The following is a 230,686-nucleotide window of genomic DNA, read 5'->3' as shown; positions in this document are numbered from 1 at the left end:
TGCGGGCTTGTCCGGAAAAAGCACTGGAAATGGTTGTGCCGAAGCAGGAAAAGAAAAGACGCAACATCGAGGCAGCGATCAGCTTGCACGATGCGGTGAAAAAGTTTATTGGCTGAGAAATGTGCTTAGTTTCGTAAAGACAGGAGGGTTTAGCATGCAGCGAAATAACCCCATTATCCAAATTGACCAGGAATTGTGTACCGGCTGCCAGCGGTGCGTGGCAATTTGTCCGGTAGATGCCATAGAAGGAAAGAAGGGGCAGCCGCAGACTATTTGTCAGGAACGCTGTGTTGCCTGCGGCCAGTGTGTCCAGATTTGCAGTGCTTATGCTTCGATCTTTGATGAAGATATTGCACCGCGTGAACAAAAAATGACGGAACGGGGGTTGCTTTCATCCGTAAAAGAGCCGTTATTTGCAGCCTATAACCGTGGTGATGCGCTGACAGTCAAGGCCGCACTGGCCGACCGCCGTCTCTTTACCATGGTGCAGTGCGCGCCTGCTGTCCGGGTGGCAATCGCAGAGGAATTCGGTATGCCGCTGGGCAGCCTGACACCGGGGCAGATGGCAGCAGCTTTGCGGAAACTGGGATTTGCCAGGGTTTATGACACTAACTTCGCGGCTGATGTGACCATTATGGAAGAAGGTTCGGAGCTCATTAAGCGCGTTACTGCCGGTGGGACGCTGCCGATGTTTACTTCCTGCTGCCCGGCCTGGGTAAAATATGTGGAACAAACCTATCCGGAGCTGATTTCGCATCTTTCCAGCTGTAAATCGCCGCAGCAGATGGCCGGAGTGCTGTTTAAAACATATGGGGCAAAAGTTGATGGAGTGGAAGCGGAGCGGATCTTTAGCGTATCTGTTATGCCCTGTACCTGCAAGAAGTTTGAGTGCGAACGTCCGGAAATGGAAGGCAGCGGCTATCGTGACGTAGACGTCGTGATTACGACACGGGAATTAGCGCAGCTCATTAAAGATGCAGGTATTGATTTTGTTCATTTAGCAGATGAGGAATTTGATCAGCCGCTGGGGACGTATACCGGAGCAGCGACCATTTTCGGGGTAACCGGCGGGGTTATGGAAGCGGCGCTGAGAACCGGATATGAACTGCTGGCCAAGGAAGCACTGCCGGAAATCAGCTTAAACTATGTGCGGGGCGGCGAAGGCATCCGCAAGGCCAATGTAAACGTTGGCGGCCTGACGTTGAAGGTTGCGGTCGTGTCAGGACTGAAAAATGCCAAAGTAATAATGGAGCAAATCAAGGCGGGAAAAGCGGACTTTCATTTTGTTGAGGTGATGTGCTGTCCCGTGGGCTGTGTGAGCGGCGGCGGGCAGCCCAAGGTGCTCCTGCCGTCCGATAAGCCCGGCTCCTATACCAGCAGAACGGCTAATACCTATGTTCATGATGAAACTCTTTTATTGCGCAAGTCGCATGATAATCCGGATGTTCAGAAGCTGTATGAGTCTTTTTTAGGGGAGCCTTTAGGGCATGAGTCCCATCACTTGCTGCATACCCACTATGTGGCGAGAAAGGCAACTTAGGAGGCAGGAGGCGTGGAACTGCTGCCTTTCGTAATTGCCGATAAAGAGAAGTGCACAGGCTGCAGGGTATGCGAAATTGCTTGCAATTCCTATCACTGCGGTGCAGGAAAAACTGCAGGAATGATAACAGGGCCGGTTATACCAAAGCTTTATGTGCAAAGAAAAAACGGCAGGATACTGCCTGTACAATGCCGGCAGTGTGAAGGTGCTCCTTGTGCCCGGGCCTGCGCTGCTCAGGCAATTCGCTTTTATCTGCAGCAGGTTGTGATCGATACGGCGCGCTGTAATTATTGCCGGGATTGTGCCGAGGCCTGCCCGTTTGGCGCAATCTCACTGGCGCCGCCTGACCGGGAGAAAACTTACGCGGATTGGCCTCAAGGGCAAGGACGGCTGGTAGGCCACAAATGCGACCTTTGCTTAGGACGGGAAGAAGGACCGGCTTGTGTAGCGGCATGTCCCGAGCAGGCGCTTAGTCTGATAGACCCGCGGCAGGAGCGCCGGAATAAACTGCGGCAGGCTGTAGAAGCCAGCCAATATCTGTACCGAAACAGGTAGGATCCTGGAATTTAAAAAATTGGGCGGTGGTTGTAGTGCCGATGGATCAACTGTATATCCTCATTGTTGGCCTGTATTGTCTGGGAGTGGTATCGGCTCTTCTCGCCAATGGCAATCCCAAAATGGTGAATACGTTATCTCATGGATTTGCTGCGCTGGGCTGTATGGCCACAATTGGTCTGGCGGCTGCTGTTTTTACCACCGGGGGGCAAACATTAGCGTTTCAGTTACAAGCCCCGCTGGGACTGATTAAGATCCGGCTGGATTCACTGGCTGCTTTCTTTTTGCTGGCTTTCGGTATTGTGGGAACAGCAGCCAGTATTTATGCAATTGGCTATTCCCGTGAGTATTACAATCGCCGGTATGCTCAACTGGCATCAGTATATAATCTGTTTTTGCTGTCCATCCTGCTGGTGCTGACGATTAGCCAGGTTGTAGCCTTTATTATTGTCTGGGAACTAATGACGCTGGTCTCCTTTTTCCTGGTCAATCATGAGTATGAAAAAAATGCCAATACCGGAGCAGCCTATCTGTATATTCTAATGACGCATGTGGGCACGGCATTTATTGCGATTGCTTTCCTGCTGCTGGCTTCAGCAGCGCAAACCCTTGATTTTGATCTGCTGAAGACAGGGACCATGCCGGAAAGCCTGCGTAGTATCGTCTTCTTGTGCGCTTTAGTCGGCTTTGGCACAAAAGCGGGAGTAATGCCGATGCATATTTGGCTGCCGGAAGCTCACCCTGCTGCCCCCAGCCATGTTTCCGCCCTGATGTCGGGAATTATGATCAAAACGGCGATTTATGGCATGAGCCGCTTCTTTCTGGAGTTCTTAGGCAGCGGGCCCGAATGGTGGGGACAGCTGGTATTGGGACTGGCGATCATCTCTTCGGTTTTTGGCGTGCTGTATGCTCTGATGGAGCATGATTTGAAACGACTGCTTGCTTATCATTCTGTGGAGAATATCGGCATTATTCTACTTGGGGTCGGCGCAGGTATGGTGTTTGCAAGCAAAGGAATGCCGCTGCTGGCCGGGCTGGCATGGATAGCCGGCTTCTATCACGTTTTTAATCATGCTGTATTTAAATCCCTGCTGTTCATGGGAGCAGGTGCCGTGCTGCACTCTACCCATACCAAAGATGTGGAACAGCTAGGCGGACTGATAAAAAAAATGCCCTATACGGCAGTATTCTTCCTGATTGGCGCTGCTGCGATAGCCGGCTTGCCGCCGCTGAACGGCTTTGTCAGTGAATGGCTGACGTTCCAGGCACTGTTCTTTTTACCGAAAGCAGTTGCAGGGTTAGTCGGCAAGTTCTGGGCCGTTATGCTGATTGCTTTGCTAGGATTGACCGGCGCTTTGGCGGCGACCTGCTTTGTTAAAGCTTTTGGCGTAACATTTTTGGCGAAACCACGCAGTGTAGAGGCGGAACATGCCAAAGAAGTTCCCTGGTCGATGCTGGCAGGTATGGCCGGACTTTCCCTGACCTGCGTGGCTGCCGGTGTATGGCCGCAGTGGATGCTGCGCCTCCTTAGCCAGGTAGTGTCCGGTTATGACGGCATTAGTACAGCCGGTCTGTTTGACAACAGCCAATGGTATGCGGTGGCCTTTCAAACCGGGCAGACAGGCGGCGTGCTTACCATGCCGGTAGTCGTGCTGCTGATAGCAGCCGGCTGTTTTCTGGCAATTCTCCTGGCCCGCTGGAATGGGACGCCCTGCCGGGTGAGCGGAGAGACCTGGACGTGCGGCATTATTCCGACCGCGCGGATGGAATATACGGCAACCGGTTTTGCTCAGCCCATTCGCCGTGCCTTTGGCACTGTTTTGAACCCGGTGGATGAGATTATTACCGATAAATCACGCAATCCGTATCATGGCGTAAAAATTAAGCTACATGTCCATGTGACCCATTATGTAAATGAATTGTTCTATAATCCCTTAAAGGACGGCATCCAGGCTTTTGCGCAATATCTGACCGCAATTCAGGCCGGAAGCCTGCAGCTGTATATCGGATATATCATGGCCGTTACGGTAGTCGTTTTGATTATTAGCACGAGGTGGTGAGCCCCATGGTGATAACAATCTTATTGCAAACGATTGGCATAATCCTTCTGGCTCCCCTGATTCAGGGAATCATTAAGAATACCAAGGCTCGCCTGCAGAGCCGGCGTGGACCTGCTTACGCTCAGCCGTATTATGATTACGCCAAATACCTAAAAAAGGACAGCGTGATTTCGCCAACCGTATCCTGGATATTTCATGCTGCACCGTATATTTATTTTGCTACCGCTATTGGTGCTGCGGCTATGGTGCCGACTATTTTTTCCTACGATGGAGTCAAGTTCGATAACTTATTTACATTGGTATATCTGTTTGCACTGGGGAGGTTCTTTTTGGCGGCAGCTTCCCTGGATGCCGGCAGCTCTTTCGGAGGTATGGGCGGTTCCCGGGAAATGTTCATCAGTGTGATGGTCGAACCGCCCTTAATGCTGGCTTTGTTTTCTGTAGCCTATAGTGCCGATTCCACCGGGTTATCGGCAATGGCAGCAGCGGCGCAAGGCTCGCCAGTGAGCTTTTCTGCTTTATTGGCAGCAGTTTCTTTTCTGATGATTACCATTGCCGAGACGGGACGCATTCCGGTGGATAACCCGGATACTCATCTGGAACTGACCATGATTCACGAAGGAATGGTGCTGGAGTACTCCGGCCGTCCGGTAGGACTCATCTTCTGGGCATCGGCAATTAAGCAGCTGGTATTTATTCTGCTGCTGGTCAATTTGTTTGTTCCCTGGCAGCTGGAAGGTTTTACTTCCGGGATGTTTACCGCTGTCTGGCTGCTGTGCAAAGTGGTGCTGGCGGCAGCTTTGCTTGCCTGCATTGAAACCAGTACCAATAAAATCCGGTTATTCCGGGTACCGGGGCTTATGGCTGCGGCCGGTGTATTTTCGCTGCTGGCTCTGGTGGCGCAGTAAAAGGGAGGAGTAAGTATGGAACTATTAACGATACTGCTGCTCTTGGCAGCGATTTTACAAACGCGCATTTCCAATTTGCGCCTGGCAATTAATGTGGTGCTGGTTCAGTCGGTGATTGTCGCTATGGCCTGTGTCATAATCGGTATGCAAACCCATGAAGTTCATATGTTCATTGCGGCCCTCTTAACGTCAGCAATCAAAGTCGGTATCATCCCGTTTGCGTTATACCGGCTGCTGCCATACCTGCGCGAAGAGCGGGAAATTGTCGGCCGCGAGATTGTGAAGGCCAATTTTTCCACTTTTATGACGCTGCTGTCCATTATCGTGTCCTATGGCTTGATTAGTCCTAATCTTCCCGGGGTGGCAATTGCTTCGACGCTGCCGGCAGCCGTATCGCTGACGCTGATCGGGCTGTTCTTTATCATGATGCGTCATCAGGCTGTCATGCAGATTATCGGGCTGATTACCATGGAAAATGGGCTGTATTTATTTGGCTTGTCTATCACACAAGGGCTGCCGCTGATTATTGAAATGGGTATTTTCCTGGATGTATTGGTGGCGGTAGTCGTACTGGTCATCCTTACATACCGGCTCAAGCTGTCGCTTGAGTCCACTGATACCAGCCTGCTGAAGAAGTTGAAGGGGTGATAGTATGCATGAACTGATCTTGTTAGCTTTGGCCCTGCCCCTTGTTACCGGCGTACTGTCGCTGCTGCAGACGAGGCCGGCGGCACTGCGCACCGTCAATCTGCTGGGCAGTACAGCCGTTACCGGCGTTTTATTCACCATGATTTACCGGATTACCCAGGAGAATGTCTACAGTACGGAGTTCTTCTATCTGGATCATCTTAGCGCCGTAATGCTGTTTGTCGTTGCGCTGCTTACCTTTACGGCCACTTTGTTTTCGCTGCCGTATATGGAGAAAGAGGTTCGTCACGGCAGCATTTCCGAAGTCATGCTGTCAAGATACTATGCCTTGTTCAATCTATTCACTTTTGCTATGATCAGTGTATTGCTTGTCGGCAACCTGGGGCTAATGTGGGTTGCTGTCGAAGGAACAACCCTGGCCTCAGCCCTGCTTGTGGCCTTTTATTTCAACCGCGATGCCCTGGAGGCTGCCTGGAAATATGTCATGATTTGTACCGTTGGCATATGTCTTGCTTTGTTTGGGACCATGATTCTCTATTATGCGCAGGCAACGGCAGGCGGGGCAAGTCACGCGCTGAACTGGCAGGCCCTGCGGGCGAGCGCCGCTCTGCTTGATCCGGCAGTGGTGAAGATTGCGTTCATTTTTATTCTGATTGGTTATGGAACGAAAGCCGGCTTGGCACCGATGCATACATGGCTGCCTGACGCTCACAGCCAGGCACCGTCACCGATCAGCGGGTTGCTGTCGGGGGCTTTGCTCAGCTGTGCGCTGTATGTGCTTGTGCGCAATGTGATTATCGTACAGGCCGTTATTGGCGCTGAGTATCCCCAATACCTGCTGCTGGGTGTTGGCGGTCTGTCGGTAGTGATTGCTATCCCGTTCGTACTGGCTCAGCATGATGTAAAGCGGCTGCTGGCGTATTCCAGTGTGGAGCATATGGGAATTATTACGCTGGGACTGGGAGTGGGCACGCCGCTGGCAATTTATGCCGCACTGCTGCACATCGTTAATCATGCTGTTGCCAAATCCGCCTTGTTTTATATGGCGGGCATGATCACACAGGAATATAAAACAAAAAACATCCGTCAAATCCGAGGGGTAATCAGTGTAATGCCGCTGGTAGCCACAATGTTTATTATTAGTATTCTGGCCATTACCGGTTCACCGCCGTTTAACATCTTTATTTCGGAATTTATGATTATTATGGCATTGTTCGCCAGCCACAAAGGCATCCTGGGCGGGGTGATCCTGCTGCTGCTGGCCGCTATTTTTGCCGGTATGATGCGGTATTCGCTCAAGATGGGCTTTGGTATTGCTCCTGACGGCATGGGGCGTATAGCAGTGGCCGCACCGGCCATGACCGCGATGGGCGTGTCGGCCGTTATCCTGATTGTCGGTGGGATTTATCTGCCGCCGCTGGCTAACAGCGTATTGCAGCAGGCTGCGAAAATTGTCTTAGGAGGTTAAGCCGGTGATTGAGCAACTCAATATTGAAGCACAAGAGTTACGCACGGTTGCCTACTCCATCTACCAGGAGGGGCAGAATGGACTGCTTGCTATGTTTGCCAATGATGAACGGCCGCTGAACGGAGCTTATGCCATTTACTGCGCCTTTGCTACGGGCCGTGAAATTCAATTGGTAAGAGCAAGGCTTGCTGCTGGCGGCCCTTTGGAGTTTCCGTCGATTACTCCGAATATTTCTGCCGCTGCCTGGTATGAACGGGAAATTCACGATTTATTCGGCTTAACACCGGCAGGGCATCCTGATCTCAGGCCGCTGGTGCTGCACGAAAACTGGCCGGAGCAGCTTTACCCGCTGCGTAAGGATTACCAGACGGACCTGGCCGTTCCCACTGCGAACAGGAACTATCCCATGGCCGGTGTCGAAGGAGAAGGAGTATTTGAAGTGCCGGTCGGCCCAATTCACGCCGGCATTATCGAACCGGGTCATTTCCGCTTCAGCCAAATGGGCGAACGAATTCTCCGGCTCGATGCCAAAATGTTTTTTCTGCACCGCGGCATTGAAAAGGCGGTGGAAGGCAGGCCGCTGGAACAGGCTTTTTATCAGGTAGAACGGATTTCAGGCGTTTGTGCGGTTGCCCATTCCCTATCGTATTGCCATGCCGTTGAAAAACTGGCTAATGTTGAGGTTCCCATCCGGGCCCTGTACCTCCGCGCGCTTGCAGCTGAATTGGAACGGCTGTACAATCATGTTGGGGATATCGGCAATCTTTGTGCAGGCATGGGGTTTGCCGTGCCGATCATGGCCGGGGCCCGGATGAAAGAAGCGATTATGACGGTAAATGAAGCCTTCACAGGCAGCCGGTTTCTGCGGGGAATGATTGTACCAGGCGGAGTCCGGAAGGACATTGCGGACCAGACTGCCAGGCAGATTAGAGTAATGCTCGATGAACTGGAACCGGATTTTGCCGGGCTTATCCGGCTGCTTAGGCCCAATGATGAGTTCCTGGAGCGGGTGAATACGACAGGTGTCGTTCCCCGGCAGGCAGCGCTGGATTTGGGGGTTGTTGGCGTAGGTGCCAGAGCGTCCGGTGTGGATACCGATATGCGCCGGGATTACCCGTACGGGTGTTATCCGGAACTTAAGTTTACCGTGCCTGTATATACAAGCGGTGATGTGGCTGCCCGGTTATGGGTCCGGGTTGATGAGGTATACCAGACTATCGGCCTGATCCGGCAGATCGTAGATGGATTGCCGGACGGTCCGTTAAAAGCGGAGATTGGCCCCATTCCGGCGTATAGCAGCAGTTTTGGCTGGAGTGAGTCATCGCAGGGCAGCAATCTGCACTGGCTGATGGCCGGGGAAAACAATACCATTTACCGGCTGTTTGTCCGGGCTGCTGCTTATCCGAACTGGCCGGCGCTTACAGTGGCCGCGCCAGGCAATATTATCCCGGATTTTCCGCTTGTCAATAAAAGCTACGAATTATCCTATGCTTGTCTGGACCGCTAGGAGGTAGTGAGATGCTAAATGTTATGCGCAAAATTGTGGCTACAGGCACTGTAACAAAAAATTGGGATGCCGTACCCCTGCCTGAACAAGCCGCCGGTGAGGTCAGGGTGCTGCCGGGGAACTGCCGGGATTGCCGGCAATGCCTTACTGCCTGCCCTACACAGGCAATCACCATGCGGCAGGAAGTGCCTGTTATTGAGCAAAAGGCTTGTATCTTTTGTGGTCTCTGTGTCGAAGCCTGTCCGGCAGGCTGTTTGGAGCAAACCAATAACTATAAACTGGCCTCTTTAGGCGGAGCGCTGGCAGACGATGCTGCGGCAGCTCTTAAAAAGAAAATCCGTTCGGCACTGGGCCGTTCCCTGCATGTCCGTCATGTGGATATTGGCTCCTGTAATGCCTGCGATTTTGAAATGTCTCACTTGTGTAATCCCATTTATGATGTCCAGCAGTATGGTATCGACTTTGTTGCTTCTCCCCGTCATGCCGATCTGCTGATGGTCACCGGGGTGGTTACCCGTAATTCTACACAAGCTTTGCAAATGACCTATGAAGCGGCTCCTGCGCCGAAGCTGGTCATGGCGGTAGGCAGCTGTGCCTGCAGCGGCCGGACGTATGGTGACAGCTATGCCATCCGCGGTGCGGTGGATGCCATTGTTCCCGTAGACGTGTATGTTCCCGGCTGCCCGCCCCGGCCCCAGGCCCTGATTCATGGCATTATGCTGGCTCTTGACCGTCTGTAAGCTGTTGTATATGGCTGGCCAGAAAGTCAAATAAATGATAAGAAGGTGTACAAATGCAGGAAAAACGAACTGGCGTATATTCTTATCCTGCGCTAAAAGTAATAGATGAAAAACTGCTTCCCGTTGAGGATATGGTGTCTGAAGAAGAACCGTTGACGCTGTATTTAAACGGCAAAGAACTGGTCACAATGTTGTGCTCACCGGTGGAGCAGCGCTACCTGGCCCTGGGCTTTCTGGTTTCAGAGGGGATGCTTGGCAGTATTGCCGATTTAACGGAGTTTACGGTGGATGAAGAACGGGGCCTGATTTGGGCCGAAGCCGATCAGGTTCCTGACAATGCCGGGCGGATGTATCTGAAACGCTGTCTCACCGCGTGCTGCGGCCGGGGCCGGGCCGAGTTTTATTTTGCCAACGATGCCCGTGTATCCAAAGAGATCGACAGTGAGCTGCGTGTCCGGGCCCAAGACATTAACCAATATGCACTTCTGCTGGAAGAGGCTTCGGCGACGCACCGGGTTACTTCCGGTGTGCACAGCGGGGCGCTGGCCCAAAATGGCAGCCTCATATGCTTTGCTGAAGATATTGGCAGGCACAATGTGTTTGACAAGCTATACGGCAAATGCCTGGAGAGCGGCGTGAATCCGGCGGACAAAATTCTCGTCTTCAGTGGTCGTGTTTCATCGGAAATTATACTTAAAGTCAGCAAAATGGGTGTGCCGGTGGTTGTTGCCCGGTCTGTACCGACATCCCTGGCCATTGATATGGCTGTAAAACTGGGCATAACGTTAATCGGTGTAGCCAAAGGAGACTGGTTTCACGTCTATACAGGTGCCGAGCGGGTGCTGGTGGACAATGACGGGAAATAGTCAAAGGAAGAGGTTAAACAATATCCTTCAAATGTGATGTAGATAAGGAGAGGAGGAACTTTTTCATGAATAAGTTTATCGTGGCCGATCCTAATAAATGCATTGGCTGCCGTACTTGCGAAATTGCCTGCGTACTGGCTCATTCACCGGAAGATGCACTGATAACCGGCGCTGTGGACCAGGCTTTTTATCCACGGCTGAGGGTGGTCAAAACTGCTACGATCAGTGTTCCTGTTCAGTGCCGTCAGTGTGAAGACGCACCCTGCGCCAATGTCTGCCCGTCCAAAGGTATTGTAAACATAAATAATACCATTCAAATTAATCCTGATGCCTGTATCGGCTGTAAAAACTGTATCATTGCCTGTCCATTTGGGGTAATTGATCTTGTTCCGCAGGTTGATAAAGGAGAACGGCTTTTACAGAATGGTCTGAAAATCGTTGATGGGGAGGGGGAGCAGCAAAAAGAGCGAATTATAGCATTGAAGTGTGATTTGTGCATTAACAGGCCCGAGGGACCTGCCTGTGCAGGTGTATGTCCCACTCAGGCTTTTAAACCCATTGAAGGTGCCACGATGTCCAGGCATGTCCGTAAAAGAAGAACGGCTTGTGCAGAGGAGTTATCGCGCATTTCTTTTAAGTAACCATCCAGAGGAGGTAGAATGATGAGTGAAAAAGTGCTGACAGTATGTCCCTATTGCGGAGCTGGCTGCCGGATCAACCTGATAGTAGAAAACAATGCTATTTTAAGCGCTGAACCGGCCCAGGGCCGTACGAATGAGGGGACGCTATGCCTGAAAGGCCATTATGGCTGGGATTTCCTCAATGATACAAAACGGCTTACCAAGCGGCTGACAAAACCGCTGCTTAGGAAGAACGGTGAATTAATAGAAGTCGCCTGGGAGGAAGCGATCCGGTTTGTTGCCGATAAATTGCAGGCGATTAAAGATAAGTATGGTCCGGATGCCATCATGTGCACCGGTTCGGCTCGCGGCCCCGGCAATGAGGCTAACTATGTTATGCAAAAATTTACAAGGGCGGTGATCGGCACAAATAATATTGACCATTGTGCCCGTGTTTGACACGCTCCCTCTGTGGCCGGTCTGGCCTACACATTAGGTAATGGAGCAATGTCCAACTCGATCCCCGAAATCGAAGATACGAAGTGCTTATTTATTTTCGGTTACAATGCGGCAGATTCTCATCCGATTGTGGGACGGCGCATTATTAAAGCGAAGGAAAAGGGAGCAAAAATTATTGTTACCGATCCTCGTTTCACCGAAGCGGCGAGAATCGCCGACTTATGGCTGCCGATTAAAAATGGCACGAACATGGCTTTGGTCAATGCCTTTGCCAATGTTCTGATCGAAGAAGAACTGTATGATAAACAATATGTAGCCAGCTATACGGAAGGATTCGAGGAATACCGTAAGCTGGTAGCAAGCTATACACCGGAGTATGTTGAAAAAATTACCGGGATACCGGCCCGGGATATCCGGGAAGCCATGCGCATTTATGCTGCCGCGCCCAGCGCTTTTATCCTGTGGGGGATGGGCGTTACGCAATATGGTCAGGCGGTGGATGTTGTCAAAGGTCTGTCCGGACTGGCGCTGCTTACTGGAAACCTGGGGAAACCCAACGTGGGCGTCGGCCCTGTGCGGGGGCAAAATAATGTGCAGGGAACCTGCGATGTAGGGTGCCTGCCCAATCTGTATCCCGGCTACCAGCCGGTTGCTGATCCCAAAGTCCGGGAAAAATTTGAAAAAGCCTGGAATACCAGCCTTCCGGCCAACCCAGGTATTACGATGACGGAAATGCCGCATCATGCCCATGAAGGGAAGATTAAAGCCTTCTACATTTTTGGCGAAGATCCGGTGCAGAGCGATCCGAATGCCGCCCATATGCGGCACACGCTGGATAATCTGGAACTGGTGGTCGTTCAGGACATTTTTATGAATAAAACGGCTATGCATGCCGATGTCGTTTTGCCGGCTACGTCCTGGGGCGAGCATGAAGGGGTATATTCTTCGGCTGACCGCGGCTTCCAGCGGTTCCGTAAGGCAGTGGAACCAAAGGGCGATGTTAAGCCTGACTGGGAGATTATCTCGCTGGTCGCGACGGCTATGGGATATCCCATGCACTACAACAATACCGAAGAAATCTGGCAGGAAATGATTGATCTATGTCCCCTGTATGCCGGTGCCACTTATGAGCATCTGGACGAACTGGACAGTATACAGTGGCCCTGTCCGACGAAAGAGCATCCGGGAACACCGTATCTTTATAAAGGCTTCCGGTTTGATACGCCCAACGGCAAAGGGAAGCTGTTTGCCACAGAATGGCGGCCGCCAAAGGAACTGCCGGACGAGAAGTATCCGCTGATCCTTTCCACTGTGCGGGAGGTAGGCCATTATTCGGTACGGACCATGACCGGCAACTGTGCGGCTTTGCAGCAGCTGGCCGATGAACCGGGCTATGTGCAGATGAGTGTGGAAGATGTGGCAGAGCTAGGGGTAGAAGATCAGGACCTCGTCTGGGTATCAACCCGGCGCGGCCGGGTAATCTCACGGGTCATGGCAACAGAGCGCGTACGAAAGGGCGCCATATATATGACCTATCACTGGTGGGTTGGCTCTTGTAATGAATTGACGATTGACAACCTGGATCCAATATCCAAGACTCCCGAGTATAAGTTCTGTGCGGCAAAAGTGGAAAAAATCGCTGATCAGCGCTGGGCTGAACAATATGTTATCCAAGAGTATGACAATATAAAACGGCAGATGGGTGCCAAAGTTCACAACGGGTAGGCCCGACCAATGAAAAAGAGACCTATTTTTACCCAGATAAATAGGTCTCTTTTTCTTACCGCTCAGCGGTACAAGGCCAAAGCCTTGTAAATTTGAAAAGACAGCTGAGTAATTCCGGGGGAAGGTGAAAAAATGGCTGAAATGTACGACCAGCTTGGCCGTCATATTCATTATCTGCGGATTGCTGTGACGGATAGGTGTAATTTTCGCTGCCAATATTGTATGCCGTCCGATGGTGTAGAATGGCTGGATCATCATAAAATCTTACGCTATGAGGAACTAATCCGGCTTATTAGTGTGTTCGCCGCACTGGGGATAGATAAAGTACGCATTACCGGTGGAGAGCCTTTGGTACGCAAGGGTTTACTGGCTTTCTTGCGCAAAGTTGTGCGTATTCCCGGTATTCGGGAAGTTGGCCTGACGACAAATGGCAGCCTGCTGGAAGAACACGCTCTTTCCTTACAGCAGGCAGGAGTTAAGCGTATCAATGTCAGCCTCGATACGCTCAAGCGGGACCGGTTTATCCGGCTTACCGGCCAGGATAGATTGAACCAGGTCCTCGCGGGTATTCAAAAGGCTCAGGAAGCCGGACTGACTCCGGTAAAACTGAATATGGTGGTTATGAAAGGGGTTAATGCTGATGAGATTGCCGATATGGCCAGCTTTGCTATTCGCAACCATTACCAGGTCCGCTTTATCGAATATATGCCCTTTCGTGCCGGCCAGGATTATTTGTTTACTGCTGCGCAAATGAAGCAGCAGCTGGTTGATGCCGGTTTTACCAGGTTGGTTCCAGAGCTGGGCGGGAGTTGTCCGGCTAAAATATACCGTATTCCCGAATCCCAGGGGTCCATTGGCTTTATCACTCCTGTATCGCAGCATTTCTGCGCCTCATGCAACCGCATTCGCATCACTCCTGACGGCTGCCTGAAACCCTGTCTGCTGTCCAATGAAGAATACTCCCTGCGCGATCAACTGCGGTCAGGAGTTTCTGATCAGGAACTGGGCGAGCAAATAAAACAAATCATATGGAATAAGCCGCATCAGCAGTTTTTCACCAAGGGGCAAGAGAGCGGCAGATGCATGTCGCGTATTGGCGGTTAAGCTACATTTCCTGCCGTCGAAGGTGTCTTTCCAGGGCGCTCCGTACTTGCTCAGGACGCTGGCCGGTTATATTGAGCGTCAGCGCCTGCCGTTCATCCAGCACGCTGCAGCCGGAACCAACTGTAATATCGGCTGAGGCGCAGCCGCTCAGTTCATCCATATCCGGCCGGTAGCCTGTTACCAGCAGGGCATCGACCCGCTGGCCGGGCTCGGCAGCCTGCTGCAGGGAGATAATATGATAGCCGTGCTGTTGTAAATGCCGGGCAATTGAACCGTAGTGAGACTGGAGGGCAATAATTTTAGCGATGGTACACACCTTCTCTTAGTTTTACCGTTAGTATATACCGGTATATGCAGGAATAATCTAGAGTGATATCCAACATATTACAGTGGACATACGGTCGTTAATTGTGCCTTCGGTCCATGCTGGAGAGACAATGGCGGAGGAAAAGGGAGAACGGAGGAGGATTATGATGGTCAATCAGGAAAGAATGCTGCAGGAATTTTTTGAGCTGGTGCGGATTAAATGTTCAACAAAGGAAGAGCGGCAGGTGGCGGACGTTCTGAAGGCCCGGCTGGCTGAGCTTGGTGCGGCGGTGAGTGAAGACAATGCCGGTGAGAAAATTGGCGGCAATGCCGGCAATATTATTGCCAACTGGCAGGGAACGGTCAGCGGTGCGCCGGCGGTTATGTTCAGTGCCCATATGGACTGTGTAGAGCCTTGTGCAGGGGTAGAGCCCAAACTGGAAAACGGGATCATTACTTCAGCAGGCAATACGATCCTGGGAGCGGATGATAAGGCTGGTGTGGTGGCTATACTGGAAGCAATGCGGGTGATCAAGGAGCAGAATATTCCCCACGGCGACATTCAGGTTGTTTTCACCATTGCGGAAGAGGGCGGTCTTAATGGCTCGAAGAATATCGACAAAGCACAGCTGCGGGCTGCTATGGGCTTTGTGCTGGATTCCAGCGGATCGCCGGGCGAAATTATTATGATGGCTCCCGGCCAGAATAAAATCGAAGTGCTTGTTCGGGGGAAAACAGCTCATGCCGGTATTGCGCCCGAAGACGGTGTCAATGCCATTATTGTGGCTGCCAAGGCCATGGCTGAGCTGAAAGATGGCCGGATTGACTTTGAAACAACAGCAAATGTAGGCAATATTAAAGGCGGCGGTGCTACGAATATTGTACCGGAGCAAGTCACCATTATTGCTGAGGCCCGCAGCCGCAATATGGATAAACTGGCTGCTCAGACCCAGCATATGGTCGAAACGTTTGAACGGGTTGCAACTGCCAACAAAGCAAAGGCAGAGGTTAAGGTAACAAAAGCGTATGATCCGTTTGTCCTGAAGGAAGAAATGCCGGTAGTGATGGTAAGCAAGCAAGCTGTCCGGGCCATTGGTCTGGAACCGGTCTTAAAAGGCACTGGCGGCGGCAGTGATGCCAACTTTTTTAATCTCTACGGCATTCCTTCAGTGGTACTGGGGGTAGGCATGAACAAAGTTCACACAACTGATGAATTTATTAAAGAAGCCGATCTGTATAAGACGGGAGAACTTGTTATCTCGATTATTCGTCAGTCAGTAGATTGTTAAGTGGGCATGTCTTTTTGGTAAATACTTATGTGTTGACTGAATGGATTTAATATTACGAATTTTAAACTGCCTATTGCGTTGATTGCAATGCTGTGTTACACTCTGTTTAACTTAAAAAACAAATTAAGCAATGGAGCTTACAAGCGGAATCTGCCGTTTGTAAGCTCTTAGTGTGTATACCCCGGATAATCGTGCAACGCAATGTTGGCCTGATAGTTTAGGATTATGGTCAGAGGGTAAGCAATGGGGCTTATAAACGTACTCTATGTACGTCTTATAAGCCCCATTGTATTTATTAAATAAAAACCAGCAGGTTTAAGGCTAAGGAGGTGAGCAAAAAAACGGTGCTGCAGTCGGTAAAGGATTCATGCTCAAGCGGTATGGCAGTACTGCTTAAGCAGGTGAGAAATAAACCAGGGGCACTGGCTATTAAGTTTACCCATTTTTCGTTGAGAGGGGGTGGTCCATGGGTGATAAAACCAGTTTACCCAATAGAAAAGCCTCACCAGTATGGCAGTACCAGTGAGGCGATGGCAAATTATCCAGAGGCACTGGCTTAAATTTACCTATTTTTCATTATACCCTAACAGTTTGATGGTTTCAAGACAGCTTTAACTAGCAAAAACAGGAGGGAATATAAAAATGAGACAAATTGCGATATATGGTAAAGGCGGCATCGGAAAATCTACGACTACGCAAAATACAGTGGCAGCTTTAGCGGAAGCAGGCAATAAAGTAATGGTTGTCGGCTGTGATCCCAAAGCGGATTCGACACGGCTGCTGCTGAACGGCTTGTGCCAAAAAACAGTGCTGGATACCCTCAGAGACGAAGGCGATGATATTGATCTTGATGATATCTTAAAACCGGGCTTTGGCAATACGATGTGTGTCGAATCGGGCGGCCCTGAGCCGGGTGTTGGCTGCGCAGGCCGCGGAATTATTACTTCAATCAATATGCTTGAGTCGCTGGGTGCCTATACGAGTGATCTTGATTATGTATTCTATGACGTACTGGGCGACGTTGTATGCGGTGGCTTTGCGATGCCGATCCGTGAAGGCAAAGCGCAGGAAATTTATATCGTGGCCTCCGGTGAATTAATGGCACTGTATGCTGCCAATAACATTGCCAAAGGCGTCAGCAAATATGCACTAACTGGCGGTGTACGTCTGGGCGGTATCATTTGCAATAGTCGTAAGGTTGATAATGAATATCCGCTGTTAAAAGCGTTTGCCGAGGAAATCGGTTCGCAGCTTATTCATTTCGTACCGCGCGATAATTTAGTGCAAAGAGCTGAAATAAATAAGAAAACTGTTATTGATTTTGATCCTACCTCCGGTCAGGCTGATGAATACCGTCAGCTGTCCATGAATATCAAAAACAACAAAATGTTTGTTATCCCTAAACCAATGACTCAGGATCGTCTGGAAGAACTAATGATGCAGCACGGCTTTTTAGACGCCCTGGCGTAAAGCTTCGTCACAAACTAAAAATGAAATGTTGGAGGAGTTGACCATATGTTTCTTGTACGTGCGATGGTTAGACCAGACAAAGCAGATGAAGTCATTTACGAATTATCCCGGGCCGGGTTTCATGCGGTAACCAAAATCGATGTTGTTGGCCGGGGTAAACAAAAGGGGATTCGCATTGGCGATATCGTCTATGATGAAATACCGAAGACACTCTTATTTATGGTTGTGGATGAAGAAAAAGACAAAGAAGATGTAATCAGTATTGTTCTCAAGACTGCCAAGACAGGTGAAAAAGGCGCTTTTGGTGACGGAAAGATATTTGTCAGTGTTGTAGAAGAGGCCTATACAATTTCAAGCGGCGCAAGCAGCCTGTAAGGGGGCAGTGAAATGAAGGAAGTTGTTGCGATTATTCGCATGAACAAGGTAAATGCCACAAAGAAAGCCCTGGTTGAGGTCGGTTATCCCGGCTTTACTACCTTTAAAGTAATGGGCAGGGGCAAACTGGTCACTGATGCCGCGCTGGTAGAAGACAGAAAGAGTAAGCTGCTGGCGATGTCCGATCCGGAAGATCCGGAAGTTGTCGAATTGGTTACCGGCTTTTTGGACGGAACCAGATTATTCCCCCGCCGGTTGTTTACGGTGTTAGTCCATGATGCTGATGTACCTGCAGTAGTAGCATCACTCATTAAGGCCAATAAAACCGAATATAACGTCGGCGATGGTAAGATATTTGTCCTGCCGCTATATGAAGCAGTGCGAGTCCGCACCGGTGAACGCGGCGACGAAGCCCTGTAGGCAACAGCAAAGGAGGTTTATGAACATGGCGTTTACAGAAGAGAAGCTGCAAGAGCTATTAAGTATATTACCCGATAAAGTAAAGAAGGCCCGGAAAAAACATATTCTGGTTAAGGATTCGTCTCAGCCTGATCAGATTATTGAAGCGAATACCCGCACCATACCCGGAATCATCACGAATCGCGGTTGTGCATATGCAGGCTGTAAAGGTGTGGTCGTCGGTCCGCTGAAGGATATGATTCATATCGTTCATGGCCCGGTAGGCTGCAGCTATTATACCTGGGGAACGCGCCGCAATAAGGCTAAATCAGAAGATCCTACCCAGAATTTCATCAATTACTGCGTGACTACCGATATGCAGGAAAAAGACATTGTATTTGGCGGCGAAAAGAAGCTGGCAAAACTGATTGATGAAGTTGTTGAGATCTTTAAGCCCAAAGCGATTAGTATCAATGCCACCTGTCCAGTTGGTCTTATTGGTGATGATATCAACGCCGTTGCCAAGTCGGCTGAAGAACGCCATGGAGTACCGGTATTGGCATTCAGCTGTGAAGGCTATAAAGGGGTAAGCCAGTCGGCCGGTCATCATATTGCCAACAATATCCTCATGGATAAAGTCATTGGGGCAAGTGACAAGGAAGAGGCACCTGGCCGCTATGCAATCAATATCCTGGGTGAATACAATATCGGCGGTGACGCCTGGGAAATTGAGCGGGTGCTGAAAGACATCGGTTATACCATTGTCAGCACAATGACGGGAGACGGTTCCTATGAAGAACTGCGTCACGCCCATACAGCAGATCTTAACCTGGTCCAATGCCACCGCTCGATTAACTACATTGCCGAAATGCTGGAAATCAAATATGGCACTCCTTGGGTAAAAGTTAATTTCATTGGGGTAGAAGGGATGTCTCAGTCGCTGCGCGATATGGCCACCTACTTTGATGATGAAGAATTAACCCGCAAAACCGAAGAAGTTATTGCTCGTGAAGTCGCCCGGGTTCAACCCATGATTGATCAATACCGTAAAGTTTGCGAAGGGAAAACCGCGTTCTGCTTCGTTGGTGGTTCCCGTGGACATCACTACCAGGGAATGTACCGGGAGCTTGGTATTGAAACAGTACTTGCCGGCTATGAATTCGCCCATCGTGATGACTATGAGGGCCGCCACGTGATTCCCACTATTAAAACAGATGCGGATAGCAAAAATATTCCTGAGCTGCATGTTAACCGCGATGAAAAACGCTTCCGGGTAAAAGTTTCTCCTGAAAAGTTAGAAGAGCTGAAGAAAAAGATACCGCTCAGTGAATATAAAGGCATGAATTTTGATATGCAAGACGGCTATATCATCGTAGATGATCTCAATCATTACGAAACAGATGAATTTATTAAGCTGTTAAAACCGGATATCTTCTCCTCGGGTATTAAAGACAAATATGTAGTGCAAAAAATGGGTATTCCTGCAAAACAATTGCACTCTTATGATTACAGCGGCCCTTATGCCGGTTTTAACGGAGCACTCAATTTTGCCCGCGATATTGCAATGAGCTTTGCAACTCCTACGTGGAACTTTATTGTACCACCCTGGCAGGATCAGCCGCTGTTAGAAGGAAAAATGGCAGAAGGAGAGGGTAAGGCATGTTAGACGCAACAACAAAAGACTTAAAAGAACGTGTAAGCGGCGGAATTATCAATCCGGCCAAAACATGTCAGCCGATTGGAGCCATGTATGCGGCACTGGGAATTCATAAATGCCTGCCACACAGCCATGGTTCCCAGGGGTGCTGCTCCTTTCACCGCATGCATTTAACCCGCCATTTCCGTGATCCGGTTATGGCTTCTACCAGCTCTTTTACAGAAGGGTCATCCGTATTTGGCGGAGCGGCAAACTTAAAAACCTCTATTAAAAATGTGTTTTCAATCTATAATCCCGATATTATTGCCGTTCATACTACCTGTTTGACAGAAACAATCGGCGATGATGTTCCAACGATTATCAAATCCTCGGAAGTACCGGAGGGCAAACTGGTCATTCACGCCAATACACCTAGTTACCAGGGGTCTCATATAACCGGCTTCTCCAATATGGTCAAGGGTATGGTCAGCTATTTGGCTGAAAGTACCACACCGATCAAAAAAGAACAAATCAATCTCATCCCCGGTTTTGTCAATCCCGGTGATATGCGGGAAATGAAACGTCTCACTAATCTAATGGGTGTGAAGTCGATTATGTTCCCTGACACTACGGGTGTGCTTGATTCACCGATGACCGGCAAGTTTGAGATGTATCCCAAAGGCGGCACGACTATCGAGCAGCTGAAGGATACGGGAAATTCAAAATTGTCTATTGCCCTGGGACGGTTTGCTTCCAGCGAAGCGGCGGAACTTTTGCAGAAGAAATGCAAGGTACCCGCTCTGGCCTTAAAAACACCGATTGGTATTAAGGCTACCGACGAATTCATAATGGCTTTGCGCCGCTTTGCGGTTACCGAAGTTCCTTATGAGCTGGAAGAGGAACGGGGACAATTGGTTGATATTATGACAGATACCCATTTCCATTTTCATGGCAAACGGGTAGCCATTTTTGGTGATCCTGACGTACTGACCGGACTGACTGAGTTTGTACTCAGTCTGGGCATGATTCCCGTTCATGTACTCACGGGCACACCAGGCGGCGCAATCGGCTCCGGCATGGGCAGCTTTGAAGACGACGTCCGGGAAATGCTGGCTGCTGCAAATGTCAATGGCAATGCAAAAGGCAATGGTGATTTGTTTACGCTCCATCAATGGATTAAAAATGAACCTGTCGATCTTCTGATCGGCAACACATATGGCAAATATATTGCCAGAGCCGAAGACATTCCCTTTGTCCGTGTTGGCTTTCCGGTGCTTGACCGCAGCGTCCATTCTTATCTGCCCATCGTCGGTTACCGTGGAGCAATGCGCCTGATTGAAATGATCAGCAATGCTTTGCTGGACCGCCAGGACCGCGATGCTGCCGATGAAGATTTTGAATTAGTAATGTAATACCGAAAAGAGGCAGCGTTGCCTAACTACAGTTTGCAACGCTGCCTCTTTTCTATCTTATCAAAAGGTATCCCATCACGGAACAACCTGTGAAAGGAGTGACATCATGGATACAGCGGCGGCTATTAATGAACGCGATCCTTTTATTTCAACAAAAGGGAAACAAAAAACATCACTGAAATGCGATGCGGACAGCATTGCCGGTTGTGTTAGCCAGCGGGCGTGCGTATACTGCGGTGCCCGTGTCGTATTAAACCCCATTACAGATGCGCTGCATTTGGTGCACGGCCCGATCGGTTGTGCCAGTTATACCTGGGATATCCGGGGAAGCCTCTCAAGTGGCTCCGATTTATACCGCAACAGCTTTTCCACTGATCTCAAAGAACATGACGTTATCTTCGGCGGTGAACCAAAATTACAACGGGCTATTGATGAATTGGTAGAAAAATATCAGCCTAAGGTATTTTTTATTTATTCTACCTGTATCGTCGGAGTCATCGGTGATGATCTGGAAGCAGTCTGTAGGCAGTCAGCGGCTAAACACGGGATAGAAGTGATACCGGTGCAATCAAGCGGCTTTATCGGCAACAAGGCAGCCGGTTACCGGGCAGCCTGTGATGCACTGCTGCGTATTATCACTCCGCAGAAGCCGCTGCCGCGCAAGAAATTAAGCTTAAACTATCTGGGTGACTTTAATTTGGCCGGTGAAGCGTGGATCATCCGCGGCTACCTGGAGGAAATCGGAATAGAAGTCAATGCCGTTTTTACGGGAGACTCCAACTATGAAACACTGAAGAAAGCGACAATGGCGTCGCTCAATGTGATGCAGTGTGCCGGGTCAATGACGTATCTGGCTAATAAGATGCAGGAGAAGTTTGATATTCCCTATTTGCGGATTTCCTTTTTGGGTATGGAAGATACAGCCGATTCGCTTCGCCGCATTGCCCATTTTTTTGGCGATGCCGCTATTATCGAGCGGGCAGAGCAGCTCATTGCCAGGGAACAGCAAGCTGTTCAGCCGGTCCTTGATACGTATAAAGGGCAGTTTAACGGCAAGAAAGCAGCCGTTTATGTAGGCGGCGGCTTCAAGGCAATCTCCCTTATTAAACAGTTTCGTGAAATTGGCATTGATGTCGTCATGGTTGGCACTCAGACCGGCCAGCAGGATGAATATGATACCATTCATGAATTAGCGGATGACGGCACGGTTATCCTGGATGATGCCAATCCTTCTGAATTGGAACGGTTTATGACCCAACAGGGCGCTAATCTCTTAGTGGGCGGCGTCAAAGAACGACCGCTTGCCTATAAGCTGGGAATTGCCTTTGTGGATCATAATCACGACCGTAAGCATCCGCTCAGCGGCTTTGTGGGTGCCGTCAATTTTGCCAAGGAAGTTCATTCGACCCTTTGCTCACCTGTATGGGAATACATGTATGACTTTGGAGGTGATTTACATGGATCTGACAGTCAAGCATAGCAAAAATGTAAATGAAAACCCTTGTCATATGTGTATGCCGTTAGGGGCCATTCTCCCCTTTAAAGGCATTGAAGGATCAATGGTCATCATTCATGGCTCCCAGGGCTGCAGTACTTATATGCGGCGGCATATTGCCGAACATTTCAATGAACCTATTGATGTAGGTTCTTCTTCACTCAATGAAAAAGGGACTATTTATGGCGGGGAAAAGAATCTCAATCAGGCACTGGATAATATTCTGAGGGTCTACCAGCCTCAGCTTGTCGGCGTGCTGACTTCCTGCCTGGCTGAAACTATCGGTGAAGATATTGAACGCATTGCAGCAGAATATAAAATCCGCAAAGAGTTGAAAGACTTCCCCATCGTTCCAGTGCCTACGCCGGGCTATGGCGGGACCCATGCTGAGGGCTATCAACTGGCTGTAAAGAAAATTGTTTCGTACCTGGCAGAGCCAACACCCGCACACAACAGGCTCAATATCATTACCAGTCATATTAGTCCTGCTGATTTACGGGAGATAAAAAGACTGCTTGATATTATGCAAATCGAGTATGTATTGTGTCCGGATTTCTCCGATACGCTTGACAGGCCGATTGCCCGGCCTTATACAAAAATTCCCGCCGGAGGCACCAAAATCGCTGACATCCGGGCGATGGCCGGTGCTCCTGCTACCATTGAAATTGGCATTACCGCCGATGCGGAAAACTCGGCAGGACGCTTCTTGCAGGAAACCTTCGGTGTCCCCCTTTATACAGTTCCTATTCCCATTGGCGTAAAAAATACGGATCTTTTCTTTCAGGCACTGTCTTGTATTACCGGTAAAGCGATCCCGGAGAGTATCATCCGGGAGCGGGGGCGGCTGCTTGATGCAATGGTAGATTCTCATAAATATAATTTTGCCGGACGAAGTGTTATCTTTGGTGAACCTGAACTCGTCTATGCACTATCACAAATGTGTATCGAAAATGGCATATTTCCTGTAGTAGTAGCCTCAGGCAGCAGAACGAACCAGCTGTCAGTCCTCTTAGCTCCCGAATTTGAAAAATACCAGCACAAGGCTGCAATTTTAGCTGAGTCTGACTTTGTTCAGATCCGGCGCAAAAGCGTGGAATTGGGTGCGAACATTGCCCTTGGTCATTCTGATGGACGCTATTTGACCGAACGAGAAGGCATTCCCCTGGTACGGGTAGGCTTTCCCATCCATGACCGGGTAGGCGGACAGCGATTGCTGTCGGTAGGCTATACCGGGACCGCGGCACTCATGGACCGCATGACAAACACGCTGCTGGAAAACAAGTACGGGAAGTACAGAAGCACTATGTATGATGCTTACTATAAAGCTGCGAAATAATGAAACTTGGAGGTGAGTATATGGGAATGCCAGACGATATTGCCGAAAAAACGAGCAAACATCCTTGTTATTCAGCTGAGGCGCATACGAAGTATGCCCGGATGCATTTGCCGGTAGCTCCTGCCTGTAATATTCAATGTAATTATTGTAATCGTAAATTTGATTGTGTCCATGAAAGCCGTCCGGGTGTAACCAGCGAAATTCTGACACCTGCCGAGGCCTTGCTAAAGTTTTCCTGGGTAAAAGAACAGATCGAGCAATTAAGTGTTGTCGGTATTGCCGGACCTGGCGATGCCCTTGCTAACTGGCCGGAGACCAAAAAGGCCATTGAATTAATTAAAGCAATTGACCCGAAAATGACCTTTTGCCTCTCTACGAATGGCCTGATGCTGCCTGAATATGGCCAGGAGATTATTGATCTGGGTGTTAATCATGTAACTGTCACTTGTAATGCAATTGATCCCGAAATTGGGGCTAAGCTTTATCAATACGCCCGCTACAAAGGGGAGAGGCTGACAGGAGTGACAGCTGCTCAAGTTCTGCTCAAGAACCAATTAGCAGGCATTGAATTTTTGGCAAATCACGGTGTTTTAGTGAAAGTTAATATTGTTATGGTAACGGGAGTAAATGATCAGCATATACCGGAAGTAGTAAAAAAGGTAAAAGAGCTGGGTGCGTTTATCACGAATATTATGCCGCTCATCCCAGCGCCCGGCAGCAATTTTGAAAACTTTCCGCAGACCAGCATGAAAGACATCAATGAAATGCGCAACTTATGTCAGCTAGATATGCAGCAGATGAGGCACTGTAAGCAATGCCGGGCAGATGCTATCGGTTTACTGGGAGAAGACCGTTCGCAGGAATTCCGCTTATCATCAATTGTACAGCAGCAGCCCGCTTCTGAAGAAGTCATTGCGAAGCCTATCAAAATTGCTGTGGCTAGTAAGTATGGCAAACTGGTAGATTTGCATTTCGGTCATGCAACGGAATTCCGCATCTATCAAGGGGAAAATAATACCTTTAAACTGCTTGAAACCAGGCAGGTGGATAAATACTGCGCCGGTATGCAAGAGTGTGATACCGAAGAAGAACGCCGTGAGGTGATCGTCGAGTCGCTGAAGGATTGTGCAGCAGTGTTGACTATGCGTATCGGACATAGTGCCAAGGAGCGTTTGCGCAGAAAAGGTATTCAGAGTATTGAGTTTTGCGATAGTGTGGAAAATGGGCTGCGGTACACGGCAGAAGAATTGAAGATGAAAGAAGTCATGTAACAGCAAATAAACAGAGGAGATGACAAAATGAACAAACCGGAAAAACATATTTTTGTCTGTACCAGCTCCCGTCCGACGGGACAGCAAAAAGGCATGTGCCATACCAAAGAGGGCGTCGATATTATGATGAAGTTTCTGGAGGAGATTGAAGACCGGGATTTAGGTGGCTCGGTCTTTGTCAGCAATACAGGGTGTTTCGGAATCTGCGAAAAAGGGCCGGTTGTGGTAGTTTATCCGGAAAACATCTGGTATGGGCAGGTCACGGCAGATGATGTGGAAGAGATCATGGAAAGTCATATTGAAGGCGGCAGTCCTGTTACCCGTCTGGAAATTTAAGAGGAAGGAGCTTGGCTTATGACCAGAGAAATTGCGGTCCATACTTCCCGCAAGGGCGAGACAGCTGCCATTACCGAAGCAGGCAATATTATTGTTTACCGGCGGCAAATGGGAATATGGGGGATTGAGCGCCAGCTAACCTTCGCTTTGGCCCAGGATAAGGGGATAAAGGAAATGCGCAGTCAAATGGGAGACGTGTTGCAGTTTCTGGGTGACTGTAAGATCTTTGTGGCCAGCTCTATAACCGGAGTCCCCTACTATGAACTGGAGCGAACCGGCTGCAGCGTATGGGAATTCGCCGGCAAACCGGTTGATTTTCTGGAGTACGTTATTGCTAAAGAGGAAGAAGCAGAGCAGGAGCAACTGACAGCGAAGGAAAAGGCGGTGGTTATTCCGGTTCCTGAACCTACCGGCGGCGGCAATTACCGGATCTCCATTAAAACAGTGCAAGAGAGTGATGCCGGTGTTACCACCAAGCAAATATTAATGCCCTTTCTGAAAAGAGGCGGCTTTTACCAGCTGGAAATCATCTGCAATCATGTTCCACCCTGGCTGGAGCTGGAAGCAATGACAGGCGGGACGCTTGTTTATGAGTCTGAGAAAATCGGCCCGGGTGAAATGCGGGTGCTGTTGAAAAAGCGGATGTGCGGCGAATAAGGGGAATAACGCCTGGCGAGAGGAGGCCTGAGCATGGGTACAAGCATCCGGTATATGGACCAAACGCTGGGAGAAGGCATGAAAAAGGGGCTGCCTGCAGCGGTGATCAGCCTTATGGCCCAAGAACTGAGCAATCTGCCGGTAGCCGGTATGGATATTTCCTTTGCGCAGCTTACGGAATATGAGCATGCGTTAGCCGGATTCCGACAGCTGCTTCGGGTAAGGGTAAGCTCATCCGTACAGGAGATTGCCGCAGTGTACAGCCGCGGTGTAGCCAGCGTGACATTTATCTATGAGCACAGTTCCGGGCGGACGATAACAGCGGAGCTGGAAAACGCACTTAACAAGGCCCTTCAGCTGGGAATGAAATCCTCTCTTGCGATTACCAATGCATCGGTACTATCCGTAGAAGAAGTAACAACTATCATACAACAAATAAGAGGCGCAGGGTTGGATTCGCTGATTTATTGTGACAGCAGCAGCCGGTTTGATCCGTTTATGGCCTTTGCCGCAATCAGTGAAATAAAAAAAAGAATTTCTTGTTCGCTGGAATTTCACGGTGGTAATCAATTTGGCCTGGCGACAGCTAATGCACTCAGTGCAATACAGGCAGGTGCTCAGCGGATCGGTACGGCTGTTGCCGGTGTGGGAACCCCCGGATGTGCCGCATGGGAAGAAGTGCTGCTGTCCAACCGGTTTCTGCTGGAGCGCCCGGTTGAGCTGAATGACGGGCTGGCCAAGCGTTGTGCGGTTATCCTGGCTGCGATGGAAGAGGAGCTTGCTGTCGATAAGGCAGTCATTGGTGACAATATTTTTGCCCATGAGTCAGGACTGCATATTTTCGGCATTCAAAAAGACCCCCGGATTTATGAGCCCTTTCCACCGGAGGCAGTCGGTCTGGAACGCTATTTAATTGTCGGCAGGCATTCAGGCACAACATCACTGCAGATCGTCTTACAGGAACAAGGAATCCAAGTTCATTCTACCGTTCTGCAGCGCATGCTGAAACAGGTCCGCCAGGCCGTCCTCACTCGGAAGCGGCCGCTGCGGTCAGCGGAAGTACTGGAATTATGTCTTTCAGGTCAAGCGGTATGAGCAGCAGCGGCAGCAGACGGCTGCAAATCGTCGATACAACCCTGCGGGACGGCGAACAGGCTGCAGGCGTAGTTTTCTCCGCTGAGGAAAAACTGGAAATTGCCCGGGCTCTGGATGATGCCGGTGTGGACCGCATCGAAACCGGTATACCGGCAATGGGGGCAGAGGAGCAGGAGGTATTGCGCAGTATTTTGGCGCTTCCTTTGTCGGCAACGCTTACGGCCTGGAACCGGGCGGTACCGGATGACATTCACGCTTCAGCCAAATGTGGCTTTTCCGTCGTTCATATTTCCGTACCGGTCTCAGATCTGCATATTGTGCATAAAATGAACCGAACGCGCCAATGGGTGCTGGAGCAGCTAAAAGTGGCGCTGGATATTGCCCGCGGCTACGGCTGCGGCATTTCGGTAGGCGCGGAAGATGCCTCGCGGGCAAATGCCGAATTTTTTCTGGCCGTAGCAGATTTGGCTGCCAGCAGGGGTGCTCAATATATTCGCTATGCCGATACGGTAGGTTGTATGGAACCTCTGGGAGCTTATGAAAAGCTGCAGTTCTTAGTAAAACAAAGTCCATTGCCGATTGAATTTCATGGTCACAATGACTTTGGCCTGGCCGTTGCCAATACGCTTGCCGCTGTGAAAGCAGGCGCGGTCTATATCAGCACCACCGTCCTCGGATTAGGAGAGCGAGCCGGCAATGCTGATTTGGCAAGAGTGCTTCAGGCAGTGGAACAATTCGGCGATGTTCGTACAGGGATTCACCGGGAGAAGCTGGCTGATTTGGCTGGACTTGTGGCAAAAGCAGCCAGCAGGCCTTCGTTTGCAAAACAACAGTGGTAAGGTAAAGTCGTACAAAGTGGTACGGCTTTTTCGTTTTTGTACGAGTTTTATATAATTTCGTCGAAATTCGTATATCAATTAAGTATTTGGAAGTATATACTTTTTCTTGCTCCTTGGCTGAATGCAGGAAGTACGATATAATGAATAATCAGACTGGTGAAGAATATCTTCTGCAATCAGGCCAAAAGGAGGGGCGCTATGAATGGCAAGCAATATAACTGGCTTGTAAGTGTGGTTGCAATTGTGGCAACATTGGCAGTATTAGCCGGGGGACAAATGGTTTGGCAGCGCTTTGCCGTCGCTCAGCCGCTTGATAAGCTCTTTCAAGGTGTTGATGGAGTCGCCAAAGCTAGCTGGGAAGAAGGAAAAAAGGATGACGTTGTCCAAATATATATAACATTAGCAAATGTCAACGACCTGCAAAAAACGTACAGTGCCATCAATGATGGTGCCAAACGCATTCTGGGAACCAAACCTTTCAAAATTCATATTGAAGATAAGCGCACTCCCGAGTTGGAGCAGTTTTATTATAACGTGCATTATCACATTCAAGAAGCAGTCGCGACCGGCAATTTCTCCGTAATGGCCGAGCGCGTGCAAAAGCAGGCGGCTGACGCCGGTGTTGCAGCGAAAATCATCGTTGAAGCCAAAGTTGTCTATCTGCAGCTGGCAAAAGACGGCGGTGAAATGTATGTGGTAGTGCCGCGCTAGAAGCGGAGGTTGAACAATGAATCGCATAGAGATTGGTGTAGGTGTGGCAATTGGTGCGGTTGTCTTTTTTATCTGGCAGGGCGTTAACATCATGCCGTTGTTTTTCCTGGGCGCGCTCATCGGTACCATGTATTATATGGTAAATATCCGCGGCGGCAAATCGTTCGCGGTAATTGGCGGCAGTAAAAGCGATGAAAAGCTGATTAGCTTTGAGGACATTGGCGGTCAGGATGTAGCGAAAAAGGAACTGTGTGAGGCCCTTGAATTTATCAGGGATGTAGAAAAAATTAAAAGTCTCGGCATCAGGCCCTTAAAAGGGTTATTGCTGAATGGGCCGCCAGGCACCGGTAAAACCTTACTGGCTAAGGCTGCTGCCCAATATATTGATTCGGCCTTTGTTGCCGCCAGCGGCTCCGAGTTTGTCGAGATGTATGTCGGTGTCGGCGCCCAGCGGGTACGGCAGCTGTTCAAGCAGGCGCGTGATCTGGCCAAACGCAAAGGCAAGGAAAACGCGGTCGTCTTTATTGATGAAATCGAAGTCCTGTGCGGCAAACGCGGCCAGGGCGCCAATAATCTGGAATATGACCAGACGCTCAATGAATTGCTGGTACAAATGGACGGCTTGTCCAATGAGGATGACGTTCGGATTTTAGTGATTGGTGCTACCAACCGTTTGGATATTCTTGATCCTGCGATAATTCGCCCAGGCCGGTTTGACCGGCAGGTAAAAGTTGATCTGCCTGATAAAAAAGGCCGACTGGCTATTCTGGAACTGCATACGAAGAATAAACCATTGGCTGAAGGCGTTACGCTGGATGAATTTGCTGCCGACACGTTTGGTTTTTCCGGCGCCCATCTGGAAAGCGTAGCCAATGAAGCGGCAATTATGGCTCTGCGTGAAGGCTCGGAAACCATCAGCAGCAAGCACTTGAAAAGTGCTGTTGAGAAGGTCATCATGGGCGAAAAGCTGGACCGGCTGCCGAATCAAGCGGAAAAATACCGGATTGCCGTGCATGAAGCAGGACACGCGATTGTCAGTGAATTTGTAAATGCCGGTTCGGTCGCTTCCGTTAATGTGGCCTCCCGGGGCAATGCACTGGGCTACGTCCGGCAAACTCAGCAGGATGATATGTATCTGTATACGGTTGATTATATCCGGGGCAGAATTGGAGTTGCTCTGGCCGGTGCGGTAGCGGAAGAAATGGTTTTCGGCAATCGCAGCACCGGAGCGGGCAATGATTTTAAACAGGCTACCGATATGGCTAAGCAGATTATATTCGGCGGCATGTCTGATTTGGGCATTGTATCACCTGATGACGTTCCGAAAGCTTTGCTGCATACGACCATTACCGGTATTCTAAAAGATGTTGAGGCCGGTGTGACGGGGATTATTACCGATCAGCGCGCTAAACTGGAAGCGGTGGTGGCAATACTCCTGGAGAAAGAAAGTATCAGCGGCAATGATTTCCGGGCCTTGCTGGCGGGCGAGACGCTGGAGGAATGCGCTTAAGATTTTCTACAGCAGCTTTTTTCGCCGCAGCAAGCGGCAAACCGCATAGCATAGCCTGGTGAGCCACCCTGCTCTTGACAGCAGGGTGGTTTTTATTGTTTGTTCAGGCTGGTGATCTGTTTTGGGGTCCGACAAATACATGGCAAGCAGTCCGCAAATAACCGTTTGATGAAAATTTGAATTCGGCAGCATTTGGGTGCGTATACTGGCTTGATTAATAAAGTAGGCAAGCCGGTCGGCCATTACCCGGTCATCTGCATAATAGGCGGTAAAGTTCAAATCACCATGCTCACCGTCTTCCTTTGCATCAATGAAATAGTCCAGCAGGATATGCAGACCGGTAATATAGGGAAAGTAGGCGGTGGCGATTGTCCGGGCTGTTTCCTCTTTCGGATGAGGACAGGCAGCAGCGGCACACAGCATGAACAGGCCGAGGGTAGAACCGGTGGCGGCAGCAAACTCCCAGGGAGATAAGCCGGGATAATCAGGCAGATGGTCTGAAGTCCAGCGGAGCATGGTTTCTTCCCGTATGTCAGGTGCCAAATGCTTATAGGTTTGCAATTCGCCATACAAGCGGGCAAGCACAAACGCTTTTGCCTGCACTGCTCCATAGCCGGGCAGACAGGCTACTTCCCGGCGGCAGGCTAGTACCAGGGTGTTTAAATAAGCACCGTCATTGTGCAGCGGATAGAACTGATAATAATTATGTAAAGGACCGTGAGGGGTCAGGGCATCGGTCATGGCAAGATGGAGCTGGCGAAAAGCCGCCTCATTATACACCGTCAGGCGGTCGCAAAGATTATCCAGATAATCGCTGATCGTTTGCAGGGCGACGATGAAACGAATCATTGCAGCGCGATCGGTACCGGGATACAGACTATAGATGCAGCCTCCCTGGCAATGAAATTTTTTATCGCGAATGCTGGCTAAGGCTTGTGCGGCCAGCTCTCTGTCCGGAATTTGTGCAGCGAGAGTACGCCAGTGATCAAGCTCGCGGCTGACTTGAGGAAATACGCGGGTGACAAACCGGATAACGAAACTGAGCGGGTGAATGAAGGTAAACATAGTCAGTCTCCCCCCTTTCGCCTAGTTTACCCTGTTTTTCCGTAACAAATCGGTGTTGGTAATAATAAGCAGGAGTTCCAAAGCATATGCCTAATGGTAGAATAAAGAGAAATGCGGACAGAGGGCAGGTGATGAACCGCAAATGAATGCATTGGTAATTCGGCCGGCAATTGCGGAAGATAGCGAGCAGATTGCGGCGATGATTGGGAAAGTCTTTGTCGAATACAACGCTGCCGGGATGCTTCCTGAAGGGCGGGCTAAGTTCTTAGAATTTATCCATCCTAATAACATCAGGCAGCGCTTGACGGCAGGGGCATGTATGTTTATTGCCTGTCATGACGCTCAGATTGTCGGTGCAGTCGAAGTGCGCATTTACAGCCACATTGCGCTGTTGTTTACGGCTCGCCACTATCAGCGGAAGGGAATTGCGAAAAAACTGCTGGAGGCAGCAGTGGCACGCTGCAAGGAAAAGCGGCCTCAGTTAACTGCGATTACGGTAAACTCTTCAGCGTACGCCGTGCCGGTTTATGAACAGCTGGGCTTTATTATCCGGAACAAAGAACGACTGGAGCAGGGAGTTCGCTACACACCGATGGTGCTGCCCCTGTAATCATGAGGCTGGCAAAAAATCTTCTTTTTTATTACTGGTAGAACGGGCATTTTTTTATCTTTCCCTGGACAAATTGAAAAAGACAGCGTTACTTTTTTCCCGGTTTAGCGTTTATGTAATGTAAATAATTTTCGATAACTGGAAGGGCAGGTGGGGCATGATCAACGAGCAGCAAGTGATTACAAAAGCGCAAGGCGGCGATCGCGATTCTTTAAATGCGCTGGTAAGCTGTTATTGGCAGCCCATCTACCGGTTGGTATTGTATAAAATGGGCAACCCGGAAGATGCTCAGGAGCTTACACAGGAGACGTTTCTGAAAGCTTTCCGGTCCTTATCGCGGTATGAATTTAAGGATGTACCCTTTAAAACCTACTTAGGCCGGATTGCCTTAAATTTAGTGACCGATTACTGGCGTAAAAAAGGCAGAACGCCGCCGGTAATCGATATTGCCGAATATCAGATGCCGATTGTTGATACCGGCTTACGTCCTGAAGAAGCTGCGCTGGATCATGAGCGGCAGGAAGAAATGTCCCGGCTGGTCCGGCTGCTGCCTGATGATCAGCGGCGGGCAGTGGAGCTGCGAATTATTGCCGGCTTATCGGTAAAAGAAGCTGCCGATATGATGGGCAAAACGGAAGCGGCGCTCAAGATGCTGCAGCAGCGGGCGTTGAAGAGCCTGCGCCGCATGTTTCAAGATCAAGAAGTCGTACAGTAAGGAGGTGGAACGAATGACGACAATGAAAGCAGATAAACAAACGGAAGAATTATCTCAATTAATTGATGCCTTGCACCGGAATGAACCAATGCATACAGAGGATCAAGAATTGCAGGAACTGGCCCGCTTTGCCGCGGTGGTGAAGCATAAGCTGGGCAGTGAGCGGCCTTCCCAGGCCGTAGTCAATCAAACTGTTGATAAGCTGTTGGCAGACAGCGGCAAACACGGGAGGGGCATGCGCCGCTGGCTGCAAATGGCAGCTGCAGGGGCTGCAGCCGCCGCATTCCTGGTAGTAGCGCAGATGAATCCCGGACAGCTGCCCGGCCCCAATCAGGATAAACAGCTGGCTCAGAGTCCCAGCGTTCCATCTATTATGGAAAAGCAGGAAACGCTGGTGCCACCGATGGTAGTAACGCCGCTGCCTGAGACACCGGCTGTTCCGGCCGCTCCGGCTGCCGATTCTCAGGTGACGGAGAAGAAACAGCCTGCAGCTGAGCCAACGGCAGATCGTGCACCGGCCGTGCGTGAGAATCCGGCAGCTGTCGCTAAGGCGGCCAAGGCTGATGTGCCGGAAAAAGCGGCAAAACAGAGTGAGCCGAAAGTAGCGGCCTTGCTGCTGCCTGACCGCAAGGCGGATGTAACAGTGGAAGAGCAGGGCAGCTGGCGCCAGGTCTATGGTGCCGGAACGAAAGATGAAATTGTGATTACTCAAAAAGAACAGCCTGCTCAGTACAGCATGGCGATGCGCAAAGCGGAACAGGTTGAAGAACCTTCAACCAAGGGTGTAAATAAAGTAACTATGGCGATCGGCAGCAGACAGGTTACGGTAGAAGGACGCAAATCCGAAGAGGAACTGCGTCAGATCGGTCAGTCCTTAGCGGACGACAGCAAGGATGGCGAGGCTTCTTCCAAAGAAGAGCAGACTAAGCCGAACGCTGCTGAGCAAAAAGCAGAGAAAAAAGAAGATAAGAGTGACGATTAGCAAGAGGGTGGCGCAAACGCGCCATCCTCTTTTGTCAGTAACTTGACCGTTCTTTTGAGCTGTTGCTATAATGAGATAACTTTAAACGAACGGCTTAAGGCCGGAGTTTGGTAGGAGATGAGTGCATGTCTGTAGTGGAAATGGGTTATGGGAAAGGCACGATCCGCGTGGAGCTGCCTGATAATAAAATACTGGATGTAATTGAAGGCAAGCAGACGGAGCTGGTTCACGACGTCGGGGCTGCCATACGGGAAGCACTGGACAATCCAATTGGCTCGCTGCCTTTGAAGCAAACAGTTCAGCCTGGTGATACGGTAGCTATTGTTGCCAGCGATATTACCCGGGCCTGGATCGGTCATGAGCATTTTCTGCCTGTTCTGCTTGATGAATTAAATGCTGCTGGCATTCCTGACAGTGATATCCTGCTGGTAGTAGCCTTGGGAGCGCACCGCACTCATACGGACGCGGAAAACCGGGCGGTGTATGGCGAGGAGGTCGTCAGCCGCATTCGTATTGAACAGAGCTATGCCATGAACGCCGAGGATTTTGTCTACCTTGGTACAACCAGCCGGGGTGTACGCTGCGAGCTCAATAAACATGTCGTCAATGCTGACAAAGTCATTCTCACCGGCGGGATTGTATATCACCTGATGGCCGGTTTTGGCGGCGGCAGGAAGTCCATAATGCCCGGTGTGGCCAGTTATGCCACCATTCAGGGCAACCATACCTTTTGTCTGGATGCCGAAGTAGGCAAAGGCACGAGTTCAGCCTGCGCCAGTGGTAAGCTGGAAGGTAATAATATGCATGAAGACCAGCTGGAAATGGCGGCGATGCTGAAGCCCGACTTTTTGCTGAATGTTGTGCTCAATGCCGAAGGTGAATTTGCCCGGTTTGTTGCCGGACACTGGTATGAGGCCTGGCTATCCGGCTGTGAAACGGTGCGGGAGATTTTTGGCGTACCGATTCAGGAGAAAGCGGATCTTGTGATTGCCACGGCAGGCGGCTATCCGAAAGATATTAATTTTTACCAGGGAACCAAAGCGCAGGATAATGCGGCAATGGCCTGTAAAGAAGACGGTGTGGTTATTTTGATGCTCGAATGCAGCGATATTCAGGAACCACCTGACTTTATGGGCTGGTTTGCCTACGAAAACCTGTATGACCGGGAAATAGAACTGCGCAAGGCTTTCACCGTGCCGGGCTTTGTGGCGCTGCAACTAGGTGAGCAAATTCAGCGGCGGCCGCATATCGTCATTACCTTGCCTGAAAATAAGGCTGTTATTGAACGCACCGGCATGTACGCCGCGACCACGCTTGAAGAAGCGCTCAAGCTGGCGGAAGAAAAGCTGGGCCGCAGCGATTATAAAGTAACACTGATGCCTCACGCTGCGAATACCGTTCCTCTGCTGAAAAAATAGAACATAAAATCCGACTAATCAGGACAAGTTAAACTATCTGTTATTCTTAAGGAGCGAATGCATGAGAAAAACGATAGCGCTTGTCCTGATGCTTTTCGTGCTGGCAGGCTGTAGCTTTACCAGACCGGCTCCCAAATACAAGGCCGACCAGGTTCCGCCAACAGAACAGCAGCAAACCCTGCCGGCAGCGCCAGACAATGCTATAACCGGTCCCTTGGTGGATGAGCTGTATGCCAGTGCCAGGCAATTTGACGGTAAGGCCGGAATCTATGCGAAAAATCTGCAAACCGGGCAGACGGTGAGCTTTAATGCCGATGAGGTCTTTCCTACAGCCTCTACGCACAAGCTGGTGGTATCGTTAGCTGTCTATAAGTATCTGTATGCCGACGCCTCAACGGCAAAGAGAAAGCAGTATGATCAGCAGATTAAGGATATGCTGGTGGTGAGCGATAATCCGGCATTTTACGCCTTGCTAAAAGAAATTGAGGCCGAAAATCCGACAGCGCTGACGCAGGTACTGACAGATTTAGGTTTAGTGAAAACACGGATTCACAGCGAAGAGGCTTACAAAGCGTACAATTACCATAGCGTTACCACACCCCGGGAAATGGCCGTCGTTTTTGAACGGATTTACCGGGAAGACTATGTGGCCAAAGAGTTTTCCGCTATTTTAAAGGAAGAACTGTCGCACACCATTTATCGGGAAGAAATTCCCCGGTTTATGCACCACAGCAAAGTGCTGAATAAAGTAGGCGCCCTGCCGGGTGTTCTATGTGATGTGGGGCTTGTCGATGACGGGCGGGATCAAATCCTGATCAGTGCCTATACGACATCTGACCGCTCCGAGGACTATGCCAGTGATTTTCTTGCCAAAATAGCGGAGCAAGCCTATAAGGCATTGCGGAAAAAGCAGTAATTTGTAATTAAAAATATCACCTTCAGCACAGAAAATGAAACGATTGTACGGCAGGAATTTATTATTCTTAGCCGTATTTTTCTTTTCATAGGGAAGTGAAATTTATAACGGAGTAGGTGTACTATGAGCAACTTATTTCAAGTAGCCATTCACTATGACAGCGATAATGGCTTTATTGAGTATGACTGTGACAGCAAGCAAATTAAAGTCCAGCTGGAAGATGCAGCAAAACGGCGTGAAGTAGAAGCCTATTTATCCACACCGCAGGTTATCCGGGCTGCGCAGCATACGTTGGTGGATTTTACCGAATGGCGGGCAGTGCCGAATGAGGATGTCAGAACGCTGCAGTTGGCGCTGGCGCGTTTATGGGTAACTACCGGTGTTCATGTCGACTGGAGTCGTCCGGTGGCATAAACGAAAGTTAACCACTTATCCCCAGGGTTATACCCAAAAACGGGCAGTTTTCCCCATTCAATACCAGACTTATCCACAGAGTTATTAACAATGCACCTGTAAATGTGGATAAGAAGCGAACAAAAAGTGGCAGCTTTGGTGAAAAACGTAGTTTTTGCCACGAACAATTATCAACAGTTTGTGGATAAGGTGTTGATAAGATCGGTCATCCTTGTGGATTATCCTGCTTAAAAGGTAAAATGTTTGCAGAAATAGCAGATAAAGGGAGAAAATCGACAATAAGGGAGAGAAAAGGCAGTACATAACGATGCACTGCCTTTTCTCTCCCGTTATTTTGTTGGCGAACCGGACGTTGTGGTCCGTTTGGGTGTGGATAACTTATAAACAAGCTTTGTCAGCTCTGTGGTTAAAAACGGCAGAGGCGAAAGAATGAGGAGGAACAGCCATTCGGCGAGGCCGGGTTCCACCGTTTTAAAAATAACATGGAGCGGGCCGTACACCGAAAGGAGCAGCAAAAACAGCGACAAGGCCGCGCCGGCATTTAAATACTTGTTGCTGAACAGGCCTAACTGGAAAACGGAATAATGCTCCGATCTTGCCGCGAAAGCGCATACGACCTGCGTAGTAATGAGGGTGATAAAGGCAAAGGTCCGGGCGACGCCTAGATCGCCGTCATAGGCGTGAAGGCCGTATTTGAAGGCTCCCAATACCGTAACCGCCATAGCCAGACTCTGGATGACAATCATGCTCTGTAATTTGCGGGTTAAAAGAGGTTCGGCGGGGTCGCGGGGGTTCCGTTTCATCACATTAGGCTCTTTCTTTTCCACACCTAAGGCCAGAGCCGGAAAGGCATCGGTAACCAGATTAATCCACAGCAGCTGGATCGGCAGCAGGGGAATCGGCCAGCCCAGCAGGATGGCAAACAAGATCACCAGAATTTCCGAGGCATTGCAGGACAGCAGGAAATACACGAACTTGCGGATATTGGCATAAATGACGCGGCCTTCTTCAACCGCGGAAACAATGGTAGCGAAGTTGTCGTCGGCGATAACCATATCGGCAGTTTCCTTGGTAACGTCAGTGCCGGTAATGCCCATGGCAACGCCAATATCCGCTTTTTTAAGCGCTGGTGCATCATTTACGCCATCACCGGTCATGGCAACAATTTGCCCGTTACTGCGCAAGGCATCAACGATGGCCATCTTATGCTCCGGCGAGACGCGGGCAAAAACACTCGCTGTCTGCACAAGCTGCTGCAGCCCGGCCTGGCTTATGGTGTCAAGCTGGCTGCCGGTGATTGCCGCACTGTTCGGCCCGGCAATGCCCAGATCTTTGGCAATTGCCAAAGCAGTATCGGGATGATCACCGGTAATCATGATCGGACGGATACCGGCCGACCGACAAACGGCAACTGCTTCCCGTACCTCGACCCGGGGAGGGTCAATCATACCCAGTAAGCCAATGAAGATCAGGTTTTCTTCTGCGGCAGTGGGAGTTTCGGTAATCGTATCCCAGGTGCGGTATGCTACCGCCAGAACGCGCAGGGCGTGCGATGCCATTTCCAGGTTGGCTGCACCAATGCGGTCTTTTTCCTCCTGTGTCAGGAGGTGAACTTCGCCGTTTACGACAATGTGCGTACAGCGGCGCAGCAATACATCCGGCGCCCCTTTCGTAAAGGAAAGGGCTTCTGCCGCTGTCTGGTGAAAGGTGGTCATCATCTTCCGGGTAGAGTCGAAGGGAAGCTCCCCCATACGGGGATACCGGACCGCCAATTCACTTTGGCGGCAGCCGCCTTTGGCAGCGGCAACTACCAGTGCTCCTTCTGTGGGATCACCAACGATGTGCCACACCCCTGATTCGGGTACTCGCTTTAGCTGAGCATCATTGCATAGAGCAGCGCCCTTGAGGAGCAAAGCGAAATCTTGTTCTGCCGCTAAATCAACAGTTTTGCCGTCCTGTAAAAAAGCTCCTTGCGGATCATAGCCTTCGCCGCTTACGTCAACCATTTTTTCTAATGTGAAGGCTTTAACCACGGTCATTTGATTTTGGGTAAGGGTACCTGTTTTATCGGAGCAGATGACAGAGATGCTGCCCAGCGTTTCTACGGCATGCAGTTTTTTCATGATGGAATTTTTCTTAGCCATACGCTGCATACCAAGTGCCAGCACAATGGTAACAACAGTTGGCAGGCCTTCGGGAATGGCCGCAACGGCTAAGCTGATAGCCGTCATTAGCATGAGCTGCACCTCGGCCATTTCGAGCACACCATCGCTGTAGCCGCTGTATACACCCAGGCCAAAGACCAGGGCGCAGACAAATAAGCAGATGATGCCAAGCATTTTGCCAAACTCGGCCAGCTTCTTCTGTAAAGGTGAGCTGTCTTCTTCCACGGCTTGCAGCATGGTGGCAATTTTGCCGATTTCCGTCTGCATGCCGGTACCGATAACAATTCCTTTTCCCCGGCCATAAGTAACGATCGTACTCATAAACCCCATATTATGACGATCGGCCAGTGAAGCGGCACCATCAACCGGTTCGGTGCTTTTTACTACCGGCACTGATTCGCCGGTTAGGGACGCTTCCTGCACCTTTATGTTATGGGATTCAATAAAGCGTAAATCGCCGGGAATGTAATCGCCTGCCTCTAACAGGACAATGTCTCCCGGTACGAGAAATTTTGAGGGGATCACAGTAATCTCACTATCACGGAGCACTTTGGAGTTTGGGGCAGTCATTTCCTTGAGGGCGGCAAGCGCTTTTTCCGCTTTTGCTTCCTGAAACACGCCCAGCAGTGCATTCAACAGCACAATGGCGATAATGACAAGCGAATCGGTAATTTCTCCGACTAAAATCGAGACTAAGCTGGCGGCAATCAAAATTAAAACGAGAAAGTCTTTAAACTGATTTAAGAATTTTTGCCACAGCGCTTCCTGCGGTTTTTCCTTGAGTTCGTTGCAGCCATGCTGCTGCAGCTGTTTATCTGCTTCCAGAGACGTTAAGCCTGTGGATGAATTTGAGTGTAATAACTGAACAATCTCTTGTGAGGTCAGCTGATGCCATAGTTTTATCACAAGATCCCTCCTCTAACTGAATCGTTAGTTATAAACGGTTGGATCTTTAGAAAGGGAGATTGCCTTTTGCCTTGCTGAGCACCAGAAAAGAACGAAAAGAATACAGCAAGACAATAAATGGGGCAACAGGCGAAATTAAACATAATCCTCCTGCCAGCACTCCCCCGCCAAGCTCCAGAATCTTTCCTGTTTTCTTTTTTACATACATGCCCATGGTAACGGCAGCGTAGGCCCAGAGATACCGACCCCATCGAACGATTTCCTCGGGTCGTTCCATGTTACGGTAGTCTGGGACGACGGCCGCAATGATTGACGCTAAAACTGAAATGACGATGCAAAGCAGACCGACATAACCGGTTATTCGCGCCCAGTCCAAGTTTATCGCCCCCATTTACTTTTTGTTCATAACAGAAATGACTTCGCACATTATGGACATCTGGTAAGAGGTTCATAGACTCACCCTTTCTCTCATTTAGTTATATATAAAAAGACCTTGCCCTTTTATAAAAAAGGCAAGGTCTTACCAACAACAATTCGCTGCCAGCACAGCCGGGGTTTTAATCCGAACTTGACGACTATGCTGTAAAGGTTACTCCCCTTGGAGCAATATGCACTTGTAATTTCATTATATCGACAGTATTTGCAAAAGTCAATTACAGCCATGTCCGGAAATATTATCTAGCTAAAGCCGCAGTTTGTAAGGGATGGCTGGCATTTGTCTTCCATAGTTATACCGCTCTAAAGTATATTTTTTATGCACGAAAGTAAAAGCGCAGTCCCGTTTGCTAATAGCGGCATTACTTGTATGGTATGATAATGGAAGAACAAGGCTAAAGCGGTACAGATAGGGTGATAACGATGAGATGGACAATTGGTGAAGTGGCTCAACTATTTGCTATTTCTACCGATACGCTGCGGTATTATGAAAAGTCGGGTCTGTTGACCGCGCATAAGGATAGGTTTAATGGCTACCGGTACTATTCGTACAATGACATTGTTCTGCTCATGGATATTTTATTCTTGCGCAATATGGAGCTGCCTGTTGCCGATATCCGGCAAGTGATCACGCAAATGGATATCGGTGATATTAAAAATATTTTGCATGAGAATGAGCGGGCCATTGAAGAGAGAATCGCTGTTTTAAAGAAGCTGAAGAACATGATTGTCCAGGTCGCAGCCCAGTATCAGCTCTGTGAAGAGCGCCTGGGAATATTCTCCCTTGTCGCAGCGCCTGACTTTCAATACAAACTCTTAGGCAGACAGCCCGATGATTTGATCAGTATGATCAACAAATACAAACAAGAGGGCTGGGGCTGGATGAATAGCATCCGGTATACACTGCTTATCCCCGGTGAAGAGCTTCAGTTATCTCCGAACTTTCGCTGGGTACAGGCGGGGATCAGCCTGGATCAAGAACATTTAGGCTTGCTGGACGACAAGGAGCGGCAAGGATTAACTTCGCTGCAGGAAATGGACTATCTATATACCATCCTCGCCACAGATTATGTGGAACAGGAGAATGCAGTACTAAAAAGCATGCTGCAATATATCCGGGAAAAAGGCCGAAAAATAAGTACACCGCTGCTTGGCCGCTATATGGCGAGCTCCCATAAAGATCATCTCGATTACTATGAAGTGTGGATTGGATTGAAATAATTCTTGACCTTGGAGCTGCTCCAAGGTTTATCATCTCAGAAGAGGTGATAAGCATGAAGGAGAATGTTTTAGGCCAACAAAATATTACTACCCTGTTTTTTTCGTACAGTATTCCGGCCGTCGCCGGGATGCTGTTCTTAGGGATAAATACGATTGTTGATGGCTTTTTTGTTGGAAATTATATCGGCGTCAATGCTCTGGCAAGCATTAATATAGCAATGCCGTTTTTTAGTCTGATGCTTGCCCTTGGTGTGATCATCGGCATTGGTACACAAAGTCTGATTGGCCGCAGTCTGGGCGAAGGCAATAGCAAAGCGGCAGGTGATACCTTTACAACTGCGCTTATGCTCATAACGGGAGCAGCACTTGTAATGGCCGCCATTGCCTTAGGCTTTACGAATGAGATAGCAGCCTTTTTGGGAGCCAGCAGCCAATTGATGCCGCTAGTGGCAAACTATATTACCTATACGGGCGTGTTTCTGCCTTTTCTGGGTATTATGTTTGTTTTGGATTACGTGCTGAAGGTTCAGGGAAAACCGCTGTATTCCATGCTGGTTTTGGTGACGGCAGTGATTACCCATATGGTGCTCAATTATTTGTTTGTTGTGCGCTGGTCGCTAGGTATCAAGGGAGCAGCTTTGGCTACCGGAGCAGGCTATAGTATCGCTTTTGTTATGGCCATACTGCCGTTTCTCACGGGCAGAACGGTATTGCGGCTAACCGGAGGACGCTTCAGCCCGGATCTAGCCCGCCGCATATTTTACAATGGCATGTCAGAAGGCTTGGCAGAAGTCGGAACGGGTATTACCACATTTTTGTTTAATATCACGCTGATGCGCTATGCAGGTGAAATTGGAGTCGCCGCTTTTACAACGATCAGTTACCTGCAATTTATTGGCAACAATATGCTGCTGGGCCTGGCAGATGGTGTAGGTGCGATTGTCAGCTACAACTATGGCAGCCGGCAACTCGAACGGGTAAAAGCAGTACTGCGGCTGGCCGGTTTTTCTGCTCTGATTATGGGCAGTTTCTTCTTTGGCGTAATACTGGTTTATTCCCGGGAAATTATAGCGTTGTTCCTCGACGCCAGCCACGCTCCGGTGCTTGCTTTTGCGGAAAACGGCGCTAAGCTATATGCCTTTGCCTTTTTTGCTAATGGGCTGAACATTGTTGCTGCCGGCTACTTTACCGCTATTTGCAACCCCGCACAGGCAGTAGCGATTGCCTTGAACAGAGGAATCCTCTGGATCAGTCTCGGCCTTATCCTGCTCCCGAAATTCTGGGGTATAAGCGGAATCTGGCTGACGGTGCCGCTTGCTGAAATACTGACATTACTTTTGTCGGCAAGGCTGCTTTATCGTCACTTTTGCCTGCCGCAGCCGCACCTGTGAAATAGAGCAATTTTCTGCAAGACTCTCAGCGATGGAAACGATATAATAAAAAAACATGTAAGCAGAGCCTTTTCGCGAAATCAGCTAAGGGGGTGGTCGGGTATGCAATCAGGAGTGGTAAATCTGTACCGGGACTCGCAGCTTGATATCGAAACCCTGCATGGCTATTTTGTGGGACAGGCATTTTCCAGGCATATGCACGACTACTATGTGATTGGTCTCATTCACAAGGGGCTGCAGACGTTTCGGTATCGCGGCAATACCCGGTATGTAACACCACCGGGCGGGTTACTGTTTTTAAATCCTGGCGAGGCTCATACCGGTGAAGCAGCTAACGAAGAAGGCTTTGAGTATTATGCATTATACCCCCGGGTAGCACCGGTGAGGGCAATCGTGTCAGATATCACGGGCAGAGATAACGAACTGCCCCTGTTTAACAATGTTCGGGTTGACGACGCCGCACTGGCTAAACAGCTGCGCGAGCTGCACATTTGCTTACGGAATAATCGTGCTCCGTTGCAAAGTGAGAGCATGCTGATTTGTCTGATTAGCAGTATGGTGAAAAAGTATGCGGATATCCGGTTAACAGAATTGCGTTTCGGGAAAGAAAATAGAGCGATTGAAACGGCGAAAGCATATATACAGGGGAATTTAGCCAAAAGCATCACCCTGACAGATTTAGCGCAAGCAACCGGGTTTAGCCGCTATTACTTTCTGCGGCTGTTCACCCATGTAATGGGAATGACACCCCATACCTATCTGGAAAGCGTCAGGCTGATGCAAGCGAAGGAGCTCATCAAACAGGGATTGGGGTTACGGGATAGTGCCTATGCTACCGGTTTTAGTGATCAGAGTCACTTTACCAACCGCTTCAAGCAATACCTGGGGATTACGCCGGGGCTGTACGCAAAAGGTGTGCAATAAAAGGGGTAAACTGGGAGGGCAAGTTGTGAAATTTGATACGAAGATTGCCGTTATTATCAGGGAAGACTTACCGGTATGGCAGAAGCTGAATGTGACGGCTTTTACCGTCAGCGGTATCGTTGCCGCTAATGAAGGATTAGTTGGGGGAAACTATGAAGACGCATCAGGCAACAGCTATTTACCAATGGTACGTCAACCAATGCTGATGTTCGCCGGCAGCGCTGAAGGAATTAGAAAGGCCTATAAGCGGGCCATGGAACGGAATGTTCCTATTGCCATTTTTACAGAAGAGCTGTTTTCCACTACCCATGATGAGGAAAACCGGGCCGCTGTTAAAATGGCAAGCAGTGATAACCTTAATTTAATCGGTTTGGCGCTGCGGGAGGACAAAAAAATTGTTGATAAAATAACCAGGGGACTATCGCTGCATAGTTAATAGGGGAACGCTTGCTTCTTACCAGCAGACAACTCCTTCCAATTGACATTGAGCTGAGGAAAATGGTATACTAATTAGCGTTATCTTTACTTTTGTCACGGTTTGGGCCGGCTGCTAAACAGTGAAGTGACATAGCTAGTATTAACATGCGTCTGTAGCTCAGGTGGATAGAGCAGCGGTTTCCTAAACCGTTGGCCGGTGGTTCGAGTCCTCCCAGGCGCACCATATGTAGACTAAGGCTTCAACAACATCGATGATGTTGCTGAAGCCTTAGTTTTTTACTGTCAAAGTGGCTTGTCTATAGGGAGACAAAGGGGCGGCAGACTTTTCACATAGTCTGCGGTCCTCGCATTTTCCCAATTTATTCAATTTTTCTTTTGGCGCAATTTATTATACGTTACCCCAATATGCTATACTATAATTGAAAATGGCAGATGAAAAACAGGAGGTATAACTCATGAAACTAAACTTTGCTAATCACGTTAAGCAACTTTCTGGAAGGATTAAAAAAATTATTTTGTTGTTAATTTGTGTATTTGTTTTTACCACGCCAGCGTCTGCGGAAATTCGTAAAACCGTTAATAATCACGGCATTTTCATTTCTTCTGTCTATGCACAAACAATTGCGGAAAAAGACGGTGCTCAATATGTTATAGGAGTTATTTTAGAACGACACAAATTAAATTCTGGACTTATAGCTTCCACCCCCGATTTTAATTTATCAATCAAGGCAATGGCAATTTCAACTACTTCTCCTTCAACTACTTTTGCTCCCGATAAGCACTTTGACCCTTTGATGGTTTTTAGTTTTAAAACACCGCCTAAATTTGAAATTACCAAAGACAATTCCGTCCAAACAATTACTATTACTGACAAAACCGGTATAGATGTTAATAACATAATCTACAATCTCGACAAGAAGGGCTTTTGGGGCGAACCAAAAGGAAACATGGCTATCATACTTCCCACGGCAGAAAAAATAACTATCATAATGCCATTCAATAATGGCACTGAAATGCGCATAGAACTGCCGGAAGAAATCGTAAAAGAATGGAACTATATCAGCACCGCAAACATGAGGAAAGAAAAAAAAGAAGCCTTAAATAGATAAACGAAGAAGTGTATCATAGGGTGTGAGTGCAGTATTATGCAAAACGATGATGTATTCTAAACCGTTGGCCAGTGGTTCGAGTCCTCCCAGGCGCACCAAAGTGAATAGAGAAACGGCAAGGCTTCAGTGATACTGAGCCTTGCCGTTTTTTGTGTTGCTGGGATTGAAACTACACCTTCCTCCAAAGCAGCATATTTTGCTCAAAGCTGACACTAATCCGGCCGGTATCCTTTAACCACGCAAGATAGGAACGAACAGTGCTGCCGACAAGAACGTATTGTGCAAAGTCCATTGTGAGGTTATAGGCCGTAAATATTTTTTGCAGCAGTACCTCAAAGCAGAGGGGTTCTTCACAGAGAGTAATGATTTTATCGGCTATTTCCTGCACTTTGTCAATATTATACTGGGCAAGCGGAGCGATATTTTCCGTTGCTTCTGCATGGGCCGGCACAAATATTTTTGCGGTCAGGGATTTTACCATCTCAAGTGTTTTCAGGTAAGCGGCAACATCATAGATGAAGCTGATCTGGTATTTATCGAGAATCTGTTTGCTGAACAGACAGTCAGCCAGAAAAACGACATCATCCGGTGTCCGAAAGCCTGCCATATCAAAAAAATGTCCTGGCAATGGTATGATTTCAAAGCCTTTTGGCAAAGCATCTTTTGTCAAACAGACAGCGTCGCTTTCCTGGGCCATGAGAAACTTATGCCGTAAATCTTGCGGCGGAAATGCACCATAAAGAAAAGATGGCTCTAAAATGGGGTGTTTTGTAAACTCGCACTCGATACCTGGCGCATAGATTTTGCAGCCCGTCTGTCCCTGCAAATAACGGTTGCCACCGATGTGGTCGGCATTGGCATGGGTATTGTAAATCGCTGTCAAACACCAATTATGAGCATCCAAAATCTGACGCACCTTGCGTCCCGCATCTTTATCGTTGCCGCTGTCGATTAAATAAACATCGGTATCATTTAATTTGACTAGTCCAATTTTTGAGGGGGTTTGTATATAGTAACTTTGTTCTGCAACTTGTATTAATTCGTACATTCCCTTTTCCTCCTTTAACGCTTGGGATAAAATATCGTGTTGTAAATTGTGCAAGCACCTTCAAATGAATTGTTATAGGAATGAGGGACATCCGCATAAAAGCGAATAGCTTGTTTCTCATTTACAATTATCTCTTTTCCATTTAAAATAAGCTGCAATTTCCCACTGATTACAAAAACATGCTCCTCCACACCATTATCATGTTTTCCCGAGTGATGGAAACAGCCGGGGGCAAATTCAATGAAAAAAGTTTCGACATTGCGAAGCGGATCATAAGTAAATAATGGGTAAGCTCGCATTTTTCCATCATACTCTGAAATAACTTCTATTTCATCAATAGTAACGATGCTGTATTCCACTTGCCTGTCCTCCAAAAAAGAGGAAAGTGGGGTTTTCAAGCCAGTTGCGATTTTCCAAAGTGTCGTAATTGTGGGAATAGACTGCCCCCGTTCTATTTGTCCCAGCATAGGCTTGCTAACTTCCGTCAGATGAGAGACTTCATCCAGACTTAATTTTTTTCTTGTTCGGATTTCTTTTAACTTTTCTCCGATTGTTGAAATTGAGGAAAGCATAGAAACTCCTTTCTCTGAGGATGATATAACATAATTATAATATATTATAACATACAAATAAGGGTCTCCACAGCTTTTAATTTTTGCTAAAATAGATTGCCGAGTTTAAGTGGGACAAGGGGACAGGTTCCTTGTCCCATGAGTAACAGTTGAGAATTAAATAGCACAATCTGCAAATACTGGTATGGGTAGTACCATAATCTAAGCAGATAGGTGATAGGTAATGAAGCGAGTTGTGAAGCTGGGGAACGGTAAAAAGTCTACGCTTAGACATGTAGCCGATGAGGGTGCATTAGAAGGTTTTGACATTCAAATTGATGAGGACAATAGAAAACGCATTGATAAATTAGTGGACAATTACGAGCGTACGATCATCTCCCGTGTAAACGAAACCTATTTATTGAACACGTCACGGGCGGATCAGCTGGCGGATGCCATCGCAAGATTCGGCGGCAGCTGGAAATTTATCCTGTTTTTCTTTTCCTTTTTAATTCTCTGGATGGTATGGAACGTCCTACAGTTTACTCATCATTTTGATGAGCCCCCATTTATATTATTGAATTTAATACTATCCTGTTTGGCAGCATTTCAAGCCCCCATTATTATGATGAGTCAAAATCGTCAGGCAACAAGAGATAAAGATGAGTCAATCATTGATTTTGCGATAAATTATAAAGCCGAACAAGAAATTGACGATATGCAAGGGCATCTTCACAGGCTAGAGAAGCATATAAGCGAGATACATTTGAGCTTAAAGGCGCTGGATTTAAAAATAAGCAGCAATTTAAAGGAAAAAAATGATTAGGGGAGCGTTTATTAGGTCGTAGCTACTTGCAAGGGCGACTGTTTACGAAAATATGTAGCTATTTTGGTACAAGTATTATCTAATTTTGTAAAGCTCATACTATACCCAAACTGAAGCTGTAACATTACGGCTGAAATGAATAGAAGGGTAATTGATATTATGGTAGATTATGAAATGATTCACCAAGCCAGAAGCACATTGCATAGCCTAGTGTTGGAAAAATGGCTGACCGAGGATGTTTTTTCTCTTCGGTGGTGGAGTATGGTCGGGTTAGTGGCAGTATCTTATCTAATATGCTTCAGCCTCTTTGACAAAAAACGCATCAGTGTATTGTTTTTATTTGGTTCGTTATTAACGGTCGGCGCGTCTGTATATGAGACGGTGGGAGTAAATTTTGTTCTCTGGTTTTGTGCTACCCCAGTATTCCCTATCGTGCCTTGTCTATTTGTTCCGTATTTAACGGTACTCCCCGTTTACTATATGCTGATTTTCCAATATACCACTACCTGGCGACAGTTTTCTCTGTGGAATTTTATTGCAGTAAGCATATATGTTTTCATTCTCCTGCCTGTTTTTATGCATTATAAAATATCCGAAATGGATAATTGGCAGCCAATCTATCATATTCCTTTTATATTTTTTATAGCTTCGCTAGCCCGTGCAGTTACTTTGTTTTTGATAAAAATTGAGCAGCGAGAGGCAAAGCTGGCAAAAAATAGTTCTTTGCAACCGGGGAATTTTCAGCCTGCAATGAAACCGCTCCATACGCAGGACGACCAGCAGGGTGAACCAGAAAAATAACAGCGTGATAATACGGCAAGGCTTCAGAGTTTCTGCGCCTTGCCGTTTTTGTATTACTGGGCGATTTGAATGCCTGGCTGCCAAGAGCTTTATGCTAAGTGTAGCTCGGATAATATCTAACAGATAAAAAATGACATTCTTCAGGCCCCGTAAATAATTGTTGGACAGTTTCGGTAGTAAAATAAAAAGAATCACCTGTTGTTAGCTGGTATATCGTTTCACCAAGGCGAAAATTCAATAGCCCCTGGACAATATAAATGTAATTCGACGTCGTAAAAGGGGTTGGCGTATATACTTTCGTACTGCTGTTAGCAAGCATCTTGCCAAAGGAAACAGTTGGCTCGTTCATATTTCCGTGCGGGGATATGAATTGTAAGGAAAGACCGGCAGGTGGATCTTGTAACGTTAGGTGGTCAGTTGATTTCGTATGTACAGCAGCGGTCTTTTGCTTATCGTTGCTTAATAGAGCCAAGAGGCTTATTTTTAAAGCATGAGAAATACGTTGAACCACATCAATCGAGGGCATTTTTTTATTATTTTCAATCTCGGACAGCATTGATTTACTTACACAACTCAAGTCAGATAAAGCTTGAAGGGTCAAGCCTTTCTTTAAACGATAGTCTTTAATTACGGTACCAATATTCAAGTAAACCACACCTATCTTCATCTAAATATATGCAAGAAAAAATGTTGACTGTTACCTTGGCGTTCGTTAAACTGGAATAAATTCGCTAAAGCGAACAAGCTTGGTCTTTCTTTAAAATTTTACTTGCTTTAGAGGGTGTTTGCAAGAAGGCATCGGGAAGCTTTAGCAAAGTAAACGTTTTCCCAAATCTAACTGTTAATAGTGAGCTGGAGTGTAACTTGCTTATCCAAACGCTAGGGGTGAAAACAAAATGATGATTCACAGAAAGCATATTGCAGAAAAGATTGCGGAATTAACAGAGCTGATCGTAGAAGCCCAAAAAGCAGGTCATCTTATTGATTATCTTTATCTGCAACAAGAATTGGAAAAAGCAATAGACCAGTATACTGCTTGTAAAACTAATAGCGGTAAAACCAACAGGTAAGGTTAGTTCTGCAGGAATCAAGGTTTCGTATATTACCAAGCCCGGCGAATACGATTTAGTATAAGAAATCCTGTCAACAATTTTGTCAACTGGGCAGGAGTTCATGTATACTTAAGGGGTAACTGCACTAGCGGGTGGAGGACAGACCGTGAATAAAAAAGAACAGGTTATGATGAGTTTCCGGGAGCTATTTAATAAGATGAGTTGGCTTAACCGGCTTAAGATGAAAGACAGTCTTAAGGGTTATCAGCCTTCTGAAGTACATTGTATTGAATATATTGGCAGCAATGCGGATGTCAACGTGGCGAAACTGGCGGAGACCTTTTTTATGACCACCGGTGCCATGAGTAAAATGACGAAGAAGCTTATTGAAAAAGGCGTTATCGCAAGCTATCAGAAGCCGGAAAACAAAAAAGAGATCTATTATAAGCTTACGGAGCAAGGGCAAGCCGTTTATAACATCCATGAAGAACTCCACAAAGAATTCCAGGAGCGGGATAAATCCGTATTTGAGCAGGTAACCGACGAACAATTTGACAGTATGCTCAGCTTTGTGGAGAAATACAGCCGGCATTTGGATGCAGAAATAAGCAAGCGGGATGTAAATCGTTCAAAATAAAATTGTACACAGGAATATCTCTAAAAGCAGTCTGACTCACTTGAGAACAGGCTGCTTTTTTCATGGACAGCATTTTGACAAGGCAGTAAAGATATGCTATGATTATTTTGCTTCCTGGGAAGTGAAATTTACAACCCTAGAAAGGGATAAATTATGTCTACAACTAACTTATACGATGAACAAAACAAAGAGCAAACCGTAGATAAACACGCTTTGCTATTCGGCCTCATCGCCGTATTTCTTTGCGGAATTGGCTTCAGTATTATAGCGCCTGTCGTTCCCTTCTTAGTGCAGCCTTATACAAGCAATCCGGGGGAACAAGCAATTGTGGTTACGTTATTAACCTCTGTTTATGCCGTGTGCGTGTTTTTTGCGGCTCCCGCACTTGGCGCTTTAAGCGATAAATATGGACGCCGTCCCTTGTTGTTGCTATGCCTGTTAGGGTCGGCAGTGGGATATCTGGTCTTTGGCATAGGCGGCGCGCTGTGGGTGCTGTTTGCCGGGCGTATCATAGAAGGGATAACCGGTGGCAGCATCAGCACGATTTTCGCCTATTTTGCCGACATCATCCCGCGAGAGCAAAGGACAAAGTACTTTGGCTGGATGAGTGCCATTGTCGGGGTAGGCACCGTTATCGGGCCAACGGTCGGCGGGTTACTGGCCAAGTTTGGGTATGCGGTACCGATGTATTTTGGGGCAGGCATTACGCTGCTGAATGTGATTTATGGGTACTTTTTTATGCCTGAGAGCCTTGCTAAGAATAACAGACTGAAAGAGATTGCCTTAGTAAGACTGAATCCCTTTACCCAGCTGGCAAGCGTACTTTCCCTGAAAAACTTAAAACGGCTGCTTATTGCAGCGTTTTTACTTTGGATACCTAACGGAGCCTTACAGGCAGTGTTTTCCCAATTCACGATGGATACTTTCCATTGGCAGCCTGCCTTAATTGGCCTGATGTTTTCCATCATTGGCATCCAGGACATCATTTCCCAAGGCCTCATTATGCCCAGGCTGTTAGTAAAACTGAGTGACAAACAGATCGCGATGCTGGGGATGGGGGCAGAGGTTATTGGCTATGCTCTGATTGCAGCATCGGCCTTGTTCTCTTTTTATCCGCTGTTTATCGCTGGAATGTTTATATTTGGTTTCGGTGATTCCATCTTTGGGCCTTCGTTCAATGGGATGCTTTCCAAGTCTGTCGATGCCAGTGAACAAGGCCGGGTTCAAGGCGGCAGCCAGTCGATTCAGGCGCTGGCAAGAATCATTGGCCCTGTAATAGGCGGCCAAATCTATGTGTCACTGGGGCACGCCGCCCCTGCTTTTATGGGAGTGATCCTCATTACCGGGGCAATTCTGGTTTTGGTTAAGGGCAGGTAAACTAATACTGCTGGGACAAGGGACCTGTCCCCATGTCCCAATAACGTGCGAGGGCAGTTTGACATTTTGGCGCTGGAGCAGTATAATCACGAGTAATATTTTAATATTGTTTCTTTAAAAAGCTGTGAACAGGAAGAGTATTGCGGGAATAGAACCATACAGAGAGCGGGGCGTGCTGAGAACCCGCAGGGAGTTGCCGGAAGAAAATCACCTGAGAGCTGATGGCTGAAAGCTTAGTAAGTTAATCCGTAATCCTGCGTTAAAGGATAAGGTATGCAGTACCTGAGAATCGTAAGGTGGTTAACGAAGATAACACTTCGTCCTGAGTGAGGGGCGAAGTGTTTTTTGTTGCAGCATGCAAGAACAGGGAGGAGCAAGTTCATGTATAAGAAAGTAAGTCCTAAAAATAATTTTGTCGAGATGGAAAAATCCATACTGGCTTTGTGGGAAAAAGAAGGGATCATCGCCAAGAGCTTTAAGATGAACGAGGGCAAGGAGTATTTTACGTTTTATGACGGACCGCCGACCGCGAATGGCAGTCCCCACATCGGTCACGTTGTTACCCGGGTAATCAAAGATCTCATTCCACGGTATAAGGTCATGAAGGGCTACCGGGTGTTGCGAAAAGCAGGCTGGGATACCCATGGCCTGCCGGTTGAACTGGAAGTTGAGAAAAAGCTGGGGATTTCCGGCAAACCGGAAATTGAAAAGTATGGCGTAGAAGATTTTGTGAAGCAGTGTAAGGAGAGCGTGTTTACCTATGCCACCCAGTGGAAGGAAATGTCGGAGCGAGTGGCCTTCTGGATTGACATGGAAAATCCATATGTCACCTACCATAATGAATATATTGAATCTGTTTGGTGGTCGCTGAAGCAGCTTTGGGATAAAGATTTACTATATAAAGGCCACAAAATTGTTCCGTATTGCCCGCGCTGCGGTACCGCTTTGTCTTCGCATGAAGTAGCCCAGGGCTATAAGGACGTGAAAGACAGCTCGGCTTATGTCAAGTTCAGACTTAAAGGGGAAAATGCGGCGATTCTTGTTTGGACGACTACCCCCTGGACCCTGCCCAGCAATGTGGCCTTGGCTGTTAACCAGAGTTATGATTATGTGGAAGTAATCTATCAGGAAGAGCATGTAATCCTGGCGAAAGAGCGGTTAAGCATCCTGGAGGGTGAATACGAGCTGGTTCGCGAGTTCAAAGGGGAAGCGCTGCTGGGCAAGGAATATGAGCCAATGTTTTGCTTCGCGCAACCGGAGAAAAAGGCCTATTATGTGGTGCATGGTGATTTTGTTACCTTAAGTGATGGTACCGGCATTGTCCATATTGCGCCGGCTTATGGCGAAGATGATAACCGGCTTGGCCAAAAATATGACTTGCCGCTCATTAACCTGGTGGATGCACAAGGTAATTTTGTGGAAGAAGTGACGCCCTGGCAGGGGATGTTCGTTAAAAAAGCGGATGAAAAAATACTGGCTTTCTTAAAAGAAACCGGTGTCCTGTTGAAAGCGGAGAAATATCTTCACTCCTATCCCTTCTGCTGGCGCTGCGATACGCCGCTTCTATACTATCCCCGTGTTTCCTGGTTTGTCAGAATGTCCTCTCTCCGGGAGCAGCTTTTAGAAAACAACGACAAAATCAACTGGTATCCGGATAACATCAAGAAGGGACGATTCGGCAATTTCTTAGAAAATGTAATTGACTGGGGCCTCAGCCGGGAACGGTACTGGGGTACACCACTGCCGATCTGGGAATGCGAATGCGGACACCGGGAATGCATCGGCAGTATTGCAGAGCTCCAGGAAAAAGGCTTGAACGTACCGGATGATCTCGACCTGCATAAACCCTATATTGACAAACAGCAGCTGAACTGCGCGCAGTGCGGTAACAAGATGCAGCGCGTCAGCGAGGTAATTGACTGCTGGTACGATTCGGGGTCAATGCCATTTGCCCAATATCACTATCCCTTTGAGAACAGGGAACTGTTTGAGCAAAACTTCCCGGCTCAGTTTATCTCCGAGGCTGTTGACCAGACACGCGGCTGGTTCTATACCCTGCTGGCCATTTCCACTGCTGTTTTTGGTAAGAGCTCTTTTGAAAATTGTGTGGTCCTGGGGCATGTACTCGATAAACAGGGCCTTAAAATGTCGAAACACAAAGGCAATGTCTTAAGTCCGTTCACTGTGCTGGATAATCAGGGGGCAGATGCCCTGCGCTGGTACTTCTATACCGCCAGTGCACCCTGGCTGCCTTCCCGTTTTTATGAAGAGGCCGTCATTGAAGCGCAGCGCAAATTCCTCAATACGCTGTGGAATGTGTATTCCTTCTATGTGCTCTATGCCGAAATCGACCAGTTTGATCCGGCCAAATACCAGGGGAGACAAAGCGGCCATGTTATGGACCGGTGGATTATCTCCAAGCTGAATACCCTGATTAACAAAGTCGACGAATATCTGCATGCGTATAAAATTACCGGTGCGGCGCAGCTGATTGAAGAATTCACCGATGAACTTTCCAATTGGTATGTGCGGCGCAATCGCGTCAGATATTGGTCCATGGATATGACCGAGGATAAAATTGATGCCTATGTCACCTTGCACACCGTATTGAAAAAACTGGTGATTGTGGCGGCTCCGTTTGTGCCGTTCATTACCGAGGAAATTTATCGCAATCTTGTATTCGGTCTCAATACCAACGAGCCGGAAAGTGTGCATTTATGCCTGTGGCCGGAATATGACGCATCGCAGGTTGATGCCAAACTGGAAAAAGAAATGGAGCTGGCGTACCGGATTTGCGGACTGGGCCGCAGTGCGCGCAACCTCGCCAATATCAAAAACCGGCAGCCGCTGCCCAAGATGCTTGTCAGTACCAGGGAACTGGCCGACTACTATATCGACATCATTAAAGAAGAGCTCAATATCAAAGAAGTAGTGGTCAATGCCAATATGTCCGACTATGTAAGCTATACGGTCAAACCCAATCTGCCGGTACTGGGCAAAACATACGGCAAGCTGCTGACAGGTATCAAAAAAGCCATTGCTGAAGCCGATCAGATGGAACTGGCGCTTCAGGTATCTGCCGGACAAAGCCTGACCATTCAGGTCGAAGGAACCGCGATTGAACTCAACAGTGACAATCTCCTGGTCACAATGAATGGTCTGGAAGGGTTTGCTGTTGCCAGTGAGGGCGAAGTGGGCGTAGTATTGGATACCCACATTTCGGAAGAACTGAAAAGGGAAGGCTACGCCAGAGAAATCATCAGCAAGCTGCAAAACATGAGAAAAGACAGCTCCTTTGAAGTGGTCGACAAAATTACCGTCTATATGGCCGGCAATGCTTTACTCGAAGCGATTGTTCAGCAGTATAAAGAATATATCATGAGCGAAACACTGGCTGTGGACATTGTGTTTGAGGCCGAAGGTGACTATACCGAGGTCAATATTAACGGCGAAAAACTGCAGCTGGCAGTAGCACGGATTTCCTAAATTGATATAGAAACGGCAAGGCTTCAGAAATCTGAGCCTTGCCGTTTTCGGTTTTACTTTATCAGGCATTTAGCCTACAATATGGTAAGGAGAACTGTTGGAGGACTAGCTTTTAATGAAAGTACTACACAACGAAGAGTTTAAAGGATATTTACAAGTATTTATTGCCGGGGTATTGTGGGGGTGTATCGGCCCGTTTATCCAGTTGATGGAGCAGCAGGGTTCCTCGTTTGCCTTAACGAGCTTTCTTCGAATGGCCTTTTCCTTCTTTATTCTCGCGATAGTTACCGTCACCAAGTTTGGGGTAACTTCTCTTCGTGTGAGCAAGAAAACCCTGGGATTCTGCATACTTTTAGGTCTAATCTGCCATGGCCTCAACAATGTGGTTTATAGCCTGGCCGTTACGTTGACGGGGGTGACGGTGAGTGCCGTGTTGATGAATACGGCTCCGGTTTTTACTACCGTCTTTTCTTATCTGTGGTTTCGTGAAAAAATTACCTGGATAAAATCTACGGCCATGCTTGTTAATATTATCGGTTGTGTGTTGACGGCGACCGGCGGAAAGTTCGATGCCATGGTTTTCTCGCTGGTCGGGGCAATGTGTGGTATCGCGTCGGGCTTCTGTTATGGCATGACGGCAATTATCGGCAAAATGGCTGGAGAAAAAAGCAATGCCTTTGTGATCAGCACATATAGCTATCTATTTGCGGCCTTCTTTCTCGGCTTTTTTATCAATCCCTGGGAACAAGCGGCCTCTTTGAACGAGAGTGTGCTTCTGTTAGGATTCTTCTATGCTTTGATACCAACTGCAATAGCCTATATTTTTTATTATCAGGGTTTGCAAAAAATTACAGAGAGCAGCAAGGTCCCTGTCATTGCGTCAGTTGAAGTAATCGTTGCCGCGATTATTGGTATTGCGGCTTTCAGAGAACCGGTAGGGATAGTGAGTGGGATCGGCATTTTGCTTGTAATCGGCTCAATTATGTTAATGAATCATAGGGCGCCCCTCAAAAAAACACTTCAACTGCGAGGCAGTAAGAACGGCAAGGCTTCAGAAATCTGAGCCTTGCCGTTTTTGTCACTTCCGTTTATATCTTGCTAAACGTTCGGGAAGTGTCCCGGTGTGGAGTTCAAACAAGTGATTGTCAAAGTCATAAAAATACAAGGATCTGCTCTCGCCTTCTACGCGTGGCCGGGGTGGGCGAACATCTACCCCCAGCTGCTCAATGCGCGCTTGATAGGTTTCGAAATCCGCTTCTGGTATTTTAAAGGCGGTGTGGTTGTAGGTGCGGGTAGGCAGGGACTCGCCTTCCATAATGGCAATCCATTGCCCGCCAATCAGGAAGAACTTCTCTCTTGATAGCGAGAAGGTATCATCGCCGCTAGCATAAACTTCCTCGGCGTCAAAGATCTGTTTGAAAAATCGGGTTGCAAGTTCGAGGTCCTTAACAATAAAAGTAACGTGACTAATGCCTTCTATCATATGATCTCCTCCCAAACGATTATACTTGATTCAGTTTGCTTACAGGCTCTTTACCATTTCCTACCCGTTTACTATTATTCACAAAGAAATCATATCTTTTTTTATGCAATTTGAGACCGTCAGGCATGCCAGCCGTATGGGGAGTAAGGATCACATTTCTCAAATTCCGGAGCTCACTGTCAACTGGAAGCGGTTCAACTTCAAATACATCCAGGCATGCGCCGGCAATGTCGCCAGTTTTTAAGGCAGCAATCAAGTCGCTTTCGTTGACAATCCCACCACGGGCTGTATTGATAAACAGGCTGGTAGGCTTCATTTTTTGGAATACCGCTTTGTTGATTAACTGCTTGGTTTGCTGATTCAGCGGTATATGGACACTTACGATGTCTGAGGTGCTGATAAGCGTATCGAAATCCGTCATTTGCACAAAACCGTCAGCTTGTACAGCGGTTCTGGCATAAGCCAGCACCTCCATATCAAAGACCCGGCAAAACTCCGCTACTTTTTTACCAATGGCACCAAAACCGATAATCCCAATCGTTTTGCCCGCTAATTCGCTCCCGGTATAGTTCAATTGATGTTGATCGATTTTGTTTTTCATGAAAGCATCAAGAAACGGGATGTTTTTATGATAAGACAGGATCAGTGCCATAACATGCTCGGCCACTGCCTGGGCATTGACTCCGGCAGCATTGGCTGCCCAAATGCCGAGCTTGGTGCAGGCAGCGATATCGACATTATCATAGCCTGCACCCGTCTGTACCAATTTTAACTTTGCTGCTTTGGAAAGCAGGCTGTGGTCTACCTTAACATGTTCAGGGATGAGTACCTGACAGTCTTCGATATGCTGCAGCATTTCTTCACCGGGCGGGACGATCACAATGTCCCAGTCTTCCGGGAAATACCTTGCAATAGTTGCTTTTGAGGTCTCAGTAAAATAGCCGACGATGAGAATCTTCATTACTAAACCGCCTTTCCTGCTATGCTGCGAAAAATACATTTGACCATTGTCTCTAGTAATGATAATTTTAAACATAGAGAATAATGTTGTAAAACTCAAATATTTTGCAAACTATATTAAGTATTTCTATATTTTGTGAGGTGTCCAATGTATTTTCCTGGGATTGAGGCGTTCTTGGCTATCGTACGGACCGAGAGTTTAAGTAAGGCGGCCGAATTGCTGCACTTGTCACAAGCTACTGTAAGCTACCGGCTAAAGACTCTAGAGCAGGAAATGGGTGGCCTGTTGGTGGAGCGGAGAAAAGGGGCAGCCAAAATCCGTCTGACACCGAAAGGGGAGAACTTTTTCAGTATTGCGGAAAGATGGGATGCTCTCTGGCGGGAAACCCAAATCTTACAGGCCAGTGGTGCTCAGTTGAGCCTGGCAATCAGCGCTGCCGAAAGTATTAGTCACTTTGTTTTGCCCCCTATCTATGACTTGCTAAATCAGCATACCCCGCCGATCCGGCTGCAAATTCGTACGCAGCATACGCAGGAAGCCTTTGATAGTATTGAGCGGCGCGAGATGGATGTGGCGTTTGTAGTGCGAGAGATCGTGTCGCCGAGCGTCACGGTTAAACCTTTTTTTGCGGAAGAAATGGTGCTGCTGCGTCTGGCTGGGCCGGGGCGGCAAGCTGGTGCTGCTGTTGAGATGGGAGAATTGGACGCGCAGCACGAAGTCTTCATCAATTGGAACAGAGAGTTTCAATTCAGGCATGACCAGTGGTGGGACCCGCTGTGCCCTTCCCGTGTTCACCTGGATACGGCGGGACTGATTACTACTTTTTTTAAGGATGCACGACAATGGACGATCGTCCCCGCCTCTATTGGCGCACATATGCTGCGGATGGGAGATTTTGTCCTTCAGAAATTACCGGCCCCGGTGCCGCCAAGGATATGCTATAAAGTAACTCACAAGTTTCCCAATCAGGCTTTGCAGGAACCGCTGCGTATTCTCGATAACTATTTGCAAGATGTATTTGGCAGGCAATGATCTGGCTGACGGGGCCTTGTTGTGAACCGCGAATTGTCTGGCTTTGTCGGGCAGTAAGCGGTTTTTTGCTGTTTTTAATACCTATGCACGCCTATTTTGATATCGCTCCATCAGTGACAATAATTGTTCTGCCATATATTCTGCTGGATAGGGCATGGAATGGGTAACCCACCATTCGACGACACCGATGGCTGCCGAAGCAAAGTACTGGACCATAATTTCTTGATTCACATCTTTAGCGAGACCGCTCAGAGCAAGCTGTTCTTCAACACTTTTCACCATCAAAGCATGTAAGCGGTTTCTAAAAGCAGTGGCACTTTTACTGGTTAGCATTTTTGAATAGAATAAAGCATGCTGCTCTAAATAGGTAAAGGTTTTCCAGAGCGAATCTTTACCGGAATTAGTGCTATCATTTCCTCTTGGCTGACAGTTTTCGAATAGTTTATTTAAGTGGTTCTCGATGCATTGATTTAATAAGTCAAATATGTCTATATAATGAGAATATACCGTTCCCCGGTTTACATTTGCCCGTTCGGCAATTTCGTTAATCGTAATTTTCTCAAAGTCTTTTTCCAGCATCAGCTTAGTAAAAGCATCCATAATGGCTTGCCGGGATTTTTCAATACGCCTGTCCATAAGAATTTTTCTCCTTAGTATGGTATAAATGAACACTTTGGACTGTTTTGTTTATTAAGCAACAGTTTAGGCTGTTTTACTCATTGATTTCAGGTAACAGCGTTGCTACTATTGTAATAAACAAACGTTCAAAACTCAACATCTGTTGGTTATTTTTATTGAGGAGATGACGACAATGAGCTTGATAACGGTTAACGAAAACTGTATTCAGTGTGGGCTTTGTATCGAAGAATGTCCGGTGTACGTACTAAAGATGGGAGAAAAAGGGCCGGAAGAAGCGGTGGGTGCCAATTGCAATGGCTGTGGGCATTGTGTTGCTATCTGTCCTACGTCTGCAATCGATAACGCAAAAGCCCCGCTGGCACTTCAAGTGGATGCACATGAGTTCCCTAAGCTAAATCCGCAGCAGGCAGAGCATTTTTTACGGTCTCGTCGTTCCATAAGAAACTATCAGAATAAGCCTGTCCCACGAGAACTTCTAGCAAAATTAGTGAATATAGCCAGGCTAGCGCCTACGGCAGCTAATAGCCAAGGTATATCCTATGTTGTAGTAGAGAATAAACAACTGATTGAAAAAGCTGCAGAAATCACAATTCAGATAGCAGAGAATTCCCCTGTACGTCATTTAATAGAAGCAGCGATTGTAGGTTATCGGGAACAAGGACTTGATTCCGTTTTCCGCGGCGCGCCCCATGTAATTATCGCTATTGCCGACAAGAATTCTCCGTTCGCTAGAAATAACGCCATATCATGTTTAACCTATCTGGAGCTATTTGCCCCTTCATTGGGACTGGGAACCTGTTGGGCGGGAATCTTTGAGCATTTCGCAGCTATGGAAAACTCACCGCTGCCTAATTTGTTCAATATTGCAGAAGACAAAATGATAGTTGGCGCAGTGATGGTTGGTTATCCTAAGTATAGCTATAAGAGATTAGTAGATCGGCAGCCATTAGATGCTGCATATATAAATTAACGTGCCCTGATAGCGGGTATAAAAAGAAGAAACGCCTTTACACTAGGCGTTTCTTCTCTTTAGTTATATCGGACTTCTGTTTTTTCGGGTAATACGCAATGCTCCTGTTGGCATAAGAGATACTTGTTTTTGTACTCTGCGGTTTTTACGCAGCGGTGGCAGATGTAGTCGGTCAAGTAAAGGTGCCTTTTATCAAAAGTGGTGTTAGCAGCTCTTGCTTGAGCGATATTGATTTCATAAAGATCGGCGCATTGGGGGTGCTTGCACATGGCGCATGCAACTATCTCTTTCACTGTAATACCTCTTTCTTTGGCACGAATTAGCCTTTTTGAAAAAAAGCAAGGGTATTACTTGTATATGAAGCAAGGTAAGGGATTAGAACCTTTGAGGCGTGCTTTTGATAGTTAGGCAGCGTGGTATTAAAAAACAAGTGAGTCCATTCAGTATGTTCTAATAATTGGCAGGAACTTTGCAGTTCGTGGTAAATTATTACTAAATCAACTTTGGAATAAGTATTTATGCTGGAGGAAAATTGGTATAAAGACGCTATCTAAATTTTGAAGGAGGGTTGGCCCTTTTGGCTATGAAAAAGATATTGGCTGGATTAATGTTAGGCTGCTTATTGGTGGCTGGTGCAGCTACCTCGGAGGCAGCTATGACCTACGAACAGGCCTTAAAATACCAAGGCCTAAATAGTGAGGAAGTATTTATTTCTAATGATAAGGTAAAGGATGCGTATGGTCAGAAGAACATCAAGCGTTATTTTAGCCTCTTAAACAAAAATGGTTTGGCACACTCGGGTAATACTATCTTGGGTGTAGGCGATTATACTTTCATAAATTTATTGATAAATTACGGTATTGCCAATATGAATGAAGAGCCGTTTGCTTACATTCGCTGGATTGCTCATTTGGCAGGTGCACCTGATAGGGGATATGAGCCTAAAACTATGAATATTGCTTTTAGTGATGGCTTTATTAAAACCTTTAACCTCCAGGGATGGGAGTACAGAGGACAAATTATTAATGGTATGTTTGCTAACTCGTGGGCCCACCTTTATGACGGACGTGTACGATTAAATGATTTTGACTTGTACGAGTTATCGCAGCATGGTCAGATAGTAGCTATTTCCATGGATGGTGGTAATGGTGGTATTAAGCACTTTTTCTATTCTGGGGATAAGGATATTAATAGTAAGGCTAGGCTGAATAGAGGGATTTACCATGCTATGAAAATACTGCAGGTAGATGAGCAAGCGGTAATTGCCAAGAAGGCAGAACGGGATAGGCTGGCCGAAGAGGAGCGTCTGGCTAAGATGAGAGCAGAAATCGAAAAGGAAATAAAGGCAGAGGCTGAGCGAGAGGCTATGAAGAAAGCCATCCAGGCCGAAATAGCGGCTAAGGAAAAAGCAAAACAGGGAAATTGAACGAGTCTCACTTTTTTGTATCACTAGTGGCGAAAAATAACTAAGTACTACAAAATTAAATATAAAAAAGCAGTCAGCATACTCAATAAGTAGTGTGCTGACTGCTTTTTTATTTTTCATCTGCTACAGCATAGCGAGCTTGTAAACCTGATTGCGGCCTTGGCGCTTCGCCTTATAGAGTGCATCATCGGCATGATGGATTAAGGTGTCGGCAAGATAGGATTCGCCATTTTGCGAGGTTACACCGATGCTGACCGTAACAAACAGTTTGAGGTCAGCGGAGATAATCGGATCCTGCGTAAAGGCATTCTGGATCTGGCTGCAGATGAGAGTGGCGTCGGCAAGTTTCGTATTAGGGAAAAGCAGAATAAATTCATCACCGCCATAACGTCCGATCAAATCATAGGAAGATAGGGCATGAAAAATGCGCGTAACCACTTCCTTCAATACCAGATCACCAACAAGATGACCGTGTGTGTCATTAATTTGTTTAAAGTGATCAATATCCAGCATGGCGATCGACAGCGGTGATTGACTGCGTGTGGCCCGTTTGATTTCTTCATCGAGACGTTCTAAGGCAGCGCGGCGGTTAAGCGCATTGGTGAGGGGATCCCAGTGCAGCAGCTTCAGGAGATCACGCTGCATTTGGACAATGCGTACGCCAACGTTCAGGCGCATACGCAATTCATTGCGATTGAACGGGCGGGTAATATAATCGTCAGCTCCGGCCAGAAAGCCTTCGCTGATTTCACCGTCTTTGTCCTTACTGGTAACCAAAATAATATAACGATACTTTTGTGATTGCGAGCGTTCAAGAGCAATACGCTTACAAACCTCAAGTCCGTTGAGCTTTGGCATAACCCAGTCGAGCAAAACGATTTGCGGAGCATCTTCACGTTTTAATATGTTGCAGGCTTCTTCCCCATCCTGAGCTTCAATACTATCCATGCCCATTTCCGCAACCATGCTTTTTAGCAGGCGGCGATTGACGGCTTTATCATCAGCAATTAAAATACGTGTCACGATAAAACTCCTTTCGGTGCTAGGAAGTAAGGCCGCTGTTAAAATAAGTGGGTATACTCAAGCTCGGTTTTTCGGATCGGAATATTGCTTGTGATCGTTTCGGCGCGAGTATATTTTAACGCAATGCGATTAGCAGGATTCAGTGCCTGGATGGCAGTGAGCTGGAAGCCACAAATGCCATTATCGTAACCACCCAGAGTGGAGTTTCCTTCGGGTACGGAATTGTCAGCCAGCCGCCCTGCAACCAACTTTAAGGCCTGATAATTTGTAGGCTGATAATTAACACCGACAAGCAGAGCCTGATTGGCAGTCGATGCCGAAGAATGCACAAATTCGGCAAGCCATTCCCCTTTACCGGCAGGTGAATTAATACTAAATCCTATGAAATTATCAGCTTCTTTTGGCAAATTCGGCATATGGAGGAAACTTGCTAATAAGCGGGTATCGCCTACGTAGTGGGCCCACTCTGCGCCGTAAAAGCTGCGGGCTTGTGAATCAGCAAACAGCCGGGAATCAAGCCGACCGCTGACAAGATGATACCGATCAGAACCGCTGGTGCCGCGGATGTCAATGCCGCGAAACATGCCCTCGCCCAGATTCGAGCTATTATCAAACATGGCGCCATAAGCACCCAAATACGTTTCCTGGCTGCCGATAGTAATCGTTTGAGTAGCGCCTTTCCAAGTGAAGCCGTATTGATCAATGGCGGTTCTGTCAGGATCGATGGGTTTACCGCTATAGGATTGATGACCTAAGCGTAAGAATAGTGAGGTTTGTGCAGATAATGGCGACCTTACTGTAAGGCGCAGGGTTCTTTCCATAAACTCCGGGTCGGGAATGCCAGCAGTTTTATATTTACGTGATTCGTATTTTGCCGTCGCTTCTCCTTCCATGACGAGCTGCTGCGCATGGGCAAAATTTTGTAGAGAAAAGAAGAAAATAATAAGAAGAAGATAGGTCACACTGTTACTCCTTTGTATGCGTAGTGCATGCGATGATTTCTTGCAATACCGTTAGTTCTTGCTCTAATTCGCCCACTATCCGTAATAGAAGGCTGATATCCTGAGGCTCTGATAAACTTTCTGCATACTTGGCTAACTCATAGGTGTGGTTGGCGCCGATTGTCGCCGCGATACTTTTGATGCCGTGTATCTCATCAAAAAAGCGCAGGCTGTCCTTCAACTCCAGTGCTTGTCTGAGGTTTTGCAGACTGCGAGCCATGTCTTGCAAAAAGTCAGTGGTCAGCTCTGCTGCTAAGTCGGTACGCTGGTCTACAGCTTGCAGCAGCTGTTTGTAATCCAGGGAGAGATACTGGTTTTCCAGTATGGAGGATGGAGCTGCAGCAGCGCTGGCTGTTTGGGCATCACCTAATTGTGCTTCAATCGCCTGGTAAAGCTGAGCTTTGTGGAAGGGTTTGGGAATATAGTCATTCATACCGGCCAGTAAGCACTTGTTTTGATCGGCCGGCAGGATATGCGCCGTCATGGCAATGATGGGAATAGCAGGGTTTAGCACCTGCGATTGACCGCTGCGGATCGCCCTGGTTACATCCAGACCGCTGACACCAGGCATTTGAACATCCATTAGTACGGCATCATAGTGGACAGCAGCCAAGGCAGTGAGCGCCTCTGCACCGCTGGCCGCGGTTGTCGCCTGGTAGCCGCCTTTGTGCAGGACAGCAACCGTTAATTTCCGGTTTATTTCATGGTCGTCTACGACCAGAATATGAAACTTATTGGTGGACAGCTTCGCGCTTGGCGGGGAGGAAAAATCCGTCAGAACATTGGCGGTTACCACCGAATCGTGCGGCTTCGTTAAGGTGGTGGTAAACCAGAAAGTAGAGCCTTTGTCGGGCGAACTGACAACACCAATATCTCCGCCCATTAGGTGAACTAATTTTTGGGAAATGGCGAGTCCCAGGCCTGTTCCGCCATAATGGCGTGAAATGGAGGAGTCGGCTTGCGTGAAGGAAGAAAACAACTGACGCTGCTGCTCGGGGCTGATGCCAATACCCGAATCGGTCACGCTAATGCGCAGCGTCAGGGTAGTGCTGGTTTGGGCGTCAACGGTTACATCGACGGACACCGCACCCCGCTGGGTGAATTTGATGCCGTTGCCAATCAAGTTTAAGAGGATCTGCCGTAAGCGATAGGGATCGCCAATGAGCCATTGACTGGCATCTTGGGCTACGTTCCAAGTAAGCTGGAGCCCCTTCTTCTTGCTTTGGGGGATTAAAATAGTAGTGGCATCGCGAATGACGCTCGCAATTTGCAGAGGGAGCGCTTCTAAATAGGTTTTTTCAGCCTCCAGTTTGGAATAATCCAAAATATTGTTAATGAGCGACAGCAGCATTTGTGCTGAGGAATGAATTAACTCCAGCTTTTCCCGTACTTCTGAGGCTAATTTTGTATCCAGCAAGTATTCAGAAATGCCGATAATACCATTCATCGGCGTCCGTAATTCATGAGTCATGACTGCAAGGAATTCACTCTTCGCACGATTGGCATCTTCGGCGGCGGTCTTGGCTTCACTTAGCTGCTGAGTCTGTTCACTGACCATTTGTTCCAGCTGGGTACGATGCTTAATTAATTCATTCTCCTTCATTTCTAATTCGTGAGAGTATACGAGCAGTTTACTGTGGGTGCGGGCAAAACGCTGCATCAACAGGAAGATGAGCGTTAGCATGAACAGCAACATGCCGATATGTACCACTTTGAAGGGCAGCAATCGAAAGTGGATACTGCCAACAACGTCGAGGAAAGCGGCAATGAAAAACAGCCCAAACCCGAAAGCAAACAAACGAACATCCTGATTTTTTTGCCGAAGCTGTTGTGCGGTTACGTAAAACAGACCGGCAAGGGTGATGAGCTCTAAGTAGTTAAAATAAGGGACTGTGCGAATGAGCGGATAGAGAGAAAGCTGGTCAGCCAGGATAGCCCCGCTCAAGAAAAGTACATTGATCAGCCAAAGAATGCGGAGGAGGTTTTCTCGCCCGGCATTAAGTAAGCTGGCGAGAAAGGCTACTATCCACAACGGTAAGCTATACAGCGATAGTAAGTCTAGGTAGGTCCAGAACAAAGGCTGCGGCAATAGGAGCAGCTTAATCTTCGTCTGCGTTAGTGTGTACAGGCCCATCGCAATAGCAAAGAGGCTGAAATACAGGTATTCTGCCAGCTTTCGCCCCCAGAAGTACGTGGCGAGGTATAAGACGCCAGCAAGCAGGAAGAAAAAGGCACAAAAGGCGGCAAAGAGATCCTTTTGTAATATCTGTAATTTCAGTGCTTGTCCATTAGTCAATAAGGGTTTGCCGATAAGACCAATCGTTGCATCTTCCGAATAAATTCGTAAAAATAAAGTCTGACCGCTCCACTCAGGATGTAACGGCAGTAAGTGCCAGCTCCAACCTAAAAACCGGCGTTCGTCGACTTGATCTAAATTACCAAAGGTATAAATTCTTTCTCCCTGCACATAGGCTTCAAAAAGCTGGTCAATACCTGGGAGGTAGAGGGAATCGGATACCGAAGTAACAGTGGGTAACGATATCGCAAGCCAAACAAAATGATCGTCACCGACTAAAAACGGTTGTTGAAAACTAAGCTGCGGCAGCCAGCTGGATGCTCCGCCCGGTGGTTCGGTCAGCCAAGACAGGGTGCCATCTGGATTTCTGGGGCTGTCTCCCCAGCGGTAATACCAGTTTGTCGTCAATTCGCTTTGATTCGTCTCAATAGCAGGGAGTAAGGAAGGTTCCTCCTGCAGATCCCAAGAGGGGATATCGATGGAAAAAAGAAAAAAGCAGATGGCAATAATCGCTAAGATTGCCGGCAGGCGAACATTGCGTTCAATACAAAGAAAGGAAGGAAAATGCACGGTGATACTCCTCCAACAGGAAATCGCAAAAAATAACAATAACTATGTCATATTCTGTATAAAAAAGGAAAAAACCTTTTATGTTTACTGACTATCAACTACTATTTATTTTCGTATGTGAAATAATGATTTGGTTACAACCACTAAAAGAAGGATACGAACGCATTGCGTAATTCGTATCCTTCTTTTTGGTTTCATGAAGAGAACGACCAAATGCTTACCATGTACTTCGCAGACCTATCGTATGTAAGCCTCATATACCACAACTATACTCCAGGTAAGACTATTGTCCTACAGGCTTTAGTATGATAAATAGTAGGAATGAAAAAAATGTCGAAAAATTAGATATTTTGTTGAAGGAATTGTTAAATCCAGATAGAACAGAAAGGAAGAAATAGGAAGGCCCCTGCTTCTGGGGCCTTCCTTATTTTTGTTAACGACATACAAAGGAGTGTGTATACGTTGTCGTAAGTTCAGCAGTTATAAACAGCATGCTTTGGAAAGATTGAGGAGGAGAGTTACGATGAATTGGCTTTCGAATGCTAAGATGGTCTATAAGTTAGGTGTGCTGGTTCTTATCGCGCTAGTAGCTTTAGGCGCGGTAGGATATACGGGGTATTATTATTTGCACCAAGCGAATAAATCGATGGACAACCTGTATGACAACAGGCTGATTCCTGTCAAACTGTTAAATGATACCCGTGCGAATGCAAATGCAACTGACGGAGCTGTATTGGAATTGATGCTCGCAACTGATGCGAAAAAGAACCAAGAATTAACAAATGAAATAGCTTCCCTTTCGAAAAAAAACAATGAGAATCTAGCCATAATTGAAAAGTTACCGTTAGATGCAAAAGCGACAGAGTTGTTAGGAAAAGTAAAAGCTGCGCAGCAAAATAATCGTGAAACCAGAATTCAGGTTTTAGACTTAGCAAATCAAAATAAAAACATGGAAGCCTATGCGCTTTATACGAATAAGTTAAGTTTGCTAACCATCGAATATACCGACAACTTACGCAATCTTGCCGACTATTTTACCAAGCTGTCGGAACAAGCAAATGCAGACAATGATAGAATGTTCGAGAGTGCTACGAACATATCAATTGGAAGTATCCTGGTTGCATTTTTTGTATTGGGGTTGAGCGGATGGCTAATTACCCAATCGATAACAAAACCCTTGCAGTTCATGGTGCAAGCATGTGAAAGCTTGGCGGCAGGCGATTTCAGAGAGGGGCAGCAAAAACTGTCCAGAACTGATGAAATCGGCCAATTGGCGGATGCTCTAGCTAAAATGCGAAGCAGTATGCAGATTCTTTTGAAGAAAATCACTGAATCGGCAGAACAGGTTGCGGCTTCCAGCGAGGAACTTACTGCCAGTGCGGAGCAGTCCGCCCAAGCTACCACCCAAGTGGCAGCCACAATTAGTGAAGTCGCAGAAGGAACAGAAAAACAAGCAAAAGCTGTTGACGATACTTCTGCTATTGTAGAGCAGATGTCTGCAGGGATTCAACAAGTTGCTGCAAATGCAAATGAAGTCTCAAGTGTGACGGATAAAACGACGAGCGCAGCTAATGAGGGTGGTAAGGCAGTAGATGCTGCCATAAGCCAGATGGTGAGTATTGAGCAATCTGTCTCCAGTTCCGCGGAGGTAGTTACAAAGCTCGGAGAGCGTTCCAAGGAGATTGGGCAAATTGTTGTTACGATTTCGGGCATTGCAGGTCAGACCAATCTGCTGGCACTGAATGCAGCTATCGAGGCAGCCCGTGCAGGCGAACAGGGTAGAGGCTTTGCCGTAGTAGCGGAAGAAGTGCGCAAGCTTGCTGAGCAGTCGCAAGAGGCTGCTAAACAAATTGCCAACCTTATTTCAGAGATTCAGTCGGAGACGGATAATGCTGTCGTTGCGATGAACGAGGGAGCTCGTGAAGTCAAAGTCGGGGCCGATGTCGTGAACAATGCTGGAAAAGCATTTAAGGAGATCGTTTCTCTGATAAGTGAGGTTTCGACGCAAATCAGGGAAATCTCGGCGGCTATTCAGCAGATGGCGTCTGGTAGTCAGCAGATTGTCGCTGCGGTACGGGACATTGACCGAATCAGCAAGGATGCTGCGGGGCAGACACAGACTGTCTCGGCTGCTACTGAGGAACAGTCAGCTTCCATGGAAGAAATAGCGGCAGCGAGCCAGGCGCTGGCAAAAATGGCAGAAGACCTGCAAAGTGCTGTTAGAAAGTTTAGGGTCTAGTGAGGCGCTAAGGGCATACTCATTGCCCTTGTCTGCACACTGGTAATGGCGAAAGCAACTAGTAATACAAAGTAAATATGAAAAATGGCTAGTCTCTGCAGAATGTTTTATAGTTTGCAGGAACTAGCCTATTTTTATGGTATTTTTTATTATTACGTGTGTCTAATTAAACTTTATAATCGAAGGAACCGTCCCCGCAATTCAGCATTTTAAATCCAATTCTCGGAAGAAACACACATAATTTAGGCGAATAAATTGGAGGGGTAATTTTGGACGTAGTTTTTGAATCTAAAAGATTGCTGTTCCGAAAAATTGTTAAGAGTGACTTTCAGAATCTATGCTCAGTTTTACAGGACAAGGAAGTTATGTACGCATGGGAGCACGCATTTACCGACGAAGAAGTGAATAGTTGGATTGATAAAAATTTAGAACGGTACAGCAATGAGGGATATTCATATTTTGCTGTCATAGAGAAAGATACAGATCACTTTATTGGCGTTATCGGACCTTTGATCGAACAAACAGAAGATGGCGAACAGATTGGAATTGGCTATATTTTAAATAAACGGTATTGGGGAAAAGGATACGCTGTAGAGGGAGCAAGGGCGTCGCTAGATTATGCTTTTCAATATTTAAAAGCAGACAGGGTAATTGCTCACATCAGGCCTAGCAACTTGCCTTCCAGAAAAGTTGCGGAAAAGCTTGGCATGGCAATCGAAGGCGAATACATAAAGCATTACAAAGGCAAGGAAATGTTACATTTAATTTATAGCCGTGGGAAATAAATAGATGCTTTTGATTACCCCAATTTAAATTTGATGTCGATACCCAGTGATCGGGGTTGTACATACGATTCAGTATACTTTAGCGTAGGTCTGGGGTCAGGCTTGAGTTATTTAGGCAATTGACTTTTCTACACGCTGTAATAAGTCAATTTTAGTATAAGTCAAGCCTGACCCCAGCTCCCCCCCCCAGGGATGTTGGACTAAGCTTATTTGATGGGCTGGTGCTTGATATGCTTGTAAAGTTGGTTAAGCCAACATTGTTTATGGAAAGAGAATATTATAATTTCTCGGAAGAATGGGCGAGAAATGGTGAAGAAATCATTCCATATTCGGCAAGGCTCTTAGAGGATAGCTATATAGTATGGCTTGAGAATATATATAAATTTGAAAACAAAGAGTCTTGCCCTGCTGATTTTGTTCCTGCACATACATACTTCTTAATCGCTGATGAAAAGATATTGGGAGCAATAAATATCAGACAGTGCTTAAATGAATATCTATATAATTTTGGTGGACATATTGGATATGGTATTAGACCCTCTGAAAGAAGAAAGGGCTATGCAACTTTAATGCTGTCATTGGCTCTTCCAATTGCAAATGGTTTGGGGATTCCTAATGCGCTGATAACTTGCGATAAATGTAATAAGGCATCTGCGAAAACAATAATAAATAATGGTGGTGTGTTGGAAAACGAAGTTGCGCAAAACGGTAAAATTATTCAGAGATATTGGATCAAATTATGAAAGATTACGGAGCTCGTCCTATCTTGCAACATTTCACCGCTCATAATATAAAAAAGCAGTCAGCATACTCAATAAGTAGTATGCTGACTGCTTTTATTACGATTAAAGGATGACTTGTTTACTTCAGCCACTTCTCCGGCATGGAAGCAAGCTGCTGAAGATGATTCATAAATTGTGCTGCATGATAACCATCTGCTACAGCATGATGAACTTGTAAACATACCGGCAATTGTAAGGTATTGCCCTGTTCAAAGTATTTGCCGATGGTCACGATAGGCAGCAGAAACTGGTTGTCGTTAGATAGATTTAGGCTAAAGCCAGTAAAGCTCGTCCAGGGAATGCAGGAGATCGGGACGCAATTAGGTGGGCAATCCGGTTTCGGAAAAAGGTCCTTGTTATTGGCGTACTTCTCAATATCAGCCTGGATGTTTTGATAAAACGCATTAAAATCATCCGTATACTCTGTCCAAAGGCTCGAAAAGGTATGGGTATCCTGATGAAATACCGTATAAGATGGATTCATCGTTTCCCAATATCCCAATTCCTGATCATCGTTGAAGCATGTCCGGAGTTCCTGTTGCATGTTGACTACAGTAGTTACCATATAGAGCAAGACGGGATAAAGCTTTAATGATCGTGTTTTTACCGCTGGCACTAATGCCGTGCTATCTATATTGGAAGTGATGCTAAAGCCGCATTTTACATTCTTTAAATAATGCTCAAAATGCTGCTTACGGTTCCAGTTTTCCATATCAATTTTGTTAAAATTCATTTTTAACCTCCTAAAAATAAATGAAGTGTTTTTTAGGAGGTTACTTCTCTGCCTTTTTCATGTTCTCACCTTATTATATAATATTTTAGTATGATGAAAATAGATAAGTAGGTTTATAGACCTTTAGCCACTAGGGACACGACAATAGGTTTCTTGTGCCTCTCTATTTTTAACTTAGGACAAATAACCCTTGTCCCTTGTGTCACGTTGAAAAATGCTAAAACCTACCTTTGGTAGTAGCAATCTATGTTAAACAGTAATTATAGGGATTTAATAGAGTTTATGTTCCGTATTTTAGATTAACACGCTTGGTTTTTACGATGTGGCGATATTATGGAGTTATACTTGACGTTTTTTAAAAAAAGTCCTATACTTAAGAAAGGAAATTTTTGGAGGTATCGGAATCATGATTCCAACTGAAAAAATGATTAGAGCGGATGAAAGACTTATAGAAAATGTTTGTGATGCTATTATGAGTGCAATCGGAGATGACATTAGGGGCGATCTTAAATCACAAAGATTAATTGTCCAAAATAGTACGCCAACAAGAATTTTGGATCATATGTATAGCAATGTTTGCAGAAAATTTATTGACTACGAAATTGTTGCTCGTCCGACACGACGGGGATCATGGCAATTAGTGCCGATTTTTGAGCGTAAGACAGGTTTTCTATATGTAATAATGAGAGAAAATAGATTGAAAACCTTGAAAAAACAGTCAGTACAAAGAAAAACACCTCACTATACAGAGGCTCTTGCACGATCTTTGAATAGAGAGTTGATTGCAAAACAATCTCAAGTTCAATTGTTAGAAGTCGAGGATAGTAAGTTTGAAAATGAAGAATATATTAAAAAAATTGTCTTTAAGATTTTTGAGGATTTAGGACTACCAGACAATATTGTAAAAAGACACGCCTTAATATTATTTAATGATGTGAATGGAGTTTTGCTATCTTTACGGTGCTGTGTAGTCGATAGTAATCTTAATATGGTTGAAGAAGCAAATTGGAATGAATACATCAAAGTAAATGAAAGTATAGTCGCTGAAGACGTTGAAGATGAAACTTCTAAATTTAACGATCCTACAAGTGGGTTGAAGTATAAGCAAAAGGCAAAAGACAAAATCAATCAAAAGAGTATACCGAAAGAAAAGGATAAAGAGGAAACGAAAAAAGATTTACAATGACCTTTTTGTGAGCACTGGAGGAAAAAATGGATACTAATTTACAGCAGTTTAATGGAGAACGACTTAAAGCGGCCAGAATTTATAGAGGATTAACTGTGGCAGAACTTGCTGGAAAACTTGATCTGCAACGGCAGACAGTCTCTATGTATGAGAATGATAAAATTAGGAATCCAGAGTATTCTACAATTAAAGACATGAGTAATGCACTTGGATTTCCAATTAAATTTTTCTTACAAGAAAGTGATATGAATACTAAAGTAGGGTCAACCTACTTTAGGGCATTATTGACGACAAATAAAAAATATAGAAATCAGCAAGTTCAAAAGATGAACTTTTTAACTACTGTGTATTTATTTTTGAGTGAGTATATCGAATTTCCAACTCTTAATTTGCCAATCATACAGGGTGAAATAGATCCTGAGAAGGCAGCAGAGCAACTTAGAATTCATTGGAAATTAGGCGATAAACCAATAGAGAATATTATTTACCTGGTAGAGAAAAATGGGATATTAGTATCACGCTTTGATAGTGAAACAAATGATATTGATGCGTTTAGTCAAATGCTAGATATAAATGGTGAGTCTGTATTTTTGATTGGTTATTCTAAGAATAAGGGAACAGCAGCTAGAATCCATTTTGATATTGCGCATGAATTGGGGCATATACTGATGCATGAGTGGAGCGAAGATATAGAAACATTATCAAAAGAAGAATTTAAGGAAAGAGAGAATCAGGCGCATTCGTTTGCATCTGCTTTTTTGCTTCCGAAAGAAACTTTTAGTAGAGACGTCGGAGTATATGCGAACAATCTTTCCTATTACGTTGAGTTAAAAAAGAAATGGAAAGTTTCAATATCTGCAATGATACGAAGAGCTTATACATTAAAGCTAATTGACTACCATACCTATCAAAATTTAATGCGAAAAATGCAAAAAGAAGGAATAAAGAAATATGAACCTTTGGACGATGTTTTAGTTACAGCAACACCATCATTATTGAAGACGTCAGTTCAGATGTTAGTAAATGATGGAGTGTTAACGTCCAAGGAACTTTTAAACGAACTGGCGGATGACTTTTATCTTAGTTTAGAATCTGCAGAAATTGAAGATCTTTTAGATTTGCCAAAAGACTTTCTAAAAGTTAGTAACGTAATTCCAATCCATAGCTTGAGAGTGAAAAAGGGACTTTCGTAGATATATTGATTGCTAATAGGATTATTGTAATGAAATAAGGGCAATGATGCCCTTATTTTGCACCGCTTGCCCGATAAGGAGAACCGTGCACTAGTAATGAATTGATTACAGCGGAAACATGGAGAATAGTCCTGGTAGGAAATATTGAGCTTGTATATGAGTGGCGGTTCAAGCCCTCCCAAGCGCACTAACTATATACAAAAATGGCAAGACTTCAGGGAAATTCTGAGCCTTGCCGTTTTTGTGCTAGAGTAGCCTAAATGAAATAGATACCCTGTCTCAGTATTCGAAACTGCCGGCCTTGAGTCGGATTTTATTGCTGACTGACTTTAGTGGCCAGTGGACTGCAAACGAATTTACGAAACTATCTTGACGGTGCTTATTGCTGGATTATTGGTACTGTTGCAGGCGAGTATTTGCTAGTAAAGTAATTGCTTAAACATCGCGAAACCGGGGGCTAGTTTCAGCTAAAATATTTTGTATATAATATGTTAGATGCTATTCCTGTAATTATGCTAGATGCTACAGCAAAGAAAAAGGACAACCATCTTTTTTTAAGTTTTATAATTTTTATTTCTTTACTTTTGTAGGATTCTTTTGTTAGTAAAATGAAACTAGGGTATTTATAATTTATAGTTGTTGTAATCCATATAGGAAAAAATATAGAAAACGTTAGAATAAATGCAACAAAAAAACTAGTTGATTCATTTATGTTCTTTCCAGTGATTAAAAAGGTAATTAGATAATCAACTTTATTGTGAACAGAGGCTAGTCCTTCATGACCTGTCTCTTTAACAAATTCCGTAAATTGCATTAAGAGTGTATTAGTGCGACTAGAAGTTGCAGCAAAAAGCGTATACATGCTAGTTAGAAGAAAAGTGAGGCCAATAATTGTTGCAATCTTAGAGTCATGTTTTCTAATGAATTTTTTATAATCAGGCTCGGTTTTTATAATCGAAGCAAAATAATTATTTAGCAGTGCTTCAATATCTGCGCCCCATGTTCTAGCTGTATGTTCAACCCGATAGGATATCATCCCGCTGCTTGAATGATTGCGAAAAATAGTAGTTTCACCATCATAAAAAGGAATGCTACGCCCAGAAGATGTCATGGAAACTTGTATACGTTGTTTTTCAGGTACGTCCTTATCCTGAAATCTTACTAAAAAGTCCCACTTTAAATGTATTGATTCTGATATTACTGGGCGTAACTCGTTATATGTCAAAAATTCTTGAATTGAATTTAATTCTACATATGAATTATCATTGTATACAATTTTTGATGTAAATTGGATTAGAATTCCTTCATTTTGTTGTGTAATTCTTTGAACTATTAGTTCATTTAACTGGTTTACATCTTCTTTTTCGATTTCGTACGGCTCATCTAAAATTCTTCCAATAGATTGAGGACTTCCTAACAGACTTTTAATAAAATCTTTAAATTGATACTGTTCAAAAGGAAGTACCATAAAACCCGCTTCGGTAGATTCTGTAGCCGTAGCTGCAGCTGGAGATATTTCAATTGTATTATTCACATTTATAACCTCCAATTAATTTAACGATGTTATAATTATTCAATCAATTTGAAGTAAGTCCTCCAAATAATACTGGACAGAAAGCACCGTCTTACCTTAATTGGTAGGGCAGTGCTTTTTTCATTTAAAATATCTTTCTATTTAAATACAGAAGGAGTACTTAGTCCTTTGATGAATTAGTACGATATTTGGCAATTATAGGGGGATTAGAATGTTTTCAAAAAGAAATGGTTACACACCAGTTAAGGGGATTTTACAAATAGATGGTATTGATGAAGATCTACGTGTTGCTTTATGGAATGCTCTCACAGTGTTCTACTGGGATGATATAGGATGGTTAAAGCGTACCAATTCTCTACGAGAGACTAGCATTAATCCCAAAATATCATTATTTAAATTGATGTGGCATAACTATTTTAAAAATCCAATAGATACACTATCTTATGATTGGAATAAAACTTATCAGTACATTAGAGAATATTTCTTTTCTTGTAAATGGTATGAAATTTATGACTTCATTGAATTTATGGCTAGCTATGATAATAATGAATCTTTCATGTCTTTCTGTAACACTTTACTTGAGAAAGAAATGTCAGGATATCGTTTTGTAGAGGGCAAAATTATTAAAATAACAGATCAGGAAGAAATTCAATCAATAGAACAAGCATTGCAATCACCAAGCAAGTTTAATGCAACAACAATTCATTTAAAAGCATCAATAAAATTATTATCTGATAGAAAAAATCCTGATTATCGAAATTCAATTAAAGAATCTATAAGTGCAGTTGAAGCTGCTTGCATAATTATAGCTGAAGACCCAAAAGCTACATTGGGAAAAGCATTAAAAATTATAGAAGCTAAGCCTAATATTGAGCTTCATTCTTCTCTTAAAGGCGCTTTTGATAAACTCTATGGTTATACTAGCGATGCAGAGGGAATTAGGCACGCATTACTAGATGCGCCTAATATAAAATTTGAAGATGCAAAATTTATGCTTGTTTCATGTACTGCTTTTGTTAACTATCTCGTTGATAAAACAAAAGAAACTGCATAATGAATAAAAACATAGATTAATAAAAAGTAGGTGTTGCAAATGGATATAGCAAATCTTATTTTGGCGTTTTTAGCAGCGATATTTAGTGCATGGGCATTATATTTTATGTATTTTATTGATGTTCCTAAAATAATAATCCTAGCTGGCGAGAGAGCTGGAACACATACTACAAATGGAATAGTAATAGAAGCGGGGTATCAATTCTTTATTGTAAACAATGGAAGAAAGGCATTAACAATAGATAAGTTTATTGTTATATTTGAAAACGGTCAAAGAAGTCCTAAACTTACTAAAGATAGAATTGAAGACAATGATAAAATCATAGGGACAACAAAACTTGAACAACCTTCTAAAATAATTGAAGCTTATCTTATAGATACTCATGGGAAACGTCATACAATGAGTAAAGTAGAAATTGATAAAGCGAATATCCAAATTGAAAATTGTTTTAAGTAAAAACGGATCTTAAATTGACCAATATAAGTGTCTCATTGTTTGCATAATATGTTTTTAAGTAACCTTATCCAGAAAGTCTGAGGGAAACATATCAATCTGATTTAACGTAAAGATGCTAACTGACTGTAATATTTATTTAGAGCAAACAGCTAATAAAAAAATGCTAAAGTCACCGACTTTAAGCATTTTTTATTATTTATTGGAATTGTCAGCGCGTCCAGCTAAATAATCAAGCGATACATTAAAATAATCTGCTAAAGCTGTAGCGACATCAAGGGGCGGCAGACGATCGCCTAATTCCCAGCGACTAACAGTTTGCTTTGAAACGTTAAACTCTTTGCCGAGTTGTTCGACAGTTAGATGCTTAGTCTGACGTAGAGTTCTAAGCCTTTCGCCAAATAGTTTTTGTGAAAACATAAAAAAAACTCCTTGACAGTCACCACAAAGGTGACTAAAATTAAAAGTGAACATGTCACCTTTGTGGTGACTATGGTTAGTAAATAGGCTCTATTTATTCTTATGTTAGTTTAGAAAGATTTAATTAGCTTCGTTTAGGGTTATCAGTGAGGCCTAAGAGCCAATCAGTTGACACGTCATAAAAGTTAGCCATTTTAATAAGTGTTTCAATGCTTATCGCTCTTCGACCATGCTCTAATGAGCCGACAGCACTTGCTGTAATGCCGACCGCTAGAGCCACATCCTTTAATTTTAAATTGCGGTTTTCACGCAAATATGTAAGACGCTCTGCTAAGATTGATAAAATCATATAAACCAATTCCTTTAAAGTAGTTGACTTTGTGCTAATGGCACAATATAATTGGAATATAAATACGTGCTATTAGCACAAAAATATACTTATTAACTAGACAAATGAAAATTCGAGAAGAGGTGAAATATTAAGCAAAGACCACAATACAAGCTATGCAAAGGAGTTGAGGTTATAAGGCAGTTGCAGACAGCAACAATGCCTCTATTAAGCATGCCCTGCTTGCGTTGGCGCGTAAGACAGGGAACTGGTTTTTTCCATAGTAAGCAATTCTAATTATACTCTATCCATTGATAAGCGTAAACCTGTCCTACAGGGACAGAAGCAAAGAATAGCAGCAAATGCTATTCTTTGTTTTTAATAATTACAATATTCTCATATTTACTTCTTGCTATCATATAGTTGGGTTAGGAGGCTCTTCGGTGGGATTACAAGGAAAGAATAAAGCCATGTCCATCCGGGTCGGCTGTACGCTGGTATGGGGCATGGCATCGCTCTGCAGTGGATTAGCCTTTGCGGCAACTGGTGACAGCCAGCCGCAGGAAGGAGAATATGGATTGCCACCGGTGACGGTGGAAGCCCCCAGGCCGGCTTGGGAACAGCGTCTTTCACCAGGCTCTGTTTCCGTGATTATTCCGGAAGAGACACAGGGGGAACACAAACGACTGCCCGAACTATTAGAGACAGTTCCGGGCGTTCATATTAGACGGATGAATGGGACTGGCCAGTATAGTGTCGCCTATATCCGGGGCAGTACGGCTGCCGAGGTCGGCGTATATATGGATGGCGTTCCTTTGAAGTTAGGTTCAGAGGCGGCGGTGGATCTGTCGGTCATTCCAGTGGAGAATGTTGCCCGCATTGAAGTCTACCGGGGGTATATTCCGGCCCGCTTTGCCGGAGCACCGTTAGGCGGCGTCATCAACATCGTGACTAAGAAGCCTGAGACAACAGGCGGCATGGTATCGACCGGCATGCGCTCCTTTGGCGGCTACCAGAACAGTGTGAGCATCAACAGCCCGCTGGGCAGCGGCAGTCTGCTGATCGGTATCAACCGCGATCAGGCCAAGGGAGACTTTCCGTATAACAACCTGGAGACGCTGGACCGGCAAGGGCAAGTCCGGGACTATTATCCGCCGGTAGAGCGACACCGGCTGAATAACAGTTATCATAATACCGATGTATTGCTCAAATGGCAGGATGAGCAGTGGCATATCAAAGGTACCTGGCGGGAAAGCACTAATTTGTTTCCCACTCCCTTGTTCAACTCTGACGAGGACGATAACCCCGCTTCGCCGTGGTTCAGCGATTTCCGCAAGGAACAGACCAATATCCAAAAGACGCTGACCGTTGGACGGCGGCTGACGACAGGTAAGCTGGACTGGGGCTGGCAGGTGGACTACCTTGATCAGAATAAGAGCTGGGACACCTATCCACCACCTTCCGGTTCCCAGGCCATTGCCCAGACCAATGGCAACTACCAGACCCGGAGGACCGGTATGGCTCTCGATGGGACATACCAGTTGGCAGACAGACACCTGTTGGAGTTTCATGGTGACTATGCTCACGAGACCTATGATGTCGTCGGCAACGGCTGGAGTGCCAGCGGCTTTTTCCGTGGTCATTTTGCTCCCCACTATACCAGTGACCAGTGGCACCTGCAGCTGCAGGACACCATCACTTTAGGGAAAGAGGAAGACCTGTGGTTTACGCCTGTTGTCCGTATGGATCAGGTGAAAGGCCGGGGCAATACCGAGGAAGAAGAAAGCTGGCGCTCTTCCTGGGGAACGGCACTTAAAAAGAAACTGGCAAACGGCTGGACTCTGCGCAGCACCTACGGCACCTATAACCGGTTCCCCAACTTCTATGAAATCTACGGTGACGGCTTCTTCATCCGGCCCAATCCGACCGTCATCAAGCAGCCGCTGCCGACCTGGGAACATGGGACGCAGTGGGATGTAGGCACCGACTGGCAGGGCAAGCTGGGAAAGGTGGAGGGTGATCTGTCGCTCACCTATTTCCATCGCCGCACAGAAGATCTGATCGACCTCATCCGCCTGGTTAACGGTTCAGTCTACCGCAATGGCGGTGCAGGCAAAGCCCATGGCGTAGAGCTGGACAGCAAGCTGGCCTGGGGACGCTGGGACTTGCAGCTGGCCGCTACCTGGACCTGGTCGGAGTACCTGGAGGCCTATTACCAACAAAAAGGCAGGCTGGGCAAGCCCTTCTACAACATTCCGGAGTTCGAAAGCTATGTTCGCCTGGGCTACCGTTTCCCTGGTGAGAAGCTATCAGTTTTTACAGCCTACCATTACCAGGATGAGGTGCCTTTCAGCCACAGTAACAGTACCAGCTTCTATGAAGACGCTCTTAGCACAATGGAGCTGGGCTTGCACTACAGCTTCCGGCCAGACATGAAGCTGACTGCGGGAGTCACTGATGTCTTTAACAAAGGCAGCGAACAGCAGCAAGTGAGACATGACCACTGGGAGGATAAGAAGGACAAAACAATGCAGAATATCTGGTTTCCCCGGCAGGGGAGAACCTATTATGCCACCGTTCAGTACTCCTTTTAATAAGGAGGGAAGACCATGAGTAAGAAGCTGTTACTGGGGTATACCGTAGTTGACGAGGACTATACAAAAGGAGAAGCGGGAGACATTACACAAGGTGCAGGAGGGGTGACGGATATTACTGTCAATAAAATCCAAGTCATTAATTTAAACAAAGATCCCAGTCTGCATTCGTTTCAGGATGCCGCTTCACCCGGGCAGCTTCGGGTGGCGCTTGCTCAGTACAAACGGGTTCAGGGCGGTGCGCATCTGGCTGCTGACATTGGGATCTATGATCCTTCGGCCAATCCCTGGACGATGATCACTCAGAAGAAGTGGAACCACATCGAAAACCTGTACGGGGTTGTAACACTGGGTGATTCCCTCTATGGGATTGATTATGACGGAGCCAGGATTGTCCGGATTGCGATGACGGGCAATGGCTATACCGAGACCGGGAGCTATACCTTTCCCGGTACGGCAGGCTATCAAAGCAACGGGGTGGCGATAGCGGCAGTTGACGGGTATTTGTATGGACTCTTCACGACTGTGAATAATCCCTGGATAGCCAGTCCGCAGTATTTGAATAGTACGGTGGTTAAGCTGGATACCGGACTGGTACCTGTCACCGGCGGTCAGGTCAGTGTCGGTAAGAATGCCTTTACACTGGAACCCTTTACGACCGTTAGCGGCACTACGGCCACGACTTGTCTATATGTTGCTTGTATCGGCGGCAAGCAGAACTTTGGCAGTCACAATCCCGACTCCTGCCTCGATGTGGTTGATCTTAGTACCATGACAGCCAAAACTGCCTTTAAGGCTGGAGCAGCGAACGGCACTTCCGATCAGGCCGATTTCCGTGACATTACCTTTGGTAATGATGGTACGGCCTATATTTTGACCGGACGCTATAACGCTGATTTTGAGACGTTGAGCGGCATGCTGTACAAAACCAGTGCAGCAGACATTCTGGCGCGAGCCGCTGCAAATCAGCCTGCATTGCTCAGTCAGGCTGCCGTACCGGCTGTCAGCCTGCAAAATATGTCCGGCTTCTTCTGGGCGATTCTCTATGAGAATGGGGCAGCTGCCGCTAACGACCGGCTGTGGTTTGCCCGAGGCAATGATGTTACAGTCTACAATCCCCCGCCTGGCAGCACACAGGCTCAGCCATTCGTATCCCTGACCCCGGAGCGCAATCTTGGCCTTGCCAATCTGAACTCGGTTGCTCCTTTCTGGGAAGCAGTGCCGGTACGGCGCGCTTTTCGCTCGGCACCCCGGTCGCTGGCTTCGCACAGCCGGATGGCTAGGCAGGCCAGAGAGGCGGCGTTAGCGTATAAGGCTGAGCAAGCGGTAAAAGAATAGCGAAATAAATTAAGAGAATAAGAGTAAAACGGCAAGGCTTCAGAGATACTGAGCCTTGCCGCTTTTGTGCTTTTAAGACGAATAAATAGTGCCAATATATTTTTTGGTAAAAAAAGGATTTCCTATCCAGATGACGAATATGATTCTTTAATACAGCGGCTCACGAAGAGTCGATGATAAGCTTTAGATAAAACGGATGAAAGTGACTACGAAGGTCATTCCTCAATGAAATGGGGGAGGGTTTTTTCGTAGTCCTTTTTTTTACCTGAAACTCAGAGAGAGAGAAAGGTGTGAGAAAACGTGCATTTATCTGATGGAATTTTAAACATGCAAACAGTCGCAGTGACCTCTGCTGCTGCGGGGGGGATGCTGCTTTATTCACTAAAAGGCATGAAGGAGGAGGAAATCCCGAAAGTCAGTTTAGCAACGGCGGCTTTTTTTACTGCTTCGCTAATTACTATCCCTATTGGCCCAAGCTCGGTGCATGCATTTTTAGGAGGCCTGATTGGTATTCTCTTAGGGCGTAGAAGCACCATTGCCATATTTGTCGGACTGCTTTTACAAACGTTGTTTTTCCAAAGCGGAGGCCTCACCACTCTGCCAATCAATACGGTAATCATGACTTTGCCGGCTTTTGTATCGTCTTTTCTATTTCGCAAGCTCGTCCGCGACGGCAAACATTTAGCGATGATAAGCGGGCTGCTGGGAGCCTTCTCCGTTATACAGGGGGTAGCCACCTTTGCCCTGGTGCTGTATGTTTCCAATAGTGTTTATAGTGAGGGTATGTTATCCATTATTAACTTACTGCTGCTGGCGCATATTCCGATTGTCATTTTAGAGAGCATACTGACAATGGCTGTGATTAGTTTTATCCACAAAACAAGGCCCGGCCTTTTGGCGCTTTCCACCAGGATGGAGCAAAAGACGCTATGCAAATAAGGGAACTGGATAAGGAAGACCGGCAGGTCAAACATACCTGGGTCTCGGCATGGGAAGTCAGGATGAAGCTTGTAACCTGTATCGCCATTGCATTTTTGCTTGTGCCGGTGAAAAATCCCATTACTCTTTGCGGCTATACAGTCTTTTTGTTTGCTCTCCTTCTGTCGGCACGGCTGCCATTGCGCAGAGTAGTACAGAGGCTGCTGCTGCTGCTTCCCTTTCTTGCATTTCTCGCTGCGCCCTTGCTTTTAAGCGGGGGCTTCCCACCGTCACCGGCGCTCGTCGAAGTTATGCTGCTGCTTATACTGAAGGCCGCTTGTACAGTATTTCTAATGATGATGATGATTTACAGCCAACGGGTCCAATTGCTGTTTAATGGGATCGGCAGCATGCACCTCCCTGACAAGCTGGTTTCCGTGCTGTTTCTTTCCTGGCGGTATGCGTTCTTAATTTGGGAGAAACTCTCGCAAACTCATAAGGCGCTGCATTCACGTCTCTTTCAGGGCGGTATGAAGCTGCGGACGTATCAGACCTATGGAGAAATTATTGGCGGTTTGTTTGTAAAATCTATCGACGGCTCGGATCGGGTGTATAAGGCCATGATCTCCAGAGGGTATACCGGGAGAAGCGTTGTGGCTGAAGCAGAGAAGATTACCGCCTTAGATGTGGTGAAATCAATGGCAATGCTGATCAGCGTGGTGGCATTATATTTTATTTAGATAAGGGGACATGTGCACAGTGTCAGTTTTGGAAATAGCAAACTTAACTTATACCTATCCGGATAAGACGCCTGCCTTACAGGATATCTCCTTTCAGATACCTGCCAAAAGCAAGGTAGCAATTTTAGGAGCGAACGGCAGCGGGAAATCTACTTTGCTGCAGCATTTGAATGGTTTGACGTTAGCCCAGTCGGGGGTTGTATCCGTTCTTGGCCAGCCAATCAGGAAAGAAAATCTGCGGGACATCCGGAAAATGGTCGGCATCGTCTTTGACAGCCCTGATGAGCAGCTCTTTTCCACGCTTGTCTATGATGACATTGCCTTTGGTCCGCGAAATTTGGGGTATGACGAAAAAACGGTAGCGCAAAAAGTAGAAGAGGTAATGACTCTTCTTGATATTACTCAGCTTCGGAATCGCCCGCCTTTTAATCTAAGTCTTGGACAAAAGAAACGGGTTGCTATTGCGGGTGTCCTGGCCATGGAGCCCTCCATCATGGTATTTGATGAGCCCTTCTCCGGACTTGATCCTTGTACGCTCCAACAATTCCTGAGTATATTGGAGGACCTTTTCTGCCGCGGCCATACGATTATCGTGACAACCCATGATGTGGATATTGTCTACGGCTGGGCGAACGAGTTTGTTGTTTTACAGGAAGGGCATGTGCTGGCGCACGGGGGAAGGGAGTTGGTAGAAGATAAAATGATGATGGAGAAAGCGAAGCTGAAAGCACCGGACTTGTACAATATATTTTGCTCGACATCCTACCGTCCTGTATGTGCAGCCGATGCGGCAGAATGCGTAAAAAGAATCGGAGGTAATGACAAATGAAAAAAGGGATTATGCTTGCTTTATTCCTTGTGCTTTTCGGGCAAACTGTGGTGTTTGCTCATCAGATGGTCATCGAACCGCTGCCCCAGCAACGTATCAAAGTGTATTATGAGGGCGGAACGTCTTCCAAGGATATCAACATTACCCTGTTTGATGCCACTGGCCAGGTGGTCTTTATGAAGAAGGTAGATGAAAAAGGGGAATTTGACTACAGCCGGTATTCGAAAGTTGATTCTCTTATTGCAGATGACGGGATGGGACATCGGGTCATGTGGAAAGTCGGCGAGCCGGTTCACAACGTTACCGGAAATGAGCGGTGGATTCGCATCAGTTTGATCGCGTCCACGCTGGCCGCCATCGGCTATGCGTTTTATGAACGGTCAAAGCGGAAAAGACTGGAAACAATATTGAACAAATAAGGGGGGGGATCTGAGTGAATAAAAGAATGGTTATACCTTTCCTAATTGTGATCATGACTGTGTTATTGCTTGCTGGAACTGCTTTCGCCCATGCGGTATTCTTTCAATGCTGGAACAATGGTGATGGAACTCTTTCTTGTGAGGGAGGATATACGGATGGTTCCTCTGCTGCCGGGGCAACAGTTAATGTGACCGATGACGGTGGAGCACTGTTATTCTCCGGAAAGCTGGATAAGTCAGGGGAATTGAGGTTCAATAAACCGTCTGGAGATTTCACGGTTACGTTAGACGGTGGCGCCGGACATAGTGTCATTATCAACTCAAAAGATATTAAATAAGGGGGAAGATTAGCACATGAAAAAAACGATCTTGTTAGCACTGGTACTTGTTTTTGCCACAGCGGTGACGTGCTCAGCCCATTTTGTTGTCATGTATACGCCCCAGACCCTTCTGGATAACGGCGGCAAAGTGACCATCAAGAATGTGTTCACTCATCCGTTTGAGGGCAGCGTTACCATGGAGATGGAGAAACCTACTGCCTTCTTTGTTGTCAACAAAGGCAAAAAAACAGAACTTCTCGACACGTTGAAGCCAATCACCTGGCAGAGCCTGGAGAATAGTGCACAAGGGTGGGAAGCAGAATACCAGGTAAAAGGCATGGGCGATTACGTCTTCTGCCTGGAGCCGGTTCCCTATTTTGATAAAGAGGAAGATAAGTATATCCAGCAATACACGAAAATTATTGTCAATAACGGTGGACTTCCTACCGATTGGGATGCGAAGCTTGGCCAGAAAACCGAAATTGTCCCCTTGGACAAACCTTATGCCCTGTTGACCGGCAATGTATTTCGCGGCGTGGTTCTGAGCAAAGGAAAACCGGTTCCTGATGCCGAGATAGAAGTTGAATATTTGAATCATGTCCCCAATATGGAACTGAATAAATTTGAGGAAAAAGCCGCTGTGAAAGCGTCCCACGATGTGTTTGTCACCATGACGATCAAGGCCAATGGGAACGGCGAATTTACCTTTGGTATTCCGAAAGCAGGCTGGTGGGGCTTCGCTGCAATCAGCTCCGGCCCGGATAAAAAGCTCAATGGCCAAGAGTTAGAGCAGGATGCCGTAATTTGGATTCAGGCCAGGGATATGTAACATGAAAACAGTAACGGCAAGGCTTCAGAAGTTCTGAGCCTTGCCGTTTTTATTTTTGAGTTACTAAAATGCTGACGAGGCATAGTTTACTTCCTGCCGTCCATTTCAGGCATGGGAAACTGGGGGTTTTGATAATTGTCAATGAGGAAACGGCTCTGTTCCTCGTCAAACAGGATATTATAGTGGACGGTATTAACGTAAGCATCATAGGCGGAAAACGGATAAATGGCCACCAGATATAAAAACCACTCCGGACGGAGAGCGGCATTGGCCTGGGAGAAATTGCCCAATAAGGTCTGATGGATGGCCGGGAGGAGGTGGGACAGGTAGGCAATGCCGATCCACCAGGTCAGCAAGTAAAAACTGGTAGGAATCCTGTGGCTGTACAGATGACCCAGGCCAGGCATGAGCAGGGACCAGGCGACCGCCACCCAGGGATTTCGTTTCTCGATAAAGCCGATATCCCATGTCCCAATTTTAAAGGGGACAATTGTTGAATCCTCCCGAGCGGCAAGCAGGGCAAATTTGTTTAAATCAACGGTGAGCTGATAGCTGCTCCACGTGGCAAAAAGCTGTAGAGGTGCATAGAACAGCAGCCATCTGGTATCGAGGACCTGTTTCACTAAGTTGGTTTGACCGGTAAAACCATAGATAAGAGCTTCATTGAGATGTGACATGGAGTTTGCAATGGTTGCCCCGATAATCAGCAGAAACCCTTTTATATAGCTCCCCATGATGAGGAAGCCCAACCCCGGAAACAAGGCAGACCAAAATGCTGTTACCCAAGGGGTTTTTACGTGAAGCAGGTTAATGGTGAGTTCGCTTACGATGCCTTTAGGGCGGCGCTGATTTCTTATCGACTCAGGTTGCTTCTTTTCCATCACTTGCTGCCCCATTTCTGATTGTAGTATGCAGCCGGTCTAGCTTGCCGACACCATAGGCCATATTGTCCCACAGCACTTTTTCTACCATTTCGTATTGACTGTTGTCGCAGCAAATGGTAAGGATGACTTCCGTATTGTTGCATTTCCCGGCTTTAATCTGGTTGCGGGAGGAGCCATTTTTCTTGCTGCCGAATAGGCTTCCATAAAAGTAATCCAGCAGGAAGCCAATAACGACTCCGCTGAGGAGTCCGATTAACCCCCAGATGATGGGTCCCCACTCTAAGACAAAGCCATAGATAACGCCTATCTCCATCAGGATTGCGCCCAGAACCATAGCCCCATCAAATAAGCTGACTCCATCAGCCCGATGGATACTGTCCAGGATCATTCTTTCCTCTACTCTTTTGTCCAAAGGAACTGCTAAGATATGCTCTCTGGCGATTCCGCGTTTCTCCAGATCGGTTATAGCCAATTCCAGAAAGGCTGAATAGTCAAAGGATGCGTAAACATACAATTAGAATCCCTCCTTATGGGTAGTAGGTAGTTGTTCTGACAATGGAAAGCTTGTACTTTGATAATTGTCAACCAAGAATCGCTTCTGTTCTTGCTCAAACAACCGGTTAAATTCTACTGTGTTTACATACGAATCATAAATTGCAAATACATAAATGGATGGCAGAAACATCAGCCAGGCAGGGTCCGCTGCTGTGGCGGCACCTGCAAAGTCCCCCATGGCAGTGAGATGTATGCAAGGCAGCAGGTTTCCCTTGTAACCGATAAACGTCCACCACGCCAGTGTATAGAAACTGGTAGGGACTCTATGCGTATATAGATGACCCAGACCGGGACCCAACAGGGACAAAGCTAGTGCGATCCAAGGGTTCCGCTTTTCCAAAAAGGCGACTTCCCAGGTGCTGATTTGAAAGGGAATCATGCTGGAGTTTTCCCTGTCGGCCAGAATGGAATATTTATTTAGGTCTACAGACAGTCTGCAGCCACTCCAAATCGTAAAAATATATATAGGGACATAAAAGAGCAGCCATTGGACATCGACGACTTGTTTGGCCAGTTCAAAGCGTCCCGTAAAGCTATACAATATCCCCAGATTCAATTTGGAATTGACGTTGATAAACGCTTCCAGAAATATTAAAATGAAGCCTTTTGTATAACTGCCCAGGCTCATATAAGCATAGCCAAGGTAAGAGGCTGACCACCAGGCGACTACCCACGGGGTTCTAAGGTGGATGAAATTTACCGAGACAGGCTTTACGATTCCTTTTGGGCGACGTTGGTTTCTTATCGATTGCTGCTGCTTTTTCTCCATCATTTTAAACACACTTTCATATTCATGAGGCTCCTAAGTAGTTTATTTTTCCATTAAAGGAAAAATTTTATACCCATATGGCTCTTTCCAAACACCAATGGCGGGCAGCCGGGTGTTTCATTTCCGGCTTATCATAGCGGGTTACAAAAAAAGCTCACCAATGCAGTGAACTTTTTGCATTGGTGAGCTTTTTAGCTTTGTCAGTGACCTTGCAGCATTTTCAGCAGTGCATCGAAAACAACCGGGTTATAATCAGTGCCGCGTCCCCGCTTCATCACAGCAAGCCCTTCAGCTATTTCAAATGTCTTGTTCTTTAATCTTCTGGTGGTGAGCGCTTCAAATACGTCTGCCAGCATGACGATTTGTGCATGCAGATGGGTTGCATCATGGGTCAGGCCCCGGGGATACCCCCGGCCGGAATAACGTTCATGATGCTGCAGGGCGACCAGGGATACCGATTCCGGGAGACCGGCCTTTTTTAGCAAGCTGCTTCCGATAGTCGGATGATGTTTAACAGAAGAGCCAATGAGATCATCATTGGTCAGAACAAAGGAGGTGGTAGCATTTTCGGTTACACTTCGGCCAATATCGTGCAACAGTGCTCCCTGTGATACCAGCAGAACATCGTCTTCGGGCATGGTAAGTGTTAAAGCAATTTGTGTGGCAAGCTGGGCGACATTTACCGAATGATCATATACCCAGGGTTGATTCAGGAAAACGTCTTTCACATGAGTCTGTAAATAAAAGTTGGTTTTTACGGTGTCGATCGCCTGCTGGGTGATGCGGGCGGCTGCTGCGAATAGATCAGTATTTATCAGATAGTGGTGAATTTGATGGTCCGACGGTGCTGCTTCATTTTCCACGGGGACGGCCGGCTTGTCCATAACCGGCAGTTTTGCGGGCCGGGCAATTTTTCGCGCCAGCAATTTCTCGTAGAGATCCTTTGTGACCGGCATGCCCTTGGCAATCAGCAAGATTCCATTCTCATCATAAAGGTCGGTTTGCATCGTCTGAATTTCAGGTGACGTATTAGAGAGAGTATTCAACACTTGTCCCTCCTAAAAGTCGAATGAAGGATAAATCATAAGGAATGATTATATAGTTCTGCTGACAGTGAATAAGTCCTTTTCTTCGATAAAAACAAACTAACAGGCGGATTAGTCTTGCTGTCCTTGAATAATTTGGCGAATCCAGGAATTCCCTGGCATTAAGTGTTGCTTCCTGTGCCGGGGTGGGGAGGAATCGGAGAATTGTTATCGAAAACAGTGAAAGCTATTTAAAATGCAGCAGATAGCGTGTGTACTAATGTCTGCGGAGACGAAACCGGACACAGATACTGATATGAGGCGGCGGACGATGATACAAATTCAGAATCTATGTAAAACCTACAACGGAGTCACAGTACTGGATACCATCAATCTGAATATTAAGCGCGGAGAAATCTTTGGGATTGTCGGGCAAAGCGGCGCGGGAAAATCGACCTTGCTGCGTTGTATTAACGGCTTGGAGAGCTTTGATAAAGGCCGTATTATGGTGAATGGTACGGATATCTCGCTGTTAGCAGAACAAGAACTGCTCGCCTTTCGCCGCAAGATTGGAATGATCTTTCAAAACTTTGCGCTGCTGAACAGAAGAACGGTGATCGATAATGTTATGCTGCCGATGGAATGCTGGCATTATCCGAAAGCGGTACGCCGGAAAAAGGCAGAGGAACTGCTGGAGCTGGTGGGACTTGCTGATAAGCTGCTGGCTCTGCCCCAGGAACTGTCGGGGGGACAAAAACAGCGTGTGGCGATTGCCAGGGCACTGACGCTGGAACCGGATATTCTGCTGTGTGACGAGGCGACTTCGGCGCTGGACCCGGCGATCACCAAGTCGATTTTGGATCTGCTCGCCGATGTGAACCGTCAGCTGGGAATTACCGTAGTCATCGTAACTCACGACATGGCGGTTATTAAAGCGGTCTGCAACCGGATGGCGATTGTCAGTGACCATCGCATTGCCGCGATGGGGAAGGTGGCCGATACATTTTTGGACGAACCGCCCAGTCTGCTTGCCTTGATCGGGAAAAAGGAGCTTGTTGTCCCGTCCGGTCAGGCAATTCTCAAGCTTTCTTTACGGGACGCCGGTATTAGCCAGGACTTTGTGTTGGGTTTTGTTACCGAACTCCAGCAGGATTTCACGATTATTGCGGCAGATGTTGAGCAATTTTATGGTACAAGCGCCGGTCATGTATATTTGCGAATTGCCGCTGAGAATATGGAGCGGGCCCAAGCTTATTGCCTGAGTAAAGGTATGGAGTGCGCCGCGCTAGCCGCAGATGGCCGCCCGGGAGGGAATGCCGATGTTTTTTGACCTAGCGACCACGAGGTTGTTTGAATACCTTCCCCGGATCATTATCCCGGCGATCGGTTCTACCTTATACATGCTGCTCTGTTCGATGGTACTGGGGTTTCTGATCGGCACCGGTGTGGCGATTTTACTGGTGATGACTTCACCGTATGGCTTAAAGCCCAATCGGAAGGTGTACAATACCGTTAGCTTTATCGTGAATATGATCCGGTCTTTCCCGGTGATTATTCTCATTGTGGCCATTTCGCCGGTGACCAGGGTGATCGTTGGCACTTCCATTGGGGAAGAGGCGGCAATTGTACCGCTGACGCTGGCAGCTTTTCCTGTCATCGCCCGCTATATGGAAGCCAGTTTGCTGGAAGTGGATGCCAATGTTATTCTGGCGGCGCGCTCTTTTGGGGCAAGCAACCGTCAGATCTTATTCAAGGTGCTGTTTTCGGAAGCCTTACCGTCGATTGTGGCAGGGCTGACCACGACGGCCATTTTGTTTTTAGCCAGCACAACGTTAGCCGGAGCGGTAGGGGCCGGAGGACTGGGGGCGGTGGCACTGACCTTCGGTTATCAGCGCTTTGATGACGTAATGATGTATGCGATCGTCGTCATCCTATTCATTATGGTATTAGCAATCCAAGGCTTTGGAGAACTGATATATCGAAGAGTAAAAACAGGAAAAGGGGTAGTAAGGAAATGAACTACAAGAAGCTTGGATTGGCAGTATTGGTAAGCATGGCTGTCTTAGCGGCGGCAGGCTGCGGCGGCAATAAAGCCGCAGCTCCCCAAAACGCGGACAAGAAGGAGATTACCATCGCCTGTGCCGAGACAACGCAGGATTTGGTTGCCGCTGTTGTTCCCGTTATGGCCGAAAAAGGCTACAAGGTTACCTATAAGACGTTTGACAATAATAAAAATACGCTGGTTGCCGCCAATGACGGCAGTGTAGATGCCGTTATGGTTGTTCACAAGCCGTTCATGGAAAGCTTCAATGAAGCCAACAAAGGCGACCTGGTTATGGTGAAGCCGTATCTCTATGCCGTGGGCATGGGATTGTATTCGGAAAAATATAAGAGTGTGAGCGAGCTGCCCAATGGTGCAACAATTGCGCTGATGAATGATGCCATGAACATGGACCGGGCGCTGCGCATTCTTAGTGATGCCGGTCTCATTACCTTAAAAGACAATACTGGTAAGGCTTCGGTGCTGGACATCGCCCAAAATCCGCACAATTTCAAGTTTAAGGATATGGACCAAACTCAGACTGTCCGCGCCCTGCCGGATGTCGATGCTTCTATTTCCTTCTTTAGCCATATGAAAAATGCCAATAAGGATTTCAAAGGATACCTGGTCCGGGATCAGCATCCGGAAAACTATCCGCAAGGCGTGGTAGTTAAAGCCGGTAATGCCGACGCTAAATGGGTGGCTGATCTGGTCAGTGCCTTCCGGGATGAGAAAGTCCGGAAATTTGCGCAAGAGCATTACGGCGGTTTGTACGAATATTTCAAGCAGTAATAGAAATGGCAGGTGATAGTAATGCCTAAGCAGGAGGCCGAGTGGCTGGATATTTTATTGGATCTCAGGCGAAAACCGGCAGGTATCCGGTTTTTGCTGACCGAGGCTGATTACGCGGCAAGTAGGGCGCCTGAGCTTACAGGCGGCATGCCGTACTGTACGGCGGTGAAATGGGCCGGTGCAGGCCGTTCCTGTAAAATGGATGCAGCGCACGGAGCCTGTTTTGCGGCGTCCAGGGCGCTGGGGATGGCGGAGGTTGGCGAAGAGGCGCTTTCCGGCAGCAGGCACGCCAAGCTGGGTGTTTACGAAAACCTGGCGGTTAGCCGTTCGGTGGCCAAAGACATGGTGTATTGTGCTCATCGGTGTTATGGGGTGGAAATCATGCCGCTCGAAGCGTATGATGAGACGAATAAGCCGGATGTTGTTGTGCTTGTGACCACACCGCATAATGCGATGCGCCTCACCCAAGGCTATGCCTACCACAATGGCCAGCTCAAAGACATTAAAATGGCTGGGATGTGTGCCATCTGCCAGGAATGCACATCCTATCCCTTTGAGAAAAACAGGCCCAATATCTCGATGCTTTGTTCGGGAACCCGTTGTGTTGCCCAGTGGGCCAAGGATGAATTAGGGGTCGGTATTCCCTACCATCAACTTAGACAGGTGATCAGCGGCTTGCAGAAGACGGTTAATCCGATGGAAGCTAACGAGGATAAACAACGGATTGCCCGGCGCTTAGCCGAAGCAGGCCGGAGAAAGGACCTGGAAATCGTCTTCAGCCATAATTATTACACCGGTGCCTATGGCACGCCGGAGCAGCTGGCCCGCCGCAAAAAATAAGCAAATCGGCAGGTTGGTTTGACTATGACAGGCACAACTTGCTTATGTATGAAATGTTTCTCACAGACACACTCTATGAATAGTTAAGGCTTCAGTGATGATCAATCAATCACGGAAGCCTTTGTTTTTTACCAGTTTTTTGCTTATTTGAATAAAAGGAATGCAATTCTGTTTATATATCTATATAATGAATAGTGAGGCGATTGCTAATTTCGCTATTAGCCGACTTATTTAGACAAACTGAAGGGTACTTTTTATGGCATCACAGTAATGCAAAGCACATCTCACAAGCGAGCAGGCGAAGAGAAGGTGGTGATCCTGGTTGACCTTTCTTGATACCTATACGATTTATTTTCTTACGCTTTTAGGCAATCTTATCATGCTGCTGATGCTGGCTATCTTTGCCAGGACTACCGGTTTTGAAGGCTTAATGCGGTTTTTTATATATGGCAAGCTGCTGCAAACCATAGGCGCTGCGCTGGGCTTATTCCGGGGGTTGATACCGGTTGATCTGTCTATTATTCTCGGGAATAGTTTTGTTTACTTAGGTGGCGCGGTGGAAGTCTTTTGTATCGTTTATGTAGATAAAATGCCGCTTGCAGGCATGACCAAACGCTGGTTTCAAATAGCGGCCGCGATCACGGCCGGGTTTATCCTGCTTTACTTAGCTGGTGCCAATACCGGCACCCGGGTTTTTGTCAGTGCTATGATTTTAGCAGGGTATTCACTGGCGGCGGCAGCGGGATTATGTTTGTGTAAGCAGACCACCAGCCTGCGGAAAACACTGGCGGTCTTTTTTGTGGTGTTAGCTGTTAGTCAGATCGTCCGGGCCTTGGATGCCTTGCCGCGGGGGGCGGATTATCCGTTGTTTGCTGCTTCGTCCCTGCAAATGATCTCGTTCATCAGCATCTATATGCACACGTTGATCAGTACAATGGCCTATTTGCTGATCAGCCGTGAAGTAACTGATATAAAACTAAAAAAGGCAGCTACCCGTGATTACCTGACGGGTATTTACAACCGCATGCAATTTATCCAGTTGTCGGAAAAGCTGCTTTCCCTGATGATCCGCCAGAAGAAGCCAACGACGGTCTTTATGATTGACTTTGATTTTTTTAAGGTGATCAATGACACCTATGGGCATGATGCTGGTGACCGGGTGCTGATTCATTTTAGTCAGAAGGTCCAGTCCATTATCCGCAATGAAGATTTATTCGGCAGATATGGCGGGGAAGAGTTTATCATTTTTGCGCCGAATACTACGGCTGAAGCTGCACTTGCCATGGGGGGCAAGATTAAAGCTGTGATTCAGGCGAGCCTGGATACAGATACGACTATACCTGGGTATACGGTAAGTATTGGGACAGCCACGGTGATTCCGGCGTACCTGGCAGATATGGATACCTTAATTGTGCAGGCTGACCAAGCCCTATTGACTGCAAAACGAAATGGCCGCGATCAGATTGTACAATTTGCTGTGGATGGTGAAGAGTAACGGCAAGGCTTCAGAATTACTGAAACCTTGCCGTTTTTTTGTTAAGCGAGCTGTAATTAGACTTTGGTAAAAATAAGCGGCGTTTTTCGCTTGGAGGACGCTAGCTTTGTTTTAGGATATCCCATGGACATCGGGCATACAAGTTCATAGTGGAGCGGTACGCCGTATTGCTCTTTGAACTCTTTGGTATTTAACATATATTCTGCAAAGCCGATCCAACAAGTGCCGATCCCCATTTCATGGGCCGCTAACATGATGTTTCCTGCCGCAAGCGAGCAGTCATAACGATACCAATGAGAATCGGTATTTCCATAAATAATTAGTACCGTACTGGCATGATTGAACACACTGAATTTTGGGTTTTTCAGCCAGCCTTCATATTGATGCAAGTATGGATACTGATGAAAGTTTTCAAGCAGATAGGTCTTAATCTTTTCCGACCAGCTGTCAATTTCGGCTTTATCCTGAATCATTACGAAACCCCAGGGTTCCTTAGCCGAGCCATTGGGAGCTTTTGTACCCAGCGTAATAAGCTCAGTTAATGTACTTTCGGGGATGACTCTTTCGTCATAATTACGGACACTTCTTCTGCTCTTGATACATTCTTGAATATTCATTGTGATCTCCTTTTGCTATGAAAGTATATACTTTTGATAATAAGATTTATTGTGCCCTTAGTTTTTTAAAATGTCAATTTTACAAGTCAAAAATGAGGACGATGAAATACCGGCATAACTAAGTACAAGGCGAGCCTTACCGTTAGCAGAGGAAAAGCAAAAACCTCTTTATTGGTTATTTCAAAAGGACAAATGTACCAGTGATAAGTAATTGACAAACAAGGGTGCAGCTTATAAAATGTAAACTAGTTAACTGACTGGAAAACCAGAGGTGAACAGCTCTATTCGTGCTGTTCACCTCTGGTTTTCCAACTATTATTAAACGGGGGAGCGGATTTCATTGAAAAAGTTATTTGCCTTATTACTAGTCATTATTGCTGTAGTGGTCGCCTCTGGCTGTGGCTCCGGCGGCAGTCCGAAACAAGAGGAAAAAGTCCTTAAAGTTGGAGTTACTTCCGGTCCGCATGCCGAAATTCTGGATCAAGTTAAAAAAGTGGCGGAACGTGACGGACTAAAAATCGAAATTGTGGAATTCAATGACTACGTACAGCCTAATGCCGCTCTCGATCAGGGGGAAATTGATGCTAACGCCTTTCAACATCAGCCCTTCCTGGATAATCATGTAAAAGACCGGGGCTATAAGCTCGTATCCATTGCGAAAACTGTTATATTACCAATGGGCATTTACTCTGACAAGGTGAAAAAGCTGGAGGATCTCGCAGAGGGGGCCTCTGTGGCTATACCCAACGACCCATCCAATGCCGGGAGGGCGCTGCTGCTCTTACATCAGGCCGGCTTAATTAAGTTGAAACCAGGAGCAGGTGCAGACGCGACCGTATTGGATATTGTGGAAAATCCTAAAAAACTAAAAATTAAAGAACTGGAAGCAGCGCTTATCCCGCGGGCGATTGCGGACATGGATATCGCTGCAATCAACACCAGTTATGCGATTAAGGCCGGGCTGGTGCCATCCCGTGACGGCCTGGCGCTGGAAAACGCAAGTTCCCCTTATGCTAATGTTCTGGTCGTACGGGAAAAAGATAAAGACAAGCCTGTCTTCCAAAGATTGATAAAAGCGTATCATTCTGAAGACATCAAAAAATATTTGTCCGATCATTTTAATGGTTCGATTTTGCCAGCTTGGTAAGTTACCGGCAATATAAATAAAAAAGAGCCTTGGTTGAGCGCTGGAGCTGGTAAGAATATCAGCGCGATTGAGAGGAGCAGAGTATGAAACGAATTTGGGTTGACCGGGAAAAGTGCTTGGGCTGTAAATCCTGTGAATTGCAGTGTGCAATCGAACGTGATTCAGTCAGTAAAACGCTGCTTGGTGCTGTGCAGGAAGCACCGCTGCCAATTGCCCGGGTGGGGGTTTTCGGCGATACAGGCCGGAGCTTTCCCCTACAGTGCCGCCATTGCCAGGATGCTGCCTGTCTCAGGGCCTGTCCTTCCGGTGCTATGCGCCGGGATGAGGCAACAGAGGCGGTATTCGTGGAGCAGGAAAAATGCCGGGGGTGCTGGATGTGTGTCATGGCCTGCCCGTTTGGCGTAATTACGCCAAACGGCGCCTATAAGGTCGCGGTAAAATGCGATGCCTGTATTCACATGGAAGAGCCCGCCTGTGTTAATGCCTGTCCTACGGGGGCGCTCAGCCAGGGTGACACGGTTGAATTTCAGAAAGTACTGCTGAGAAAACGGGGCAATATCGCGTTATTTGCGCTGGAAAATACAACGCAGAATAAAATCGGCCTTGCGTTAGCGGGAGAGGATGACAAACGATGAAAAATGTATATAAAAAATCCCAGGACTCAGCAGTCAATCAGGTACTGGCAGCGGCGTACCGCAGCCGGACACCGCTGATTTGGGACCGGGCAGAGGCAATGCAGCCGCAATGCGGCTTTGGCCGGCTGGCGATCTGCTGTACAGACTGTCAGGAAGGGCCTTGCCGGACAAACCCTTTTTCGGCAGAACAACAGCAAACTATCTGTGGCCGGGATAAACAGGAACTGGCAGCAAGGAGTTTTTTGCGTAAAGCAAGCGACGGAGCACTGGCCTTGACTAAGCTGGCGGCACAGTATGAACCGGGATGCAGTTTTTATGATGAAGCAGTCAGCCAATTGGCAGTGTCTGACGATGAAATGCTGGCATTTGCAGATACCACAGAACGGCTGGCGACGATTGGGCGCTGTACGAATACCGTGTTGGAGCAGATTAGCCAAAGCCGGCAGGCTGCCGGTAGTGGAGTGCCTGCTGCTGTAGGTATCAATTTGGGGGTGCTGCGCGCTGACGCTGTCAACATTGTGTTTCATGGGCATGTGGACTGGCAGTATGTCTTAGGAGTTCAGGCTGCCGCACGGGACGCGGCTATTCCGGTTCAGTTTAGCAGCCTATGTGGGAATGAACTCAATGGTAATTTGCCTTTGCCGCTTTTGACGAACTATGATTCACAGGAAGTGCCCCTGCTAACCGGCCTGGTCGACCTAATCGTTATTGGTGGCCAGTGTGTCTTGCCGTCGCTGGTCAAACTGGCTGCCAGCCGGAAAATACCGGTGGTGAAAGCGGCAGCCAAAACAGTCGATTATGCTGCTGTTATTCAATCGGCCTGGCAGGCCTATAAAAACAGAAGCAGCATAGCGGCTGCTGTTCCCGCGGTCAGCAATGAAGCCTATATCGGCTTTACGATCGATAACAGTGCTGAGCTGTTTCAGCGCGTGACGGAACAGTTTAGACAGGGCAGCCTGCAGGGTGTCGTGTATTTGGGAGGCTGCGGGAGCGTGGCTAATACGCAGGATGCCCAGCCTGTCCAACTTGCTGCGGCACTCGTTGAGGCAGGGTACCTGGTGATAACAGGCGGCTGCGCCGGAACGGCTCTAGCCAAAGCAGGCCTGTGCCAGGCTGATGGAAAAAACGAGGTGCCGCCGGTACTTCATATTGGTTCCTGCCATGATGCAGGCGAGTTTCTCCGGATTGCTGCCTATCTGCAGCAAAATAATGTTCCGGTAAAGGCTCTCTTCCCTGAAATTAATCATAATAAAGTACTGGCCACAGCGCTTGGCTTTGCTGCGGCCGGAATCCCTTCCTGGCTGGGGTTTGAGGCCGTCCCCGATGAAGTTTATGAAAAAGCGGAGCTGCTGCCGCTGCCGGAGGCCGCAGAGCTTTTGCAAACTTTACGCAAAGGCGCGGGCAAATGAAGACAGGAAAGGCAAGGCCTGTGTATGTCATCATCGGCCAGGGCGCCGCTGGCGCAGCTGCGGCAAATGAATTAAAACGATTGGAAAATGAGGCGGCAGTTACCATTGTCAGCAATGAGCAAGAAGGCTTTTACAGCCGGATTGACCTTCCTGATCTGATCAGCGGCAAACGGGAAGCTCAGGACGCACTGCTTCAAACACCGGCACAGTTTCGGGACAAAGGAATTCATTGCCTGGCTGGCGAGCAGGTCATCCGGATCAGCCCGGACGATCATAGCGTCGAATTGACGGCAGGCCGACGGTTGTATTATGACAAGCTGTTATTGGCCACCGGTGCCCGGCCAGTGCTGCCGCAATTGCCGGGGATGGAAGCTGCGGGCGTATTCTCATTGTGGACAATGGAGCAGGCAAAAGCCATTTTGCTGGCGGCTGCCGGGGCCAAAGCAGCGGTGGTAATCGGGGCAGGGTTGATCGGGATAAAAACTGCACTGGCTCTTCACCAGCGCGGTTTGCGCGTGACCATCCTTGAACAAATGGACCGGGTGCTGCCGCAGCAGCTGGATGAAGCAGGAGCAGAAATTCTGGCGACTGCCATCAGAGCGGGAGGCGTTGAACTGCTTACGAATACACGCATGGAGACAGTGGAAACAAGTGGCGGTCGAGTGACGGGCGTTCATGCTGGTACGCAGCTGATAGTCTGTGATATGGTTATTTGCGCTATTGGGGTCAGGCCTGACACGGAGCTTGCACGGACCGCCGGTTTGGCGCTGGGCGCAGGCATTGTTACAGATCAATTTCTGCAGACGTCAGAGGCGGATATCTATGCCGCAGGTGATGCCGCGGAAGTGCTCGATGTATTTGGGCAGCAGACGATGTCGGCTGGCTGGCCGGCAGCGGTAGAACAGGGAATTATCGCCGCCAGGAATATGGCGGGCGTACAGGCGCAGTACCCCGGTTATCTTACGCAAAACAGTGTCGAAATCGCCGGAATACCACTGGTGTCTGCCGGTACGATCCCTGCTCGTGACGGGGAGGAGATCTTGTCCTGGCAGAACGGCAATACCTATAGGAAACTCGTGCTTACCAATAACCGGCTGCAAGGCTTTCTGCTCCTGGGTGATATCCGGGAGGCAGGAGTACTGGCATGGGTTCTTGCCAGACAGCGGCCTATTGTACCGGAAAATTCTTTGCATTATGCTAAATTGCTGGAATTGTGAGAGGAGGGCTGTTATGCGAATTGATAAAAATAAATGTGCCGGATGCGGCCAATGCACAGAGTTTTGCACCCTCGGCAAAATAGCGGCGCGGCGGCGTGATTCCCGAACGGGCAAGCTGTATTATGAGATCGATGAGGATGAATGTGTGGACTGCGGGGTTTGCCTGCGGGCGGCGGTTTGTTCCACCGGAGCCTTGTTTATGCCGCAGTACGAATGGCCCCGTACCGTACGTTCAGCTTTTAGCGATCCGACGGTCGAACACCGCGAGACCAAGGTGCCGGGGCGGGGAACGGAAGAGATTAAAACCAATGAGGTTACAGGACGAATCAAGCGCGGCTTTGTGGGCATCTCCTGTGAAATGGGACGTCCAAGCGTAGGAGCCCGCTTTTCTGATATTGAGAAAGTGGCAGCTGCTCTCGCCAAGCTTGGGGTGGAGTTTGAGCCGAATAACCCTTGCACCCGGCTGATGGCTGATCCGCGTACTGGCCTGTATAAGAAAGAGGTCCGCGATGAAAAAGTCCTTTCTGCCATTATTGAAATGATCGTACCCATCGAAAAAATGGCTGCTGTTTTGACGGCTGTCCGCCAGGTTGCCGTTGAGGTGGACTGCGTATTTTGTGTCGATCTGATTACCATACTGGAAGAGGATAACTTGGTGCCAACGCTGCCTGTGCTGCAAGCCTTGCAGTGGCCCTACCGGCCAAACGGAAAAATGAACACAGGTCTTGGCAGACCGCTGGCAAAGGAGGAATAAACCGTGTCACATACATTACACCGGCGAGGTACACCGGAAAATCTGGCGAATGACTTTCCGATGCATGCTATGCCGGCCAGGGGCTTTAATCATGAAGGTGCCGGACCTAAGCTGCAACAGTTTTTAAAAATCGCGCATACACACAACCCTGTTAATTTAGGTGATGTCAAGCTTGGCAATCAGTATGTCACGGATTACGAGGAACTCTATGAAAAATTGACGACAAGCAGCACGCATGTTGTTTTGGCAAATCAGGAGGACTTGACGGCGCTGCTGGCGGAAGTGAAAAAGGCCGATCTGGGCATGTCCCTCACAGTATCCGGTTTATTTGATAAGCTATTTGAGTGCTGTGCACAGGCAGGGGTTCAGCCGCATGCCGTGGAACACTCGTTAGGGATATTGGGGAAAACGGAAAAAATGCCGGAAGAAGAGATATCACAGGTAACTACAATGTGTGGTCATGGCATGGTGGCACAGGGGTTGGTACGCCGTTTGATCCGCAAAGTGAAAAAAAGGGAAATGACCCCGGAAGAGGCCGGTATTGAATTGGCAAAACCCTGTCGCTGCGGTATTTTCAACCCGGTCCGGGCAGCGGCGCTCATTGAGGAATACTGCGCATTATTTGCCGTTTCGATGAAATAGCACGCTGGGACAAGGGGACAGGGACCTCGTCCCAAAGTTCAGATTAAGTGGGACAAGGTACCTGTCCCCTTGTCCCACTTATTTACGTCTGACGGTTGTGGCAGCCTCTTGACGCAGTATGAGAGAACCCGTATACTCATTATTAAATGTGTATATACACATAATGGGTTTTTGAGGAAAAGAAAGGTGGTAGCATGCTGCACATTCATACTGTTCAACCTAAACGCTCCAGTCCGTGCACTTGCATGAATTTGCGACGCGCTTCGCGGTCGCTTACTTATTTTTATGATGAGGTTTTAAAACCAAGTGGACTGACCGTAAACCAGTTGGCGTTACTCCGGAATCTCGAACTGTTGGAGCAGACCACTATAGGTGAGCTAGCAAAAACAATGCGAATTGACAGAACTACGCTGAACCGCAATATGAAGCCGCTGGCTGATGCCAGATTAATAGATATTAATCCAGGCAAAGATTCCCGCACCAAAGCAATTATACTGACGGAAAAAGGAAGAGCTGCAGTAGGCTTGGGATGGAGGTTGTGGGGAGAGGCACAAAAATCAATCAAGGAATACCTGGGTGAAGAGGATTTGGCCAAACTTAAGCAATTACTTGCAAAGATAGAGGCGCTTGAGCCTTGATGCAGAAATACTCGTTGATTAACGATTAAAGGAGTCATGTATGGCAACTAAATTATCCAGGGCAACATGGCTGGTATTGCTAAGCTCCGCTGCAATACTAGCGATAACAATGGGGGCAAGACAATCCGTTGGGATTTTTGTTTCACCAATTGATGCGACGACAGGCTTAGGCATCGTTTCTATCAGCTTTGCCCTCGCTGTGGGACAGTTTATGTGGGGGCTAGCGCAGCCTGTTTTTGGTGCGATTGCGGATAAAAAAGGTTCTTATGGTGTACTTGTATTCGGTGCTTTTATGCTTGCGGGAGGATTAGCTTTAACGCCTTTCGTACATTCTGAATGGTCGCTGGTGCTGACGATGGGGATTCTCAGTGCGGCCGGAGCAGGTGCCGGAAGCTTCTCCATCTTAATTGGTGCCACATCTCAGCAGCTTCCCCCGGAGCAGCGCTCTTTTGCCGGTGGTTTTATCAATGCGGGAGGCTCATTAGGGCAATTTATTTTTGCCCCGCTGCTGCAAGCCATCATTAGTGGCTTTGGCTGGATTGCTGCCATGTTTACTATGGCGGCAACAACTCTTCTCACAATTCCGCTTGCCTCACTGCTCACCGGTAAACGATCTCAGGCAGCGGTAGTTGAGACAGCGCAGGCTTCAATAGGGCTGATGGAGCAAATCCGTATTGCAATGCAGGATCGAAGTTATCTTTGCCTGCATGCCGGTTTTTTTACCTGCGGCTTTCATATTGCATTTTTGGTGACCCATTTGCCTGGTGAAGTGGCTTTATGCGGGCATTCAGCACATGTGTCGGCTGCAGCCTTGGCAATCATAGGTTTATTTAATATTGCAGGCAGTTTGTTTGCCGGTAAGCTTGGCTCTCACTATCGCATGAAGTATATTCTTGCTGTGATGTATGGCAGCCGCGCGGTAATGATCGGACTCTATCTTCTGGCTCCAAAAACGGAACTGACCTTTTATATTTTTGCCATGGCACTTGGTTTTACCTGGCTGGCAACAGTACCGCCAACAGCAGGTCTGGTAGGAAAACTATTCGGAACCAGATATCTAGCGACTCTATTCGGCTTGACGCTGCTTTCCCATCAGATTGGCGGATTTTTAGGTGCCTGGCTGGGTGGCATCTCTATGGCCCATGACGGTAATTACCTGTGGATGTGGTATGCCGACATCGGGTTGGCAGCTTTAGCGGCACTGGTTAATCTTCCGATACGAGAAGATAAAGTTAAGTAAGAAGTGGGCTAAGCCAGCCCAATAATTTTTGTCCAAAATTTTAATAGGAGGGCAAGAAATGAGAGCAGCGTTATTGGTGATTGATATGCAGAAGCATTATGCTTTTGCCTCTGAGGAGAAAAAGAAAATAGCCCTAAGCGTGGTTCCGTGTATTAATTCCGTTATTGAGCTATTCCGCAGCAAGGAGCTGCCTATTATCTGTATTCAGCATATGGATAAAGAAGAAGGCGTTGTTCCAGGGACAGACAAATTTGAAAACATCGAGCAATTAGGAATTGCTGCCAATGATATTCACATTATCAAGACTTATGGCAACGCCTTTAATAAAACCAATCTTGCAGAGACGCTACAAGCGCTTGATGTTGACACAGTCATCCTAACCGGTTATTGTGCGGAGTATTGCGTTCTCTCTACATATCGTGGAGCAGAGGATATGGATTTATTGCCTATTATCGTGCGCAATGCAATTGCCAGTGGCAATATGGAGCATATTCGATTTGTGGAAAACATAAACGAAGTCATATCCTTAGGTGCTCTAAAAGCTGCATTATCCTAATAGCCGATAAAGCGGAGAAAGCCTCAACCTGTAATTCAGGCTGAGGCTTTCTCTTTTTCATTTCCTGCGAGTTTCAATCGTATAAGACATGCCAGCGGAAGCAGATATAAATAAAAAGCATAAGGAATGAAGCCGACGGGACTCACATCCATAGTAGTAGTAGGGACAAATGCCGCAATATTCCAGGGAATAAGGGCAGATAGTACAATTCCGGTGTTTTCTAAATCAAGCGCTAATGCATCCTTATTGATGTTCTTCTGTTGGTAAGTGCTAGTCATAAGCTGATTGGTCAAGACAATCGCCATCGACTGGTTACAGCCAAAAGCAGCTGTGACAATACTGACGGCAGCTGTATACGCAAAAAGCTCAGCCCGTGTTCTTGCCCTGGCGAGGACTTTATCTACACTGCTCAGCATATTTGTTCCTTCGAATATTCCGGCTAAGGAGCAGGATATATACACGACTAGTGCCGCTGGCCACATTGAGAGGATTCCGCCGCCTTTCATTATGGCATAAAGCGGATTAGCCGGAAGTAAATAAAAACCAAAGAGCAAATAATTCATAATCTCCAGCATGCTATGATGCTGAATAAAAGCACTTACCATTGCCGCAAGGAAAATACTAACGAGCATGGAGCTTTTTACATTCACTTTACATACAGAGAAAACGACAATTACGATTGCTGGCAATAATACTACCCAGTTAATCTGGAAACTAGTCAGCAGTTCACCAGCGATACTGCTTCCCGTAAAACGCAAAGGCTGTGTGAAAGAAAAAGCAGTATATAACATAATCGAGAGAAGGAAGGGGATGACGGATGATGAAACCATATTGCGTATATTGGTAAAGAGATTTGTTTCCGTTAGATTGGCAACCAGATTTGCGCTGGAAGACATGGGAGAGCATCTATCGCCAAAGTAGGCTCCGGCAATAATTGCGCCTGCTGCTATATTTAGATCAACATTACCGCCTTTAGCCATAACAATTAAGGCGGCTCCGACTGTGCCAACCGTTCCCAATGATGTACCGAGCAAAGAGGAGACCAGTGAACTTATCAGGAAGGCATAGAGGATGAAGTAGCTGGGATTCAGCAACTGAATACCGTAATAGACGATAGCCGGTACCGTTCCAGCAGCCATCCATACCGCGGTAATCGCACCTATTAAGATGAAAATTTTTAAAACTACAAATGCTTTTTTTCCCCCACGGAAGGACATCCACCAGATCGCTTTTAACGAGAAGCCTCTCTTCCAGGCAATAAAGGTAAAAATGCCTAAACCGATTACTAGCGGAATACCGACAAAGATCCCCTTATGAATAGAAAAAAGCAAAATGCTGAATGTAACTAACAGGCCGGTAATCATATCCATACGTATCCCCCGGTTGCATCAAACGCTGTATTTTAGCAAAATAACAGTGGCAGTTAATTCTATTAACTATATGCCTAGCTTTATGTTAGTATAAAATGCTTTAGCAGACAAACAGTTTATTTCAATTTCTTAGAATCAGGTGCTTTAGGTGGCAGTCTAAAAATTCCGTATGGTGATACTAGGCTCTGCAAGAGGAGTGGGTCTTTAGCTGTCGAATGTATGTACTTGTTTTGAAGGCAACTAAAAAGAGAGGCAAGAAGATAGTTGTTATGAAAGTATTACGTTGGGCGACGGCAAACAAAGTGCTGATTTTTGTCCTGCTGCTGCTGGCAGGAGTGTCTCTTACTGTTGCAGGGGCTTCAGCCGGGTCTGAAGTTCATCATCGGTTAGCCGAGGTTGCGAAAGAGGCGGCCGAAAATATTTATACCCGGCCCGAGAAAGCAATTGAACTTAGCAATGAGGCACAGCGTCTGGCCAAAGACCTGGATAATCAAGAAGCTTTACTGTCAGCGCTGCTTACTGCCGGTCTGGCGCATATGCGTCTCGGGAATGCGCTTGAGTCACGCGAGTACCTGGAGCAAAGCCGGGAGATTGCCCGGCGCATTGGCAGCTTTAAGGGAGAAGGCGATGCGGAGAATCATCTGGGAACGATCTATTTTGAACAAAGTCAGTTTGACCGGGCGCTGCAGCATTATGTAAAAGCACTAGAGCTTCGCAAAGCGATTGATGATAAAGTCGGGATGTCTAAAACCATTAATAATATGGGCCGGGTACATCATAAGCTGGGCAATTATGATAAAGCGATAGCGCTATTTCGGGAAGCACTGCTGGTAAAGCCTGAAAATGACCAAAGCGGGCGGGTAAATACCTTAAATAATCTTGGTCTTGTTTACCGTTCCCAAGGCGATATCCCGGCAGCAATGGCTGTTTTTCAGGAGGCCTTGCAGCTGGCTGAAAGCATATCGTCCGTGCAGGGAATTGCCTATTCCATGCTGTCTCTGGGAGACACGTACAAGATGACCGGACAACTGGCAATTGCCGAGCGTTATACACAGGATGCCCTGGCTCATTATGAATCCATCCAGTATACTCACGGAGTAGCGTACACCTTATTTCGTGCCGGGGTAATTTATGCCGAGATGGGGGATGCAGCTAAAGCGCTGGATTATTATGAGCGTTCGGAGCGTTCAGCAGAGCAAATAAAGCAAAAAGGCTTGCTGCGCGACATTGCCTGGGAAAAGGCCAGGCTGTTCGAAGCTGCAGTGGATTTGCCACAGGCACTGTTGTACTTACATAAATATATCTCCCTCCAGGAAGCAATTCTCAATTCCGATCTGCACCAAAAAATACTGATTTTGCAAAATCAGCATGAGCTGGAAGCAAAAGCCAAGGAAATAGAGTTGCTGCAAAAAGGCGTGACCCTAAAGGATGCCCAGCTGAAAAATCAATGGCTGTTACTGGCTGCAGTGGCTACTTTCTTAGCTGCCAGTATGGTGGTTGCCCTATTTCTGTACCGGCAGAATAAATGGCGAAAGAACAAGGAGCAAGAACTGCTGGCAGTTACCGTTAGTTTGGAAGAAGCTAACCAACGCCTCAGTCAATTGGCAGATACAGACTTTCTGACCCGGTTAGCCAACAGGCGACGCTTCAATAAGGATTTTGTGGCCGCGTGCCGTCAGGTGGCACAAGGGCAGGGAGACTTGGCAGTTATTTTAGTGGATGTTGATTTTTTTAAGGAGTATAACGACCACCACGGCCATTTGCAAGGGGATGAATGCCTGGTGCGGGTGGCGGCGGTTTTACAGGATACATTTCCTTCCGAAGAGTGTCTCGTGGCCCGGTACGGTGGTGAAGAGTTTATCGTACTGGTTAAGGGAGACTGCAGCCAGGCGCAGCAATATGCCGAGATGGCCAGACGGCAGATTGAGGACATAAACCTGCCGCATATGCGCTCGGCTTTTGGACGGGTAACTTGCAGTTTCGGCTTCGCCTGTTTTGACCATCGTGGTATGCCCCAAGAGCTGATATCCCGGGCAGATAAAGCTCTTTATGAGGCCAAGCGTTCAGGCCGCAACAAAGTAGTTTGGTTTGGCTTTGGCAGCACAGCGTAAGACAACGGCAAGGTTCAGCATGTCTGAACCTTGCCGTTGTTTTTATGGAATAGTAAACCGGACGGTGAAGCGTGTTCGATTTTCCTGGGACTCGATACTTAAATTGGCATGATGCCTTTCGGCAATGCTGTAGCACATGGCCAGACCTAAACCGGTTCCGGTATCTTTGGTCGTGAAAAACGGGGTACCAAGTGAATGTAAAATTTCCGGCGGGATGACGGGCCCGGTATTTTCGATGGTCAATGCTACCTGACGCTGTTCTTCCCGGGTAATGATGGTAATCGTATCTCCTTTATCGGTCGCTTCAATTGCATTTTGCAACAGATTCAGCAAGAGCTGCGTGATCTCGTGCTGATCGATCAAAAGGCTGGAAGTGTGCCCTAGTTCAATCTTAATGATCCGGTCTTTTTCTAAAGCGTTCGCTTCAATCAAGGGGAAGACGTTTTCAATAATCTGATTCAGATTTTTTCGTTCCAGGTGGACGCGCTTATCTTTTGCTAAGCTGAGAAATTCGGTAATGATGGAATTAGCGCGGTCAATTTCTTCGATCATCAAATTTAACTGACCTGCGAGATAGTTGTTTTCGGGGCGGCGCTGCAACATCTGCAAGTAACCTCGCACGGTTGTCATTGGATTGCGAACTTCGTGAGCAATGCCAGCCGCCATTTGCCCAACCAGGTGCAGCTTTTCCGCTCGCTCGGCCATGGCCTGGATTTTTTTCCTGTCGGTAATATCACGGACGATCGCGACTAAAGCATGGATTTTTCCGTAACAATTTGTCATCGGTGACATCGAAATGCTGACATCGAGACGCGTACCGTCTTTGCGGATTTTCGTTGTCTGAAAGTCTTTCAGGCTTTCTCCGGCAGCGACCTTCTTCACCATATATTCGGCATGGTGCATGGTGTCAGGCGGCGTAACAGGCAGCCGTCGGTTGAGTACTTCGGCCAGCGGCCAGCCGAAGATTTCTTCAAAGCCTTTATTTGCTTGGATTAGGGTTCCTTCTAAGTCGAAAATTGCAATGGCATCCGTCGCGTTTTCAAAGATTGCTCTCAGCTGCTCAATGGCGAGTCCATAGTTTTCCTGCACCTTATAGTGGCTCGTCATATCAAGAATCGCTAGTATCGTTAGTGTATACCCTGCTTTATCTTCAAATTTTGTTGATGACAGGATGGCCGGAAATTTCGAGCCGTCACTACGCAGGAGCGTAAGTTCTATCGTAGCGCTATTACTTCTTTCCAGATGGTTCAAGGCTAGTTCTATCCGGGGATCGGCAGGATCAATAAGGCCCCGCCGTCCGGCTTTGATAATTTCTTGCTTGGTAAGGCCGAACATAGCACAGGCAGCTGGGTTTGCTGTAAGGATTGTACCGTGTCCTGCGGACACTAAGAGCGCTTCAGGCCGGTGTTGAAAAAGTACACAGTTTAGAGTAAGCAATAAATTTCCATCCTCAATTATTTTGCAATGATTGTTTTGAGACAAAATTATTCCACCTTCTAAACTAAATTTTAGTTATATTCGGAATACATTGCTTGCTCTCCTGCTAAAAAAATTCCTGATATTTACAGGGATTTATTCTTCAACCCATTGTTTCCTGAATTTCAGTATTCGTAGTGGTGTTTATTTATAAAAACCTGAAGAAATAAAGCGTAACCTTTGTTTGACCGTTACAGTGGTGTTGAGTATGGATTTGTGGCTATGCCGTGATAGGGAAAACCAGCAGGATAATGTAAAATATTGCAGAACAATGTAAACCTCAGCAGCCTTTCACTAAGGCGGCATATGGCAGCATAATTCTTGGGGGATAGCGTTATGAATTCAAGCAAACTTGCTCTTACAATCCTATTTACTGCCATGTTTGCGCTTACCTTTTATATTCGGAGTTTTGTTGCGGATGAGCTGTCTAATATAGAGTATAGCGTAAAAACGGTTCAAGAAGAAAATGTTAAGCGGTTAAGTAAGGTCGTGGAAGTGCAGGGCGAGGTCAATAAAGTTCCCTGGCTGGTTTCGCGGCTGCTCGTCGCTGAGGGCGCAGAGAAACGTCAGTATGTCGAAAAGCAGGTTATTGCTCAAATAAATGACATCGAACACAAGTATATGAATGATTGCAGTGAGCGTGATGATGAGCAAGCACTGCATACGTATGTAGAGAAGAATTGGCAGGGATATAAGACCTTGGTTCTACAAGTGATGCATGCCTTTGAAAATGATAACATTGCTGAGGCGCGGGACCGGATGGAAGACAGTCTGCTTCATTTGGAGCGCGTCAATGACGGACTCAAAATGATTGTAGTCCTTCATGAGCGGGATGTGGCAGACAAGACAGGAGGTATTGTCCGTACGATTGTACTGGCGCAGCAGAATATGCTGATGCTGGTGATTGTTGCCTTACTGACATTTATCTTTATCAGCGTCATTGCTTTCCGGAAAATCACATCTACGGAAAGGCAATTGAGAAAACAAGCGTATCATGATGATCTTACCGGCCTGCCTAACCGGTTTTCTTTTCAACAAACCATGCGGGAAGAATTGCGGCGGGCGGATCGAACTGACGGCGGCGCCGTCCTCTTCCTGGATATGGATAATTTTAAAATTATTAATGACCACTATGGGCATGATGCCGGTGATCAGTTTTTAGTGATGATTGCGAATAAAATCAGCTCGTTATGTAACGCAAATGTTTTTGGAGCCCGTTTTGGCGGCGATGAATTCGCGCTTTGTATGCGCAAGGCAGATGTTGCGCAGGTTAAGGAACTGCTAAAGAAATTGCAGCTGATTATTACCGAGCCTGTACAGGTAAATGGAGCAGCGATTTTGCCAACTCCCAGTATCGGGGTGGCCTTTTTCCCGCAGCATGGGGATACGGTAGTAGAACTTTTAAAAAATGCCGATATCGCCATGTATCAGGCTAAGAGTAAGAAAAATTCCTATGTTATATACGAACCTAAGCTGTTGAGCGATATTACGGCCCGGCAGATTATGGAGCAGAACCTCAAACAGGCGGTGGATCGGAATGAGTTTTCCCTGGTGTATCAGCCGCTCATTTGCGTTACTTCTAATCAGCTTATTGGACTGGAAGCGCTGCTGCGCTGGAAATCAGAGCAGCTTGGCGACGTCCCGCCAGCAGAGTTTATTCCTCTGGCAGAGGCAGCAGGTACGATTATACCGATTGGCTGCTGGGTGCTGAATCATGCTGCGGCCATGATCAAAACGCTGGCACAGCTTGGCGTTCGTGATGTCTTTATCTCGGTCAATGTTTCCGTGCTTCAGCTGATGCAAGAGAATTTTATTGAAATTGTGGAAGAAGTGGTACAAACCCAGGGAATTTCATTGGACAGCCTTAAAATTGAGATAACCGAAACAGTACTGGTCGAGTCCTTCCCCCAGATTAAGACGAAGATTAAGCTAATGCGGGAAATGGGAATCAAAATCTGTCTGGATGATTTTGGTACAGGTTACAGTTCAATTAATTATTTAACAAGACTGCCGCTGGATATTCTCAAGCTGGATAAATCGCTGATCCGTGACTTAAACCGCAATGAACGCTCCCAGGTGGTGTTTAAGAACTTAATTCACATGGCTCATGATATTGGCATCCAGGTAGTTGCCGAAGGAGTGGAGAGCCAGCAACAGATGGAACTGATCCGGGAACTGGGCTGTGACTATGCGCAAGGGTACTATATCGGGAGGCCGGATAGCGCGGCGGCTATTATTCAGCACTATATAACAAGGCCGTAAGCATTCGCTTACGGCCTTACAGGAAACGAGGTTTTTTTTAACCTCCTTCGACTTCTGTTGCGGTAAAGGTAATCGGTCCGATAACCGTGGCTGCACTGCCGCTGTTGAGCAGTTCAGCGGTCAGATAGTATGTGTAAAATCTGGAGGACCCGAAGCGGGTATCAACATGACTAAAACTGGTGACTTTCCTGCTGTCAAAGCCGGCTTCCCCACTGTCAAGGGCACTGAATACCAGGTTCGATAAGGGAACGCCCCGCCAAATCTTAAACAGTACATCAACTCTTTCCAAACCAGTACCATCGGCCACTGCCAGCCAGCCAACAGTAGCATTTAATGCTACGGCGCAATTGCAGTCGCAGCCGGACCGGAGAGTCAGCGTTGCTAATGTTGTAGGGGTAGGCGTTAATGTTAAGGGAATGGAAACGCTGCCAGACGTATTGTTTGGCAGTACGGAGAAACTAAAGTTAATAAACTCATCGTTTTGACTCATCGTAAAATCACCTCAATTTGTAGTTATATAACATAATATGAGCTCCACATGGAGAGTGTGTCAGTCAGCGGAAAATACAGAATAACCCCGGCCTATTTATTCGATAGGGCCGGGGTTATTCTTGTATTCTATTTGGGCGGCAATACGTAAACGGTCAAATGACGCCTTCCCCAATCAAAAGCTTCCGCCCGTGTGTCCATGGCAAGGTCAATGTGATTACCAATAATTGCGCCGCCAATATCATCGGCGAGAGCTTCACCATAACCGGGAATATATAGTCTGGTTCCCAGAGGAATGACGTCCGGATCAACGGCGCACAGTCCCCGCCGGAGATAGGTGCCGCGATATGTATAGTCGGTACAGTCCGGATCGTAGCGGGTATAGCCGGTAGCCACCATTGGCAGGGTATAAAGATACGCCGGAATTTCGCCATTCTGTTTTGGCAGAGGGGACGGTTTGCGGGGGGCAGGAACGCTCTGCTTGCGGGTACCCTTAAAGCTCTTTAGAGTATTCAACGTTTTCGGGCCGACAATACCATCGTCAGCTAGCCCTGCTTCCCGCTGGAACAGCTTGACAGCCTGCAGTGTCTGATAACCAAATATTCCGTCGGCAGCTCCGGTCAGGTATTTAGCGGTAATCAGGTATTGCTGCACAGCGGCTACCTGGCTGCTGCGCATGCCAAATTTAATTACGGCGCTAGCTGGGTTGCCGGCAGGGATTGAGGGGGTGGCAGGCGGCGAATTTTTGGTGCTTCCTTTAAAAAGACCATTCAACATGTTCACTAAAAAGAATCCGGCATGAGCGGGAACAGGCTGAAAAATGGCTAGATAAGAGACAAGCAGCAGGGAGGCGACTATTTTTTTCATGCTGGCGTAATTTCCTTTGCGCATAAATTTCTGAGGCTATATTTATGTTATCGGAAAATTAGGCAAGCAAATTAATGGCAAAAAGAGCAAAACATGGCTGTTTTGCTCAGGTAATTTATGGCAGGGATACAGTTAAGTCTGGTTGCGGTAAATATAGCGCACAAACTGGTTGATGATCGAAACAGCAGGCTCTTTGGCCGAATCGTAATTTTTATGCATCACCTGATAGCAGACTCTTGGCGGCGGTGAATCTGATAAGCGCTGGACAATAAAGGTGTCGGGATGAGCCAGCGCATTGGCAATTGATTTAGGGACAATGGCCCACTGCTCAACATTCCACATAACAGAAAAAATCAGAGCGGCCGAATCCAGCTGCATACTGGCTGGCGTTAAAGCGTTCCACCACCGGTCGTGCCAAAGCTGATAGGCCGGGCCCCAAGCGAAGTACAGTTGCTGGCGGCAGTCTAATTCCAGGGGGGAGACGGTATCGGTGGCAGCTCTGTTTTCGGACTTGAGCCGGACTAGTACCATTTCATCCACATAGAAGGGGTTAACAATCAGGCCTGCAGCTGGTCTTTCCGCTTTTACAAAGGCCATATCAATTTCCCGCGCTTCCATACTCTCGTAAGATTCCAGGGTGTGCTGCGTGCGTATTTTCAGGCGAATCGCAGGGCATTGCCTGCTAAGCATCCTGTATAGCGGCGGCAGCACATAGACGCTCAGGCTGTCGGCAGCACCAATTGTTAGACAGGTTTGCTGCCCACGGCATTGCAGGATTTCCATTTCCCGCTTTAACAGGCTCCAGCGTTCGGCTAAAACAGCAAAGCTTTCACCGAAAGGCGTCAGGTGAATGGCCTGGATTCCCTTGTGGCGCTCGATCAGGGTTGCACCCATCTCGCGTTCCAGCATCTGGAGACGATAGCTGACTGTTGACTGCGACAGGTGCAGCAGTTCAGCTGCTTTTGTCAGGCTGCGGGTTTGCACAATTGCAAGGAAAGCCTCCATGCCCAGTATATCCACTTGTGGTCACCTCTTAAATATCGAATTCTTCGCTATTGTATTACGATTTTTTGCGTTTTACTTCGCTTACAGCTATAGCTTAAAATTAGCATGAACAAACTGCTTTGCCAACACATGCAGGGAAAGGATGAAGAAAAATGACAGGGTTTGCTCTTCTGCTGGTCATCATTGCGGCTTTTTGTCATGCAGCGTGGAACCTTCTGGCTAAAAAGGCCTGCGGCGGTACCGCGTTTATCTGGATTTTTGCCAGCTTGTCGGCAATTATCTATTTTCCCCTGGCGGTGTGGATCCTGCTGGACAATGCCACCGTCTTCAGTCCGGTCCATATTGCCTTAATCGCAGGCAGTGCCGCATTGCATTCAGTGTATTTTATTCTGCTTGATAAAGGGTATCGCTTTGGAGATCTTTCGGTTATTTATCCGCTGGCCCGAGGAACCGGGCCGCTGCTATCCGTGTTGACGGCGGTTTTCTTTTTACAGGAGCAGCCGTCACTGCTGGCCCTGGGCGGGGCTGTTTTTATCGGCATCGGTATCCTGGTGATTACAGGCAATCCGTTTCAGAATCATGAAAAAGCTGCGCGTAAGTCGATTGTCTATGCCTTGTTCTGCGGGGCGGCAATTGCCGGTTATACGGTAGTTGATAAAATTGCCGTTAGTACGTACTTGCTGCCACCGTTGGTAATGGATTGGTGTACGAATTTGGGAAGGGTGCTGCTGTTGACACCATACTCCCTGAAAAATTGGGATAAGGTGAAAGAACAGTGGGCCGCCCATAAAAAAGAGGCCCTCGGTGTGGCTATTCTATCTCCTATGGCATATATCCTGGTCTTAACTGCAATGGTATTTAGTCCGGTCAGCTATATAGCGCCTGCCAGGGAGGTCAGCATCTTAATTGGGGCGATTCTGGGGGCCCGGCTGTTGTCTGAGGGGAATGTTAAGCTTAGACTGACCGGTGCGGCAACGATGATGATGGGCTTGATTGCCTTAGCGCTGGGATAATGGTTAAGAGCATTGAATCGCTTCTGGTTTTCTCTCGAACCTCAGCTAATACGGAGAGGGAGGAATGGATATGGAGATGCTGTTCTTTTTCTTAGTTGCCATCTTTTTGTCAAAGACAAATGAAGAATAAGTGAAAAGAGGGTGTCGCACATGCTTATTGCCAAGCAAATGCGTCACCCTCTTATTTGCTGTATGGGAATGGTAAAAACACTATTTGAAGAATTCAATGAAATGGGAGCCTGCGGCAGAGAGGGGATGTTTTTTGGACCAAAGGACAGCAGTCGTTGTTTTTAGATAGGGACCTTTCAGTTTATAGAAGGTCAATGAGGAAGCAGGCAGAATATCAACGGCAGATTCCGGCACAATGGCGACACCTAAGCCTAAATTAGCCCATAACAATAATAAAGTAATATCATCGCTGGTACACAGCAGGGTAGGATCAAGGCCTTGCTGGCGGCAGTGCTCGACGATGGTCGGCGCGGCATGGCGATGATGGGCCAGCAGGGGCTTTTCAGCCAGCTGGCTGATCTCTAACGGCTCCGTACAGTCGGAGAGCATGCCGGGGAGTGCACCGACTACCATATCCTCTTCGGGAAGTAAGATATAATCATACTGCTCATAATCAACCGGGGTACGGACAATGCCGATCTCGATGATGCCCACATTGAGCAGTTCAAGAATTTTCAGCGTTTCTCCCTGGCGAACGTGAAAGGTTACTTTCGGATAACGCTGATGGAATTTTTGAATGTGACCGGGTAATATGGAACCGGCTGTGGAGGGGATAGTTCCGATCATCAGGCGGCCGCTGATGCCTGCGGTTGATTCCTGCAGGTCGTTGAGGGTTACCTTTTTGAGCTCCATCATTTGTTCGGCCCGGTTGCGAAGAATATTACCTGCTTCTGTTAACCGGATATGCTTTTTCCCGCGTTCAAAGAGCTGGACGCCGAGCTCTTTCTCCAGAAGAATTAATTGCTGACTGAGCGGCGGCTGAGTGACATGCAGGCGCTGGGCCGCTTTCGTGATTTGCCCTTCTTCCGCGACAGCCAGAAAATATTTTAACTGACGAAAATCCATAGCAACCTCTTTCTATCCATTCGAAAAAAATATACAAAGCAATCAAAAATGATATTTTTCTTATGCTTTATTACCTGATATAATTCTAATGAACACAGAAGCGGGTGTCAAATGCTGTTTTGCCGTCTCAGCCTGTTAATTATCAGTTATTTTCGAATTTTTAATTATTTAGCTAGGTGCGATGGGCTTACGTACTATAGATAATTAGGGTTTATTCGAAAAAAATATATGTACCAATCGAAATAGATATTTTTAATATGGTAGTTTATTTGGTATAATTTTATCGGAAATAAAAAAAGGACTGAAATAGTTGGACCCTAAGGTTCATTCGTTTTTGAATATTCAGTCTTTTGTTGCTGTTGGAAATGAGTCCTGTTAGGTTACCGGGTGGCGATTCCGGCCCTCGGTTTGATTATAGGAAAGAGAGGTGATTTCAAATGAGTTTAAAAGTTCACGTGAATCGCTGTAAAGGGTGTGGCATCTGTGTGGAATTCTGCCCGAAAAAGGTGTTAACGGTAAATCAATTGGAAAAAGTCGAGATTGTGAATGAGAAAGATTGCATCAAATGCCGCCAGTGTGAGATGCGCTGTCCCGATTTTGCCATCTTCGTACAAAAATAGTAAAGGAGCGAATTCGATGTCTTACAAAACAAAACTCATGCAAGGCAACCAAGCGGTAGCCGAAGGTGCCATTGCAGCCGGTGTTACCTTCTTTGGCGGCTATCCGATTACTCCTTCTACCGAAGTGGCGGAATCTCTGGCCAGAGCACTGCCTGCCGTTGGTGGAAAATTTATTCAAATGGAAGACGAAATTGCCGGCATCGGTGTTATTATCGGTGCCGCATTAACAGGAAAAAAAGTAATGACTGCCACCAGCGGTCCTGGCTTCTCTTTGAAGCAGGAGCTTCTCGGTTATGCCTGTATTGCCGAGATTCCGATGGTAATCGTTAACGTACAGCGTGTGGGTCCTTCCACCGGCCAGCCTACGGCACCGGCGCAGGGCGATGTAATGCAAGCCCGCTGGGGAACTCATGGCGATCACCCGGTCATTGCCCTTACTCCCGGCAGTGTACCGGAATGTTTTGACCTCACCATCAAGGCATATGAGCTGTCCGAAAAATATCGTATGCCGGTAATTCTACTGCTGGATGAAATTATTGGTCATATGCGTGAGCGGATTGATCTTCCGGCCTCGTATGACCAGATTGTCAAGCCCCAGCGTAAGCTGCCTGCCGTACCGCCTGAAGAATTCCGTGCCTACAAGCCGGATGCAGACCTGGTACCGCCAATGGCTCCGTTTGGCAGCGGCTATCGCTGGCATGTAACCGGCCTGGTGCATGATGAATACGGTTTCCCTGATGGCAGCCCGGCTGCTACCCAGGCCTGCCTGGACCGGCTCCATGCCAAAATTAACAACAATCTCGACGAGATTGTCCTCTATGAAGAATATCTGCTCGAAGATGCGGAAGTTGCCGTGCTCGCTTACGGTGGTGCTGCCCGTACTGCTTATGCTGCTGTAGATGCAGCAAGAGAAAAAGGCATTAAAGCCGGTCTGTTCAGACCGATAACCATGTGGCCTTTCCCTGAAAAACAGGTGAAAGCCCTGGCGGACAAAGTTAAGCACCTTATTGTTGCTGAAATGAACTTCGGTCAATATGTGATTGAAGTGGAACGCGCTGTAGCCGGCAAGGTACCGGTAACCCTTCACGCAAAATACAATAGTGAGGCAATTACGCCGAACGAACTGTTGGCTACAATTGAAAAATGCAAATAAACAACAGTAAGGAGGAAGCTTAGTATATGGAAATGGAACAAATCATTGATAAATACTTTCGTGCCGGCCGGCTGCCTCATATCTGGTGTCCGGGCTGCGGCAACGGCATTGTAACCGGTGCTATTGTTAAAGCAATCGACAAACTAGCGCTGGATAAGGACGGCGTAGCCGTCGTATCGGGCATTGGCTGCTCAAGCCGTGCTTCGGGCTATCTGGATTTTAATACGGTGCATTCGGCCCATGGCCGTGCCCTGCCGGTTGCGACCGGTATTAAGCTGTCAGAACCACGGCTTAAAGTGATTGTGGTCACCGGTGACGGGGATGCCACCGCTATCGGCGGCAATCACTTCATCCATGCTGCACGCCGCAATATCGACCTGACGGTGGTTCTCTACAATAACAATATTTACGGAATGACCGGCGGTCAATATTCCCCGCTGACCCCGACCGACTCGAAAGCAACTACGGCTCCTTTTGGAACTGTTGACCGTTCTTTTGACGTAACCGAGCTTGCCAAGGGTGCGGGTGCCACATTTGTTGCCAGAGCAACCACGTATCATACTCCGACCTTAGTTGATGTCATTACCCAGGGCATTCAGCATGAAGGCTTTAGTATTATTGAAGCAATTACGGCCTGTCCGATTTCGTTTGGCCGTCAAAATAAAATGGGCGCTGCTCCGAATATGATGAAATGGCAGAAAGATAACGGCGTTATGCTGGCCGCTTATGAAAAAATGACGGATGAGCAAAAGGCAGGAAAATTCCCAATCGGAGTTTTGTATAAGACAACTGCTCCCGAATACACGGCTGAATATGACAAAGTCATTGCCCGTGCACAGAAAGGAGGCAAATAGGATGCAACAGCTGCGATTATCAGGCACAGGCGGACAGGGTTTGATACTGGCCGGTATTATTCTTGCGGAGGCGGCACTGCTGGACGGCAAGAATGCAATTCAGTCCCAATCGTATGGTCCGGAAGCCCGGGGCGGTTCCAGTAAATCGGAAGTGCTGATTTCGGATAAAGTAATCCGCTATCCGAAGATTACCGTACCGAATGTTGTATTGGCGATGAGTCAGGAAGCCTGTAAGAAATACACTGTAGACCTTCCGGAAGAAGGAATACTTATCACCGACAGCTTGTTCGTGGAAAAACTGCCGGAGAAAAAATACAGTAAAGTTTATGAGCTTCCGATTACCCACACGGCGCAGGAGGAACTGGGAAAATCCCTGTTTGCCAATATCATTGCGCTTGGTGCGATAGCGAAAATTACCGGTGTTGTCACAATTGAATCTCTGACAAAAGCGGTATTATCCAAAGTTCCCAAAGGAACGGAAGCGATTAATGAAAAAGCCTTGCAATTAGGTATGGATATGGTGAAATAGCAGGCATATATAAGTGAGCGGCATGAACCGCCTTCGGGTCGGTGCATGCCGCATTTATTTAGAGGAGGAAGGCATGGCCCAAGTAACGGAAGTTGTTAAATTACGCAGAAGTGTATTATCTGAAATTGCCAGACTTGCCTATGCGGGGGAGCTTCAGGAACATATTCAGGAAATTCCGCATACAGTCGTTACGGAAGAAGGACCACGTTACCGGTGTTGCGTTCATAAGGAGCGGGCCGTACTCAACGAACGAATTAACAGTGCCCTCAGTCAGCCGATTTGTGCCGATATAGCAGCCAACGTCGAACAGGCACTGGCCGGAAGCATAACGGATACACCGGTAATCAGCGTGCTGCCCGAAGCCTGTGATCGCTGTCCGATTGATAAATTTCTGGTCACAGATGCCTGTCGTAACTGTATTGCTCATCACTGTATTGCCGCTTGTCCGAAAAAAGCCATTATGGTGGTGCAAAACCAAGCCTATATTGATAAAACAAAATGTGTCGAGTGCGGACTGTGTAAAAAGTCCTGCCCTTATGGCGCGATTATTGAAATCAGCCGACCCTGTGAACGGGCCTGTGAACTGAAAGCAATTACTGCCGGTGCCGACCGGCGGGCCGTTATTGATTATGATAAATGCGTTCAGTGCGGCGCCTGTAAAGTCAGCTGCCCCTTTGGCGCGATCAGTGACCGTTCGCAGATCGTGCAAATCATTCAGCAAATTAGACATAACAAGCCTGTTTATGCTGTAGTTGCACCAGCCGTAGTAGGTCAATACGGCCTTAAGATCAGGCCGGGACAAATATTTTCCGCTATCAGGCAGCTGGGTTTTCAGCAGGTCAGGGAAGTTGCACTGGGTGCGGATATTGTTACACTGGAAGAAACAAAGGAGTTTGTCAGCCGCCGTGAAGCTGGCGAGTTGTTTATGACTACGTCGTGCTGCCCGGCTTTTGTTGGTATGGTGGACAAGCATATGCCTGAGCTGAAGAGTCACGTTTCTACCACTGTATCTCCGATGGTTGCAGTTGCAAAAGTGATAAAGACGGAAGATCCGGAAGCCATCGTAGTGTTTATTGGTCCCTGTATTGCTAAGAAAGCGGAGGCACTTAACTACCCCGGCACAATCGATTATGTTCTTACCTTTGATGAGCTGGGCGCCATGTTTACCGGCAAAGATATTGATTTGGCAGCAATGGCCGATGATTATAGCGGTGAATCTTCCCGGGACAGTTATCAGTTCGCCCGCACGGGAGGCGTGCTTGCAGCCGTGCTCAATACGGCCAAAGAGCTGGCACCGGCTATGGAAGTAGCCGCCCATCGCTCTGAAGGCCTTGCTGCTTGTGTCACCGAGCTTAAGCAAATCAAAAGCGGAAAAATTGCGGCCAACTTAATGGAAGGTATGGCCTGTATGGGTGGTTGTGTAGGCGGACCGGGCACGATTGGCGATGTCCGGGTGACTTCCAGGCTTGTCGAACAGTTTGCCGGAGGGCTGGAAGTGAAAGTCTCTGTTAATAATCCCGTTGCAATGGCTAAGCTCAATCAGGGCGGACATTGGCATGTTGGCCAGAAAGTGGAATAGATGCAAAGAGAGGCTGCCAGAGTCTTTAGACTCTGGCAGCCTCTCTTTATTGGGGAAAAGTGCTATTTTAGACTAAGTCAATTTGCCGGGCAGGTTTACGTACATGGGAACGCAGGTTTTATGCACAGGTGCATACAAGAGCTTCATATCCTTTTCCAGCTTGCGAAAATCGAGCATTTCATAAAATTCCACGGCATCAGCTACTGCAAATAGCGTAACAAGCTGTACACCTGCTATTTTTCTTATTTTTAGAATCTCCTGAAGAATATGCTTAATAATTGCCTGGCCAATACCGCGAAACCGGTACCGGTCGTCAACACATAATACGGCAATTTCAACACACGGACACAGGCAGAATATTTTATCCCCTCTTTTTTTTACGGTAGAGCATTTCGTTGCGCAATAGGCGACTAACGTATTGTCCTGCTTGTCGAAAAACAAGGTTGTAACCGTGTTGCCCGCCTCTTCGTACGCAAATGCATCGGTCTTTAAGAACTGCAGCAGCTGGAGGTTGGTTGATTGAAAGCCTGCAATTTGAGGGTCATATTTATGGGATAAGGGCCTGGATACCAGGAGGATCGATCTGTCCAGTGCGTCAATCCGGATAGGGGAAGATAATGTCATTGAACTGTCCGGTACAGGATACTGTGCCTTGACCTGAAACTGTGGATAGTCCGGCAAGCCGCCGGGAATAGCTGTCATTTCACAGATATCCTGGCTAGAAAGCAATGTGCCCCTGGTCATTCTTTTCACCGCCACTTAAGTCTTATATGCTATAGCATATGCGGTTTGTAACGGGGTGGATCGGAAAAGTTGCAATTACTCCATAAAAATACTTTACTTATCTTGCATTTGAATGTAATATATAGTAAAAACATTGCAAATGAAGGTATTTTATTATGAATAGTAATGATTTGAAAATAATTGAACAACTCATGCGACATGCGCGAACTACTTGGGCTGAGTTGGGGGCATTATTGGGATTGTCGGCGCCGGCGGCAGCCGACCGGGTTCGCAAGCTGGAAGAAACGGGAGTAATCAAAGGCTATGCTGCTTTAATTAATCCTGACGAAATAGGCTGCGGCCTGGCAGCAATGATTGCGGTAACGTTAGAAAGGCCTGAAGTGAGAAGTGATTTCTTGCGGTTGGTGATGAACTTGGCTGAAGTACTGGAATGCCATCACATTGCCGGGGAGCAGGACTATATGATCAAGGTGCGCTGCTCCGGGACCCGGGATCTGGAACGCCTGATCAGTGAAGAAATTAAAGCACTGCCAGGCATCAAGACCAGAACAACCGTCATTTTATCTACGGTAAAAGAGACCCCCGTACTGCCGGTGAAGTGGGAGGGTAAGTAGACTATGGAGATGGTGATGTTTGGGAAAGGAGTATTATTAGGGTTATCCATCGCAGCTCCTGTAGGCCCTATCGGTCTTTTATGCATTCGCCGGACGCTGGCGAATGGCATGCTCAGTGGGTTTATGTCAGGCCTGGGGGCCGCAACAGCCGATGCGGTCTATGGCTGCATTGCAGCCTTTGGTATAACGGTCGTATCCGGCTTTCTGGTGGAACAGCAATTGGTGCTGCGTTTATTCGGTGGAGCTTTTTTGCTGTACTTAGGATTTACTACCTATCAGGCAATTCCGTCGGCAGCTGCAGGGGCAGCAGGAAACAAGGGGCTTGCCGGTGCCTATGGATCAGTGTTTATTTTAACGATGACGAATCCAATGACGATTTTGTCTTTTGCCGCCATTTTTGCCGGATTAGGTGTGGGCACAACCGGCGGGGATCATATCCTGGGGACTTTCTTAGTTATGGGAGTCTTTACAGGCTCTCTGCTGTGGTGGCTGTTCTTGAGCAGCACGGTAAATTTCCTCCGTTCAGCGTTTGATCAGCGACGGATGATCGGGATCAACCGCTTGTCAGGAGCTTGTATTGCCGGTTTTGGGATATGGAGCCTGCTTAACTGTTAAGCTCCGCTTCCAGAATGGTTGCCTCGAAGTAATTAATCGATCTGCGCAGATTATTGGCAATATCGCGATTGATCTCTCCGGTTTCAAAAAGAGTCTGCACCTCGTTCCGTTCTATTTGAATGGCTTTTAGCTGCAGCTCTTTTTTTTGCTTATTTAAGAGGTCCTTGCCGTGTGGATACTGGGCCTGCAGGCTGAAGCGCTCGATGGATTTATAGTAGCTGTCGATCAGTGCAAGCGAGGCCGGTCTGTTTTGTTCATTGCTATGATTGCGAATGGCAGCAATCGCTGCTTTGGCAGTCCGCAGTCTGGCAAAACGCATTTCCTGAATTTCCGTTTTTCTATCTTTTTTCTTATGGATTAATCTTGCCAGGAGATGCTTTACAAAAGTGCGCAAGAAAAAGAAGCCAAAATTTGTTTTTGTCGATAAGGCTGCTTCTACTTCGGTAAAATGCTTTTGAAGATGATAGGCCGTGTCCTGGGAAAGCTGCCCTGTCTCCAGCAGATGCTCTACTTCGGCCTTTTCGGCGTGCAGACCAATGAGCCTGAGGCCTGTTTCCTGCCCGCGGGGTTTTAAGGCAGCGGGTTCTTGCTGCAAGGTTTGATGCAGGAGTTTTTCGTAGCGCGAAAGGATGGAAAGAGTGGCCGTTTTATTCTCGTAACTCATTTCTTCTTTTAAGGTGCTGATGACAGTGCCGATAATCTTTCTTCGTGCTTGAAATTCTATTGAAGACTGGTCAGCGGAATGCGTGCTCTCATGCTTTGCTGCAAGCAGCGGCAGGAGAATGCTTGCGGCGATGAGCGTAAACAAAATAACACCCGCCGCAAGAAAGATAATCAAAGAGCGTTCAGGAAAGGGACCGCCGTCCTGCAATACAAAGGGGATGGAAAATGCACCGGCCAGTGTAAGCGTACCCCGCACACCGGCAATAGTAATCAAGATTACCGAATGCATATGCGGCAGGGTGGTGCTGTTTTCTTCCGCTATCCATTTTTCTTTTAAGAGTACGAAATTCCAGAGGAAGCGAAGGAACAGCAGGCAAAGGGAAATGATAGCAATATAAAGCATAACCTGGGTATTGCTGACTGCGGCGTCACGGAATATGACGGAGGTCACAGCAGGAATCTGTAGTCCCAAAATTAAAAAGACAATGCCATTCAAAATGAATAGAACGACTGACCAGGTGCTTGCTGAAACCACCTGTAATTTAGCCATTGCCGACTCGGAGTGATCCCGCTCTATGGCATGCGTAATGCCGCCTGCCACAACAGCTAAAATTCCTGATACACCAATTTCCTCAGCGCACATATACACAATAAAGGGTGTTAAAAGCAGGATGAGCATGTGCATGGTCACGTCTTCCATGCCGGAGCGGCGGATAAACATACGCAGCCTTATCAGTACATAAGAAAGGATAACTCCGCTGGCCAGTCCGCCGAGCGCGATGACAGTAAAGCTGCTGGCTGCCTGCAGTAAGGAAAAAACACCGGTTACGGTGGCCGCTACGGCAAATTTAAAGGCGACTAAACCGGAAGCATCATTCATTAGTGCTTCGCCTTCCAGCAAATGCATCAGGCTTTTGGGCAAGGAGCTCCGTCCTGCCAAGGCGCTGACGGCAACCGCATCTGTAGGCGACAGGATTGCCGCTAAAGCAAAAGCAGCCGATAAAGGGATTGCAGGGATCATCCAATGAATGATATAGCCCATAATAAATACGGTAACAAATACTAAGCCTAAAGCCAGTAAAATAATCGGCAGCCGTAAATTCCATAATTGTTCCCGCGGCATGCGCTTCCCGTCATTGAATAAAAGGGGAGCGATAAACAGCACAAAAAAAAGTTCAGGATTTAGCGGCAGATGGATACCGGCAGGCCAATAGGCAATGCCAATTCCCAGGCCAATTTGGATCAAGGGAACGGGAACGAAGGGGATAAAGCGGTTTAAGATAATAGACAGGCCGATTAATACCAGGAGAACCAGGACATTTAAAAATAACTCCAAAGCCGCTCGACCTCCTTTTGCAGCAATCGTTGCTGAATATGATGTAGTATTTACCGTTTTGCCAAGGAGAATAACAGGGCTGCGTACGCAGCGTGTCTGGCAGTAAGCCGTCGATATGATACAATATCAGTGAGAGGTGGTAATATGCCGGCAGCAGAAAATAGTAAGGTCAGTTTTTATCGCGATCCCTATCTGCCGTTTTTTGAGCTGAAGCAATGCAGTACAGGAGAGCTTTCTTATCGGAAACACGCTCATGAGGAATATTCCGTAGGAATTGTTGAACAGGGGCAAAGCTTTTTTTGGTGCAGAGGACAAACTACGATCCTGGCTCCTCAAACAGTGGTTTTCCTGCCGCCTGATTCGATCCATTCCTGCAACCCCTTTCAGCCGGATCAGTGGGCATATACCATGCTGTTTGTCGATGCCAAATGGGTGCAAGGCTTTATCAGCAGCCATAAATACTGTTTCTGGAACCGGCCTATTATTAAAGCGGCTGCCGGTCATGAGGCTGTTTATGCGTCAAATATGCTGCTGCAAGCTTTTCAGTCGGAGGCAAGTCCGCTGGAAAAGGAGGCTGTGATTGCTGCTTTCTTTGAGCAGACTCTGGCAGGAGGGATAGTGCTCGATTATATCGATAGCAACGAAGCCCAGCCTAAGTTAAAGGTAATTCGGGATTATGTACAGCATTGTTTTTTAGAGAAAATTACGCTGGAACAGTTGGAAGCCGTATCCGGTTTAAATAAATTTCATATCATTCGGCTATTTAAACAGTTTTATCAGATACCCCCTCATACCTATCAAACCTTGCTGCGGGTAAATTATGCTAAAAAGGAATTGCTCAAGCACCGGCCGCTGGCTGAAGTTGCGCTTGACGCCGGTTTTTACGATCAAAGTCATTTCACAAAGGTTTTTAAAGCGTATACAGGCGTGACCCCTGATCACTATCAAAGCTAAAAAAGAAGTTGCTGATACCTCCGAGGGTATCAGCAATTTTTTACAATACAGGCCAAACGGATCTTGCTATGATAGGCCAAAAGGTGGTGTACAACTATGAAAATTGTTATGGTTATTGACCGGGAACTGCCCATGGGGCTGATCGCCAATACTGCGGCAGTCTTAGGGATCAGTTTGGGAAAACTATTTCCGGAGGAGATTGTGGGCCGTGACATCCAGGACGCGGATGGCAATGTACATGTGGGGATTACCACAAAAACGATTCCCCTGCTTGCAGGCACCAAGGATCAAATAAAAGGGATTCGCGAGGCAATTGGGGCAGGCGGTGATCCGGCGGTGACTGTCATTGATTTTTCTGAAATTGCTCAGAAATGCCGGGATTATGAAAGTTATGTGGATATTCTTACCTGCTATACAGCTTCCCGGCTTGCTTATCTGGGAATATGCCTGTACGGCCCGGAGAAGAAAATAAATAAACTGACCGGCAGCCTGGGGCTGCTGCGGTAACCCAAGTTTTTGAAATAGTACGCTAGGAATTTGTTTTGGAAGGATTTGCTCATAAAGGCGGGGAAAACTGTGTTTAGTTAAGGTGGCTGCAATTGGTTCTTGCATACTAATATGGTACTATGTAAAGATAGACATTTAAGCGAATAATGATGTGGAGGCAAGAATCATGAGTGAAAATCTGCGTGGCAAAGTAGCAGTAGTGACGGGCGGCGGCGGTATTTTATGCGGAGCCATGGCACGTGAGCTTGGACGGTTAGGGGTTAAAGTGGCAGTGCTGAACCGGAGTGAAGATAAGGCACTGAAAGTAGCTGAGGATATTACTCGGGCCGGCGGGACCGCAATTGGTATTGCTTGTAATGTACTGGATCAGCAGAGTGTACTGGCAGCGCAAACTGTGGTTACGGAAAAGTTAGGACCTTGTGATATTCTGATTAATGGAGCCGGCGGCAATGATCCCCGCGGTGTAACCGCTAAGGAAACGCTGCAGCTGGAAGATCTTACGTGTAAGGAAAACGGCGTACGGACCTTCTTTGATATGGAAGTAGCTGGTTTTGATTATGTATTTCAATTGAATTTTATGGGTACTTTTATTCCCAGTCAGATTTTTGCCAAACAGATGGCGGGCAGGGAAGGTACGACAATTATCAATATATCCTCGATGAGCGCTCCTTGTCCGATGACGAAGGTACCCGCTTACAGTGCCGCTAAGGCGGCAATTAACAACTTTACCCAATGGATGGCCGTACATATGGCAGAGGTTGGCATTCGTGTCAATGCGATTGCTCCGGGCTTCTTTTTAACCGAGCAGAACCGGGCACTGCTTACCAACCCGGATGGTTCTTATACGGCCCGGGCGGAAAAGATTGTCACTCATACCCCGATGCGTCGTTTCGGACAACCTGAAGACCTGCTGGGAACGCTGGTATGGCTGGCCGATGATCAGGTATCCGGCTTTGTAACGGGGATTGTTGTACCGGTAGACGGTGGATTTATGGCGTACTCGGGAGTGTAAGAGGTAAAAGCATGAGCGTTTTAACAGTACCCCGGCTGCTGCAGGAGTCAAGCCGTGAGTATGTATACCGATTTTTAAAAATTAACATCATGAATTTTTCTTTTCCACCGGGGAGTGCTTTGTCGGAAAAAGATATTGCCGCTATGCTTGATGTCAGCCGGACGCCGGTGCGGGAAGCGTTTATTCAGCTTTCCCAGGAAGATCTGCTGGAAATTGTGCCGCAAAAAGGAACCTATGTCTCGCATATTGATTTGGAAGGAGTAGAAGAATCCAAGTTTCTGCGCGAGAAGCTGGAGGTTGCGATTGTGGAACTGGCCTGCAAGGAGTTTCCCGGAGATAAGCTGTTTGAATTGCAATCCTATATCGCTTTACAGGAATTGTGTTTAGATGAAAAAAACTATGCCAAGTTCTACTCGCTTGATGACGATATACACCGGACAATTTTTGAGGGCTGTAAAAAAGCCCGTATCTGGGCGATGATGCAGCAGCTGCATGCCCACTATAACCGGGTTCGCCTGCTGAATATCGCCAGTGGACATGATATTGCTATTGTTCTGGAACAGCATAAAAACCTGGTAAAGGCAATCCGGGAGCAGGATGTGGAGTTAGGGCGTAAAACCATTCAGCTGCATCTGAATAAGGTTCGTCTGGATATTAAGGATCTCATTCACGACTACGGTGACTATTTCCGGCAGTCGGGAGATGTGCTGACGAAGTGGACGTTTTAAATTAAAAAGCAACTAAAAGTCTGTCGCTGTCCATGAGCGGCAGACTTTTGCTATAAAGAAAAGGACTTGCCATAACAGTTGTTTTGCAATAAAATAAGTCCCAATAAGTAAAAGATTCAAGCACTGCTATAATAAGTTTTTACTAAGGAGATGGTCACATGATGAAGCGATTTGCCAAGACCGGATATTTACTGGCTTTGCTGATCGGTATAGCTGGTCTGGTGGCAGGCTGCTCAGACGGCGCAGGAAAGGGAGATATTAAAATCGGAATGGTATACGAGTTGACCGGCAGTACGGCCTCGTATGGCACCTCGGCAGCCAATGGAGCCAAGCTGGCATTTAAAGAAGTGAATGCCGCAGGCGGCGTATTAGGAAAGCAGCTGCAAATTATTACGGCTGACAACAAAGGCGAGCCTTCTGAGTCGGCTAATGCTATGACCAAAGTGATTACGCAGGACCGGGTAGTTGCTGTTACCGGCTTTACGGTCAGTTCCTGTGGTATCGCCGGCTCGGTGGTTGCCGAAGACAATAAGATTCCTTTCGTGGCAGCCGCTACCGTTAATCCGAAGGTAACGATGGACGAGCGGACCGGCAAAGTAAAAAATTATACTTTCCGGGCTTGCTTTATCGATTCCTTCCAGGGCACGGTGGCAGCAAATTTTGCGTTTACCAGTTTGAAAGCGAAAAATGCAGCGATTCTGATTGATAACTCCAGTGACTATAGCAAGGGATTGTCGGCAGTGTTTAAGGAAGTTTTCACCGCCAAAGGGGGACAAATTGCAGCTGAGCAAGCTTACCTGCAAAAGGATCAGGATTTTAAATCCACTCTTACGGCGATAAAAGCCCAAAATCCTGAACTGATCTACATTCCCGGCTATTATGAAGATGTAGGTAAAATCATCAAGCAGGCCCGCGAACTGGGAATTACCGTCCCCATTTTGGGGGGAGATGCCTGGGATTCCCCTAAATTAGCCGAGCTTGGCGGTGCCCAGGCACTGAATAATACATTTTTTACAAACTTCTATTCTGTAGAGGATAAAAATCCGGTTTCCAATGCCTTTATTGAAGCCTATAAAAAAGAATATGGCCAATTGCCTGATTCGATGGCTGCTATGGGGTATGATGCTGCTAATCTGCTCGTTGATGCCATCAAGCGGGCCAACAGTACTGATTCAGCCAAAATCCGCGAGGCTCTGGCTGCTACGAAAAACTTTAAGAGTGTGAGCGGCGATATGGCCTTAAATGAAAATCATGATGCCGTTAGAGGTGTAGTGATTATGGAAATGAAAGACGGCAAGCAGGTTTATAGAGAAACGATTAAACAGTAGAGCGGAAAACTTCAGGTGCCTGCTAAAACCCGGACTCAAAAAGGTCCGGGTTTTTTTATTTATGTCCATTACCAGGAGAGGAATTTCACTGTAAAATGCAGAATGTGGTGTGTAGAATGGAATTTTCTGGATGGTATCCGAGTGCAGATTGAGGTGAAAGGCGTATGACAAAGGTGCGCAGACTGATGACAACAAACGATTGGAGTATCAGTAGCCGGCAGATGCAGGATATTCTCAATTCGACTCATGACGCCGTCGTAGCAGTGAATGAACAGGGGATCATTATTCTTTTTAATACAGCGGCGGAGCAGCTGCTGGGCATAGCGGCGCATGAGGCCTATGGTGAATATGCGCAGCATAAAATTCCCGGTTCGCGCCTGCATTGTGTGCTGGAAACCGGCCTGCCCGAACTAAATCAACGGCAGGAAACCGGCAATGCCTGTATTCTTACCAGCCGTATGCCCGTCAGGGATGTGACTAACCGGGTTGTCGGCGCTGTTGCGGTATTCCGGGATATGACAGAAATCCGCTATCTGGCGGAAGAAATCACTTGTATAAAAGAAATGAAGAAGCTGCTGGAAGCCATTATTAATACCTCGCAGGATGTTATTTCCGTCGTAGATGACCAAGGCAAGATTATCCTGGTGAATCCCGCCTATACGCGGCTGATCGGCATGCGTCAGGAAGAGGTTCTGGGTAAGCCCCCCACGGTGGATATCCGGCAGGGAGAAAGTGCCCATTTGAGTGCTATGCAGTCAATGGAGGCGGTGTGGGGTATCCCGCTGAAGGTAGGCCCTGCGGGCCGGGATGTTATCGCAAGTGCCGCACCGCTGATTGTTGACGGCAGACTGCGGGGCAGCGTAGCTGTGGTTCATGAGATTGCGGAAGGGCGGGATCTTTCTAATCAACGGCAGGCGCGCTACACCTTTGAGGATATTGTGGCTCAGGCCCCGGCCATGAAAGCGGCAGTTGAAATTGCCCGCAAGGCTGCCGGTACTCCGGCCACAGTACTGCTTACAGGCGAAAGCGGGACGGGAAAAGAGTTGTTTGCTCACGCGATTCATAGTGCAAGCCAGCGTAAATCCCGCCAGTTCATCCGCATCAACTGCGCAGCTATTCCGGAAACGCTGCTGGAGAGTGAATTGTTTGGCTATGAGCCGGGATCGTTCAGCGGAGCTCTTAAGAACGGTAAGAAAGGGCTTTTTGAGGAAGCTGACGGCGGTACGCTGTTTCTTGACGAAATTGGCGAGATTATGCCGTCCATTCAGGTAAAGTTATTGCGGGTACTGCAGGAGCGGGAATTTATCCGGGTGGGCGGAGTGCGGGCGCAGCCGCTGGATGTCCGCATTATTGCCGCTACCAATAAAAATCTGGAAGAAGCCGTGGAGAAAGGGGATTTTCGCAAAGACCTGTATTACCGGATTAATGTTTTCCCCATCAGCATTCCAGCGCTCAGGCACCGTTCAGGTGACCTGCCGCTGCTGATTCGGCATCTGCTGACCAGAATGAACCGTGAATACGGCCGCAGCGTGCAGTCAGTTGCAGCGGAGGCGGCGGCTATACTGGCCGGATATGGCTGGCCGGGTAATGTACGGGAACTGGAAAACGTCCTTGGCCGTACGCTGATTAACATGCGCTTTAACGACTACACCATTATGGCGCAGCATTTGCCGCCGCTAAAATCGTCTGCCTGCTGCGGGGAGGAAAGTCTGCCTGCAGCAGGAGAGCACCTGCCTTGCCGTACATTAGAGCAAGTGGTTGAGGAGGCCGAACGGCGCGCTATTGCCGCTGAACTGGCAGAACAGGGAGGCAATAGGGCCGAGGCCGCCCGCAAGCTGGGTATTTCGCTGCGTACCTTGTATTATAAGCTGGAGAAATACGGTATTACCGGCAGCAGTGCAGTCTAAAGGCGCTGCTGCAAAAAGAATCACTGCAGGTTTTTGCAAAAAATGCAAAAACCTGCAGTGATTCTTTTTAGGTTGTGAAGAAGCACCCTGATTAATGGTACTTTTTGGGTTTGGCATATTTCTTGCGATGAAGATAAAGCGGAGTTGAGTTCTATTTTTAGGAGGGGATTGGTATGGAAATTTTTCAAAGGATGGAGCAGCATGGGTATGAGCAATTGGTTTTCTGTCATGATCCGGCATCAGGTCTGAAAGCAATTATTTGTATTCATGATACTACACTTGGCCCGGCACTGGGCGGCACCCGTATGTGGAACTATGAATGTGAAGCTGACGCAATTAACGATGTCGTGCGTCTGGCCCGGGGGATGAGTTATAAAAATGCTGCAGCCGGCCTGAATATCGGCGGCGGAAAAGCAGTCATTATCGGCAACTCCAAAACCGACAAAAGTGAGGCTTTGTTCCGGGCCTTTGGCCGCTTTGTGCAAAGTCTGAACGGACGGTATATTACGGCAGAAGATGTGGGAACTGCTGTCGAGGATATGGAATATATCCGCCTGGAAACTTCTCACGTAGCCGGCCGCGGCATCGCAGATCCTTCGCCTGTTACGGCTTATGGAACCTGGAAAGGCATAAAAGCTTGTGCCGCTGAAGCCTGGGGCAGCGACTCTCTGCGCGGTAAGATTATTGCCGTCCAAGGTCTGGGGCATGTGGGATATACTTTGTGCAAACACCTTCATGAGGAAGGCGCTAACCTTATCGTAACCGATATCTGCGAAGAAAATGTCCGCCGCGTTGTTAGTGAATTCGGTGCGGAAGCGGTCGGTGCTAACGAAATATACGGTGTTCACTGTGATATTTTTGCACCCTGTGCGCTGGGCGCGATTATTAATGATGAAACGCTGCCGTTGCTCAAATGCCGGGTTATCGCCGGTGCTGCGAATAATCAGCTGAAAGAAACCCGTCATGGTGATATCCTTCAGACAAGAGGAATTTTGTATGCGCCTGACTTTATTATTAATGCCGGCGGCGTTATTAACGTAGCTGACGAATTGCAGGAAGGCGGTTATAACCGTGAACGGGCCTTGAAAAAAGTAAGCGGTATCTATCATACAATTGAAAAGGTTATCGCTATTGCCAAGAGAGAAAACATTCCAACCTATAAAGCAGCTGATTTACTTGCCGAAGAGCGGATTGCGCTTATTGGCAAAGTAAAGAAAACAATGCTGCCATAAGGACTGGAACCCTCTCCCGCTTATGCTTTGACATAGGCGGGAGAAGCTTACCAGCTGTGCAAATATCGCAATTAATAACTGAATTTTCTATTTATTGTTGAGGGGGGAAAGGAATGAGTCTGTTTCGCAAAAAAAGTATAGCCGATCTGGTACGGGGTACAAAGGGTGATGGGCTGCGGAAAACATTAGGGGCTACGGATTTAGTGCTGCTGGGGATTGGCTGCATTATCGGCACCGGTATTTTTGTGCTTACCGGTGTAGCTGCGGCAAAATATGCCGGTCCGGGAATTATGTTATCTTTTGTCTTATCCGGGTTAGCATGTGCCTTTGCTGCTTTAGCCTACTCCGAGTTATCGTCCATGGTTCCGGTGACTGGCAGCGCGTATACGTTTACCTATGTTTCAATGGGAGAGATTGTTGCTTTTGTTGTTGGCTGGGCACTAATTTGTGAATATACCATTGGCTCGGCGGCGGTGGCGGCTGGCTGGTCGGGCTATATGGTCGGCTTACTCAAGTCGGTAGGAATTACGCTGCCACAGGCTTGGACTGCCGTACCCGCTGACGGTGGTATTTTAAATGTGCCTGCCGTGCTCATTACGGCCTTCCTTTCCTACTTATTAATGCTGGGAACCAGAGAAAGTGCAAACTTAAATAAAATACTGGTTGCAATAAAACTGGCCTGTATCGCTATTTTCCTGTTCTTAGCGACTCCTCATATCAATCCGGTAAACTGGCAGCCCTTCCTGCCGTACGGCTGGAGCGGCGTATCTGCTGGTGCCGCTATCGTATTTTTTGCTTATATCGGTTTTGATACTGTTTCAACAGCGGTAGAAGAATGCAAAAACCCGAACAGGGATATTCCGGTCGGTATTGTGGGCTCGCTAATTGTCTGTACGATTTTGTATATTGCAGTTGCCGCGGTTCTGACAGGCGTCGTTCCCTATTCCTCCTTAAATAACAGTGAGCCTGTGGCTTATGCGCTTCGGGCCATTGGCATGAATTTTGGCAGTGCGCTGGTGGCTATTGGAGCTATTTGCGGCATTACGACTGTCCTATTGGTCTTCATGTACGGTCAGACCCGAATCTTTCTTGCTATGGCCCGTGACGGCATGATTCCGCAAAGTCTTGTAAAAATTCATCCAAAATACGGCACACCTCATCTGATAACGATGGTTGCCGGCGGGGTAGTCGCGATATTGAGCGGCTTACTGCCAATTAATATTATTGCAGAACTGTGCAATATGGGAACACTGGTTGCTTTTATATTAGTTGCCGCCGGCGTAGGTGTGCTGCGCAGGACTCAGCCTGATGCCGTCAGGCCCTTCCGGTGTCCGGCCGTCGGTATTGTTGTTCCGATGGCAGTGCTGTTATGTGGTTATCTGATCGCTAATTTGCCGATTGAAACAATGGAGTTTTTCGCGGCTTGGTATGTAATCGGCATGATTGTATATTTCTCTTACAGCCGTAAAAATAGTGCAATGGCGCCGAAATCAACCGACATCTCACAAAAAGGCTAAACGAATATTGCTGGTAAAGGGCCGTTGTCAGTTCATTATGCTGGCAGCGGCCTTTTTCCTTCTTGCCTTCGGCAGGGATGGAAGCAGCGCGAGTCGAAAGGGAATAAAATCGTAGTTTTTTGAGGGGAGTCTTCGGTGTTGAGCTGGCGTAGAAATTTATGGACACTGGCAATTGCGGTAGTGCTGTCGTCTTCGAGTTATACGATGGTGGTGCCTTTTTTGCCGTTATACCTGATTGATCTTGGCGTGCACGCATCAGCTGTACCGATCTGGTCAGGCGTTATTTTTTCTTCCACTTTTTTAGTAGCTGCCGTTATGGCTCCTTATTGGGGGCGCTCAGCAGACCGGGGAGGAAAACGGCGGATGGTGATCAGGGCCGGTTTTAGCCTGGCAATTGTTTATTTTCTCGGAGCACTGGTCAGAGGGCCTGTTGAGCTGCTGATCGTCAGGATTCTGCAGGGCTTCGCCAATGGGTTTCTTCCGGCGGCAATGGCGATTGTTGCCTCCACGAGTCCTCAGCAAAGTATGGGTTTTAGCTTAGGCTTTATGCAAACAGGTGTACTGATTGGCGGGATATTGGGTCCGCTGCTGGGAGGGACATTGTCCCATTTCTTTGGCATGAGGGCATCGTTTGTTATTGCTGCTGCCATTATTGCCGTAGGAACCTTAGGTGTAAAGATGCTCGTAAATGAGCCGGAAAACAGTTGTTCCGCCAGTCAGAGCAGCATTCTTGATGATTTTAAAATGGCAGCAGCCAATCGTAATCTCCTGGAGATGCTCACGCTGCTTTTCATCGTGCAGGCTGTTAGTATGGTACTTCAACCGCTGCTTACGCTGTATATTGCTCAGTTGCAGGGACAGGCGGAAGGTGTTGTTCTCACGGCCGGTCTTGTTTTTAGCCTGGCTGGTATTGCTGGTGCAATTGCAGCTCCATTATGGGGGCGGGCCGGACAGCGAAGCGGTTTTCGCAAGATCATGGTTATTGCTTTTGGCGGAGCAGGAGTATTTAATCTGGGGCAGTATTTTGCTGCCGATATCTATTGGTTTAGCCTGCTGCAGTTTCTGTACGGATTATTTGTCGTCGGAGCCTATCCGTCCATTAATACTATTGCAGTATCCTGCGTTGGTGAGGACTGCCGGGGGCGGATCTTCGGACTTACGACAACAGCCAACCAGCTGGGCTCGATGCTGGGGCCGCTTATTGGCGGTGTGATAAGCTCCTGGGTGGGGATTCAGGCCGTGTTTTTATTTACCGGCAGCATGCTGCTTGTCCTGGGCGGAGTTGTCTTGTTAAACAGTAATGGGCTTAAGAGCCGGTCGGCACAGGAAGCAGTAAAATAAATACTGACAGGTCTGGATAAGCCATAGCCTGCCAGCAAGAAGATGGAGGAATAGTATGTTTGGAATATGGTTTATCGCAATGCGGCCATGGTCGTTTACAGCAGCTTTTATTCCGATTGCTCTTGGATCAGCGCTTGCTTGGTCAGAGGGAACCTTCAGCATAGGACTTTTTCTTTTAACTCTCTTTGGCGGAGTATGCATGCAGGCAGGAACAAACTTAATTAACACATATGGTGACTATATGGCGGGAGTTGATACAATCGAATCAGCCAGAACGTGTCCTCAACTGGTCACAGGAGTGCTAAAGCCTGGCAGCATGAGGCGGGCAGGGCTAGTCGCATTTTCATTAGCCGGAGCGATCGGTTTGCTGCTTTCCTATCTGTGTGGGCCGGAAGTACTGGTGGTGGGTGTTATCGGCTTACTTGGCGGCTATTGTTATACGGCCGGTGCATGGCCATATAAATATCAGGGCCTGGGGCCGTTATTTGTATTTTTCCTTATGGGTCCCCTAATGACCTGGCCGGCTTATTTTATTCAAACGGGACAGTTTACTATGGTTCCAATAGCTGCCTCTATTCCGGTGGGCTTTCTGGTAACCGGTATCATTCACGCCAATGATCTGCGGGATATTATGGAAGACCGCAAAGCGGGTATTAAAACAGTGGCATTGCATCTGGGTTTTGGAAAGAGTATCGTGCTTTATGCTTTCTTGTATGCCGCAGCATATGCTTGTCTTGTTTTATTTATATTTCAGGGCTGGTTACCGGGAACGGCAATTTTACCTCTTCTGCTTATGCCGATGGTGCTGACAGTTCTTAGAAGAGCTTTTGCAGCAAGTAAGGGAGCCTATGAACAATTAAGCAGATTGGAGGCAGATTCAGCGGGACTCCATTTCCAATTTGGCCTGCTGCTAATTACAGGCCTCCTGGCAGCTCCCTATGTTGGCAGGTGGTGGCTGTGATGCCTAAAAATCCTGTTGACAGGCAAGTATATATAACAATCCTGCTTGCATTTGTGTTTTGGTATTTAACCTTTAGCGCTAAATGGTTGAACTTTTGGCTTTCAATGAGTATGGCGGCATTTGTTCTCACTGCTTTATCCGTCTACTTTGCCGGATTTGTAGTAAGGAAGCAGGAAGTGAACGTTAAGAATGTTCTGATCGGTATTGTTTCTGCAGGCATGTTATATGCGATTTATGCTGCGGGCAATTATATGTCTCAACAAATTTTTTATTTTGCCAGACCGGAGATTGCATCTATTTATGATATTCGTCACGAAGGAAATGCACTGATGATAGCAATGGTGCTGCTGTTTATTACCAGCCCGGCTGAAGAGCTGTTCTGGCGGGGCTTCTTGCAGCGGTGGGCGGTGAATAAGTTTGGGCAGGTAACGGGATGGCTGGTTGCGGCTGCTGTTTATGGTGCTGTTCATATTTTATCGGGTAATTTCATGCTGACTATGGCAGCGTGGATTGCCGGCCTGTTTTGGGGATTTTTATACTTAAAAACAGATAGTATTTTTGCTTGTATTATTTCCCATGCTTTATGGACAGTTAGTATTTTTATATTATGGCCGATGATGTAAGAAATAAGAAGGCATAGCCTGTAGCTAAGTAAAAGGCAGCAGCAATTGCTGCGGAGAAAACGATAGAGGTGAAAGCGATAATGAGAATTGATGTGGCGTTACTTCCTGAATCAGGTATCAAAGGTGATGTTTCCGATACGGTTTGCATTGTGCTGGATATTTTTCGGGCAACAAGCAGTATGATAACGGCAATTTCGAATGGCAGCCGCTCAATTATTCCCGTATCGAGCATTGAAGATGCTTATCGTGCGGCTGAACAGCTGGCTGATCCGTTACTCGCAGGTGAACGGCAGTCGATACGAATTGAGGGCTTTCATTTTGGCAATTCTCCTTTTGAGTTTTCCGCGGATAAGGTGCGGGATAAAACCATCGTGATGACTACTACCAATGGAACAATTGCCATTAAAACGGCAGAGCATGCCTTTTTAACTTTACTGGGCTCTTTTATTAATGCCCGCGCTGTCTGTCAGGCAGCTAAGCGTCAGAAACGCGATATTCTCCTTATCTGCGCCGGAACGGACGGGATGTTTTCCCTGGAAGATTCCCTCTGCGCAGGTTTGCTTGTTGATATCATCAATACTGATGGCAGCTATGCTTTAACTGATGCGGCGCTGGGCGTGCATGTCCTGTATAAAGGGGCAGGGGCAGCACTTGGAGAAATCGCCGGCAAGGGCCGGAACGGTAAACGTCTGGCTGATTTAGGCCTGCAAAAAGAAATCGATTATTGCTTACGGGCCGATAGTGTCACTGCTGTTCCTGTTTACCGGGAAGGGAAAATTACCGCCTGCACGCTCTAGCCGGCGAGCTGATTTGCGCCAGGCTGTTATATCCATATTGCACCAGGTCTGAAAAGTTATCTCGCAAAAGGAGTTATAAATTTGACGGCGAAATTCTACTAGGAATATAAATAATAAAATTGGTACATAAGTAGCCTTGGGGATGCTATTCCCGGGCTATTAACCTTATAGTTGAGGAAAAAATGAGTAACATCGTTGCCGTGGGAGTGTCCGACAAGACCATAATGACTACTTGCAAAAAAGGGATGAGGGTGAATAACCTCCCATGGTAAGCAGAAGATATCGAATTCAGGATGTAGAGCCTGGAATGGTTCTTGCCAAACCTGCGATTGATCATCGTAAGAGAGTGGTATTGGCAGAGGGAACTGTATTAACGGAAAAACTAATTGACAGGCTGGAGAACTGGAATATATTCGTAGTGGATATTTTTGGTGATGAAGGGAATCCTCTGCCGGAAGAGCCTGTTTTGCCAACGGCAGCTTTTGCTCAGCCTTCAGAGGAAAAGCTGAAACTGCAGGAACGGTTTTATTCTGCCTATCAGGATGTTGTACTGGATGTACAGACTGCTTTTGAACAAATTCGCTATCTAAAAGTAGTTCCACTGATAAAAGTACGCGAGCTAGCTAATACTTCCATTGCGGAATTGTCACACGCTCCGGGGGCAATTAATTTACTGTATATGCTGCAGGGAATGGATAACCTTACGGCACGGCATTCGTTGAATGTTGCTATTATCGCCGGAGTGCTGGGCCGATGGCTGGGATTTTCTGCGAAATTACTGCAGGATTTAATTTTAGCGGCTCTGCTGCATGATGTGGGCAAGACACAGCTTGCGGAGGAGCTTCTGTATAAAAAAGCAGCTCAATTGACTGCGCCTGAAACGGAACTGATGCGCAAGCATACGATTGAGGGCTATCAGTTGTTGAAGCGTGCGGCCTATCAGCTGCCTTTTCATATTCTTGCCGGTGTACTGCAGCATCACGAAGGTGTCGATGGCAGCGGCTATCCCTTGCAGCTTACAGGTAAAAAAATTCATCTGTTCGCCCGGATTATTGCCGTAGCTGACAGGTATGAAATCATGACTAATAAAAATCGGGATGAAAACCATTTAACCCCCTTTGCGGCCGTAGAAAGCCTGGTCAGGGAAGCTTTCGAAAAGTTGGATGCCGCTGTTGCCAGTGTTTTTCTTACGAATATTCGTGATCAGTTTATTGGTAATTTTGTCAGGCTAAGCGATGGACGGGAAGCGGTGGTTGTTTATCTGGGCCGCTTTATTTCTCAAAGGCCGGTTGTGCAAACGAGCGATGGCCAGTTTATTGATTTAGAAAAAAAACGGGATTTACATATAACGGAAGTCATTGGTGTATAAGCCACTTGGGTCTGAGGCTTTATGCAAGCTGCGCAACTTATTTACAGCGGGAGGACTCATCAGATGGTTAACAATAGATGGGAGTACTGGCTTAGCGGCCGCTCTACGGCAGTGCTATATGGAATGCTGCTTGCATTGCTGACACCGCTTATCTATTATGCGGGACGGGGTGAGACCGGAGGCACAGCCGGAGAGTTGTTACTTTTTGGTCTGTGTGCTTTTGTCATTGGTCTGCAGGCTATGAATTGTTTGTTTGCTGCCACTGCCTATGGCAGAAAGCAGGATAAGCAAACGGTTATTTTGGGCGTTGTGGCAGTATTACTGGCGGGGGCGGCCATTGCAGGTGCATATAACAGCTTTTGGCAAGTGCCGCTGTATCTCTTGGCCTTTGGTGCAATGGCTGCCGCGCTTGTGTGGAGAGAAAAAAAAGTTCTGGTAGCTATACTTACCGGAACTTTTCTTTTGGCAATCGCCTATAGCGGTCTGTCCCTTGTGACGACCCTGGAGCGCATTTGGCTTTGGTCACTGCCGGTTATTTTTTTGACAGTGGCATTGCTGCAGTCGACAAGCTCCGGGCAATATGGCGGCAGGCGGAACAAGTTTTTGCGTATACTGCTGATTAGCGGCTGCAGCAGTATAGCAGCAGTAATGGCCGCAAGCAATGCCGCTGCAGCCACATGGATTGCGGTTCTTAGCTTGGTATACCAGAGTTTGACCGGCATTGTAATTTTTTTTATCCTGAAAGAATGGCTGATACAGTTTCCCGTTCGTGCTCATGCCCGGCTTCACCGCCTGCGGCAAGCTGCACTGGCAAGGCAGAAGGCGCAGTTCGGCTTTGCTGAGCAGGGCTGCAGGCTGGAAAAGACCGCAATGGCGAATATCGGCAGGGCGATAACCGGCAGCGGTAAGCTGACCGGCTTTTTAGAACAGATTGTCAGCGATGCAGAGCGGGTCTTTGGTGCTGATCATGTTTTTGTCAGTCTCCTCGAGGGTCAGCCGCAGTTATTATGGGTCGTTGCCTACAAGAGCAGCATTTTGCCTGTAGAGACTTCGCTGGAAAATAAATTTATGGGGATAAAGTATGCCCAGGGGCAAGTGGTTGACCTGGACGATATCGAAGAATTCCTGCCCCGGCTGCGGCCGGAAATTGCCCGGGCTGGATTAAAGGCTATGATTGGTGTGCCGATTCTCGTAGAAGGAAAACTTGCAGGAACCTTGGAACTGTTCAGTAATCGTCGTGCCGGATTTTCGGAAAACCAAAAGAATTTGGCGAGCTTTTATGCAGAGCAAATTGCTATTGCCGTAAAAATAGACCGGTTGCAGGAAGTTTCGGTAAGAAAGTCTGATGAACTGGCCTTACTGCATGAGGTAATGCGGGTGGTTACCGATCAGCCCTCACCAACGATGCTGCTGGCCAAAATAGGCAGTATGCTGAATGATTTCCTGCGAGCCGATGCATTTGCTGCTTTTGTTGTGCAGCGTCATTTGAATCCGCCGCTGGTGCGGTCAGTGCATGCCCAGGATTTTGCCGCTGAAGATGTCAGACGGTTAGAACAGCTGTTTGCTAAAAGGCAATTGGCAGGCCTTAAACAGGATTCACCGGCTAATGAACATTTTGCAAAACTGTTGCAGCCTGTACTGATGCCGCTGACACTAGTCTCAGGTAAGACGGTAAGTGTTATGCCCCTGTTTTTCCGGCATACGCTGCAGGGAGTTATTGTATTTCTGTGGGATTATGACCGGAAAGCAAACCGGTACTCGCATACTGAGGCGACGCTTGCTACGATTGCTACACAGGTAGCAATGGGACTGGACCGGGATTATTTATACGGCAGCATTCAAAAGATTGGCTTAACCGACAATCTGACGGGAATCGCTAACCGCCGTTTTTTTGACTATACACTGAAGCGGGAATTACTCAGGGTCAGGCGCTATGGACGTCCGCTCAGCCTACTGATGATTGATATTGATTTCTTTAAAAAAATTAATGACCAATATGGTCATCCGGCAGGAGATGCTGTTTTGCAGGAGATGGGCAAGCTGCTGCAAGGCTTGTTTCGCAAGACTGATTTGCCAGCCCGCTACGGTGGCGAGGAATTTGCCGTGGTTTTACCGGAAACCCCGGCTGTTGCCGCTCAGGCCTTGGCAGAAAAGCTAAGGGAACAGGCGGAAAAAAAGATATTCGCTCCCCAAGGCGAGCGAATATCTTTAACTATCAGTATAGGAGCAGCCACTGTGGAAGCCGGCATTCAAAGCCAGAATCTGACGGAAGAAGAACTAATTCTGGCGGCAGATCAGGCCTTGTACCGGGCTAAGCATACCGGCCGCAACCGGGTAGAGACCTGGCAATGGGACGCTGAGCACTAAGGTCTTAGCTGCGCGAGGGACAGGAAACCGGCCGCCACAGCCATTTTGCTGCCAGCAGAGTCAGTATCACGGCTGTTCCAGTATAAACCGCATATGGGCCCCAGAGATCATTGAGGGCATAACCAAGCATTGGTCCTAAGGCGGCCCCGACATCAATCGCAAAAGAGTAAGCGGTCATAAATGTTTTTTGCGAAAAGCAGAAGGCAACATCACAGGCAATTGCGTCAATGACGGTAGTGAGTATGGTGGCAGTAAGCAGGATAAAAAGGATCAGCAGCAGCCACAGCTCCAGTGTCAGTGGCAGGGGCAGGAGGGCAAACGCGGCGGCGGCTGACACTAATGTTGCGGTCAGCAGCGTTTTGCGGCCGTATTTACCGTCGGACAGTTTCCCGAACCAAGGGGCCAGCCAGGGCTCCCAGCTCCAGCGCAGTGCCTGAACCACTCCCGCAAGGGAAGCTGCTCCGACGGAGACTCCAAAGAGCAGGATGGTTGAAGAATTGTGAACCTGTATTAAATAGCTTAATGTGGATGCGAAGACCCCCTGATAAATCATAGCGATCACCATGCCGGTCAAAAGCGTCCAGAGAATATCCGGACTAATCAGGGACGAGAGGGGAGTACCGGACGACTTAGGCTGTTCATGTTTTGTGGATGCAGGGATGAAGCGAATGGCAAATGGAATTGCCAGGAAGGTCAGGGCACCGAAAAAAATGGCAGTCAGCTCCAGCCCGCAGCGATCGGCTAATAAGCCACCCAGCAGCATGCCGCCCAGGCTTCCCAGGCGGTAAAGCCCATTGTACAGTCCCATATAATGTCCCCGGTTTGCATCGCCGGCGACATCCAAAATAGTGAAATAGGCTCCTAAACGCAGGAATGTCCAGGAAAGGCCCCAGACACAGCGCAGGATCAGCCAAAATAGAAAGCCTTGTGCATAGCCATAGGCAAGGGTTGTAGCCGTCGCCAGCAAGGCTGCAAATAAGATACCATTGCGGCTGCTCATTCGTTCATAGAGCCAGCCGACGAGCGGATTTAACGGCAGCCTGACAAGGCGGTTAGCAGACAGCAGAATGCCTACTTCCCACAGCGATGCCAAGCCTGCTTCCTGCCAGTGGATGGGCAGGACGACATACAGCATCGAGTCTCCCAGCAGGCAGGCGGCAGTGAGTAACGAAATAAGAATGACAGGCTTTTGGCCGGAAGTGGTGTGGTTTATCAACTAGCAAGCCTCCTTTGTTGCAGGTGGATGTTAACTGTCCGCGAGACATACGTTTATTTTAAATATAGAAAGGCCGCTTGTAAAACAAATTAATTGAGTATATTATATAGAAAAAATCTTTATTAGTGAGGCAGTATGTACAGTGCAGGAATCGAAGCCTTCTTGGCGATTGTGCAAACTCAAAATTTGAATAAAGCGGCTGAATTGCTGCATTTGACCCAGGCTACGGTGAGTTATCGCTTAAAAACACTCGAAGCAGATATGGGAGCAGTGCTGGTTGAACGGGGTAAGGGAATACAGCGGGTGACGCTGACGCCCTTTGGAGAAAGTTTTGTAGCAATAGCGGAAAGGTGGGACGCTTTAAAGCGGGATACGGAGAAGCTGCAGGCCAGTGGGCCACAGCTCAGTCTGGCTGTTGGCGGATCTAACAGTTTAAACACCTATGTGCTGCCACCGCTGTACCGGGCTCTTATGCGGCATAGTCCCGCTATCCGGCTTACTTTCCGGACGCAGCACTCGGTTGAGCTGTGGAATGCGCTGGAGCGGCGTGAAGTTGATGTGGCCTTTGTGAAAATGGAGCGATCGGTTCCGAATATTAGCGTTGAGCCCTTTTTTCTCGATGAATCGGTTTTGATTCGCAGGGCAGTACCGGAAAATGATGCTTTGAGGACTATTCATCCCACCGAACTGAGCACGGAGAATGAGATCTATTGGAATTGGGGGCCTTCCTTTCAGCTTTGGCATGATCGCTGGTGGGACCCGCTGCGTTCCTCTCATGCGGTAGTGGATGTTGCCGGCCTGATTTTTTCCCTTATGGAAGATGACAAACAATGGTCGGTAGTTCCTAAATCGGTTGCCGATTCTTTTGTCCGTTCAGGCCAGTTTACTATCCAGCCGCTGCTTGATCTGCCACCGGCCCGGATTTGCTATAAGCTGACTCACAAATATCCCAAACCCTCAACGGTGAGGGGCTTGGAGTGCCTGGAGCAATATATAAATTTGATTTTTCCCCAAAAGAGCTGCCCAGTTTGTCAAAATTGTTGATTTTAATAAGGTTTTAACGAGAGGGAACTTGCATGATGAAAATCAGCTTAGAATCCCTGCACCGGATAGGACTAACTTTACAAGTCGTTAAAAGTAGTTTGGCTGCAGGGATTGCATGGATGTTGGCATCTTTATTACCTCACAGTCCCTATCCTGTCTTTGCTCCGCTAGCTGCAATTCTGATTATGCAGGTTACAATTGCTGATTCAATTGAGAAGGCTGTTTACCGTATCTTGGGTGTTGTTGGTGGAGTCAGCGTGGGAGTCCTGGCAGGCAAGTTCTTTAGTGTCGGAACAATTTCCGTGGCCCTTGTTGTTTTAGTTGGTATGGCAATATCAACTGCATTGCGGTTACATGCACAGGTTATAACCCAGGTGGGTGTAAGTGCACTGCTGGTACTGGATTATGGACGTATGCAGGGCTATGCTGCGGATCGTATCGGTGAAACCGTGATAGGCGCTATTGTTGCAGTAGTCATTAATATCCTTATTTATCCGCCAAAATCAAGTCCTGCATACCGGGAGCGGATTAGAGAATTAGCCAAGGAACTGGCTGCTGTTCTGCAACAGATGACTGTATATAACGAAAAGCAAAATGTAGCGCAAGGACTTTACAATGCGCGAGAAATGGTTGGCGTGATAGAAAAAGATCACCAGGGATTAACTGCTTCGGCCCGCAATCTACGCTTTACTCCTTTCTGGCGGCAAGAGCGTCAGGCTATGGAAGAGCTTGCTTTGCTAATCAAAGATTTGGAGAGGATGGCAACCCAGGTTCGGGGCATCGCCCGGGGATTACTGGATTTGCAAGCCGTACCGGAAGTACATGCTGATTTTTCAAAGGTGCTGCAAGCAACTGCAAAATGTATTGACCTTTTTGGAGAAGCGAGTTGTTATCCTTCCGGTGAGAACATTCAGCGGCTGAAGGAATTTGTTGCTGAGACGCAGTACATTCAGTCGCAGAGTTTTTTTGAGATTCATCAGTCGTCACCCTTAGCTGCTTTGCGGGAAATAGGGGGTATTTTTACAGACTTAAGACGGATATTGGATGAAATCGAAAGCAGTGTTTTACGGGTGGATGCTACGACATCCGGAAGCATTGATTAGGGGGAAAGCGGCAAATGAAGGGGTCCGCCGGCCGCTGCGGTGAAGACTGTAAATTTAGTTTTCAGGAGGTTTTAGTATGGCTGATAAAGGTTATGTACAAGTATACACCGGCAATGGTAAAGGAAAAACAACAGCAGCTATTGGGCTGGCGATCCGGGCTTTGGGAGCCGGGAAGCGTGTCCTGCTGCTGCAATTTATGAAGTCCAAAGTATATAGTGAGCACAATATTTTACCGCAGATTTCCCCTGATTTGCATTTGGAGACGCTGGGAAAACCGTTCTTTGTAGCCAAAGAAGGCTCCTTAACGGCAGAGGAACTGGCCAAATGGGGATCTGAAGTGGTAGTATTTCCACCCGGTAAACCACCAGCTGATTATGTTACAGTGGCTGTTCAGGGAATTGCGCGGGCAAAAGAGGCTGTCAGCAATGGCAAGTATGATTTGGTAATCCTCGACGAGATCAATGTAGCAATGTTTTTTGAACTGGTAAGCTGGCAGCAGGTGGAGGACGTTATTAATAGCAAACTGGAAAACGTTGAGCTTGTCCTGACTGGCCGCGGGGCATCACCCGATCTCATTGAGCGGGCAGACCTGGTGACGGAAATGAGAGAAATCAAGCATTATTATCAGCAGGGAGTAGCGGCGCGGCTGGGGATTGAAAACTAACCGCTCAAATAATAAAACAGGTGGAAATTCCACCTGTTTTATTATTTCTTCTTTATTTGTTTTGCGGCTTGTTTGTTTGCATAGAATTGGGTGCTTTTTGCAGCACTCTTTTGATTCTTATAGCTGCTTTTATCCGAAATTTTCCCCATGTTGATCACTCCTCTATGTATCAGTATATCCCGGTGATTAACCAGTAATCAGGTAATTTGTTGTAAAAGTCGGTCTAAATTATACTAACCTACGCTTATAAAAAAAGCAAGTACATGGCAGGATCGCCTGCATGTACTTGCGATAGCGTTATTGTTCGGCGGCTGCTGATTTCGGTGAGGCTATGGGAGCGCTGTCTAAAACATAAGTTAACAGAAATGCTCCCAGGCAGGCAAGCCATTCGAGATAAATAACATGGGGGAAAATTCGGATGGCGGGGAAGGTCTGCCACAGGATCAGGACAGCTAAGCCGGTTACAATGGTGTAGAAGGCGGCGTTTTTCTTGCACAAGGCTGGCGCGAAGAGAGTGAACAGGACAATTGTGCTAAAAGCAGCCGTGAGACTGAGGCCAATCATGAGTGTGTTGATAATACCGCTGATGGTCATAGCAAATAATAAGGTGAGCAGTCCTAAGATCAGTACTGAGCCTTTGGTAACAGCCAGGAAGTTCTTCTCACTTACGTTGGGATTGATGAATTTTTTATAAATATCCTGGGAGAAGAGCGTTGCCGAACTGAGCAGCAGGCTGCAGGCGGTGGAGACGTCGGCTGCCCATAAAGCCGCCAAAGTAATGCCTGCTAATATGGGATTGAGAGACATAATGGTCATTGGCAGGGCCAGGGCAGGACTTACATCCGGGAACATGGTCTTGGCAATAACACCCAGCAGGGCACTGACAAAGCCAATCGGCAGCATCATCAGTCCGCCGATAATGAAGCCGCGCCGGGCGGTTTGCACATCCTTGGCGCCCAGTGAAATTTGAATAATGCTTTGCAGGGACAGGTTTACTGTTACCAGTACCAGAATCCAGCTGAAGATACCAACAATGCCAACACCGTCAAAAAAGCTGAGATAGGGTACATTTTGCGGCAGAAGGGTGCTGATATTGCTTATGCCGCCGGCATGACGTACACTGAAGATGGTTGCCAGGATAATGCCGATATATTTCAAGGTGACATTTAAAATGTTGCATAAGCTGGCCGACCACATACCGCCAATGGTCGTAATGCCGATAAATACTGCGGCACTGGTTAGTACGCCGGAAGTGAAGGTGAAGACTTCCGGTACCAATGCGCAAAGAATGCTGCCGCCGGCAATATACTGCAGGGACATTACCACCAGCTGAATCACGATTTGACAGGAAACCCCGGCAATCATTCCTTTTTTATCATAATAACGTCCTAGCAGTTCGGGAATGGTTGTTATATTCAGTTCCCGGTATTTTCTTGCAACCAGCATACCCATGGCAATGGCTCCTAAGCCCCAGGCGGTTGTATACCAGCCTGCAGAAAGCCCGACTTTGTATGCCTGTTCGGCAACGCCAATCGTAGATGCTCCCCCCACGGCTAAACCAACAATGGAGACGGTGATCAATGGCGTTGTAAGCTGACGGCCGGCAAGAACGTAATTAGCTGCACTGCCTGCAGACCGGCGCTGGGCAAAATAACTAATGACAAACAGCGAAGCGATATAAATACATACAATAACGAATGGAATACTCATACAAGAACCTCCTGCTTAATAATTTTTAAAAAGAAAAAATCGCCCCTCTAAAAAAGAGGGACGATAGTTACCGTGGTACCACCCAATTAAACCTTAGTGTTAAATAAAAAAAGTGATACCGCATGAGGGGCGAAGCCGCGGTACCACCCTGTATTTAATCCTAAGATTACTCTAAATCTGTAACGTAGATATACGGCCAGGCCTACTAAAGGGTTCAGCCCGCAGTTCAGGAAGGAACTTCATCATGCAACTTCAACCGGTTTACACCAACCACCGGCTCTCTGAATGAAAACTGCATCATTACTTTTTTCCGTCATTACCGATACAATATTTAGCTTGTAACGTGATTATAGCGGATCAAACACACGGTTGTCAACAGTATATGCACAAAAGGTTTCAAAGTTTCTTTTAAATTAGGTCATAAAATGTAATATTGTAATATGTAAGTAAAGAGAGGTCTAACATATGACTGATAGCAAAAACGGCATAGATAATTTTACGGAAGAGATCAGAAAAGCCTTAAGCGGCCTGGAATTCGAAGCGCTTACTGCTGTGCAGCAAGAGGTGATACCCCTGGTACTTGCGCAAAAGGATGTAATAGTAACAGCACAGACCGGCAGCGGCAAAACGGCTGCTTTTGGCATACCTGTTTGTGAGAAAATTGCCGTCGAGCAAAAAAATCCGCAAGTATTGGTGCTTGCTCCTACCCGGGAACTGGCAGTGCAGATTAAACAGGATATGGCCAATATCGGCAGGTTTAAGAAAATCCGCTGTGCTGCTGTTTTTGGCAGATATTCGATGGAGGCGCAGAAAAGAGAACTGGCGCAGCGAGTTCACGTGCTTGTCGGCACGCCGGGGCGGACACTTGACCATATCAATAAAGCAAATATAAAATTGGATGAAATTCGCTATCTGGTGATCGATGAAGCGGACAAGCTGCTGGAAATGGGCTTTATTGAGCAGGTGGAAGCTATTATTAACCTGCTGCCAGCAGCCAGAACAACGCTGTTATTTTCGGCAACGATGCCGGAGCGCATTGCAGTGATCTGCAGCAAGTACATGCAGCAGCCCGTGAGGGTAGAAGTTGCCCCTGCGCAGCCTCAAGACCAGAGAATCCGGCAATCTTATTGCGAAGTGGCAGAACAAGAGAAATTAGAACTGCTGCATAAGCTGCTATTTACGATTCAGCCCAACAACGCCCTGCTGTTCTGCAATACCCGGGAAAAAGCAGATGCTGTTGCCCAAAGCCTGCAAAAGGCTCTTCTCCGCTGCGAAAGCATTCATGGCGGACTGGAACAGCGGGAGCGTCTGCAAACAATGGAACGCTTCAAACGGGGTGAAATCCGGTTGTTAGCAGCTACAGATGTGGCGGCAAGAGGCGTACATGTTGATGAGCTGGAGCTTGTAGTTAATATCGATTTTCCTTTAGACAAAGAAACCTATGTACATCGTATTGGCCGGGCCGGCAGAAACGGCAATGAGGGTATGGCAATCACTTTTTGTTCAGCGCAGGACTCTCCAGCCTTAGCGGCCTTAGAGGACTATCTCGGCTACAATATCGTTCGCCGGGATGTGCCTGCAGCAGCGGAAGCTGCTGCAGGCAAGGCCGTTTATGCAGCCAGCGGCAGTCTTAGGCATGAGGCCAAATCCGCTAGCAGCGGACAGTTGAACAATGGGATTACCAGAATCCGTATTAGTGCCGGGAAAAAGAAGAAAATGCGGGCAGGTGATATTGTGGGAGCCGTCAGTCAGATTGCGGGGATTAGCGCTGCCGACATTGGGATAATTGACATTCAGGAGACCTGCTCATATGTGGAAATCCATTCAGAGAAGGGGAACCTGGTCCTGGCAGCACTGCCTTCTACCAAAATTAAAGGAAAAATCTATAGCAGTAAGCAAGTGCCCTGCTGTAAGTAGGGAATTTAAATTCTATCGCGAAATATACAAAAAAATGGCAGTATTATTAAGAAGCTAGTAAGGAGGGGTTCGAAATGGCATATGTGCTGCTTATTCTTGCTATTGGGTTTGCCTTTCTCATTGCTTTATTTGCTGTGCAGAACAGTACCATGGTAAGTGTCAATTTGTTTACAATGAGCCTGGAGGCTTCGCTGGTGCTTGTTATTCTTGGCGCGGCGGCATTAGGTTTTTTATCTGCGCTAATGCTGCAGCTGTATGTTCAGGTTAAGCTGAAATACCAGCTGTATAAGGCTCACTCCCGGATACGTCAGCTGGAGGAAGAGCTTGCCGGAAAGCGGGAGCCGGCTGTTCCCCAGACGGCTAAAGAGGATGCTGCTCCAATCAGTTAAGTTTTTTATCAGTGCCGGATTTTTCGGCCTTTTTATCGACATACAATGTGCCTTCCGGTGTAATCATGGCGAGGGCTACATCCTGATAACTGCTAATTCCTTGGGCACTAAGCTGCTCTTGCAGCCAGTTGGCCGTCAGTCCGGTTTTGACCAGCCCCTGCTCCATCAGTTTGCCGTCAATGATTAACTCATTGCCGACGCAAAGGCTGTTCATGACCGGATTTTGCTGCAGCTCTAGATCCTTGACGGTGGGCGTTTGAAATGCCTGCTTTTTGAGAACGCTCAGCTCACCATCTGACTCTATCAGGGCCAGTTCAACTTGCGCAGGATCAAAAACTTCCTGCTCGCGCAGCATTTCCAGGAGATCGTTAATATTATAAAAACGCTTTTGCAGGTTTTTCTCCAGAATTTTTCCTTTGTGGATGACTAACAGCGGCTCTGACTCAAGCAGTTTGCGGGCAGGAATAAATTTCATGGATAGGAAGTTGATGGAAAGCACCCAAAGTGTTGCTACCAGCAGCCCGATCAGGCCGCTGCGCAAACTGAATTCTGCCTCCGTAATAACGGAGGCTCCAAATTGCCCCAATATAAGGCCCATGACAAAATCATAAAATGTCAGCTCAGATAGTGTTCTTCTGCCTAATACACGGCAGATGACGAGAAGGACAAATAATATAAATACCGTGCGAATGGCAATGGACAGGTCTTCTAACATAGTGGATCACACTCCGCCATTGATGTGTTTTAGTATTTGCAGTGTAATGAGACCTATGCCGTCACTAAAAAAGATCGAATCTCTCTCCGTTCGGTTAGAGAATCGATCTTTTTTTATTTCAGCAGGGCAAAAACTCTTTTTCAATGGCAGCCGCCAGTTCTTCCGTACAAGCAGTCAGGCGGCAGCATATGGCCTGATCTTTAATCAAAGCGAAGGCCGGTGCCTGATGAATGCCGAGTTTTTCTGCCATTTTAGCTGACTTATACATATCGATCGTGACAACTCTAAAGGTGTCACCATATTTTTCCTTAAGCTGCTCAACTTCGGTCATCAATGTCCGGCAATCGGAATCAGTTGGGTTCCAGCAATAAACAAGAGTCGGTTTGCCGGAAGTAAGCAGCTGCTGTTCCAGATACGCTGCTTCAGCTAAAAAGCGCTCGGCAGCCACACCGCCGACAGCACCGTCTCCCACCGCGGTCGCTACCTGGCGCAGTACTTTGTCGCGGACATCGCCAATGGCGAAAACCCCTTCGAGGTTGGTTTCCATCTGATCATTCGTCAGGATGTAGCCCCGTGAAGTCATATTTAGCTGCCCCTTGAACAAATCGGTATCCGGTAAGTAGCCGATAAACAGGAAGCAGCCATCTACGTCCACCGTCTCCAGTTCACCTGTTTTTATGTTTTTCAGGACGACTTGGTTCAGCCGTTCTTCGCCTTTAAATTCCTGTACCATGGTATTCCAGATGAACTCTAATTTTGGCGTGGAAAAAGCCTGTTCCTTAGCCACTTCATTGGCATCCAGAATACCGGTGTCATGAATGACGGACACCTGAACCTTTTTGGCAAACTTCGTTAGGAAAATAGCTTCTTCGATAGCCGCATCGCCGCTGCCGATGACCAGAACGGTTTTATCTGTATAGAAGGCGGCGTCACAAGTGGCACAGAAGGAAATGCCTTTATCAAAGAGAAACCGCTCTTCGCCTGCAGCGCCTGTTAAGCGGGGTTTGCCGCCGCTGGCAATGATCACAGCTTTGGCGGTATAATCGGTGCGAAAGGTACTGATTTTTTTATCCCGCCCCTCAAGAGAAACGGACTTGGCAGCTGTTAATTTCATAGCCACGCCAAACCGTTTTGCCTGGCGCTCAAACCGCTTCATCAGCTCGGTACCGGTAATCGGTTCAGGAAAACCCGGGAAGTTTTCAATTTCGCTGGTATACGTGGCTAATCCCCCCGGCAGGGCCTTTTCAAACAAGACTGTTTTCAGCCGTGCCCGACCGCAGTACAGTGCTGCCGTCAGTCCGGCGGCGCCGCCGCCGATAATTGCCACATCATACCTTTCCTGATGTTTTGTCATCACTTCACCTACATAAAGTATTTTACTAACAGTCTGCTGCCGATAAAGGCGCCTAATAGGATGAAGATCCCGAATACCCAGCCATGAAGGGACATGGAGGCAATTGCACTGAAATAGGCACCAATATTGCAGCCGAAGGCGAGGCGGGCGCCATAGCCCATCAACAGCCCGCCAAGCAGGGCACCTACAACCTGCCTGCCTGCCTTAATTTTTTTGATCTTAAATTGGGAGGCGGCAGCAGCCGATAAAAAGGAACCCACAATGAGTCCCAGATTAATAATTGACCCGCCATGCGCCCAGAAACCGCCTTTTAATGCCGCCATCATGGATGGCTGGAGCGTAAAAAAAGACCAGGTTTCCGGATGTCCGCCAAAGAGTTGATAAATCCAGGCACCCCAGAATACAAATGCGGTAGTTACACCCCAGGGAGAGGCCATATAAATGAAGATGATAATATTCAAAAGGCCTAATAACACTGCCCCCAGCCAATAGGGCCAGGCATCAATTAACACCGTCTTTTTCAATGTCTCCAGTTCCTGAACTGCCCGTGCCGTCATATACCCGGCCTCCTATGCATTTTTTTCAATATAGATATCCCAAACGCCGTCATCCACTTCTTCTACTTCCACATTGTGGCCCTCTTTACGGGCCCACTCGGGGATGTTTTTTAGCGCGCAGCTGTGATCAATGCTGACGATCATGACATCGCCCCGCTTTAGATCAGGCCATTTTTTTTGACATTTCAGTAAGGGAATCGGGCAAGCTTCACCTAATGCATCAATTGTAAATTCAGCCATGTTTATTCCTCCAGTAACCTAATGTTTTTTATGCTTTGCGGTATTCGTACCAGGTGGCAAACACATAGATGGCTCCGAGCAGTGCCAGCTGTCCGAAGAAAGCACCGGCCCAGCCGAATGTTTCCGGCAGGTAGATTTTGGGGGCGGCTTTAAAGAAGTTATCCGTCCACCAGCCAAAGTGAATAGCGCCGAGGGCGGACCCCAGGATAAAGGTTGTCAGGGACAGCCACTGCATAGCAAAGCCTTCGCCCATACGCATCAGCGTGCCGGAGGCGCAGCCGCCGGAAATGACCATGCCGATGCCAAAGATGATGGCACCAAGCGCGGTATGGATGCCTACAGGCTGAACACCGCCAATAACGGGACCGCCTTTTAAGAGGGTAGTAAACTGCAGCGCGGCAAAGCCTAAGCTAGCCACAGCAAAGGCAATCATGGTGGCCCGTGTTAACGAGGTACTGCCTGTCAGAATGGGGTCTCGCAGCGAGGCGGTAAAGCAAAAACGGGATTTTTGGAGAACGATTCCGAGGCCAATACCCAGAAACCAAATAATGCTGAGCAGGGTTTTACTCTGGGACAGATGGATTGCTACGGCGATAACCACGAGGAGTGCGGCTCCGGTATAGCCGAGCTGACTTTTCTTTTTGGTAGTGATTTGCGGACGCTTTCTGATGATGGTTTGTGTTTCCGACACAGTGGCGACCCTCCTTTATGTATGTGAAGTTTTTCACTTCTACCTACTGCTATTGTACTACTTTCTGGAAAAACTGTGAAATTTCTGATTTTTATGATAGTATAAGGTTAAGTTATACGTAGTGGGGTGAGAAGTTTGAATTTGCGGCTGCTGCAGGCGTTTATTGCAATTGCCGATGCCGGTTCTTTCTCAAAAGCTGCTGAACGCCTTTTCCTGTCGCAACCTGCTTTGAGCCAGAATGTAAAGCAGCTGGAAGCTCATTTTAAAACCAGCCTCATACACCGTGATGCCCGAAAATTTCAGCTGACTAAGGCCGGAGCTGCTTTATACCGGCATGCTTTGCAGGTAACGGCAGCTGCAGCAGCGATGGAAGAGGAGATGCAAAGTCTCCAGTCGGATTGTGAGCAGATGGTTTCAGTCGGCGCTACCAGTGTTATTGGGGGCTATGCAGTTCCCTGCAGTATTTTTATTTTCAAGCAAAAGTACCCTGAGGCCGCGATTAAATTAAAGCTGGGCAATCGGCGGCAGATTTTGGAGGAGCTGCGGTCCGATCTCATCGATATTGGCATTGTTGAGGGCGCTCAGCCTGATGCGGCTTTTCAGGCCGATGAAATTCATGCAGAGGAAATGCTGGTCGTTGCTCCTAACCAAAAGCCCTGGCAGAAGCCGCAGCTCAGTATAAAGGAGCTGCTGACGGCACCGCTGATTATGCGGGAAGAAGGATCGGCAACGCGCTGGGCGGTTGAACAGGTCTTCCGGCAGGCGGGAATTGACTTTGGCCGGCTAAATATTGTGTTGGAACTGAACAGTGTTGATTCCATTAAGGCCGCGGTGGAAGCAGGCCATGGAATCTCCATTCTGCCGCGGATTGCAGTAAAAAAAGAGCTTTATAATAAAGCTCTTTGCTCGCTGCAAATCGAGTCACTTACAATCCGGCAGCATATCTATGTCGTTTATAAAAGCAAGGCACATCGCCCTGTTACGGCAAGATTTATTAAGCTAATGAAGTCAGCGGCAAATGGGTTCTGTTAGACCGGTTATTTACGAATGGTAATCTGCCAAATGCCGTTATCTACTTCCTCTACTTCCATCGAATACCGTTTACGGCGCATTTCCGCCTGGATCACAGAGACGGTGCAGCTATGATCGGTCAGCAGCGTAATATAATCTCCCGGCAGCAGTTGCTGTAAGGCAGCCTGAACCTTCAGGTTGGGGATCGGACAGAAATCTCCCAGGGCATCAATAAAATGCTCAGCCACTTTATTAGCCTCCTTTTGCCTGTTACCGCTCATATTCGCGAGAGATTTTTGATAACCTGCCGTCAGGCGGCACAAAACAACAGCCCAGTCAAAATTGACGGGGCTGTGTTGTTTTATTTTATTTCAGACCGACAGATTGCAGTACGTTTGTCAGGTTTGCGGCGCTTTGCTTCAGTTTGGCTATTTCTTCGCTGTGAAGGGGAACTGCCAGTCTGGTTTCAACGCCTGCTCTGCCGATGCGGCAGGGCAGACTTAATGATACGCCGCTGATGCCATATTCTCCCTCCAAAGTTGTTGATACGGGGAATATGCTGTGTTCATCGTAAAAAACAGCCCGGGCAATCCGGCAGGCTACCATGGCGATGCCGTAATTTGTGCAGCCTTTATTGTTGAGAACATCATAGGCAACGTTAATGACAGAAGGGCCGACGCTGGCGCGGTCAAGCGGTTTTTCCGGCGTAAAGTAATCTTCAAACTGGTCGCTGGGAATACCGGCAATGCTGATCAAGCTCCAGGCAGGGAATGCGGAGTTGCCATGTTCACCGAGCATAAAGCCTTGGACATCCTGGGGATTAACTTTATAGTAGGAGCCGAGCAACTGCTTGAGCCGCGCTGTTTCTAAGGAAGTACCTGTACCGAAGAGCTTATTCTTCGGGTAGTCGAAGCAGTTGGCGGCACAGTAGGTGGTGATGTCAAGCGGGTTGGTGATCATGATGATAATCGCTTCTCTGGTATATTGGGTAATGGAAGTCATAACCTCTTTCATCACCTGTACGTTTTTCCCCGCCAGAGATAAGCGATCTCCCGGCTCACCGGGCAGAATGCTTGGTCCTGCGGCAATAATGATAACATCGGCATCCCGGCATTCCTCGTAACCGCCGGCATGAACATCGATGTTGGGACTGAGGCTGAACGGCGCGCCATGCAGGGAGTCAAGCGCTTCGCCCAACGCTTTATTTTCTTTGATATCAATGACGGCAATTTCTGCAGCAAGGTTTAAGGACAAGGCCGTATTCAACACTGCTGAACCGACATTGCCAACACCGACAATGGCTAATTTTGTTTTGGTAGTACTCATATTTCTCCTCCAATCCTGTAATGGGTTACATTTGTATTTAACGATAGGACGTGTGTTGTTCTAATTTTGTTATATTATACCTTTTTTTCCAATGTATGTCCATTGAACATGATGGGGAAAGCCAAGACGCAGCTCAAAAATACCGAGCTGTTTCTTGGCTCCGCTTTTAAATGGTGAATTGTCCAACAGACTGCTTTAACTGGACGGATAAAGCAGTTAAGGCCTGGCTGGAGGCAGTTATCTCCTCCAGTGCAGTTGACTGCTGGGTAAGGGAAGCTGCAATCGTCTGAGTTTGCTGCATAATTTCATTGCTGATGATATCAACTTGTTGTACGGCGGCCAAGACCTTGGTGCCATGATCTACGAGTTTCAGCAAGGTTTCGGCGGAAATACGGGCCATTGCCGCGACCCCGTTGATTTCCTGCGTAATTGTCCCAAAAGCGGCTCCTGCCTGCTGGACGACCTGCGTCCCTTTCTGCACTTCTAACGAGCCTGTTGTAATGGAAGCAACAGCTGATTCTGTACGAGACTGAATTTTATCAATAATGCCGGTAATTTGTTGTGCCGCTGCCTGGGACTGCTCGGCGAGCTTGCGGACCTCATCGGCTACAACGGCAAAGCCCCGGCCTTGTTCGCCTGCCCGGGCAGCTTCGATTGCTGCATTCAGTGCCAGGAGGTTAGTCTGATTGGCAAGCCCGGCAATCACGGTAATGATTTTACCGATTTCAAAAGAGCTTTCCCCTAATTCGGCAATGATTTCGGCTGATTCGCCGGTCTTATGCTCGATACTCTTCATTTGGCTGATGGCTGTTGCAATTGCATCATTGCCATCGGCAATGATCGTAAGCGTATGGTCTGTAATAGCTGCGGTTTCTTTCGCGCTGGCGGCACCGTCCCGGATACCGGCGGTTATGTCCTCAACTGCAGCTAAAACGCCGGCCGAGGTTTGTGATTGACGCTGCGTACCGGCAGCTGTCTGTTCGGTTAACCCGGCGACTTGGCCAGCTGACTGGGCAGATTGCTCGGCATTGATGGTAAGTTCTTCTGCCGCAGCGGATACTTGCTGGGCCGATAAGGAAAGCTGACCGATGAGCTGCCGCAAATTATCGGTCATATCATTGACGACTGAGGCTAACTGACCGAGCTCATCATTGCGCGGTATATCAATTTTTTTTGTCAAATCACCGCCGTTATTGGCCATTTCCCGCAGTTTATCAATAATATTTTGTAAAGGCCTGGTGATTGTCTGGCGTGAGAACCAGTACATAACGCCTATCGTTAGCAGGCTTACCAGCAAGTTGGCCAGCAGAATAGAGGTCGTTGCCGCTGCGACCGTCTGCTCTACATCGTCTATATTGATACCGGTACAAATAACCCAGCCCCATGGTTCGTACAGCTTGGAATAAATACGGCGGTGCAATGGTTCGGGCACACCCGGTTTGGTATACCATAAGTTCAGGTAATAACCGGACTCTTTATTTTGCTGCGCTCCCGCTATATACTCACGAACGGTAAACGTTCCTCTACTATCTTTTACGCCGCTTCTGTCCTTGCCGACCAGCTGTGGCTGATCACCATGCATCACGTTCACCAGACTAGTGTTGTCAATCCAAAAATAGCTGTTTTGGGAATAGCGGATCGGGGTAGTCGCTTCGATTGCTCTGGCTTGTGCTTCCTGCACGGTCAAGGTGCCCTTTTCCGCCAGTGAGGCGTAATAAGCAACCAAAGAGTGCAGACTTTCCACATTGGTTTTTAGCTGCAAATCCTTTTCCCGGTAAATACTGGTCCGGGTCTGAGGAATAATATAGAAATAACTAAACAAGGTAAATAATACGATGGGAACAATTGTGACAATCATTAACTTACTGCTTATTTTCATGGCGGACCCCTTTGCGATAATTTGTTGCCTGGCAGGATAATGATTGTTATTATCAAATAATTCCTGCCAAACTTCATTATATTGGTAAAAAAATGAGTTGTAAAGTCGGAAATAACCGGCGCTGTTCCGTTAAGACCGGCAAATTCAGCACCTTATAGGGGTAATTCAACAGAAAGAACGCATTGCAGCGAATTATGATGTGAATTAAGTTATTTTTTTCACGAATAGTGATTGCTTTTTCCAGTACTGTTTCGTATACTGAACATGAAACGTATGGAAATGATTAACAGTAAATGACGTGTTGAAAGGGTGGGATGCTCATGTGGGAAAATCAAATTGATATTCACAAGGTTATGGAGATCCGATCAAGAACAACGGTTTATTTAGGTGTCGGAGCGATTCAAAAGGCCAAGGATATCGCGGCAGCTCTGGCAGCAAAAAACATCAGCAAGGCCGTCATTATAACCGGTAAGTCTTCTCATATTAAGACCGGTGCCTGGGATGTTGTGAAAAAAGCGTTAGAGGAAACTGGCATAGAATATGTGTTATATAGTAAAATTACGCCGAATCCAACTGTTGACCAGGTGGATGAAGCAACAAAAGAGGCGCTCGCTTTTGGTGCCCAGGCTGTTATTGCCATTGGCGGCGGCAGTCCGATTGATGCCGGCAAGAGCGTAGCTATTCTGCTTGCGTATCCTGATAAGACCGCGCGCGATCTCTATCAATTTACCTTCAGTCCCGAAGAGGCTGTTCCTATCGTTGCTATTAATTTGACTCACGGTACCGGTACGGAGGCAGACCGCTTTGCCGTGGTGACTATTCCGGAGAAAGAATATAAGCCTGCCATTGCTTATGACTGCATTTATCCGCTGTATGCCATTGACGATCCGGCCCTGATGACGATGCTGCCGCCGGATCAGACGGTTTATGTATCGGTAGATGCTGTGAATCACGTAATTGAGGCGGCGACCACAATCAATGCCAATCCGTTTGCCATCAGCCTGGCCCGGGAAACGATCCAGCTGGTTCATGATTATCTGCTGGAGGCTAAACGCGATCCTCAGGATTTAAAAGCCCGTTATTTCCTGCTTTACGCTTCGCTTTTGGCCGGAATTTCCTTTGACAACGGCCTGCTGCACTTTACGCATGCCCTGGAACATCCGCTTAGCGGGGTTAAGCCTGAATTAACACATGGTTTGGGGTTAGGAATTTTACTGCCTGCTGTGGTACAGCAGATCTATCCGGCGAGAGCGCAGGTGCTGGCTGATATTCTGGCGCCGCTTGTGCCGGGGCTGACAGGAGATCCCGGTGAAGCGGCGAAAGCCTATGACGGACTGAAAAAGTGGCTGCAGGAAGTCGGGATTAATGGCAGCTTAGCCTCCGAGGGCTTTACGGAGAAGGATCTTGATAAATTGACCCAGCTGGCTTTTGAGACGCCAAGCCTGGATGCGCTGCTCAGTATGGCACCTGTACCGGCAACGAAAGAAACGGTGTGGCAAATATACAAAAACTCGCTGTAGTTTAACAAAATAGGCTCTGCCGGGATGCTTTGCCCGGCAGAGCCTATTTTTGTGTAAAAAAGGGGACAGTCCCCTTTTTTTGTTCCCCGTGGGCCAGGCAGAGAGAGAGTGGAATTTGCTTGTATTTTTGATAGGGGTAATTTATAATAAGGGCAAAGAGTATTCTCAATAACGACAAATGTATATCTGGATGAAATTTGCGGGAGTTAAACCGCAAAGGGACGGAACTCTGGAGAGACTCTCTACCGAGAGCGCCGAAGGGGAAACCCAGCATACCGCTGATAAATCTCTCAGGCAAAAGGACAGAGATACTAGTACGCCGCACGTTTGTGCTGCCGTATTTTGGCGTCTGCTTGTCTTTCCAGGGTCAAATCAGAATGGATTTGGCTCTTTTTTATTTTATTTTATTTTTTGCAGATTTCCGGAGAAAGGGAGAGAATATGAGTAAACAAATGCCGATTGCCGCACCGCATACCTGGGGGAAATATACTCCGGATAAAATTTTTACCGTTGTCTCAAATGCTACCCAGGCCAAAGCGGCTTATGGCAGGGACCAGGTTATTAATGGAGCACCGGGAACGTTCCTTGATGAAACGGAAACAATTTTTTGTCTGCCTACGGTGGAGACCGTATACCGCAGTATTCCAATGAACGAGGTAGTTGCCTATTCGCCGCTGGAAGGAGCTCCTGATTTTCTGGAGGCCGCCATTCAACATGTGTTCCGCGATTTTCGCCCCGCCGCTCATATCAAGGCGGTTGCAACGCCTGGCGGCACAGGTGCCTTGCATAATATTGTGGCCAATTACACCTCGGTTGGTGATGCTGTTCTGTCCAGTGAATGGTGCTGGGGACCGTATAAATCAATTGCTGAGGATGCACTGCGCCGGTTTGAAACTTTTTCCCTGTTCGCCGGAGACAAATTTAACCTGGCCGAAATGGAAGAAAAAATGGCAGCATTGCTGGCAACGCAGGAGCGGCTTGTCGTTGTTTTAAACACGCCATCCCACAATCCCACCGGCTATTCCATGACAAATGAGGAGTGGAAGGCAGTCCTGGAAAGTTCTAAAAAGCTGGCAGTACCGGGACGCTTTATTATTTTGGCCATTGATGTGGCTTATTTGGATTACACGGAGGACCAGCAGGCGAGCCGTTCTTTTTTTCCGCTGCTGGCTGAGCTGCCGGAGAACGTACTGCCGATTATCTGTTTCAGTATGTCAAAAAGCTTTACGCTTTATGGGCAGAGGGTCGGTGCGATGATTGGCGTGTCCCGGAGTGAACACATTGCCGATGAATTTTTCAAAACAAATCAGATTACCTGCCGGGCCAGCTGGTCAAGCATCAATCGCGGGGCATCCAAAGTACTGGCCGCTATTTATGCCAATCCTGAGCTGATAAGAAAGAGTGATGAAGAGCGTGCAGCCGCTCTGGCTATTATTAGATCCCGTGCCGCATTATTCAGCAGTGAAGCGAAGACTGCCGGGTTGGAATTTCTTCCGTACCGCTCCGGTTTTTTCCTGACGATTCCCTGCCAAAAGCCGGAGGAAGTTTGTCAGGTCCTGAATAAAGCCAACATTTTTCTGGTTCCTCTGGCCAAAGGCATCCGTATTTCGGTTTGTGCGATTCCGACAAGCAAAATGTCCGGTCTGGCGGTTAAAATAAAACAGGCAATTGATCAGGTTAACGTTCAGGCTAATCAATAAAATATAACATTCAAGCAACCTTCACACGGAATGTGTGCCGGAGGTTGCTTTTTTTATTCTTAAGTAATGACAGGGAATTTGATAATTCCCTGCTCTTGGTGGTACAATAAGTCGTTATAGTAAAAGCGAAGAGAAGCCCGGAGGTAGGTATGGACAAATCAGTTGCCTTAGGAGAGCAGAAGATAAGCACATTATTATGGGACTATTCCGTTCCGGCGATTATTGGAATGGTAGTTAATGCTTTATATAATGTGGTGGATAGCATTTTTGTCGGACAAGGGGTTGGTGAGATCGGCTTAATTGCTGTTACGATTGCCTTTCCGTTAATGATGATTCTAATGGCGGTGGGAATGTTTGTGGGACTGGGAGCAGCCTCCCTGGTATCCATTCGCCTGGGTGAACAGGACAAAGCAGGTGCAGAACTTATTTTAGGCAATGCGTTGACGATGGTTATCGGGCTTGTCGTCATTACTACTGCAGCCGCCTTATGGTTTCTAGAGCCGCTGCTGTTGTTTTTAGGGGCAACACCGGATGTCCTTCCCTATGCTAAGAGCTTCATGACCATTATTTTGGCAGGCAGCGTTTTTATGCATGTAAGCTTTGGCCTGAATGGCATCATCCGGGCCCAGGGAGATCCGAAAACAGCGCTGCTGACAATGCTGATCGGAGCGGTGTTAAATACCATCCTTAATCCCCTGTTCATTTTTGGACTTCACTGGGGCATAGAAGGCTCAGCCTGGGCAACTGTATGTTCTCAGGCCGTCGCAACGGTATGGGTAATGACGTATTTTATAAAAGGTACCGGCACATTACAACTAAAACGCAGATATCTTGCTGTTCAGAGCGAGGTTATGACCGGTATTGCCAAAATCGGTCTGGCGCCCTTTTTATTACAGATTGGCAACAGCCTGGTTATTGTTGTGTTGAATTTCAGTCTGATGACCTATGGCGGTGCTTTGGCGATTGCCGCTTTTGGGATTATTAACAGGGTGTTGATGCTGATGCTGATGCCGGTAATGGGCATCAGTCAGGGGGCTCAACCGATTATCGGCTATAATTATGGTGCAGGCAATTACCGGCGGGTGATTGAAACCGTTAAACTGGCCGTAATAGCAGCCAGCGGCCTTTGTGTGTTTGGCTTTGTCGGCGTACAACTTTTGGATGTACATATTATTCGGCTGTTTAACGGCAACCCTGAGCTGGTGCAGCTTGGCGCAGACGGATTGCGCTTGTTTTTACTGATGCTGCCAATCATTGGGTTTCAGATTATCAGCGCTAACTATTTTCAGGCTGTCGGCAAGGCTGGTTATGCGATTGTTTTTAATGTATTACGGCAAATTATCCTGCTGATTCCCCTTATCTTTCTCTTGCCGAAGTTTTGGGGCCTAACGGGAATTTGGCTGGCCGGCCCAATTTCTGATATAGGAGCAGCGCTGTTGACAGGAATTTTTATGGCTAGGGAATTAAGAATACTGAGTTCCCAGCAAGAAGCGGAAAATTCATAAGTTCTTCATATTTGCCTGTTATAATGGGGGCATCAACCAAAAGGAGTGATGCTGACAATGAACATGACCCATTATATGGCCTTGCTTGCTGATAATCAGCCCTGGAATCTGATTTTGTATATGGTAATACCGGTGGGACTTGCAGAGGCGTTGGTTGCTACTGAGTTTTACACCGTTTTTCTTAGAGGAAAAGCCGGTCAATGGAGAGTTTGGAACAAGTATCTTGGTATCGTTCTCGGTTTTTACTTTCTCGGCATCTTTCTGAACCTGATGATTACAACTGTTCCCGGCATCCAATGGCGCGGACCGGCCGATATCATTGCAGTTGGATTTTATCTGAGCGGTGTACTGCCGCTGTTCAGCATTGCACTACTTGAGCTTGGCGTGCTGGGCAAAGGTAAAACCGAGGAAGAAAAGATGAAGCTTCACTTTATTCTGCTGACGGTATTTCTTATTGTGGCGCATATTGCGATGATTTTCGGTATGGTTGATCCTGCCATAATGGGCTGGGATCCCGGCACAACCGGTGTTCCGGCACCGCAGCACCACAATCACTAAGTCGAATAGAGGGCCGCAGAACTAGTACTACCCGGATATTCGGACTTGACTTCGGAACGACCGATCGGTTAAACTAATTGTAATTAAGCCTAGAGCTATGAGATGTTGAGAAGGCAAGACTCTATTGAGTTTTGCCTTTTTTTGTTTATGGTCAGCATGGTAAAGGAGCAAAGAGCAAATGAAAAAAATTGAACTTTTAAATCCTCCTGAAGTTATTTTCCGTTCCAACTGGGTAGACCGCTATGAAACGAAAGTGTCCCGCTGGCTAATCCCCTGGGATGGTGCCGAGGCAGTGGATATCGGGCTGATCGGGGTACCGCTGTCCAAAACGTCGATTAGTGTTTCCGGTGCGTCGATGCTGCCAAATGCAATGCGGGAATTATTTAAGACGGTTACCACCTATAATGTTGATGCTGATGTCGATTTGCAGGAGCTGCTGGCCCGTGATATGGGAGATCTGCAAATGCATGTCACCGATCTTCTCCGGTGCCATCAGAATATTGAACAAGGCATGACCAATGTTTATGAAGCGCTGCCGGGGATTTTTCCCATTCTGGTGGGAGGTGATCACTCCATCACCTATCCTTCGGTAAAAGCGTTTAAAAAGCGTTTTTCCGGAAAGGTGGGCATTGTACAGTTCGATGCTCACATGGACGTGCGCAACTTAGAGGACGGGGGGCCGTCCAACGGGACGCCGATTCGCAGCTTGCTTGAATCGGCGATAGTGGAAGGACGGCATATTGCGCAGCTGGGCATTCACAGTTTTGCTAATGCCAAGCCCTATCGCGAATATGCTTTGTCTAAAGGCATTACCCAGTTCACGGCCCGCCAGGTAGCCAAAGAAGGTATCGAGAATCTGGTTAAGCAGGCCATGGAGATTGCCGGCAACGGTACAGAAGCGATTTATGTAACGGTAGATATGGATGTTCTCGATCAGGCATACGCTCCGGGTGTACCGGCGATGGCCCCTGCAGGGATGACCTCCTGGCAGCTCCTGGATGGTCTGTTCTTACTCGGTCAAAATCCCAAGGTAAAAGGCCTGGATGTAGTTTGCGTCGATCCTGTGCGGGATCAGCGTCAAAGTACGATCCGGACGGCCTTATACGGTATTTTGACTTTTCTGGCCGGATACAGCAAACGCGAAAGTTCTGTTTGACATTGAAAAGTAAGTAAAATATGATGGAAACAAGGTCTGCGAAGATAAATTCAGCCTGGAGCTAAGAGATGGCAGCGGAAAAACCGCTGGCTAAGAGTAGGCTGATTTTAGACAGTTTGGCCAGGAAGGGCGGTATGTTGTGAGGCAGACGGAAACGATCAGTCTGGGAAAAATGGCTGTTTTCCTAGCTCTCCATACGGGAGAGGCTGAAGCTGCTATGCTGAAGCACGGACGGGAATGCGGCTATAAGCTGTATAAAGGAAAAGTTGGGTCAATGGATTCTGCTAAGATTTTTGCGGCTATTGAAACAGCTGCAAAGCGGGAAGGGCTGATTAATGATCAGTACCGGGAAGAACATGCGCTGTATCACTGTATTTTAGAGGCTTATCACGGAATATGCCGGGGACAGACCGGCCTTGGAAATATTATGCGCAGTGCCGGGCTGTTGTTCAGCATTGTGCGTGGTCCGCGGCTTCCTGGTGATGAAAGTGACGGTGATTGGGTGGCCGTAGCATTATATGGCAGTATGGGTGCGCCAATTAAAGGATATGAGCATGAGGTATTTGGTCTGGGAATCAATCCCGTATAATTGTATAGATTTTGCCTAGAGCTATAAGATGATAGGAGGCAGAACCCGCAAGGGTTTTGCCTCTTTTTTTATGCGAAATTAGGAGAGTGATATTGCAATGACGAATAACGAAATAATTGCCGGTGCTATGACGATTAAGCTGGATAATCAGCTGCCACCAATGCCTGAGTTTGCGCCCGGTGTACGCCGGGCGCCCAGCCGGGGCTTTAGGCTGACACAGTCGCAAACGGAAATTGCCTTGAAAAATGCCCTGCGGTATGTGCCGGCAGAACTGCATGATCAGCTGGCGCCAGAGTTCTTAGCGGAATTAATGACTTACGGACGTGTCTATGCTTACCGCTACCGTCCGCATGGTGCGATAACCGGACGGCCGATCGATGAATATCAGGGAAAGTGCCTGGAAGGCAAAGCGTTCCAGGTCATGATGGATAACAATCTAAGCTTTGAAATTGCCCTTTACCCCTATGAGCTGGTTACCTATGGCGAAACAGGTCAGGTATGCCAGAACTGGCTGCAATACAGTCTGATCAAAAAGTATCTTGCAGAATTAACGGAGAATCAGACACTGGTTGTTCAGTCAGGACATCCGGTAGGACTGTTTCCGTCCAAGCCGGATGCACCCCGGGTCATTATCACCAATGCCCTAATGGTCGGCATGTTTGACAACCAGCAAGACTGGGAGGTGGCTGAGCAAATGGGCGTAGCCAATTATGGACAAATGACGGCAGGCGGCTGGATGTACATCGGTCCCCAGGGTATTGTCCATGGGACGTTTAATACGCTGCTAACTGCTGGCAGAATCAAGCTGGGTATCGCAGAAGATGGGGATCTCAGGGGCAAATTGTTTGTCAGTTCCGGTTTAGGTGGGATGAGCGGTGCCCAGCCTAAGGCGGTGGAAATTGCCAATGGAGTCGGGATTATTGCAGAAGTGGATTATTCCCGTATTCAGACAAGACTGGAGCAGGGCTGGGTTCAACAGGTATCCGCCGACCGGGGGGAAGTCTTCCGGCTTGCCGCCGAATACATGCAAAAAGAACGGCCTCAGTCTATTGCCTATCATGGCAATATTGTCGATCTGTTAGAATATGCCGTAGAGCAGAATATTACGATCCACTTGCTGTCCGATCAAACGTCCTGTCATGTGGCTTATGACGGCGGCTATTGCCCCCAGGGGGTTACGTTTGCCGAACGGACAGCGCTGCTGGCCGAGGACCGTACGGCATTTGCCCGGCTGGTTGATCAATCCTTGAAGCGCCATTTTGAGCTGATCTGTATTCTGGCAAGCAGAGGCACTTATTTCTTTGATTATGGCAATGCCTTTATGAAGGCCGTATATGATGCGGGTGTTACAGAAATATCCCGCAATGGCATTGATGATAAAGAGGGCTTTATTTTTCCTTCTTATGTAGAGGATATTATGGGGCCCGAGTTGTTTGATTACGGCTACGGTCCCTTCCGCTGGGTTTGCTTAAGCGGCAAGGAAGAAGACTTGATTAAGACCGACCAGGCGGCGATGAATTCTATTGATCCTAACCGGCGGGGGCAGGACCGGGATAATTATGTGTGGATCCGCGATGCCCAAAAAAATAAACTGGTTGTTGGTACCAAGGCCCGGATTTTGTACCAGGATGCCGAAGGCCGGAAAAAAATTGCGCTTACTTTTAACGAAATGGTGAGAAGGGGAGAAATCGGTCCGGTTATGCTTGGTCGTGATCATCATGATGTGAGCGGTACGGATTCACCTTTCCGGGAAACTGCCAATATTAAAGACGGCAGCAATATTATGGCCGATATGGCTACGCATTGCTTTGCCGGTAATGCTGCCCGGGGGATGAGTCTGGTGGCACTGCATAATGGCGGCGGTGTAGGCATCGGTAAGGCGATCAACGGCGGATTCGGACTGGTACTGGATGGCAGCGAACGCGTGGACGCCATCATTCGTTCCGCCATGTTGTGGGATGTAATGGGCGGTGTGGCGCGACGCTCGTGGGCGCGCAATGAAAACTCCATTATTACCTGCGTGGATTTTAACCGGCAATATGCCGGCGCCGGACATATTACGCTGCCGTATATTCCCCGCGAAGAGTTAATTAACAGGGTTGTCAGTCAGGCCTTTTCTAAGCAAAAATCAGGTAAGGAGAATTAAGCGATGATACTGCTCAATGGTTATGACCTCACACTAGAAGAAGTAGTTAGGGTTGCCCGGAATTATGAAGAGGTGCAGGTAAGCGAAGCGGGTATGATGCAGCTTGCTGCCAGCCGGGCTATTGTCGATAAAGTGCTGGACGAGGAAAACCCCGTTTATGGTATTTCCACCGGCTTTGGAGATTTCAGCAAGGTTTTTATTTCTAAGGATCAGCGGGAGAAACTGCAGCGCAATCTTATTTTGAGTCATGCAGCCGGCGTGGGGGAGAAACTGCCGGAGGATGTTGTGCGGGCAGCCATGCTGCTGCGGGCTAATTCGCTCAGCAAGGGATATTCCGGTATTCGGCCGGCTACGGTAACCATGCTGCTGGAAATGCTGAACCGCCGCGTTTATCCGGCAATTCCCTGCAAAGGCTCGGTCGGAGCGAGTGGAGACTTATCCCCTCTTTCGCATATGGTGCTGGTCATGATGGGCGAAGGGCAGGCCTTTGTAAATGGAGAGCTGGTAAGCGGTGCTAAAGCTCTGGCCTATGTTAACCTTCAGCCGATTGTACTGGGGGGGAAAGAAGGCCTGGCGCTAATTAACGGTACACAGATTATGACCGCTGTAGGGTGTCTCGTGTGGCAGGATGCTGTAGATCTAATGAAAACGGCAGATATTGCTGCGGCACTTTCCTTAGAGGCTCTCAAAGGAACACGAACCGCTTTTGACCCCAGAATTAGTCAGGTGCGTCCGCATAAAGGGCAAATTGCCACGGGAAACAATATTTTACTGCTTACCGGCGAGAGCGGCATTATTTCCTCTCATGCCAATTGCTCCAAAGTACAGGATGCCTATTCGCTGCGCTGCGTGCCTCAAGTCCACGGTGCTTCAAAAGATGCACTGCGGCGGGTGGAGGAAACACTGACGGTTGAAATTAATGCCGTTACGGATAATCCGTTAATTATGCCTGATGACGAAGAAGTCATATCAGGAGGAAACTTTCACGGCCAGCCGGTAGCATTGGTAATGGATTATCTGAAACTGGCTGTCGCGGAGATTGGCAATATTTCTGAACGGCGCATCAATCGTCTGCTGGATGCTCATTTAAGTGAGCTGCCGCCGTTTTTGACTGCCTACCCGGGAGTGGATTCAGGACTGATGATCACCCAGTATACGGCAGCTTCGCTGGTGTCGGAGAATAAGGTTCTCGTTCATCCGGCAAGTGCCGATTCGATCCCGACTTCAGCCAACCAGGAAGATCATGTCAGTATGGGGACGATTGCCGCCCGGCAGGGAAGAGAAATTCTCGAAAATGTCCGGTATATCCTGGCGGTAGAGTGCCTGTCGGCCTGTCAGGGCATCGATTTCCTCACGCCGCTCACGCCGGGAACCGGTACGGGCGCTGCCTGCCGTATCATCCGGGAAGTGGTGCCCCACCTTGATGAAGACCGGATCCCGGCACCTGATATTGAAACGATTTATCGCTTGATGACTACAGGCTTGCTGGTAAAAGGCGTAGAAGAAGCCGTTGGTCCGCTGGCTGTGTAATAGTTTGTCAGTACGGAAGGGAGGCGTTGAATATGGCAACGATTATTAAAAATATTGGTTTACTGGCCACTCCAACGGGTGTTATTGCGCAAAGCGGCGATGCCCAGGGGGCCATTCAGCTGATTCCTGATACTTATATTGCCGTAAAGGACGGTGTGATTGAAGAGGTCGGGAAAGCAGGAAGCAGCCGGGACTGGCAGGGCGGCGAAGCGGATACCGTCGTAGATGCCCAGGGGCTGCTTGTTACTCCTGGGCTGGTTGATGCGCACACGCACCTGTTATTTGCCGGCTGGCGGCAGCGTGAGCTGGCGCTCAAGCTGCAGGGCATGAGCTATCTGGATATCCTGGCTCAAGGCGGCGGGATTTTGCATACCGTGGAAAAGACCCGCGCGGCGTCGCTTGAGGAGCTGCTTGATCAGGGCATGAAGTCGCTGGATATTATGCTTGCTCATGGTACGACTACCTGTGAAGTAAAAAGCGGCTACGGGCTGACGACTGAAGCGGAGCTGAAATCACTGCGGGCTGTGCGCCAGTTGGGCAGGCAGCATGTTGTTGATGTTGTGCCTACCTTTATGGGAGCCCATGCTATTCCTGTTGAGTACAAGGGGCGCAGTACCGAATATGTCCGGCTGTTGTGCGAAGAAATGATTCCACTGGTGGCTGAAGAACGTCTGGCTGAGTTTTGTGATGTTTTTTGTGAGACCGGCGTATTTACCGTAGAAGAATCCAGAGAAATTCTGGAGTGCGGCAAGCGCTGCGGCTTACTGCCGAAAATCCATGCAGAGGAAATTACTGCTTTGGGCGGAGCAGAGCTGGCAGGCAAAGTCAGAGCGACTTCCGCCGAACACTTAATTCATGCTGACGATAACGGTCTCGATGCCATGGCGGCAGCTAATGTTATTGCAGTCCTTTTGCCGGGTACCTCCTTTTACCTGGGCGAAGCGTTTGCCCGGGCAAAGGACATGATTGACAGAGGAATTGCCGTAGCGGTAGCGAGCGACTTTAATCCCGGCTCCTGCCCGAATGAGTCTCTCCAGATCCCGATGAATATTGCCTGCCTAAAGTACCGTCTGACGCCGGAACAGGTCTTGACTGCCGCTACGCTGAATGGCGCGGCGGCGATTAACCGGTCCGGTAGTACGGGCAGTATTGAGCTAGGTAAGCTGGGGGATATTGTAATATGGAATGCACCTGATCTGAACTTTCTCTTTTATCACTGGGGCGTAAACCTGGTAAAAACAGTTGTAAAGCGGGGAAAAAGGGTGGTAGGCTAACAAAAAAAGGCTGTCGCATTTTGCGACAGCCTTTTTCTATACCCGGATTTCAAAGCTGCTTTTGGGCTTGGCGGGGGCATCTTGTGATGCTGTGGTGATGTCCATTCCAGCAGCTGGCTGTGGGGATTTACCTTTTTTAGCCACCTCCTGTGGTGCCTTTACCCGGTTGCTTTTAAAAAAATGCAGGCCTGTCAGTACAAGAGCGGCAATAACAACAAGTGCCAGGCACCAGCTGTATAAAGCACCGGTTGAACTTGGATCGGGCAGCTTTTTAGCAGGCTGGATGGTTTGCGCTGCTGTTTGCTCCGTTGCTGTGCCCGGCGTGGCAGCAGGCACTGGCAGTGCTGCTTGTCCGGCTTTAGGGGAAGTTTCTTGCGGCAGGGCTGTATTGGCGGCAGGCGATAGTGGCTGCGCCGTCTGGCCTTGAAAGGCCTTTCCCAGGTCTTCAAATTTTTGTAAGCTGCCGCCAGCAGCTGCGCTTGCCTCGGTAGCTGGTGCTGCCTGGGAAGGCTGGGCAGGATGAGCAGCAGAGCTGCCCGGTACTACGGGTGGAGTCGGTGGTGTTGGTTTATAGGGAGGCACCGGTGCAGTTGCCATAAAATCACCCCGTTACATGTCGTAATCGTATGCCCTTATTATATGGGCATAACGGGCGGGATGCAAGTCCGGCCGGTTATGCCTTGGTATTTGGATCCATATCCAAGCCAATTGCATACATAAGATTTCCACCTCATTTGATTTTAATTATCACTATCTTTTATAATAAGAAAGATACGTGTTTTTTGCTGTATCTCATGAGGCATTTTTAAATTTGTAAAGGCGGCATGCCAATGATTGATATTTTACAAAGACTGCCTTGTTTCAGGGGAAGAGCAGTGCTGAAATTGAAGAAATACAGGCATAGCAAAAGGGCTGCAGCTGACTGCAGCCCTTGGTGGTATTTGTGTGACAGTAACAAGATGGAGGAATAAACAATGTCGTGGCAGTTAAAAACGTTTGCGGAGCTTACGGTTGATGAGCTTTACGCAATTTTGCAGGTGCGGTTTCAGGTGTTTGTTTTGGAGCAGCAGTGCCTGTATGCCGAACTTGATGGCAAAGATCAGACAGCCTATCACCTATTCAAGGCGCAGGAGGGCAAAGTTGCTGCTTACTTGAGAATTTACCGGACAGCGGCTGGACAAGCCGCCTTGGGCAGGGTGCTTGTGAAAAAGCAATACCGCGGTCAGGGCATTGCCCAGGAGCTGCTGGAGAGAGCGATCTGTTTTGTTGAGCAAAAGTTAAATGCAGGTCAAATCAAAATTCAGGCGCAGGAGTATTTACGTAATTTTTACGGATCCTGGGGATTTGTACCGATTTCCAACGTTTATCTCGAGGATGGCATTCCCCATGTCGACATGCTGCGCAGTCATTCGCCCTTAAAGTGATTCTGGCTTCAACGTATGCAGCGGCTTGACTTTTCGATTTTTACTTTTCGGTCTGTAGGCTAAATTTATACCTGTCACTTTTGCCGTATACGGGTCAAGTGCTGCCAGGTCATCGGAACTCAGCTCTTTTAAAGAAGCTTTACCCAGGGCAAGCATTGCTTCTTCCATTTCCAGTGACATGGAGGTCAGAGTATTGGCAACGTAAGTGGCAGCCTTATCAATGGAAAGCTTTGTTTTGGAAGGGGAAGGATAATAGAGCAGAGTGGTAAGCGGCTCAAACGGAAGGACCTTTTGGCCTTGATTGTGGGCTAAGGCGAAAAGGGGAACGGTAGCCATATAAATGGCATCTGCGCCGAGTGCCAGAGCTTTCAGGCACTGGCCGGGGGTAAAATAGCCGCCAGCCACAATGAGGGTAATATTGCGGCCTTGTAAATAACGCTTCGCCCGAACCAGAGCATAGAGACTGGGGATACCAAAATCATCCTGCTTAATTGGAGTTGAGGCGTGGGCGCCCCCCTGGGCGCCATCCAGGACAACGGCATCAAAGCCAAGCTCCAGTGCCACAGCGAGGTCATCCTCCAGGTGGTTTGTCGCCATCAGCTTCAAAGCAATGGGAATTCCGTTAGCCCGCTTGCGCAGCTTAGCCATAAATTCCGGCCAATCATCAGGTGTGTATACACCGGGTGAGGCGGGGTAAGAGGCAGGTGATTCGCCTGGGGCTATCTGCCCCAGCTCTTGGGCTTTTCCTGCCATTTCAGCAGCTTCGAAGCGCGCCGCTCCCATATCAGCGCCTTGCCCCATTTGAACCTCCAGCATCGAAGCGCCGGCAATTTGTTCATCTGTCCGTTCTCCCCAGGACCAGCGGCTGATTTGCAGCACATACTTCTCGGCGATGGCCTCTTCCTCTGGCAATAGCGGGCCTTCCCCGGAACAGGTAGTGGTCTTAAGGATATTAGCTGCTTTGGCCAAGGCGATTTTGGCCTCGTCACTCAACGCCAGACCATAGGCCATTGCCCCGATCATAAGCGGTATTTGAATAGTAAGCGGTTTTTCTGCTTTGGGGGCAATCACAACCGACATATCAAGTTTCGCCGTTACAGGGAGAGGAAACTTGGTCATTTGATGGGGCTGAAACATGAGGTTTTCATACCCGAGAAAATGCTTTGGCGTTCCCAGCGGCCGGGTGATGACTTTGCCTTCTTCGGCCCGCAGGCTCATCTCGATCGCGTTTAATACGGAGAAGCGTTTTAAAGAGGGCAGAAACTCAGCCAGATTTTCTGAATATTTTTCTGTTAAAATGAGGTGGACGGCATTATCGCTAATTAGCTTAATCATGTAGCGGCACAAGGGTCTGGCGGTAATCACCAGTATTCCGATAAGGGCTATCAGGAGCAAGCCCAGCTGCTCCAGCATTGCTCTGTCTAACGTGATTTGCATGGCAGGTCATCCTTTGGCAGTAAAGTCATTGTTTAGCATACGATGAACTGCGAATTGTTATACAGATAAACGCTAAAAGGTGGGGGCATTTATCAAGCAAGAGCAGGTTTTTTGGTTCTGGCAAAGAATAACAGTTTATTAAGAAACTACAGCTATTTTAAAAAATCCGTACACAAGCGGATGGGCTAAAAGAGGAGTGACAAAGTAATGGAAGAGCAGGAAAAGCAAACTTATTCGGACAAATTACAGGGGCGGCTGCTGAAAACCCGTACGATTATAATTTCCGGTGAAATCACGCAAGATGTTGCTGCACGAGTGTCGGCGGAGCTGTTAATATTGCAGGAGCTCGGCGATGAACCAATTAAGCTGTTTATTAACAGTCAGGGCGGTCACGTAGAAGCTGGTGATACCATCCATGATATGATCCGGTTTATTAAGCCCAGAGTAATCATCATCGGAACAGGCTGGGTTGCCAGTGCCGGTATTACGATTTATCTCGCCGCCGAAAAGCAGGACCGCTATTCACTGCCAAATACGCGCTACATGATTCATCAGCCGCTGGGTGGTGTTCGCGGGCAGGCAACAGACATTCAGATCGAAGCGGAAGAAATAATCAAAATCCGTCGCCGAATCAACGGATTGATCAGCGAGCGCACAGGACAGCCGCTGGAAAAAGTGGAAAAAGATACGCTGCGCAATTATTGGCTTGATGCACAAGAAGCGAAAGCCTATGGAATCGTACAGCAGATTATTACCGGCTATGATGAGGTAGCTGCTAACTAAATAAGCGGCCTTCTAGGGTTCCGCGGCTTAGCCGGTCAGGTCCGAGAGAAGGCGCACAGCCAAGCTGCGGCTGTGTACACGGAAGGAGAAAAGCCTGGGAGTACATTTAGATGTGCTGCCAGGTTTTTTTATTGTATTTTGGCAGAGGATAGCATTGATATGCTAATAAAGGTAGGAGTTTGGTATAATGGACGTGTTGGTCATGGAGAATAAGTGGTTATTATTGCTACTATTAGAGGGTATTGCCTGGTCGGCAACCATATTTATGCTGTATGCCCGTTACAAACTGAAATCGCAATGCTGGTTTCGGGCGGCATCGGTATTGTTGGTAATGACCGGCGTTATTCCGCAGGTTTTGCTGGGCGTCGTAAATTTTGCCATAACGAAAGAGCTGGATTTGTTTACCCTGGTTATTTTGCTGTTGATTCTATACGGTGTAACAATCGGGAAAGGTCATGTCCGGCAGCTTGATTCCTGGGCGCAGCAGAAGTTTTCCGGTGATCCCCGGAAACTGCGGGAATAAGTACGCGGATGCGAGATTGAAGCAGTAGGAGAATGATATGGAGTTTAAGATTAGTTTTATTGCCCCTTTTCCCCATCTGGCCCGCCTGGCGGAGGCGGTTGTGGCTGAGCGGACTGATGAGTGGAAAAGTAAAATCTACATCAGTCACGGAGATTCGCAGGAAGGGGTCCGGCAAGCGCAGGAGGCAGTGGAGGCCGGTGCCGCCGAAGTCATTATCAGCCGCGGCGGCACGGCATTGGCTATTGCAGATCGTATTGCAGTGCCGGTCGTTCAGATACCGGTTACGGCAATCGATATCCTGCGCGCCATCAAGCAATTGGGCGTGAGTCCGGATAGTATCGGCGTTGTTGGCTTTCGAAATGTTATCTATGAATGCGAAACCCTGGTAACCCTGTTAGGCCTTTCTATTCAGATTATTACGCTGGAAAACGAGGCTGAGACTGCGGATAAAATTGCGCAAGCTGCCATTCAAGGTATAAAGGTGGTAATTGGCGATGTAAATGCTGTTACGTGTGCCCGTAATATGGGGCTTAGCGGTTATACGATTGAGTCAGGGAAAGAAGCAATCTATAAAGCGATCAAAGAAGCTGAACTGGTCGTGGAAGTACGGCGCAGGGAACAAGAGCGCTCTGAGCTGCTGCAAACGATTATTAATTCTACAACCGATGGAATTGTGGCAGTAGACAAAAAGGGTTTGATTACTTTTTTTAATCCAGCGGCCTGTGAAGTGTTTCAAGTATCGCAGGCGGAGGTAATTGGACGTAAAATTGACAGCGTGATTCCCAATACCCGCCTTCCATTGACGCTGGAAAATGGGATGCCCGAGATCGGGGAAATTCAGCACATCGGGAAAAGAAGTATTGCAACGAAACGGATACCCATTAAGCTGGAGGGAAACGTGGTAGGAGCTATCGCTAATTTTCAGGATGTTACGCAATTGCAATACTTTGAACACACGATACGGCAAAAGCTGTATGCCAAAGGATTGGTGGCCAAAGCTGGGCTGAGTGATATAATCGGTGTTTCATCCGCTCTGGAGGCGGTTAAGCAGCGTGCCCGCCGCTTTGCTGCTTCCCGGTCGACGGTGCTGATTACCGGTGAGTCCGGGACAGGGAAGGAAATGCTTGCACAGAGTATTCACAAACTGAGCTCCCGCCATCAAGGTCCTTTTGTAGCGGTTAATTGCGCGGCACTGCCGGAAAGCTTGCTGGAAAGCGAATTGCTGGGGTATGAAGAAGGCGCATTCACCGGGGCGAAAAAAGGCGGTAAGCTTGGTCTTTTTGAATTGGCTCATGGCGGAACACTGTTTTTGGATGAAGTAGGTGAGCTGCCACTGACTTTGCAGGCCCGGCTGTTGAGAGTTCTGCAGGAAAAAGAAGTAATGCGCCTTGGCGGACATCGGGTTATTCCGGTTGATGTGCGGATTATCGCTGCGACAAATCAGGATCTGGCTGACTTAGTGGGCAAGAAATTGTTTCGCGCCGATTTGTTTTACCGTCTTGTTATTTTACATTTGCACTTGCCGCCGCTCCGGGAGAGGGCAGAAGATATTCCCCTGCTTGCCGGTCATTTCCTGCGAATCTTAAGTGAAAGTGCAGAGCAGGTCAAAAAGCTTCACAAAGAGGCAGTGGCGTATTTACAACGCTTATACTGGCAGGGTAATGTCCGTGAACTCGCCATTATTCTGGAGCGGGCGGTGCTGCTGACGGATGAGGAAGTAATTAATGTCAAGGATATAAAGAACGTGCTGATTTCGGAAGAGCCTTTGGACTATTTGGAGGCAGCGGAAGAAAACGATCTGGAAGAACTGGAGCGGGAGCGGATTCTGCAAGTGCTGCGGGAAGAAAATTACAACTATACCCGGGCGGCGAAGCGTTTAGGGATTGGACGTACTACTTTATGGCGTAAAAAGAAAAAAATTGATAAACTCCCGTAATTCATCGTTCCGAATTGAAACATGATTGTTTTAATTCGGAACGTATTTTTTGTCATTCAGGTCCCAAAGCTTGCTGCTTCTGCATTTGCACTGCTGGCACGGATCTTGCACTATTGTTAGCGGATATAAAAGAGCTAGTGGCTTTAGAAGATAGGGGTAGGAAAGGGGATCAGTATGATGCGCTTAAATAGAAGTTTTCTGAATAGTGATTTTTGTTTTCCAGAAGACCTTGCCGCAGCGAAGGGTCTTGAGAATCTTCCGGAAAAAGTGCTTCAATTCGGCGAAGGCAATTTTCTGCGGGCTTTTGTTGACTGGATGATTCACCAGCTGAATAAGCAAGGGAAATTTAACGGCCGGGTTGTTGCCGTGCAGCCGATTCCTGAAGGGCTGGTTGATGTCTTAAATGAGCAGGACGGGTTGTATACATTACTGCTTAGAGGACTTGAGGACGGCAAGCCGGTAGAAAAGAAAGAGATCATCAGCTCGGTAAGCAGAGGCGTTAATCCTTACCGGGACTGGCAGGCATATCTGGCCTGTGCAGAAAATCCGGATATTGAGTACATTGTTTCCAATACGACCGAAGCAGGAATTACTTTCGATAAAAATGACCGGCCTGATATGCAGCCGCCCCAGTCTTTTCCCGGCAAGCTTACTGTTTATCTGCATCACCGGTTTGCGTTTTTTAAAGGTGATCCGTCAAAGGGTATGGTTATTATTCCCTGTGAGTTAATTGACCGCAACGGGGATAAGTTAAAAGACGCCGTATTAAAGCTGGCGGATGAATGGCAGCTGCCGGAAGCCTTTAAGAACTGGATTCGCAATCATAACTACTTTTTGAATTCGCTTGTTGACCGGGTAGTAACCGGTTACCCCCGGGATGAAGTACAGGCTATCGAAGCGAAGCTGGGCTATCAGGATAAATTGATGAATGCCGGTGAACTTTTTCATCTGTGGGTAATTGAAGGTCCGGCTGAACTAGCTAAGCGCCTGCCCTTTGCCGAAGCAGGTTTAAATGTAATCTGGACAAACGATATGACACCTTACCGGACACGTAAAGTGCGTATTTTAAACGGTGCTCATACAGCATCGGTGCCGGCTGCCTTTTTGTATGGGCTCGATGCAGTAAAAGAGATGATGGATCATGAAGTTATGGGGAAATATGTGCGGGATATAGTCAGTGAAGAGATCATCCCTTCGATTGACCTGGAAAAGCAAATGCTGGTGGAATTTGCCGATGCCGTTATTGAACGCTTCCGGAATCCGTTTATCAAACATTATTTGTTAAGTATTTTGCTGAATTCTTCTTCCAAATTTACAGCCCGGGTACTGCCATCCATTCTTGAGTATCAGAAGCATACCGGAAAATTGCCGGAAAAGCTGACTTTTTCGCTGGCGGCGCTACTTGCAGTGTATAAAGACGGCAAATTGGACGGATCGAATCTGCTGGGGAAAAGAGAAGCAGGCGACTTTATCATGAAGGATGATGTACCGGTGCTGGAGTTTTTTGCCGGAGAATGGCAGGCCTGCAATGGCACACAAGACGGTGTGCTTGCCTTAACCCGGGATGCTTTTGCAAATGAAGCAATTTGGGGGCAGGACTTGAATCGGATTGAAGGTTTGACTGAAAAAACGGCTGAATATCTCTTCCATATTATCAGCACCGGTATGCAGGAAACCGTGCGGCAGTTAGTTGGAGGTAAAGCGTAATGGCACCGCTGAAAATCCACGAGGCTGATAATGTAGCGGTTTTGCTGGAGGATGTAAAGGCCGGTGCCGTGCTTGAGGCAGCTGGTACGCAGTTGATTGCGCTGGAGAGCATTGACAAGGGGCATAAAATTGCGCTTACAACGCTGACACAAGGGGAGGCTGTCATTAAGTACGGCTTTCCCATCGGCCACGCTACGACGACTATTCCTGCGGGCAGCTGGGTGCATACGCATAATGTCAGGACAAATTTGGGTGATGTGCTGGAATATGATTATCAGCCTGCTCCGCTCTTGGTGCCGTCTGCTGACTGCCGGCTGAGCTTCCAGGGGTATAGGCGCGAAAACGGACGTGCCGGTGTTCGCAATGAGGTTTGGATCATACCCACAGTAAGCTGCGTTAACCGCACGGCCCAGCTGCTTGCAAAATGGGCGAATGAGGAGCTTGCACCGGCAGCTTCCATTGACGGGGTATTTGAATATACGCATCCGTACGGCTGTTCCCAGCTGGGAGAGGATCACGCAGCTACCCAGAGTATTTTGTCGGCGCTGGTTAACCATCCGAATGCTGGGGCTGTTTTAGTGCTTGGACTCGGCTGTGAGAATAACAACATTGCCGAATTTAAAAAGGTGCTTGGCGAAGTTGATGATAAGCGGGTAAAGTTTCTTGTTGCTCAGGAGTTTTCTGATGAATTTGCCGCAGGCCAGGCAATTCTAAAGGATTTGGTTGAGTATGCAGGCCAATACAAGCGTACCGAGTGCTCGGCCCGGGACTTGGTAATCGGCCTGAAGTGCGGTGGGTCGGATGGATTTTCCGGCATAACCGGCAATCCGCTTGTAGGGGCTTTTTCCGACCGGCTGGTAGCCTGCGGCGGCAGCAGTGTATTGACGGAAGTACCAGAGATGTTTGGCGCGGAAACTTTATTAATGAATCGTGCGAAGAATAAGGTTGTTTTTGAAAAAATTGTGGCGTTAATCAACAATTTCAAGGCGTACTTTGCATCGTATCATCAACCGGTTTATGAGAATCCGTCACCTGGCAATAAAAAAGGCGGAATTACCACGCTGGAGGAAAAATCGTTAGGCTGTACGCAAAAAGGCGGGCGCAGTATCGTCAGTGATGTTTTACAGTATGGGCAGGCAGTAAGCACGCGGGGATTGAACCTGCTGAACGGGCCTGGCAATGATGCAGTCGCGACAACGGCCCTGGCGGCAGCCGGCTGCCAGATTGTGCTGTTTACTACAGGCAGAGGGACACCGCTCGGTACGGCAGTGCCCACAGTTAAAATAGCAACCAACAGCGATTTGTTTCAGTATAAAGCAAACTGGATGGATTTTGATGCCGGGGCTATATTGACCGGCAAGCCGCTGGAGTCTGTTACGGATGAGCTTTCCCAATTCATTTTGGCTGTAGCCTCAGGACAACAGACAAAGGCGGAGAAGATGGGCTTTAGAGAAATAGCAATTTTTAAAAATGGTGTAACCTTATAAACCAATTTACCAAAATAAAGAGAGGAATAGGTTTGAATATGAAAGCAATTCATTTACAGTCACCAGGCAGCATTGCTGTTGCTGAGGTGGATCTGCCGAAGCGAAAAGACCAGGATGTAGTAATCAAGGTCCGCAGTCTGGGAATTTGCGGGTCCGATATCGGCGCCTATTTAGGAACGAATCCGCTAGTGTCCTATCCGAGGATCATCGGGCATGAAGTGGCGGGTGAGGTGCTGGAGGTGCCGGAGGGGGAAACGGAACTAAAGGCCGGTGACCGTGTTGTGCTGGAGCCGTATGTTTATTGCGGCATATGCTATCCTTGTAAAAATGGGCATACAAACTGCTGTGAAAATCTAACGGTACTGGGTGTGCATATTAATGGCGCTATGGCACAATATTTCAGCCATCCCCGTCATTTGGTGCACAAGGTTCCTGACAGCATTCCCTGGAATTTGCTTGCGATGGTCGAGCCCCTCACTATTTCCATGCATGCCGTTAAGCGGGCGAGGGTAAAAAAAGGTGAGCATGTTGTCATTACCGGCTCGGGTCCGATCGGCCTGCTGGCGGCGCAGTATGCCCTGGCGCTGGAAGCGGTTCCCGTAGTAGTCGATCCTGTAGAGGAACGGCTGGAATTTGCCCGTAAGCTTGGGGTAAAGTATACCGTTAATCCGGTTACGCAGGATGCGGTTAAGGAAATTAAAGCAATTACGCAGGGGCGTATGGCCGAAGTGGTAATTGAGGCATCCGGCAATGCGGCAGCTATTCGCAGCAGTATTGACTATGCTGCTTTCTCCGGTCGGATTTCTCTGGTTGGCTGGCCCAAACATGAGATTTCGCTGCCGACCGCGCTGTTTACGAAAAAAGAGCTGGATATACTTGGCTCCCGCAATAGCTACCGCAGCTTCCCGGAAAGCATCCAGCTGATCGCCGAAAACAAGGTTGACGTGGCGGCGGTAATTACCAAAACGATTGCTTTTGAAGAGGTTCCGGAGCTGGTGCACGATATTTCCGCCAATCCCGGCAATTATTTAAAAGTAGTGGCATTAGTCTAACGGGGGGGCCGCGTTTTAAGGGAGGTGGTAACCCTTTTGTCGGTGGCAGTCAATAATAAGGGTAAGCAACATGATAAAATAAGAGGAGTGTGAGGCTATGGTAAAGGAAACAAATCCGGAATTGTGTAACCGTGCGATGGACAAGGCCCAAAAGAAGCTGGTACCATTTGTGCTGCTAATGTATATCCTGGCTTTTTTGGACCGCGCTAATATTGGTTTTGCCAAGCAGGCTTTTCAGATTGATACAGGCATAAGTGATGCAGCGTTTGCGCTTGGAGCAGGTATCTTTTTCCTTGGTTATGCGGTCTTTGAAGTGCCCAGCAATATTATTATGCATCACGTGGGAGCCAGAGCGTGGCTGGCCCGTATTATGATCACATGGGGGCTGGTATCTGCAGGCTTTGCCTGGGTATCGACCGAATCATCCTTCTTGATTCTGCGGGTATTGTTAGGCATAGCGGAAGCGGGTTTCTTTCCGGGAATCATTTATTATTTTACCTTTTGGTTTACAAATCGCCGCCGCAGTTCGGTGATGGGACTTTTTTATCTTGGACCCCCCTTGGCGTTTATTTTCGGTTCGCCTTTATCCGGATTGCTGCTGGATTTTGACGGAACCTTTGGATTCCACGGCTGGCAATGGATGTTTATTGTAGAAGGTTTATTGGCTGCCGTTGTTGGTGTATGGGCGTACTGGTATCTGGTTGACAAACCGCAGGATGCGAAATGGCTTGCTGAGGAAGAAAAACAGGCCTTGCTTGCAGAGCTGGAAGAAGAAAATGCAAAAAAACCACAAGGAAAAGCCAGTGCTCTTCAGGCGCTTGGCAACTCCAAGGTATGGTTTTTGGCAGCTATTTGCTTTATGATCCAGGTTAGTAACTATGGTTTAAATTTTTACCTGCCTACCCAGGTCGCCGGACTTTTGGGCCAAAAAGTAGGGTTGATGGTTGGGCTGGTCAGTGCAATTCCCTGGATATGCGCCTTGATTGCCACCGCTACACTGCCGCGTTATTCGGATAAATCAGGCAAACGCGGTGTTCTGGCGGCCGCTATTATCGGCAGTGCCGGAGTGGGCTTTATTCTTTCCGCCACCGGTAATCCGCTTCTTGGTATCCTGGCTCTTTGTATTGTTGCGATGGGTAACCTGGCCTGTCAGCCTATTTTCTGGACACTGCCCAGCCGGTTTTTGTCGGGTATTGCCGCAGCAAGTGCGATTGCGCTGATTAACTCTGTCGGTAATTTAGGCGGATTCCTGGCGCCAAACCTGCGCGTTTGGGCCGAGCAGACTTTTCACAACTCCTATGCCGGCTTATATGCTATTGCCGCTGCCGGTATTCTGGGTGCGATATTACTTTTAGTTTCGATACCGCTTGGTATCGGACAAAATACAGAACCCGAATCGGCAGGGGGGAATTCCTCTGTATCGGTTCATACAAAATAACAGGTGAATAGGGTGAGAGCGGCTGTAAAGCTGCTCTTGCTCATTTTGTTATAAAAAAGGTGAATAGTAGGGGTGGGTGACATGCAGTCATTAGATTTAAAAAAATTTCCGGCCATTATGCTTCCCAGGTTTGTGAGGATCAAGCAACAGTTTAACCGGCAAAAGATAGAGGATATTCCCGGAGAAATCCGGGTGAAGATGGAGCCGTATGTAGAAAATCTGACAGGAAAACGAATTGCGGTGGGTGTTGGCAGCCGGGGCATAGCCAATATTGCCTTAATTACCAAAACAGTTATTGACGTATTGCTCAAAGCAGGTGCAAAGCCGTTTATCATCCCCGTCATGGGCAGCCACGGCGGCGCGGTGGCGGAGGGGCAGGCCGACTTGCTGGCCTCATTCGGCATTAGTGAAGCAACGATGGGCGTACCGCTTAATGCCTCCATGGATGTGGAATGTATTGGCGAGATAGAACCAGGTTATCCGATATACGTAGCGAAGAGTGCGCTTGAAGCAGATGGAATCGTGATTATTCCCCGGGTTAAACCGCATACTTGTTTCCGCGGACCAATTGAAAGCGGTATCTGCAAAATGCTGGTAATTGGCCTCGGCAAACGGCTGGGGGCTGATTCGGTGCATAGTCACGGGTTTGCCAGCTTTACCGAATATATACCACGCATCGGCCAAATGATTGCCAGTAAGGTTAATCTTTTATTTGCAGTGGCATTAGTTGAAAATGCTTTTGAAGATACGTACAAAATTGAAGTTGTTCCGAAAAGCGATATATTGACGCTGGAGCGGGAAAAGACGCTGCTGGAAGAAGCCCGCCGGTCAATGGGGCGGATTTTGTTTGATAAGTTTGATGTATTGATTATTGATGAAATCGGCAAAAATATCAGCGGTGACGGACAGGACCCCAATGTAACCGGACTGTATATTACGAAATGTGTCAGCGGCGGCCCTGAGTTCAAAAAGAGTGCGATTCTTGATGTAACTGAAGAATCCCATGGCAATGCCAATGGAGTAGGCATGGTTGATGTTACGACCCGTAAGCTGTTTGATAAAATTGATTATATCAGCATGTACACTAACGCCTTCACCAGTACGGAAATCGAAGCGGCCAAAGTGCCCATGGTTGCCGCTACTGCTGAGGATGCAATCCGCATGGCCGTTAAAATGTGTAATGGCGTTGATCCGTATTGCCATAAAATAGTCTGGATTAAAAATACACTGGAACTAACGGATGTACTAATTAGTGAGCCGCTGCTGGCCGAAGCTGAGGCACATCCGGATATAGAAGTTGTTTCGGAGGCCAAGGAATTAATCTTTATTGATGGCGAGCCACAGAAAAATTTAATTTAGTGGAATAGATAAGGTGCCTGCAGGCGGAAAAACCTGCAGGCACCTTATCTATTCTGCTTGCAAGGAAATGAATAGAGTATTTCAACTATCGTAAATATTCGTTATATTCTATTTACAACAGTATACTAGTATGGTAGTATGGAGGCGGTAGATAAGGGGGAATGTTGATGCTAATGTCTTTCCGGTGGTATGGTGAAAAGCTCGATAAAATACCACTCAACTACATAAGACAGATACCGGGGATGCGAAATGTCGTTAGTGCGCTTTATCACATACCGGTTGGCGAGGTGTGGCCGCTTGCTGATATTGCAGAATTAAAGGAGCAAATTGAAGCAGCCGGTCTTTTGTTTCAGACAGTGGAGAGCGTGAATGTGCATGAGGATATAAAACTAGGCCTGCCATCCAGAGACAGGTACATTGCAAATTATTGTGCAACCCTTCGCAATCTTGCGGCAGCAGGAGTGTCTGTTGTTTGTTATAACTTTATGCCTGTGTTTGACTGGACCCGGACGGAACTGGCAAAGGTGCTGAATGATGGTTCGACGGCTCTGGCCTATAATGAGCAGTTGATCAAAGGATATAGTCCCGAGTATTTGGTTGAAAAAATGGAGACCGATGCCAATGGCTTTGAATTGCCCGGGTGGGAAAAGGAACGGTTGTCGGAACTGAAAAAATTGTTCGCACAGTACAAGGCAGTTGATGAGGAGCAGCTATTTGCCAATCTTGGCTATTTTCTGCAAGGTGTCATTCCTACTGCCGAGGAATGCGGCATTAAGCTGGCGATTCATCCGGATGATCCGCCCTGGCCGGTTTTTGGCCTTCCGCGGATTGTTATTTCCAGGGAGAACCTGGACCGCATCATTAGCTTGGTCGATAGTCCGTCTAACGGACTTACGCTGTGCAGCGGCTCTTTGGGAGCAAATACGGCCAATGACATCCCCGCGATTTTTCGCCATTTTGGCAAGTTGGGGAAGATTCACTTCGCTCACGTACGGAACATAAAAATTCATGAGCCGGGAATTTTTGAGGAAACGGCTCATAAGTCGGATGAAGCTTCGCTGGACATGTACGCAATTATGAAAGCTCTGCATGACACGGGCTTTAGCGGGCCGCTGCGGTCTGATCACGGCAGAATGATCTGGGGAGAAGAGGGGAGACCGGGCTACGGCTTATATGACCGTTCCCTGGGGGCAGTATACCTGAACGGCTTATGGGATTCCATTGCCAGAGAAACTTGTGGGAAGGAGCGGTAGGCAGACGCTATGAAGTATTTGCGAAAAGCAGCACTGGTACTGGACAGTTTCTTTGAAAATTTTGCGATTATTTCCTTACTGGGTGTTATTATCATCATGATTGTGCAGGTAGCAACCCGGAAACTGTTTAATTTTGTGTTTTTCTGGTCAGAAGAGGCTATTTTACTTTCTTTAGTGTGGTTTTCGTTCATGGGAATTGCCATTGGGTTCCGGGAAGGCGTGCATATGGGGGTTGAGGCGCTGACAGACCGCTTGCCGCCTGTTGTTAATAAGTGGATTGATAAATGGATTGATGTAATGGGCCTGCTGTATGGTTTGTACTTTGTTGTTTATGGCTGGGAGTTTACGGTGTTGATGTTTGAGTCCACGCTGCCCGCCACGAAGCTGCCCAACAGTGTTGTTTATCTGGTTATGCCGGTGAGTGGCGTAATGGTTTGTGCGTATTGCCTCCTGCAGCTGCTCGGAATTGATACAAAGCGCCACAAGGGAGCGGACATTGAAATCGGCGGGGATACGGGGGTAGGGCAATAATGGAAGCAAGTGATATTGCAGTCTGGCTGCTGGCGATCTCTTTTCTGGTCTTTGTGCTTCTGCGTCTGCCGGTGGCGCAGGCACTATTTGCATCATCTGTCTTAACGATGATGTATTTGGAGGTGCCCCTGCCGACAGTGGGGCAGCAAATGATCAATGGTGTGAGTACATTTTCCCTGCTGGCAATCCCGTTTTTTATTCTTACAGGACAAATTATGGGAGAAGGCGGTCTGGCGCAGCGGCTGGTTAACTTGGCAACCTTGCTGGTAGGACGCATTCGCGGTGGACTGGCGCTGGTAAACTGCATTGCCTGCATGTTTTTCGGTAATATTTCCGGCTCGGCCGGAGCTGATGCCGCTTCAGTGGGATCGGTTATGATTCCGGCCATGAAGAAAAAGGGCTATGATGCCGATTATGCAGTTGGTCTTACGATATCCTCCGCGATCCAGGGCGTCGTCGTTCCCCCCAGTCACAATCTCGTTTTGTACTCGATTGTTGCCGGAGGATTATCGATTAAAAGCCTTTTCCTGGGTGGGGTGGTTCCAGGATTTATGCTGCTGGGCTCGCTTATGACGGTAGCCTACCTAATGGCGATTAAACGCGGCTATCCTGCCAGTGAGCCAATTGACAGGCGGGAAGTTCCAGGCATTGTATTTCATGGATTGTTATCTTTGTCACCGGCGTTTATTATTCTGGGCGGGATTATCTCCGGCGTGTTTACGGCAACCGAGTCGGGAGCGCTGGCGGTCTTATATTCGTTTATTCTGGCCTTTGGTGTATACCGGGAAGTTCCCCTGGAGCGCATGTGGAATGTATTGAGACGCACGCTGCGTACAGTGCTGATGGTGTATTTCCTGATTGCGGCATCTGCTGCTTTTGGCTATGTAATGGCTTATCTTAGTATACCGGACTTGATTACCGACTGGTTTTTGAGTGTTTCGGATAACAAATATGTCATTTTGCTGATGATCAATATTTTGCTGCTGATTCTCGGCGGCCCAATGGACATGGCCCCGATGATTTTGATTCTAACACCGGTGCTGCTGCCTGTTTGTACGGCAATGGGAATGGATCCCGTGCATTTCGGACTGGTACTGATCTTTAACGCCGGGATGGGATTGCTGACGCCGCCGGTAGGGACGGTGCTGTTTATCGGCTGTGCGATTGGCAGGGTATCCATTGCGCAGGGCACAAAGGCAATGATGCCATTTTTCTATGCAATGCTTGTTGTTTTACTGTTGATTACGTATATTCCTCAAACGGTGCTGTGGCTTCCATCTTTGTTTAAATAACGGCAGTCTTGGTAAGCTGTAGAAAACAGAGATAGCAGCTTGGAAGCAGTAAATAAATAGGTGGAGGAGAAGCAAGGTATGAAAGGGAAAAAGTGGTTAGTGGCAGGCTTGGTGTTAACCCTGGGGGCTGGTTTATTCGTGACTGGGTGCGGCAAAAAGGAGGCTTCTACTACGGGTGAGACACAAAAACCGAAGTTAACATTCCGGCTGGCAGAAGCGCATCCTTCCGATTATCCCACCACGCTTGGCGATAAGCGTTTTGCTGAACTGGTGAATGAACGTTCACAAGGGCGAATTCAAATCAAGGTATTTGATTCGGCACAGCTCGGCGATGAAAAATCCGTAATTCAGCAGATTCAAATGGGATCGATTGAATTTACACGGATCAGTACCGGGACATTAGCCGAATTCAATAAGCAATTCGGGGTATTCTCACTACCTTTTATTTTTGATAACGATGATCATGAATGGCGTTTTTTAGACAGTGATGCAGGCAAGCAAATGCTCACAAACCTTGATAAATCTAAAATGATGGGCTTAGCTTATTATAGTTCCGGTTCCCGCAGCTTTTACACGAAGAATCCTGTTAAATCACCAGAGGATTTAAAGGGAATGAAAATCCGCGTCATCCAGAATGCAATTAATATTGATCTGATGAATGCGCTTGGTGCCAGCGCTACGCCAATGCCATACGGGGAAGTATTCAGTGCACTCCAGACCGGCGTAATTGACGGCGCAGAGAATAATCCGCCCAGTTATCTTACCGCCAACCATTTCCAGGCAGTCAAAAATTACATTCTTGACGGACATCAACGGGTGCCGGAAGTGCTGATGGCAAGTAAAATCACCTGGGATAAGTTATCGGAAGAAGACCGCAAACTGATTAAGCAGGCTGCTTTAGATTCCGTACAATACCAAAAAGATACCTGGAACAAATATGAGAAAGACGCTCTGGCTAAGTTAATCCAAAACGGAGTTGTCGTTACTGAAGTTCCTGATGTAAAAGCCTGGAAGGAAGCGGTGAAACCGCTTATCGAAAAATACGGTGCCGAATATAAGGCCGAGCTGGCTGCTATTGAAAAAGTGGCAAATAAATAAAATGAGGGTGCCGCAGTGTGCTTTTAAGCACACTGCGGCACCCTGTTTTGTATAAGCTGGGCGTTTTTCCATCCTGCGGACGGAAGATAACAGTCTCATGCGTTTTTAGTCTGACAGCCTTTTTTTGTTTCCTAAATTTGATTTTAATAATTGCTGTTTATAATCAAGATAGGCAGCAAGCGTAATCAATAGGAGGGATAGGCTTTGTCAGCATCTATTATTCCATTTCCCAGGAAGCCCGCTCAGAACGCAGTTGAACTGGAGAAAATTATGCGGCGCTGGCTGGCTGAGCTGTCGACTGATCCTGAGCTTATCGAGGCTGTGGTGGCACGTATGCTTACATTTATTGAGCAGTATGCCAGTAAGTCCTTTGAACCGGTATTTGATTTGCCTGTTCCCCGCGATTTAAGTCAGGCAGAAACAGAGGCTTTGCTGGAAGCGATTGAAAAGGGAACCGATGCTATGGCCCGGCAGGTACAGCAGATGATTAATGAAATTATTATTGAACGATTTTTCCTCGAAGTAGAAATATATAAAACCCGCAATAGCGCAGTGGCCCGAAGTTATTTAAAATAATGGCGGTGAGAGAAATGGCAGTTTCAGGGGTTAGTGCAATTCAATCAACCTATTATACAGCTGCCGCTTCGGTGGGCGGGCAGACTGCTTCGGCGGAATCTGCTGCTTCTACCAGTGATTCTTTTGAGCTAAGCTCCGCTTCAGGTGGCGGTGGCAGCACCTCAAGCACTTGTCCCAAGAGTAACAGTACGTGCATAGGCTGCGGCTCCTGTGAAACGACATCGTCAGTTAGTTCAAGTGATAGCGGCAGCAGTTTGTTTCAGCCGGTAAATTACGCGACTCTTCAAGCGTTAAGTGCCTATGAAAATGCAAGCAAATACGTGTGAAAACTGTAAAAAAAGAGGTTTTGGCTGTAAAAAAGAGTGATAGTTGCATCAATGTGCAGCGATCACTCTTTTTATATTGTTTGTCTTAAAATTATGTAAAGTTAGAAAAATAATAAAAATGTGAATTTTTTAACAAATCCAATTGCCAGCGTGCCGGCGATCGTGTAAACTAAAACTATGATAAAAAATTCACAAACTTAACAAAGGAGGTCATGGAATGGAAGAAACCATTAATTTTGAAGAAATCGATGAAATCCTTGAAAAATACAGGTATGAACCAAGCAGTATAATCGCGATTCTTCAAGATACACAAGCAAAGTACCGCTATCTTCCGAAAGCAGCATTTGGTTATCTCTCTGAAAAATTAGGGTTGAGTACCGCTAAAATCTACAGTGTTGCTACTTTTTATGAGAACTTCTCCTTGGAGCCGAAAGGCAAGTATGTGATAAAAATATGTGATGGAACAGCATGTCATGTGCGCAAATCCATTCCGATACTGGAAAAATTAAGACATGAGCTGAATCTCTCGGAAAGCAAGGCAACCACAGAAGATCTTTTGTTTACGGTTGAAACGGTATCCTGTCTCGGCGCTTGCGGTCTTGCGCCGGTACTGACGGTAAATGACAAAGTATATCCCGCAATGACGCCGGATAAGGCCAGAGAATTGCTGGCACAGCTCAGGGAGGAAAATCAAAATGCTTGCTAACCGGGAAGAATTAAACCGTGCCTGTGAAACGTATCAACAGGCATTGCGCTCTCAAACCAAGAAGATTCTCGTTTGCGCCGGAACGGGCTGTGTGGCGGGCGGTTCTCTGGAGATCTATGAAGAGCTGATCCGTCTGATTCAAGCAAAGGGAATTACCTGTACGATACGATTGGAAAAAGAGCCTCATGGGGAAGCTGTCGGCATTAAAAAGAGCGGCTGTCACGGCTTTTGTGAAATGGGACCGCTGATTCGGATTGAACCACAGGGCTGGCTGTATATTAAAGTAAAGCCGGAGGACTGTGAGCAGATTGTTGCGGAATCAATTGTAGGAGAAACGCCGGTAGACAGACTTGTTTATAAAAAGAATGGTCAAATCTACACGACGCAAGAGGAAATTCCGTTCTATAAAAAACAGACCCGCCTGGTGCTGGATCACTGCGGACATATTGATGCCACTTCAATTAATGAGTACTTAGCTATCAGCGGTTATAAAGCTTTTGAAAAAGCTCTTTTTGATTTGAGTCAGGATCAAATCATTCAAGAGATCGATCAGTCCAATTTGCGAGGCCGCGGTGGCGCCGGCTATCCGACTGGACGCAAGTGGACGCAGGTACGCCGGCAGAATTCACCGGTGAAATACATCGTGTGCAATGGCGATGAAGGAGATCCCGGTGCTTTTATGGATCGAAGCATTATGGAGGGCGACCCTCACAGAATGCTGGAAGGAATGATGATCGCCGGTCTGGCCTGTGGAGCATCGGAAGGGTATATTTACGTGCGGGCTGAGTATCCGCTCGCTATCAGCCGCCTGGAAACAGCCATAAACGAAGCAAGGCGCTATGGGTTGCTGGGCAAGTCGATACTGGGAACCGAATATAATTTTGATATTAAAATCAGCAAAGGCGCAGGCGCATTTGTCTGCGGCGAAGGCAGTGCACTTACCGCTTCGATTGAAGGCAAGCGCGGCATGCCGCGCGTCAAGCCGCCGCGGACGGTCGAACAAGGTCTGTTTGCCAGGCCGACCGTGCTGAATAATGTTGAAACTTTTGCTAATGTGCCGCTCATTATCCAAAACGGAGCCCAGTGGTACAAAGCAATCGGTCCAGAAAAAAGTCCGGGAACCAAGGCATTTGCCTTGACAGGGAATATTGAAAACACCGGTCTTATTGAAGTTCCCATGGGAACCACGCTACGGGAAGTCATTTTTGATATCGGCGGCGGGATGCGGGATGGTGCGGCCTTCAAAGCCGTTCAGATCGGAGGACCTTCCGGCGGCTGCCTCACAGAAGAGCATCTTGCGCTGCCGCTTGATTTCGATTCTTTGAAGAAAGCCGGGGCAATGATTGGCTCAGGCGGGTTAGTCGTCATGGATGAACATACTTGTATGGTGGAGGTTGCCCGGTTTTTCATGAACTTTACGCAGAATGAGTCTTGCGGTAAATGTGTTCCCTGCCGGGAAGGAACAAAGCGGATGCGTGAAATACTGGAGGGAATTGTTTCCGGCCAGGGTAAGGTAGAGGATATTGACGTGCTGCTGGAGCTCGCCGATACCATTACGTCCACTGCCTTATGCGGACTTGGCAAATCAGCCGCTTTTCCAGTTGTCAGCACCATCAAATATTTCCGCGATGAGTATGAAGCACATGCCGTGGACAAAAGATGTCCCTCCAAGGTTTGTCAAAAATTAAAGCGTATTTATATTGATGCTGAATTGTGCCGGGGCTGTTCAAAGTGTGCAAGACTTTGCCCGGTCAATGCAATTTCCGGCAAGATTAAAGAGCCTTATGTGATTGACTCCGGTACGTGCATAAAATGCGGCGCCTGTATCGAATCGTGCGCTTTCAAAGCAATAAAGGAGGACTAACATATGGGCACCGAATTTATCATGATTGATAATATGCCTGTTGAGCTGGCAGGAGAGAAAAACCTTTTAAGCGTAATTCGCAAAGCGGGGATTGAGCTTCCTACATTCTGTTACTACTCGGAACTGTCTGTTTATGGTGCCTGCCGGATGTGTGTAGTCGAAGACCATTGGGGGGATATCCATGCGGCCTGTTCGACACCGCCCAAAGCAGGAATGGAAATACGGACCAATACGCCGCGCTTGCGCAAATACAGAAAAATGATTCTGGAATTGCTGCTGTCCAATCATTGCCGTGACTGTACGACCTGTGAAAAGAACGGCAAATGCAAGCTGCAGGAGCTGGCTCAGCGCTTTGGCATTAAACAGGTGCGGTTTAGCAATACCTTTGAAGATGATGGGATGGATACATCTTCGCTGGCAATTGTCCGCGATAAAAGCAAGTGTATTCTCTGCGGTGACTGTGTGCGCATGTGCGATGAAGTACAGAATATTGGTGCCATCGATTTTGCCTTTCGGGGTTCCAATATGTGTGTCAGTACTGCCTTTGATGAACCAATAGCCACTACGAACTGCGTCGGCTGCGGGCAATGTGCTGCGGTATGTCCTACGGGAGCGATTGTTGTTCGCAATGATACGGCAAGACTCTGGCAGGATATCAGTAATCCGGGCACAAAGGTTTTGGTGCAGATTGCGCCTGCAGTCAGAGTCGGCATTGGTAAAGAACTGGGACTGGGCGAAGGCGAAAATATGATGGGGCGGCTGGTGGCTGCCTTGCGGCGGATCGGTTTTGACGAGGTTTTTGATACCACTACCGGTGCTGATCTTACTGTTCTCGAAGAAACGGGAGAGTTCTTGTCCAGGCTGGAGAAAGGAGAAAAACTGCCCTTGTTTACTTCCTGCTGTCCGGCATGGGTCAAATACGCCGAACTTCATAAACCTGAACTGGTGGGAAATATCTCGAGCTGCCGCTCACCTATGCAGATGTTTGCGTCGGTGCTGAAAGAGCATTACCGCCATTCCAATAAGCGGGTTATCGTAGTTGCCGTTATGCCTTGCACGGCTAAAAAGATCGAAGCTGCCCGGGATGAGTTTAAAAACGATGGAATTCCGTATGTAGATTATGTCATTACTACACAAGAATTAATTCAGATGATCAAAGAAGCAGGGATTGTCTTTTCAGAAATAGAACCAGAGGGAGTAGATATGCCTTTTGGCTCAACCAGTGGTGCAGGCGTAATTTTTGGCGTAACCGGAGGTGTTACAGAGGCGGTAATACGGCGGATTGCAGATGATAAATCTGTTGCTGCGCTTAAATCGATTGCTTTTACAGGTGTACGCGGCCTGGAAGGGGTAAAGGAAGCAGTAATTCCTTTCAATGGCCGTAATGTCAATATTGCAATTGTCAGCGGTCTGAAAAATGCTGATGAATTGGTAAAAAGAATACAAACCGGGGAAAAGCAATATGATTTTATTGAGGTAATGGCGTGTCCTGGCGGCTGCATATGTGGTGCCGGACAGCCTGTTACGGATAGTGAAGGAAAAAAACGCAGAAGTGCCGGATTATATGAAGCGGATCGTATGAGCAATATTAAGCGCTCCGAAGAAAATCCGGTGATCATGGCTCTTTACGGGGGGCTGCTCAAGGGGAAGATTCATAAGCTTCTCCATGTGAATTATCAAAAAGGGAGTGAGCACCATGATGACAATCAAAGTTTGCATCGGTAGTGCCTGCCACCTGAAAGGCTCCTACAATGTTATCAACTCTTTTCAGCAACTGAGTGAAGAGTATGGTGTCAATGAGCATGTTGAAATTGATGCAATTTTTTGCCTTGGCTGCTGTACAGAGGCAGTATCCGTAAAAATTGACAATGGCTGCGTCCAGAGTGTTTCGCCCGCTACGGTAAGAAATTTCTTTGTTACAAAGGTTTTGCCTGAGGTTAAATCATACCAAACGGTTCCTTAACGGAGGAGTTTTCAATGGAAAAGTTACTCGTAGAAATTTGTGCAGGAACAGCATGCCTTCTGCTAGGCTCTCAAGACTTATTTGCAGCTATAGATGCACTACCGGACAATATCCGCCAGCAAATCGACCTTTGTGAAGTAACCTGTCTTCACAGCTGCCGCCAGGGACCTAATGTGCGAATCGCAGGCCAGGTAATTTCCAATATGAAGCCGGACCGGCTGATGGAAATAATCGAAGATTACCTGCGGCCGCAAGAAGCAGAACTTTCTCCGGCAGCATATATAGTGACCTAACATAAAAATCCGCAAGCGTAAAAGCTTGCGGATTTTCTGTGTTTAATATTGGGTATTATGTAATTATTTACAATAATTATCAAAATTTGTTATGCTAAAAAGAGGATTTTTGCCACAATTAAAGGAAATTTATGTAATATGATTCTCCTAATTTGTGTTGGGAGGGATATACTTAATGGACTTTTTTTATATAGTTGTTTTTGGCACCGCTACGGGAACCTTTTTACTTACCTTAGTATATTTGTATTTGTATATTGCCTATCGAGACCGGTATATGGGTGTTTGGACGTTCAGTTGGTTTATACTGCTGTTTCGCTTAATGTTTGTTGACTCGGGTATTCTAGAATGGAAAGAATCAACATGGGGATTCATGGTTTTTACGGGGATGCTGCTTAGCAGTGCTTTGCTCTTTTTGTGGGCAGCATATTTGTTTATTGCAAAACCGCTAAAAACATGGTGGTTAATTCTTGGAATAGGAATTTTTTTAATAAGTAATCTTTTTTCTATTCTGGGTTTTCCGTTCTTTTATAGGCTTTTCCCTCTGGCCTGGTTTTGCGGGAGTGTCGGTATTTGGGCTGGTATTTCTTTTATGCGGCATTTAAGGGCTGAAGTTGTTAGTAAACGAATATTAGGTTATGCCTATATTCTTTGGGGTATACATAATCTGGATATGCCATTCCTTATCGATGTGACTTGGTTTGCACCTTGGGGCTATATGATTGAAGGAATACTCAGGCTTAGTGTTGCTATAGCAAGCTTACTGTTATATTTGGAACAAACACGAATAAATCTGGCCCAAAAAGAATCGCAATATCGTTTGCTGGCAGAGAACGCAGTTGATGTTATCTTTCTTTATAAAATGCTACCGGAAGCTAAAATTGAATATATTAGCCCGTCTATTACAGCTGTTACCGGATATAGCCCGGAAGAATATTACGCAGACGCAAAGCTGTTGATTAATACGATACACCCGGACGATGTTGCGATATTTGAGACATACATAAAAGATGCAACCCATTCAAGCCCATTGCCGCTTACCTTGCGGATTCTTCGCAAGGACCAAACAATAAGCTGGATTGAGCAAAATATCGTTCCTGTCTTTGACCAAGCTGGTAAACTTTTATCCTTGGAAGGAATTATCAGGGATGTGACTGCTCGCAAAAATTTAGAGCAAAGTATGTCCAGAATGGATCGTATGAATATGATTGGTGAAATGGCGGCAAATGTTGCTCATGAAATACGCAATCCTTTAACTACTGTACGGGGTTATTTGCAAATCATGGGTAATCGCCAAGAGTTTGTTGCGTATAAAGACCGATTTGAATTAATGATTGGTGAGCTGGACCGCACCAATGCGATTATCCGGGAATACTTGTCTCTAGCTAAAAATAAATTAGTTGAGCTTAAACATCATGACTTAAATGCCAGTATCACATCGTTGCTTCCCCTTCTAGAAGCAGATGCTATTGCTACAAAGGCGAATGTGATTCTTGCGTTAGATACTATACCGCAGATATATCTGGATGAAAACGAAATTCGCCAGCTATTACTGAATCTTGTTCGTAATGGACTGGAAGCAATGCCTTCGGGAGGAACATTACAAATAAGTACATATCTGGATAAAGAGAAAGATCAGGTTGTTATGGCTGTAACGGATCAGGGAAGCGGTATCCCCTCGCATATTTTAGAAAACTTGGGCACTCCATTTTTAACAACTAAAGAAAGTGGTACGGGTTTAGGGCTTCCGGTATGTTATCGGATTGCCGGACGCCATAATGCAACTATTGAAGTTGAAACAACGGACCGTGGAACTACTTTTTTTGTTCGCTTTAACTTTACGAAGCTTCGCATTGCATAATATTTAGAAAAAAGGTTCTCATTCCTACATTAGGAATGAGAACCTTTTTTGCTTTTTGGGCAAGCAAGTTATTAAATCTAATTCAAGTAAATAAAACAAGCAAATTGATACATTTTTCTACAAAAAAATGTAGGAATTATATAATATTTCCCGTATCCACCTAATTAGAGGAGGGAGATATTATGTAAGTTATGTAGAGAAAAATCGATTATTGTCAGACAATGTAGTAGAGAAAAGGAGAGAGGTATTTATGAAAACTTATCAACATGCCGCCGTGGTTGAAATCGCCAATCAAGATGAAAGCATTCAAATCGGAATTGCTGCAACTGATGAAGAGAGAGCAGAAATTTATCGTCTGCGCTACCGTATTTATATTGAGGAAATGGGGCGTGATCCAATTTCAACTGATCATGAAAATAAGCTGCTATTCGATGATATGGATAGATGGGCGCATCTGATTTATGCAAAAGTAGGTAATGAATATATCGGGACGATGCGAATTAATATGGGACCGATAGATCAATTTCCTCAAGAAATGATACGGGTATTATCTTTAGATAGAGTAAGAGATTTCTTTCAGGGGCGAGAGAACCGACTGATTGGCTCAAGTACAAAATTAATGGTTTCGCAACAGTATAGAAATTCGGCAGCTTTCCATCTGCTTACAGCGAAAGGATATGAACTCTATTGCAATCACCATGTTCGGTTTAATTTTGGTGGTTGCAATTTTTATTTGCTGCGTTTGTATGAACTAATGGGATGCCGCCGCTTTGGAAAAAACTTTGTTGATCCTGGTTATGGAATACTAACGCCCATTGTTTGGATTATTGATGATATTGATCATTTAAAAGCTGTTCGATCTCCTTTTTTGCGAATCGCTCGTAAATATAAAGGTTTTACTAGCGAATCAGCCGAGTGGTTTCTAAAAGAGTTCCCAGAAGTTTCTGAGATGATAAACAGCCAATTGACTACGGAAATAAAACTGTGGGAGTTCTTTTGTAGCCGTTTAGGGGGAATGCCGCAAACTGTTATATCAGCGTTGCAAGGGTTGTCGGAAAGTGAAGCAAGTGATTTTTTATATCGATGCAGCGTTGTTGTTAAATGCCATAGTGGTGACCAAATCATAAGCCGCGGTATGGCGAGTGAAGCACTGTACATTTTGTTGTCAGGCAGTCTAGCAGAAGTCGATCAAGTGGGAGCAAAAAGACTAGTGGAGCCTGGTCAACATTTCGGCGAAATAGGCGTTTTAGATTCGACAGTTCAAAAGTTTGATGTAGAAGCTGTCTCTGATGCCGAAATCGTTGTAATTTCCCGGCAATACTTTAGGAAATACACTATGTCTCATCTGCAAATTACTAATCAAATTTCACAAAATTTACTGAATAGTTCCCATGATTTTTAGGAGGAGATTACGTTATGAAGGAAATAGAATTATTGTTAGTTAACAGTTACGCGCCACGACAGAGAATTGCTTCAGATGCAGCTCTGGAGAATGGATTAGCTATTTTACGAACTTATTTAGAGAGTCAGGGGTATCAGACTGAGGTTGTTGACGATCAACGGGTAACCGCGATGACTAGCGGAGTTCCTCAGTTCTGCTTAAAACTGCTGAGCTATATGGTTAGCTTGCAAATGAAAGCTTATAATAGACAAGCAAAATTTTTGTGGCTGTTGATCATGTTGCTTACATGGCCATTGCAAGCTTTGTCCCTATACTACCGTCGACAATTTATGAGTAAAAGAATTGATGAAATCGTTCGGCGGATTAAAGAAAATAAGATAAAATTTCTGGGGATTAAAGTATGGTATGGCGATGCTTTTACCTGGAGTAAGTTGTTGGCGGCAAAGGTTCGAGAAAACTGCCCGGATACAGTTATTATCGCAGGCGGACCTCAAGTTAAGGTTTATGGAGAGCATATACTGGCCGACGGAGATTTTGATATTGCTATAATGGGACCGGGTGAAGAAGTCTTAGAGGAACTGCTTATGCTGCGTCAAAAAAACAAAGGAAAGAGAGAGTTTATTAATGCTTTTCATAATAAATATCCGTCAAAGCTGGTAAAGTCAGGAGGGTATTCAACCGGTTGCACGGATAAAATGGAAAAGTTCATTACCCCGCGATATCGACCGGAGGATTTAGCAGGCAAAATCCTCTTTCACACCTTGGTAGATGGTTATGGTTGCTCATGGAATCAATGCAGTTTTTGCTCCCATACTAGACAAAATCGTGTTTACCAGTCACGGAGTGTAAAAGAAATTGTTGATGAAATTGAAGTAATGGTAGAGCAGGGAATATCATTTTTTCGTTTCAGCAGTTCGGAAACACCTGTTAATCACGGCAGAAAAATAGCAGAAGAAATCCTAAAACGAGGCTTAAATATTCATTTTTCCATGTTTGTCAGGGCAGTTAGGGTAACTCCTGCTGCATACGAGGCCTTTCGATTAATGATTAAAGCCGGTTTGAGAGCTGTTTTTATGGGAGGAGAAACAGGGCATGATCAAATTAATGAAAAGATAATGAACAAAGGAGTGAAAAGCAAGGATATTATAGACACAATTAATTGCATTAAGCTTGCAGCAACAGAGACCAATCATAATTGCAGAGTTGGATTGTCGTTGATATACCCTTGCCCGGTAACGGATGGGATAACATTAGATGAAGTTTTTCAAGAGAACATACGACTAATTCAAGCTGCTAATCCGGATACTGTGATTGTTAACCCGCCAGGTGTATTTCCGGAAACAAAATGGATGGAGAAGGCAGATGAGTATGGTTTTTCTATTGAACCGAACGTTATTCCGAGCTTTATGAGATATGAGTACTCCATCTACAAGCCTGTTGAACTATGGGACAAATTAGGTTATAAACTTCAGGGGCTGGGTGGCGCTGAGCTCTTGAAGGAAACTGGGCGATTTAGAGCTGCAGTTGTGAAGCTGGGCATTCCTACCGATATTTCTGACGAATATCTGATGATGACCGAAGCAATAGGCTACACAACCCGGTTAGATTTATTGCAATTTAAGAGTAAGTCCCTGCAGGACATTATGTCGGGCAATACGACTTACATGGAGCAGATCATTGAAAAAATCAACCAAAAAAGCCGGCAGATGGCATTGCAAGGCCGGATAAAAGAGTAATTCAAAAAAGGATCAGTCAAAATGGCTGATCCTTTTTTTACTAGCATGGTTGTTTGTACAGGCTTTTTACATCAAAGCCACTATCCGGGGAAGCATAAATCCTAGCTGTCGTAAAAAGTTTGCTAGATTATCGGCTACGGCATATAACCAATGAATTTGCAAGCGTATTGATATTGCTGTTTTTTGCCAAATGGCGTATTATTGACAGGAGAACATGAGGTGATGATTTGAGTAAAAAAATCCTTTATTTCCTATTGCTGTGTGCTGCGGTGATTGCTGCCGCCAGCAGCTTTTATAATAAGCCTGAAGATGTATCGGGAGGAATACCGGTACTAAATTATCATCAGGTCGAAGATAATACCAATAATCCTTTGGCGCTGAGTGTAAAGGATTTTGAAAAGCAGATGGCTTATCTGTCCGAGAAAGGTTACACAGCGATAACGGCAGATCAATTATACGCTTATTTGTATCATAAGGGCAGTTTACCTCCTAAGCCGGTATTAATTACTTTTGATGACGGTTATGCCGACAACTATACCAATGCCTACCCGATTATGAAGAAACATGGTCTTACAGCAATTATCTTTTTAATAACCGACGTTGTTGGGCATGACGCGTGGTATATGAATTGGGAACAGGTTAAGGAAATGCAGCAGGCCGGCTTTCAGTTCGGCTCCCATACGCTAAGCCATATGCCTCTCGCCGAAGTTTCACAGGAGGAAGCGACCCATCAGCTGGTAAAATCAAAAGAAGGAATTGAATGGCGGCTTGAGACCCCGGTGCGGTATCTTGCTTATCCGGGGGGCTCTTACAACCAGCAGGTGAAAGAGGCAGTTACGGCCGCGGGCTATCAGGCGGCATTTACCGTTGACTTCGGCAGGGTCAATCATGATAGCGATGCCTTGGCTTTAGAGCGGGTTCCTATTTTAAAATCCCGCTGGACTTTTGTGGACTTTTACTTACGGCTTCATTTTACAAAAATGATTGAGCTGGCTAAAGATCTTAAAAGTTCTTTGTAGTGAAAAAGACTTTGCGGAATTTTGCCAACTCTTGTCTACTTATTGATGAATAGTTTATTGACATTACAGAAGTCGATGCGTATAATGAAAGCTAATTGAACATCGTTGAAGTAGGTGCCCTTTGGGGCTTAATAGGGAAGTCCGGTGAGATACCGGCGCGGTCCCGCCACTGTAATGGGGAGCAAACCCAAGTTATACCACTGAGGTGAAAGCCTTGGGAAGGTTTGGGCAAGCGATGAGCCAGAGTCAGGAGAACTGCCTATTTGACAATCACCGTTTATACCCACGAGCGATGGGAAGGGGATTATGTGAACAATTTGTTTTGTCACGCATAACTGACCTCCCAGCAATTGGGAGGTCTTCTTGTTGGTTAGCGGTAGCACTGGTGTTGGTTGCCTGGATGTTCACTTGTCCTAAAATAGGACAAACAAATCGGCAAAGGAGTGCGTTAGATGCGTAATTGGATGAAAGCTTGTTTAGGAGTGCTGATGGTCGGCAGCTTAGCTGTAACCGGATTGTTTGGCTCTTCCCGTGTGGAGGCTGCAGGCGTAGCAGGAGACACGAAAAAAGCAATTGTAGTTGTAAGTTTTGGTACGACTTTCCCTGACTCCCGTAAAGCCAATATTGAGAGTGTGGAAAACAAAATTCAGCAGAACTTCCCTGACTATGAAGTGCGCCGTGCCTTTACTTCCAAAATTGTCATGAAACGGATCGGCGAGAACGAAAAGATTCAAATCGACAGCCTTGAGCAAGCATTGGACAAGCTGCAAAAAGAAGGATTCAAAGAAGTTGTTGTTCAAACCACTCACTTAACACCCGGTGAAGAATATGACAAAAAAGTCATTGCTGTTGTGTCCAAATACAGCAAAGCTTTTGATAAACTTGTTGTAGGCCGGCCTGCACTGTTCTATAATGGTGAAAATGGCAAGCCCGATGATTTTGCCATTGCAGTCAATGCGTTGAGACATCAACTGCCTGTGCTGCAAATGCCTGACCGCGTAGTTGTCTTTATGGGACATGGCTCACCGCATCAACACAATCCCGCTTATGCAACACTGCAAGATCGCTTCAAAGCTGCTGGCTTGAACGTGTTGGTTGGAGTTGTTGAAGAAACTGATCATCCGAACCTGGAAGACGTTCAAAAGGCATTGGAAGAAAGCAGCTACAAAGAAATCACCCTGATGCCGTTAATGCTGGTAGCTGGTGACCATGCCAATAATGACATGGCCGGTGACGAAGATGATTCCTGGAAGAGCACCTTTGCTAAAGATGGCTTTAAGGTAAAAACGTACATTCATGGCTTGGGTGAAAATCCTTTATTCCAAGATATCTATGTACAGCATGTACGGGATGCAATCTACGGACTATAGTCCCTATTGAAACCAATATTGCACTTTTCCCAACAGTCTCAAGTCCCTTCAGGGCTTGAGACTGTTTATGTGCTTTTGGGAGAACCGCTAAAATAAAAACATATTTGGCTAACGGAGGTAATTATGTCTGGAATATTTTATGGTGTAGGTGTTGGACCCGGGGATCCCGAACTGTTAACAATCAAGGCAATCAATGTCATTCGTCAGGCGGATGTTATCATTGCGCCTAAGACAGAAAAAAAGGAAGATAGTGTAGCACTGGAAATTGCCAAGCCTTACCTCAAAGAAGATGTAGAGATTGTGAAACTCGTGTTTCCTATGGTTTTCCATGATGAAACACTTTCCACTGCCTGGGAAAGCAATAAAAACACGATCAGCGAGCTGCTCGCCGCTGGTAAAAATGTGGTTTTTCTGACTTTAGGTGATCCAATGTTTTACAGCACTTATATTTATGTTTTTCGTTTATTGGAAAACTGCGGCTATCCGATTGAGACAATTCCTGGAGTTACCGCTTTTTGTGCGATTGCAAGCAAATTAGGCTATCCGATCGTTGAAGGAAATGACATTCTGAGCATTATACCGGCAACTATCGAAGAAGACAAGCTGGATAAAGCCCTGGCAATGGCAGACAATGCTGTTCTCATGAAAGTATATAAAAATTCCGGTGAAGTGATCGAAAAGCTTCAGCATCATAAGTTAGCTGAAAATGCGGTGATGATCAGCCGCTGCGGACTGGATGATGAGCAAGTCATTCATAATTTGCAGGAGATCGGTGACCAAAAGGTTAATTATTTATCAACGATTTTAACACGGAGAAACAAAGTCTAAGAGAAGGGGGCTACAGCCTTGAAATTAAGCTCGGTTTTCAAGATGATATCTGCCTTGATGCTGCTTACCTTTTTGACGGCAGGCTGTGGCGGCCCGCCCAAGCAAAACTCACAGGGAAATAGTAATCCGGAGTCGTACCTGACGATCAAAGACGATCTTGGGCGCAGTGTGACGCTGACGAAAAAGCCGGAGAAAATAGTGGTGCTGTCACCATCCTTTCTCGAACTGCTATATGCGGTAGATGGCAAAGCGGTTGGACGTCCTACCTCGGCTGCGAAAATCGGTGTTGATGCAGAGACGCTTAAGGCTATTCCGGAAGTTGGCTTTGTATATAATGTTAATGTCGAAAAGGTAGTATCCTTACAGCCCGATCTGGTTATTGCGATGCAGGGAATGCATGAAAAACTGATTCCGATTCTGGAAAGCAGTAAGATCCCTGTTGTTATTTTGAAATATAAAACCTATGATGATGTCTTTGGGAAAATTGCTTTAATGGGCGAAATTGCCGGTACACAAGATAAAGCACAGGCGCTGACACAAAAGATGCGCGGTAATTTGGATGCTGTCAGCAAAAAACTGCCGGACAAGACGACGAAAATTGCAATTCTCCACGCTACTGCCAAGAGTGTAACCTTAGAGCTGGAAAATAGTATCGCCGGCAATACGGCTAAGTTCTTGCGTCTGCAAAATATTGCCGCCGGCAGCAGGCCAATTGATGACGGTGCTGATACTGCGCCGTACAGTCTGGAGAAACTGGTAGAGAATGATCCGGATATGATTTTTGTCGTTACAATGGGAGACGCTGCTAAAATCGAAAAGACAATGCGCGATGATGTAGAAAGCAACCCTGCCTGGGCAACTCTCAGAGCAGTGCGAAATAAAAAGCTGGTATTTCTGCCGTCCGAACTGTTTCTGCTGAATCCTGGTTTAAATACTCCGGAAGCGGCAGCGTATATGGCAAAACAAGTCTATCCAGAGATATATAATCATGATGAGTAACATAAAACAGATAATGAATTATAAGAGCAGCCGCGACAGAACGCTCTGGCGGATGCTGGTATTGCTTGTTTTTGCTTTCATTGCCGTTAGCGGGATGGTCATTGGCTTAGTAAAAGGTGCGGTAAACGTACCGGCAGCAACGATTGTGCAGGCCATCCTGACAAACGGAGCCGGAGCACAGGAGCAGATCATCTGGAATATCCGCCTTCCCCGTGTTTTAGTAGGAGCGTTAGTCGGTTTAAACCTGGCGTTATCGGGGGCAATTTTACAGGCTGTAATGAAAAACCCGTTGGCCGATCCGCATATTATCGGTATTTCATCAGGTGCAGGCCTGGCGGGAATTGTTGTTCTCGTCCTATTTCCTACGATGGAATACCTTCTTACTCCAGTGGCGTTTATCGGTGCAATGGCTGCTGCGGCACTTATTTATCTGCTGGCCTGGAAGGGGGGCATCCGGCCGATCCGCATTGTACTGGCGGGGGTTGCTGTTTCTGCTTTTCTGGGGTCCGGCATTTCTGCTTTGATGGTACTGTACAGCGACCGGATTCACGGTGCTTTGATGTGGATGGTTGGTGGACTGACAGCCAGAAGCTGGCCGCACGTTGCGATTATCTTGCCTTACTCTATTAGTGCCAGTTTGTTTGCCTTTTGGGGCGCCAAGCGGCTGAACGTGCTAAGCCTGGGTGATGAGGTTGCCCGCGGTCTGGGTCTGAAGGTGGAGTTTACCCGGCTGTTAATGACGGCAGTAGCAGCCTTGCTGGCAGCGAGTGCTGTCAGTGTAGTTGGTCTGCTGGGTTTCGTCGGCCTTATTGTGCCTCATGCAGCCCGGCTGCTGGTAGGAGCAGACTACCGCTTCTTACTGCCGGCTTCGGCGATGCTCGGGGCTGGCGTGGTAACGCTCAGTGACACGCTGGCGCGAACGATGTTTTCGCCGCTTGAAATCCCTGTGGGTATTTTAATGGCGTTTATAGGAGCTCCCTTTTTTCTATTTCTGTTAAGGAGGGAATCCTAAATGGCGATACTGGAAGCAAGAAATGTTGCCGTTTCCATTGGAGATAAACCGATTCTTAAGGAACTCAGTCTGGCTGTTGCCCAGGGGGAAATTGTATCGATACTAGGTCCGAACGGATCGGGGAAAAGTACTTTTCTAAAAGCGCTTTCCCGCAACATAAAGCTGAAAGCCGGCACCATTACGCTGGACGGCAGAGATATTCACAGCTTTGGGGCAAAAGAAATAGCCTGCCACTTGGCAATGCTGCACCAAGCTTCGCGGGCACCGGGAGATTTGACTGTTCAGGATTTGGTGGAATATGGACGGTTTCCTTATCAGCAATGGTGGAAGGGCAATGAAAAAGAAGACCGCCAGGTTGTTGAATGGGCTTTAGCCCAAACTCGTATGACGGACTTGTCGGCAAGACGAGTGAATACATTGTCCGGCGGAGAGCAGCAGCGTGCCTGGATTGCCATGGCCCTAGCGCAAAAACCCCGGATCTTACTGCTGGATGAACCAACCACCTATCTTGATCTTTGCCATCAGCTGGAGATTATGGAGCTGATCAGACAGCTGAACAAAGAGCAGGGCTTGACGATTGTAATGGTGCTGCATGATATGAATCATGCAGCACGTTATTCCGATACGGTGGCTGTTTTTTGCCAGGGCAGTTTATATGCAAGCGGTGCGCCTGTGAACACAATAACTCCTACTATGCTCAGGGAGGTATTTGGCGTGGAAGCGGATATTTGGCTGGATGATCAGGGGCGTCCGGTATGCCTGGCTCAAAGCCTGACTGCGGCGACGCAGCATTCTAGCCGGTAAAGTGAGGAAAAGCGATGATTGAAATAGCAGGGTTAGTTAAAAAATTCGGTGATCGAACTGCTGTTGATCAATTGAATTTGTCGATACCAAAAGGAGAGTTGTTCGGTCTCTTAGGACCCAATGGTGCCGGAAAGACGACAACAATTCGTGTACTGACTATGCTGGCTCAGCCGACGGCAGGCAGTATTACGATCGGGGACTGGCAGCTGCCGAGAGACGAACAGCAGATCAAATCTATCATCGGTGTAGTGCCGCAGCATATCAATCTGGATGTTGAATTAACCGCATGGGAGAACCTGGAGCTGCATGGCCGGCTGCATTGCATACCAGCCGCGGAGCGGCATAAACGGATAGAAGAGCTGTTGGAGTTTGTAGAGCTAAATGAGCGAAGCGGCGATATGGTACAGACCTTTTCCGGCGGTATGAAACGGCGGTTAATGATTGCGCGGGCATTATTGCACCGCCCGAAAGTTCTGTTCCTGGATGAGCCGACAGTTGGCCTGGACCCGCAGGTCAGGCGCCGTTTGTGGGAGCTGGTCAGACGCCTTGCTGGTGAGGGACTGACGGTATTGTTAACTACTCATTATATTGAAGAAGCAGAAAATCTGTGTCAGCGAGTTGCCATCATGTATAAAGGCAAATTAATTGCGCTTGATTCTCCGGCAAAGCTTTGTCAGAGCTTAGGTGAGTATGTGGTGGAATGGCAGGATGGTGAACGGCTGAGCAGCCGCTTTTTTACCGAGAGAACGCAGGCAGCTGGCTTTGCAAGTGACCTGACTACAGCAGCAACGATTCGGCGTTCTAACTTAGAGGATGTTTTTGTTGAATTTACCGGCCGGAAGGTGGTGGAGTAATGCTGAATCACGTCTGGACGGTTTTTTGGCGCGATTGGGTAGTGCTCCAAAGACGATTAGGCCGTTATATTTTAGCTAGGATGGTATCGCCGATTTTGTATTTGGTCGCATTTGGCTGGGGCCTGGGCCGGAGCATTACCGTGAATCAGGGCAGTTATCTGGATTTTATTGTTCCCGGCATCATTGCATTAAACTCTATGAACATCAGCTTTAATGCCGTCGGGACGCCTGTCAATATGAGCAGGCTGTATCATAAGACATTGGAAGAATATCTGCTTGCTCCGATCAGTCCGGCAGCCTATGTGCTGGGGAAGGTTCTGGCAGGTGTAGCGCGGGGACTGATATCCTCCGTTGTCATTATTGTGCTGGCTTATTGCTTTGGTGCGCAGTTTCAGTTAAATGGCTGGTTTCTCTTGGCATTATTTTTAAATTGTATGGTGTTCTCCGCTTTGGGCCTGGTAGCAGCGATGATTATGAATTCTCATGAAGAAATGAGCAACTTTAATACATATGTGCTAATGCCGATGTCTTTTTTGTGTGCCACGTTCTTTAGTCCGGCTCAATTGCCTGCGTTACTGCACTGGGCAATAGAATTGCTGCCGCTTACTCATGCCAGCTACGCCCTGCGCTTAAGCAGCTCTACCGGAAGTATGCCGGGGGAGGCCTTAGGAGTATTAGGGCTGTATGTAATTTTGCTGTTAGGCTTAGGCATTCGGAAAATGCAGCAAGTCCGCGATTGAATACGATCTTGCCCTGTAAAGTAGTTAAGCAGACTGCAGCGTCTTTAAAACGTTGTCAGTCTGTTTTTTATTGAAAGGTGTTTTTTCGGGCAGGCTAGAAATAAACACTTGACTTTGAGTGTACTCAAAGGAGTAACATAGAAATAGTGTAGCTTATGAAAAGCTAAGATTTGAAAACACGCAGTTAAGGAGAGGATTTTATGGAAAAATCAAAGGTTTATTTTACGAATATGCGTGCAACAGGCAATATGAATTTGCTGCAGAAATTGGAGCGGCTGGTGAAGAAGGCCGGTATAGAGCAGATTGATTTTAAAGGAAAATATACGGCAATTAAAATACATTTTGGTGAGCCGGGCAATCTGGCGTATCTTCGGCCTAATTATGCCAAGGTAATTGCTGATGTAATTAAGAAGCAAGGCGGCAAGGTGTTTCTTACGGACTGTAATACACTGTATGTAGGCAGGCGCAAAGATGCGCTTGAACACATGGACGCAGCTTATGAGAATGGCTATAATCCGTTCACTACAGGCTGTCAGATCATTATCGGTGATGGTTTGAAAGGGACAGATGAGGCCTATGTTCCAGTGCCCTGCGGAGAATGCGTGAAAGAGGCTAAGATCGGCCGGGCCGTTATGGATGCGGACATTCTGATCAGCATGAACCACTTTAAGGGTCACGAGCTTACCGGTTTTGGCGGATCTTTAAAAAATATCGGCATGGGAAGCGGCTCCAGGGCAGGTAAAATGGAAATGCATAGTGATGGCAAGCCCCGTGTGAGAGCCAAAGCCTGTGTAGGCTGTGGGGCATGTGTGAAAATCTGTGCTCATAGCGCAATATCAATTACTGATAAGAAAGCGTCTATTGATCATAACAAATGTGTTGGCTGCGGCAGATGTATTGGTGTCTGTCATTTTGATGCAATTGCTGCTGCCTGGGATGCATCAAATGATGTTTTGAATAAAAAAATTGCTGAATATACCTGGGCTGTATTAAATGGCCGACCCCATTTTCACATCAGCCTCGTGATTGATGTATCACCAAACTGTGATTGCCATGCGGAAAATGATGTGCCCTTAATTCCTGACATTGGTATGTTTGCTTCCTTTGACCCGGTTGCGCTTGATATGGCCTGCGCCGATATGGCCAATCAGGCTCCGGTTGTTTCGGGCAGCTACTTAGCTGAGCGGCTTGAGCAGCAAAAGCAGCCGGCGAAAGATCATTTTTATGCAACGCATCCGGAGACCAACTGGATGTCGTGCGTGGATCATGCTGAGAAAATTGGGATTGGCACGAAAGCTTATGAGTTAATTGAAATTTAGATTTCCGAACCGCTTATCGCATAAAGATAAGCGGTTCTTTACAATTGTTCCAGATGTATCTACAATGAAGCTATGGAAGACGTTCATTTCTAAGCTAACGGAGGTTCTCTTATGCGCAACAATACCATGCTGACTGATCTCTACCAGTTAACGATGATGCAAGGTTTGTTTCTTGCCGGTAAAGATAAGCAGGAAGCTGTTTTTGACCGATTTTATCGTACAAACCCCTGCAATGGCGGCTATTCCATTATTGCCGGGCTGGAACATGTTATTGAATACATTAAAAATATCCAATTTACCGATGAAGATATTGAATATCTGAAGACGCTGAATTTATTTTGTGAAGAATTCCTTGCCTATTTAAAAGAATTCCGCTTTACCGGTGATATCTGGGCGATTCCGGAAGGAACGGTTGTTTTTCCGGGAGAGCCTTTGCTGCGGGTTCATGCCCGGAAAAACGAGGCTCTGTTTATTGAAACGGCGTTATCGATGTTTTTAAATCATGAGAGCCTGATCGCTACTAAAGCAAGCCGCGTGCGCTGGGCGGCGAAGGACGATTTCCTAATGGAATTTGGGCTGCGCCGGGCCCAGGGGGCAGATGCTGCGTTGTACGGAGCGAGGGCGGCAGTAATCGGCGGATTTGATGCAACTTCGAATGTCCTTGCCGGCAAGTTGTTTGGCATTCCCGTTGTTGGTACAATGGCGCATAGCTGGGTAATGAGCTTTGATGATGAGTTAACTGCTTTCCGGGAGTATGCGAAACGATACCCGGACAATGCGATCCTTCTTGTAGATACATATGATACCATTGGCAGCGGGGTTCCAAATGCTATTAAAGTGTTCACTGAAATGCGCTCTGCCGGATTAACGCTACAGCGGTATGGTATCCGTCTGGACAGCGGTGATCTTGCCTATTTGTCCAAAGCCGCAAGAGAAATGCTGGATGAAGCGGGCTTCGCCGATGCAAGCATTGCGGCCTCTAATGACCTCGATGAACATCTGATTGCCGAACTGAAGCTGCAGGAGGCTAAGATTAACTCCTGGGGAGTAGGGACTAAGCTGATTACATCGGAAGGCTGCTCTGCGCTGGGAGGCGTTTATAAACTGGCGGCGGAAGTTGGGGCAGTGACTGTTCCCAAAATGAAGTTTTCTAACAATGTGGAGAAGATTACCAATCCTGGTATTAAAAAAGTTTTCCGCATCTATGATAAGAAGTCAGGTAAGATTAGAGCAGATATTATTACTCTTGCCGATGAAGAAATCAGTACAAATGAGGATTTGGCATTAATGGATCCGACCCATTCCTGGAAGCGGATGACATTGTGCAGGGGGACTTTTACCGTCCAAGAACTGCTTGTGCCAATTTTCCGCAATGGCCAATGCGTATACGATCAGCCGCAGCTGTCTGTAATCCAAAACTATGCGAAAGAGCAGCTGCAGACCCTTTGGGATGAGTACCGGCGCTTGGTCAATCCTCATATTATGAAGATCGATTTGAGTGATAAGTTGTATGATTTAAAGAAGGAACTGATCTATCGCACCACTCATAAACCAAAAACACTGTAGGAAGAGGAGCTAACTACAATGAATCTGATTGCTGCAGTTGACGGAAACTGGGGAATCGGCAATAAATGTGAGCTGCTGCAGATCATTCCACAGGACATGCAGTATTTTAAAGCGCTGACGACCGGCTCTTGTGTTGTTATGGGCAGAACGACGTTTGAATCCCTGCCCCGCCGGCAGCCTTTGCCGGATCGAATCAATATTGTGCTGAGTACAACGTATAAGGATACTTCGCCAGGGATTGTTGTTTGTGCTTCGCTGGCAGAGCTTTTCCGGTACTTAAAGCAGTGTGAAAAGGACATTTATGTTATTGGCGGCGAGGCGGTATACCGTCAGTTGATGCCCTTTTGTACAGATGCATATATTACTAAGATACGTCAATGTTTTATCGCTGACCGGCATCTTCCTAATCTGGATGAGGCCCCCGGATGGGAGTGTGTCGAAGAAGGCTCCTGGCAGCAGTACAAAGAGTGGGATTATCGGTTTATGCGGTATAAAAATTTGGCAGCTTTATGCTGGAAATAAATAGTATTGTCAGCCTGCGGAATTCAATTGACGGGCTGACAATTTTCATTATATAATTATCTTGAATTCAAGATATTAGAAAGAGTGTGCCATGGAACAGGAATTAAAACTATATATCACTCTCAGCAGGGCATACCGGGCAATCCTGGCGCATGACGAGCGCGATGTCCGCCAATATGGTTTAAACTTAACCGAATTTGCTGTACTTGAGCTGTTATACCACAAAGGGCCTCAGCCTTTGCAGCGCATTGGGGAGAAAATTCTTATTACTACCGGCACTATTACGTATGTAATTGATAAATTGGAAAAGAAGGGATTGCTTTTCCGGAGCCCCTGCGAGAAAGACCGGCGAAAATTTTATGCCGTTTTGTCTGAAAAGGGCAAAACACTGATTTCCAGAATATTTCCCGGGCATGCTCAAAATCTCGTCTATGCGTTAGGCGGACTTTCACCGGAGGAACAGGAGGTTGCTATAAACCTTCTGAAAAAACTAGGCTATGAAGCTGTCAGCCGATTGGATAGTCAAAATTAAAGGAGGGGAAGATGTATGATTTTTTCTAATTTGCATAAGTATAAAGATGAGGGTTTGCTGTTTTTGCGAGTTGGCATGGGACTTATGATGATTTACCATGGTGCGCCTAAGATTATGGGGGGCGTTGAAGGTTGGATTAAAGTGGGCAGCGCGATGAAGTTTCTCGGTATTACATTTGCCCCGGCCTTTTGGGGCTTTATGGCAGCCTGCGCCGAATTCTTCGGAGGTGCGCTGATTATGCTTGGACTGGGAACACGCATTGCCTGCGCTATGGTAACGATGACGATGGCTGTTGCTGTTGCGATGAAGCTGGGAACAGGAGCCGGGCTGTTCGGCGCTTCACAAGCGCTGGAGAATGGGATTGTATATATCAGCCTATTGATTGCAGGACCAGGAATATACAGTCTGGATCATCGCCTGTTTGTTGCCGGAAAGTCAAATATGGGTACTATCTATAAGAGCAATTAATAAACTGAAGAGCCCTCTGCGGACATTATGTTTGCTGAGGGTTCTTACATACTATGTGGAACGGAGCGTGATCGAATGCAGGAATTACCGGTGTTGTTCATGAGTCACGGATCGCCAATGAATATTATTGAAACCAATAGCTTTACAGCGAGCGTAAGCCGGTTAGGAGAAACGCTTGCTAAGCCTGCCGCCATCATGGTGATTTCCGCTCATTGGCAGACAAAGGGGACACAAGTTACTTGTGCGGCTAAACCACGGACTATCTATGATTTCTATGGTTTTCCACAGGAGCTATATGAGATTAAATATCCTTGTCCGGGTGCGCCGGAATATGCGGAAATGGTGCGGCAGGCGCTTGGCTCAGATAAAGTCGCCTGCAATATGGATTGGGGCATTGATCATGCTGCATGGTGTGTATTAAAGTATCTTTACCCCCAGGCGGATATTCCGGTCTTTGAAATGAGTCTCGATATTGCAAAATCACCACAAGAACACTATAATCTTGCCAAGGAACTGGCACCGCTGCGCAAGGAAGGAATTTTGATTGTTGCCAGCGGCAATCTAGTCCATAATCTGCGTCTGGCCAAATTTGAAAATACCTATGATGAGCCGTACGACTGGGCAATCCGGGCTGATCAGCAAATGAAAGAGTTATTGCAGCAAGGTGATCATACCAGTCTGATCAGCTATGACCGTTTGACTGACGCACGTCTGGCAATTCCCACTCCAGAGCACTATTTGCCGATGTTGTATGCCATTGCGCTGCAAAAAGCAGACGAAGGACTGACTTTTACGTGCGAAGATATTCAAAATGGTTCCGTATCCATGCGCAGCTTTGTCATTGGTGGTTAATAATGGCGGTGGCGTAGCTGTATTGCGTGGAAAAAAGTTCAAGAAAAGATTAGTTGCGTAATGGGCGCTGATACGCTATAATATCACAGTAACGTACAGGCATATGCAGCTGGATAAGACAATAAGGAATGCGTGATAGCGGATGCTGGATGATAACTACTATATGGGATTGGCCCTTGAGGAAGCTCAAAAGGCTTATCGTATGGGTGAAATTCCAATTGGTGCTGTTCTTGTCATAAATGATGAAGTTGTGGCAAAAGCGCATAACTTACGGGAAACTTGCCATGATGCGACCGCCCATGCCGAAGTGATTGTGATTCAAGAAACTTGCCGAAAGCTGAAGCGCTGGCGGTTGACCGGAGCAACACTTTATGTTACGATAGAGCCGTGTCCTATGTGTGCTGGTGCACTGGTAAACAGCCGGGTTGACCGACTGGTTTACGGAAGTGCTGACTATAAGGCTGGCGCTGTAGAATCTCTTTTCAACGTAGTGCAGAATGAAGCTCTCAACCACCGTATGGCAGTTACCGCTGGGGTACGGGGTGACGAATGCTCTGCCCTCATGAAAGCCTTTTTCCGCGAACGGCGGAAGAAAAAAACAACAAATGTTGACTGAGATAAAGCAATCTTTCTGTTGCTAGTAAGCTGAGACCATCGAGAAGGTTTCAGATGCTAGGCGCGACGAGGACGTGAGTGCGGGCAGTACTGGTAAGTACGGCAAGCGAGCGCCCGCAGGAGCAACAGCGCAGATGAGGCCTTATCGGTGGTCGCCCAAGCATGGAGAGGTGTCCGAGTGGTCGATGGTGCTTGACTCGAAATCAAGTGTCCTGTCAAAGGGACCGTGGGTTCGAATCCCACCCTCTCCGCCATAGAAATCAAGGCTTCTAGCGTTTTTGCTAGAAGCCTTGATTTTTTTATTACCGAAAACAGCGTCCGTCAACAGGTTAACAGCAAAAGAGCCGCAGCTCATGTTTTGAGCGTGCGGCTTTCCTTTTAGTCAAGGATGGCTGCAATGTCCAGATGGCAAAACTTATATCCCCCAAATAGGCACAATTAAATTCTGGCTGTCAAACGCCGACAGCCTATCAGTTGTACAAAGCACAGCTCCTGTTCCACGTTCCAAAGTAGCCTTGTCAATTACGCGGAACACTCGCGTGAGCTGCTTTTGAGGAGTAGCAGTTTTCTTGATTTCCATGGGGTATAGCTTGCCGCTGTCCTCCAGTAGAATATCAATCTCCTTAGTATCCTTATCCCGGTAGTAATAAATATAGGCTTCCCAGCCACAGTTTTGATAGCTTTTGACAATCTCAGATACTACAAAGTTTTCAAGAATCGCACCGCTCATGGCACCATTCATCAGGGTATCACTGCTATTCCATTTGGCCAGGTAGGCCACCAATCCGCAGTCATAGAAATAGAGCTTTGGCTTAGTTACCATGCGTTTAAGCATATTGTTAGAATACGGGTGAAGATAAAACACAATTCCCAGTCTCTCTAAAATCCTCAGCCAGTTTTTGGCGGTAATCTGATCAATACCGGCAGTGTCAGCAATAGTCTTGTAGTTGATCATCTGTCCGCACAGGGCGGCGGCGGCTATAATGAAATCCATAAACCTGAGCGAATCGATAGTACCGGAAAGTTCTTTTACATCTCGGTCTATATAAGTGCTGATGTAGCTGGAATAAACTGCTCGATGGTCGCTATACTGTCCACTAATGAGGGCAGGCATACCGCCTCTGAAGATACGTTCGTACAGTGCAGGAGTATCAATCGGAGTGCGCGCCTTTATCCGCTGTGACAACTGCTCTAAATCCAGTACAAAAGGTGCATTGGTAGCACCGTAGATTTCCGCCTGAGACATGGGAGCCATATGAAGCAGGCCGACACGCCCGGCCAGCGACTCTTGTATCCCCTCCATTAATTTGAATGCCTGCGAACCAGTCATCCAAAAGTCACCGGCTCGCCGGTTCTGGTCAACGTGTATTTTGATATAGGTAAACAGCTCCGGTGCATACTGTACCTCATCGATAAACACCGGCGGTTTGTGGATTTGCAGGAACATTTTCGGGTCATTCTTCGCCATTTGGCGCTCCGTCAAATCGTCCAGTGTCACATACTCCCGCCCTATGTTCTCCTTCTCGGCCAGTTTTTGCAGCATGGTTGTCTTTCCAACTTGCCTTGGTCCGGTGAGCAGCAATGCGGGGAATTCTTTGTTAAGACGGAGAAACGTATTCTCCATTGCTCTGTGTATATAATTCATGAGATCACCTCATCGTCTAAAAATGAGCTTTATTATATTATAGCCGAGTTCTATCGTGTAGGCAATAAAATTTCGGCTATTATGCAAATGCGATATATTTTAGACGAAATATATCATAATTAAGAGAATCCAGCGTTTTAATATTGAGAGCTCTTTCGCGTATATCCGGCATGGGAGCATTAAAAATCGAGCTTCTGGCAATTGGCTAGAAGCTTTTTTTATTACCGAAAACAGCGTCCGTCAACAGGTTAACAGCAAAAGAGCCGCAGCTCATATTTTGAGCGTGCGGCTTTTCCTTATGCTTTGGCGCTAAAGGATCGATTGCATGGAAGTATTCCCGTGTTGTTTAACGTGTTTTTTAAACTCAGATCCCCATATTTCGAGTTCTTTTAGGACGGGCAAAAGCTTCAAGCCCATTTCGGTTAATGAATATTCTACTCGCGGCGGAACTTCTGGATACACTTTTCTATTTATGAGGTGGAAACTCTCTAGCCTACGGAGTTCTTTAGTTAAAGTAGCTTGTGTTAATTCTGGCATTTGACGATTTAATTCTCCAAAGCGAAGCATTCCTGCGCTTAAATGGTGTAGTATTCGGAGAGCCCATTTCCCTCCTATTATTTTCTGCGCAATTGCAATGGGACAGTCTTCTAGGTCGATGCTATTTATCTTTCTCCACCTCCATACTATCATTTAAGATGGTACCTATTAAATTTAATCCTACTTGATATATTTATTGTAACATTATAATATGTACGTGTAAATGAGGCCTGGGATATGAGCATTAAACTGAGAGCAAAACGTATTATTAAAGAAAGGTGACAATTATGATTACCTCAACGGATTTCTGTAAGGTACAAAAACTGGACGATGATTTATACATCATTACTGAAGCTGGACTTGTACATTTTTATCTTATCTTGGGACAGAAGAAGGCGGTCTTAATTGACGCCGGTTTTGGCTTCGAGGATATAAGGCCTATTATCAGAAGTATAACGGATTTACCGGTGATGCTGGTATTGACCCATGGCGATCCTGACCACAGTTATGGAAGCGAATACTTTGGAGATGTATGGCTGTACCAGCCCGACTACGGTCAGATTATGGGTTTTGACACAAAGCATGAAAGACAGTTCGCGGCTGAGTTGGGAGTAGAATTTCTAAAAGAGAATAACCCCGATGCCCTTAAACGTTTTGATAGCGAAGCATTTGCTGAGAAAAGCCTGCTCCGAGTTCTGACTCCGCATTTTGTAAAGGATGGGGAATTGTTTGACTTGGGCGGAAAGTCCTTGGAGGTAATATTTACACCGGGGCATTCGTATGGGCATATCATGCTGCTGGATAGGGCAAAAAAGAGGCTTTTTTCAGGGGATATGATTTGTGATTACGTCATTATTTACTTTTTCGAATCCGATAGAAACGCTCCGTTTTCTATGGCACTGGACAGCTGGAGAAAGATAAAACGACTAGAAAAAGATATCGAAGATATTTTTAGCAGCCATGGACAGAATCCAATTACAATGGACTTTGTCGACGCATACATCGAATGTTTTTCGGGAGAATTTCAGCAGAATTATGTAAAGGATAAACCATTTTCCAGGGGTCATCTAGGCCACGGGTACCAGCATATCTATAAAACCGTTAATATCCAATACTCCGATAAGAGGCTGGAGGAGTTTTTAGGACACAAAGTGGAGCGGGTTGATCTAGAGACGCTGCCATAGCATGGAGAACCCTCGCAGAAATGCGAGGGTTCTCCATTGCTATTATTATGGTAATTTGCAGATAAAGTTGTATTCAATCAGTTGTCATTTTCGATTGTATACAAAATACAATCGAAAATAATGTTTACAAAGCTGCTAAAAAGATTTATAGTAAAATTATGATAACTAATTTTAAAAATCAAATAAAAACCTCCTATCGTACATTGCCCGGTATGATCACCAATATCATGCGCGAGTCTATTCTATCGGGAGAACTCACTGGAGGCGTTCAATTAAAACAGGAGGAGTTAGCTACAAAATTTGGCGTAAGCATGAGCGCTTTACGGGAAGCCTTAAAAAGTTTGGAAGCAGAGGGGCTCGTTGTTTTTTACCCTAATCGCGGGGCCGTAGTGAGCGAGTTATCTGCAGCCGAAGCACAGGAGATATTTGATATACGGCTTTATCTGGAACTAGGTGCACTGGAATTGGCAATTCCCAATCTGACCGAAGCTGTTCTGACTGAAGCGGATGAGATTTTAAAAAAAGCAGATGCAGAAACCAACAGCAACCAGTGGAGCGAGCTGAACTGGCAATTCCACGAGACGTTATATCGGTCGGCCAACCGGCCCAAATTGCTTACGATGATTCAAAATCTGCATAACAATGTAGACCGGTACATGCGGTTATATTTAACAACCATGCATTACCAGACAAAATCGCAGGAAGAACATCGTGCATTGCTTGAGGCTTGCGCTAAGGGAAATATTAAAGGAGCACAAAAAGTACTACGCAAACATATGGCAGATGCCAGCAATAACCTGATCGAGTATTTAGGCTAAGTACTGTATTAAAGCGAAGATACCAAAGCGAAGCGTTTGTAACGCCAGCTTTGATTATTGTATATATTCGAAAATCGAAAATAGAAAGTTGTCCTATCCAACAAGAATTGTATTGACAAATTTGAGGAGGGGTTATGATGTCCACTACCCGTATTGAAGATTTTAGACAGTCGTATCTAGATGCAAAGCCATCGATCAGCGTTCAGCGGGCAGTCGCGTTTACGTTGTCACATCAGCAAACCGAAGGTGAAGCTGTGATTATCCGGCGGGCAAAAGCCTTTCTGGCTGTATGTAAGAGCATTCCTGTCACTATTTTTTCGGGAGAACTGGTTGTCGGAGCAGTTGGCGAGTTCCTGAAGACAGGGGTCATTTGTCCGGAATACTCCTGGAAATGGGTTGAGGAGGAAATGGATTCCTTTGAAAGCCGGGGCCAGGACCCTTATTGTATTGATAATGAGGCAAAAAAAGTACTGCGTGAAAAAATCTTTCCTTATTGGCGCGGCAAATCTCTCGAAGAAAACTTCTTGTCCCGTATTAATCCGGAAACAGCAAAGATTCTGATTGATACCGGCATTATTGATAACGACTCGAAATGGAGAAACGCTGTAGGGGAAATAACAGCTGATTATCAGGATATTATTTTTAAAAAGGGTTTCGGAGGATTAAAGCAAGAGGCTCTTGCCAAACTGCAGAGCTTAGAGCCAACTTCTGCTGAAGCACTGGAGAAAATAAATTTCTACAATGCGGCTGTTCTAGTATGCGAGGGTATTATTACCTTAGCCGGGCGCTATGCTGATAAGGCCTTGGCGATGGCTCAGGCTGAATCGGATGAGCAGCGGAAAAAAGAATTGCTGACAATTGCGGCAGTTTGCCGCAAAGTCCCTGAGCATCCTCCGGAGAACTTCCATGAAGCAATACAGACCGTATGGTTTACCCAGCTTGGTTCTATCCTGTCGGAGAACTCACTGGCATTGAATCTTGGCCGGTTTGATCAATATATGTATCCTTATTTTGCCGAAGATGTGAAAAATAGTGTCATTACGCCTGCAGCGGCGCAGGAGTTGATTGAAGCGCTTTGGATTAAGCTTTCTGAATGGGTTTGGGCTATTTCCAGCAATACGGCCAAGTTTTTTGCCGGATATAATTCCTTTCAGAACTTGACTGTCGGCGGCAGAACAAGAGACGGCCGCGATGCCACAAATGAACTTTCTTATATGTGTCTGAAAGCAACAGAGAACGTAAAAACGCATCAGCCCGGGCTGAGTGTCCGGATTCATCCGGACAGTCCGGATGAATTTCTCCTGGCGGTGTGCCGGCTGATCCGGGTTGGAACCGGATTCCCCGCTGTGCACAACGACAGAGTTGGTTCTCAGATGCTGCTGGCCGAAGGGTTATCCCCGGAAGATGCACGGGATTGGAATAACTGCGGGTGCGTAGTGCCTCATCACAGAAAAGTAGGCAAATGGACATCGGCTGTTAATATTAATCTGGCAGCTGCGCTTGAACACTCTTTAAATCAGGGGAAAAGCCGGTTAACCGGTAAGGAAATGGGACTTCCGGAAGTCCCTGTATCAGAGTTTGTAAGTTATGAAGCAGTGAAAGCGGCCTTTTTTAAGCAACTTGCTTATTTAATCAAACACTCTGTTATTGGCTCAATTACTGCGCAGCAAATACATACCGAGATGGTGCCTAGACCGTACCTTTCCATGCTGGTCGAAGGTTGTATGGAGCAAGGAAAAGATCTTAGTAAAGGCGGCGCAAAATATAATCTCGGACCAGTGCTTACCGGTATCGGGATTGCTGATGCCGCTAACTCACTGGCAGTTATCAGGAAGCTGGTGTTTGAAGATAAAAAATATACCCTGGAACAAATCAATCAGGCTCTGGATGCAGACTGGAAAGGGTATGAGGAACTGAGACAGGCTGTGCTGGCTTGCCCGAAATATGGCAATGATGATGAGTATGTTGATTCGATTGTTGTAGAAATCAGTGACTTTTACTACCGGGAAGTACGTGCTTATAAGGATCTCTTCGGGGCACCTTTCAACTCTGCCTTCATGGGGATTTCCAACTATATTCCCGCAGGCAGTGTAATCGGGGCAACGCCGGATGGCAGAAAAGCCCAAAGTCCGCTGACAGAAGGGGTATCACCGCATGCGGGAACTGATTTGACAAGTCCAACCGCGGCTATGCGCTCTGTTGCTAAAATAAACCATGATGTTCATTCGGGTGGCACTCTGATGAATGTTAAGCTGTCGCCTGATCTGCTGGCATCAGACCGAAATCTAAAAAATCTGGCTTCGATGATCCGGGCGTATTTTGCCTTAGGTGCTTTTCATGTTCAGTTTAATGTAGTCTCCACCGAAACCTTGAGAAAGGCCCAGGAGCAGCCGGAAGCATATCGGGATTTGCTCGTTCGGGTAGCTGGCTACAGTACACAGTTTGTCAACCTCTCCCGGGAAGCCCAGGATGCTATTATAGAAAGAACCACGTATGAAGCAATGTAGTGGAACCATCTTTCAAATTCAGCGCTGGTCAATTCATGATGGCGATGGTGTAAGGAGCACGGTTTTTTTGAAAGGCTGTCCACTGCGCTGCCAGTGGTGTGCTAATCCCGAATCGTGGAAAAGTAGTCCGGAAGTAGTGTTTTTCGAGGAAAAATGCATCGGCTGCAACCGCTGCCTAACGGTTTGTAAGGAAGGCGCAATCACCAAGGGTGATGCGTTTCCTTCCTTTGACCGGGATAAATGCCGCTGTAGTTCCAGGTGCTGTGAGGTATGTCCTGCAGGAGCGCGCAAGCTGATCGGGTCTGTAGTGACAGTTGACGATGTCCTTGCGGTAATCAAAAGAGACACTGTTTTTTACCGTGAGTCCGGCGGCGGAGTGACATTCTCCGGCGGAGAGCCATTTGCTCAGCCGGAATTTTTGCGGCAGCTTGTAACGGCCTGCAGCAGACTTGGAATTAATACTGCTGTTGAAACCAGCGGCTATTTTGACTGGGAGCAGGTAGATGATATTTTCGAAATGCTGGACTGCGTTTTTATCGATATCAAGCACATGGATGACGTGCGCCATAGAGAAATGACCGGGGTGGGCAATGACAAAATTTTAGAAAATATTGCCCGTATATCCCGGGTACACCCGTATACCGTTGTCCGCGTTCCCTTAATATCTGAAGTGAATGCCAATGAGCAAAACATCCATATGATGTGTGAGTTTATTAAAAGCCGTACTGATGTTAAGGGAGTAGAATTGCTGCCTTATCACGATTTTGGCGAATCCAAATACCGGGCTGTTGGAGCGCAAGCGGGTAAGTTTACAACCCCTGAAGCGACAGCAATTAATAATTTGAAAAAAATAATAGCGGACTATAATATCCCAGTTGTAGATTTTAAGTAGCATGGATTAAAAAGCAGGATGTTATAAAGCAATGGTGCTTTAAATGAAAGTAGTGAAAATATGTTCATTTGAAGCACCCTTTATTTAATAAAGAATTAACAGAATTAAGCGCACCTTTCAAATATTGAAAAACCTGACAACTTGGTTTTCTATAGCAGTGCTTACACAGAGCGCTGGTAGATATAGAAAGTAGAAAAGTATTAAGGAGGACAAGCAAAGAATGAATGACAAGAAGCAGAAAGCATTCCAGTTTGTAGACGCGCATCGTGAGGAAATGGTATCACTGTGGGAAGAGATTGTTAGCATGGAAAGTGGTCCTCATGAAAAAGACGGAATTGATAAGGTAGCTGTACGCTTCAAACAGATATTGGATCAGGAAGGTGCAGCTTCGCGTTTGGTTGAGTTCGAAAAAGCCGGCAGCATGTTAATTGCTGAATTTGAGGGGAAACAGCCAAAACCGGGTGTAATCTTTATGGGACATATGGACACGGCCATTCCGGCAGGTGCAATTAAAGAACGGCCTTTTACCATAAAGGATGGTATCGCTTACGGGCCGGGTGTTCTTGATATGAAAGGCGGTATCGTATCTGCTATTTATGCAATAAAGGCTTTGCGGGCAGCGGGTTATGACTCAAGCACGCTGAAAGTGCTTCTTGCCGGAGACGAAGAGGTATTACACGCTCACTCGACTACGCCTGATGTTTTTCTTAAAGAAGCAGCAGGCTACGCTGCGGCATTCAATGTTGAGACAGGCTTTGTTGATGACGGGATCGTTGTCGGCCGCAAAGGCGTTGCCCAAATAATGCTGGAAGTAAAAGGTACCGCTGCTCATGCGGGAAATGATCCGGAAAACGGCCGGAGTGCTATTTTGGAAATAGCTCATAAGATTATTGCCGTACAAAAGTTAACGGACTGGGAAAAAGGCATCAGCTTCAACGTAGGAGTAATGCAAGGCGGCACAACATCCACAGCTGTTCCTGATTATGCAAAGATTTTAATCGATGTCCGTTATAAGGACCCGGATGACCTGCCGGGCATTATGAAGCAGCTTGAAGAGGTTGCCGTTAACGTAACTGTTGAGGGAACCACTGGTGCGGTCACTTATATGCATGGTATTAAGCCAATGAAAACAACGGACGGGGTTCTGCAATTGTTTGAAGTTGTAAAACAAGCATATGAAGAAAACGGCTTTGGCACTCCTTATGCCAAACGTGTGGGCGGTGCATCTGATTCATCCTATTCGGTTCTGGCAGGGGTACCGACAGTATGCGCGATGGGAGTAAAAGGCGGCCGCAATCATAGTCCGGAGGAGTATGCCCAGGTAGAGAGCTTATTCGAAAGAGCTAAGCTGATGGTTGACTGTGTGCTTAAGCTGAACAGCTAAACGGCTGAGCCGTAATTCTGTTCTTTGCAATAGATGAATTAGGGGGAGAGTATATGGCAGAGGAAAAATACAAGGTTACCTGGAAGGGATGGCTATCATTAATCATCTTGCTTATTTCTTTTTCCGGTGTATTTGCCAAGATGGATGGTCCTTTGCGGGCATTGGATTTCCAGGTGCTAACAGGGGATTTTGGACAAGTTGCCAAAGGCGTAATTTTTACCGGTAAGGGTGGTACCGGAGCACGTGACGGCTTTATGTTCGCGTTAACGTTGTTTCCAACCTTGATGTTTGCGCTGGGCTGTATTCAGGTTGCCGAGTCACTTGGCGCTTTGCGGGCAGCAGAAGTCGTATTCCGTCCGATTTTAAAGCCTTTTATGGGACTGCCGGGGGCCAGTGGCCTGGCTTTTGTCAGCAGCTTAACCAGCTCTGATGTGGCGGCAGTAATGACCAAGGGAATGGTTGAGGACAAAATGATGACCGAAGAAGAACGGGCTATATTTGTTGCATATCAGTATGCCGGTTCTGCACCGGTTACCAATACTTTTGGTACAGGTGCGGCCCTGCTGCCGATCAGTGTTCTGCCGGTAGGGATGATTATCGGACTGATCTTTGTTGTTAAAGTCATGGGTGCTAATTTGGTACGGCTCTACTTAAAATGGCATGCGAGCAGAAATCAGGTAGAAGGGAGCGGGGTAAATGGCTAATCAGGCTGCTGCCGGCGCAGATGTAAAAAAAGTTAAGCCAAGTATAGTGGAAGAATTTGTAGCAGGAGCTAAAAAAGGATTTTATATTGGTGCGGAAATGATTGCTCCTGCCATGGTTTTGGCCTACGTGCTAATTCAATTTCTGGACATTACCGGATTAATGAAGAGTGTAGGTAAGCTCCTGGAACCGGTAATGATTTTGTTTGGCCTGCCGGGTGAAGCCGTATTTGCTCTTGTTGCCGCTTTTTTTGCCAAAGCGGCAGGTTGCGCTACTGCGGCGACTTTGTATTCCAAAGGGGTAATCACAGCGGCACAGGCGACAATCCTGTTTCCGGCCTGTGTAACAATGGGAACGCTGATTGGACACTTTGTGCGCATCGTAATCGTTTCCAATGTTGACCGGAAATGGCATTCCCTGCTGATCTGCGTTCCGCTTGTCGATGCTGCTGTAGTCATGATACTGACCAGAATTTTGATAAATGTTATGGGACTAAACGGATAATTTCTATAGCAGAAACTGTGGGGCAGTAGTGTGGTTCTAAATCGAAACAAGCCTGCCCCCCTTGGCGTTGCCGTTAGTAATAGTAAGCAATACATACTTGATTTCACACGAGGGGATTGATGTAAGATGAAAAGAAAAATGCAAACTATGGATGGTAATACGGCAGCAGCCTATATCTCATATGCTTTTACTGATGTGGCAGCTATTTTCCCAATTACGCCTTCGTCTAATATGGCAGAGAGCGTTGATGAATGGGCTGCTCAAGGGAAAAAGAACCTGTTCGGGCAAACGGTAGAAGTTGTGGAAATGCAGTCAGAAGGCGGGGCAGCAGGTGCGGTGCACGGTTCGCTGCAGGCTGGTGCATTGACTACTACTTACACTGCCTCGCAAGGGCTTTTGCTGATGATTCCCAATATGTATAAAATTGCCGGGGAGTTATTGCCTGGCGTATTTCATGTCAGTGCCCGTGTAGTTGGGGCCAATGCCATCAGTATTTTTGGTGATCATTCCGATGTTATGGCCACAAGGCAGACCGGTTTTGCCATGCTTGCTGAAAGCAGTGTTCAACAGGTTATGGACTTGTCGGCTGTAGCGCACTTAGCGGCGATTAAGGGCCGGGTACCGTTCCTTAACTTCTTTGACGGATTTAGAACGTCACATGAAGTCCAGAAAATTGAAGTGCTCGAATATGAGGAGCTGGATAGACTGCTAGACCGGGAGGCTGTGGATGCTTTCCGCAAAAGAGCGCTCAATCCCGATCACCCACTGACGAAAGGCACTGTACAAGGCAGCGATATTCACTTCCAGCAACGAGAAGTCTCTAACCGTTTCCATCAGGATATTCCGGCAATTGTTGAAAACTATATGGCTGAAATCAGTAAATTAACAGGCCGGGAATACCATTTGTTCAACTATTGCGGTGCTCCCGATGCAGATCGGTTGATTATTGCTATGGGATCGATGTGTGAAACCATCGAAGAGGTTGTTGACTATCTTACTGCCCAGGGAGAAAAGGTCGGCCTGTTGACGGTACACCTTTACCGGCCATTCTCATTGGAGCATTTCTTTAAATATATCCCGGAAACGGTGCAAAAAATTGCCGTACTAGACAGAACCAAAGAAATGGGCGCCCTGGCTGAGCCGCTGTACCTGGATGTGAAAAGCGCCTTTTACGGCAAAGCGTGGCAGCCGGTGATTGTTGGCGGGCGATGTGGCGTGGGTGGTAAAGATGTAATCCCCAGCCATATCCATGGCGTATTTGAGAACTTAAAAGCGGACAAGCCGCGGGATAATTTTACCGTTGGGATCATTGATGACGTCAACCACACTTCGCTGCCGTTTGGCGCAGATATAGATACGACTGCCTCAGGCACCAAGGCCTGTAAGTTCTGGGGGATAGGCTCTGACGGAACTGTTGGTGCCAATAAGAATTCCATTAAAATTATTGGTGATCACACTGATATGTATGCTCAGGCTTATTTTGCCTATGATGCTAAAAAATCGGGCGGAGTTACCATTTCTCATTTGCGCTTCGGTCAAAAGCCGATCAAATCTCCCTATCTGATTAATAAGGCGGACTTTATCGCCTGTCATAATCAGTCCTATGTGTATAATTACAATGTCTTAGAAGGCTTGAAGCCAGGCGGCAGTTTTCTCCTAAACTGCCAATGGAGCGAAGAAGAGCTTGAGCAGAATCTGCCGTCAGCAATGAAACGCTATCTTGCAGCTAACAATATAGCTATGTACAGAATTGATGCTGTCGCAATTGCCCAGCAGCTAGGCCTTGGTGGCAGGATTAACATGATTATGCAGGCCGCATTCTTCAAAATTGCCGGCATTATTCCGGAAGAAGAGGCTGTAAAATATCTCAAAGACGCAATTAAAAAAACGTATGGCAAAAAAGGCGAAAAAGTAGTTGCCATGAATAATGCTGCTGTGGATCAGGGAATTGCCTCTATTATTAAAGTTGTTGTTCCTGCAGCCTGGCAGGAGGCGCAAGATACGGAGGCGTCCGGCAAGGCGGTTCCGGCATTTATTCAGGATATTCTGATTCCTATGAACCGCCAGGAAGGCGATAAGCTGCCGGTAAGTGCATTTATTGGACTGGAGGACGGCTCATACCCCATGGGAACGGCCGCCTACGAAAAACGGGGTATTGCAATCCAGGTGCCCGAGTGGCAGGCAGAAAAATGTATTCAGTGTAATCAGTGTTCCTATGTTTGCCCTCATGCTGCTATCAGACCGGTACTATTAACCGAGACAGAAAAGCAGCAAGCACCGGCCGGTTTGCAGGCAAGGCCCTGTATGGGACAGAAAGAACTGTCCTTTGTTATGGCAGTCTCGCCTTACGATTGCACCGGGTGCGGTAACTGTGCTCAAGTTTGCCCGGCTAAGGAAAAGGCCCTGATAATGAAACCGCTGGACACCCAATTGCCGCAGGCAGAGCAGTGGGACTATGCCCTCTCAGTTACTCCAAAGGCTAATCCGGTAAACGCTTTTACAGTAAAGGGCAGCCAATTTGAGCAGCCGCTGCTGGAGTTTTCCGGTGCCTGTGCCGGCTGCGGGGAAACACCGTATGCCAAGCTGGTCACACAGTTATATGGTGAACGGATGATGATTGCCAATGCTACCGGCTGTTCATCGGTCTGGGCTGACAGCGTTCCTTCATTGCCATACACGACTAATCATCGCGGCCATGGACCGGCCTGGGGGAACTCCTTATTTGAAGATAATGCCGAGTTCGGCTTAGGTATGCTGATGGCTGGCAAGCAGCTGAGAAAGCAAGTTGCACTGGCTATTGAGAAGGCTGCGCAATTGGATCTGGGAGAAGATTTCAAAGCTGCCTGTGAAGACTGGCTGGCTAACAAAGATAAGGGAGAAGGTACCCGGGCAAGGGCTGATAAGCTGATCAGCCAGCTATGTCAGATCAAAGGCGAGGATCCCCTGCTTAATGAGATCTACAAAAACCGGGACTTCCTTGTAAAACGGTCGCAATGGATTTTTGGCGGTGACGGCTGGGCCTATGACATTGGCTTCGGTGGCTTGGATCATGTGTTAGCCTCAGGAGAAGATGTTAATATTTTGGTATTTGATACCGAAGTGTATTCCAACACGGGCGGTCAGTCTTCTAAAGCTACTCCGACTGCCGCAATTGCTAAATTTGCCGCAAGCGGTAAAAAGACCAAAAAGAAAGACCTCGGCATGATTGCCATGAGCTATGGGTATGTTTACGTGGCGCAAATCGCCATGGGCGCCGATAAAAACCAAACCTTAAAAGCCATCGCCGAAGCAGAGGCTTATCCGGGGCCGTCATTGATCATCGCTTATTCGCCCTGCATCAACCACGGACTGAAAGTAGGTATGGGCTGCAGCCAGTTAGAAGCTAAACGGGCAGTGGATAGCGGCTATTGGGCGATGTACCGCTATAATCCTCAGCTAGCAGCTGCAGGTGAGAATCCCTTCAAGATGGATTCAAAGGAACCTTCAATGGATTTTAAAGAGTTTTTGCTGGGTGAAGTGCGGTATTCTTCATTGCTGCAACAATACCCTGAGGCCGCCGAAGCGTTGTTTGTTAAGACGGAACAAGATGCTAAAGAGAAACTTGCGAAATACAAGGCGTTGGCAAAGCAATAAGGAGATAACCCTTTTTGTCAACTTCAATAGGAGGAATTGAATTAATGAAAAGCGTTGTTACGACGGATAAGGCTCCGGCTGCGATAGGCCCATACTCACAGGCAATACAAACAGGCGGGTTACTGTTTATTTCCGGACAAATTCCGGTTGACCCCGCCACAGGGGAAGTGGTAACCGGTGATGTTGCCGCGCAGACGAGACAGGCTATTAAGAATATAATTGCCATTCTGCAAAGCCAGGGGATCGGCTTGGAAAACGTGGTCAAAGCAACCGTATTCCTTACGGATATGAACGATTTCCCGATCGTCAATCAAGTGTATGGCGAGTATTTTCCGCAGGCTGCTCCGGCCAGAAGCTGCGTTCAGGTTGCTCGATTACCCAAAGACGTTTCTGTTGAAATTGAAACTATTGCCTGCCTATAATCGGAAATCCAAAGGATTAGATACTTATTTTTAAGCTAAAGTTGATATTTTTTGCGTTCGAGAGGGAAGGGGCAGATAAACTGCGTCTTCCCTGACGCTTATGCAGATAAGGCAAAAGATATTCCGTAGATATTAGCTGAGGAGGATAGCCTTGGATAAAATAATTGCCAATAAAATTATGAGTTTTATTTTTCAGGAAACAGAACTTAGCGCAGTAATTTGTGATCATACAGGTACAATCATCGCGGCCAGAGACGCTTCCCGAGTAGGCACAGTTCACAGCGGTTCGCAGAAGGTGCTTACGGAGAAGTTAGAAGGGCGCATTGTAACAGCAGAAGATGAAGAACGCTCGGGTGGAGCGGTAAAAATGGGCGTTCACCTGCCTATTGTTTATCAGAATAAATGGGTTGGCAGTTTTGGGATAGGCGGAGACCCGATCTATTCCAAACCCATTGCAAAAATCGCCACAGGCCTGTTCCGCTGGGAACTGCAAGCGGCTGAGAACAGGGAGCTGCTGCTGGAACAGGCGCAGCTAGTCAGTGATTCAATTACTACTATTGCATCCACGATAGAGGAGCTCAATGCGTCTCATGAAGATTTGGCAGCTACCATGCAGGATGTCGCTAATTTATCTGATCATGTATCAGAGAATGTAAATAATACCGACTCGGTAATCGCGATTATTCAGCAAATTGCCGGACAAACCAATCTGCTTGGTCTTAATGCTGCAATTGAAGCTGCGCGGGTAGGCGAGCACGGCAGAGGATTTGCGGTTGTAGCCGAAGAGGTCCGCAAGCTCTCAGATCAAAGCCACCAGTCGGCCAAGGAGATTCAAACAACGCTAAGAGAGCTAAAGTCATCAATGGAAGTAGTTATTGATCATACCCGGCAAACCGCAGGTATTACTAAGGAACAGGCAAAGGCGATAGAGTCAATTACCGAACGGGCAATCACCTTACAGCAGGTTGGGCAAGAATTGCTTTCCATGGCAAAAGCGGAGTAGACAGGAGGAGAACATGGACAGACAAAAACAGCAGGTTTTTCAATTTATTGATGAACACCGGGAAGAAATGCTGGCCTTATGGCAGGAACTTGTCAGTACGGAAAGTGGTTCGCAGCATAAGCCCGGAATTGACGCAGTTGCCGCCAAAATTCAGCAGGTTTTGGCCGGCGAAGGGGCTGCTACCCGGATTATTGAGATGGAACAGGCCGGCAATATGCTAATTGGCGAACTTGGCGAAGACCGGAAGCAAGCTAAGGTTTTATTTCTAGGACACATGGATACTGTTTTCCCGGTGGGGACTATTGCCAAAAGACCTTTTACTATTCACGAAGGTGTTGCATATGGGCCGGGAGTTCTTGATATGAAAGGTGGGATTGTGGCGGCGCTGTATGCAATGAAGGCTTTGCAAGCAGCTCAATACGATGCACGTCCATTGAAGATGATCCTCGCGGGTGATGAAGAGGTAGGGCATGTCAAATCCAATACCGCAGAATTATTGATGGCGGAGGCACAGGGAGCGGCGGCAGCATTTAATTGTGAAACAGGCTTTACTGATGATGCTATTGTTGTTGGACGAAAAGGGTCAGCTTTGTTTGAAATGCATGTTAAGGGTATTGCCGTACATGCCGGCAATGAGCCTGAAAACGGGCGGAGTGCTATTCTTGAAATAGCTCACAAGGTAATTGCAATACAAAATCTTACAAACTGGAAGACCGGTACAACTTTTAATGTAGGCGTAATTGAAGGTGGAACAGTGCCGAACGCAGTGCCGGGGCAGGCCAAAATTATCGTTGATGTACGATATCTTGATCCGGCATTATTACCGGAAATCCGCCGGCAAATGCAGGCTATTGCCGCCAAAATATATATTCCGGATACAAGTACAACCTTAAATGAAATCCCCGGCATCGCACCAATGAAAAGGGCTCCTGGCAGTGAGGCGCTTTTTTCGGTTGTCAGCAGGACCTATGAGGAAATGGGGCTGGGAGTTCCTTATCCTAAGCTGGTTGGCGGCGGTTCAGATTCGGCTTATAGTGTCATGGCAGGTGTTCCCACTGTGTGTGCAATGGGAGTAAAAGGCGGACGCAATCATAGTCCGGAGGAGTTTGCCGTTGTTGATACTCTATTTGAGCGGGCCAAACTGCTTGCGGCGTGTGTACTTAATCTGCCCAATTAAAAATACGAGTAAGGTTAGGACCTCCTGCAGTTAGGGTGTAGGAGGTTCTGAACCCCATATAGAAGCTGTCAAACTGGCGCTTTATTATCCTATAATTTCCATCCATAACAGTATTGACAACTTGTTACGGACAAGGTATACTAATATTCGCAGTCGAGATTACAATGATTAATTGCAGCTGCTGTAAAATCTCATATTAGAGTGTTGTATGGAAGTATGGAGAGGTGTCCGAGCGGCTGAAGGAGCATGATTGGAAATCATGTGTACGGGAAACTGTACCGAGGGTTCAAATCCCTCTCTCTCCGCCATAAATCCTTAACACAAAAAATGGTCGTCGAATACGACCATTTCTTTTTAAGGTCCGCCCATGGCAATCACTTGGGTCTTGCGCAATGGAAACTCATGAACCCCGTCAGGTCCGGAAGGAAGCAGCGGTAAGTGACCATTTCTATGTGCCGCAAGGGTGCCTGAGGGGTTGTCATGGTCGGACCTTAAACGTTGTCGGCCGTCGATAAACCCCCATCTACGTTGTTGCGACTGCGGGCGCTCGCTTGTCGTACCCCAATGTACTGTCTTCGCTCGCGTCCTCGTCGCGCCTAGTATATGGAGCTTTCTCAACGGCCTAAGCTGAGTGCTGTCGTGGGGACGGTTCCAGTGACACGGGTTAATCGTCAATTGGTAGTTAAGTATAAGTATAATACAGCCGTAAGGCTGCTTTTTTGTAGGAGCAATTGAAAAAGGAAATACTAATCTTTGTGTGGAATATTGCATACGAGGGGGTGTAAATATGGCTTATCTGGCATTGTACCGTCAATGGCGACCTCAGGATTTTGATAATCTTATCGGTCAGGAGCATATTAACACAACGCTGAAGAACGCTATTGCCACCGGCAAGATTGCACATGCTTACTTATTTGCCGGACCGCGTGGTACAGGCAAAACGAGTACGGCTAAGATTTTGGCAAAGGCGTTAAATTGTGTGCACGGCCCGACCCCTAGTCCGTGTAACCATTGTCCTGCCTGCGAACGTATTACTGCCGGTTCGTCAATGGATGTTTTTGAAATTGATGCGGCCTCTAACCGGGGTATTGATGAAATACGTGATTTGCGTGAAACTGTTAAATTTGCACCAGTCGAAGGGCAAAAAAAAGTATATATAATCGACGAAGTGCATATGCTGACCACCGAAGCGTTTAATGCGCTGCTAAAGACATTGGAAGAGCCGCCTGGTCACGTGGTTTTTATTCTGGCAACAACCGAGCCTCATCGTATACCGGCAACCATTCACTCCCGCTGTCAGCGTTATGACTTTCGGCGTATTGGCCTCAGGGAAATTGAGGATCGTCTGAAAATGGTTGCCGAAAATAGCGGTATTATTATTTCCCCTGATGCAATTCGCCTTATTGCTGCGCATGCTGATGGAGGTATGCGGGATGCGCTGAGTATTTTGGATCAGTGTGCCAGTCTGGAAACACAAGCGGTAACGCCGGATGATGTCAGGCAACTGTTGGGGCTTATTGGCCATGAATGGGTGTGGCGCCTGGCAGAGGCGGTTATTGACCGGAATGCGCCGGCAATTCTAACCGATCTTGAGCAGATTATTACGCTGGGGAAAGATGGACGCCAGGTTTTAATTGAGTTGGCATTACATATGCGCAGCCTAATGTTATATAAGGCGGCTCCGGAGCTGGACGGATTAGACCGGTATAGTGAAAGCAAGGAAATTTTGGCTGGTCAGAGTGCGAAACTTACTCATAGCGAACTTGTCCAAATCATTCAACTGCTGCATGAGGGTGCAAACGATACGAAGTGGTCACCTGAACCGCGCATTACGATTGAAATGACATTGCTATCCGCCTGCCGTCGCAGCGGTGGAGAGGATTTATCTGCTTTGCTTGACCGGATTAGCCAATTAGAAGAGCGTCTAAATCAGGCTGAGAGTGGAGATATTGCCATCAGGGCTGTAAAACCAGTCAATACACCAGCAGTTGCTATCAGTAAGCAGGTACCGCCGGCAATTCAAGTGCCTGAGCATACCCCGGCAGATGCGCCTAAGCCTGAAGCTAAAGTTAGTAAAGCGACAGTGCCGGTAGGTGATGTAAAAGCAGTCTGGGATGCAGTACTCAAACAGCTGATAACGGAAGGCAAGCGTGCCGTTCATGCCTGCGTATCCCAAGGCCAGCTGGTTTCTTTAGATGATAAGACGGCAACTGTTCGTTTTACCAGTCAGTTTGCCAAGGACCGGACAGAAAAGGATGATTTCCGGACGCTGATTGAAAAAGGATTGGCTCAAGTGAGCGGACAGCAGGTGAGACTTCAATGTTTGCTGGGAACAGCCGCGCCGTCAGCACCTGCAGCGCCCGCCAAAAAAGAAACACCGGCTTCTGTCAGCGCTCCGGCACCTGCGGTCAATGCGCTGCAGTCTGATGAGAATCATCCTGTTCTCCGTCAAGCTATTCAGATGTTTGGCGGGAAAATCATACAGGAAGAATAAAGTGGCTTTTGCCATAAATAAGGGAGGATTTCTATATGTTTGGTAACATGGGCAATATGGCAGGTATGATGAAAAAAGTTCAAAAACTGCAAGCCGATATGTCTAAGATGCAAGAAGAGTTGAAAACCCGCACACTGGAAGCTACGGCCGGCGGTGGTGCTGTCAAGGTTGTAATGAATGGTGAAAAACAAATTGTTTCGCTTAAAATAGCGCCAACTGCTGTCGATCCGGAAGACGTGGAAATGCTGGAAGATCTCGTATCCGCTGCCGTTAACGAGGCACTAAAAAAAGTTGATGATATGATGGCGCAAGAAATGGGCAAATTAACCGGTGGAATGAATCTGCCGCCTGGAATGTTCTAATCCTATGCAGCAGGTAGCTCCTTTAGCCAAATTAGTGGAGCAGTTTCGCCGTCTGCCGGGAATCGGGCCAAAGTCTGCAACCCGCCTTGCTTATTATGTGCTGGAAATGGAAAAAAGCCAGGCCCAAGCTTTAGCCCAGGCGATTATTGAGGCCAAGGATAGGATTGGCTACTGCTCCGTGTGTTACAATTTTACTGATACTGATCCCTGCAAGATCTGTCAGGCGCAAAGTAGAGATCATACGATTATCTGTGTGGTTGAAGAGCCACGGGCAGTTGCAGCTATTGAACGCTCGCGCGATTACCGCGGGCTTTATCATGTGCTGCACGGGGCGCTTTCGCCGCTGGACGGGGTGGGACCCGACGATATACGCATTAAGGAACTGCTGCAGCGTTTGCAAAGCGGTGATATAAAAGAAGTCATTATGGCCACTGACCCTGATGTAGAGGGTGAGGCTACCGCCATGTACCTGGCGCGCTTGTTAAAGCCGTTAGGTGTAAAGGCAACCCGCATTGCTCATGGACTGCCTGTTGGTGGAGATATTGAGTATGTTGATGAAGTAACACTGTCCAAAGCGGTCGAAAACCGGCGCGAGTTATAAGAGTATATTTTTTAGGAAAGACTTGGTGTATGCCAGGTCTTTTATGTTTAATGTCCTTCTTGTATGGGAAGAATAACCAACAGGAGGGGATTAGAATGAATGCACCATGGGTAAATATTATAACTGCCGGAGGTAAGATGGTTAGCAGCTTAATGGAACACGAACGGGAGAAACCACATTCGGCTGAGATGTCACTTCCTGAGAGTATTGAACAGGCGCGGCGGGAGTGGCAGGAAGCGCAAGCATACTATAATACTGTTACGGATAAAGACTTGATTGACCATGCTGCTTATTTAATTCAAGCGGCAGAAAAGAAGTATATCTATTTGATGAAAAGAGCCCGTGCCGAAGGAATCGTTCATTCCAAATATACAATAACAGAACACTGATTCGATGCCTTTCCTTAACAAATGATAATACCATAATATATTTCATTTTTTTGTAATAACAACAGGGCGGAGAGCCCTGTTGTTGTTTTACTGTGAGAATGTATCATATTTGTGGATGATTGCCGTATACATGTACCAAGGGGGTGCAGACATGTTGATGGAATGGTTATCCTGGCTTTTTAACGGCAGCCCAGAGACGAAGCCGGCTGAGGTACCGATGGAAAAGCTAATCGAGCAGGCTAAGCAGGAGTGGTGCCTGGCACACGAAATATTTCGTACTTCACCTGATGATGAAGATTTAATTGATTCGGCAAGTTATATGATTTTGGCAGCCGAACGGCGTTATATTTACTTTCTCAAAAAAGCTCGCCAGGAAAAATTTTGTTATTCTCCTTATGGGAATGCATAATGAGGCTGCATAGCTTCATTATTTTTTTGGCATAAAGCAGGACGGGCGTCGTATATATTGAAATAGATATACTAATTTGTATTGTGAGAGGAGAATGCTCATGCCTGCCATTAGTGGATTGTCCGGTGATATGACAATCGCCATTGCTTACGTATTTGGAATCATTTTGCTATATATTATAGGGCGCATGTTTTTCATGCCGATAAAATTAATTTTTAAGTTAATTTATAACGGCCTGATTGGTGGCGCAATGTTGTGGGCGGTAAATTTCATTGGCGGTCATGTAGGATTTATGATTGCAATTAATCCTTTAACGGCATTAGTTGCTGGTTTTCTTGGTTTACCGGGAGTTATTTTGCTGATTTTGTTTAAACTATTTATTGTTTGATTTTACAGGCTCTCGGTAGGCGGTTGTTGCTTGGCGAGCTTTTCATATGGACAAGGGGGTAAATATGGACCCGATTATTGAGGCTTATATAGGTGAATATGCCAGCGGAAAAAGTGAGAATGCGGTAAACCGGGCCATTGAACTCACGCGTAAAGGGCTTCCGGTAACATTGGTAGATTTGGATACAGTGGAGCCTTGCTATACCATTCGCCCAATTAAGCGGGAACTGGAGGAAATGGGAATAACAGTGGATGCCTGGGAGACCCGGGAAACGATGGGCCTGGGGGAAGCGGGCGGCACAATTAAAGGCTCTATGCGATGGGCGCTCAGGCGTCCGGGGAATGTTATTCTTGACATCGGTTACGGCGTACACGGTGCGGCTATTTTTAACCTGATTGAAGGAGCTCATGAAAATCCCTGGTTGAAGATCATTGCCGTTATTAATATGTCACGTCCCTTCACTTCGACAATTGAGGATATTGTCGACTATGTATTATCTTTGGGGCGAGTCGATGCGTTGTTAAATAATACGCACATGGCGGAAGAAACAACAGTGGAAGTTGTGCAAAGCGGTGCCCGCGGTGTCTATGAGGCTGCTCAAAGATTAAAGCTGCCCATGATTGCAACGTCCGCAATTAAGGAGATCGCTGATCAAATTGGCGATTTGGATTGTGTGGGAAAGCCTGTCCGCAGGCTAGAGCGCATTATGCCGCGAACTTTTTGGTAAAAAAATCCGTAAAAGTTGTATTTTTGCGTATATCTAAGGATAAGGAAGCATATATTACAATTTGTGGGCCAAATCATGACGATCTGTCTATTTTCACGATTATGACAAGTTGTAGACTTCTAAATGGTTATGGTATAGTATTACTTACCGCAGGAGATGCGGTGCTACAGTTTCAGCGTCGATCCTATCAAGGATTATTGCGCAGAACAAAAACAAAAAAACATGTTGACAAAACAAAATGGTTATGTTAACATAAATAAGCTGTCGCCGCGACAAGCGATGACAACGAAAACAAAGTGTTCCTTGAAAACTGAACAATGTAAGATGAAATAAACGCCAGATGTTAGGTGTTTCACTGAAACACCACAACGTTTTGAA

Annotated in this window: 219 protein-coding genes, 3 tRNA genes, 3 riboswitches and 1 other annotated feature (1 of these 226 cut by a window edge); of the genes, 177 read left to right on the top strand and 45 right to left on the bottom strand. The window is 47.2% G+C overall.

The features are described from left to right. The 13 genes from EV210_RS09210 to moaA form a co-directional block, all read left to right on the top strand. Nucleotides 1–116, top strand: partial view of a 4Fe-4S dicluster domain-containing protein gene (locus EV210_RS09210; RefSeq protein WP_132078902.1) — the 3' end only. It extends 472 nt beyond the left edge of the window; the window shows 116 of its 588 coding nt (coding positions 473–588); its start codon lies off the left edge, out of view; its stop codon occupies nucleotides 114–116. Nucleotides 117–154: 38 nt separating this feature from the next. Then, nucleotides 155–1,540: a [FeFe] hydrogenase, group A gene (locus tag EV210_RS09205; RefSeq protein ID WP_132078899.1), complete on the top strand. Its 1,386-nt coding sequence runs from the start codon at nucleotides 155–157 to the stop codon at nucleotides 1,538–1,540. A 12-nt stretch (nucleotides 1,541–1,552) separates the two neighbouring features. After that, nucleotides 1,553–2,095: a 4Fe-4S dicluster domain-containing protein gene (locus EV210_RS09200; RefSeq protein WP_132078896.1), complete on the top strand. Its 543-nt coding sequence runs from the start codon at nucleotides 1,553–1,555 to the stop codon at nucleotides 2,093–2,095. A gap of 41 nt (nucleotides 2,096–2,136) precedes the next feature. Continuing rightward, nucleotides 2,137–4,155, top strand: coding sequence for a hydrogenase 4 subunit B (hyfB, locus tag EV210_RS09195; protein WP_132079198.1), 2,019 nt, complete (start codon nucleotides 2,137–2,139; stop codon nucleotides 4,153–4,155). 5 nt (nucleotides 4,156–4,160) lie between these two features. Then, the gene (locus EV210_RS09190; RefSeq protein ID WP_132078893.1) at nucleotides 4,161–5,063 is read left to right on the top strand and encodes a respiratory chain complex I subunit 1 family protein; all 903 of its coding nucleotides are present in this window, start codon (nucleotides 4,161–4,163) and stop codon (nucleotides 5,061–5,063) included. A gap of 15 nt (nucleotides 5,064–5,078) precedes the next feature. Continuing rightward, complete coding sequence (locus EV210_RS09185; RefSeq protein ID WP_132078890.1) at nucleotides 5,079–5,711, top strand: hydrogenase; 633 nt, start codon at nucleotides 5,079–5,081, stop codon at nucleotides 5,709–5,711. A gap of 4 nt (nucleotides 5,712–5,715) precedes the next feature. Further along, entirely contained in the window at nucleotides 5,716–7,179 is a 1,464-nt protein-coding gene (locus EV210_RS09180) for a hydrogenase 4 subunit F (protein ID WP_132078887.1), read from the top strand. Between the two features lie 4 nt (nucleotides 7,180–7,183). Beyond that, entirely contained in the window at nucleotides 7,184–8,686 is a 1,503-nt protein-coding gene (locus tag EV210_RS09175; protein ID WP_243650491.1) for a hydrogenase large subunit, read from the top strand. 11 nt (nucleotides 8,687–8,697) lie between these two features. Further along, the gene (gene nuoB, locus EV210_RS09170) at nucleotides 8,698–9,426 is read left to right on the top strand and encodes an NADH-quinone oxidoreductase subunit NuoB (RefSeq protein WP_132078884.1); all 729 of its coding nucleotides are present in this window, start codon (nucleotides 8,698–8,700) and stop codon (nucleotides 9,424–9,426) included. 53 nt (nucleotides 9,427–9,479) lie between these two features. After that, a complete protein-coding gene (gene fdhD, locus EV210_RS09165) occupies nucleotides 9,480–10,292 on the top strand; it encodes a formate dehydrogenase accessory sulfurtransferase FdhD (RefSeq protein WP_132078881.1) in 813 nt (270 codons plus the stop codon). 65 nt (nucleotides 10,293–10,357) lie between these two features. Further along, nucleotides 10,358–10,933: a 4Fe-4S dicluster domain-containing protein gene (locus tag EV210_RS09160; RefSeq protein WP_132078878.1), complete on the top strand. Its 576-nt coding sequence runs from the start codon at nucleotides 10,358–10,360 to the stop codon at nucleotides 10,931–10,933. An 18-nt stretch (nucleotides 10,934–10,951) separates the two neighbouring features. Then, a complete protein-coding gene (gene fdhF, locus EV210_RS09155; RefSeq protein ID WP_481157914.1) occupies nucleotides 10,952–13,096 on the top strand; it encodes a formate dehydrogenase subunit alpha in 2,145 nt (714 codons plus the stop codon). A 132-nt stretch (nucleotides 13,097–13,228) separates the two neighbouring features. Further along, the gene (gene moaA / locus EV210_RS09150; RefSeq protein WP_132078875.1) at nucleotides 13,229–14,200 is read left to right on the top strand and encodes a GTP 3',8-cyclase MoaA; all 972 of its coding nucleotides are present in this window, start codon (nucleotides 13,229–13,231) and stop codon (nucleotides 14,198–14,200) included. Between the two features lies 1 nt (nucleotide 14,201). Here moaA and EV210_RS09145 read toward each other — a convergent pair whose 3' ends face one another. Then, nucleotides 14,202–14,516 carry a YkuS family protein gene (locus EV210_RS09145; protein ID WP_132078873.1) on the bottom strand — a complete coding sequence of 105 codons (315 nt, stop codon included), beginning with the start codon at nucleotides 14,514–14,516 and terminating at the stop codon, nucleotides 14,202–14,204. Between the two features lie 157 nt (nucleotides 14,517–14,673). Here EV210_RS09145 and EV210_RS09140 point away from each other — a divergent pair, with 157 nt between their 5' ends. From EV210_RS09140 to EV210_RS09065, 16 genes are all read left to right on the top strand, one after another. After that, nucleotides 14,674–15,795: a M20/M25/M40 family metallo-hydrolase gene (locus tag EV210_RS09140; RefSeq protein WP_132079192.1), complete on the top strand. Its 1,122-nt coding sequence runs from the start codon at nucleotides 14,674–14,676 to the stop codon at nucleotides 15,793–15,795. Between the two features lie 344 nt (nucleotides 15,796–16,139). Then, a complete protein-coding gene (locus EV210_RS09135) occupies nucleotides 16,140–16,355 on the top strand; it encodes a hypothetical protein (protein WP_165898844.1) in 216 nt (71 codons plus the stop codon). A gap of 82 nt (nucleotides 16,356–16,437) precedes the next feature. Then, a complete protein-coding gene (nifH, locus tag EV210_RS09130) occupies nucleotides 16,438–17,265 on the top strand; it encodes a nitrogenase iron protein (RefSeq protein ID WP_132078867.1) in 828 nt (275 codons plus the stop codon). 45 nt (nucleotides 17,266–17,310) lie between these two features. Further along, nucleotides 17,311–17,640 (top strand): P-II family nitrogen regulator, encoded by a 330-nt coding sequence (locus tag EV210_RS09125; protein ID WP_132078864.1) that lies wholly within the window; start codon nucleotides 17,311–17,313, stop codon nucleotides 17,638–17,640. Nucleotides 17,641–17,652: 12 nt separating this feature from the next. Next, the gene (locus tag EV210_RS09120; RefSeq protein ID WP_132078861.1) at nucleotides 17,653–18,060 is read left to right on the top strand and encodes a P-II family nitrogen regulator; all 408 of its coding nucleotides are present in this window, start codon (nucleotides 17,653–17,655) and stop codon (nucleotides 18,058–18,060) included. Between the two features lie 25 nt (nucleotides 18,061–18,085). Then, nucleotides 18,086–19,705 carry a nitrogenase molybdenum-iron protein alpha chain gene (nifD, locus tag EV210_RS09115; RefSeq protein ID WP_132078858.1) on the top strand — a complete coding sequence of 540 codons (1,620 nt, stop codon included), beginning with the start codon at nucleotides 18,086–18,088 and terminating at the stop codon, nucleotides 19,703–19,705. Then, the gene (gene nifK / locus EV210_RS09110; RefSeq protein ID WP_132078855.1) at nucleotides 19,699–21,087 is read left to right on the top strand and encodes a nitrogenase molybdenum-iron protein subunit beta; all 1,389 of its coding nucleotides are present in this window, start codon (nucleotides 19,699–19,701) and stop codon (nucleotides 21,085–21,087) included. Before nifD ends, nifK begins: the two co-directional genes overlap by 7 nt. A gap of 106 nt (nucleotides 21,088–21,193) precedes the next feature. After that, entirely contained in the window at nucleotides 21,194–22,567 is a 1,374-nt protein-coding gene (nifE, locus tag EV210_RS09105; RefSeq protein ID WP_132078852.1) for a nitrogenase iron-molybdenum cofactor biosynthesis protein NifE, read from the top strand. Further along, complete coding sequence (locus tag EV210_RS09100) at nucleotides 22,545–23,918, top strand: nitrogenase component 1 (protein ID WP_132078849.1); 1,374 nt, start codon at nucleotides 22,545–22,547, stop codon at nucleotides 23,916–23,918. Before nifE ends, EV210_RS09100 begins: the two co-directional genes overlap by 23 nt. Before the next feature lie 20 nt (nucleotides 23,919–23,938). Beyond that, the gene (gene nifB / locus EV210_RS09095) at nucleotides 23,939–25,189 is read left to right on the top strand and encodes a nitrogenase cofactor biosynthesis protein NifB (RefSeq protein WP_243650490.1); all 1,251 of its coding nucleotides are present in this window, start codon (nucleotides 23,939–23,941) and stop codon (nucleotides 25,187–25,189) included. Between the two features lie 27 nt (nucleotides 25,190–25,216). Further along, entirely contained in the window at nucleotides 25,217–25,525 is a 309-nt protein-coding gene (locus tag EV210_RS09090; RefSeq protein WP_132078843.1) for a 2Fe-2S ferredoxin, read from the top strand. Nucleotides 25,526–25,543: 18 nt separating this feature from the next. Continuing rightward, a complete protein-coding gene (locus tag EV210_RS09085; protein WP_132078840.1) occupies nucleotides 25,544–26,182 on the top strand; it encodes a Fe-only nitrogenase accessory AnfO family protein in 639 nt (212 codons plus the stop codon). 33 nt (nucleotides 26,183–26,215) lie between these two features. Then, entirely contained in the window at nucleotides 26,216–27,277 is a 1,062-nt protein-coding gene (locus EV210_RS09080) for a homocitrate synthase/isopropylmalate synthase family protein (protein ID WP_132078837.1), read from the top strand. Next, complete coding sequence (locus EV210_RS09075; RefSeq protein ID WP_243650489.1) at nucleotides 27,253–28,116, top strand: beta/alpha barrel domain-containing protein; 864 nt, start codon at nucleotides 27,253–27,255, stop codon at nucleotides 28,114–28,116. The genes EV210_RS09080 and EV210_RS09075 overlap by 25 nt, the downstream gene beginning before the upstream one ends. A 198-nt stretch (nucleotides 28,117–28,314) precedes the next feature. Continuing rightward, nucleotides 28,315–28,827, top strand: coding sequence for a hypothetical protein (locus EV210_RS09070; RefSeq protein WP_132078834.1), 513 nt, complete (start codon nucleotides 28,315–28,317; stop codon nucleotides 28,825–28,827). Nucleotides 28,828–28,843: 16 nt separating this feature from the next. Beyond that, nucleotides 28,844–30,337 carry an AAA family ATPase gene (locus tag EV210_RS09065; RefSeq protein WP_132078831.1) on the top strand — a complete coding sequence of 498 codons (1,494 nt, stop codon included), beginning with the start codon at nucleotides 28,844–28,846 and terminating at the stop codon, nucleotides 30,335–30,337. Between the two features lie 6 nt (nucleotides 30,338–30,343). Here the strand turns inward: EV210_RS09065 and EV210_RS09060 are convergent, their stop codons facing one another. After that, a complete protein-coding gene (locus EV210_RS09060) occupies nucleotides 30,344–31,402 on the bottom strand; it encodes a tetraprenyl-beta-curcumene synthase family protein (RefSeq protein ID WP_132078829.1) in 1,059 nt (352 codons plus the stop codon). A 142-nt stretch (nucleotides 31,403–31,544) separates the two neighbouring features. Here EV210_RS09060 and EV210_RS09055 point away from each other — a divergent pair, with 142 nt between their 5' ends. The 6 genes from EV210_RS09055 to EV210_RS09030 all read left to right on the top strand — a co-directional run bounded on the left by EV210_RS09055 (nucleotide 31,545) and on the right by EV210_RS09030 (nucleotide 36,457). Then, nucleotides 31,545–32,012 (top strand): GNAT family N-acetyltransferase, encoded by a 468-nt coding sequence (locus tag EV210_RS09055; protein ID WP_132078826.1) that lies wholly within the window; start codon nucleotides 31,545–31,547, stop codon nucleotides 32,010–32,012. Nucleotides 32,013–32,169: 157 nt separating this feature from the next. Next, on the top strand, nucleotides 32,170–32,727 hold the full coding sequence (locus EV210_RS09050) for an RNA polymerase sigma factor (RefSeq protein WP_132078823.1): 558 nt from the start codon (nucleotides 32,170–32,172) through the stop codon (nucleotides 32,725–32,727). A 13-nt stretch (nucleotides 32,728–32,740) separates the two neighbouring features. Then, nucleotides 32,741–33,709, top strand: coding sequence for a hypothetical protein (locus EV210_RS09045; RefSeq protein WP_132078820.1), 969 nt, complete (start codon nucleotides 32,741–32,743; stop codon nucleotides 33,707–33,709). Between the two features lie 125 nt (nucleotides 33,710–33,834). Beyond that, on the top strand, nucleotides 33,835–35,127 hold the full coding sequence (gene larAH10 / locus EV210_RS09040) for an NPN-dependent 2-hydroxyacid racemase, LarAH10 family (protein WP_132078817.1): 1,293 nt from the start codon (nucleotides 33,835–33,837) through the stop codon (nucleotides 35,125–35,127). 61 nt (nucleotides 35,128–35,188) lie between these two features. Further along, nucleotides 35,189–36,043 (top strand): serine hydrolase, encoded by an 855-nt coding sequence (locus EV210_RS09035; RefSeq protein ID WP_132078814.1) that lies wholly within the window; start codon nucleotides 35,189–35,191, stop codon nucleotides 36,041–36,043. A gap of 123 nt (nucleotides 36,044–36,166) precedes the next feature. After that, a complete protein-coding gene (locus tag EV210_RS09030) occupies nucleotides 36,167–36,457 on the top strand; it encodes a hypothetical protein (RefSeq protein WP_132078811.1) in 291 nt (96 codons plus the stop codon). 329 nt (nucleotides 36,458–36,786) lie between these two features. Here the strand turns inward: EV210_RS09030 and EV210_RS09025 are convergent, their stop codons facing one another. After that, complete coding sequence (locus tag EV210_RS09025; protein WP_132078808.1) at nucleotides 36,787–39,528, bottom strand: cation-translocating P-type ATPase; 2,742 nt, start codon at nucleotides 39,526–39,528, stop codon at nucleotides 36,787–36,789. A 46-nt stretch (nucleotides 39,529–39,574) separates the two neighbouring features. Further along, complete coding sequence (locus tag EV210_RS09020; protein WP_132078805.1) at nucleotides 39,575–39,904, bottom strand: hypothetical protein; 330 nt, start codon at nucleotides 39,902–39,904, stop codon at nucleotides 39,575–39,577. A gap of 482 nt (nucleotides 39,905–40,386) precedes the next feature. Here EV210_RS09020 and EV210_RS09015 point away from each other — a divergent pair, with 482 nt between their 5' ends. The 6 genes from EV210_RS09015 (at nucleotide 40,387) to EV210_RS08990 (ending at nucleotide 45,046) form a co-directional block, all read left to right on the top strand. Continuing rightward, the gene (locus EV210_RS09015) at nucleotides 40,387–41,184 is read left to right on the top strand and encodes a MerR family DNA-binding transcriptional regulator (RefSeq protein WP_243650488.1); all 798 of its coding nucleotides are present in this window, start codon (nucleotides 40,387–40,389) and stop codon (nucleotides 41,182–41,184) included. A gap of 53 nt (nucleotides 41,185–41,237) precedes the next feature. Beyond that, a complete protein-coding gene (locus tag EV210_RS09010; RefSeq protein ID WP_132078802.1) occupies nucleotides 41,238–42,575 on the top strand; it encodes an MATE family efflux transporter in 1,338 nt (445 codons plus the stop codon). Between the two features lie 102 nt (nucleotides 42,576–42,677). Continuing rightward, on the top strand, nucleotides 42,678–43,499 hold the full coding sequence (locus EV210_RS09005) for an AraC family transcriptional regulator (protein WP_132078799.1): 822 nt from the start codon (nucleotides 42,678–42,680) through the stop codon (nucleotides 43,497–43,499). A gap of 25 nt (nucleotides 43,500–43,524) precedes the next feature. Then, nucleotides 43,525–43,935 (top strand): DUF2000 family protein, encoded by a 411-nt coding sequence (locus EV210_RS09000; protein WP_207900690.1) that lies wholly within the window; start codon nucleotides 43,525–43,527, stop codon nucleotides 43,933–43,935. A gap of 148 nt (nucleotides 43,936–44,083) precedes the next feature. Further along, nucleotides 44,084–44,160: transfer RNA gene (locus EV210_RS08995), tRNA-Arg, on the top strand. 232 nt (nucleotides 44,161–44,392) lie between these two features. Next, nucleotides 44,393–45,046: a hypothetical protein gene (locus EV210_RS08990; RefSeq protein ID WP_132078793.1), complete on the top strand. Its 654-nt coding sequence runs from the start codon at nucleotides 44,393–44,395 to the stop codon at nucleotides 45,044–45,046. Nucleotides 45,047–45,215: 169 nt separating this feature from the next. Here the strand turns inward: EV210_RS08990 and EV210_RS08985 are convergent, their stop codons facing one another. Both EV210_RS08985 and EV210_RS08980 read right to left on the bottom strand, forming a co-directional pair. Then, nucleotides 45,216–46,094: an MBL fold metallo-hydrolase gene (locus EV210_RS08985; protein ID WP_132078790.1), complete on the bottom strand. Its 879-nt coding sequence runs from the start codon at nucleotides 46,092–46,094 to the stop codon at nucleotides 45,216–45,218. A 14-nt stretch (nucleotides 46,095–46,108) separates the two neighbouring features. Continuing rightward, a complete protein-coding gene (locus tag EV210_RS08980; protein ID WP_132078787.1) occupies nucleotides 46,109–46,666 on the bottom strand; it encodes a helix-turn-helix domain-containing protein in 558 nt (185 codons plus the stop codon). Between the two features lie 223 nt (nucleotides 46,667–46,889). Here EV210_RS08980 and EV210_RS08975 point away from each other — a divergent pair, with 223 nt between their 5' ends. Both EV210_RS08975 and EV210_RS08970 read left to right on the top strand, forming a co-directional pair. Beyond that, entirely contained in the window at nucleotides 46,890–47,471 is a 582-nt protein-coding gene (locus EV210_RS08975; protein ID WP_132078784.1) for a DUF1003 domain-containing protein, read from the top strand. 159 nt (nucleotides 47,472–47,630) lie between these two features. Beyond that, nucleotides 47,631–48,272: a hypothetical protein gene (locus EV210_RS08970; RefSeq protein ID WP_132078780.1), complete on the top strand. Its 642-nt coding sequence runs from the start codon at nucleotides 47,631–47,633 to the stop codon at nucleotides 48,270–48,272. 94 nt (nucleotides 48,273–48,366) lie between these two features. On the opposite strand, the gene EV210_RS08965 is transcribed toward EV210_RS08970, so the two are convergent. Continuing rightward, nucleotides 48,367–48,918 (bottom strand): XRE family transcriptional regulator, encoded by a 552-nt coding sequence (locus tag EV210_RS08965; protein WP_165898843.1) that lies wholly within the window; start codon nucleotides 48,916–48,918, stop codon nucleotides 48,367–48,369. Nucleotides 48,919–49,168: 250 nt separating this feature from the next. Between EV210_RS08965 and EV210_RS22580 the strand changes: the two genes are divergently transcribed. From EV210_RS22580 to EV210_RS08945, 5 genes are all read left to right on the top strand, one after another. Next, the gene (locus tag EV210_RS22580; RefSeq protein ID WP_165898842.1) at nucleotides 49,169–49,342 is read left to right on the top strand and encodes a hypothetical protein; all 174 of its coding nucleotides are present in this window, start codon (nucleotides 49,169–49,171) and stop codon (nucleotides 49,340–49,342) included. A 148-nt stretch (nucleotides 49,343–49,490) separates the two neighbouring features. Beyond that, nucleotides 49,491–49,961: a MarR family transcriptional regulator gene (locus tag EV210_RS08960; RefSeq protein WP_132078774.1), complete on the top strand. Its 471-nt coding sequence runs from the start codon at nucleotides 49,491–49,493 to the stop codon at nucleotides 49,959–49,961. Between the two features lie 153 nt (nucleotides 49,962–50,114). After that, nucleotides 50,115–51,338: an MFS transporter gene (locus EV210_RS08955; RefSeq protein WP_132078771.1), complete on the top strand. Its 1,224-nt coding sequence runs from the start codon at nucleotides 50,115–50,117 to the stop codon at nucleotides 51,336–51,338. 381 nt (nucleotides 51,339–51,719) lie between these two features. Then, nucleotides 51,720–54,824: an isoleucine--tRNA ligase gene (gene ileS / locus EV210_RS08950; RefSeq protein WP_132078768.1), complete on the top strand. Its 3,105-nt coding sequence runs from the start codon at nucleotides 51,720–51,722 to the stop codon at nucleotides 54,822–54,824. Between the two features lie 115 nt (nucleotides 54,825–54,939). Continuing rightward, entirely contained in the window at nucleotides 54,940–55,887 is a 948-nt protein-coding gene (locus EV210_RS08945) for a DMT family transporter (RefSeq protein WP_132078765.1), read from the top strand. A gap of 15 nt (nucleotides 55,888–55,902) precedes the next feature. On the opposite strand, the gene fosX is transcribed toward EV210_RS08945, so the two are convergent. Continuing rightward, complete coding sequence (gene fosX / locus EV210_RS08940; protein WP_132078762.1) at nucleotides 55,903–56,307, bottom strand: FosX/FosE/FosI family fosfomycin resistance hydrolase; 405 nt, start codon at nucleotides 56,305–56,307, stop codon at nucleotides 55,903–55,905. Nucleotides 56,308–56,326: 19 nt separating this feature from the next. Further along, entirely contained in the window at nucleotides 56,327–57,268 is a 942-nt protein-coding gene (locus tag EV210_RS08935; RefSeq protein WP_132078759.1) for an NAD(P)-dependent oxidoreductase, read from the bottom strand. 147 nt (nucleotides 57,269–57,415) lie between these two features. Here EV210_RS08935 and EV210_RS08930 point away from each other — a divergent pair, with 147 nt between their 5' ends. Then, nucleotides 57,416–58,300, top strand: coding sequence for a LysR family transcriptional regulator (locus tag EV210_RS08930; RefSeq protein WP_132078756.1), 885 nt, complete (start codon nucleotides 57,416–57,418; stop codon nucleotides 58,298–58,300). Between the two features lie 81 nt (nucleotides 58,301–58,381). On the opposite strand, the gene EV210_RS08925 is transcribed toward EV210_RS08930, so the two are convergent. Beyond that, nucleotides 58,382–58,936, bottom strand: a complete 555-nt coding sequence (locus EV210_RS08925) for a TetR/AcrR family transcriptional regulator (RefSeq protein ID WP_132078753.1) — start codon at nucleotides 58,934–58,936, stop codon at nucleotides 58,382–58,384. 175 nt (nucleotides 58,937–59,111) lie between these two features. On the opposite strand from EV210_RS08925, the gene EV210_RS08920 reads away from it, so the two are divergent. After that, nucleotides 59,112–59,909 (top strand): nitroreductase family protein, encoded by a 798-nt coding sequence (locus EV210_RS08920; protein WP_132078750.1) that lies wholly within the window; start codon nucleotides 59,112–59,114, stop codon nucleotides 59,907–59,909. A 59-nt stretch (nucleotides 59,910–59,968) separates the two neighbouring features. Here the strand turns inward: EV210_RS08920 and EV210_RS08915 are convergent, their stop codons facing one another. After that, the gene (locus EV210_RS08915) at nucleotides 59,969–60,202 is read right to left on the bottom strand and encodes a hypothetical protein (protein WP_132078747.1); all 234 of its coding nucleotides are present in this window, start codon (nucleotides 60,200–60,202) and stop codon (nucleotides 59,969–59,971) included. Between the two features lie 284 nt (nucleotides 60,203–60,486). On the opposite strand from EV210_RS08915, the gene EV210_RS08910 reads away from it, so the two are divergent. Then, nucleotides 60,487–61,335, top strand: a complete 849-nt coding sequence (locus tag EV210_RS08910; RefSeq protein WP_132078744.1) for a hypothetical protein — start codon at nucleotides 60,487–60,489, stop codon at nucleotides 61,333–61,335. A 123-nt stretch (nucleotides 61,336–61,458) separates the two neighbouring features. On the opposite strand, the gene EV210_RS08905 is transcribed toward EV210_RS08910, so the two are convergent. From EV210_RS08905 to EV210_RS08895, 3 genes are read right to left on the bottom strand one after another with little or no spacing between them, the layout of a single operon-like run. Then, the gene (locus tag EV210_RS08905) at nucleotides 61,459–62,358 is read right to left on the bottom strand and encodes a GGDEF domain-containing response regulator (protein WP_132078741.1); all 900 of its coding nucleotides are present in this window, start codon (nucleotides 62,356–62,358) and stop codon (nucleotides 61,459–61,461) included. A gap of 38 nt (nucleotides 62,359–62,396) precedes the next feature. After that, nucleotides 62,397–63,320 (bottom strand): hypothetical protein, encoded by a 924-nt coding sequence (locus tag EV210_RS08900; protein ID WP_132078738.1) that lies wholly within the window; start codon nucleotides 63,318–63,320, stop codon nucleotides 62,397–62,399. Between the two features lie 4 nt (nucleotides 63,321–63,324). Continuing rightward, a complete protein-coding gene (locus EV210_RS08895; protein WP_165898841.1) occupies nucleotides 63,325–66,225 on the bottom strand; it encodes an ATP-binding protein in 2,901 nt (966 codons plus the stop codon). 523 nt (nucleotides 66,226–66,748) lie between these two features. Here EV210_RS08895 and EV210_RS08890 point away from each other — a divergent pair. The 3 genes from EV210_RS08890 (at nucleotide 66,749) to EV210_RS08880 (ending at nucleotide 69,992) form a co-directional block, all read left to right on the top strand. After that, entirely contained in the window at nucleotides 66,749–68,464 is a 1,716-nt protein-coding gene (locus tag EV210_RS08890) for a methyl-accepting chemotaxis protein (RefSeq protein ID WP_132078732.1), read from the top strand. A 269-nt stretch (nucleotides 68,465–68,733) separates the two neighbouring features. Continuing rightward, the gene (locus tag EV210_RS08885; RefSeq protein ID WP_132078729.1) at nucleotides 68,734–69,249 is read left to right on the top strand and encodes a GNAT family N-acetyltransferase; all 516 of its coding nucleotides are present in this window, start codon (nucleotides 68,734–68,736) and stop codon (nucleotides 69,247–69,249) included. A 230-nt stretch (nucleotides 69,250–69,479) separates the two neighbouring features. Further along, complete coding sequence (locus tag EV210_RS08880; protein WP_132078726.1) at nucleotides 69,480–69,992, top strand: GNAT family N-acetyltransferase; 513 nt, start codon at nucleotides 69,480–69,482, stop codon at nucleotides 69,990–69,992. A gap of 118 nt (nucleotides 69,993–70,110) precedes the next feature. Here EV210_RS08880 and catA read toward each other — a convergent pair whose 3' ends face one another. Further along, complete coding sequence (gene catA, locus EV210_RS08875) at nucleotides 70,111–70,764, bottom strand: type A chloramphenicol O-acetyltransferase (protein WP_132078723.1); 654 nt, start codon at nucleotides 70,762–70,764, stop codon at nucleotides 70,111–70,113. A gap of 406 nt (nucleotides 70,765–71,170) precedes the next feature. Between catA and EV210_RS08870 the strand changes: the two genes are divergently transcribed. Further along, nucleotides 71,171–71,950, top strand: coding sequence for a DUF5986 family protein (locus EV210_RS08870; protein ID WP_132078720.1), 780 nt, complete (start codon nucleotides 71,171–71,173; stop codon nucleotides 71,948–71,950). Nucleotides 71,951–71,976: 26 nt separating this feature from the next. Next, nucleotides 71,977–73,143 (top strand): helix-turn-helix domain-containing protein, encoded by a 1,167-nt coding sequence (locus EV210_RS08865; RefSeq protein ID WP_132078717.1) that lies wholly within the window; start codon nucleotides 71,977–71,979, stop codon nucleotides 73,141–73,143. Nucleotides 73,144–73,606: 463 nt separating this feature from the next. Here the strand turns inward: EV210_RS08865 and EV210_RS08860 are convergent, their stop codons facing one another. Beyond that, nucleotides 73,607–74,677, bottom strand: a complete 1,071-nt coding sequence (locus tag EV210_RS08860) for a hypothetical protein (protein ID WP_132078714.1) — start codon at nucleotides 74,675–74,677, stop codon at nucleotides 73,607–73,609. Between the two features lie 211 nt (nucleotides 74,678–74,888). Here EV210_RS08860 and EV210_RS08855 point away from each other — a divergent pair, with 211 nt between their 5' ends. Next, nucleotides 74,889–75,731 carry an AbiJ-NTD4 domain-containing protein gene (locus tag EV210_RS08855; RefSeq protein ID WP_132078711.1) on the top strand — a complete coding sequence of 281 codons (843 nt, stop codon included), beginning with the start codon at nucleotides 74,889–74,891 and terminating at the stop codon, nucleotides 75,729–75,731. A gap of 39 nt (nucleotides 75,732–75,770) precedes the next feature. Further along, complete coding sequence (locus EV210_RS08850; protein ID WP_132078708.1) at nucleotides 75,771–76,187, top strand: hypothetical protein; 417 nt, start codon at nucleotides 75,771–75,773, stop codon at nucleotides 76,185–76,187. A gap of 192 nt (nucleotides 76,188–76,379) precedes the next feature. On the opposite strand, the gene EV210_RS08845 is transcribed toward EV210_RS08850, so the two are convergent. Both EV210_RS08845 and EV210_RS08840 read right to left on the bottom strand, forming a co-directional pair. Further along, complete coding sequence (locus EV210_RS08845) at nucleotides 76,380–76,604, bottom strand: helix-turn-helix domain-containing protein (RefSeq protein ID WP_132078705.1); 225 nt, start codon at nucleotides 76,602–76,604, stop codon at nucleotides 76,380–76,382. Nucleotides 76,605–76,728: 124 nt separating this feature from the next. Next, complete coding sequence (locus EV210_RS08840; RefSeq protein ID WP_132078702.1) at nucleotides 76,729–76,953, bottom strand: helix-turn-helix domain-containing protein; 225 nt, start codon at nucleotides 76,951–76,953, stop codon at nucleotides 76,729–76,731. 422 nt (nucleotides 76,954–77,375) lie between these two features. Here EV210_RS08840 and EV210_RS08835 point away from each other — a divergent pair, with 422 nt between their 5' ends. The 8 genes from EV210_RS08835 to EV210_RS08800 all read left to right on the top strand — a co-directional run bounded on the left by EV210_RS08835 (nucleotide 77,376) and on the right by EV210_RS08800 (nucleotide 84,919). Beyond that, a complete protein-coding gene (locus tag EV210_RS08835) occupies nucleotides 77,376–79,526 on the top strand; it encodes a TonB-dependent receptor plug domain-containing protein (protein WP_165898840.1) in 2,151 nt (716 codons plus the stop codon). A 15-nt stretch (nucleotides 79,527–79,541) separates the two neighbouring features. Continuing rightward, nucleotides 79,542–80,864, top strand: a complete 1,323-nt coding sequence (locus EV210_RS08830; RefSeq protein ID WP_132078696.1) for a hypothetical protein — start codon at nucleotides 79,542–79,544, stop codon at nucleotides 80,862–80,864. A 300-nt stretch (nucleotides 80,865–81,164) separates the two neighbouring features. Next, nucleotides 81,165–81,803 (top strand): CbiM family transporter, encoded by a 639-nt coding sequence (locus EV210_RS08825; RefSeq protein ID WP_132078694.1) that lies wholly within the window; start codon nucleotides 81,165–81,167, stop codon nucleotides 81,801–81,803. Beyond that, on the top strand, nucleotides 81,794–82,522 hold the full coding sequence (locus EV210_RS08820; protein ID WP_132078691.1) for an energy-coupling factor transporter transmembrane component T family protein: 729 nt from the start codon (nucleotides 81,794–81,796) through the stop codon (nucleotides 82,520–82,522). Before EV210_RS08825 ends, EV210_RS08820 begins: the two co-directional genes overlap by 10 nt. Nucleotides 82,523–82,541: 19 nt before the next feature. Next, on the top strand, nucleotides 82,542–83,351 hold the full coding sequence (locus tag EV210_RS08815) for an energy-coupling factor ABC transporter ATP-binding protein (protein ID WP_132078688.1): 810 nt from the start codon (nucleotides 82,542–82,544) through the stop codon (nucleotides 83,349–83,351). Further along, entirely contained in the window at nucleotides 83,348–83,770 is a 423-nt protein-coding gene (locus EV210_RS08810) for a hypothetical protein (RefSeq protein WP_132078685.1), read from the top strand. Before EV210_RS08815 ends, EV210_RS08810 begins: the two co-directional genes overlap by 4 nt. 14 nt (nucleotides 83,771–83,784) lie before the next feature. Beyond that, complete coding sequence (locus tag EV210_RS08805) at nucleotides 83,785–84,108, top strand: hypothetical protein (RefSeq protein ID WP_207900689.1); 324 nt, start codon at nucleotides 83,785–83,787, stop codon at nucleotides 84,106–84,108. A 16-nt stretch (nucleotides 84,109–84,124) separates the two neighbouring features. Continuing rightward, the gene (locus tag EV210_RS08800; RefSeq protein ID WP_132078682.1) at nucleotides 84,125–84,919 is read left to right on the top strand and encodes a DUF4198 domain-containing protein; all 795 of its coding nucleotides are present in this window, start codon (nucleotides 84,125–84,127) and stop codon (nucleotides 84,917–84,919) included. Nucleotides 84,920–85,005: 86 nt separating this feature from the next. On the opposite strand, the gene EV210_RS08795 is transcribed toward EV210_RS08800, so the two are convergent. The 4 genes from EV210_RS08795 to EV210_RS08780 all read right to left on the bottom strand — a co-directional run bounded on the left by EV210_RS08795 (nucleotide 85,006) and on the right by EV210_RS08780 (nucleotide 88,176). Then, a complete protein-coding gene (locus tag EV210_RS08795; RefSeq protein WP_132079179.1) occupies nucleotides 85,006–85,800 on the bottom strand; it encodes a hypothetical protein in 795 nt (264 codons plus the stop codon). Next, on the bottom strand, nucleotides 85,781–86,317 hold the full coding sequence (locus tag EV210_RS08790; RefSeq protein ID WP_132078679.1) for a hypothetical protein: 537 nt from the start codon (nucleotides 86,315–86,317) through the stop codon (nucleotides 85,781–85,783). The genes EV210_RS08795 and EV210_RS08790 overlap by 20 nt, the downstream gene beginning before the upstream one ends. Next, nucleotides 86,318–87,130 carry a hypothetical protein gene (locus EV210_RS08785; protein WP_132078676.1) on the bottom strand — a complete coding sequence of 271 codons (813 nt, stop codon included), beginning with the start codon at nucleotides 87,128–87,130 and terminating at the stop codon, nucleotides 86,318–86,320. A gap of 197 nt (nucleotides 87,131–87,327) precedes the next feature. Beyond that, nucleotides 87,328–88,176: an HD-GYP domain-containing protein gene (locus tag EV210_RS08780; RefSeq protein WP_132078673.1), complete on the bottom strand. Its 849-nt coding sequence runs from the start codon at nucleotides 88,174–88,176 to the stop codon at nucleotides 87,328–87,330. A gap of 307 nt (nucleotides 88,177–88,483) precedes the next feature. On the opposite strand from EV210_RS08780, the gene EV210_RS08775 reads away from it, so the two are divergent. The 5 genes from EV210_RS08775 to EV210_RS08755 all read left to right on the top strand — a co-directional run bounded on the left by EV210_RS08775 (nucleotide 88,484) and on the right by EV210_RS08755 (nucleotide 93,320). Then, complete coding sequence (locus tag EV210_RS08775; protein WP_132078670.1) at nucleotides 88,484–89,482, top strand: methionine ABC transporter ATP-binding protein; 999 nt, start codon at nucleotides 88,484–88,486, stop codon at nucleotides 89,480–89,482. Then, nucleotides 89,472–90,170, top strand: coding sequence for a methionine ABC transporter permease (locus EV210_RS08770; protein WP_132078667.1), 699 nt, complete (start codon nucleotides 89,472–89,474; stop codon nucleotides 90,168–90,170). Before EV210_RS08775 ends, EV210_RS08770 begins: the two co-directional genes overlap by 11 nt. Continuing rightward, nucleotides 90,167–90,985, top strand: coding sequence for a MetQ/NlpA family ABC transporter substrate-binding protein (locus EV210_RS08765; RefSeq protein ID WP_132078664.1), 819 nt, complete (start codon nucleotides 90,167–90,169; stop codon nucleotides 90,983–90,985). Before EV210_RS08770 ends, EV210_RS08765 begins: the two co-directional genes overlap by 4 nt. A 21-nt stretch (nucleotides 90,986–91,006) precedes the next feature. Next, nucleotides 91,007–91,825: a DUF169 domain-containing protein gene (locus tag EV210_RS08760; RefSeq protein WP_132078661.1), complete on the top strand. Its 819-nt coding sequence runs from the start codon at nucleotides 91,007–91,009 to the stop codon at nucleotides 91,823–91,825. A 322-nt stretch (nucleotides 91,826–92,147) separates the two neighbouring features. After that, nucleotides 92,148–93,320: a GGDEF domain-containing protein gene (locus tag EV210_RS08755; protein WP_132078659.1), complete on the top strand. Its 1,173-nt coding sequence runs from the start codon at nucleotides 92,148–92,150 to the stop codon at nucleotides 93,318–93,320. A gap of 56 nt (nucleotides 93,321–93,376) precedes the next feature. Here EV210_RS08755 and EV210_RS08750 read toward each other — a convergent pair whose 3' ends face one another. Continuing rightward, nucleotides 93,377–93,937: a nitroreductase family protein gene (locus EV210_RS08750; protein ID WP_132078656.1), complete on the bottom strand. Its 561-nt coding sequence runs from the start codon at nucleotides 93,935–93,937 to the stop codon at nucleotides 93,377–93,379. 340 nt (nucleotides 93,938–94,277) lie between these two features. Here EV210_RS08750 and EV210_RS08745 point away from each other — a divergent pair, with 340 nt between their 5' ends. From EV210_RS08745 to EV210_RS08705, 9 genes are all read left to right on the top strand, one after another. Then, on the top strand, nucleotides 94,278–95,084 hold the full coding sequence (locus EV210_RS08745; protein WP_132078653.1) for a MetQ/NlpA family ABC transporter substrate-binding protein: 807 nt from the start codon (nucleotides 94,278–94,280) through the stop codon (nucleotides 95,082–95,084). Nucleotides 95,085–95,167: 83 nt separating this feature from the next. Beyond that, entirely contained in the window at nucleotides 95,168–95,719 is a 552-nt protein-coding gene (locus tag EV210_RS08740) for a 4Fe-4S dicluster domain-containing protein (protein ID WP_132078650.1), read from the top strand. Further along, nucleotides 95,716–97,128: an anaerobic carbon-monoxide dehydrogenase catalytic subunit gene (locus EV210_RS08735; RefSeq protein ID WP_132078647.1), complete on the top strand. Its 1,413-nt coding sequence runs from the start codon at nucleotides 95,716–95,718 to the stop codon at nucleotides 97,126–97,128. The genes EV210_RS08740 and EV210_RS08735 overlap by 4 nt, the downstream gene beginning before the upstream one ends. Then, nucleotides 97,125–98,345 carry an NAD(P)/FAD-dependent oxidoreductase gene (locus EV210_RS08730; protein ID WP_132078643.1) on the top strand — a complete coding sequence of 407 codons (1,221 nt, stop codon included), beginning with the start codon at nucleotides 97,125–97,127 and terminating at the stop codon, nucleotides 98,343–98,345. The genes EV210_RS08735 and EV210_RS08730 overlap by 4 nt, the downstream gene beginning before the upstream one ends. Before the next feature lie 13 nt (nucleotides 98,346–98,358). After that, nucleotides 98,359–99,099, top strand: coding sequence for a 4Fe-4S dicluster domain-containing protein (locus EV210_RS08725; RefSeq protein WP_132078640.1), 741 nt, complete (start codon nucleotides 98,359–98,361; stop codon nucleotides 99,097–99,099). Nucleotides 99,100–99,102: 3 nt separating this feature from the next. Further along, nucleotides 99,103–99,741, top strand: coding sequence for a hypothetical protein (locus EV210_RS08720; RefSeq protein WP_132078637.1), 639 nt, complete (start codon nucleotides 99,103–99,105; stop codon nucleotides 99,739–99,741). 194 nt (nucleotides 99,742–99,935) lie between these two features. Further along, complete coding sequence (locus EV210_RS08715) at nucleotides 99,936–100,379, top strand: MarR family winged helix-turn-helix transcriptional regulator (protein ID WP_132078634.1); 444 nt, start codon at nucleotides 99,936–99,938, stop codon at nucleotides 100,377–100,379. A gap of 40 nt (nucleotides 100,380–100,419) precedes the next feature. Continuing rightward, on the top strand, nucleotides 100,420–101,619 hold the full coding sequence (locus EV210_RS08710; RefSeq protein WP_132078631.1) for an MFS transporter: 1,200 nt from the start codon (nucleotides 100,420–100,422) through the stop codon (nucleotides 101,617–101,619). A gap of 58 nt (nucleotides 101,620–101,677) precedes the next feature. Next, nucleotides 101,678–102,175 carry a cysteine hydrolase family protein gene (locus EV210_RS08705; protein WP_132078628.1) on the top strand — a complete coding sequence of 166 codons (498 nt, stop codon included), beginning with the start codon at nucleotides 101,678–101,680 and terminating at the stop codon, nucleotides 102,173–102,175. A 35-nt stretch (nucleotides 102,176–102,210) separates the two neighbouring features. Here the strand turns inward: EV210_RS08705 and EV210_RS08700 are convergent, their stop codons facing one another. Continuing rightward, the gene (locus EV210_RS08700) at nucleotides 102,211–103,545 is read right to left on the bottom strand and encodes a Na+/H+ antiporter NhaC family protein (RefSeq protein WP_132078626.1); all 1,335 of its coding nucleotides are present in this window, start codon (nucleotides 103,543–103,545) and stop codon (nucleotides 102,211–102,213) included. A gap of 269 nt (nucleotides 103,546–103,814) precedes the next feature. Here EV210_RS08700 and EV210_RS08695 point away from each other — a divergent pair, with 269 nt between their 5' ends. Then, nucleotides 103,815–105,656 carry a tetratricopeptide repeat-containing diguanylate cyclase gene (locus EV210_RS08695; protein WP_165898839.1) on the top strand — a complete coding sequence of 614 codons (1,842 nt, stop codon included), beginning with the start codon at nucleotides 103,815–103,817 and terminating at the stop codon, nucleotides 105,654–105,656. A 42-nt stretch (nucleotides 105,657–105,698) separates the two neighbouring features. On the opposite strand, the gene EV210_RS08690 is transcribed toward EV210_RS08695, so the two are convergent. Then, entirely contained in the window at nucleotides 105,699–107,138 is a 1,440-nt protein-coding gene (locus EV210_RS08690) for a PAS domain S-box protein (protein WP_132078620.1), read from the bottom strand. A gap of 330 nt (nucleotides 107,139–107,468) precedes the next feature. On the opposite strand from EV210_RS08690, the gene EV210_RS08685 reads away from it, so the two are divergent. Beyond that, nucleotides 107,469–109,394, top strand: coding sequence for a putative bifunctional diguanylate cyclase/phosphodiesterase (locus EV210_RS08685; RefSeq protein ID WP_132078617.1), 1,926 nt, complete (start codon nucleotides 107,469–107,471; stop codon nucleotides 109,392–109,394). Between the two features lie 37 nt (nucleotides 109,395–109,431). Here the strand turns inward: EV210_RS08685 and EV210_RS08680 are convergent, their stop codons facing one another. From EV210_RS08680 to EV210_RS08670, 3 genes are all read right to left on the bottom strand, one after another. Continuing rightward, nucleotides 109,432–109,884, bottom strand: coding sequence for a hypothetical protein (locus tag EV210_RS08680; protein WP_132078614.1), 453 nt, complete (start codon nucleotides 109,882–109,884; stop codon nucleotides 109,432–109,434). 128 nt (nucleotides 109,885–110,012) lie between these two features. Further along, a complete protein-coding gene (locus tag EV210_RS08675; protein WP_243650487.1) occupies nucleotides 110,013–110,750 on the bottom strand; it encodes a 3D domain-containing protein in 738 nt (245 codons plus the stop codon). Between the two features lie 132 nt (nucleotides 110,751–110,882). Further along, nucleotides 110,883–111,770 carry a LysR family transcriptional regulator gene (locus tag EV210_RS08670; protein WP_132078611.1) on the bottom strand — a complete coding sequence of 296 codons (888 nt, stop codon included), beginning with the start codon at nucleotides 111,768–111,770 and terminating at the stop codon, nucleotides 110,883–110,885. Nucleotides 111,771–111,907: 137 nt separating this feature from the next. Between EV210_RS08670 and EV210_RS08665 the strand changes: the two genes are divergently transcribed. Beyond that, on the top strand, nucleotides 111,908–112,768 hold the full coding sequence (locus EV210_RS08665; protein WP_132078608.1) for a DMT family transporter: 861 nt from the start codon (nucleotides 111,908–111,910) through the stop codon (nucleotides 112,766–112,768). Nucleotides 112,769–112,978: 210 nt separating this feature from the next. Here EV210_RS08665 and EV210_RS08660 read toward each other — a convergent pair whose 3' ends face one another. Next, on the bottom strand, nucleotides 112,979–113,842 hold the full coding sequence (locus tag EV210_RS08660; protein WP_132078605.1) for a LysR family transcriptional regulator: 864 nt from the start codon (nucleotides 113,840–113,842) through the stop codon (nucleotides 112,979–112,981). Nucleotides 113,843–114,279: 437 nt separating this feature from the next. On the opposite strand from EV210_RS08660, the gene EV210_RS08655 reads away from it, so the two are divergent. The 5 genes from EV210_RS08655 (at nucleotide 114,280) to EV210_RS08635 (ending at nucleotide 118,577) form a co-directional block, all read left to right on the top strand. Beyond that, nucleotides 114,280–114,462, top strand: a complete 183-nt coding sequence (locus EV210_RS08655; RefSeq protein WP_132078600.1) for a 4Fe-4S binding protein — start codon at nucleotides 114,280–114,282, stop codon at nucleotides 114,460–114,462. Between the two features lie 16 nt (nucleotides 114,463–114,478). Beyond that, the gene (locus tag EV210_RS08650; RefSeq protein ID WP_132078598.1) at nucleotides 114,479–115,615 is read left to right on the top strand and encodes a 2-oxoacid:acceptor oxidoreductase subunit alpha; all 1,137 of its coding nucleotides are present in this window, start codon (nucleotides 114,479–114,481) and stop codon (nucleotides 115,613–115,615) included. Between the two features lie 32 nt (nucleotides 115,616–115,647). Further along, nucleotides 115,648–116,469, top strand: coding sequence for a 2-oxoacid:ferredoxin oxidoreductase subunit beta (locus EV210_RS08645; protein WP_132079173.1), 822 nt, complete (start codon nucleotides 115,648–115,650; stop codon nucleotides 116,467–116,469). Nucleotide 116,470: 1 nt separating this feature from the next. After that, a complete protein-coding gene (locus EV210_RS08640) occupies nucleotides 116,471–116,998 on the top strand; it encodes a 2-oxoacid:acceptor oxidoreductase family protein (protein ID WP_132078596.1) in 528 nt (175 codons plus the stop codon). A gap of 73 nt (nucleotides 116,999–117,071) precedes the next feature. After that, nucleotides 117,072–118,577: a 4Fe-4S dicluster domain-containing protein gene (locus EV210_RS08635; protein ID WP_132078594.1), complete on the top strand. Its 1,506-nt coding sequence runs from the start codon at nucleotides 117,072–117,074 to the stop codon at nucleotides 118,575–118,577. A 72-nt stretch (nucleotides 118,578–118,649) separates the two neighbouring features. On the opposite strand, the gene EV210_RS08630 is transcribed toward EV210_RS08635, so the two are convergent. After that, nucleotides 118,650–119,321, bottom strand: a complete 672-nt coding sequence (locus EV210_RS08630; protein WP_132078592.1) for a GNAT family N-acetyltransferase — start codon at nucleotides 119,319–119,321, stop codon at nucleotides 118,650–118,652. A 155-nt stretch (nucleotides 119,322–119,476) separates the two neighbouring features. On the opposite strand from EV210_RS08630, the gene EV210_RS08625 reads away from it, so the two are divergent. Continuing rightward, nucleotides 119,477–119,935: an Lrp/AsnC family transcriptional regulator gene (locus EV210_RS08625; RefSeq protein ID WP_243650486.1), complete on the top strand. Its 459-nt coding sequence runs from the start codon at nucleotides 119,477–119,479 to the stop codon at nucleotides 119,933–119,935. A gap of 3 nt (nucleotides 119,936–119,938) precedes the next feature. Then, entirely contained in the window at nucleotides 119,939–120,550 is a 612-nt protein-coding gene (locus tag EV210_RS08620) for a LysE family translocator (RefSeq protein WP_132078586.1), read from the top strand. On the opposite strand, the gene EV210_RS08615 is transcribed toward EV210_RS08620, so the two are convergent. Continuing rightward, on the bottom strand, nucleotides 120,540–122,549 hold the full coding sequence (locus EV210_RS08615) for a Na+/H+ antiporter (RefSeq protein ID WP_132078583.1): 2,010 nt from the start codon (nucleotides 122,547–122,549) through the stop codon (nucleotides 120,540–120,542). The genes EV210_RS08620 and EV210_RS08615 overlap by 11 nt on opposite strands. Before the next feature lie 144 nt (nucleotides 122,550–122,693). On the opposite strand from EV210_RS08615, the gene EV210_RS08610 reads away from it, so the two are divergent. The 14 genes from EV210_RS08610 (at nucleotide 122,694) to EV210_RS08545 (ending at nucleotide 139,192) form a co-directional block, all read left to right on the top strand. Then, complete coding sequence (locus EV210_RS08610; protein ID WP_132078580.1) at nucleotides 122,694–123,503, top strand: helix-turn-helix transcriptional regulator; 810 nt, start codon at nucleotides 122,694–122,696, stop codon at nucleotides 123,501–123,503. 96 nt (nucleotides 123,504–123,599) lie between these two features. Further along, nucleotides 123,600–124,010 carry a DUF2000 domain-containing protein gene (locus tag EV210_RS08605; protein ID WP_132078578.1) on the top strand — a complete coding sequence of 137 codons (411 nt, stop codon included), beginning with the start codon at nucleotides 123,600–123,602 and terminating at the stop codon, nucleotides 124,008–124,010. 166 nt (nucleotides 124,011–124,176) lie between these two features. Then, on the top strand, nucleotides 124,177–125,022 hold the full coding sequence (locus EV210_RS08600; protein WP_132078575.1) for an SDR family oxidoreductase: 846 nt from the start codon (nucleotides 124,177–124,179) through the stop codon (nucleotides 125,020–125,022). A gap of 11 nt (nucleotides 125,023–125,033) precedes the next feature. Next, nucleotides 125,034–125,750 carry a GntR family transcriptional regulator gene (locus EV210_RS08595; protein ID WP_132078572.1) on the top strand — a complete coding sequence of 239 codons (717 nt, stop codon included), beginning with the start codon at nucleotides 125,034–125,036 and terminating at the stop codon, nucleotides 125,748–125,750. Between the two features lie 158 nt (nucleotides 125,751–125,908). Further along, a complete protein-coding gene (locus EV210_RS08590) occupies nucleotides 125,909–127,078 on the top strand; it encodes an ABC transporter substrate-binding protein (protein WP_132078569.1) in 1,170 nt (389 codons plus the stop codon). Between the two features lie 164 nt (nucleotides 127,079–127,242). Further along, entirely contained in the window at nucleotides 127,243–128,985 is a 1,743-nt protein-coding gene (locus tag EV210_RS08585; RefSeq protein ID WP_243650485.1) for a sigma 54-interacting transcriptional regulator, read from the top strand. Between the two features lie 173 nt (nucleotides 128,986–129,158). Beyond that, nucleotides 129,159–130,217 carry a Glu/Leu/Phe/Val family dehydrogenase gene (locus tag EV210_RS08580; protein WP_132078566.1) on the top strand — a complete coding sequence of 353 codons (1,059 nt, stop codon included), beginning with the start codon at nucleotides 129,159–129,161 and terminating at the stop codon, nucleotides 130,215–130,217. 113 nt (nucleotides 130,218–130,330) lie between these two features. After that, the gene (locus tag EV210_RS08575; RefSeq protein ID WP_132078563.1) at nucleotides 130,331–131,734 is read left to right on the top strand and encodes an amino acid permease; all 1,404 of its coding nucleotides are present in this window, start codon (nucleotides 130,331–130,333) and stop codon (nucleotides 131,732–131,734) included. 135 nt (nucleotides 131,735–131,869) lie between these two features. After that, entirely contained in the window at nucleotides 131,870–133,075 is a 1,206-nt protein-coding gene (locus EV210_RS08570; protein ID WP_243650484.1) for an MFS transporter, read from the top strand. Nucleotides 133,076–133,130: 55 nt separating this feature from the next. Continuing rightward, entirely contained in the window at nucleotides 133,131–134,036 is a 906-nt protein-coding gene (gene menA / locus EV210_RS08565) for a 1,4-dihydroxy-2-naphthoate octaprenyltransferase (RefSeq protein ID WP_132078560.1), read from the top strand. After that, on the top strand, nucleotides 134,036–134,659 hold the full coding sequence (locus EV210_RS08560) for a CPBP family intramembrane glutamic endopeptidase (protein WP_132078557.1): 624 nt from the start codon (nucleotides 134,036–134,038) through the stop codon (nucleotides 134,657–134,659). Before menA ends, EV210_RS08560 begins: the two co-directional genes overlap by 1 nt. 80 nt (nucleotides 134,660–134,739) lie before the next feature. Continuing rightward, nucleotides 134,740–135,456 carry a 2-phosphosulfolactate phosphatase gene (locus EV210_RS08555; protein ID WP_132078554.1) on the top strand — a complete coding sequence of 239 codons (717 nt, stop codon included), beginning with the start codon at nucleotides 134,740–134,742 and terminating at the stop codon, nucleotides 135,454–135,456. 265 nt (nucleotides 135,457–135,721) lie between these two features. Further along, nucleotides 135,722–136,825, top strand: coding sequence for an HD-GYP domain-containing protein (locus EV210_RS08550; RefSeq protein WP_132078551.1), 1,104 nt, complete (start codon nucleotides 135,722–135,724; stop codon nucleotides 136,823–136,825). A 63-nt stretch (nucleotides 136,826–136,888) separates the two neighbouring features. After that, nucleotides 136,889–139,192 carry a GGDEF domain-containing protein gene (locus EV210_RS08545; protein WP_165898838.1) on the top strand — a complete coding sequence of 768 codons (2,304 nt, stop codon included), beginning with the start codon at nucleotides 136,889–136,891 and terminating at the stop codon, nucleotides 139,190–139,192. A gap of 4 nt (nucleotides 139,193–139,196) precedes the next feature. Here EV210_RS08545 and EV210_RS08540 read toward each other — a convergent pair whose 3' ends face one another. Continuing rightward, nucleotides 139,197–140,408, bottom strand: a complete 1,212-nt coding sequence (locus tag EV210_RS08540; RefSeq protein WP_243650483.1) for an MFS transporter — start codon at nucleotides 140,406–140,408, stop codon at nucleotides 139,197–139,199. Between the two features lie 135 nt (nucleotides 140,409–140,543). Here EV210_RS08540 and EV210_RS08535 point away from each other — a divergent pair, with 135 nt between their 5' ends. From EV210_RS08535 to EV210_RS08525, 3 genes are all read left to right on the top strand, one after another. Then, nucleotides 140,544–141,452 (top strand): LysR family transcriptional regulator, encoded by a 909-nt coding sequence (locus EV210_RS08535; RefSeq protein WP_132078545.1) that lies wholly within the window; start codon nucleotides 140,544–140,546, stop codon nucleotides 141,450–141,452. A gap of 32 nt (nucleotides 141,453–141,484) precedes the next feature. After that, complete coding sequence (locus EV210_RS08530; protein ID WP_132078542.1) at nucleotides 141,485–142,555, top strand: FUSC family protein; 1,071 nt, start codon at nucleotides 141,485–141,487, stop codon at nucleotides 142,553–142,555. A 76-nt stretch (nucleotides 142,556–142,631) separates the two neighbouring features. Beyond that, entirely contained in the window at nucleotides 142,632–143,219 is a 588-nt protein-coding gene (locus tag EV210_RS08525; protein WP_132078539.1) for a cob(I)yrinic acid a,c-diamide adenosyltransferase, read from the top strand. A 297-nt stretch (nucleotides 143,220–143,516) separates the two neighbouring features. Here EV210_RS08525 and EV210_RS08520 read toward each other — a convergent pair whose 3' ends face one another. Next, a complete protein-coding gene (locus EV210_RS08520; protein WP_132078536.1) occupies nucleotides 143,517–144,929 on the bottom strand; it encodes a sodium:solute symporter family protein in 1,413 nt (470 codons plus the stop codon). Between the two features lie 122 nt (nucleotides 144,930–145,051). Beyond that, nucleotides 145,052–145,255, bottom strand: a binding site (T-box leader). Between the two features lie 139 nt (nucleotides 145,256–145,394). Here EV210_RS08520 and EV210_RS08515 point away from each other — a divergent pair. After that, nucleotides 145,395–146,846, top strand: coding sequence for a DEAD/DEAH box helicase (locus EV210_RS08515; protein ID WP_132078533.1), 1,452 nt, complete (start codon nucleotides 145,395–145,397; stop codon nucleotides 146,844–146,846). A gap of 74 nt (nucleotides 146,847–146,920) precedes the next feature. After that, complete coding sequence (locus EV210_RS08510; RefSeq protein WP_132078530.1) at nucleotides 146,921–147,235, top strand: LapA family protein; 315 nt, start codon at nucleotides 146,921–146,923, stop codon at nucleotides 147,233–147,235. Here EV210_RS08510 and EV210_RS08505 read toward each other — a convergent pair. The 5 genes from EV210_RS08505 to EV210_RS08485 all read right to left on the bottom strand — a co-directional run bounded on the left by EV210_RS08505 (nucleotide 147,228) and on the right by EV210_RS08485 (nucleotide 150,792). Further along, on the bottom strand, nucleotides 147,228–147,950 hold the full coding sequence (locus tag EV210_RS08505) for a YetF domain-containing protein (RefSeq protein ID WP_132078527.1): 723 nt from the start codon (nucleotides 147,948–147,950) through the stop codon (nucleotides 147,228–147,230). The two genes, EV210_RS08510 and EV210_RS08505, sit on opposite strands and share 8 nt — an antisense overlap. A 118-nt stretch (nucleotides 147,951–148,068) precedes the next feature. After that, on the bottom strand, nucleotides 148,069–149,304 hold the full coding sequence (locus EV210_RS08500; protein WP_132078524.1) for an FAD-dependent oxidoreductase: 1,236 nt from the start codon (nucleotides 149,302–149,304) through the stop codon (nucleotides 148,069–148,071). A gap of 8 nt (nucleotides 149,305–149,312) precedes the next feature. Further along, entirely contained in the window at nucleotides 149,313–149,861 is a 549-nt protein-coding gene (locus tag EV210_RS08495; protein WP_132078521.1) for a YeeE/YedE thiosulfate transporter family protein, read from the bottom strand. A gap of 12 nt (nucleotides 149,862–149,873) precedes the next feature. Further along, on the bottom strand, nucleotides 149,874–150,101 hold the full coding sequence (locus EV210_RS08490) for a sulfurtransferase TusA family protein (RefSeq protein ID WP_132078518.1): 228 nt from the start codon (nucleotides 150,099–150,101) through the stop codon (nucleotides 149,874–149,876). 28 nt (nucleotides 150,102–150,129) lie between these two features. After that, nucleotides 150,130–150,792 carry a YeeE/YedE thiosulfate transporter family protein gene (locus EV210_RS08485; protein ID WP_132078515.1) on the bottom strand — a complete coding sequence of 221 codons (663 nt, stop codon included), beginning with the start codon at nucleotides 150,790–150,792 and terminating at the stop codon, nucleotides 150,130–150,132. Between the two features lie 135 nt (nucleotides 150,793–150,927). Between EV210_RS08485 and EV210_RS08480 the strand changes: the two genes are divergently transcribed. After that, a complete protein-coding gene (locus EV210_RS08480) occupies nucleotides 150,928–151,824 on the top strand; it encodes a LysR family transcriptional regulator (RefSeq protein ID WP_132078512.1) in 897 nt (298 codons plus the stop codon). A gap of 5 nt (nucleotides 151,825–151,829) precedes the next feature. On the opposite strand, the gene EV210_RS08475 is transcribed toward EV210_RS08480, so the two are convergent. The 3 genes from EV210_RS08475 to EV210_RS08465 all read right to left on the bottom strand — a co-directional run bounded on the left by EV210_RS08475 (nucleotide 151,830) and on the right by EV210_RS08465 (nucleotide 155,008). Next, on the bottom strand, nucleotides 151,830–152,051 hold the full coding sequence (locus EV210_RS08475; protein ID WP_132078509.1) for a sulfurtransferase TusA family protein: 222 nt from the start codon (nucleotides 152,049–152,051) through the stop codon (nucleotides 151,830–151,832). Between the two features lie 118 nt (nucleotides 152,052–152,169). After that, nucleotides 152,170–153,129 carry an L-lactate dehydrogenase gene (locus EV210_RS08470; RefSeq protein ID WP_132078506.1) on the bottom strand — a complete coding sequence of 320 codons (960 nt, stop codon included), beginning with the start codon at nucleotides 153,127–153,129 and terminating at the stop codon, nucleotides 152,170–152,172. A 166-nt stretch (nucleotides 153,130–153,295) separates the two neighbouring features. Continuing rightward, complete coding sequence (locus EV210_RS08465) at nucleotides 153,296–155,008, bottom strand: methyl-accepting chemotaxis protein (RefSeq protein WP_132078503.1); 1,713 nt, start codon at nucleotides 155,006–155,008, stop codon at nucleotides 153,296–153,298. Between the two features lie 320 nt (nucleotides 155,009–155,328). On the opposite strand from EV210_RS08465, the gene EV210_RS08460 reads away from it, so the two are divergent. From EV210_RS08460 to hutI, 9 genes are all read left to right on the top strand, one after another. Then, on the top strand, nucleotides 155,329–156,528 hold the full coding sequence (locus tag EV210_RS08460) for an iron-containing alcohol dehydrogenase (protein ID WP_132078500.1): 1,200 nt from the start codon (nucleotides 155,329–155,331) through the stop codon (nucleotides 156,526–156,528). 219 nt (nucleotides 156,529–156,747) lie between these two features. Beyond that, nucleotides 156,748–156,844: riboswitch (glycine riboswitch) on the top strand. 124 nt (nucleotides 156,845–156,968) lie between these two features. Beyond that, the gene (locus tag EV210_RS08455) at nucleotides 156,969–158,228 is read left to right on the top strand and encodes a pyridoxal phosphate-dependent aminotransferase (RefSeq protein ID WP_165898837.1); all 1,260 of its coding nucleotides are present in this window, start codon (nucleotides 156,969–156,971) and stop codon (nucleotides 158,226–158,228) included. Between the two features lie 149 nt (nucleotides 158,229–158,377). Beyond that, nucleotides 158,378–159,733, top strand: coding sequence for an MATE family efflux transporter (locus EV210_RS08450; protein ID WP_132078494.1), 1,356 nt, complete (start codon nucleotides 158,378–158,380; stop codon nucleotides 159,731–159,733). 57 nt (nucleotides 159,734–159,790) lie between these two features. Beyond that, nucleotides 159,791–160,291, top strand: coding sequence for a DUF6803 family protein (locus EV210_RS08445; protein WP_132078491.1), 501 nt, complete (start codon nucleotides 159,791–159,793; stop codon nucleotides 160,289–160,291). A gap of 178 nt (nucleotides 160,292–160,469) precedes the next feature. After that, a complete protein-coding gene (locus EV210_RS08440) occupies nucleotides 160,470–161,447 on the top strand; it encodes an agmatinase family protein (protein WP_132078488.1) in 978 nt (325 codons plus the stop codon). A gap of 139 nt (nucleotides 161,448–161,586) precedes the next feature. Next, the gene (locus tag EV210_RS08435; protein ID WP_279388499.1) at nucleotides 161,587–162,036 is read left to right on the top strand and encodes a HutP family protein; all 450 of its coding nucleotides are present in this window, start codon (nucleotides 161,587–161,589) and stop codon (nucleotides 162,034–162,036) included. 97 nt (nucleotides 162,037–162,133) lie between these two features. Then, nucleotides 162,134–164,182 carry a urocanate hydratase gene (locus EV210_RS08430; protein ID WP_132078485.1) on the top strand — a complete coding sequence of 683 codons (2,049 nt, stop codon included), beginning with the start codon at nucleotides 162,134–162,136 and terminating at the stop codon, nucleotides 164,180–164,182. Nucleotides 164,183–164,185: 3 nt separating this feature from the next. Continuing rightward, a complete protein-coding gene (gene hutH / locus EV210_RS08425; RefSeq protein ID WP_132078482.1) occupies nucleotides 164,186–165,712 on the top strand; it encodes a histidine ammonia-lyase in 1,527 nt (508 codons plus the stop codon). A gap of 32 nt (nucleotides 165,713–165,744) precedes the next feature. Beyond that, nucleotides 165,745–166,986 carry an imidazolonepropionase gene (gene hutI, locus EV210_RS08420; RefSeq protein ID WP_132078479.1) on the top strand — a complete coding sequence of 414 codons (1,242 nt, stop codon included), beginning with the start codon at nucleotides 165,745–165,747 and terminating at the stop codon, nucleotides 166,984–166,986. Between the two features lie 36 nt (nucleotides 166,987–167,022). Here the strand turns inward: hutI and EV210_RS08415 are convergent, their stop codons facing one another. Beyond that, entirely contained in the window at nucleotides 167,023–167,583 is a 561-nt protein-coding gene (locus tag EV210_RS08415; protein ID WP_132078476.1) for a hypothetical protein, read from the bottom strand. A 377-nt stretch (nucleotides 167,584–167,960) separates the two neighbouring features. Between EV210_RS08415 and EV210_RS08410 the strand changes: the two genes are divergently transcribed. Then, the gene (locus EV210_RS08410; RefSeq protein WP_132078473.1) at nucleotides 167,961–168,410 is read left to right on the top strand and encodes a GNAT family N-acetyltransferase; all 450 of its coding nucleotides are present in this window, start codon (nucleotides 167,961–167,963) and stop codon (nucleotides 168,408–168,410) included. On the opposite strand, the gene EV210_RS08405 is transcribed toward EV210_RS08410, so the two are convergent. Beyond that, nucleotides 168,402–169,847, bottom strand: coding sequence for an FMN-binding glutamate synthase family protein (locus EV210_RS08405; protein WP_132078470.1), 1,446 nt, complete (start codon nucleotides 169,845–169,847; stop codon nucleotides 168,402–168,404). The genes EV210_RS08410 and EV210_RS08405 overlap by 9 nt on opposite strands. 207 nt (nucleotides 169,848–170,054) lie before the next feature. Here EV210_RS08405 and EV210_RS08400 point away from each other — a divergent pair, with 207 nt between their 5' ends. The 38 genes from EV210_RS08400 to EV210_RS08215 all read left to right on the top strand — a co-directional run bounded on the left by EV210_RS08400 (nucleotide 170,055) and on the right by EV210_RS08215 (nucleotide 208,784). After that, nucleotides 170,055–170,630 carry an ATP-dependent Clp protease proteolytic subunit gene (locus EV210_RS08400; protein ID WP_132078467.1) on the top strand — a complete coding sequence of 192 codons (576 nt, stop codon included), beginning with the start codon at nucleotides 170,055–170,057 and terminating at the stop codon, nucleotides 170,628–170,630. A gap of 1 nt (nucleotide 170,631) precedes the next feature. Continuing rightward, nucleotides 170,632–170,733, top strand: a riboswitch (guanidine-I (ykkC/yxkD leader). 84 nt (nucleotides 170,734–170,817) lie between these two features. Next, the gene (locus EV210_RS08395; protein WP_132078464.1) at nucleotides 170,818–171,153 is read left to right on the top strand and encodes a hypothetical protein; all 336 of its coding nucleotides are present in this window, start codon (nucleotides 170,818–170,820) and stop codon (nucleotides 171,151–171,153) included. Nucleotides 171,154–171,190: 37 nt separating this feature from the next. Then, nucleotides 171,191–173,089, top strand: a complete 1,899-nt coding sequence (locus EV210_RS08390; protein WP_132078461.1) for a sigma-54-dependent Fis family transcriptional regulator — start codon at nucleotides 171,191–171,193, stop codon at nucleotides 173,087–173,089. 174 nt (nucleotides 173,090–173,263) lie between these two features. After that, nucleotides 173,264–174,796 (top strand): tagaturonate reductase, encoded by a 1,533-nt coding sequence (locus tag EV210_RS08385; RefSeq protein ID WP_132078458.1) that lies wholly within the window; start codon nucleotides 173,264–173,266, stop codon nucleotides 174,794–174,796. Beyond that, nucleotides 174,796–176,283 carry a UxaA family hydrolase gene (locus tag EV210_RS08380; RefSeq protein WP_132078455.1) on the top strand — a complete coding sequence of 496 codons (1,488 nt, stop codon included), beginning with the start codon at nucleotides 174,796–174,798 and terminating at the stop codon, nucleotides 176,281–176,283. The genes EV210_RS08385 and EV210_RS08380 overlap by 1 nt, the downstream gene beginning before the upstream one ends. 38 nt (nucleotides 176,284–176,321) lie before the next feature. Then, on the top strand, nucleotides 176,322–177,335 hold the full coding sequence (locus EV210_RS08375) for a zinc-binding alcohol dehydrogenase family protein (protein ID WP_132079158.1): 1,014 nt from the start codon (nucleotides 176,322–176,324) through the stop codon (nucleotides 177,333–177,335). Nucleotides 177,336–177,432: 97 nt separating this feature from the next. Beyond that, nucleotides 177,433–178,773: an MFS transporter gene (locus tag EV210_RS08370; RefSeq protein WP_132078452.1), complete on the top strand. Its 1,341-nt coding sequence runs from the start codon at nucleotides 177,433–177,435 to the stop codon at nucleotides 178,771–178,773. Nucleotides 178,774–178,854: 81 nt separating this feature from the next. Continuing rightward, nucleotides 178,855–180,132: a nickel pincer cofactor-dependent isomerase, group 22 gene (locus EV210_RS08365; protein ID WP_132078449.1), complete on the top strand. Its 1,278-nt coding sequence runs from the start codon at nucleotides 178,855–178,857 to the stop codon at nucleotides 180,130–180,132. A gap of 167 nt (nucleotides 180,133–180,299) precedes the next feature. Further along, a complete protein-coding gene (gene uxuA, locus EV210_RS08360) occupies nucleotides 180,300–181,385 on the top strand; it encodes a mannonate dehydratase (protein WP_132078446.1) in 1,086 nt (361 codons plus the stop codon). 9 nt (nucleotides 181,386–181,394) lie between these two features. Further along, a complete protein-coding gene (locus tag EV210_RS08355; protein ID WP_132078444.1) occupies nucleotides 181,395–181,916 on the top strand; it encodes a TRAP transporter small permease in 522 nt (173 codons plus the stop codon). Beyond that, nucleotides 181,916–183,208: a TRAP transporter large permease gene (locus EV210_RS08350; RefSeq protein ID WP_132078441.1), complete on the top strand. Its 1,293-nt coding sequence runs from the start codon at nucleotides 181,916–181,918 to the stop codon at nucleotides 183,206–183,208. The genes EV210_RS08355 and EV210_RS08350 overlap by 1 nt, the downstream gene beginning before the upstream one ends. A 78-nt stretch (nucleotides 183,209–183,286) precedes the next feature. Then, complete coding sequence (locus EV210_RS08345) at nucleotides 183,287–184,306, top strand: TRAP transporter substrate-binding protein (protein WP_132078438.1); 1,020 nt, start codon at nucleotides 183,287–183,289, stop codon at nucleotides 184,304–184,306. A gap of 204 nt (nucleotides 184,307–184,510) precedes the next feature. Continuing rightward, entirely contained in the window at nucleotides 184,511–184,882 is a 372-nt protein-coding gene (locus tag EV210_RS08340) for a cyclin family protein (RefSeq protein WP_132078435.1), read from the top strand. 14 nt (nucleotides 184,883–184,896) lie between these two features. Continuing rightward, a complete protein-coding gene (locus tag EV210_RS08335) occupies nucleotides 184,897–185,208 on the top strand; it encodes a hypothetical protein (protein WP_132078433.1) in 312 nt (103 codons plus the stop codon). A gap of 217 nt (nucleotides 185,209–185,425) precedes the next feature. After that, entirely contained in the window at nucleotides 185,426–185,914 is a 489-nt protein-coding gene (locus EV210_RS08330; protein ID WP_132078430.1) for an NADH-quinone oxidoreductase subunit NuoE family protein, read from the top strand. Further along, nucleotides 185,904–187,778 (top strand): NADH-quinone oxidoreductase subunit NuoF, encoded by a 1,875-nt coding sequence (nuoF, locus tag EV210_RS08325; RefSeq protein ID WP_132078427.1) that lies wholly within the window; start codon nucleotides 185,904–185,906, stop codon nucleotides 187,776–187,778. Before EV210_RS08330 ends, nuoF begins: the two co-directional genes overlap by 11 nt. 3 nt (nucleotides 187,779–187,781) lie before the next feature. Further along, a complete protein-coding gene (locus EV210_RS08320) occupies nucleotides 187,782–189,503 on the top strand; it encodes a [FeFe] hydrogenase, group A (protein ID WP_132078424.1) in 1,722 nt (573 codons plus the stop codon). Next, nucleotides 189,475–189,741: an NAD(P)H-dependent oxidoreductase subunit E gene (locus EV210_RS08315; protein WP_132078421.1), complete on the top strand. Its 267-nt coding sequence runs from the start codon at nucleotides 189,475–189,477 to the stop codon at nucleotides 189,739–189,741. Before EV210_RS08320 ends, EV210_RS08315 begins: the two co-directional genes overlap by 29 nt. A gap of 14 nt (nucleotides 189,742–189,755) precedes the next feature. Beyond that, nucleotides 189,756–190,034: a (2Fe-2S) ferredoxin domain-containing protein gene (locus EV210_RS08310; protein WP_132078418.1), complete on the top strand. Its 279-nt coding sequence runs from the start codon at nucleotides 189,756–189,758 to the stop codon at nucleotides 190,032–190,034. A gap of 175 nt (nucleotides 190,035–190,209) precedes the next feature. Beyond that, complete coding sequence (locus tag EV210_RS08305) at nucleotides 190,210–191,892, top strand: ATP-binding protein (RefSeq protein WP_132078415.1); 1,683 nt, start codon at nucleotides 190,210–190,212, stop codon at nucleotides 191,890–191,892. 250 nt (nucleotides 191,893–192,142) lie between these two features. Beyond that, on the top strand, nucleotides 192,143–193,294 hold the full coding sequence (locus EV210_RS08300; protein ID WP_132078413.1) for a cyclic nucleotide-binding domain-containing protein: 1,152 nt from the start codon (nucleotides 192,143–192,145) through the stop codon (nucleotides 193,292–193,294). A gap of 14 nt (nucleotides 193,295–193,308) precedes the next feature. Continuing rightward, complete coding sequence (locus tag EV210_RS08295) at nucleotides 193,309–195,030, top strand: B12-binding domain-containing radical SAM protein (protein WP_132078410.1); 1,722 nt, start codon at nucleotides 193,309–193,311, stop codon at nucleotides 195,028–195,030. Nucleotides 195,031–195,257: 227 nt separating this feature from the next. After that, complete coding sequence (locus tag EV210_RS08290; RefSeq protein ID WP_132078407.1) at nucleotides 195,258–196,049, top strand: polysaccharide deacetylase family protein; 792 nt, start codon at nucleotides 195,258–195,260, stop codon at nucleotides 196,047–196,049. A 95-nt stretch (nucleotides 196,050–196,144) separates the two neighbouring features. Next, nucleotides 196,145–196,326: riboswitch (cobalamin riboswitch) on the top strand. A gap of 175 nt (nucleotides 196,327–196,501) precedes the next feature. Beyond that, nucleotides 196,502–197,419: a sirohydrochlorin cobaltochelatase gene (locus EV210_RS08285; protein WP_243650482.1), complete on the top strand. Its 918-nt coding sequence runs from the start codon at nucleotides 196,502–196,504 to the stop codon at nucleotides 197,417–197,419. Between the two features lie 123 nt (nucleotides 197,420–197,542). Continuing rightward, nucleotides 197,543–198,247 carry a precorrin-2 C(20)-methyltransferase gene (cobI, locus tag EV210_RS08280; RefSeq protein WP_132078404.1) on the top strand — a complete coding sequence of 235 codons (705 nt, stop codon included), beginning with the start codon at nucleotides 197,543–197,545 and terminating at the stop codon, nucleotides 198,245–198,247. An 18-nt stretch (nucleotides 198,248–198,265) separates the two neighbouring features. Beyond that, nucleotides 198,266–199,246: an ABC transporter substrate-binding protein gene (locus tag EV210_RS08275; RefSeq protein WP_243650481.1), complete on the top strand. Its 981-nt coding sequence runs from the start codon at nucleotides 198,266–198,268 to the stop codon at nucleotides 199,244–199,246. Continuing rightward, a complete protein-coding gene (locus tag EV210_RS08270) occupies nucleotides 199,236–200,258 on the top strand; it encodes a FecCD family ABC transporter permease (protein ID WP_376746811.1) in 1,023 nt (340 codons plus the stop codon). The genes EV210_RS08275 and EV210_RS08270 overlap by 11 nt, the downstream gene beginning before the upstream one ends. Continuing rightward, nucleotides 200,259–201,062 (top strand): ABC transporter ATP-binding protein, encoded by an 804-nt coding sequence (locus tag EV210_RS08265; RefSeq protein WP_132078401.1) that lies wholly within the window; start codon nucleotides 200,259–200,261, stop codon nucleotides 201,060–201,062. 14 nt (nucleotides 201,063–201,076) lie between these two features. Further along, nucleotides 201,077–201,916: an ABC transporter ATP-binding protein gene (locus tag EV210_RS08260; protein ID WP_132078398.1), complete on the top strand. Its 840-nt coding sequence runs from the start codon at nucleotides 201,077–201,079 to the stop codon at nucleotides 201,914–201,916. Then, nucleotides 201,916–202,656, top strand: coding sequence for an ABC transporter permease (locus tag EV210_RS08255; RefSeq protein WP_132078395.1), 741 nt, complete (start codon nucleotides 201,916–201,918; stop codon nucleotides 202,654–202,656). Before EV210_RS08260 ends, EV210_RS08255 begins: the two co-directional genes overlap by 1 nt. A gap of 200 nt (nucleotides 202,657–202,856) precedes the next feature. Further along, complete coding sequence (locus EV210_RS08250) at nucleotides 202,857–203,975, top strand: DUF362 domain-containing protein (protein ID WP_132078392.1); 1,119 nt, start codon at nucleotides 202,857–202,859, stop codon at nucleotides 203,973–203,975. A gap of 111 nt (nucleotides 203,976–204,086) precedes the next feature. Next, on the top strand, nucleotides 204,087–205,541 hold the full coding sequence (locus EV210_RS08245) for a nicotinate phosphoribosyltransferase (RefSeq protein ID WP_132078389.1): 1,455 nt from the start codon (nucleotides 204,087–204,089) through the stop codon (nucleotides 205,539–205,541). An 18-nt stretch (nucleotides 205,542–205,559) separates the two neighbouring features. Beyond that, nucleotides 205,560–206,063, top strand: coding sequence for a dihydrofolate reductase (locus tag EV210_RS08240; protein WP_132078386.1), 504 nt, complete (start codon nucleotides 205,560–205,562; stop codon nucleotides 206,061–206,063). Between the two features lie 91 nt (nucleotides 206,064–206,154). Beyond that, nucleotides 206,155–206,595, top strand: coding sequence for a MarR family winged helix-turn-helix transcriptional regulator (locus EV210_RS08235; RefSeq protein WP_132078383.1), 441 nt, complete (start codon nucleotides 206,155–206,157; stop codon nucleotides 206,593–206,595). A gap of 15 nt (nucleotides 206,596–206,610) precedes the next feature. Continuing rightward, nucleotides 206,611–207,063 carry a DoxX family protein gene (locus tag EV210_RS08230; RefSeq protein ID WP_132078380.1) on the top strand — a complete coding sequence of 151 codons (453 nt, stop codon included), beginning with the start codon at nucleotides 206,611–206,613 and terminating at the stop codon, nucleotides 207,061–207,063. 75 nt (nucleotides 207,064–207,138) lie between these two features. Further along, nucleotides 207,139–207,915, top strand: a complete 777-nt coding sequence (ygiD, locus tag EV210_RS08225; RefSeq protein WP_132078376.1) for a 4,5-DOPA-extradiol-dioxygenase — start codon at nucleotides 207,139–207,141, stop codon at nucleotides 207,913–207,915. A 142-nt stretch (nucleotides 207,916–208,057) separates the two neighbouring features. Next, nucleotides 208,058–208,531 carry a tRNA adenosine(34) deaminase TadA gene (tadA, locus tag EV210_RS08220; protein WP_207900688.1) on the top strand — a complete coding sequence of 158 codons (474 nt, stop codon included), beginning with the start codon at nucleotides 208,058–208,060 and terminating at the stop codon, nucleotides 208,529–208,531. A gap of 163 nt (nucleotides 208,532–208,694) precedes the next feature. Beyond that, a tRNA-Ser gene (locus EV210_RS08215) sits at nucleotides 208,695–208,784 on the top strand. Between the two features lie 161 nt (nucleotides 208,785–208,945). On the opposite strand, the gene EV210_RS08210 is transcribed toward EV210_RS08215, so the two are convergent. Both EV210_RS08210 and EV210_RS08205 read right to left on the bottom strand, forming a co-directional pair. Beyond that, complete coding sequence (locus tag EV210_RS08210) at nucleotides 208,946–210,175, bottom strand: ATP-binding protein (RefSeq protein ID WP_132078373.1); 1,230 nt, start codon at nucleotides 210,173–210,175, stop codon at nucleotides 208,946–208,948. Nucleotides 210,176–210,484: 309 nt separating this feature from the next. Beyond that, nucleotides 210,485–210,865, bottom strand: coding sequence for a winged helix-turn-helix transcriptional regulator (locus EV210_RS08205; RefSeq protein WP_132078370.1), 381 nt, complete (start codon nucleotides 210,863–210,865; stop codon nucleotides 210,485–210,487). A 134-nt stretch (nucleotides 210,866–210,999) separates the two neighbouring features. Between EV210_RS08205 and EV210_RS08200 the strand changes: the two genes are divergently transcribed. The 19 genes from EV210_RS08200 to EV210_RS08110 all read left to right on the top strand — a co-directional run bounded on the left by EV210_RS08200 (nucleotide 211,000) and on the right by EV210_RS08110 (nucleotide 230,308). Continuing rightward, entirely contained in the window at nucleotides 211,000–211,896 is an 897-nt protein-coding gene (locus EV210_RS08200; RefSeq protein ID WP_132078367.1) for an MBL fold metallo-hydrolase, read from the top strand. A 227-nt stretch (nucleotides 211,897–212,123) separates the two neighbouring features. Beyond that, nucleotides 212,124–212,714, top strand: a complete 591-nt coding sequence (locus tag EV210_RS08195) for a GntR family transcriptional regulator (RefSeq protein WP_243650480.1) — start codon at nucleotides 212,124–212,126, stop codon at nucleotides 212,712–212,714. Nucleotides 212,715–212,848: 134 nt separating this feature from the next. Next, nucleotides 212,849–215,221, top strand: a complete 2,373-nt coding sequence (locus EV210_RS08190) for a glycyl radical protein (RefSeq protein WP_243650479.1) — start codon at nucleotides 212,849–212,851, stop codon at nucleotides 215,219–215,221. Further along, nucleotides 215,208–216,113 carry a glycyl-radical enzyme activating protein gene (locus EV210_RS08185; RefSeq protein ID WP_132078361.1) on the top strand — a complete coding sequence of 302 codons (906 nt, stop codon included), beginning with the start codon at nucleotides 215,208–215,210 and terminating at the stop codon, nucleotides 216,111–216,113. The genes EV210_RS08190 and EV210_RS08185 overlap by 14 nt, the downstream gene beginning before the upstream one ends. Before the next feature lie 220 nt (nucleotides 216,114–216,333). Continuing rightward, nucleotides 216,334–217,497, top strand: coding sequence for a M20 family metallopeptidase (locus tag EV210_RS08180; protein WP_132078358.1), 1,164 nt, complete (start codon nucleotides 216,334–216,336; stop codon nucleotides 217,495–217,497). A 53-nt stretch (nucleotides 217,498–217,550) separates the two neighbouring features. Further along, nucleotides 217,551–218,201, top strand: a complete 651-nt coding sequence (locus EV210_RS08175; protein ID WP_132078355.1) for a nucleoside recognition domain-containing protein — start codon at nucleotides 217,551–217,553, stop codon at nucleotides 218,199–218,201. Further along, a complete protein-coding gene (locus EV210_RS08170) occupies nucleotides 218,194–218,703 on the top strand; it encodes a nucleoside recognition domain-containing protein (protein ID WP_132078352.1) in 510 nt (169 codons plus the stop codon). Before EV210_RS08175 ends, EV210_RS08170 begins: the two co-directional genes overlap by 8 nt. Nucleotides 218,704–218,829: 126 nt before the next feature. Beyond that, nucleotides 218,830–222,336, top strand: coding sequence for a pyruvate:ferredoxin (flavodoxin) oxidoreductase (nifJ, locus tag EV210_RS08165; RefSeq protein ID WP_132078349.1), 3,507 nt, complete (start codon nucleotides 218,830–218,832; stop codon nucleotides 222,334–222,336). A gap of 44 nt (nucleotides 222,337–222,380) precedes the next feature. Further along, nucleotides 222,381–222,758, top strand: a complete 378-nt coding sequence (locus EV210_RS08160) for a RidA family protein (RefSeq protein WP_132079140.1) — start codon at nucleotides 222,381–222,383, stop codon at nucleotides 222,756–222,758. A gap of 151 nt (nucleotides 222,759–222,909) precedes the next feature. Next, entirely contained in the window at nucleotides 222,910–223,761 is an 852-nt protein-coding gene (locus EV210_RS23315; protein ID WP_132078346.1) for a methyl-accepting chemotaxis protein, read from the top strand. A gap of 13 nt (nucleotides 223,762–223,774) precedes the next feature. Then, entirely contained in the window at nucleotides 223,775–224,938 is a 1,164-nt protein-coding gene (locus EV210_RS08150; protein ID WP_132078343.1) for a M20 family metallopeptidase, read from the top strand. 218 nt (nucleotides 224,939–225,156) lie between these two features. Beyond that, nucleotides 225,157–225,246, top strand: a tRNA-Ser gene (locus tag EV210_RS08145). A 479-nt stretch (nucleotides 225,247–225,725) separates the two neighbouring features. Then, nucleotides 225,726–227,432 (top strand): DNA polymerase III subunit gamma/tau, encoded by a 1,707-nt coding sequence (gene dnaX / locus EV210_RS08140; protein ID WP_132078340.1) that lies wholly within the window; start codon nucleotides 225,726–225,728, stop codon nucleotides 227,430–227,432. A 35-nt stretch (nucleotides 227,433–227,467) separates the two neighbouring features. Beyond that, nucleotides 227,468–227,794 (top strand): YbaB/EbfC family nucleoid-associated protein, encoded by a 327-nt coding sequence (locus tag EV210_RS08135; RefSeq protein ID WP_132078337.1) that lies wholly within the window; start codon nucleotides 227,468–227,470, stop codon nucleotides 227,792–227,794. Nucleotides 227,795–227,798: 4 nt separating this feature from the next. Further along, nucleotides 227,799–228,395, top strand: coding sequence for a recombination mediator RecR (gene recR, locus EV210_RS08130; RefSeq protein WP_132078334.1), 597 nt, complete (start codon nucleotides 227,799–227,801; stop codon nucleotides 228,393–228,395). Between the two features lie 95 nt (nucleotides 228,396–228,490). Next, a complete protein-coding gene (locus EV210_RS08125; RefSeq protein WP_243650478.1) occupies nucleotides 228,491–228,784 on the top strand; it encodes a YaaL family protein in 294 nt (97 codons plus the stop codon). A 151-nt stretch (nucleotides 228,785–228,935) separates the two neighbouring features. After that, on the top strand, nucleotides 228,936–229,193 hold the full coding sequence (locus EV210_RS08120; RefSeq protein WP_165898836.1) for a DUF2508 family protein: 258 nt from the start codon (nucleotides 228,936–228,938) through the stop codon (nucleotides 229,191–229,193). A 100-nt stretch (nucleotides 229,194–229,293) separates the two neighbouring features. Beyond that, nucleotides 229,294–229,581, top strand: coding sequence for a pro-sigmaK processing inhibitor BofA family protein (locus tag EV210_RS08115; protein WP_207900687.1), 288 nt, complete (start codon nucleotides 229,294–229,296; stop codon nucleotides 229,579–229,581). A 64-nt stretch (nucleotides 229,582–229,645) separates the two neighbouring features. Beyond that, nucleotides 229,646–230,308 carry a P-loop NTPase family protein gene (locus tag EV210_RS08110; protein ID WP_132078328.1) on the top strand — a complete coding sequence of 221 codons (663 nt, stop codon included), beginning with the start codon at nucleotides 229,646–229,648 and terminating at the stop codon, nucleotides 230,306–230,308. The last annotated feature ends 378 nt before the right edge of the window (nucleotides 230,309–230,686 follow it).

The organism is Anaerospora hongkongensis (assembly GCF_004339805.1).
GTDB classification, from domain to species: domain Bacteria; phylum Bacillota; class Negativicutes; order Sporomusales; family DSM-15969; genus Anaerospora; species Anaerospora hongkongensis.
Note: the sequence above shows the minus strand (reverse complement) of the source record. Positions and strands in the feature narration are given on the sequence as shown.

Bases quoted from the DNA above. Each gene is read 5' to 3' on its own strand.
- EV210_RS09205 (WP_132078899.1), top strand. From the start codon at position 155: ATGCAGCGAAATAACCCCATTATCCAAATTGACCAGGAATTGTGTACC.
- hyfB (WP_132079198.1), top strand. From the start codon at position 2,137: ATGGATCAACTGTATATCCTCATTGTTGGCCTGTATTGTCTGGGAGTG.
- EV210_RS09190 (WP_132078893.1), top strand. From the start codon at position 4,161: ATGGTGATAACAATCTTATTGCAAACGATTGGCATAATCCTTCTGGCT.
- EV210_RS09185 (WP_132078890.1), top strand. From the start codon at position 5,079: ATGGAACTATTAACGATACTGCTGCTCTTGGCAGCGATTTTACAAACG.
- EV210_RS09180 (WP_132078887.1), top strand. From the start codon at position 5,716: ATGCATGAACTGATCTTGTTAGCTTTGGCCCTGCCCCTTGTTACCGGC.
- nuoB (WP_132078884.1), top strand. From the start codon at position 8,698: ATGCTAAATGTTATGCGCAAAATTGTGGCTACAGGCACTGTAACAAAA.
- fdhD (WP_132078881.1), top strand. From the start codon at position 9,480: ATGCAGGAAAAACGAACTGGCGTATATTCTTATCCTGCGCTAAAAGTA.
- EV210_RS09160 (WP_132078878.1), top strand. From the start codon at position 10,358: ATGAATAAGTTTATCGTGGCCGATCCTAATAAATGCATTGGCTGCCGT.
- moaA (WP_132078875.1), top strand. From the start codon at position 13,229: ATGGCTGAAATGTACGACCAGCTTGGCCGTCATATTCATTATCTGCGG.
- EV210_RS09140 (WP_132079192.1), top strand. From the start codon at position 14,674: ATGGTCAATCAGGAAAGAATGCTGCAGGAATTTTTTGAGCTGGTGCGG.
- nifH (WP_132078867.1), top strand. From the start codon at position 16,438: ATGAGACAAATTGCGATATATGGTAAAGGCGGCATCGGAAAATCTACG.
- EV210_RS09125 (WP_132078864.1), top strand. From the start codon at position 17,311: ATGTTTCTTGTACGTGCGATGGTTAGACCAGACAAAGCAGATGAAGTC.
- EV210_RS09120 (WP_132078861.1), top strand. From the start codon at position 17,653: ATGAAGGAAGTTGTTGCGATTATTCGCATGAACAAGGTAAATGCCACA.
- nifD (WP_132078858.1), top strand. From the start codon at position 18,086: ATGGCGTTTACAGAAGAGAAGCTGCAAGAGCTATTAAGTATATTACCC.
- nifK (WP_132078855.1), top strand. From the start codon at position 19,699: ATGTTAGACGCAACAACAAAAGACTTAAAAGAACGTGTAAGCGGCGGA.
- nifE (WP_132078852.1), top strand. From the start codon at position 21,194: ATGGATACAGCGGCGGCTATTAATGAACGCGATCCTTTTATTTCAACA.
- EV210_RS09100 (WP_132078849.1), top strand. From the start codon at position 22,545: ATGGATCTGACAGTCAAGCATAGCAAAAATGTAAATGAAAACCCTTGT.
- nifB (WP_243650490.1), top strand. From the start codon at position 23,939: ATGGGAATGCCAGACGATATTGCCGAAAAAACGAGCAAACATCCTTGT.
- EV210_RS09090 (WP_132078843.1), top strand. From the start codon at position 25,217: ATGAACAAACCGGAAAAACATATTTTTGTCTGTACCAGCTCCCGTCCG.
- EV210_RS09085 (WP_132078840.1), top strand. From the start codon at position 25,544: ATGACCAGAGAAATTGCGGTCCATACTTCCCGCAAGGGCGAGACAGCT.
- EV210_RS09080 (WP_132078837.1), top strand. From the start codon at position 26,216: ATGGGTACAAGCATCCGGTATATGGACCAAACGCTGGGAGAAGGCATG.
- EV210_RS09075 (WP_243650489.1), top strand. From the start codon at position 27,253: ATGTCTTTCAGGTCAAGCGGTATGAGCAGCAGCGGCAGCAGACGGCTG.
- EV210_RS09070 (WP_132078834.1), top strand. From the start codon at position 28,315: ATGAATGGCAAGCAATATAACTGGCTTGTAAGTGTGGTTGCAATTGTG.
- EV210_RS09065 (WP_132078831.1), top strand. From the start codon at position 28,844: ATGAATCGCATAGAGATTGGTGTAGGTGTGGCAATTGGTGCGGTTGTC.
- EV210_RS09060 (WP_132078829.1), bottom strand. From the start codon at position 31,402: ATGTTTACCTTCATTCACCCGCTCAGTTTCGTTATCCGGTTTGTCACC.
- EV210_RS09055 (WP_132078826.1), top strand. From the start codon at position 31,545: ATGAATGCATTGGTAATTCGGCCGGCAATTGCGGAAGATAGCGAGCAG.
- EV210_RS09050 (WP_132078823.1), top strand. From the start codon at position 32,170: ATGATCAACGAGCAGCAAGTGATTACAAAAGCGCAAGGCGGCGATCGC.
- EV210_RS09045 (WP_132078820.1), top strand. From the start codon at position 32,741: ATGACGACAATGAAAGCAGATAAACAAACGGAAGAATTATCTCAATTA.
- larAH10 (WP_132078817.1), top strand. From the start codon at position 33,835: ATGTCTGTAGTGGAAATGGGTTATGGGAAAGGCACGATCCGCGTGGAG.
- EV210_RS09035 (WP_132078814.1), top strand. From the start codon at position 35,189: ATGAGAAAAACGATAGCGCTTGTCCTGATGCTTTTCGTGCTGGCAGGC.
- EV210_RS09030 (WP_132078811.1), top strand. From the start codon at position 36,167: ATGAGCAACTTATTTCAAGTAGCCATTCACTATGACAGCGATAATGGC.
- EV210_RS09015 (WP_243650488.1), top strand. From the start codon at position 40,387: ATGAGATGGACAATTGGTGAAGTGGCTCAACTATTTGCTATTTCTACC.
- EV210_RS09010 (WP_132078802.1), top strand. From the start codon at position 41,238: ATGAAGGAGAATGTTTTAGGCCAACAAAATATTACTACCCTGTTTTTT.
- EV210_RS09005 (WP_132078799.1), top strand. From the start codon at position 42,678: ATGCAATCAGGAGTGGTAAATCTGTACCGGGACTCGCAGCTTGATATC.
- EV210_RS08990 (WP_132078793.1), top strand. From the start codon at position 44,393: ATGAAACTAAACTTTGCTAATCACGTTAAGCAACTTTCTGGAAGGATT.
- EV210_RS08985 (WP_132078790.1), bottom strand. From the start codon at position 46,094: ATGTACGAATTAATACAAGTTGCAGAACAAAGTTACTATATACAAACC.
- EV210_RS08980 (WP_132078787.1), bottom strand. From the start codon at position 46,666: ATGCTTTCCTCAATTTCAACAATCGGAGAAAAGTTAAAAGAAATCCGA.
- EV210_RS08975 (WP_132078784.1), top strand. From the start codon at position 46,890: ATGAAGCGAGTTGTGAAGCTGGGGAACGGTAAAAAGTCTACGCTTAGA.
- EV210_RS08970 (WP_132078780.1), top strand. From the start codon at position 47,631: ATGGTAGATTATGAAATGATTCACCAAGCCAGAAGCACATTGCATAGC.
- EV210_RS22580 (WP_165898842.1), top strand. From the start codon at position 49,169: ATGATGATTCACAGAAAGCATATTGCAGAAAAGATTGCGGAATTAACA.
- EV210_RS08955 (WP_132078771.1), top strand. From the start codon at position 50,115: ATGTCTACAACTAACTTATACGATGAACAAAACAAAGAGCAAACCGTA.
- ileS (WP_132078768.1), top strand. From the start codon at position 51,720: ATGTATAAGAAAGTAAGTCCTAAAAATAATTTTGTCGAGATGGAAAAA.
- EV210_RS08945 (WP_132078765.1), top strand. From the start codon at position 54,940: ATGAAAGTACTACACAACGAAGAGTTTAAAGGATATTTACAAGTATTT.
- fosX (WP_132078762.1), bottom strand. From the start codon at position 56,307: ATGATAGAAGGCATTAGTCACGTTACTTTTATTGTTAAGGACCTCGAA.
- EV210_RS08935 (WP_132078759.1), bottom strand. From the start codon at position 57,268: ATGAAGATTCTCATCGTCGGCTATTTTACTGAGACCTCAAAAGCAACT.
- EV210_RS08930 (WP_132078756.1), top strand. From the start codon at position 57,416: ATGTATTTTCCTGGGATTGAGGCGTTCTTGGCTATCGTACGGACCGAG.
- EV210_RS08925 (WP_132078753.1), bottom strand. From the start codon at position 58,936: ATGGACAGGCGTATTGAAAAATCCCGGCAAGCCATTATGGATGCTTTT.
- EV210_RS08920 (WP_132078750.1), top strand. From the start codon at position 59,112: ATGAGCTTGATAACGGTTAACGAAAACTGTATTCAGTGTGGGCTTTGT.
- EV210_RS08890 (WP_132078732.1), top strand. From the start codon at position 66,749: ATGAATTGGCTTTCGAATGCTAAGATGGTCTATAAGTTAGGTGTGCTG.
- EV210_RS08880 (WP_132078726.1), top strand. From the start codon at position 69,480: ATGCTTGTAAAGTTGGTTAAGCCAACATTGTTTATGGAAAGAGAATAT.
- catA (WP_132078723.1), bottom strand. From the start codon at position 70,764: ATGAATTTTAACAAAATTGATATGGAAAACTGGAACCGTAAGCAGCAT.
- EV210_RS08870 (WP_132078720.1), top strand. From the start codon at position 71,171: ATGATTCCAACTGAAAAAATGATTAGAGCGGATGAAAGACTTATAGAA.
- EV210_RS08865 (WP_132078717.1), top strand. From the start codon at position 71,977: ATGGATACTAATTTACAGCAGTTTAATGGAGAACGACTTAAAGCGGCC.
- EV210_RS08855 (WP_132078711.1), top strand. From the start codon at position 74,889: ATGTTTTCAAAAAGAAATGGTTACACACCAGTTAAGGGGATTTTACAA.
- EV210_RS08850 (WP_132078708.1), top strand. From the start codon at position 75,771: ATGGATATAGCAAATCTTATTTTGGCGTTTTTAGCAGCGATATTTAGT.
- EV210_RS08845 (WP_132078705.1), bottom strand. From the start codon at position 76,604: ATGTTTTCACAAAAACTATTTGGCGAAAGGCTTAGAACTCTACGTCAG.
- EV210_RS08840 (WP_132078702.1), bottom strand. From the start codon at position 76,953: ATGATTTTATCAATCTTAGCAGAGCGTCTTACATATTTGCGTGAAAAC.
- EV210_RS08830 (WP_132078696.1), top strand. From the start codon at position 79,542: ATGAGTAAGAAGCTGTTACTGGGGTATACCGTAGTTGACGAGGACTAT.
- EV210_RS08820 (WP_132078691.1), top strand. From the start codon at position 81,794: ATGCAAATAAGGGAACTGGATAAGGAAGACCGGCAGGTCAAACATACC.
- EV210_RS08810 (WP_132078685.1), top strand. From the start codon at position 83,348: ATGAAAAAAGGGATTATGCTTGCTTTATTCCTTGTGCTTTTCGGGCAA.
- EV210_RS08800 (WP_132078682.1), top strand. From the start codon at position 84,125: ATGAAAAAAACGATCTTGTTAGCACTGGTACTTGTTTTTGCCACAGCG.
- EV210_RS08795 (WP_132079179.1), bottom strand. From the start codon at position 85,800: ATGGAAAAGAAGCAACCTGAGTCGATAAGAAATCAGCGCCGCCCTAAA.
- EV210_RS08785 (WP_132078676.1), bottom strand. From the start codon at position 87,130: ATGATGGAGAAAAAGCAGCAGCAATCGATAAGAAACCAACGTCGCCCA.
- EV210_RS08775 (WP_132078670.1), top strand. From the start codon at position 88,484: ATGATACAAATTCAGAATCTATGTAAAACCTACAACGGAGTCACAGTA.
- EV210_RS08770 (WP_132078667.1), top strand. From the start codon at position 89,472: ATGTTTTTTGACCTAGCGACCACGAGGTTGTTTGAATACCTTCCCCGG.
- EV210_RS08765 (WP_132078664.1), top strand. From the start codon at position 90,167: ATGAACTACAAGAAGCTTGGATTGGCAGTATTGGTAAGCATGGCTGTC.
- EV210_RS08760 (WP_132078661.1), top strand. From the start codon at position 91,007: ATGCCTAAGCAGGAGGCCGAGTGGCTGGATATTTTATTGGATCTCAGG.
- EV210_RS08750 (WP_132078656.1), bottom strand. From the start codon at position 93,937: ATGAATATTCAAGAATGTATCAAGAGCAGAAGAAGTGTCCGTAATTAT.
- EV210_RS08740 (WP_132078650.1), top strand. From the start codon at position 95,168: ATGAAACGAATTTGGGTTGACCGGGAAAAGTGCTTGGGCTGTAAATCC.
- EV210_RS08735 (WP_132078647.1), top strand. From the start codon at position 95,716: ATGAAAAATGTATATAAAAAATCCCAGGACTCAGCAGTCAATCAGGTA.
- EV210_RS08730 (WP_132078643.1), top strand. From the start codon at position 97,125: ATGAAGACAGGAAAGGCAAGGCCTGTGTATGTCATCATCGGCCAGGGC.
- EV210_RS08725 (WP_132078640.1), top strand. From the start codon at position 98,359: ATGCGAATTGATAAAAATAAATGTGCCGGATGCGGCCAATGCACAGAG.
- EV210_RS08715 (WP_132078634.1), top strand. From the start codon at position 99,936: ATGCTGCACATTCATACTGTTCAACCTAAACGCTCCAGTCCGTGCACT.
- EV210_RS08710 (WP_132078631.1), top strand. From the start codon at position 100,420: ATGGCAACTAAATTATCCAGGGCAACATGGCTGGTATTGCTAAGCTCC.
- EV210_RS08705 (WP_132078628.1), top strand. From the start codon at position 101,678: ATGAGAGCAGCGTTATTGGTGATTGATATGCAGAAGCATTATGCTTTT.
- EV210_RS08700 (WP_132078626.1), bottom strand. From the start codon at position 103,545: ATGGATATGATTACCGGCCTGTTAGTTACATTCAGCATTTTGCTTTTT.
- EV210_RS08695 (WP_165898839.1), top strand. From the start codon at position 103,815: ATGAAAGTATTACGTTGGGCGACGGCAAACAAAGTGCTGATTTTTGTC.
- EV210_RS08685 (WP_132078617.1), top strand. From the start codon at position 107,469: ATGAATTCAAGCAAACTTGCTCTTACAATCCTATTTACTGCCATGTTT.
- EV210_RS08680 (WP_132078614.1), bottom strand. From the start codon at position 109,884: ATGAGTCAAAACGATGAGTTTATTAACTTTAGTTTCTCCGTACTGCCA.
- EV210_RS08675 (WP_243650487.1), bottom strand. From the start codon at position 110,750: ATGAAAAAAATAGTCGCCTCCCTGCTGCTTGTCTCTTATCTAGCCATT.
- EV210_RS08665 (WP_132078608.1), top strand. From the start codon at position 111,908: ATGACAGGGTTTGCTCTTCTGCTGGTCATCATTGCGGCTTTTTGTCAT.
- EV210_RS08660 (WP_132078605.1), bottom strand. From the start codon at position 113,842: ATGGATTTTCGTCAGTTAAAATATTTTCTGGCTGTCGCGGAAGAAGGG.
- EV210_RS08655 (WP_132078600.1), top strand. From the start codon at position 114,280: ATGAGTTTAAAAGTTCACGTGAATCGCTGTAAAGGGTGTGGCATCTGT.
- EV210_RS08650 (WP_132078598.1), top strand. From the start codon at position 114,479: ATGTCTTACAAAACAAAACTCATGCAAGGCAACCAAGCGGTAGCCGAA.
- EV210_RS08645 (WP_132079173.1), top strand. From the start codon at position 115,648: ATGGAACAAATCATTGATAAATACTTTCGTGCCGGCCGGCTGCCTCAT.
- EV210_RS08640 (WP_132078596.1), top strand. From the start codon at position 116,471: ATGCAACAGCTGCGATTATCAGGCACAGGCGGACAGGGTTTGATACTG.
- EV210_RS08635 (WP_132078594.1), top strand. From the start codon at position 117,072: ATGGCCCAAGTAACGGAAGTTGTTAAATTACGCAGAAGTGTATTATCT.
- EV210_RS08630 (WP_132078592.1), bottom strand. From the start codon at position 119,321: ATGACCAGGGGCACATTGCTTTCTAGCCAGGATATCTGTGAAATGACA.
- EV210_RS08625 (WP_243650486.1), top strand. From the start codon at position 119,477: ATGAATAGTAATGATTTGAAAATAATTGAACAACTCATGCGACATGCG.
- EV210_RS08620 (WP_132078586.1), top strand. From the start codon at position 119,939: ATGGAGATGGTGATGTTTGGGAAAGGAGTATTATTAGGGTTATCCATC.
- EV210_RS08610 (WP_132078580.1), top strand. From the start codon at position 122,694: ATGCCGGCAGCAGAAAATAGTAAGGTCAGTTTTTATCGCGATCCCTAT.
- EV210_RS08605 (WP_132078578.1), top strand. From the start codon at position 123,600: ATGAAAATTGTTATGGTTATTGACCGGGAACTGCCCATGGGGCTGATC.
- EV210_RS08600 (WP_132078575.1), top strand. From the start codon at position 124,177: ATGAGTGAAAATCTGCGTGGCAAAGTAGCAGTAGTGACGGGCGGCGGC.
- EV210_RS08595 (WP_132078572.1), top strand. From the start codon at position 125,034: ATGAGCGTTTTAACAGTACCCCGGCTGCTGCAGGAGTCAAGCCGTGAG.
- EV210_RS08590 (WP_132078569.1), top strand. From the start codon at position 125,909: ATGATGAAGCGATTTGCCAAGACCGGATATTTACTGGCTTTGCTGATC.
- EV210_RS08585 (WP_243650485.1), top strand. From the start codon at position 127,243: ATGACAAAGGTGCGCAGACTGATGACAACAAACGATTGGAGTATCAGT.
- EV210_RS08580 (WP_132078566.1), top strand. From the start codon at position 129,159: ATGGAAATTTTTCAAAGGATGGAGCAGCATGGGTATGAGCAATTGGTT.
- EV210_RS08575 (WP_132078563.1), top strand. From the start codon at position 130,331: ATGAGTCTGTTTCGCAAAAAAAGTATAGCCGATCTGGTACGGGGTACA.
- menA (WP_132078560.1), top strand. From the start codon at position 133,131: ATGTTTGGAATATGGTTTATCGCAATGCGGCCATGGTCGTTTACAGCA.
- EV210_RS08560 (WP_132078557.1), top strand. From the start codon at position 134,036: ATGCCTAAAAATCCTGTTGACAGGCAAGTATATATAACAATCCTGCTT.
- EV210_RS08555 (WP_132078554.1), top strand. From the start codon at position 134,740: ATGAGAATTGATGTGGCGTTACTTCCTGAATCAGGTATCAAAGGTGAT.
- EV210_RS08550 (WP_132078551.1), top strand. From the start codon at position 135,722: ATGGTAAGCAGAAGATATCGAATTCAGGATGTAGAGCCTGGAATGGTT.
- EV210_RS08545 (WP_165898838.1), top strand. From the start codon at position 136,889: ATGGTTAACAATAGATGGGAGTACTGGCTTAGCGGCCGCTCTACGGCA.
- EV210_RS08535 (WP_132078545.1), top strand. From the start codon at position 140,544: ATGTACAGTGCAGGAATCGAAGCCTTCTTGGCGATTGTGCAAACTCAA.
- EV210_RS08530 (WP_132078542.1), top strand. From the start codon at position 141,485: ATGATGAAAATCAGCTTAGAATCCCTGCACCGGATAGGACTAACTTTA.
- EV210_RS08525 (WP_132078539.1), top strand. From the start codon at position 142,632: ATGGCTGATAAAGGTTATGTACAAGTATACACCGGCAATGGTAAAGGA.
- EV210_RS08520 (WP_132078536.1), bottom strand. From the start codon at position 144,929: ATGAGTATTCCATTCGTTATTGTATGTATTTATATCGCTTCGCTGTTT.
- EV210_RS08515 (WP_132078533.1), top strand. From the start codon at position 145,395: ATGACTGATAGCAAAAACGGCATAGATAATTTTACGGAAGAGATCAGA.
- EV210_RS08510 (WP_132078530.1), top strand. From the start codon at position 146,921: ATGGCATATGTGCTGCTTATTCTTGCTATTGGGTTTGCCTTTCTCATT.
- EV210_RS08505 (WP_132078527.1), bottom strand. From the start codon at position 147,950: ATGTTAGAAGACCTGTCCATTGCCATTCGCACGGTATTTATATTATTT.
- EV210_RS08500 (WP_132078524.1), bottom strand. From the start codon at position 149,304: ATGACAAAACATCAGGAAAGGTATGATGTGGCAATTATCGGCGGCGGC.
- EV210_RS08495 (WP_132078521.1), bottom strand. From the start codon at position 149,861: ATGACGGCACGGGCAGTTCAGGAACTGGAGACATTGAAAAAGACGGTG.
- EV210_RS08490 (WP_132078518.1), bottom strand. From the start codon at position 150,101: ATGGCTGAATTTACAATTGATGCATTAGGTGAAGCTTGCCCGATTCCC.
- EV210_RS08470 (WP_132078506.1), bottom strand. From the start codon at position 153,129: ATGAGTACTACCAAAACAAAATTAGCCATTGTCGGTGTTGGCAATGTC.
- EV210_RS08465 (WP_132078503.1), bottom strand. From the start codon at position 155,008: ATGAAAATAAGCAGTAAGTTAATGATTGTCACAATTGTTCCCATCGTA.
- EV210_RS08460 (WP_132078500.1), top strand. From the start codon at position 155,329: ATGTGGGAAAATCAAATTGATATTCACAAGGTTATGGAGATCCGATCA.
- EV210_RS08455 (WP_165898837.1), top strand. From the start codon at position 156,969: ATGAGTAAACAAATGCCGATTGCCGCACCGCATACCTGGGGGAAATAT.
- EV210_RS08450 (WP_132078494.1), top strand. From the start codon at position 158,378: ATGGACAAATCAGTTGCCTTAGGAGAGCAGAAGATAAGCACATTATTA.
- EV210_RS08445 (WP_132078491.1), top strand. From the start codon at position 159,791: ATGAACATGACCCATTATATGGCCTTGCTTGCTGATAATCAGCCCTGG.
- EV210_RS08440 (WP_132078488.1), top strand. From the start codon at position 160,470: ATGAAAAAAATTGAACTTTTAAATCCTCCTGAAGTTATTTTCCGTTCC.
- EV210_RS08430 (WP_132078485.1), top strand. From the start codon at position 162,134: ATGACGAATAACGAAATAATTGCCGGTGCTATGACGATTAAGCTGGAT.
- hutH (WP_132078482.1), top strand. From the start codon at position 164,186: ATGATACTGCTCAATGGTTATGACCTCACACTAGAAGAAGTAGTTAGG.
- hutI (WP_132078479.1), top strand. From the start codon at position 165,745: ATGGCAACGATTATTAAAAATATTGGTTTACTGGCCACTCCAACGGGT.
- EV210_RS08415 (WP_132078476.1), bottom strand. From the start codon at position 167,583: ATGGCAACTGCACCGGTGCCTCCCTATAAACCAACACCACCGACTCCA.
- EV210_RS08410 (WP_132078473.1), top strand. From the start codon at position 167,961: ATGTCGTGGCAGTTAAAAACGTTTGCGGAGCTTACGGTTGATGAGCTT.
- EV210_RS08405 (WP_132078470.1), bottom strand. From the start codon at position 169,847: ATGCAAATCACGTTAGACAGAGCAATGCTGGAGCAGCTGGGCTTGCTC.
- EV210_RS08400 (WP_132078467.1), top strand. From the start codon at position 170,055: ATGGAAGAGCAGGAAAAGCAAACTTATTCGGACAAATTACAGGGGCGG.
- EV210_RS08395 (WP_132078464.1), top strand. From the start codon at position 170,818: ATGGACGTGTTGGTCATGGAGAATAAGTGGTTATTATTGCTACTATTA.
- EV210_RS08390 (WP_132078461.1), top strand. From the start codon at position 171,191: ATGGAGTTTAAGATTAGTTTTATTGCCCCTTTTCCCCATCTGGCCCGC.
- EV210_RS08385 (WP_132078458.1), top strand. From the start codon at position 173,264: ATGATGCGCTTAAATAGAAGTTTTCTGAATAGTGATTTTTGTTTTCCA.
- EV210_RS08380 (WP_132078455.1), top strand. From the start codon at position 174,796: ATGGCACCGCTGAAAATCCACGAGGCTGATAATGTAGCGGTTTTGCTG.
- EV210_RS08375 (WP_132079158.1), top strand. From the start codon at position 176,322: ATGAAAGCAATTCATTTACAGTCACCAGGCAGCATTGCTGTTGCTGAG.
- EV210_RS08370 (WP_132078452.1), top strand. From the start codon at position 177,433: ATGGTAAAGGAAACAAATCCGGAATTGTGTAACCGTGCGATGGACAAG.
- EV210_RS08365 (WP_132078449.1), top strand. From the start codon at position 178,855: ATGCAGTCATTAGATTTAAAAAAATTTCCGGCCATTATGCTTCCCAGG.
- uxuA (WP_132078446.1), top strand. From the start codon at position 180,300: ATGCTAATGTCTTTCCGGTGGTATGGTGAAAAGCTCGATAAAATACCA.
- EV210_RS08355 (WP_132078444.1), top strand. From the start codon at position 181,395: ATGAAGTATTTGCGAAAAGCAGCACTGGTACTGGACAGTTTCTTTGAA.
- EV210_RS08350 (WP_132078441.1), top strand. From the start codon at position 181,916: ATGGAAGCAAGTGATATTGCAGTCTGGCTGCTGGCGATCTCTTTTCTG.
- EV210_RS08345 (WP_132078438.1), top strand. From the start codon at position 183,287: ATGAAAGGGAAAAAGTGGTTAGTGGCAGGCTTGGTGTTAACCCTGGGG.
- EV210_RS08335 (WP_132078433.1), top strand. From the start codon at position 184,897: ATGGCAGTTTCAGGGGTTAGTGCAATTCAATCAACCTATTATACAGCT.
- EV210_RS08330 (WP_132078430.1), top strand. From the start codon at position 185,426: ATGGAAGAAACCATTAATTTTGAAGAAATCGATGAAATCCTTGAAAAA.
- nuoF (WP_132078427.1), top strand. From the start codon at position 185,904: ATGCTTGCTAACCGGGAAGAATTAAACCGTGCCTGTGAAACGTATCAA.
- EV210_RS08320 (WP_132078424.1), top strand. From the start codon at position 187,782: ATGGGCACCGAATTTATCATGATTGATAATATGCCTGTTGAGCTGGCA.
- EV210_RS08315 (WP_132078421.1), top strand. From the start codon at position 189,475: ATGATGACAATCAAAGTTTGCATCGGTAGTGCCTGCCACCTGAAAGGC.
- EV210_RS08310 (WP_132078418.1), top strand. From the start codon at position 189,756: ATGGAAAAGTTACTCGTAGAAATTTGTGCAGGAACAGCATGCCTTCTG.
- EV210_RS08305 (WP_132078415.1), top strand. From the start codon at position 190,210: ATGGACTTTTTTTATATAGTTGTTTTTGGCACCGCTACGGGAACCTTT.
- EV210_RS08300 (WP_132078413.1), top strand. From the start codon at position 192,143: ATGAAAACTTATCAACATGCCGCCGTGGTTGAAATCGCCAATCAAGAT.
- EV210_RS08295 (WP_132078410.1), top strand. From the start codon at position 193,309: ATGAAGGAAATAGAATTATTGTTAGTTAACAGTTACGCGCCACGACAG.
- EV210_RS08285 (WP_243650482.1), top strand. From the start codon at position 196,502: ATGCGTAATTGGATGAAAGCTTGTTTAGGAGTGCTGATGGTCGGCAGC.
- cobI (WP_132078404.1), top strand. From the start codon at position 197,543: ATGTCTGGAATATTTTATGGTGTAGGTGTTGGACCCGGGGATCCCGAA.
- EV210_RS08270 (WP_376746811.1), top strand. From the start codon at position 199,236: ATGATGAGTAACATAAAACAGATAATGAATTATAAGAGCAGCCGCGAC.
- EV210_RS08265 (WP_132078401.1), top strand. From the start codon at position 200,259: ATGGCGATACTGGAAGCAAGAAATGTTGCCGTTTCCATTGGAGATAAA.
- EV210_RS08260 (WP_132078398.1), top strand. From the start codon at position 201,077: ATGATTGAAATAGCAGGGTTAGTTAAAAAATTCGGTGATCGAACTGCT.
- EV210_RS08255 (WP_132078395.1), top strand. From the start codon at position 201,916: ATGCTGAATCACGTCTGGACGGTTTTTTGGCGCGATTGGGTAGTGCTC.
- EV210_RS08250 (WP_132078392.1), top strand. From the start codon at position 202,857: ATGGAAAAATCAAAGGTTTATTTTACGAATATGCGTGCAACAGGCAAT.
- EV210_RS08245 (WP_132078389.1), top strand. From the start codon at position 204,087: ATGCGCAACAATACCATGCTGACTGATCTCTACCAGTTAACGATGATG.
- EV210_RS08240 (WP_132078386.1), top strand. From the start codon at position 205,560: ATGAATCTGATTGCTGCAGTTGACGGAAACTGGGGAATCGGCAATAAA.
- EV210_RS08235 (WP_132078383.1), top strand. From the start codon at position 206,155: ATGGAACAGGAATTAAAACTATATATCACTCTCAGCAGGGCATACCGG.
- EV210_RS08230 (WP_132078380.1), top strand. From the start codon at position 206,611: ATGATTTTTTCTAATTTGCATAAGTATAAAGATGAGGGTTTGCTGTTT.
- ygiD (WP_132078376.1), top strand. From the start codon at position 207,139: ATGCAGGAATTACCGGTGTTGTTCATGAGTCACGGATCGCCAATGAAT.
- tadA (WP_207900688.1), top strand. From the start codon at position 208,058: ATGCTGGATGATAACTACTATATGGGATTGGCCCTTGAGGAAGCTCAA.
- EV210_RS08210 (WP_132078373.1), bottom strand. From the start codon at position 210,175: ATGAATTATATACACAGAGCAATGGAGAATACGTTTCTCCGTCTTAAC.
- EV210_RS08205 (WP_132078370.1), bottom strand. From the start codon at position 210,865: ATGATAGTATGGAGGTGGAGAAAGATAAATAGCATCGACCTAGAAGAC.
- EV210_RS08200 (WP_132078367.1), top strand. From the start codon at position 211,000: ATGATTACCTCAACGGATTTCTGTAAGGTACAAAAACTGGACGATGAT.
- EV210_RS08195 (WP_243650480.1), top strand. From the start codon at position 212,124: ATGCGCGAGTCTATTCTATCGGGAGAACTCACTGGAGGCGTTCAATTA.
- EV210_RS08190 (WP_243650479.1), top strand. From the start codon at position 212,849: ATGATGTCCACTACCCGTATTGAAGATTTTAGACAGTCGTATCTAGAT.
- EV210_RS08185 (WP_132078361.1), top strand. From the start codon at position 215,208: ATGAAGCAATGTAGTGGAACCATCTTTCAAATTCAGCGCTGGTCAATT.
- EV210_RS08180 (WP_132078358.1), top strand. From the start codon at position 216,334: ATGAATGACAAGAAGCAGAAAGCATTCCAGTTTGTAGACGCGCATCGT.
- EV210_RS08175 (WP_132078355.1), top strand. From the start codon at position 217,551: ATGGCAGAGGAAAAATACAAGGTTACCTGGAAGGGATGGCTATCATTA.
- EV210_RS08170 (WP_132078352.1), top strand. From the start codon at position 218,194: ATGGCTAATCAGGCTGCTGCCGGCGCAGATGTAAAAAAAGTTAAGCCA.
- nifJ (WP_132078349.1), top strand. From the start codon at position 218,830: ATGAAAAGAAAAATGCAAACTATGGATGGTAATACGGCAGCAGCCTAT.
- EV210_RS08160 (WP_132079140.1), top strand. From the start codon at position 222,381: ATGAAAAGCGTTGTTACGACGGATAAGGCTCCGGCTGCGATAGGCCCA.
- EV210_RS08150 (WP_132078343.1), top strand. From the start codon at position 223,775: ATGGACAGACAAAAACAGCAGGTTTTTCAATTTATTGATGAACACCGG.
- dnaX (WP_132078340.1), top strand. From the start codon at position 225,726: ATGGCTTATCTGGCATTGTACCGTCAATGGCGACCTCAGGATTTTGAT.
- EV210_RS08135 (WP_132078337.1), top strand. From the start codon at position 227,468: ATGTTTGGTAACATGGGCAATATGGCAGGTATGATGAAAAAAGTTCAA.
- recR (WP_132078334.1), top strand. From the start codon at position 227,799: ATGCAGCAGGTAGCTCCTTTAGCCAAATTAGTGGAGCAGTTTCGCCGT.
- EV210_RS08125 (WP_243650478.1), top strand. From the start codon at position 228,491: ATGAATGCACCATGGGTAAATATTATAACTGCCGGAGGTAAGATGGTT.
- EV210_RS08120 (WP_165898836.1), top strand. From the start codon at position 228,936: ATGTTGATGGAATGGTTATCCTGGCTTTTTAACGGCAGCCCAGAGACG.
- EV210_RS08115 (WP_207900687.1), top strand. From the start codon at position 229,294: ATGCCTGCCATTAGTGGATTGTCCGGTGATATGACAATCGCCATTGCT.
- EV210_RS08110 (WP_132078328.1), top strand. From the start codon at position 229,646: ATGGACCCGATTATTGAGGCTTATATAGGTGAATATGCCAGCGGAAAA.